This window comes from Pedobacter sp. W3I1 (assembly GCF_030816015.1).
Classification (GTDB): domain Bacteria; phylum Bacteroidota; class Bacteroidia; order Sphingobacteriales; family Sphingobacteriaceae; genus Pedobacter.
In genome coordinates this window covers 4,727,598-4,958,283 of sequence record NZ_JAUSXN010000001.1, presented here as the reverse complement: position 1 = coordinate 4,958,283, position 230,686 = coordinate 4,727,598, and the positions used below count along the sequence as shown (strand labels likewise).

Here is a 230,686-nt window from a genome sequence, read left to right as displayed (position 1 = left end):
TGCTGATTTATACATTATCTCGGTAAAAGACGATGCCATTGAAACCGTAGCCCAATCATTAAAACAAGTAACGGGTTTGGTGGTGCACACCTCAGGAACTACCGACATTAGTGTTTTATCTGCACAGGTGAAAAAAGCAGGTGTTTTTTATCCCTTGCAAACTTTTTCGAAGAGTAAAGAGGTTTCATTTGAAAATATCCCACTTTGTATCGAGGCGAACGGTGAAAGTGAATTGACAATTTTAAATAAACTGGCTGCAAAAATTAGCCGTCAGGTATACCAGTTAGATGGCGGGAAAAGAAAAGTATTACACCTTGCAGCTGTATTTGCCTGTAATTTCCCGAATCACCTGTACGCTTTAGCCAACAAGATTTTAAACCAGAATGGTTTAGATTTCGAAATCATCAGACCATTAATTGCCGAAACAGCCGATAAGGTAATGAGCAATCTACCTGAAAATGTGCAGACTGGGCCAGCAGTTAGGGCCGACGAAAGTACTTTAAATAAACATTTGAGCATGTTAACAGATATGCCCGAATTGCAGAACATTTATCTAACATTGAGCGATAGCATAAAATTAACGCTGAAATAGCATAATTACGGCTTTTGCTTATTACTTTTGCAAAATAATTATGAGCATTTTTAAACTAAAAATAAATTTTGAAGAAGCAGATCACGAATCTATTGAATTACCAATAGCAGCTGGCGAATCTGTTTTAGATGTTTGCCTGGATAACGGGATCGAATTACAGCACAACTGTGGTGGTGTTTGTGGCTGCAGTACCTGCCATGTATACGTAACAAAGGGCATGGATAACATCGAAGAGATTTCTGATAAGGAAGAAGACTTTATTGATAGAGCTGTTCGCCCGAAAATTACTTCCCGTCTGGGCTGCCAATGTGTAGTGATTAATGGTGATATCGAAGTTACCATTCCAGATCAGTCAGACTTTATGGGACACTAGTTTAGTCCTGAGTCTAAAGTCTTTAGTCGGTAGTCTGAAAACCTTACAACATTAAAACTTTTCAACCTTACAACAACAACTAACAACATGAATAACGATAAATTTGCTTTACCTTTTTACTGGAACGATTATGAGGATATTGCAATGTCTTTATATGAGAAATTTGGTGATGATTTTACAGAAGCCAAAATCTACCGTATCCGCTTTACAGAACTTTTAGAATGGGTTTTAGAGTTGCCAAACTTTAAAGGAACCCGTGAAGAAAGCAGCGAAGGCCATTTAGAGCAAATTCAATCTGCCTGGGTTTACGAGTGGAGAGATAACCAATAATTTCAGTCCTGAGTTCGGAGTCCTTAGTCTTGAGTCAACTCTAAACGCTTACCCCTAACGCTAAACGCAAGATGTTTCTTCAAAAACTAAAAGAGATTAGCACTTTCATTTTCGATGTGGATGGTGTGCTTACGGATGGATCGGTTCAGGTAACTGATAATGGCCAGTCGTTGCGCACTTTTAACATAAAAGATGGCTATGCCATGCAGTTGGCTGCTAAAAGAGGGTATAACGTCTGTATTATATCTGGTGGAGATGGTATTGCCATGGGAAAACGTTTTTTTAATCTGGGGGTAACCGATGTGTTTCTCGGGGCAGGTGATAAGGTGGCCATTTTTAATCAATATCTTCAGGATAAAAACATTGCTGCAGGAGAAGTGCTTTATATGGGTGATGATATCCCTGATTTAAAAGTAATGAAACTCGTTGGGCTTCCAACCTGCCCGGCCGATGCTGTAGAAGAAATAAAAGCGATATCAACATTTGTCTCTCCCTACAATGGTGGTAAAACTGCTGTTCGCGATATTATCGAAAAGGTAATGAAAGTGCAAGGGAGATGGCATGATGAATATCCAAACGCTTCCGATTCCGGAAAATAGGTTCATTAGTCATTTATTCATTGATACTTCAAAGTGTCAACTACCAATTGTAAATAGGTTCATTAGTCATTTGTTCATTGGTAACTGCAAAGTGCCAACTGCCAATTGTAAATAGGTTCATTAGTCATTTGTTCATTGGTACTGCAAAGTGTCAACTGCCAATTGTAATAGGTTCATTAGTCATTTGTTCATTGGTACTGCAAAGTGTCAACTGCCAATTGTAAATTGGTCATTACTGTTTCTCACAATTATCCTTTCTATCAATTGTCATCCTGAGCGTAGTCGAAGGACCTTTTTGTTATGCGTCACCCTGAACTTGCCTCAAGGTCTTTACTAATCAAATAGTTTAAGAAGTCATAAACAATATCATTCTGAATGAAGGGTACTGAACAAAATTCAGAAGACGAGGAAATCAGAATGACGGTACAATTATAAATCTTCATTCTCAAAATTTGCAAAAAACTGGATTATATACGAGATTTACATTAGCAAATTAATCAATCGATTGATTAATTTGCTAATGTAAAAAATGTTAATTTTAATCATATGAGCACATACCTCGTACCAGTAGATTTTTCAAAAACAGCAGATCATGCTGCCAAATATGCCGCCAGGTTGAGTTTTGCAATGACCAACTCAAAAATTATCCTGCTTAATGCCTATTACGTTTCAGAATATGAAAGTATTCTTCCAACCCCTGATATGCTCATCACCACAGATGCACATATTGCTGAAGAAATTAAGAAGAGGCTCGAAGCGCTGGAAAAACTCAAGTTAAAAGTGTTGGAGATTAATTCCAATGTAGAAATCGAGATCTCATTAACAAGAAAAACACTTTTACGGTCCATCATCGATCGGGTAAACAGAGAGGAGATTGAGCTCATTATTATTGGTAGTAACGGTAAAAAGGGCGAAAGATGAAAGTGATATCGGTTCTAATGCCATTAAAATCTCTAAATCAAGTCCGGTGCCTGTATTGGTTGTGCCGCCTAAAGCCGATTATCAATCGATCCGTAAAGCCATTTTAGCCTGCGATTTTAAAAAGGTTAAAGAAGTAATCCCCATGCATGCCCTTAAAAACATCCTCAGTAAACATGCTTTAGAACTTTTGGTGCTCAATATCAATTCAGGCCACACCATAGATTCGGAAGAAGAACATTTTTTACATGAAATGTTAAAAGATTTTTCTCCCGCTTATCATTATTCCGATCATCCTGATACCATTAAAGGGATCGTTAAATTTGCAAAAAGTGAAGAAGCACAATTGATTATCGCATTGCCTAAAAAGTATAGCTTTTTCGAAAGCCTGCTTCATGAAAGCGTATCGCAGAAATTAACCATTAAATCGCACGTACCCGTACTGTTGTTAAAAGATTAACTGATTGCGATTTGCAACAGCTAAGTTACATTTTGCCATTAAACTATTGATTTTTTTTAGACTCAAACCATCTCAATTTTCAACCAAAAACAACAAAAACAACATGAAAAAATTAATGATGATTTGCGGATTAATGCTAGGTATAGCTGGTTTCGCTAACGCGCAGCAAGGTGGTGGACAAGGCAGAATGATGATGAAACCTGAAGAAAGAGTAAAACAGTTAGACGAAAAATTAAAGTTATCTGATGATCAGAAAACAAAGTTAACCACTGTTTTTACTGAGCAGGCAGAAACCATGAAAAAAATGCGCGAAGAAATGCAAGGTGGTGATAGAGATGCGATGAGAGAGAAAATGCAAAAAATGCGTGCTGAGAATGATGCAAAAGTGACTGCAGTATTAACAGACGATCAGAAAAAAACTTACGAAACCTGGCAAAAAGAGCAGCGTGCCGAAATGGAAAAACGTAGACAAGGTGGTGGAAATAACTAATCTTGATAAAATATCAAATAAGAAAAGCGGCTTTATGTCGCTTTTCTTATTTTAGCAGAAAAATAGAATATGCCTGCCAATTTCCCACCCATTATTTTAGCATCAAAATCGCCACGCCGACAAGAACTCCTGACCCTCATGGGCTTAAACTTTAAAGTCGAACTGAAAGATATAGATGAAAGTTATCCTTCAGATTTAAGTCCCGCTGAAATTGCCGTTTACATTTCAGAACAGAAGGCTAATGCATTTACCGCTAATGGTGAAATAGTGATTACAGCTGATACCATTGTTGCCTTAAACGGCGAAATTTTAGGTAAACCTGAAGATAGGGCGCATGCACAAGAAATGTTAAAAAAGTTATCTGGGAGCAGACATGAAGTTTTTACTGGTGTAACGCTTGTTAAAGGCAATAAAACTCATTCGTTTTACGACAGGACGGAAGTTTACTGTAAATCTGTTACCGCCGATGAAATCGACTTCTACATTGATAATTATAAACCCTTTGATAAGGCCGGAAGTTATGGTGTGCAAGATTGGTGGGGTATTGTAGTGGTACAGCGCATAGAAGGCTCTTATACAAACGTAATGGGCCTGCCAACAGAAAAACTTTATAACGAACTGTTGAAATTTATTTAAATCCCCTTGTGGAATTCTCGTAAAAGTTTCATCATCTAAGAAAATCAAGCAAGATGAAAACGAGAATTAGCGAAGTTACCATACCCGAACCCTGTTTGCAAAACTGGGATGAAATGGAAAAAGGAACAGGTTTTAATTTCTGTAAAGCCTGTAGTAAAAATGTAATCGATTTTTCAGGTTATACCAATGCCGAAATTATAGGGGTATTGGCTAATTCCGGTTCTTCGGTATGTGGCCGCCTAAGCCAAACTCAATTAAATCAGCTCAACTATCATTTATCCATTGTTCCAACAAGCAACAAAAACTGGATGAAATATCTTGGGGTGCTTGCCATTGGGATGAGTGTTTTTGTAATGGAGGCCAGGGCAGAAAATCTGAAAACACCAATTGAAATTACAAGTAGCCTAAACAAAAGAGCAGACGATACAAAAACCGCTGTACCCAAAAAAATATATGGTTATGTTATCGGCGCAGATCATAAACCTGTAGCTGGAATAAGGTTAGCCATTCTTGATACCAAGTTTTTTGCAATGACCGATAAAAATGGCCGGTACGAAATCACTTTTGATAACAAATTTGATCTTAACAATAATAAATTAGTGGTTGAAAGCATGAGATTTAGTGCATTTTTAACTATTGATTTTTCTAAGGAGAAACAAAGCAATCTTAATCTGAAGAAGGCCGAGCCCATGATCATGGGATTGGTAATTTCCACAGTTAAAAAGAAATAACCTAATACGCTCACTGAGGCTATCATTAAATATAACGTTGTCATCCCTGAGGGTTAATTTATTTCATGAAATGAATTTAATTACATGATTTTGAGTAATTGAATAGCGTCAGGGCATCGTCATTTCGACCGCAGTGGAGAAATCTTTGAACTATGTTATAAGATTTCTCTCCCCGAAAGTTCGGGACTGCGCTTCAGTCGAAATGACGACCGATTTTTAGTATCTGTCATTGATAGCTTGTTGAAGGACTTAATTAAACATCTTTAGTATGTTTCGACTACTTGTCCCGATTCTTCTGGAAGCTCAACATGACAAAATCTGAGGATAAAATCACCTTTATAATCCCTCCTCATTTTTATATCTGGCTGGCTAAAACACCCATTTTTAAATCGTAGGTAGAAAGTGTTAGCCGATTTATTTTAGTTCTGCCTAAAACATAGTTGGTAATTAAAGCAGCAATTACAATCATATCAACCCTTAAAGGGATGATGCCTGGCATTTCGGCACGTTCTTTATGCGTAGCATTGAGTAGTTTGATCGAAGTTGCAATATAGTCGTCGAAATTGAATGCGAAGGTTTTAGTCGTATTGATATCTGTTTTCAGATTGTTTTTTCTGATCATGAGTTCAGCAAATGTTTCGAATGCTCCGGCAGATCCAATTAAAATTTCAGGCTGGTATTTTTCGCAGATATCGAAAAGATCGGTCAGTTGATTTTGAATGTGAAATAAAATGGCATTCTTCTCTTCGTCGGCTATGGGATCTGATTTGAAAAATTGTTGCATTAAACGTGCTGCGCCAATGTTATAACTTTTCTTCCAGATCAGTTTTTCAGGATCACAAAGGATAAATTCTACACTGCCACCTCCAATATCCATAATCAAGGATAGCGCTGTTATCGCCCCGCTCAGTTTTACGCCTTGGTAAATTAATTCAGCTTCTTCATCGCCGCTAATCGTTTCGATGCTTATTCCAGTTTTTTCTTTTACCACATCTACGAAATTTTTCCCGTTTTCAGCACTTCTAACGGCTGAAGTAGCGGTTGCCCTTACCTTATCAACCTGGTATTCGGCAATAGTTTGACTAAAACCTTTAAGACAATTTATACCTCTTTCAAAGGCTACCGGGATAATGATGTTGTCGTTAATTCTTCCTTCACCGAGTTTAACCGGAATATTAGTTTTGTATAAAATCTCCAACTGGTTTGTTTTTGCTTCAGCGATGAGCAAGTGGAAAGTGTTTGTGCCGAGGTCGATAACTGCAATGCGCATATTTGATGTTTTTGTTTTTGGACAGCAGTGGCAGTAGTTCTTCGGTGCTGATAGTCCTGCTATCCATTAAATTTCGTTAACGTTTGTGCTAAATTAAGAGTAGTAGAGCGAAATACCATTGCTATCAGGTTTATTTTATTTAAGTCCGTGGGTTTTGGCAGGGTAGCAAATGGCTTATAAGTTTACGCTCTTGCCAGGTTTCCATAAATAGTAGCACAAACCCAGGTTAATAAACGGGATAGCAGCGGCAGCTCCCGATTTTTCATCGGGACTACAGCGTATAGCCTGACTAACATTAAAAAATATCGCTGCAATTGCTTTCCTCAATCTTATTCCATTATTATGGCTTGGAAAGCAGAGCCAGTAGTTCTTCGGTGCTGATAGTCCTGCTATCCATTAAATTTCGTTAACGTTTGTGCTAAATTAAGATTAGTGAAGCGAAATAACATTGCTATCAGGTTTATTTTTCAGGGACTGTGGGTTTTGGCAGGGTAGTAAATGGCTTATAAGTTTACGCTCTTGTCAGGTTTCCATAAATAGTAGCACAAACCCAGGTTAATAAACGGGATAGTAGCGGCAGCCTCAGATTTTTTCAATCTGAGCTATAGCGTATAGCCCGACTAACATTAAAAAATATCGCTGCAATTGCTTTCCTCAATCTTATTCCATTATTATGGCTTGGAAAGCAGTGGCAGTAGTTCTTCGGTGCCGATAGTCCTGCTATCCATTAAATTTCGTTAACGTTTGAGCTAAATTAAGGTTAGTGAAGCGAAATACCATTGCTATCAGGTTTATTTTTCAGGGGATGTGGGTTTTGGCAGGATAGTAAGTAGCTTATAAGTTTACGCTCTTGCCAGGTTTCCATAAATAGTAGCACAAACCCAGGTTAATAAAACGGGAAAGCAGCGGCAGCTCCCGATTTTTCATCGGGACTACAGCGTATAGCCCGGCTAGCATTAAAAAATATCGCTGCAATTGCTTTACTCAATCTTATTCCATTATTATGGCTTGGAAAGCAGTGGCAGTAGTTCTTCGGTGCCGATAGTCCTGCTATCCATTAAATTTCGTTAACGCTTGTGCTAAATTAAGGGTAGTGGAACGAAATATCATTGCTGTCAGGTTTATTTTATTTAAGTCTGTGGGTTTTTGCAAAATAGCGAGGTGCTTAACCTCTTACGTGATATCAGATACTTCCTGTGGTGTCGGATGTTACCATCTGACACGGTAACAATCACTCAGTGGTATTACTCGCCATATATTATCTGAGCAGTCAGATGGAAACATCAGACTGCACTAATATATCTATTTCACTAAATCTTGTAATTGTTTTGCATTATGCAACGCCCCAACTCCCCAGGTATTATTAAAATAAACAAAAACTTCACCAGCACCATCTTTAATCTGATTTTTGAAATCCTTAATCGTATTCATATCATATTCAGATTTATATAATACAGGTTTTCCATGAAAACGGTAATAAATGGTTTCTGTATTCTGGATCACATCATCAGGCAGGGCATAAGGGTAACTCTGTCCGCTAAAAATGATTTTGTTTTTGGCTAGTTTTTTATAAATTTCATCTTCAAACCAACTGATGTGACGAAATTCCACTACATTTTTAAAAGCTGGATTTAAATTTCCGATCAACAGATTTAACCGTTCTTCACTATAATCGAACTTCGGTGGAAACTGAAAAAGTACACAGCCCAATTTCTCTTTTAGCCCGATTTGAATAGCTTCGTAAAAATCGTTGATAAGTTCTTCGCAATCTTTAAACTGTTTGTAATGTGTAATTAAACGTGGTGCTTTAATGGTAAACAAAAAATCGTCCGGACTTTCATCGTACCATTTATCGAACGATTTTTGAGTTGGCATTTTATAAAAGGTAGAATTGATCTCTATTGTATTAAAATGCTCGCAATAATACTTAAACCAATCCTTTTGTGCCAAACCTTTAGGGTAGAAGACCTCTTTCCATTCGCGGTAATAGAAACCTGAACAACCAATTCTCCATTTCATGTATAGAAAACAGGTTATAAAGGGAAAGGTTTATTCTCCGTTATAGATTGCAGTGAAAATAATCAACGAGATGCCAATGTAACCTGATAGTTTTAAATAGACCTTGTTTTTATTTCCTGTAAATCCTAATGTCAACATAATTAACAAATAAAAAATTGAAAGTGTTAAAAAGCCGGTAAGAGGAGAATGGTGGCCTTTTTTATATTGTAAATTTTCTGTTGGGGCGGCGAAAAATATGGTTATTAGTATTGGAGAAATCCAACCGATACAATAGCATGTAAATATCGCCCAGGCGATAGGATTCTTTTTAAAAGCGTCATTGACTTCATCCATATTTTACTGTTAATACCTTGTTATTGAAATTGTAACCCCTAAAGAGGGCAATATTTAAGAAAAATAACCAGTTTGGTAAGGGCCGTTAACGGAATAAACAACCATTTGTCCACTACAACTTTTTGGTTTAAAAATTGCTGTGATGGAAGATCAGATTATGAAAAAATAAAAAACTATGAAAACACTCTTAAAATTAACTGCCCTTGCACTTGTATTGTCGGTAACAGCATGCAAAAATGATGGTAAAAAAGACAGTAATGCTAAAACAAGCTACGCTGAGGTTGATGAAAAAGACGTAAATGAGATTATTGAGTACAACAATGTAGTGGTAAGCTTTACGGATAAAAACAACGATTATATTAAGCGTATAGAAGGTAACATTATTAAAATTGAAAAAGGCTTGGGAAACCCAAATGACAATTTCGCTTTTATTGGTTTAATCACGCCATTTTCTATGAGCACAATCAGTAGCAGTAAAATAAAGCCAGATACACCTCCAAGTGCTTTAAGCAGCGATGATCAAAAATTTTTCAAGGAAAACGTAGTATCCATGACGGGCGTACTTGATAAAATTAAAGAAACATATAAATCTTTAGATGAATATATCCAGGCAGAAGATTGGAAGGATGACAAAGGGGTTAAAGGAAAAGCTTTAGTGGATTCTATTTACAGCATGGGCAAAAAATATTATGCTTATGATGAACAGGTTTTGGCTAAATTAAATATAATTGGCGATGATGCAGAACGTGTAATTTTAAAAACTCACCCGCTAAAAGAGTATATTTTTGCATTAAAAGATGACAGGAGCAAAGTTGCCGAGTTTACTAAATTATTGGCCAGTAATAAAAATTATAAAACGATAGAGGCAAAGGCTAAATCTGCTTATCAGGTGCTAGAAGATCAGTATAATAAACATGTAGCTATGACTGCGCCCGATGCAGCTAAATTTCCTGGCAAGGATAGTTATTTTAGAAATTTTAACGATCGGTTAAATGATTATTTAATTGCGGCGAGGAAAATGATGCGTGATGCATCTGCTTCTGGTAAATTAACAGAGTATGATATTGAGGAATTAGTTAGGGATCAGGATAATATGAGATCGGCCTACAACAATTTTGTTGACTAGTTGAAACAAAAAAAACCGATGCTTGCGACATCGGTTTTTCAATTTTATATTTAATTCATTACTCGAAGTATTCTTTCATTCTTTCGAAGAAACTCTTATCATTTTTACCTGGTTGAGGCTTAAAGTTCGGCGATTCACGTAATTTCTCTAAAGCATCACGTTCGTCGCTACTTAAAGCTTTTGGTGTCCAGATGTTGATGTGGATAATCTCATCGCCTCTGTGGTAAGAATTCACTTCTGGCAAACCTTTACCTTTTAAGCGCAATAATTTTCCGCTTTGGGTACCTGGTTCGATTTTTATTTTTGCTTTACCATCAATGGTTGGTACCTCGATACTCATACCTAAAGCAGCATCAACAAAACTTAAATGTAAATCGTACACAATATTATTGCCTTCGCGTTTAAGCGTTTCGTGCGGTGTTTCTTCAATTAAGATAATTAAATCACCAGGGATGCCACCATTAGGTGCTGCATTTCCTTTTCCACTCATGCTTAATTGCATACCTTCACTTACACCGGCAGGAATATTAATGGTAATGGTTTCTTCGCCACGTACAACACCGTCTCCATGACAAACTGTACATTTTGAGGTAATTTGCTGACCGCTACCGTTACAGGTAGGACAGGTAGATGCAGTTTGCATCTGGCCTAAAATGGTATTGGTTACTCTACGCACCTGGCCGCTGCCACCGCAGGTACCACAGGTACTAACCGATGATTTATCTTTTGCGCCAGAGCCGTCGCAAGTTTTACAAACGATCAGTTTATTAACCTTGATTTTCTTTTCTGCACCATGTGCAATTTCTTCAAGCGTTAATTTAACTTTTATGCGCAGGTTGGAACCTTTGGCAACACGACGACCGCCACGTTGCTGACCGCCACCGCCGCCGCCAAAAAAGCTTTCGAAAGGATTATGGCCGCCAAATACATCGCCGAAATTGCTAAAAATATCGTCCATGTTCATGCCGCCACCGCCGTAACCACCGCCACTTGCGCCACCAACACCAGCATGACCGTATTGATCATAACGTTGTTTTTTATCGGGACTGCTTAAAATTTCGTAAGCTTCTGCAGCTTCCTTAAATTTATCTTCAGCAGCTTTATCTCCTGGGTTTTTATCTGGGTGATATTTAATAGCCATCTTGCGATAAGCTTTCTTTATCTCATCAGCGGCTGCGCCCCTAGTTACGCCTAATACATCGTAATAATCTCTTTTACTCATCTTCTTTATAAAATGATTGAATGATTAAGTGATGGAATGAGAGAATGTTAATTCAATCATTCAAAATTCAATCATTCAATAATTATTTCTTACGCTCCAACTACAACTTTAGCAAAGCGGATAACATTATCATTTAAGGTATAACCTTTTTCAACCTCATCAATCACTTTCCCTTTAAGGTCATCGCTAGGAGCAGGGATATTAGTAATGGCTTCGTGGAAATCGGTATTGAAAGGTTGGCTAATGCTTTCTACATCTTTCAAACCTTTTTGTGCTAAGGTATTTTTCAGTTTTGTGCTTACCAACAATATACCTTCTTTAACCGGAGCTACCTCAGTAGCAGTTTCCATTGCTTTTAATGCACGGTCAAAATCATCTAAAACAGGTAAAAGTGAAACAATTACATCTTTACCAGCAGTTTGCAATAATTCTACACGTTCTTTTTGCGTACGACGTTTATAATTATCGAACTCAGCATATAAACGTAAATATTTGTCGTTAAGCTGTTGAACTTCCGCTTGCAATTTTTCTTCTGCAGATAATTCGGGTGCCTGCTCAGTTTCAGCGATAGGAGCATCAGTATTCTCTACATTCTCAGCAGTATTTTCTGATGTATTTTCAGGATTCATTATATTTTCTTCTTTATCGTTATTTTTCTTCTTATTAAACATAATACTAGGCTGAATTTTTTTGTGTTAATCTCAACTATTTTGCCATAAACGGAAATCAGCCAAGCTGTCAGATTTATTTGTATTTATCTGAACAGATTGGCTGATTAGCTGACGGATGTCAGAATTTTTTATACGATTTGCGCATCTTCGTGCACAACTCCATTCTCACATTTAATGATGCGCGAAGGGAAAGTGCGGATGATGTGGTAATCGTGTGTTGCCATTAATACTGCAGTTCCGGCCTGGCTGATTTGTTTTAGCAGGGTTACAATTTCTTCTGATGTTTCTGGGTCTAAATTCCCGGTAGGCTCATCAGCTAAAATTATTTCCGGATCATTTAATAAAGCTCTTGCAATAACAATACGTTGCTGTTCACCACCAGAAATTTCGTGTGGCATTTTTTTGATTTTAGAACGTAAACCAACTTTGTCTAAAACATCTTTAATGCGCTCGTTAATTAGTTTTTCATCTTTCCAGCCTGTTGCCTTAAGCACAAACTCAAGGTTTTTTTCGATGGTCCTATCAGTAAGCAATTGAAAATCCTGAAAAACCACACCCAATTTACGGCGTAAAAAGGGCACCTGGCTTTCTTTTAGGTTTTTAAGGTCGAAACCGGCAATATTGCCTTCACCATTGCCAATATGTAAATCGCCATATAATATTTTAAGCAAGCTGCTCTTACCCGAACCTGTTTGACCGATCAGGAATACAAATTCGTCTTTTTCGATGTGTAAATTTACGTTTGAGAGGACTAAATGTTTCTGTTGAAAAACATCAACATTGCTTAAATGAATTACTGAGTTGCCTGCCATATTATATTTCTAATTTTGCAATCTGCCCGAAAGGCAAACCTTTAACCATTTCCATAATGTATTCTTGCTTGTCGCCAAGTCCGAGTTTTTCCAGCGATTTATCAGGTCTGTCAACCCTAAAGTAAGCTAAAAGTGTAAACTTGTCATCTCTTAACTGTACGTAATCCGGAATTTTGGCTATGCCTTTAACTTTAACGATATACATTGTGTCCAAAAATAGCTATTTAAGCTGAAAGACCAAAGGAGAAAGCTGAAACACTAGTTTGAGAAATTCAATTTAGGTTGTTTAAGAACTCAACAGTATTTACATTATCGGCATAATCCCAAAGTTTTGGGTGCTGGCTTTGGCCAAAGCTGAAAGTGTTTAAATTTAAAGGTGATTTGGTAATCACACATTGAATATTTTCTGATTTATCCTTTAATTTATCTTCTACTTCTTGGAGGTTCTCATATTCCTCATAAAAGAGAACGGCCAGAGGCGACGTAAGGCTCTCATCTTCTTTCAATAGCAAAAAGCCATTATCAAAGTGTTTAGCCGCATTAACGAGATAGATAGATTTATTATAGTCGTAATTGTTATTATATTTAAAATGGTTAATAATGGGTTGAAAACTTTCTATGCCTTCGTAAAAATTCGCAATATCGTAGCCTTTAGGAAAATAAAGTTTAGAAACGTTTCTGCAACCTAAACCAAAATAATCAAAAATATCATTTCCCAGGTTTTGAATATCCTCGAAACTTTCTGAACCATTTAAAACTGCAACACTGTTTCTGTTTTTTCTGATAATGTTGGGTACTTTACTAAAATAATAATCAAAATAGCGTGATGAATTATTGCTGCCAGTGGCAATAACCGCGTCAAAATCTTTTAAACGCTCTACATATTCTATTTTATTCTCAAAGGCAGGCTCTATTTTAATCAGTTCGGTAATTACAGCTTTAATTAATTTATCATCAGCCGAAGAAAGCTTAATTAAAGCAATATTGCCCGTAGCCAATACACTTAAAACATCATGCAAACCCACTAGTGGAATATTCCCTGCCAGGATTAAACCAACCTTTTTTGGGGAGGTGCTAAACTTAACCGATTTGAACCAAATGGCTAAATCAACCTCATTTAACATCTCAGCAAAAGATAAAATAGATTTTTTTATGTTTTCTGAAGTAAACCACGCATTTGTGCTTTCAGCGCTATAAAACGCATTTCCTAGTATGTCAGTAGGGTTTGTAAGCAATAAGCCCAGTTTGTTGAACGCGATTATTACTTTTTCTTGAGTTAATGCTGACATATTTAGAATTAATATTAAGTGATTATATATTATATTTGCATCGCAAAGGTAAACTAAGCAAAAGAATTAGACGAAAACATGGCGATTAAAATAACAGATGAGTGTATAAATTGCGGGGCTTGCGAACCGGAATGTCCTAACAACGCAATTTACGATGCCGGTACTGCATGGCGTTTTTCTGATGGTACTAACTTAAATGGTATCATTGATTTTGGTAATCAACAAATTGAAGCTGATGCCGCTCAGGAAGCTGTTTCGGATGAAGTTTATTACATTGTATCCGATAAGTGTACAGAGTGTAAGGGCTTTCATGATGAACCTCAGTGTGCAGCAGTTTGCCCGGTTGATTGTTGCGTAGATGACGAAGATATCCGCGAAACAGAAGAAGAATTATTGGCTAAGAAAGCTTGGTTGCACCAGGAAGGATAGTCTCTATCAGATATTTACAATGAAAGTCCCGCAAAAGCCGGGACTTTTTTGTTTTCTATCTAGTGAAATTAGCAGTTTATAGTTGCCATTGAAGTAAATGACTAGTGAACAAGCATCCAGTTTTCAGTTGGCAGTTTGCAATTACCAATAACTAATGGCTATTGAACCAATGAGCTAATCTACGTCACATTTATTCGGGATAATTAAAACCGGACAAGCAGATTTTCTCGCCACGTGTTCGGCAACGCTTCCCATTAAAAAATGGTACAGTCCGGTACGTCCGTAGGTTCCGATAACGATTAAATCAGATCCCCACTCATCTGATTGCTGGATAATACCATGTGCTGCGGTATCAACAATGCTCAAATAAGTGGTTTTTATGCCTTTCCCGTATTTAGTCTCCATTTCTTTGAGTAAAATATGGCTGTTTTCTTCGCTGTTATCGTAAGTTTCCAGAAATACCGGAGCCAGCGTTAAATCGGGATTTACGTTGGCTGGGATAGGCTCGATAATATTAACCAATGCTACTTCTGCTCCAAATTTTTCAGCCATGTCGTAACCGGCTTTTGCCGCTTTTTCTGAGCAGGTACTGTTATCAACGGCAATTAATATTTTTTTAAAATTCATGGCGAGCTATTTAAAAGGTGATCATCATAAAAATAACAAATTTGCAGGCAAAATGTTAGGCAATGGATGTATTTTATTAGTTTTACAATAGTTTCACGAGCACATTTAAATGGAAAATCAATACGGTATTTGTAGAGTTGCTGTAGCCCCCTTAAGAGCTGATGCATCAGATAAAGCAGAAATTGTTTCGCAGCTTTTATTCGGCGATCATGTCGAAATTATTCAGAAGGAAGACCGCTGGTGGCTCATTCAAAATGGCTACGATGGTTACGAAGGCTGGATGGATTTCAGGCAATTGGCCGCGATTCCCCAAAACCAATTTGCAGAAATGCACAATTGTAAATTACATGCTCCGCTAAGCTTCAATAATGTATTAACCGCGTCCGATGGAAGTTCGTATCATTTAAGTCCGGCAAGTAACCTTCCTTTTTTAAAGGATGGTTTTTGTTATGCAGGTGAAGAAAAGTTTAAACTGAATTTCGAAGCATACGATAATAGTGCTGTAAATTTTACCGATAGCGTTACCGAAACGGCTAAATTTTTTCAAAATGTCCCATACCTATGGGGGGGAAGGCATTTGTTTGGCTTAGATTGCTCTGGTTTTGTTCAAACCGTATTTAAAATGTTAGGCATTAAGTTAAATCGTGATGCTTCACAACAGGCCGAACAAGGTGAACTGGTTGGCTTTTTAGCTGAATGTAAAGCTGGTGATGTTGCTTTTTTCGATAATGATGAAGGCAGAATTACTCATGTGGGTATTATGTTGAGTCCCAACGAAATTATCCATTCTTCAGCCAAAGTAAAAATCGATCCGATTGACGATCAGGGAATTTTTAATAAAGAATTGGGAAAATATTCGCACAAACTTAGAATTATCAAACGTTTTGTGGAATGATGGTTGTGAAAGAAGCGTCACCCTGACCTGTGGCGCAGCGGAAAGGTACGGAGTAAACCGAGCCTTAAGCGAGCTCACCGAAGGTAATTCATTTCAGCATCTTTATTTATATCAAGAAAGATGCTAAATTAAATCCGATAACTATTTTAAATTGCTAAACCTATATCAGCCTGAGTTCGATTAATATTTATGCGTTTTAATTAGTTTTAGTCTACTTTTCCTAACGCGATCGTCATGCTGAATTTATTTCAGCATCTTTTCTGCTAGACTGACCCTGAAATAAATTCAGGGTGACGACAGCACTTATCATAATGAATAAAAAGAAACCCTAAATTATTCCATTTCCCAAACCATCACCTGCCTGTCATCTCCTGTAGAGATTAAATATTTACCATCATTGCTCCAAATAATTTTGTTAATAGAGTGGGTATGGCCTATTCCGGCTTTTTCTAAACTTAAAATTTTATACAATTTAAAGTTCTCTGCATCCCAAAGTTTAATGCTTTTATCCTGACTGCTCGTTGCGAAATAAGGAAGGGTAGGATGAAAGGCAATATCGTAAATGGTAAACATATGCGCCGGAACAGTTTCTCTGAGTTCGTAATTCGGTAGATCCCATATTTTTAACTGCGCATCCCTACTCCCTGAGATGAGGTATTTGCCGGTTGGATGATAAGCCAAGGAGGTTACTGGTAATGAATGTCCTTCCAGCGATTGTTTTAAACTATAATCGGTAAGGTTATAAATCCTGATTAGGTGATCTTTACAACCAAAGGCGACTTCACTTTCGTTAGGCCCAATTGCAATGGCCCTAACGGTATCATAAGCTACCTGGAAGCGGTAAATCTCTGTAAAGTCACTCAGCGACCAAACCGCAACCGTTCCATCTTCACCTGTGGTTAAAAGCTCATTTTTGCCCTTTACCGTTTGTATGTTGAAAATGGGTTTGGTATGGGCATTTATTCTGGCAATTACCTTTTGTCCCTTTAAATCATAAACGCTAAACGCACCGCTCCGTTCCCCAACAAATAATTGATCGTTGTAGTAGTGAAGACAATAAACGGAACTCTGTACAGGCATTTTAATCCGAACAAAGGCCATGGTATGTAACGACCATTCTACAACGCCCTTATCGTTTCCTGCACTAAAAAATATACCATTCTCATCCGAATTGGATAATGCATATACAGGGTTTTGGTGACCGGGAAGGGTTTGCAGGTGTTTGAGCATTTCTTGAGGTTTAGGGTTTAGGGTTTAAGGTATAAGGTTAGGCATCTAGAGCCTTAAACCTTACGCCTTTTACCTCAAACCTTTATTGATGTCTTTTCTCTAAATTTTTTGCAATATCCTGAATAGATAGACCTTTTTCTTTCAATAAAAACAATAGGTGAAAAACAAGATCTGATGCTTCTCCAATGAGTTCCTCTTCCGATTCGGCCAATGCAGCAATTACAGTTTCCACGCCTTCTTCACCAACTTTTTGGGCAATCTTATTTAGTCCCTTGCTGCGCATTTTGTTGATATAAGATCCTTCAACCGGATTTTCATATCGATCGTTAATGATGTTCTCGAGTTCGAAAATGAAGTTCTGGTTATAATCTGTTTTAAAACAGCTACGGCTTCCGGTATGGCAGGTTGGACCAACAGCTTCAGCTTTAATCAGAATGGTGTCGTTATCACAGTCTACAAAAAGTTCTTTAACAAACAAAAAGTTATTGCTGGTTTCACCTTTGGTCCATAGGCGGTTTTTAGAACGTGAAAAGAAAGTTACTTTGCCTTCGGCCTGTGTTTTAGCAAAAGCTTCTTCATTCATATAACCCAGCATTAAAACCTCCAGGGTTTTGTGATCCTGAATAACTACCGGAATTAATCCATTTGTTTTTTCCCAATCAAGGGAATTGGTATCGATTGTCATTTTATTTTTTTTATTTCCGAAAAACAGACTCATGACTAGGGACTGCCGACTCCGGACTTATTTATATTCTTACCGGAATATTGTTCCTTTTCAATTCTTGCTTTAAATCCGGGATCAGAATTTCACCGTAATGAAATACCGAGGCTGCAAGTGCGGCATCAACATTGGCTTTTTGAAAAACCTCTGTAAAATGTTCCATACTCCCTGCTCCACCTGATGCTATAATCGGGATATTGATCATTTGGTTTACTTTACTGAGCAAGCCGCAATCAAAACCTGCTTTGGTACCATCGTGGTCCATAGAGGTTAACAAAATTTCTCCTGCGCCTAAATCTTCTGCCTGTTTAATCCAGTTTTCGGTTTCCAGTTCGGTAATTAATCTTCCTCCATTTAAGTGAACCATGTTTTTACCGTTTACATATTTGGTGTCGACTGCTAAAACCACGAATTGTACTCCGAAAGTTTTAGCCAGGTCTTCAATTAGCTTTGGATTTCGGACAGCTGCAGAATTGATGCTGATTTTGTCCGCTCCTGCATTTAATAACGCTTCAGCATCGGCAATTTCTGTTATCCCGCCACCAATGGTAAATGGGATATTTAATTGCCTGGCAACAGATTTAACCATCACAATCATCGTTTTACGACGCTCGTGGGTTGCCGTAATATCCAGGAAGACCAGTTCGTCGGCACCTTGTTGGGCGTATTGCGCCGCCAGTTCAACTGGATCACCAGCATCACGTAAATCAACAAAGTTTACACCTTTTACCGTGCGGCCGTCTTTAACGTCTAAACAAGGGATTATTCTTTTACTAAGCATTTGTTTGGGTTTTCGTCATTATAAGGTACGAAGCAATCTTAGTGCTTTTACTCTGGGCGGTTTGTCACCCTGAATTTATTTCAGGGTCTTTATTGTTTGAAAGATGCTGAAATAAATTCAGCATGACGATCGCCTAATGCAATGAGTCAAATATTATATAAATTCTTCTTTAAATTGAACTCAACGCTTTCAAATTCCACTCTTTAATTTCTTCGATGGTAATGCGGTCTTCGTAAATTGCTTTCCCAACCACTACACTTCTAATCGGGTATTTAGCCAGATCGTAAATATCCTGCATGGAACTTACACCACCAGAAGCAATCAGTTTGATCATGGGAGAGTGTTCAAGCAATTTCTCGTATAAATCGATTGCGGCACCACCTAGTTTTCCATCCTTGCTGATATCCGTACATAAGAAACGGAAAAAACCTAACGAAAGGCATTTATCAACATAATCCATTAGTTTAATCGGTGAACTTTCCATCCAACCCGAATATTTTATGACTTCATCCAAAACGTCGATAGCTACTACAATGCGGTTGGCATAGTCGTCTTTTTTAGCAAAAACCTCGCTTAGTTGAGGTAAGAAATCAGGATTGGTAATGGCCTGTGTGCCTACAATTACGCGGTGAATGCCAGCATCAAGCAGATTGGTCACCTGCTCAATGGTTCTGATCCCGCCACCATACTGCACTTTCATTTCGGTTTTTTTGATGATTTCGAAAAGTGTTTTTTGATTGCTAAAATCACCCTTAGCTCCGTTTAAATCGATAATGTGGATGAAATCGGTGCCATTTGAACGGTATTTTTCTATCATTTCGGGAATAGAAACGTCATATTCCGTTTTTTGGTTGTAATCGCCTTCACGAAGACGGACAACTTTTCCATCCAAAATATCAATAGCAGGTATTATGTACATTTTATAAGCTTAAGTTTGAAAAATTTTTTAATATTAGTTCGCCGGCTTTTCCCGATTTTTCAGGGTGAAATTGAACGCCATAAAAATTGTCTTTTTGTACCGCTGCCGAAAACTTTAAACCATAATCAGCAGATGCGATGTCAAAAGTAGGGTTATATTCAATAAAGTACGAATGCACAAAGTAAAATTGTGTATTATCTTCAACACCTTCAAATAATGAATTGTTTTTTGGGCTTACCGCATTCCAACCCATATGTGGTATTTTGATATTCAGCGACTTATCGAATTTTTTGGTTTTAACCGGAACGATATTTAAAAGTGTTGCATCGCCCTCTTCCGAATGTTCAGTTATGAGCTGCATGCCCACACAGATTCCGAGGACTGGTTTTGTTAGTTTTTTAATGGCCTCAACCAAACCTGTTCCCTTTAATTTTTCCATAGCAGCACCTGCATGGCCAACACCAGGAATGATAATGTGGCTATATTTTTCGAGGTCAATTTCTGTATTTACCATGCCGTAGGTTACATTTAAGCGATCTAAGGCTGCGGTAAGGGAGAAAATGTTACCTGCTCCGTAATTTATAATTCCAACCCCTAAATCCCCCGAAGGGGACTTTGAATTTTTATCGTTCATACAATTTGCATTATATTTTTGTTTCTGTTTTGAAAATGAATGTCGGCTTTTCATGGGTACTGTAGTCCCGCTATCGTTAATAGTCCTCGCTACGCTGTGGGCTATTCCGCTCTATCGGGTTTATTTACCGCGGATGGACATCAAAGCCTCCGCCTTAAACCTTTTCAGCCTTTCTTACAGCATTCCCTTTGTACTCGGCAAAACCATTTTTTCAGCATCACGCTTGATGGCCATTTTTATGGCTTTGGCAAAGGCTTTAAAAATAGCTTCAATTTTGTGGTGCTCGTTGTCGCCTTCAGCTTTTACGTTTAAATTGCATTTAGCGGCATCGCTAAACGATTTAAAGAAATGGTAAAACATCTCTGTAGGCATGTCGCCCACTTTTTCGCGTTTAAATTCAGCATCCCAAACAATCCAGTTTCTTCCTCCAAAATCAATAGCCACCTGTGCAAGGCAATCGTCCATTGGTAAGCAAAAACCATACCTTTCAATACCTAATTTATTGCCTAAACCTTTGGCAAAGGCTTCTCCAAGAGCAATACCAGTATCTTCTATCGTGTGGTGTTCATCGATATGTAAGTCGCCTTTGGCAATTACTTCCAGATCTACACTTCCATGTCTGGCAATCTGATCAAGCATATGATCGAAGAAGTTTAAACCCGTTTCGATTTTTGCCTTCCCTGTTCCATCCAGATCAAGGTTAATGGTAATATCGGTTTCATTGGTTTTGCGCTCGTGGTGAATTTTTCTGCTCCCTGCTTTAAGTAAGTTGTAGATATCTTCCCATTTTCTGGTTTCCAAAACAATCACATCCAGCAAAGTTTCGTGTTTGTCAAGTGCTTCTGTAGAACCCAATGCATCATTCTGACGGAGAAAAATTGCTTTTGCACCCAGGTTTTTGGCCAAAACCACGTCGTTCAAACGATCACCAATCACGAAAGAGTTTTTCAGATCGTAATCTTCGCTGAAATATTTGGTTAATAAGGCGGTACCAGGTTTACGGGTAGGGGCATTGTCTTTAGCAAAAGTTCTATCAATCACAACCTCACTAAAATGAACACCTTCGCCTTCAAAAGCATCTAACATGAAGTTATGGATCGGCCAGAAATTTTCTTCAGGGTTTGAAGCTGTTCCAAGTCCATCCTGATTGGTCACCATCACCAGTTCATAATCCAGCTCGGCTGCAATTTTCGATAAATAATATAACGAACGTGGATAAAATTTAAGCTTGGCAAAACTATCTACCTGTTCATCTTCAGGCTCGATATTTAAAGTGCCATCACGATCTATAAATAATACTTTTTTCATCTTAAAATTTTTCTAGAACAGTTAATAGTTTGTCGTTTTCTTCTTTTGTGCCCACTGTAATCCTTAAACAGCCCTCGCATAAAGTTACTTTAGAACGGTCGCGTACAATGATGCCTTGCTCTACTAAAGTATCGTAAATTTTTAATGCATCGGTAACTTCTGTCAGGATAAAATTGGCGTCAGAAGGATATACTTTTTTTACAATATTCAATGCATTTAATGCCTTGCTTAAACGTTCTCTTTCTGCAACAGATTCTTTGATCCAATCGTTAACCTGAGCAATGTTTTTTAGCGCTTCAAAAGCTAAATCCTGAGTAGCCTGATTGATGTTGTAAGGTGGCTTGATTTTGTTCAGCACATCGATTACTTTTGTCGAAGAAAAAGCCATACCCAAACGCAAAGCTGCGAGCCCCCAGGCCTTCGAAAAAGTTTGTAAAATTACCAGGTTTCCGTACTCAGTTAACTCCTGAATAAAGGTCTTTTGACGGGCGTAATTAATGTAGGCTTCATCCACCACAACGATGCCATTAAAGTTGGCTAAAATGGTTTCAATATCTTCGCGGTTTATCGAATTTCCGGTCGGATTATTTGGCGAACAAATGAAGATTAATTTCGTATTTTTATCAATCGTTTCTGCGATTTTTTCCATATCCAATTGGAAGTTTGGAAGCAGGCTCACTTTACGTATTTCTACATCATTTATGTTGGCCGAAACTTCGTACATTCCGTAGGTTGGTGGCAGCACAATTACGTTGTCTTTTCCAGGGTTACAAAAAGCGCGGAACAATAAATCTATTGCTTCATCGCTACCGTTTCCTAAAAAAGTATTCTCAATCGGCACGCCTTTTATTTTACTGATTGCATCCTTTAAATCAAGTTGCAAGGGATCAGGATAACGGTTATAATTTGCTGGTAATGGCGAACCATAACTGTTCTCGTTTGCATCTAAAAATACGGATGCCTGACCTTTAAATTCGTCCCTCGCAGTAGAGTAGGGGCGAAGGTTTTTTATATTTTCTCTTACTAAATCGTTAATGTCCATGTTAATGGTTTATTGGTTTCCTGCGGTTTGATTACACTGATTAGGTGATTACACAGATTACTTTATTTTTTCCTTTGGTTTGGTTGCACAGATATTTATGCCTTATTATCTTCTGACCTCTGACTTCGGTCTTCGGACTCAAAGCCTAATCTAATACTAACAGCGTTCCTATGTGCATGTAATCCTTCTGCTTCTGCAAGTATTTCAACGGTGTTGCCTATGTTATTTAATCCCTCGGCAGAAAGATGCTGAAAGGTGATCTTCTTCAGAAACGCATCAGTTGATACGCCCGAATAAGCCTTTGCGAAGCCACTTGTTGGTAAAGTGTGGTTGGTACCAGAGGCATAATCGCCAACACTTTCTGGTGTAAAATTACCTAAAAATACCGATCCTGCATTGATAATCAATGGAATAAGGCTTTTGAAATGCTCAGTAGCCAATATGAGGTGCTCTGGTGCATATTCATTTGAAAATTGCATGGCCTCATCCAGCGTTTCAGCTAAGACAGCGTAGGAATTGGCTATTGCTTTAGCTGTTATTTCCTTCCGTGGAAGGATATCAAGCTGATTTTCAAGTTCTTTTAAGGTATCAGCGATGATCTGATTAGAAGTAGACACTAAAATAGCCTGACTATCAGTTCCATGTTCTGCCTGTGCAAGCAGATCTGCAGCAACAAATGACGGATTGGCAGTCTCATCCGCAATTACCAATACCTCTGATGGTCCGGCAGGCATATCGATAGCCACTTTGTTTTGAACCATCGTTTTTGCCGTTGTTACATAACGGTTGCCAGGGCCGAAGATCTTATATACTCGTGGCACGCTTTCCGTTCCGAAAGCCATTGCAGCAACGGCTTGTGCACCGCCAATAAGAAACACTTTTTCGATACCCAGGAGCACCGCGCAATAAGCCAGATAACAATTGGTTTTACCATCACTTTGTGGGGGAGAACATACCACGATTTCTTTACAACCTGCAATGATTGCAGGGGTAGCAAGCATTAAAAAAGTGCTCGGTAAAACGGCTGTCCCTCCAGGGATATAAAGTCCCACTTTTTCAATTGCCCTCGATTCGCGCCAGCATACAACTCCTGGCATCGTTTCAATTTTATCTTCAGTTTTTAACTGCGACTGGTGAAAAGTTTTAATGTTTTGATAAGCGGTATCAATCGCTTTTTTTGCTTCAGCCGGAATGGTAGAGGCAATTGCTTTTAATTCTTCAGCATCCAAAAACAGTTTCTCCAAATCAACTTTGTCAAATCCTTTTGCGAAGTTAAAAAGTGCCTTATCGCCATCCTTTTTTACTGTGCTGATGATATCGGTTACCCGTTCTTCAACCAGTTTATCGTCTTCAATCTGCCTCGAACAAAGTTCTTCAATTTTTGATTTAGATAAATCTGTATAATTGTAGATTTTCAATGTTTTATAATTTTAAATTAACTAATAGTTAATGTGAATTTAAACGATTTTACTTGATTATTTTCTCGATTGGCATTACTAAAATACCTTCAGCTCCTGCTGCTTTTAAACTGTTTATTTTATCCCAGAAATCTTCTTCAGCAATTACAGAATGAACAGCTACCCAGTTCGGTTCGAAGAGTGGTACCACGGTTGGACTTTTTACACCCGGCAATAAATCGACTACTTTTTGAAGGTTATCTTTTGATACATTTAGTACCACGTATTTGTTAGATTTTGCGCTAAGTACAGAGCGGATGCGTTGAAGCAATTCTGCAACTTCAGGATTATCGGCTATCGATTTGTTTCCAATTAAAACTGCTTCAGATTGCATCACATCGGCGAAAGGTTTTAGACCGTTGCTCTTTAATGTTCCGCCTGTTGATACGATATCAAAAATAGCATCACTTAAGCCTAAACCCGGACCTATTTCTACCGATCCGGAAATGGTTCTGATATCAGATTTTATACCTTTTTCCTCTAAGAATTTTTCGAGGATTACCGGGTAGGAAGTGGCAATTGCTTTACCGTTTAACTCTTCCAGTTTTTGGATATTACTGGTGGCCTGAACAGCGATTTTTAAAGTGCATTTTCCGAAGCCTAATTTTTGTAGATAATCTACTTCGGCTTTGGTTTCTACAATTACATTTTCCCCAACTATGCCCAAATCGGCAATGCCATCCTGTACATATTCAGGAATATCATCATCCCGAAGGAAAAGAATTTCTAAAGGAAAATTAGTAACGGTTGAGATGAGTGAGCTTTTGTAATTTTCGAAAGATAAACCACAGTTTTTAAGTATTTCTACGGATTTTTCGTTTAACCTACCCGACTTCTGGATAGCGATTTTAAGTGTTTTCAAAGTATTGAATATAGAGTGAACAAGAAATTATTTTACGGAAAAAAGTTTTGAAGTACAAAACAAACATATCATATCGCCTATCGGCGATGGTGTAAATGTAAGTGATGGTTCAAAGTTAAATTCATAAATTATTTCTGCCAGTATCAATACGTTAGCTGATAAGCGTTGGCAAATATAGTGTTTGAAATGGGAAAACAAAAAATAATGGCACTTAATTTGCCATTATGCTGTTTTTATTGCCAGTAACCTTTATTTTGTATTAAAATTTTACGTATTTGAAAAAGTTTCGCTTTCTAATTCTGCCCTTTATTTTATTTATTTCTGCTTGTGGATGGTTTAAAAGCCCACCTGAGATTGGGAAAGTCCTGTCTGAACATTTCAAGAATAAAATCTACAAAGATTTCGATACTGTAGCTTATGATAGCATTTTTGTGAAAACAATGGACAGTCTTTCGGGCAAGTTCGTTAATCCGAAAATAATTAAAGCTTTTTATGCCAATAATTATGCACAACCTAAGCTCGTTACGCAATTTTATATTAATGGCCAGTTAGATTCGTTAGTGAGCTATTTAGATCAGAGCGAAGTGCATGGCTTCAACCCAAAGATTTTTAAAGGAGATGAGATTAAAAGCTTGTTAGAGGTGTTAACAGCCAATAAGTTTAAAAAGGTGGAGGAAAGTTATCCAGTTATTGCCAAATTAGAGCTGTTATCGGCAAATGCTTATCTGAATTATAATAATTACCTCAAATATGGGGTAGTAAATCCCCGAACTATTTTTTCGCGTTATTACATTAAAGTTAAGCGTCCGGATAGCTTGGGGATGACTAATCTTTTAAATAGTAAAAGTCTCGTGGATACTTTAAGATCTGTTCAGCCAAAGTCAGTTCAATATAAAGCTTTGCAAGCTGCTTATTTAAATACAGATGCGGAAAATGAAAAGCGGATTTTATTATTGAATATGGAACGTTTCCGTTGGAAAATGCCAGAGACAGGAGACAGCTATGTGCAGGTAAATATTCCTGATTTTAGATTGACCTGGCTCGATAAAACAGATACCGTAATTACGATGAAAGTATGTGTTGGAGGGAAGCGCGAAAACGGTTACGAAGATAAGCTAAAGGCCTTTGCAAAATCGGGCAATCTGGATGATAAACCGAAGAACCATGAAACGCCTTTATTGTTTAGTAAAATCAATTCCATTCAGGCCAATCCGATCTGGAATATTCCGGTAAGTATTGCACAGAGTGAGATCTACTGGATGGCTCGAAAGGATCCGTATTATTTATCGAATAGCAACATTAAAGTTTACTATAAAGATAAGCTGATTGGTGAGCCTGATACCATCAATTGGAACAGGTATTCGCGCGATAAATTACCTTTCAAATTTAAACAAGGTTCGGGTGGTGGAAATGCCTTAGGGAAGTTCAAGTTTATCTTCGATAACAGCTCTAGTATTTATCTTCACGACACTAATAATAAGAACGGATTTAATCTGACCAACCGGGCGATAAGTCATGGTTGCGTGCGAATCGAAAAACCATTAGAATTTGCCGAACTTTTGGTGAAAGATACCTATACTTATGATAAACTTAGGGCTGAAGTAGATTTGCCGCCGATAGATAGTACACATGTAAAATGGTATAAAAAACGCATGGCACAAAAGGCTGATACACTTAAAACTTTTCAGTTAAAACCAGCCTGGTTTGCCCCAAAGAAAAATGTTCCATTAATCATCACCTACATTACCGCCTGGTCTCAGAACGGTAAGATCGAATACCGGCCTGATGTTTATGGCATGGACGAAAAACTTTGGGCTGCGATGAAGAAGTTTAGGTAACTTAGTGCTAAGTTTGCAAAATGCAAGAAAAATCTACTTTCAACCATCAAGCCGATATCGTAAATAGTGCCATTAGATTTATAAACGCATGGTTTAAACAATCGAAGGCCATTACAAACGAACTGAATGATTTTTTCATTCTCCCAGGTAATAAAGTTATTGGTAAGGATGTTATTATTAGTCGGTTAAAAGGTATTTTCGGCGGGTCTGATGAATATGTTGGTGGCAGATACGATATTATTGATGTTAATTTCGAACTTTTGAATGATGATAAAGGAATGGGCTTTGTCGAAGGAGTTGCGGGTTATAGAGATGTTGTTCAAAAACAATCAAAAATTGTAAGTGGGCCTTTTAAACTGTATTTTGCGTTGTACAACGGTAGTTGGAAAATTGTAAATATCGAATTCCCTGGGTTTGCTTATTGAAAATCGAATAATTAGATAAATTATTAATAAAAAATCTCCATGCTTTCTTTTTTTAATAAAATTGTAGATGTACTCAATGAAAATAATATTCCCTACATGCTTTCTGGGAGTATTGCGATGGGTGTATATATAGTTCCAAGAGCTACCCGAGATTTTGATTTTGTTATTCATCTACAACCTAAAGATATAGATGGTTTTGTCGCTAACTTCAAGGATGGCTATTACTGTAATATTAATTCAGTAAAGGATGCCGTAAGGCAACAAAGTTTGTTTAATATAATAGATCATGCGTCAGGGTATAAAGCTGATTTTGTAATCTTAAAGAACGAAGATTTTCGACAAGAAGAATTTAATAGGAGAGTCGAAATGGAATACTTTGAAAAATCAGTATATTTGGTTACAGTAGAGGATTTATTAATATCTAAATTAATTTGGATTCAAGTTTTGCAATCTGCGATTCAAATTCAAGATATTAAAAATCTAGCTGAATTAAACACTTTGGATTGGGAATATATCAATAAATGGGTAAAAGTACTTAAGCTCGCAACATTTAATCTGTTAAAGAAATGAAAGATACTTCAGATGAAATTAAAGAATTACAACTTAAATTATGGTTATCAAAAACACCAGATCAAAGATTGTATCAAATGTTGATTGATAATGAATCATTATATAAGTTTTGGAATAATATAAAACCTGTTATCAAGAAGTAACATTAATAATAATAAATACGGAATTTTATATCCTCTTCCATAATTTTTCTATCTTTGGTTTTTAATGAATTTCCTTTATCCGGGCTTTCTTTTTGCACTAATATCGGTTGCCATCCCGGTCATCATTCATTTATTCAATTTCAGGAAATTTAAAAAGGTTTATTTCTCCAATGTTCAGCTTTTAAAAGAAGTAGAGCAGCAAAATTCTTCCAAAGAAAAACTTAAAAATTTGCTCATACTGTTGTCGCGGATTTTGGCGATTATCTTTTTGGTGCTTGCATTTGCCCAACCCTATATACCGGAGCACAACCAAAGAACTACTGCTTTAAAGAATATTGTAAGTATTTATATCGATAATTCTTACAGCATGGAAACCATTAATAAAGATGGTAACCTGCTCGATGAAGCCAAGCGCAGGGCAAAAGAACTGGTTAAAGGTTTCGGTATGAACGATCGTTTTCAACTTTTAACCAATAATTTTGAAGGGAAACATCAGCGTTTATTAAACGAGGAGGAGTTTTTGAAAGCATTGGATGATGTTAAAATCTCTGCAGCAAACCGTAATCTCCAACAAATACTAAACAGGCAAGGCAATGTTTTAACAGGTTCTGAAAATAAGTATAGCTTTTTGATCTCCGATTTTCAAAAGAATATTTCAACCACCAATAAACTCGATACAAAAGCAGATATTCAATATTCGTTTTTGAAACTAAATGCCAATACGTTGCCCAATGTTGCCGTAGATAGCGTTTGGACACTTTCCCCAAATCATCAACCAGGTGCAAATGAACGATTGGTGGTGCAGTTAAAAAATTACTCAAAAGAAGAAGCAAAGAATATTCCTTTAAAGCTAAGTATCAATAATCAACAAAAGGGATTAGGGGCAGTAACGATTCCGGGTGGTAAAACTGTTAAGGATACCTTGAGTTTTTCTGGACTGGGTGCTGGATGGCAAAAAGGTGTAATCAGTATTAAAGATTTTCCGGTAACTTTCGATGATACACTTTCTTTCAGTTTTAAAGTAGACGAAAGTTTTGCTGTGCTAAGTATTAACGGAGCCAATGCAGGCAATTATATTAAAGCATTATTTGCAGCTGATCGTTATTATAAACTTACTGAGAACGCCGAAAGCAATGTAAATTATAGCAATTTTGCCAGTTATGGTCTGATTGTGTTAAACGGATTAAAAAATCCATCGACAGGTTTGGCGCAGCAGTTAAAAACCTATCTGAATGCAGGTGGCACAGTTGTGCTTTTTCCTGATTTAGATGCTGATATTCAAACCTACAACTCATTTTTAAGCGGATTGTCGCTTCCTGCCATTCAGGGTTTAAATACAACAGCAACCAAGGTTAACCAGATTGATTTGCAAAACCCTATTTTTAAGACTGTTTTTGAGGAAATTCCCAAAAATCTGGATTTACCAGCTGTTTCCCGTTATTATTCTTTTGTAGAGAAAAATACCGCCAACAAGGAAGATATTATGTTGTTGCCTGGCAGAAAACCGTTTTTCTCTAAGTATGGCGTAGGTAATGGGCAGGTGTATTTATCTGCTTCAGGGCTTAATACAAGTGACGGGAATTTAGCCCGTCATCCGGTTTTTGTGCCGCTGATTTATCGTTTGGCATTGAGTGGAGGAAATGAAACACCCTTGTATTACAATATCGGTAACGATAATGCATTGGCAGGTAAAAAGATTACACTGGGTAAAAACCAAAGCTTAAAAATTACTGCGGATGGTTTTGAAGCGATTCCCGAGATCCGTCAGGCCGATGGAAGAACATTGATTTACATTGCCGATCAGATAAAAAATGCAGGCTTTTATAACCTAAAACTTGCAGATTCGCTGCTTGCTGTTTATAGTTTCAACAATGGCCGAACAGAATCTGATATGCACTATTTAAGCAAAACAGAACTCGATCAGTTAGCTGGTAAAAGTAATCTGAAAATATTTGATACCGATAAAGATGCCGTTAAATTAATTGCCGGGGGCAATAAAATCGGACAAACTTTATGGAAACTTTGTCTAATTTTGTCGCTGATTTTTATTGCAGCAGAAATTTTGCTCATCCGATTTTTTAACAACACAAAAAAAACAATATGAATCTCCTGGTTAAAAATGTAACCGTTGCCGATCCGCAAAGTAAATTTAACAATCAAGAATGCGATATTCAGGTAGAAAATGGTAAAATTAAAAACATAGGTAAATTAACTGCCGATAAAAACGAAACCGTTTTTGATGCTCAGGGTGCTTTTTTAACGCCAGGTTTTTTCGATTTAAACTGTGTAGCCGGCGATCCGGGTTTCGAAACCAAGGAAGATATTCAAACGTTAACCGCAACAGCAAAAGCTGGTGGTTTTACCGGATTAGCTTTATTGCCGCAAACCAGTCCGGTTGTACAGTCAAAATCTCAGGTAGAATACATTATCAATAAGGCCAAAAATAATTTGGTTGATGTTTTGCCTGTTGGCGCGATAAGTCAGAACCGCGAAGCAAAAGAACTTGCTGAGCTTTTTGATATGCAGCAGGCGGGGGCAGTAGCTTTCTCTGATGGAGATAGGGCCTTGCAGGATGACGGCTTTATGAGTCGTGCTTTACAATATGCCAAAGGTTTTGATGCATTGTTGATGGTTTATCCTGAAAATAAATCCATAGCTGGCAAATCGCAGATTAATGAAAGTAAAAACTCTGTGCTTTTGGGCATGAAAGGTTTACCAGCACTGGCAGAAGAAATGCACATTGCCCGCGATATTTTCCTGGCTTCGTATAATGAAACCAAAATCCATATCAGCAATATTTCAACTGCAGGGGCCGTGGCGCTAATCCGCAAGGCAAAGAAAGATGGGGTTCAGGTTTCATGCGATGTAACGGCGCATCACCTGGTGTTTACAGAAGAACTTTTAAGCGATTTCGATAGCAATTATAAGGTTAAGCCACCATTGCGCGGAAAAGCGGATATAAAAGCGTTAATTGCTGGTTTAAAAGATGGAACCATCGATGCCATTACTTCTCAGCACCGCCCAGAGGAAATCGAATTTAAAAATGTAGAGTTCGAAATTGCCCATTACGGCATTATTGCCTTGCAAACTGTATTGCCATTATTATTAAAAGCAGGATTGGATATTGCTTTAATTGCAGAGAAATTGGCCATTAATCCACGTAAATTGTTAAATTTAACTGTTCCGGTAATCGAAGAAGGAGCTGAAGCCAACTTTACGGTATTAAACACGGCAGAAAAATGGCTATATAATGCGGCAAGTAACCATTCAAAATCGGCAAACAGTCCATTGTTGAGTACCGAGCTTACCGGAAAAGTGAAAATGGTTTATAATAATAATCAGTACTGGGAGAGTTAAGGCTGAAGGTTAGAAGGTGGAAGGCATAGGGCTCTTATCTGTACCTCCAAAGATATAGTTCAAAAAAAAATCATAAATAAATAGGCTATAAGCGCTTAAAACTAAAGCAAGAAATAACAAATTTGTTGTTCTGGTGATAAAAATCTTATCATCCTAAAATCTAAAAATCTTAATCATGGATAATAGAGTAAAAAAAGCACTTAGTGCAGCCATTAACAAGTATGCTGAGGTTTCAGCGATCAATGTTGAAGGTTTTGAAACAGAATTATTAGCCGCTTTTGAGCTTGATATCAACTTTTTAGATAAGGCTACCGCTTTTGATGCGGTTTTCGATTCTCATCCGAAATTTGAAGAATTACGCGAAGTGTTTTTTGATTTATTGATGGTAAATTTCTTTAGTAGCGATGTACAGAAACTGGAAGACGATTACTTAGAAAGTGATGAGTGGGCGAATATCGAAGAGGAAACCATTGATAGGGGAACGGAATTGTTAAATCTTTTGCTTTACATTAAAGAGTGTAAGGATGAAGATTTGGATCCAGAGTTGGGCGATTTCTTAAAAGAATTTTTGTTGGTAGAAGACGATGAGTTTCAGGATGAATTCGAAATTTACGAAGAACTGATCAGCAACCAGCAGCTGGCAGAAAGCAGTGTAGAAGAGATTTGCAAAACAGCTGCGACTTTAAATATCAGTGAAGAAATGCAAGAATTATTTGTGCCTTTCATGATCTTTTTCCTTGATGTAGAAGGAAGTGCCGAAACTACCAAAGAAATAAATCAGTATAGTAGTAACAAATCGTTCGATTCTGCTACTTATATATTAATTACAACAATTAATAATTAAACTAAAATTTAAAATTATGGACAAAAGTGCTCTTATTTCCAAATTAGCTATTAAAAATGGATTAATGCTTGCAGCAGTTTCGATAGTAGTATCGTTAACCCTGCATTTTATAGATCCGGTATTAATTTACACAAGTTTTGTGACTCAGATAGGCATATTTGTTTTATTCATTGCGCTGTTAGTCGTTGTGGGAATAAACATTCGTAAAGAAATAGGTGGGTTCTGGACTTTTGGAGAGGCCTTTAAAGCTTTTTTAATTGTTTCCCTTATTCTGGCCTTAACCGCAACACTTTATAATGTGGTACTCATGAAATTTATTGATCCAGAACTTCCGCAAAGAGCTGCTGCGGCAATCGAAGATGCACAGCGAGCGATGATGGAAAAATTCGGAATGGCTAGTGAACAGATTGATGAGGCAATAGCTAAAGCTGGTAATATGCAAGAGAAACTTGAACCTACTTTTAAAAATATCTTTACAAGTTTTGGGGTTTCACTTGCATTATATGGGGTTCTTTCTTTAATCCTTTCAGCTATTCTAAAGAAAAAACAACCAGTTGTATTAGACTCGTTCCCGAAAGAATCTTAATTTCTTTTATAAAATTTTGAACGTGCAGGTTTTATCATTTAATTTGATGAAATTTGCACGTTTTTAATAATGCGTCATTGCGAACGAAGCATGGAAAGCGCGTAGGGATGTGGCAATCTTTCAAGATAGATTGCTTCGTCGTTCCTCCTCGCAATGACGATAATACTCAAAAATGGATATATCAGTTGTAGTACCCTTATTTAATGAAGATGAATCTCTGCCAGAATTAACGGCCTGGATTGATAAAGTGATGATCGACAATAATTTCAGTTATGAAATTGTTTTGGTTGATGATGGTAGTACCGATAGATCCTGGGAGGTGATTGAAGAATTAAGACTTCAAAACCCTGCTATCAAAGGCATTAAGTTCAGACGGAATTATGGTAAATCTGCAGCCTTAAATGTTGGTTTCGAGGCTACACAAGGTGATGTGGTCATTACCATGGATGCCGATTTGCAGGATAGTCCGGATGAAATTCCTGAATTATACCGCCGCATTAAAGAAGAAAAGCTTGATATCATTTCAGGTTGGAAGAAAAAACGTTACGATCCGATTACGAAAACTATCCCAACAAAATTATTCAATGCCGCTACCCGTAAAATGAGCGGTATAGAGCTGAACGATTTTAACTGTGGCTTAAAAGCTTACCGTAGCGATGTAATCAAAACCATCGAAGTTTATGGCGAAATGCACCGTTATATCCCGGTAATTGCCAAATGGGCAGGATTTAGTAAAATAGCTGAGCAGGTGGTAGAACACCGTGCCCGTAAATATGGTACAACAAAATTTGGTTTCAGCAGGTTTATAAACGGCTTTTTAGATTTACTCTCTATTTTCTTTGTGGGTAAATTTGGCAAACGCCCGATGCACTTTTTTGGTTCTTTAGGCGTATTAAGTTTCTTTATCGGTATCATTATGGCACTGTATATTTTGTTCGAAAAGAAATATTTGATATGGCAAGGCCTGGCTTACCGGGATGTAACCGATCAGCCTTTGTTTTATTTATCGCTGGTTGCCATTGTTGTTGGTTCGCAGATGTTTCTGGCAGGTTTTATTGCCGAACTCTTATCACGTAACGCACCGGAAAGAAATCAATATTTGATAGAAAAGGAATTAAGGTAAAAGGTCTTAAGGCGGAAGGTTTTATCCGCCCAAACCCTCAACCTCTAAACCCTCAACCCTCAACCTCAAAAAATGTTTTTCTCCATCATTATTCCTCTTTATAATCGTCCACAAGAAATTGACGAACTTTTAAATACCCTAACCAAACAGACTTATTTACAGTTTGAGGTTTTGGTTATTGAAGATGGTTCGAAAAACGATGCAAAGGCAATTGTTGCGTCTTATGCAGATAAACTGGATATTAAATATTTTTTTAAGGAAAATGCCGGACAAGGTTTTGTCCGTAATTTTGGTTTTGAAAGAGCTACAGGCGACTACTTTGTTATTTTCGATTCAGATTGTTTAATTCCTGCAAATTACCTCGAAACAGTTAAAAACTACTTGTACGAGCATCACTTAGATGCTTATGGTGGTCCTGATGCTGCACATGATAGTTTCACTCCAGTACAAAAGGCCATCAGCTATGCCATGACTTCGCCTTTCACCACTGGTGGGATCCGGGGAAACAAACAACATGTTGGGCAATTTCACCCTCGCAGTTTTAATATGGGTGTTTCGCGTCAGGCCTGGGAGAAGGTAGGTGGCTTTATCTTAACCAGATTGGGGGAGGATATAGAATATAGTATCCGCATTCATGAAAACGGTTTCAAAATCGGGTTGATTCCAGATGCAAAGGTTTACCATAAGCGCCGGACAAGCTTCAGTCAGTTTTACAAACAATTACATTTTTTTGGGAGAGCAAGGATCAATATTTACAAACATTTCCCAAAGGAATTAAAACTAGTACACTTTTTTCCGGCCTTGTTCACATTGGGTTTTGGTTTTACTATTTTATGTAACTTTATATATCCTCCATTGGCATATGTTTGTAACTTCTTCTTATTGATTTACTTTATGTTGATATTTTTTCATTCATGGTCTGTAAATAAATCGTTAAAAGTTGCATTTTTGAGCATTATATCTTCATTTATCCAATTAACCGCTTATGGTTTAGGATTTATACAGGATTTATTTAAACGTGTGGTATTCAAACAACAATGATAAATTATCTAAAAGAAAGTACGTTCGCCGTTAATGATGTAATTCAAAAGGCATGGAGCATTACCAAGAAACACTATTTCTCGATTGCTACACTATGTTTTCTGATGTTTATCACCGCAAGTGCATCGAGCTTAATGGCATTTTTTATTAAGGACGTAAGCAAAGCTTTAAGCGTTATCATGGTGATCATTTTCGTTTTGCTCTATTTTACTATTAATCTTTCACTCTTTAAATACATTTTCCATTTAATGGATGATAAAGAAAATGATGTGAAAATTGTGGATACGCTTCCAACCAGACAACAAATTATCAGGTTCCTGGTAGCTACCCTTTATTTTGTGGGTTGTATCCTGGGGGTTTACCTGGTCGTAATTTTGGTTGCCTTTCCTTTTATTTATACAGGAATTAATGTGGCAATTGTTAAAAACGTGGCCATTTCAGTAGGCATCATTGCCATTTTTATCACCTGGTTAAGAATTTCTTTCTTTCCGTTTTTTATTATTGATAAAGGTGCAACGCCTTTCGATTCAATTAAATTGAGTTTGGCTACTACTAAAGGAAATTTCACTAAGATTTTATTGCTATTGGTTGTTTTAGGCGGAGGGTATTTAATCTACCTGTTGCTAAACTACCTGCAATGGCCATTAATCGCTTTCATTGTAAATATTTTAAGTTCATTTATCATCGTTCCGCTTTCGAGTGTAGCCTTAACAGTTGCTTACCGTAAAATTTCGAGTGAGTACAAAGGCGATGAGCACCCGGATATTTTACATAATATCGTTTAACCCCCAGCCCCTGAAGGGGAGTTAAAAATCAGATTAAATTTATGGAAAAAGAAAAGAACGGTAGAAAGGAAAAGTCCCCTTCAGGGGGTTGGGGGCTTAAAGCAGCATTAAGTAAACCCTTTGCGGCATTTGCAGTTTGGCAGATTAACAAATGGAAAAATAATGCCGTAAATGCTCAGCATAATATCCTGAAAAAGCTAATTGACGAGGCTAAAAATACTGCATTTGGAAAAGATCATCATTTCGCTGAGATTAAAACCTATGCTGATTTTAAAAAACATGTTCCCGTTCAGGATTACGAAGGATTAAAACCTTATGTAGATCGTGTAGTAGCAGGTGAAGCCGATGTACTTTGGAAAGGTAAACCGCTTTATTTTGCCAAAACATCAGGCACCACTTCTGGCGTAAAATATATTCCGCTTTCTAAAGAATCGATGCCCGAGCACATAAAAGCTGCAAGGAATGCCATTTTAACTTATATTAATGAAACAGGTAAGGCCGGTTTTGTAAACGGAAAGATGATCTTTCTGCAAGGAAGTCCGGTTTTAAGTGTAAAACATGGGATCAATGTTGGGCGTCTATCAGGCATTGTGGCCCATCATGTGCCAGCCTATTTGCAGAAAAACCGATTGCCTTCTTACGAAACCAACATTATTGAAGATTGGGAACAAAAAGTTGATGCCATTGTGGAGGAAACCATTAATGAAAACATGACTTTGATATCGGGCATCCCTCCTTGGGTGCAAATGTATTTCGATAAACTTTCAGAAAAATCAGGCGGAAAAAAAATCGCCGAAATTTTCAAGAATTTTAGCCTGTTTATTTATGGTGGGGTAAATTTTGAGCCTTACCGCGCAAAAATTGAGCAAAGTATTGGTAAAAAAATTGATGCTATTGAAACCTATCCTGCTTCAGAAGGATTTATTGCTTATCAGGATTCTCAAAAAGATAAAGGTTTATTGTTATTGGCTGATGCAGGGATTTTTTACGAATTTGTTCCTGCCGATGAATATTATAACGATAATCCAACGAGGTTATCGCTTGGTGAGGTTGAACTAAATACCAACTACGCATTGATTTTAAATACCAATGCAGGATTGTGGGGCTACAGTATTGGCGATACCATTAAGTTTGTTTCGAAAAATCCTTACAAAATCGTGGTAACGGGACGAATAAAACATTTCATTTCTGCCTTTGGCGAACACGTGATAGGAGAAGAGGTGGAACAGGCCATTTTAAGTGTGGCCAATGAAGAACAGGTAGAAATTACAGAATTTACAGTGGCGCCTCAGGTTAATCCGGAAGCAGGGCAATTGCCTTATCACGAGTGGTTCGTAGAGTTTTCTTCCGCGCCCAAAGATATGGCTGCTTTTAGCAAAAAGGTTGATGAGGCTTTGCAAAAGAAAAATATTTATTACTTTGACCTGATTGAAGGAAACATCCTTCAGCCATTGATTATACGTACTTTGCAAAAAGATGCTTTTGTAAACTATATGAAAAGTGAAGGGAAATTAGGTGGACAGAATAAAGTGCCGCGTCTGAGTAATGATAGGAAACTGGCGGATGGATTGGAGAGGTATGTTGTTTAATTGTTACATTGCTGAATTGCTAAGCATTGAGCTTTAACCAGGGCAGATGGAATTGTTAAATTGTTTGGCATTGTGCAAATGAAAATTGCTAAATTGTTGTTAATAATTAGCAGTTCAACAACATGGAAAAGAATTATTTACAGTTAAATCAGATAACAGCATATACAAAATCGTTTCATCTTAGCAATGTGGTGTGGGATTTGGTTACTAATTGGGATAATTTTGCAAAGTATACTATTGGACAACAGTTTGTTGATGCTGTTGATTCCATTTCAGCTAATATTGCTGAAGGTTTTGGCCGATATCATAAAAAAGATAAGGTCAAGTTTTATTATTATAGCTTTGGTTCAGTTAAGGAATGCTTAGACTGGAACGAAAAAGCAAAGGTTAGAAAGTTAATCAATGAAGATACTTATTCAAAGATTTTTGCAACTTTGGAAACTTTGCCAAAAGAAATTCATCAACTGATAAAATTTACAAACGAAAAATTGAAGATTTAATTGAAAGCTACTAAAGCGATTAAATTTTTAATACGAGAGAAAGAAACAATTGAACAATATAGCAATACAGCAATCTGTAAAACGAATAACCATATTAGGTTCTACCGGAAGTGTAGGTACACAAGCACTAGAAGTGGTAAGGGATCATCCCACAACATTTAAAGTTGTTGTATTATCTGCATTAAAGAATTCGGAATTATTGATTCAACAAGCAAAGGAATTTAAACCTGCTATTGTTGTAATCTGTGATGAGAGCAAGTACAGTGAGGTGAAAAATGCTTTGTCTGGATTAGATATTAAGGTATTGGCTGGTGAGCCTGCTTTATCAGAAGTAGCTGCTTATGAGGATAGTGATGTAGTGCTAACAGCTTTAATGGGCTCAGTGGGGTTAAAGCCTACTATTGCAGCTATTAAGGCTGGGAAAAACATTGCTTTAGCCAATAAAGAAACTCTGGTGGTTGCAGGCGAACTGATTACACAACTGGCGACCGAACACCAGGTGAAAATTTTACCGGTTGATTCAGAGCATTCAGCAATATTTCAATGTTTGGTTGGTGAGGAGCAAAATGAAATCGAGAAGATTTATTTAACAGCATCTGGCGGACCATTCTTAGGCAAAACTAAAGATTTTTTATCCACAGTAAAAAAAGAGCAGGCTTTAAAGCATCCTAACTGGGTAATGGGCGCAAAAATCACTATTGATTCTGCATCCCTAATGAATAAAGGTTTGGAGGTAATTGAGGCAAAATGGTTGTTTAACCTGGATGTAGATCAGATTGATGTAATTGTTCATCCTCAATCTATCATACATTCAATTGTTCAGTTTACCGATGGATCAATGAAGGCACAGATGGGTGTTCCGGATATGAAACTGCCTATTCAGTACGCTTTAAATTATCCCGATAGGCTAAAAAACAATTTTAAACGTTTTAACTTCTTAGATTATCCAGGCTTTAGCTTTCAAAAGGCAGATTTGGGAACATTCAGAAATTTAGACCTGGCATTTACTTCTCTACGAAAAGGGGGAAATATGCCTTGTATTTTAAATGCTGCAAATGAAATTGTTGTGGAGGCGTTTTTGAAGGATAAAATTGGTTTCCTGCAGATGAGCGAAGTTATCGAAAAGTGTATGGAAGAAATCAGTTTTGTTGAAAAACCACAATTGAGTGATTATTTAGAAACTGACAAACATAGCCGTATCTTAGCCGGCGAATTAGTAACAAAAAGTATAGTTTAACATCTAACATAAAAATTTTATAAGAGAATATGAATGGATTGATTATGGCGGGGCAGCTGCTGCTCGGATTGTCTTTATTGGTAATATTACACGAATTAGGGCATTTCCTGGCAGCCAGGGCATTTGGTATTAAAGTAGAAAAGTTTTATTTATTTTTTGATGCATGGGGTTTCAAGCTTTTTAGTTTCAAAAAAGGTGATGTTGAATATGGAGTGGGGTGGTTGCCACTTGGCGGTTATGTAAAAATTGCCGGAATGATTGATGAGAGTATGGATACGGAGCAAATGGCTCAACCAGCACAACCCTGGGAATTTCGTTCTAAACCAGCCTGGCAACGTTTAATTGTAATGCTTGGCGGGATTATCGTAAACGTAATTGTAGGTATTTTTATCTTCTGGATGTTAACCTTCAACGTCGGACAAAATTATACCGTTAACAGCAAACTGAACGATGGTATTTCTGTAGGCGCAATTGGAAAAGAAATCGGTTTAAAAAACGGAGATAAGATTTTGGCCATCAACGGCAACAAGTTAATCCGTTTTGAAGATGCGATATCGAGCAAAGTATTGTTTGATGGAGCCCAGTTGACCATTTTAAGGGAGAATAAAACACTTTACATTTCTGTTCCGGATATCATTTTAAATAAAATATCGAAAAACGATAAAGAGAATTTTATCTCGCCCAGGTATACGATGGAAAGCGTAGAAAAGGTAAGTGCACCTGATGAAAAAGCAGATAAACCATCCTTTTTTGATAAACTGTTTGGCAGAAAGTTCGAGAAACCAGTATATCCAGCTTATGCTGCAGGGATTAAACCGGGCGATAGTATTTTATCGGTTAATGGAAAGCAGATTACTTTCTTCGATCAGTTTAAAGAAGAGGTTTCTAAAAACAAATTAAAACCAATTACCATTAATGCCCTACGTAAAGGCAAAGCAGTAACATTCCATCTTAAAGTGAGCAAAGATGGAACAATTGGAATTATCCCTAATTTAAAAATGCCTGAAACTGCACATGTAGATTTTGGCTTTATAGAATCGTTACCGGTTGGTGCAACCATGGCATGGAGCACTTTTGTAGATAATGCAAAAGGTATTGGTAAAATGATAACCGGAAAGTTAAGTGCACGTAATATCAGCAGTCCGATTGGAATTGCTAAGGTTTATGGCAGCACTTTCGATTGGGTTAAATTCTGGACTTTAACAGGATTAATTTCGATGGCATTAGCCTTTATGAATTTATTGCCTATTCCAGGCTTAGATGGAGGCCACGTCGTGTTTCTTTTGATTGAAATGGTACAACGTAAGCCAGTAAGTGAAAAAGTACTGGAGAAAGCGCAGATTGTGGGTTTTGTAATCTTGATCTGTTTAATGGTGTTTGCTTTTGGTAATGATATTCTAAAATCCTTCGGTAAGTAAAATCAAATTTATATCATTGCCGCAGATGCGCAGATTTGACCAGTCGATCTGTACATCTGCGGCTTTTTAATTTTTATGCATCATGAGCGCAGCAACAACAGATATTAATTATTTCGATTTTTACGAGTTACCAATTCAGTTTAATCCAGATCAAAATACGGTAAAAGCAAAATTTTATGCTTTAAGTAAACAGTTTCATCCTGATTTTTATGCCAATGAAAGCGAAGAGAAGCAGCAGGAAGTACTCGATCTGTCAACTTTGAATAACAAGGCTTACCAGACACTAAGTAATGCTAAAAAACGCTTAAAATACGTGCTCGAGTTAAAAGGGATAGTAGAAGCTGATGACAGTTATCAATTGCCTCAATCTTTTTTAATGGAAATGATGGATATTAACGAGGCTTTAATGGATTTGGAATTTGAGCCGGATGCTGAGAAGCTAGCGCAGGTAAAAGGAGATGTTGATGCCATTGAAAAAAACTTAGCTGATGAATTACATGATCTGATGAGCCAGTTCGACAGCAATCCAACTACATCAGATGCATTATTGCCATTAATTAAGGATAATTTTTATCGACAGAAATATATTGACAGGATTAGGGAAAGCTTGTTGAGGTAGATGGAATAAGTCAGAGGTGGGGAGCCGGAGGTCCGAAGATAATAATGTAAAAGAAATAGGCGCCTAACACTGTGGTTAAAAAGCGATTAATTAGTACAGGAAAGATGCTGAAACAAGTTTAGCATGATCGCGTTAACCACCGTAACCTTAAACCTTCCGCCTTCAACCTTTTTAGAACACCTGATTGTAAAATCATTTTTTAGTTTTTGATAGGCAAAAGCTTTGTTCTACTTTCGGAGAAAACAATCAGATCAATGAATAGCTCCCTTTCTATTTTTCGTAAAGTAGCCGTGGCAGAAGGAATTTCCTATTTGCTTTTACTATTTGTAGCCATGCCATTAAAATACTTTGCAGATCTTCCGTTATATGTGAAATATACCGGATGGGCACACGGTTTATTATTTGTGCTGTACGCAGCTACTTTAATCTTTGCATGGCAAGAACAAAAATGGAAGTTTGGTAAAGCCGTTTTGATTTTTCTTGCTTCTTTACTTCCTTTCGCGCCTTTTATAGTCGATCGAAAACTAAAAGATGAAAGAGCACTAAACTAATTGCCTGTTACACAAATTACTTACCTTAATGTTATATGTGCTTAGCAAATGATTGCCAGGGGTAGGTTAGATATTCGTTTTACCGAACTTTTTAAGGGAGCATTATATTGTATTGGGAGTGCTTGCGGTTTTAAAAAAGAAGCACCTCATTTCTCTGAAGGGCAATTGCCTTGTCTTTCTGTTCGTACAGGTTTACATCTCGTATTAGCGGCACTAAATCTTGAACCTGGTGACGAAATATTGGTTGCAGATATTAACATCCCGGACATGTTTGCAATCATTGCTAGCTATCATCTAAAAGTTGTACCATTACCTATAGATAAAAATACACTAGGAATATCTGCGCAACAGATAGAGGCAACTATTACACCCAAAACAAAACTGCTGCTCATTACCCATTTATTTGGTGCCATAATGGACACCAAACCATTACTTGACATAGCCAAATTGCACAATCTGATTGTTGTAGAAGACTGTGCCCAAGCTTATGACGGAGTTTACGAAGGTAATTTTAGATCAGATGTGGTAATGTTCAGTTTTGGACTAATTAAGACGAATACAGCTTTAAGCGGAGCGATACTTTGCATTCGAAATGAGCAACTACTTGCTGCGGTAACAATATTAAACGACAGACTGCCGCTGCAAAAAGGTAGTCGCTATTTCAAAAAAATACTCATTGCTACCCTGATTAACATGCTTACCACACGATGGCCATTTACCATAGCTTACTGGTTTTGCAAGCAATTTGGTAAAGACTTTGATGCGTTTATTAGTGGTTTTACAAGAGGTTTTCCCGGTGAAGATGTAATGAAGAAAATCAAATACAGGCCATGTTATGCCAATTTGTGCATGTTGCAGCATAAATTGAATAATTTTAATCAATCTCATATTCAAAAGAGAAAGATACTCGCAAACCAATTATTACATGGAATAGATTCGCGAAATATTATTGGTGATGCAAGCCCAAGGCATACACACTGGGTAATTCCGATAGTGGTGGCTAATCCATCACTGTTAATCGATAAATTAAGAGATGAAGGATTTGATGCCACTTCAAAAGCCTCCAGTTTAGTTAAGATTGGTTTTACCAATTTATCGTCAAAAACCTCAAATGAGCTAGCGCTTCAAAATTTAGTTTATCTGCCAATGGATATGACAATGAGAAAAAAAGAAGTTAAACAGTTGAATCAGTTGTTATTAGATAATCTGTTAAATAGATGAGTCTTCATAAATCATTTTAAACATAAAAAGAAGCAAATAAAATTTGCGAATTAAGTGCTTAATTTATACATTTGCATCCCGCTGAATAAGCAAATGCCCAGCTGGCGGAATTGGTAGACGCGCTGGTCTCAAACACCTGTGGGAAACCGTGCCGGTTCGACTCCGGCGCTGGGTACGACCTCTCTCTAAAGCACTTAGAGAGGGGTTTTTGTTTTTTATCTAATTTACAATATGCCTGTATTGCTTGGAAACGAAGATTTTGCTTCGATCTCCGGCGGGGGAGACCGGACGTACTAAGGTCGAACTATTGAATTTCAAGGATATGTCTTTCCAGTAGCCGTTGCTGCATATTATACGCGGGATAAAACAATATTTTACCAACTGAAAGATCCTGTTTTCATATAATACTTAGAAGAATTTCAGAAAACGCTTCTCAGAAAACGATCCTTTTTTGATAGAAATTGAGATGAGTATTAATCTTTAAGGATGTTAATTGAAGCTTGATTTAAATTGAGCAGGAGACACTTTCGTCCTTGCTTTAAAAAGCCTGCTGAAAGACTGTGGGTATTCAAATCCTAACTTGTATGCCACTTCGTTAATCGTCAGATTTGTTGTCGAAAGTAGGTCTTTTGATCTTTCTATCAACCTCTGATGAATATGCTGCTGAGCAGTGAGACCGGTTTGCGAACGCAGCATATCACTTAAATAGTTTGGTGTATAATTGATTTGGTCAGCAAGATATTGCACTGTTGGTATACCGTAAGTAATTGCTTTTTCATCTTCAAAATATTGGTTCAACAATTCTTCCAATTGCTGAAGAAGGTTATTGCTTATTACCTGTCTGGTCAGGAACTGGCGTTTGTAGAATCGTTTGGCGTAGCTTAACAGCAATTCAATTTGCGCAATAATCACCTCGTGGCTGAAATCGTCGATCCGGCTATTGAGCTCTTGACGGATAATACTAAAGATGGATTCAATGGTAATTTTTTCTTGTTCGGACAAGTGCAATGCCTCATTGGCAGCATAAGAGAAGAATCCGAATTGTTTGATCTTTCCTGCTAATGGATGACCATGGAGAAAATCAGGATGAATAAATAGGGAGATACCATCAGTATTTGAATTAGTTTCAACTTCACCTAAGATCTGGTTGGGTGCTGCAAACACCATGCTACCCTCGTCGAAATCATAATGACCCTGTCCGTATCGGAATTTTCCCTCCATTTTAGTAACTAGAGTGATTTTGTAGAAACTTAATAGGTATTTTACCGGAACTTTGCACATATCGAGCAATTCTGTAGCGTCAATCAAGGTGATCATAGGGTGAGCAGGACCTGGCAGACCTGCCGTGCGATGAATATCCGTAATTGATTCCAGTTTATTGATCTTTGCTGCTTCTTTCTTCATTTTTTTAAAGATAATAATTATAACCGGTGGATATTTGTCACCGGTTATAAAATGAGGCTGAACTTTGTCAAATGATTACCACGGAAGCTTGCCATCTGGTCCTGTAAAACTACCGGTTGGGCTTTCTGTATCAAGCGCCGCAAGAACAAGTGCTCTTGCACCTACCTCGACTGTGTCAGTTCCCTGGAAGTTGTTCATTGCAGTAGCAGTGAAACTCGGACTAGCCGCACGTACTTTAATGCCGGTATCTTCTAGCTCAATCGCAAGCGCTAATGTAATGGCATTAAGCGCAGTTTTCGACGCAGGGTAAGTAACGTTGAAATAAGGTCTGTAAGGGAAGTTAGGATCTGAATTTAAGGTCAATGACCCTGCTGCGCTGGAGATGTTCAGAATTACTCCCGAAGTAGAAAGTTTGATAAGTGGCAGCATAGCCTGAGTAACTGCCAATACCCCTAGTACGTTGGTTTCAAAAAGAATACGTAATTCGTCCAGAGGTGCCACACTGGCTTTACTCGCCTCTAATATCTCGGTGAGTGTAGAATAGCGGCCTGACTGTCCGATTGCTGCATTGTTAACCAATAAATCTAAACGGCCAAATTCTGAGGCAATGTGCTCAGCGGCTGCAGTGATGCTTTGTGTGTTAGTCACATCCAGTTGAATTGGGTGTGCACCTTGCCCTATTTCATCGGCGGCGGCTTTGCCATTGTCGAACTTTCTAGAACCCAAGAGTACGATGTAACCGTGGCCCACTAATTCTTTAGCGATCTGTTGACCAAGTCCTTTATTGGCACCAGTCACTAATGCAATAGGCTGGCGAAATGTTGACGATTCTTTTTTATTTTCCATGAGAATTTAATGAATAAAATAATAAGACAAAAGTCATTATTCATTACTCTGGCATTATAACTAAATCACGGACATTTATAACAAAATAAACTTATTTACTCCCATCTATGCAGTGCTTAAGTGCTAAGTGAATTTACAATGCAAGTATTTAAAATGTTTCGTTTCTTCATATACTCCGGTGATCCTCTAAATTATTGATCATTATCATTATTCCCTCATTATTTGATAATCAAGTAGGCTTTAAAATATTAGGGTTATATTCTTTATATGACATCTTGAAACATATTTTTTATGACTGATTATCATAAAGTCATTCCATTATTCAAATCAGAATTTTAATTTTTGATAATGAGTTTTTGATATTTGCGTTACACAAAAACGAGGGATTAAATTTAATCCGAAAATCCTAATCCGAAATCTTAGCTATATCATTTGAAATAGCTAAGGTTTTCTGAATAATCTTATTAATTTCGATGTTAGGTTTTTATATTAAATATAGGAATAAGGGCGATTTTCACCAGATCTACCATAAATTGGTTCGATCTTAGTACGTCCGGGGGTACTAACCGGAATCGATGTAGTCGACTCCGGTTTTTTTATTCCGTTTTACTTTTTCAGCCAGGCAACCTGTTGGTCGGGGGTGTGTGATGAGGCTAATATTTCTCCGTAAAGCTCCGGCCTTCTGGCTTTTTTGTACCGAAAGCCACCTGATGTTTTTAATTCATCTTTACACAACTCAGCGACGACAAACTCATTTTCCATTGTTCTGCATTCAGCTACTATTTCTCCGAAAGGGTTTAGGATCATCGAGCAGCCATTTTTTAACTGGTCATCATCCATGCCAATCGGATTGCAAAATATCGCATAAATTCCATTATCGTAAGCACGTGCAGGAAGCCATTTCATAAGCCAGTTCCGTCCTTTATCACCGTCAAATTCTGATCTTAGTAGGGCAGCATTTTTGTCTTTTTCTTTCCAAAGCTCCGCATCCACAAATCCTGCTCCAGGGCGGGGAGATGGTGTACACATCGTTACATGGGGCATAAAGATTATTTCTGCACCCAGTAAGGTTGTTGCCCTGACATTTTCTATGACGTTATTGTCATAACATATTAAAATGCCACATTTCCAACCTTTAATTTCAAAGATTGTATATGATGTACCTGGCAATAGGTTAGAATTGATGAAAGGATGAAGTTTTCGGTGTTTAGCAATAAGTCCGGTCTCATCAACGCAAACATATGCTTTGAACATATTTTCATGCTCATCCTTTTCAAAAAGGCCGGCAAGAATTGTGATTTTATATTTTTTCGCCATTTCAATCAGAGCGGTTACAGAAGGGCCGTTCGGTATCACCTCTGATAAGGCAAGCATTTCGCCACGGCTAAGTTTTCTTGCAAATGAATAGCCCGTCACAGAACATTCATGAAAGGCAATAACTTCTACCCCCAATGCCGAAGCTTTACTAACCATTTCTTCGATTACAGAAAGGTTATAAACCTTGTCGCCGCTAGCATTCTCGAATTGGGCGGCAGCTACTTTTAAATTTTCCATATACTTTTTGTACAAATTTAGCTCGTACAAAATTACGGGTATTGGATGTTTCCGACACAGCGCTAATCTCTGAAGCTAAAAAGATTTATTGCCAATGGATCAGAAGAGGCTAGATATTTTAATGGTGAAGTACCCGTGATTTCTTTGAAGCTGTTGTTAAGGTGGGCCTGGTCGTAAAATCCTGCTTCAATTGCCGCCTGTACCTGAGTATAGGTCTGATTGGGGTCTCGTAATAGTTTTAAATAATGATTTATACGCAGTATCCCGTTTAATTTCTTCGGGGAAATGCCTATAAAACGATCAAACCTCCGTTCCAATAGCCGCTCACTTACAGATAAGCCGCGCAACAGCTCATGGATGCTGATTTTCCCATGGCTCTGCTTCATATGATATAGGCTTTCTCTTAGCAATTCATCGGTTGGAGGCAGAGTTGATAAGAGATCGAAGAAAAATTTTTCCAGCTCTTTTATGATTTCATCCTCATCGTGTAACCCCTGTACTGCCATTTGTAGGAAATAAGCACCCGGACCCAATAAAGCACTTAATGGTAAAATGCAATTTTTCAGCTTGTCAGACTTTATTCCACTCAAAAAAGCTAGCGCGTAGGGCTGGAGAACAATGACTATCATTCCACAGGCTGACAGCGGGGGGATAATAATAGGACGTTCCATTAAGCCATAAGCAATGAATTCCCCCTTTTGAAGTTTTTGATTTTTAAGAAATGGAAGCCGGGAATATGATAGTGGTACAACGATGCCTGGACTACCATCTGAAAAAAATCTCATTACAGCATTGCTTGTTGAAGGGTAATAGATTAAATAATGTCTTATGATGACCTTAAGGCCATCTGATGGAACTATTTGCATAGATAATAGATTAATTTCATCACCATGGTTGCAAAAGATTTATTTTGCTGAAGCGCTAATGTACATAGTAATTGTAAAGCTCAACAAAACTTCGTCCAAAGTTTTGTTGAGCTTCTAATTTAGCATTCATTTCTAAATATTTCTTGAACGATGCAATAGAATTACCAAAAGATAGATTTTTATAAACTATTTTATTGGATACCGGTTAAATAATGAGAAGACTTGCTTAAGGGCATTTGCTGAACTGGTTGTAAAAATATAGTTAATCTTTAAACCTCGATAAGCTTAGTTTGTTATTCTCAAAGTGCTAAATACAGTAATATGAAAAATACATTTCTATCTTTCATGATCTTAAGCCTGTTTTTGATCGTATCGTGTGGAGGTAATAACTCAGATTCAAATGTCCATAGTCCTGGCGATGAAAAGACTGGAAAAGATAAAGCCTTAAATACCGGAGCAGATCTTTTGCAGGATAAAATTCCCTTAAACAAGTTTAACGCATACCTTGACGGTTTTCATTTTTACAACGGAAATATCAACGCTCAGATGGAGGCCCATCATTATGTGGATCAACTTAACGAAGATTTATATCAGGCAATAATTTTTGACGGAAACGGGAAAGATGCCAAGATCATGGGAGTGGAATATATTATCACTGCGAAATTGTTCAATACCTTATCGGACGAAGAAAAGCTATTATGGCATTCGCACCACCACGAAGTTAAATCGGGCACACTGATAGCACCTGGAATACCGGATGTAGCTGAGCATGAATTAATGGAAAAGCTTGTTTCTACTTATGGCAAGACCATTCATACCTGGCATACCGATCAGGAACGCACGCTTCCGGTTGGTTCACCCATGATTATGATGGGTTTTACAAAGGATGGCCAGCTCAACCCAAAATTATTGGCGGCTCGTGACAAGCGGTTTAACGTCTCGACAAGTGAAATCAGAAAGAAAAGAGCGAATATCCCTATACCAAAGATAGATCCCCTGGCAAATGCCTGGGAAAAAGGGAAGGTCAGACAATTTACGATTTCAAATAAAACAGATAGTGCAGTGCACAAACATCAGGAGATGCCAAAAACACATTAAATGTTTATTTCTTAACGAATATATCACCATAAATTTTGTATAAAATCATTTACCTGAGACTAAATTGACGTTACGATTAAGAACAATTTTTGTCTATACTGATGTTCCTGCAATATTTTAAATGCTTATGATGGTACGTTCGATAACAGCAGAAACTCGTTGCTGTCAAACGGTTTTTGAATAGGAGCATCACAATCGACATCTTATCCTATTCATATTTAAGCGCTTCCACAGGATTAGCTTTTGCGGCCTTATACGCCTGAAAACTAATCGTTAGAAATGAGATCATTGCCGTCCCTGTTATCGATACCAATACGATGGACAATGATATATGGGTATGGAATTCAAATCCCATCAGCCACCTGTTCATCAGATAATAAGCAAGCGGAACACCAATACAAGCAGCCACCAATACCATTTTCAGAAAAGATAAAGAAAGCAGGCTCAATGTTGGCAACAGAAGCACCAAGCACACGTCTTACACCGAGTTCCTTGGTCCGCTGCTCTGCGCTATAAGCCACGAGTCCGTACAAACCCATACAGGAAATTAATATGGCAATTCCCCCAAACAAATTGGCCAGTATGCCCAGGATCTTTTCCGACTGTAATTTTGCGGCATACAATTCATCCACCATCTTTACCTCTACCGGAAATTGCGGATTGATGCTTTTTGTTACTTTAGAGATGAGCTCGATATTTCTGCTCAAACTATTGGCTGGATTTAAACGCATATTAATGTTGCCGCCGTGAATTTTACTAAAATTAATGATCATGGGTTTTCCAGAGCGATAAGGGGATTCCCAAAGAAAATCTTTAAACACACCGATAATCTTTAGCTTGTTATCAAAGAGTATAACCGATTTACCGACCGGATCTTTTAATTTCATTATCCTGACTGCAGTGCTACTTAATAAAACCCCGGCCGTATCTGAGGCAAATGACTTGGAAAAATCGCGTCCTGCAAGTATTTGTATGCCGTTCGTTTTTGCCAGATCATACTGTGTTTGTAGCCTGTTGAACACAATTTCTTCGCCCTGTTTTTCCATGTCCGGCCATTTTAAGCCATAGAACCAATTACTCACATGGCTCATACTTTGCGATGTCTGGTTGACAGAAATGACAGCTCCTGTTCTGAGCAATTGTTCTTTGAACAATTCAAATTTATCATACAGTTCTCCGTTCTGAGGCATTTCGGCAAGTAAATTAATGTGATATCCCACAGGTCTGTTCTTGATGAACTGTATCTGCTTATAAATGACCAGCGTGGCAATCATCAGCACAATCGAAAAGCAGAACTGGCTAACCACCAATACCTGCCTAAGGTTAAATGGAACGAGCTTAGCCCTGGCGCTTCTCTTCTTTAAGATCTGAATAGGATTGAACGAAGACAAGTACAGTGCCGGATAGATTCCCGCCATCAGCGTTGTTAGTAAGGCGACTGACAGAATACCCAGCCAGTAGCTTATATTACTGTAATTGATCTTTATTTCTATGCCCAGCAGGTTATTGAACATGGGTAAACTAGCTTCTACAATAGTTAGTGCAATCAGCACGGCAACGGTGGTAAGTATCATCGCTTCGGTCAGGAATTGTGTAATCAGGGAAGCTCTAGTTGCGCCGATCGTTTTCCTAATTCCCACTTCCTTAGCCCTGCGTTCGGATTTGGCCGTGGTCATGTTCATAAAATTGATACAAGCGATTAGCAGAATGCCAAAGGCCAGTGCAACAAAGAGATAAATCCGGTCAATATCGCCGCCTATACTCTTACCGTTTAAAAACTTGCCATACAGATGTGTATCCGCAAAAGGAAATAAGAAGTTTTCATTTCTTTGTTCCGTATAGTTTTCATTGAAGAGTTTCTTAACCTTGGCGTTGATCAGATCTAATTTCGAACTGTTGTTTACCTTTGCAATAGCCAGGAAACTAAAATTGCCCCAGCCGGGATTTTTTGCCTCTTCATCAATCGTCTGATAAAAAGACCAGGGCATTAAATAATCAAATCCTAATAAAGTGTTGGTTGGCGGGTCTTTGATAACACCTGTCACTTTCAGATCTGTTTTGTTGGCATATTTTACGGTTTTGTCTAATACATCTGTAGTACCAAATAACAATTTGGCAGTCTCTTCGGTAAGCACCACCGCATTCGGTGCATTCAGTGCGATATCCGGATTGCCGACAATAAACTCATAATTGAATATTTTTAGGATCTCAGGATCCGCAAAAAGATCTACCTTTCTAAAGCCATTTTGTTGGTTAGCGATGAGGGACTCATTGCCACCAGCAATGCGGGTAATGGCATCTACTTCCGGTATCTTACTTTTGATGGCCATCGCAATTCCATTGCCAGGTGAGCTTCCGGTGCTGGTTATCTTTCCCGATGCATCCTGAAAATTAGTCATCACCTGATAGATCTTGTCTGCATCTTTATACTGCCGGTCAAAATTCCACTCGTAGTTAACGTATAGTAATAGCAGGAGGCAGGCAGATAAACCAACCGCCAGTCCGACAATATTAATAATTGAGGAAGTTTTGTTTTTCCAAAGATTGCGCAAGGCTATTTTTAAATAGAGTCTAATCATTACATTGAAGTTCAATTTCTGCCAATACCTACTACTATTGATTGGTAAATTCTATGCCAACGTTCTTTTTTGTTGTAAATAGCTGTAATATAACGAATTATGATTTAAAAGAAATAATTGTTGTTCATTATCGAACAAGCGTCGTACGATTATGAACAGTTAATGACGAACGATGATATTTTCTAACTTCGTAGCCTTACGGAAAAACGAGGGGTTAAAAGCAATATTTCTGCGTAGATGTAAAAAACCACCATGTTCATGGCAAAGACTTACAATCAGTATGTTCGCACCGTGCTTTTTCAAGTCTTAGCTAACACATTAAGCCCTTAACAAAAAAAACACCCAATGGGCAGTTTTCTCTTATCTGATTGATATTTTCTATTTTGCAAAATTCATTGCATTTTGTTCCGCTTTCGTGATCGCTTCAGAAGGATATGACGCTGATTTAAGACTGGCAACAGTTTAACAACAAGACAACAACGGTCTAGCAGGGAGTTGATCATTGGTTCCGGACAAAAAGCGGACGATAACCGGACAAAAATATAACCTGAGTTGGTATTTTGTAGCACTGCCACTTCCCAATTTAGGATCACTAAGGAATTAATAAGCTCTTGTATACCTATCGAATCGAAGATATGCCCTTCTACCTGGCTTCTTTCTTTAAATCCTGTCTGACATAATTCACCCAATCCTTTTGAGGTAAATCCAGTTTTACATCCGGGGCAAATCCGGTCTGGTCTATCGGATGAGTATCGGCCCAACTCATTTTTGATACGGGAATCATCAAAACCAGCTGCTTACAAGGGAGTGGCGTTCTACTTGTTGGTCCTTCAAAGTCCATCATACCTACCGTATTGCTGCCATACCTCGTCGTTTTTCCACTCTGCTGCATCAAATTAAAGAAAAATTCGGTTGAGCTTCCGCAAAGTCCATCAGTGATTAATGCTACCTTTTGGGGTTTACCCAATACAGAATCCAGCGGTATGGCAACTCCCGGAATTTCAATGAAGGCTGCATTCGTAACAGCCAGCGCGTTATACACCCGTTTTAGTTTATTGACATAGCTATCAGGAAAATACTTTTGCATCTCTTTGGGAACAGGGTTTTTGACGAAAGATTCTAATTCTTCACGTTTAAGTTTAACGTTGTCTTCGGAGATCCTTAGTTTTGAGCCGTTCTGCTGGATTGGCCCGGTCATTATATACGGCAGTAAAAAGCTCCAGCCAGCATTGCCTCCACCATTACCACGCAGGTCGATAATCAGGTACTTAGTGGCCCTAATGGTTTTGTCACTTGCAGCAACGAGCTTTTCGATTTTGTTGTCGTTATTAAAAAACGTTGGGATTTTAAGATAACTTGTTTCCTGGTCAAGCAGCTTAAAATCCAGCCCATTATTGTTATTCTTCCAGGTATTAAGTTCTTTTTGCTCATCCGTGGTCATTCCTTTACCAGAAATTTTTCCGAATAGGGCAAAGCCCCACAATTGCAGTAATCCACCCCTCTGCCGGGCATATAAATCTGTGCTGCCGAATACATTGTACTGGTTCAGTAAAAAACCTTTCTGGTGCGGTGTTAAAGAAAAATATACCTGCCCTTTAACCTGTTTCTTATCCGTTGAGGCAATCACCATTGCTTTATACTCCCGGTTAGGAAATTTTTTAATGGCAAGTTTAAGTGAGCTGTCGGGATTAACCCAGATACCTTCCACAGCATCACTTTTGCCTGATTCAAGAGTATGGATGATGCTGTCTACCTGTATAATCTCCCGTTCGGTAGTCTCCTCTGGATAGTAAGTAAGGGAAAAATGTTTGTCTTTAAAGAACCTGACATATTGTTTAATCAGGTCGAAACACGCTTTCGCACTTTGCTGCCGCCTTGACTTTGATCTCAGCGAGCTGACCAGAAGGGCATAGCTGGCTTTAGTTTTAGTATTTACTTTGGAAGGGAAGCCCGCATAGTTAAGTGCTGTTTTGCGGATGGTTTCATCAAGGTTAGCGGCACAGTCACAGGCCGTTTCCTGAGCGGAAGCTTGAGCTGTTAAGCATAAAAACAATAATAATGCTAATATTCTGCTGTTCATATAAATGATAATAGCCAATAAACTTAAAGAATTTCTAGCGATTGATGTGGAACTTATTAAAATATTTTTGATTAATAAAGAGTGCTTATGCTGAACAAATTTACCATTAAACAAAAAGCTTTCCTGTTTCCAGAAAAGCTTTTTGAATTATAATTATAATAAAAAATATCTCCTATCAATATACACTGTAAAGGGCTACCAATAAGCCGATAATAATCAACTACGCTGCCTAATTCCAGTCATTACTGATATCCTTGCCAACATTTGGATTTGCGTTCTTTTCAGATAAGGGGATGGGCAATAACGTATTTTTTTCTAAAAAGGGTTGTGTGCCATCTTCAGCCTGTCTTTGCGAATTAATCGTCTGCCGTGCGATTCCCCAGCGGATCAGATCAAAATAGCGGGATTGTTCACCTGTCAGTTCCAGTTGTCTTTCGCGCATGAGAATTGTCATGGCCTGAGGCTGGGCTCCCAGACTGGTATAGAGCGGTGCGTTAACACTTGGCCTGCTGCGTACCTGGTTAATCAATGCCAACGGCTGTGTTCCGGTGTTGCCCTGCTGTATATAAGCCTCGGCAAGCATCAGCAATACATCTGCATAACGGATCACCTGGCCGTTAATACCACTTTGCGGCCCACCAAAGCTTGCAGATTTATTATAATATTCATATTTTAAATATTTATAGCCTGCTGTAGCATATGGATAGGACACCGGCCCGGTTGAGCATAGCTGGCAATATTGGGTTTGTGCTCCACTGGCAGCATCTCCGTAAAAAGTATAAGCCGCACGCGGATCAACATAAGCTACATTGGTTTGTGGGTTGGGGTAGCTAAAAGCTTTAACAGCTGTGGTCGTAATAAACACATTGTTCCAATCGTTAAAGCCGTATTCTTGTGCACGGGCAGAGTGGCTTGCTTTTCCGCCCCATGTTTCCTGGCCACCAAACAGGTAATACTGGTTGCCTATACCCCAATCGGTCCAGGTCTGGTTCATCACCTGGAAAATGCTTTCCGGATTAAGCGCAGTATTATTCTGATTGGGGTCATCAAACAGGTTATTATATACAGGTGCCAGCGCATAATTATATGGTGCCTGTGTCAGTTTGCTGAGCTCGGTAACGGCGTTTGTCCATTTTTTTTCATACAGGTATGATTTACCCAGCATGGCAACGGCAGCACCGCGTGTAGCGCGCCCTAAATTGGCTGAGGCATAAGAAACAGGGAGATCTGCTTGCGCGTCTTTTAAATCCTGTTCTATAAAGGCCCATATATCCGCAACAGCAGCACGTGGCAGGTTAATTTCTTCTGGTGTTGGCAAAGGGATATATTCCTTGCGCAGAGGTACGCGGCCATACAGGTTAACCAGGTTAAAATAGGCATAGGCCCTCAGGAATTTAGCCTCGGCAATGTATTGCTTTTTATTGGCCTGTTCGGTTGCATTGGCAGGCGCCCATGCCTGGCCACGATTGATGACAACGTTCGATCGCATCACTAAGCGGTATAATGAAGACCACATAGCTTCCAGCTGCGGTTGGTTAGACGCAAAATTATATTGTGCGAGCGCCAGGAGATCGCCCTGTAGGGGTTGGGCATTTTTGGCATCATAACCCAGCAGGTCAAAAATATAATACCATTCGCGGGCCCACAAACCGTTATGCAATAAAGTAGCGTAGCTGGCTATCACGGCCTGATTTATGGCTGCATCACTTGCAAAATAGGTATCGTAAGTGTATGCGCTTTTATTTTGCAAGTCCAAACTTTTCTTACATCCCCCGGTTGCAATTATTAAAACTACAACAATCAGATATTTTATATATTTTTTCATCATTATATCTTTAATATTTTTTATCATTAAAATCCAACTTGTATGCCCGCCAAAAATGTACGTGGCTGTGGTATCTGCCCATCATCAATGCCGCGGTTAAATATATAATCAGTGGCACCACCATTAACACCACCACTGGTTTGAGTGCTTATTTCGGGGTCATATCCAGTATATTTTGTTAGGGTAAATAAGTTTTGAGCGGCAACATAAACCCGTAATCTGCTTAATACATTACCTGAGAAAGAATTTAATGCTGTTTTTGTGAAAGTGTAACCTAAGGTTACGTTACGTACCCGCAGGTACGATCCATTCTCAACAAAAAAATCAGAAGGTCTCAAATTCCCTGTTGCCGTAACATTTTGGCCTGCCCTTGGCAAAGCGGCGATATCACCCGGTTTTCTCCACCTGTTTAAAATGGCGGTAGCAGCATTATGTCCGGTTGAGGCATTTTCGGTGTAAAACTTAAGTGAGTTGGCCAATTGTACACCTTGAACACCCGAGATAACGATATTGAGGTCGAAGTTCTTGTAAGATGCCCCTGCATTAAAACCGTATGTAAATTTAGGAATTGGACTGCCCAGTATCTTCTGGTCTTTACTATCCACAACACCATCATTATTAAGATCTTTAAATATAAAATCGCCTGGTAATAATCCATCCTGATATACACTGGCTGGATTTCCGGTTCTTTGTCTGGTAGCTACATTTAATGCATTAATTTCTGCCTGTGTGCTGGCTACATGATCAACCGAATAGCCATAAAAAGCCCCAATAGGCGAGCCTGGTTGGGTTAATGTGATCCCATTTAAATTGTTAAAGTATCCTCCAATTATAGGCGTTGACGATTGTGCACCCAGTGATAAGGTTTTATTTTGGTTATAACCTCCATTTACACTAACATTGTAGTTAAAGTCATTAGTTTTGCCAGTATAGGCCAACTGAAATTCGAAACCTTTATTTTGAGCATCTGCAGCATTGGTAATTAATGTACTGCCGAATCCGCTCAACCCGCCGACACCAACACTGGTTGGTATTGGAATGCCCACTAATAACCCGCTGCTTTTTCGGTTATAGTAATCAAGGGTAAGCGTAAGTTTGTTTTTCAGGAAGCCTAGATCAAGCCCAATATCGGTTTGATCTGTTTGTTCCCATCTCAACAGCGGGTTTGCAATAGAAGTTACCGTTGTTCCATTTACAAAGCCCTCATTCTCGCCAAGCGAATAAATCAGGTTACCGTTTGGCGAACCACCAAAGGTAAACACCTGCGTTGTGGTTAAACCAAACTTGTTATTACCTGTACGACCCCAGCCTACCCGTAATTTAGCATCGCTGATAAACGGCAGTGCCGATTTTACAAAACCTTCTTCGCTGATGCGCCATGCAAAGCCTACTCCTGGAAAATTACCATAACGGCTTTGAGGGCCAAAGTTTGATGAGCCATCGCGGCGGATACTTCCTGATAAGATATACCGATCGTTAAAGGTATATACCAGGCGGCCATAATAAGAGATGGCCCGGCCAAACTGTGTATAATAACCGGATGTGTTGGCCTGGCTGGTGATTGTTGGCGCTACACCTATATCTTTTACATTGTCATTTAGCATTCCTGTACCCAATACACTCAGGTATTTGCTCGATCCGGCATCAATATAACTGGTACCTGCGGTTGCCGATATACTGTGTTTGCCAAAAATACGGTTATAAGAAAGGTAGTTTTCAAAAGTATAATTGGAATAACTGTTAAATGAGCGGCCTGCCTGCCGACTGAAAGCCAGGTTGTTCGATGTTATATAAGGGATCTGGTATGAATCATTTGTCGAAGTGCCATATACACCCGCCAGCTGCGACCTAAAAGTTAGACCTTTAATAATATTTACTTCGCCAAAAACCTGCGGATATAATACCAGATCGTTGCTTGATAAGGTTTGGACGCCTAAATTCTGTAATGGATTTACGGCGTTACTGTTATCATCAACATTGGTCAGAATAGAGTAGCCACCCAAAATAGCGGGGTCGTATATTGGCTGATAAGGCGCGTAGCTGATGGCATTTAATATGCTGGCTGTTTGTCCGTTAGTGTTGGTGTAACGGATGTTAAGGCTTTGGCCGAAATGAAAACGCCCTAGCTTCTCATCTAGTGAAAAACGGCTGTTTAATCTTCTTAAACGGTAATCTTTAACAGTAGCTTGTTGGGTTAAATAACCTAATGAGAGATTATAGGTAACCTTTTCGCCGCCACCGCTTATACTTGCATTGTTTTGGGTAGATAAAGCTGTTTTGAATATTTCTTTTTGCCAATCGGTACGGTCAACACCGACAAAAGGAGTACTTAGTTTGGCCGGGGGGGTAAGGTTATTGGTAGCGGCTATATCTTTTATAAGATTGACATAGTCGTTTGCATTAAGCAGATCAAGTTGTTTGCGTACTGATGAAGTACCAACCTGCGAGTCAAATAATATCTGCGGGATACCGCTTTTAGCTTTTTTGGTGGTAACGATAACCACACCATTAGCGGCGGCAACACCATAAATGGCCGTAGAGGCCGCATCTTTTAAAATGGTAATATTATCAATGTCTTGTGGATTGATCGTGTTAAAAAGATTGGCATCGCTTTGTATCCCATCTACCACATAGAGTGGCTCAACATTGGTAAAAGAGCCGGTTCCACGTACGATGATCTGGGCATTTGAACCAGGACTACCGTTTGAATTTAATACCTGTACACCGGGGGCTTTACCTATAAGGAGCTGTGCGGCACTGGTATTGGTATTGGCGCCGGCATCCTTAGCTGACACCACGTTTACTGAGCCGATGAGATCTTTTTTCCGGGCGGTTCCATAACCGATAACCACAACCTCGTTAAGGGAGCTGATATCACTTTGCAGTTTTATATTTAGGGTCGTTTTCCCATCTACTTTAACCTCCATGGTTGCAAAACCGATAGAAGAAAACACAAGAGTGGCATCTTTTAGAACGTTAAGTGAATAAGAACCATCGGGATTGGTAACCATTCCGTTTTGCTTCCCTTTTTCCATTACTGTAACTCCTGGAAGCGGCCTGTTATCATCGGCTGAGGTTACAATTCCTTTAATACTAGTGGTTTGTGCAATAACCGGCAATGCACTCATCGGCAAAAGCAACAGCAGCAGGAGCCGTAATCTGGCTGGGGCGAGCAGCCTTAGTAAATTGGTAATTTTCATGCTCATAATCGTTTATTGGTTTATATATGGTAATTTTTAATCATACTGATTTGTTGAACCGAACAGGCTGTAATTTGTAATTGATTAACTGCCTGTTAAAAACATGCAGTTGCATCAATTGTAAATAGCTTAAACTGGTTTAGGTTATATGTCAGTATTTATAACTATTGAAAATAATTATAAACGGTATGGCAATAGGGTACAATTGTTAATAAATAGGAGTACAAATGTTAACCAATTTGTTTCATAGCATCGTTAAATGATCGGTACAGATCTTATTATTGCGCTGTCTGTGGTATTAAAATCCGGCTATAGGGATGTCTTTGGCCTTCTCTTCCGTTTAAAAAACAAATTCCCGGATGAAACTAACATCCGGGAATTGCATTTTACTTAGCAATACGTTTAACGATCATTGTTGCATAATATTTACAAAAAAAATGCCTGTTGCATACAAAAATTGTATCTATATTAGCATTGTAAGTATCTATATTTTCAGAAAGGCCCATTGCTGATTGCGGCCTCCCGAGTAAGTCCATTGTACAGCTGCACCACCATTATTGAGCGAAGAATTAAGAACATCCAAAGCTTTTCCGCTATTTGCATTAACGATTTTATAATATCCATTTGTGGTAATCTGAATTGACCATTTTTGATTGGCGCCACCGCTATAATCCCATAATGCTGCCTGACCGCCATCAGCAGTATTCCAGCCAGAAATTTCTAAACACTTTCCGGTAGCATGCATTGGGGTTAACCGGTAATAGCCACCGCCCGCATCTTCTACTTTAAACTGCTGGTTCGCCCCAGCTACATAACCCCACTGCTGCGCGGGTGTTTGATTGGCAGTAGCCCATCCCCCAAATTCCAATGCTTTAAAACTATATCTGTTTACAATCTGGTAAACCTGCCCCACCTGGATGGTTGAGGCCGTATTATTTTGGGTACCTTGCACCACTGCAGCCAGTCCCTGTTGATCGGCCACACCATTAGTCTGCCTGTCTATGAGCCTGAATGCATTGTTTCCGGCTGATCCGTCGTCAAAATAGAATGGTTGCAGGCCGTATAATAATGCCTGGTGGGTAATGTGATTTAGATAATACGCCCTGCTGGCCAGGTGCAGGGTTAATGCATCTCCAGAAAGTGTGTTTAGCCGACGAATTGCGCCGTATTCTCCCAAGATAACCGGAATACCTTTGTCAACGTATTTGGTCTTCATTAATGCAAACTCTGTCGCGGCGTTCGATTCTTCGCCAAAAGTCGCATTTCGTGAAGGATCGGTTGTAGAATGGTATCCATTGCCCCAGTAATAGAACATATTGCCCCAGCTTGCATCCTGGGTTAAACCTGCAAAATTAAACGGAGTATAGTGGTGCACTTCAACCATCAAACGATTAGCCGCTGGGTCTGTAGGGAGCGTATTCATTAAATTATTGGTGTATTCAATGTTGGTGGTTGGCCCCTGGATAACCAGTACTCTGTAACTATTGCGCCCCCCGGTTGATCTGACTGCATTTACAAAGGTTTGATGATAGGAAAGCAGCACACTCATACCGGTTGCATCTGATACCGCAGGTTCATTTGCACTAGCGAACATTACATGTTCGTCAAAATCACGCATTTGTGTCGCAATCTGTTCCCAAAAGGCTTTTTGTAATGCATTAACCTGGGCCTGTTGGGCCGTGGTGCAATTATTTTCCAACCATCCGCCGTCCCAATGGATATTTAAAATTACATAAAGGCCATCGTTTACGCAGTATTGCACAACCTGCTTTACCCTGTTAAGCCATGATTGCTGAAGTTGTGCCGTAGCGCTGTTGGCCATGTATTGGTTCCATGAGCAAGGGATCCGGACTGCAGTGAAACCACTTCTTTTAACCTGATCGATAAGTGCCTGACTCACCACCGGATTTCCCCAATTCGTTTCACCACCTGTTGCCTCAAGGGTATTGCCAATATTCCAGCCTAACTGGAATTTTTTAGAAAGCTGGAGTGCTGTACTGCCTACACCTGATTGATCGGCTGGAAGAGGAGATAAATTATAACTTGGATAACTTGTTGCTGTTAACGCACGGGCTGTTTTTTTATTGATCGTTGATTCTGGAATGGCAACTTCAGGCTTTTGACATCTTGTGAAAAAAAGCGTCACAACAATGCAGATAACATAGTTTAAGGTTCTCATATGATATAGATTTGGTTAGTAAACTGTATTAGATGGTGCATCTAACAACAGTTGGTAATGGTTAGTATTTTTAACAGATGGTTTTTGCTAATGGCACGAATATGGAACCATCGGTGCCCGTAAGCATAATGTGCTGCGTTTTATTAAATTAACGTTGGAAAAAGATTTGTTGCCATTGGCCGATGTTACATTTTCTCTGTAGAGGAGCGGTATCCTAACTGGTAAAGTGCTCCTGGGCATCAACAGCATAAGCCGTAGCCGTAATTTCGTTGGTTCTAACAGCCGTGTTAGATTCATGGTTTTCATGCTCATAATGGTTTTGGTTATAGATGGTTATTAATTGATAAGCCACCCGGATAAATGCGCAACAGATTGGACGTAATTCGGATTGAAAAGCTTCGTGGAAATAAAAAATATAAAACTCAGCTGTGCTTTATACAGGCGGCATATCAATAATTAAAAATAGCCATAGCTAATCTGCTCTAATGGTACAGATGTTAATAAAAAGGAGTACAGATGTTAATAAATTGAGCTGGCGGATGGGTTATAATCTTCCGATAATAGCACACAGGGCCTTAAATAAGGGCTGTTTCTGGTGAATCAACACAATGTTTTGTAATCGATAAAAACGGCTGGTTTAAGCCGGTAGCAACAAAAATGTTTCAAGATCTTTGTTATAAAGTGAAACCTACTCTATATACCTGTTTTTTATAGGCACTGGGAGACATACCAGTAAGTTTTTTGAATGATTTTGAGAAGTAGGAGAGATTATCAAATCCGGTTTGTACCGCAATATCCGAATAGGCAAGCCGGCTGGTGGCCAATAAATACTGCGCCCGCTCGATCCGTTTTTCAAGAATAAAGGTAACAGGGCGCTGGCCGGTAAAAGTTTTGAATAAGCGAGAGAAATAATCGGGGTGCTGATTAACACGGGAGGCAAGACCAGTTACGGATAATTCCTGCTGCAAATTTACCAGGATATAACCAACCGTTTCCACGATCTTGGCCGGAGCATGCCGGTCCTCATGTTTACGATGTAACTGTGGTTGGAGCAAACGTCCCGTCAATTGGAGCAGTATGCCCTGGGTTTCCAGGTAGCTGGCTAAGCCCTGCATATTGTTCAGCTCCTGGTATTCTCTGTAAAAAATATTTTTCTCATAAATCTTTGGATCATCAGACCTGTTAATGCCACGGCCGGGATTTATTTCTAGCAGTCGCTTAAAAAGATCAATGTCCATCGGTGTTGCCTTAATCTTTGAAACATTACGGCTCCGCGCAAACAGAGAAGTCCCGTCTACAGATTCTTCAAAAAACTGCACGAAATACTGGCTTAAATATCCATTGCAATGTAGATTACAAAGTGTGAAACTCGGTATAATATATAAATATCCAGGTTCAAGTTTTAAAGACCCCGACTGGTCGGCTACCTCACCATTTCCATCGTCTATGTAATAAATCCGGAAATAAGGACTGATCACATTCTGGTAATTCCATTTGGCCGTTAATTTCACATAATCTACATTGAGTAGCGAAAAAGTATTTTGCAGTACTCTTTTAATCATTTTCTAAATGTCGGATTTTTACAATAAAAAGTCTAATATATCCAAAATTAGATCGGATAACATGTTTATTTTTGATCATAATAACCAAATATAAAATCGTTAGGGGAGACGGCTTCTTGCAATTGATTATACTTCCGATCATTGCTATTGAACATTCCGCCCCCGGTTCTTAACTCATTATATATTTTAAAACTGGAATAGTAGCGTTTAAATTATCACATCAAATGAAAAAAAGAATATTCGTATGCATGATTGCAATTTCCATGTTGTTAAATGCACAGGCACAGCAAAAAACCGATAACCCTGAACAGGGTAAATTCAGTCCAACCAACGAATCCTTAAAACAGTATAAATATCCCGATTGGTTCCGTGATGCCAAATTTGGTATCTGGTCGCATTGGGGCCCTCAGGCAGTTCCCCGTCAGGGCGACTGGTATGCCCGAAACATGTATATACAAGGCAATAATCAGAATAAATATCATGTAGAACATTATGGGACACCATCCAAATTTGGCTACAAAGACATTATTCCGCTTTGGAAGGCAGAAAAATGGAATCCTGAACAGTTGATGGCCCTATACAAAAAAGCGGGAGCCAAATATTTTGTAAGTATGGGTTCTCACCACGATATGTTCTTTTTGTGGAATTCGAAGATACATAAGTGGAATTCGGTAAATATGGGGCCACACAAGGATGTGGTTGGCCTCTGGCAGAAAGCAGCAAAAAAAGAAGGCCTCCGTTTTGGGGTTTCTGAGCATCTTGCTGCAAGTTTCAACTGGTTTCAACCCAGCCATGGATCGGATAAAACAGGCCAGTTTGCCGGAGTTCCGTATGATGGTCGCGATCCTCAATATTCAGACCTGTATCATTTGCCTGCTGATTCAAGCAATATAAAAGAATGGCTTACCAATAATCCTGCATGGCATAAAAAATGGTTAGAAAATGTAACCGAACTTATTGATAACTATCACCCTGACCTGCTTTATTCTGATAGCAAACTTCCTTTTGAAGAATACGGGCGTAAAATGCTTGCCCATTATTATAATCAGGATATGGCTAAAAATAAAGGTAAACTTGAAGCTGTTTATACACCTAAAGAACCCTCTGAAGGTAAATGGGCGCAGGATGTTGAACGCGGTGTATTGGATTCGATCAGCCCTTTTCCGTGGCAGACCGATACCTCAATTGGCGATTGGTATTACCGAACAGGACAACGCTACAGGAGTGCAAATGAAATTGCCCAGCTTTTGATTGACGTGGTAAGTAAAAATGGAAACCTGCTGATTAATGTTGTACAAACCCCAGAAGGCGACTTAGAGCCTGATGTAATCAAAATAGTAACGGAAGTAGGGGAATGGACCAAAACTTATGGAGAAGGAATTTATGCCACAAGGCCATGGAAAGTATACGGAGAAGGACCATCTACGATTAAATCGAACCAGAAAAAAGGCAATTTCGGTGGATTGACAGATACCAGGGAATATGAGGCTACAGATATCCGTTATACAACAAAGGGGGGCAACCTTTTTGCTTTCTGCCTAAGTGTTCCCAAAACAGATATAAAAATGGAATTATTAGGAAAAAAATCTAAATATCTTGATAAACCGATCAGTTCGGTTTCCCTTTTGGGCAGTAAAGAAAAACTGGACTGGACGCAAACTGATGGTTCACTGGTGATCAAAAAGCCGAAAAATTATCCCACCTGGTCGGTAACAGGATTTAAAATAGAATTTAAAAAATAACAGCATAAAGTTTACATGTTCTTTGATGGAAACTAAACGCTCCACACTGGCGGTAATATTGCCCGGTCTTTTAACGGGATTGAGGCTTCACTTGCATCCAGGAAATTACTTGAGACGATATCATTAATCAACCAGTTGAAATTTTATAGTTACAAATGAAAAGATACTGCCTGGCCCTTGACCTGGTTGATGATGAAAAACTCATCGCAGAATATGAAGCCTACCATGTTAATGGATGGCCTGAAATTAAACGCAGTATAACCGATTCGGGTATATTGGATATGGAAATCTACCGCATTTCCAACCGCCTGTTTATGGTGATGGAAACACGCGACGATTTCAGTTTCGAGACCAAAGCACTTATGGACCTTTCAAACCCAAAGGTATTGGAATGGGAAGCGCTGATGTGGAAATACCAACAGGCGCTGCCCATTGCTCAACCCGGTGAAAAATGGGTATTGATGAAAAATATTTTCCGTTTAAATGATTAAGGACTGTACAAACCAAAGCCGACGCATCAATGTCATTAAGTTTAGAGGAAAGCAAAAAAGCATTGTCACCCTGAGGGATAATTTATTGTATAAAATCAATATAAACTATAGGTGATTTTAGTGGATTGATAGGCTGCGAGAGATCGTCATTCCCAGAGGTTAGTTTTTTAGCCAAAAACAAGGAGTTGGATGACAGGTAAGATAAATCGTCATCTCGACCGCAGTGGAGAGATCTTTTAACATAGTCCAAAGATCTCTCCACTCCGCATTTGCTTCGAGATGACGCCGATTTTTAGTAGCTGTCATTGATAGCCTGTCGAAAGACAAATGTTTTTTTGTTTTCGATCATAAGCTGGTTATCAATCAGCCTAACAAGGACCCAATAGCGCGCTGGCTAAACCATAATTATCCATTTATTTCTACAGCCTAAAATTAGAGTGAGCAAGCTTTATTATACGGGTAACACCAATTACCCTATAGAAAGTAACCAAAAAATTCACCTTAACGGAGTAAGATTTTAGGCGGCGAAATGTTGTTTTTGTATCTATCTGTTTAACAATTGATTACTATTTGTAGTTGCTGTTATTTGTTATGGTTAGATATGAGTATATGTTAACAAAAGTACTTATCTCTTTATCATTTATAGCATCCCTAGCTTTAGCCTCAGGCTATATTTGAATATTCAAAGCCAATTATTAATGGCAAGCAATTAGGATCGGTGGTCAGGGAAGATTAAACTCATCTATGCCTGGCGATTTTCTGGGGCTATCGTTAATAAGGGCTATACAAACCAAAAATAAACCAAATATGAACCAAACAATTTCTATTGGGAAATTACCGGCTTTTTTGCTGTTGGTAATTTTCTTATCGCTCCTGCACTTAAAAGGTTATGCCCAGGAGAGGCAAATTACAGGAAAGATCGTAGGGAACGACAATCCTGCACCGTTAATCGGTGCCACGGTACAGGTAAAAACAAAAAAGACAGCAGTATCAACAAATCAGCAAGGACAGTATTCAATAAGGGCAAATACTGGAGATGTGCTTGTTTTCAAAATGATCGGTTTTCAGCCACAGGAAATCATGATTGGTGATGGTAGTATCATCAATGTTATTTTAAGGATCGAAACTACAAAACTGGATGAAGTTGTTGTGATTGGCTACGGTGATAAGGCCAGGCGCGATCTTACCGGTTCAGTATCTTCGATTTCAGGAGCAGAACTCCTTAAAACACAGCCCACAACTGTTGATCAGGCATTGCAGGGAAAAGTTCCAGGCGTTGTGGTACAGCAGATTTCGGGCCAGCCTGGTGGTGGTGTTTCGGTACAAATCCGCGGACTTTCAGGCTTTAGCAATAACCCACCTTTATATGTTGTAGATGGCCTTCAGATCTTGCCTTCAACTGGCGACAAGGGTACAAATCCCTTATCAAGTATTAACCCCTCCGAAATTGCATCAATAGATATTTTAAAAGATGCTTCAGCTACTGCTATTTATGGGGCGCAGGCAACCAATGGTGTGGTGATCATTACTACCAAACGCGGCGTTTCAGGTCCTCCGGTGGTAAGTTATGATGGATATGCCGGTGCTCAGGCGCTGCCTAAATACTATGAGGTGATGAACCTGAGAGAATATGCAACCTTTATGAATGAAAAAGCCGCAATCATCGGTTATGATCTGAGGCCACAATTTGCAAATCCGGCATACCTTGGCGTAGGAACAGATTGGCAAAAAGCCTTATTCAGGACTGCGCTGATGCAGAACCATAATGTTGCCCTTATCGGAGGTGATGCCAGAACGAAATATTATCTCTCAGGAACTTATTTTTCTCAGGACGGAATTGCGCTGGGATCTGATTTCAGAAGGATTTCGAGCCGGTTGAACCTGGATAACAAAACAACAGATTGGTTAAAAATGGGAGTGAGCCTGCAGCTGGCCAACGTAAAAGAAAACGTTACTACATCTCAGTCAGGTGTAATCAGACAGGCGTTAAATCAAACACCTGACGTAAATGTGGTAAATCCTGATGGCACCTGGGGTGGTAATGATCCTAATATTTATGGCGCTACAGGTACCAATCCATTTGCTTTGGCCAAGATCGTAAAAGACCTTAAAAACCGTTATGAATTATTCGGAAACGCTTATGCTGAAATTCAGTTTGCCAAGGGGCTTACCCTGCGCAACGAAATCTCCGGAAATTTCTCAACAGGTACAGAAGATCAGTTTGATCCTATTTACACCATGGGCGCTTATTCTAAAACTTCCAATTCTGCGACTTACTCAAGCGGAAAAAATACCTTTTATTCGCTTACCAATTACTTAACCTACTCACATTCATTTGCCAAAAGGTATAATCTGAATGCAATGGTTGGACACGAGTCTAAATTATGGGATTATGAGAATGTATCAGCAAGCAGAAATAACTTCCCCAGCAACAATGTACAGGCTATAAGTGGTGGCGATGCTACCACAGCAACTAATTCTGGTGACAAAGGACAAACTGCCGGAGAATCATATTTCGGTCGTATTGATTTTAAATATGATGATAAGTATAACCTGACCCTTAATGTAAGGAACGATGGTTCTTCGAAATTTGCACCTGAAAACAGATGGGTAACCACTTATTCCGGAGCATTTGCCTGGAGGTTGAAACAGGAAAATATTCTCAAAGATGTAAAAGCGATTGATGATCTGAAACTTAGAATCGGATATGGTTTGCAGAATAACCAAAATATAAGAGATTATGCTTATGGCTCAACTTTAAGAACTGTAGCTACATCATTATCCGGTAATTCACAACTAATCGCTACCAGTGGCAATCCTGATGTAAAATGGGAAACCACAAAAGGATATAATACGGGTCTGGATGTAAGTATTCTAAATAGAAGGGTTGACTTTTCTGTTGATGCCTATTATAAAAAAACAGATAATTTATTATTAAGCCTTACTCTACCATTGTATTCGGGTATGATTGATGCTACGGGCTATGCACCAGGATCAATTCAGTCGCCTTATATCAACATTGGTTCGGTAAGCAATAAAGGAATAGAATTTTCCATTACAACACACAACATAAAATCTAATAACTTCAACTGGAGAACTAACCTGACATTTTCTCATAACGAAAATAAAATCGAGACCTTGAACACTGATGCTGCCGCACTTTATGGCTATGCAGGGAGTACAGCGATTACCAAATCTGTAGTAGGAAGATCAATAGGTGAATATTACGGATACGAAACATTGGGTACCTATAAAAATGCAGAAGATTTTAAAAAATATCCAGCCTTACCACAAAAAGGAGGTCTTCCAATCCCAATCACCAATGGTTCGGGAGGAGTATGGGTTGGTGATGTTATTTTTAAAGACCAGAATAACGATGGCGTGATCGATGAAAGCGACCAGGTGTTCTTAGGTTCACCAATTCCGAAATTCCAGTTTGGGATAAACAACAGCTTTAATTATAAAAACTTTGACCTGAATATTTTCATGTCTGGAAATTACGGCAATAAACTTTATAACCAGGTGAGGGTAGATGCAGAAAACCCGAATCAGAATTTTGGATACTTTAGAAATGTGGGAGATTATGCCCGCATCGGGTTAATTAATCCTGCCGGTTCTGCTGCTGATATCAACAACGTATATATTACCAATCCCGAAACCAGTATCACCAGAATCAGTCAGGCCAGTGGTAACGGCAACGAACGTTTTTCGAGTAAATATATCGAAGATGGCTCATTTATAAGGTGTAAAAGCATTACGCTGGGATATAATTTTAAAGAGGATCTCTTATCCAAAATCCACCTGAAAACCTTGCGTTTGTATGCACAGGTAACCAACGTATTTACAATTACAAAGTATAAGGGTTACGATCCTGAAATAGGTTCATGGAATCCCTTAGCAGCAGGTGTAGATAATGGATATTATGCGCAGCCACGGGTGTTTACTATTGGTGCCAACATCTCTATTTTAAACAAATAAGACCTAAAATTATGAAACATATTAAACTATACATACTCACTTTATTCGCCGCTGTTATAATAGTAAGCGGTTGTAAAAAAGATTTTCTGGATAGAGCCCCCTTGTCGCAAATAACAACAGATAATTTTTATAAGAGCTCCTCAGACTTAAGGCTTGCCACAGCTGCCCTTTATGCACAGCCATGGAACGATTGGAACAGTTTTCCTTTGCTTGGGATCGGCGACATTCTGAGCGGCAATATGCTGCAGCCTTATAATGCCGATCTTGCCCAGTTGACCTCGTTTGCAGTAACCAGCAATAATGGACAGATTGGTACCTCCTGGCGCTGTTTTTATAAAATAGTAGCACACTGTAACACCAATATTAAGGCCATCAATACCAAATTACCCGACAGCGTATCCCTAAAAAGTAAAAATGGTGCTTTGGGCGAGCTGAAATTTTTGCGAGCTACAGCATATTTTCATTTGGCACAGTTGTGGGGGGCAGTGCCCATTATTGAGGATAATGATAAATTAATTAAAAATCCCCTTTTACCACGTCACCTGCTTAGCGATGTATATAAATTTATCATCAGCGATTTAAGGTTTGCCGCAGGCGCATTGCCTATCCGCGATCAGGCCGGAAGGGTAACTACCTGGTCTGCCCAGGGCATGCTGGCTAAAGTATATTTAACAAAAGCTGGTATCAGCGGAAGCAGGCGTCAGTCAGATTTGGACAGTGCTGCATTTTTCGCTAAAAATGTGATCAATACAAGCGGTTTAACGCTTCTTCCGAGTTATTATAATCTTTTCAAAACGCAGTTTAATGATAATCAGGAATCGCTTTTTGCTTTTCAGTGGGCACCTGGTGTAGGTTATGGAAATGGTAATGCAATGCAGACGCAGTTTGCACCCAGCGGGAGTGTAGTTCCTCCTGGTGGAGGATGGGGCGGAGCCATTGGACCAACTTTCGATCTTGACACTTTATATACGCCTCAGGATTCTATACGCCGTAAAGCAACTTTTATGCTTACCGGCGATCACTACCCAGAACTGAATGCTGCAGGTGGTGGTTATACCGCAACCTCGTGCAGTGTTAAAAAACATATTGTTGGTACCGCTATAGACAATAATGCACCAACGATGGATATTTGGTCTTCTACCGAACATAATACGGTTTTACGCCTGGCCGATGTTTACCTGGTATATGTGGAAGCTTTACTGGGTACCAATAATTCAACTTCGGATGCAGAAGCATTAAGGGTTTTTAATATGGTAAGGAAAAGGGCTGGTGTTGATCCGGTAACATCAATCACAACGGAGACACTTAGAAAAGAAAGAAGGATTGAACTGGCATTTGAGGGGCAGTATTGGTTTGATCTGGTCCGTCTTTCCTATTATAATCCACAGGGAGCAATTACATTGTTAAGCAACCAGATCTCAAAGAACACAAGGGTTCAGTTTGCGTATGATCCGGCTACGGGAAAGAAAACGAAAAATACCAGTGGGATAGTAATCACCCCACCAACCATTGCAACCTTTACCCTTCCTTTACCAGCAACCGAGATAACAGCCGACCCCAAATTATTAGATCCACCAGTCGCGTATTATTAATCAGAACAATTAATTATTAATTAAAAAGATATGAAAAATCTGTTAAACAGGGCTAATAGCCGTTTGTTACTTATTTTAATTGCAATAATATTTTTTGCACTTCAAGGTTGTAAAAAGGATTCATCCTTATCATCATCATCTGGCCCGCCGGTTATTACTGGTGTACGTAACTATGTACCCAGTCCGGGCGATTCCCTGTTAACCAGGGTAGGAACCGGAAAATGGGTTGTAATTACAGGGAGTAACCTAAAAGGAGCACTCCAGATTTATTTTAACGGGGTTAAAGGTTCTTTTAACGATGCCTGGTTTTCTGATACAAGCGCTATCGTATTAATGCCTGCAGTAATTGCTTTCCCTTTGGTGGAGCCTTCGCAGCTTAATACGATACGGTTTGTAACCACAAAGGGCGAAACTACCTTTTCATTTCCAATTGTGGCTCCTGCTCCTACAATCTCTGGAATATCAAACGAAAGTGCGAATCCTGGCGATACAGTTGTAATAAAAGGATTTAATTTCTTTTTTATTCAGCGGGTAAGCTATGCAGGGGTAGATGTAAAGGGCTTTACGGCGGCAAGTGACGGTACCGGTATAAAAATGGCAGTTCCTGCAAGTGTTTCAACACCTGGGCCTGTTATTGTAACCACAAAGTCGGGTACAGCCACCACCTTTTACAACGTTCATGATTTTGCAACAGGTGTATTAAATAACTATGACAGTATAAATACCTTCGCCTGGGGTTCTGATGTTTCAAACAACGCTGTTAATTTTCCGGGGAATAATGGTAATTATGGAATATTAAAGGCTACAAATGTCCCTGCTGGTAACGGAAGCTGGTGGGAAGGTGGACGTTCAATTAATACTAACGAAGTTCAGTGGGTTCCTGCAGCCAATCTGCAAGATACCCTGAACAATTATTCCTTAAAATTTGAAATAGCTGTTAAGAAACCATGGACCGATGGCTCTATTCAGATTGTTAAGGACTTTACCTTTACCTATTCCGCTTTTTATCGTCCGTGGAAAAATGCAAACGGATCAAACGCTCCATTTAAAACAAATGGCTGGCAAACCGTTATTGTTCCACTATCGAACTTTTTAAAGAACGGACTGCCCGCTCAAACCTTGACCGAGTTACTCGGTTCAACAGGAAAAGGAGCGATCAACGTCACTTTTACCAATGATGGTGCAACCGTGGTCACTGACTTTGAAGCCGCTATAGATAATATCAGGATAGTAAAAACAAGATAAGCAATACCACCGGTCCGTAATTTTACGGGCCGGTATGCTTTAAATATAGCAACGAGAAAGGTTTTTTATAATCTTAAAAAGAACAATGAAATAAATTTATGAGCCGCTTCGCAAACATAAAAATAAAAGGATGCCTGTATATCTTAGTATTGCTCGCCTTTAGCCTGCTTACCGCATATTGTAAAAAGAAAGAAGAAGTTCAACCACAACTCAACATTTCTACATCGGATGTTGCTTTTCTGCCTGATGGAGGCATTTCAAATATAACGGTTACCAGCAATGGAAAATGGAACACTAAAAATCCTGCCGATCTTTGGTTGCAGGTTAGCCAGACTGCAGGAAGTGAAGGAAATACCGAATTAAAGTTAACCGCAATGCCTAACCTTACAGGTGTTTCCCGTTCTGCGGTAATGGTCGTTAACTCAGATAACGGACAGGCCCGAAGGGTTACGATATCGCAAACGAGCACGCTTTATCCTTCCTACAATACATCGCCTAAAGCACCAGACCAAACGGGTATGGGCAGCACGGCTGTACAACTGGCTGCCAAAATGAATTTGGGCCTTAATATTGGGAATACAATGGAGGCTCAGGGCGGCGAAACGGGCTGGGGGAATCCCCGGATTACCGAATCGTATGTGAAATTTGTAAAACAGACAGGTTTTAATGCAATACGTATTCCCTGCGCCTGGAACTGGCAACATTTGAGCGACGAGCAAAAGGCTACAATTGATCCTGTATGGCTTAACCGTGTTAAAGAAGTAGTTAAATATTGCGTTGACAACGATATGTATGTGCTGTTGAATATCCACTGGGATGGCGGTTGGCTTGATAAAAATATCAATTCAACACAGAAAGACGCTGTTAATGCCAAACAAAAGGCTTTATGGGAACAGATTGCAACAACCATGAGAGATTTTGATGAACATTTGATGTTTGCCAGTGCTAACGAACCCCCGGCCGAAAATGCAGAACAAATGGCAATACTAAACAGCTATCACCAAACATTTGTCAACGCCGTTCGTGCCACTGGAGGAAAGAACAGTTACAGGGTACTGGTTGTTCAGGGACCTGGAACCGATTTCGAAAAAACCAATAACCTGATGAATGTACTTCCAACTGACCAGATTCCTAACCGTATGATGGTTGAGGTGCATAACTATACGCCCTCTCAATTTACAATATTAATGGATGGTGATGCCAGTTGGGGTAAAATGTTCTACTATTGGGGAACAGGCCATCATTCGGCTACCGATCCAAGCCGCAATGCAACGTGGGGCGAAGAAAGTGAAATATCAAGATTATACGCATTGATGAAAGCGAAGTTTGTGGATAAAGGGATTCCGGTAATACTTGGCGAATATGCAGCCTTCAGGAGAACAAATCCAAATTATTTGCCTGCAGATATGGCAAAACACAATGAGTCTATAAACTACTGGACAACTTACTCAACCCAACAGGCCATTAAATCTGGCCTTAAGCCCTTCTTTTGGGAACAAGGCACTGTTTTAGACCGCAGGAACAATAAAGTTCTGGATCAGGGAATAGTAAACGCCATTATCTCGGGAGCGAAGTAAAATGATAAAGTTTATGCCGTTTATTTAAACCTGAATAAAAATCCGTGATGCCTTATGGATCACGGATTTCGATAAATATTGATTTCGCATTGATGTGAAAACTAAGCGGTCCATAGAAAAATAGGACACCGACAACCAGGTACGTATCACCTCAATATTTTTACAACTTTCAATAATATGAATAAATTTATAATCACAATCTTATTAATCCAGTTTAGCATTTGTGCAACAGCGCAATATCAGGTAACGCAAACGGCAAATGTCCCTGGATTTTATAGCAATCCTATTTTTGCCGGAGACTACCCAGATCCGAGTATATTACGTGATGGGGATAATTATTACATGGTTCATTCCTCTTTCGAATATTATCCAGGTTTATTGATCTGGCATTCAAAAGATCTGATCAACTGGAAACCGGTAACCCACGCCCTGCACAAAAAAGTAGGCTCGGTGTATGCACCTGATCTGGTGAAGTACAAAAACAAGTTTTATATCTATTTCCCAGCAAATGGTACCAATTATGTGGTCACTGCAGATTCAATTGATGGTCAATGGAGTGATCCGGTTGATTTGAAAATCGGCAACATCGACCCGGGTCATATTACGGATAAAGAAGGCAAAAGATATTTATTCTTCAGCGACGGAGGATTTGTGCCTTTATCTGATGATGGTCTTTCAATAACAGGAGATCAAAAGAGTTCGTATAAAGGCTGGCCAATACCAAGAGACTGGTCTATTGAGTGTTTTTGTCTGGAAGGCCCTAAATTGATAAAGAGGGGAGAATACTATTATATTACTGTGGCCGAAGGCGGAACAGCAGGCCCCATAACCGGCCACATGGTCGTATCCGCTCGATCAAAATCACTGTCGGGGCCATGGGAAAATTCTCCTTATAATCCGATTGTAAGAACAACAGAAAAATCTGAAAGATGGAGATCAAAAGGGCATGCTACCATTATTGATGATGTGAAAGGAAACTGGTGGATGGTGTTCCACGCTTACGAAAAAGATTATTACAACAAAGGCCGCCAAACGATGCTGTTGCCTATAGAATGGACAAAAGACGGCTGGTACAAAGTTGCGGCAGGCGTATCAGACAGTAAACCGATCAAAAAGCCAGATTTGGCCCCTTCTAAAACCAATTTCAACCTGAACGATAATTTTGCGGGTCATAAATTAAAATCTCAATGGCAATTCTTCGAAGAACTGGATACTAACAGGTTTAAATTGGCCAATAACAGCTTGTCTGTTAAAGCAAAAGGAAATACTATTGGCAATAGTTCTCCCTTGCTGTGCATTCCGGAAGACCATTCCTATACTGTTGATGTGGAGGTATTAATAGAAGGAAAAGCAACGGCCGGCTTGGCTCTTTTTTACAATAACACTGCATCGTCCGGTATATTGGCCAACAATGAGGATATAATTGCCGATTTGCGTGGCTGGCGAGCCCTGGCTGAAAAAAATGTAGTTAACAACCATGTATTCCTCCGCCTCAAAAATGTAGAAAACACAGTAGATCTGTATTACAGTAAAGATGGCGTGAAATGGAACAAAATCGAAAATTCTTTTGAAGTATCTGGCATGCACCACAATGTACTTAGCGGATTTTTGAGTTTACGGATCGGCCTTTGTTCTATAGGAGATGGAAAAATAACTTTTAAGAATTTTAAATATACCCCAATAAAATAGTTCGCTTAGAAATTCAGCAAACCGGCAATTTTGGCATTCGATGATAATTGATAAAACATTAATATTTTTATGAAGCAAATATTTGGTACACCAATGAGTAACAGGAGCTTGTACAGGAACAATTTTAGTAAAAGCAACGCCCATAACAACATCACGTTATATCTTGGTATTTTAACCACGCTTTTTTTGCTTCTACTAAACTGTACTTTGGGAAATGCGCAAAGTAAGGGTAATAATGAGCGAAAACAGTTATTCGATTATAACTGGAAATTTTTGCAGGGCGATGAGGCTTTAGCTAAAACAAGAGATTTTAACGATAAGGATTGGCGTGGCCTGGATTTGCCGCACGATTGGAGCATTGAAGGTAAAATAAATCCGAAAAACCCTACCGGAGGTGCTGGAGGTTACTTTCCTGCAGGCATAGCCTGGTATAGAAAAACCCTTAATGCCCCGCTTGAATGGAAGGGTAAGGAGATTTCTATTTATTTTGAGGGGGTATATATGAACGCTGAAGTGTTTATTAACGGAAAATCCCTTGGAATCAGGCCTTATGGTTATTCTTCTTTCAATTATGACCTTTCGCCTTATCTCGATTTTGATAAAGAAAATGTAATCGCTGTACGTGTAGATAATTCCCAGCAAATAAATTCCAGGTGGTACAGCGGCTCTGGCATTTACCGCCATGTTTGGATCAATGTTACCGATCCGGTTCATGTTGCACATTGGGGACTGAACATTTCAACTCCGGTGGTGTCTTCAAAAAAGGCAATAATACTGCTTAAAACTAAGATCAAAAACGGAACAGCAACTGCCCAGCAGGTTTTGGTTGAAACTCTTCTTTGGAATAAAAGTGCTAAAAGTGCAGGAAAGGCTCTTGTAAAGGTTGAGCTTCCTGCCAACAGTGAAAAGGAAATCACCCAAACCATACAGGTGTCAAACCCTAAGCTTTGGACACCTGAAACACCACATTTATATCAGGCTCAAATCCAGGTGTTAAAAGCCGGGAAAGTGCTTGACGATGCGACAACCTATTTTGGTATCCGCTCTATAAAATTTACTGCTGAAAATGGATTTCAGCTTAATGGAAAAACAGTGAAGATCAATGGTGGATGTGTACATCACGATAATGGCTGCCTGGGCGCTGCGGCTTTTGACCGTGCAGAACAGCGTAAAGTGGAGTTGCTTAAAGCAGGTGGTTTTAATGCTGTTCGGACTTCCCATAATCCACCATCAGAAGCATTTCTTGATGCCTGCGATAAACTGGGCCTGCTGGTAATGGACGAATCGTTCGATTGCTGGAAAATTGGAAAAAACAATAACGACTATGCTAAGCGTTTTAACAAGTGGTGGCAGCGAGATTTAGAAGCAATGGTATTGCGCGATCGTAACCATCCTTCGGTTTTTATGTGGAGCATAGGCAATGAAATACCCGAGCGGGCAGATCCGGAAGCCGTGAAAACTGCACAAATGCTTTCTGATGCCTTAAAAAAAATAGATAATACCCGCCCAGTTACCTCTGCAATTGTAAATAATGGTAAAAACTGGAATGTGTTTGATCCACTAATGGCGGTACATGATGTTGCCGGTTATAATTATAACCTGCATAGTGCTCCTGACGATCATAAAAGAGTGCCTTCGCGTATCATCGTTCAAACCGAATCCTATCCCAGAGACGCATTTGCCAATTGGAAACTGGTACAGGAAAACAATTATGTAATAGGAGATTTTGTTTGGACAGCCATGGATTACCTGGGTGAGTCGGGCATCGGGCGCTGGTATTATTCAGGTGATGTACCCGGCGAGCACTGGGAGAATAGTTTTTTTCCTAATCATGGCGCTTACTGCGGCGATATAGATCTGATTGGTTGGAGAAAACCCATTTCTCATTACCGGAGCATGCTGTATAACAATAACGAAAAACTTTATATGGCAGTTCGCGAACCAGCTCCTGAGCCTTTAGAAATCAAAGAAACCTTATGGTCGGTATGGCCAACCTGGGAAAGCTGGAACTGGCCTGGTTTTGAAGGAAAAACAGTTAAGGTTGAAGTATATTCAAAATACCAGAAAGTAAGATTATACCTGAATGACAAATTAATAGGAGAACAGGCAACTACCCTCACTCAACAGTTTAAGGCTACTTTTCAGGTTCCATATGCTCCTGGTTTGCTTAAGGCTGTAGGTGTGGAAAATGATAAAGAAACAGGAGTGGCCATTCTGCAAACAGCGGGCGATCCCGCAAAAATAAATCTAAGGGCAGACCGGATAGAAATATTGGCCAATGGACAGGATTTATCATACATCACCATTGAAATAACGGATAAAAACGGAACACTCACACCAAATGCAGTAAATCGCCTGCATTTTAATATTGAAGGGCTAGGTGTGATTGCCGGAGTAGATAATGCTGACTTGAAAGACTATGAACAATATGTAGGTAATAGCCGTAAAGCATGGCATGGGCGGGCGCTGGTTGTCATTAGAAGCGGCCGTCGTGAAGGTGATATTAAACTTACAGTTACTTCTGCAGGTTTACCTGCGGAAACTTTAATTATCAAAACAGCTGTTAAGGATTTAAGCCACAACAATTAAACTATTATGGTAAAAAAAACTATCCCACTTATCCTGTTAACACTACTTATTTCGATAATAAAGGTGAAATCGCAGGAAACCAGCCATTTTTTTTCTGAAAAAGACCTGATCACTACCGGGATATACTATTATCCCGAACATTGGAAGGAAAGCCAGTGGGAGCGCGATATCAAAAAGATTTCGGATATGGGCTACGAGTTTGTCCACCTTGCAGAATTCGCCTGGTTTAAAATGGAGCCTGAAGAAGGGAAGTTTGATTTTGCCTGGCTCGATAAGGTAGTGGGGCTTTGTGTTAAATATAAGCTTAAAGTGCTGATGTGCACGCCCTCGGCAACTACGCCAGCCTGGATGCGGACAGATTATCCTGAAACTTTTATCATGGATGGGCACTATACCCGCGCTGAGCACGGAACGCGCGGACTCGCTTCAATCGTTAACCCCAGGTATCGCTTATTCGTCGAAAAAATTGTAGCTGAAATGGCCAGGCGTTACGGGCAGAACAAAGATGTAATTGGGTGGCAGCTCGATAACGAACCCGATGCCAAACCCGATTACAGTGCATCCTCGCAGGAAGCTTTCAGGCAATGGCTAAAAAAAAGATATAAAACTGTCGATGCTTTAAATGAAGCCTGGGGTACAGCTTTCTGGAGCCAGTGGTACAACAGCTTTGAACAGGTTATGATCCATAATACCAATCTGGTGGGCTGGTGGGGGAATAATCCGCACGCCCTGCTCGATTTTAAGCGCTATTGTGCAGACGCCCAGGCCGAATTTCTCGATTTCCAGGCCGCCATCCTGCGCAACCATATTTCAAAGCAGCAGTATATTACCACCAACTATACTGCGGTTTCCACAGGTTCTGATCCTGTGCGAACAAAAAAACTCGATTTTGCTGCCTATACTGCTTATCCTAACGGTGGCAGCGATAATATTGGTGAACTTGGATTCAGGCTGGGAGATAGCAGGGTAATCCTTTTTGCATCAGCATATTATAAACAGCTTGGTGGTGTATCTGGCGTGATGGAAATTCAGCCTGGCCCGGTAAATTGGGGAAGCTATAACCCGCTTCTTTTACCCGGAACAGTGCGCATGTGGTTGTACCATTCGTTTGCTGCAGGTGGAAAGCTTGCCTGCTCTTACCGCTTCCGGCAAATTTTATACGGTGCCGAACAATACCACTCGGGCGTTATACAAACAGACGGGGTAACACCTTCGCCAGGTGGAGAGGAATATATGCAGTTCATGAAAGAGATAAAAGAGTTACGAAAACAATATAGACCAGGCGTTAAAATGCCCGAAAAACTCGCCACACGCTCAACAGCTATTCTCTGGAACTTGGAAAATTACTGGACTATCGACAGGCAAAAACAGACCACGCAGTGGGATACATGGAATTACCCCGTTAAGTTTATGGAAATAGCGAAATCTTTAGGTGCTCCTGTTGATGTAATACCTGAAACTGCCGATCTGTCTAAATATAAGGTGGTCATAGTTCCTGCTTACGAAATGGTAGATTCTGCTTTGGTAAAGAAATGGAACAGTTATGTAACGGATGGCGGACATTTGATTATAACTTGCCGTACAGCAACCAAAAACCGCATGGGGCATTTCTGGGAGGGTAAACTGGCCGCACCGATTTCCGGACTTATTGGAGCTCAGGTTACCGCAACGGATATGCTTTCTGTTTACGGTAAAGGAGATGTTCTGATGAACGAAAAACACTACGATTGGAACAATTGGTCCGATTTGCTACTGCCCAATCAGGGTACAGAGATTCTGGCGAGCTATGACAACCAGTTTTACAAGGGAAAGGCAGCTGTTACTAAACGCAAAGTCGGCAAAGGAACGGTTACCTACATCGGCGTTGCAACTGATAATAGCGAATTGGAAAAGGATTTATTACGTGATATTTATATCCAGGCAGGAGCAACCGTTGAAAATTATCCGCCAGGCGTATTTGTTTATTGGAGAGATGGATTTTACATGGCGGTAAATTATTCTTCAGCTAACTACACCATGGGTATACCAGAAACTTCAAAGATTTTAATTGGTGAAAAAATACTGAAGCCGGCAGGCATATTGGTTTGGAAAGAATAAGTGGCAAACCATCTATCTGAGCAATAGTATAACTTTTTAAGTGCCCGTTAATCTTGTATCAGTAACATTAAAATTACATTTTTTTACAGATATCAGGATTTAACTGTAGATTAGCTATACTAAGATCAAACAACCAATTATAAACTTAAGGGCGCAAACTTTATCCATGAAGTGATTCCCCTTAAAAAATTTGTGTAATCATAAATATATGTCCCGGTTTTTAGCCTTTATCTGCGCACTTATATTATATATCCCCCTTTCCGCGCAGGAAAATGTATATCAGTTTTCCCATCTTGATATTGCTAACGGCCTGTCAGATAACCAGGTAAATGCGATATATAAAGACAAAAGAGGTTTTATGTGGTTTGGCACCATGGCTGGTCTTAACCGGTATGACGGACATGAATTTAAGGTATTTAAGCATAGTTCGAAAGATACTTCAAGCATTCCTAATGGTTATGTTGTAGGTATTTTTGAAGGGCCTGAACAGCAGTTATGGATTGCCTCAAATGGCAGTTATAGCATTTATGACCCCTCTACTGAAAAGTTTGAACGGTTTCAGGATAAACACTTTAAAAAATATAAAATCCCCGGTGGGTACCTACGGGCGGTACGGGCCAATAGTAGTGGTATGCTCTATTTCTATGTCGAAAACCAGGGCATTTTTCGTTACGATCATAAAAGCGGTACAACCATTAAATATACCCAAAATCGCGGTGCATTAAATTCGCTGTCTGGTGATCAGGTAAGCGATTTTATTGATGATGAAAAAGGCAACTTATGGGTGATTTACACTAATGGCATTATTAAAAAATTTAATTTAAAACTGCGTAGGGTAACAAACACGTACTTAGCTATAAACAAGCGTTTTGGTGGACAAATCAATTCTTTTAACCTGAATTTTGATTCTGAAGGCAATATTTATATCTACAGCAGAGGCAATCCGTTTGGCCTGTATTACTTTAACGCATCCAATAATACATTCGCTTATTTTGGAAAAAAACAAGATCATTCGGGATTAAGTTCAAATAATGTAAGCCAGGTAATTGAGGGCGAAGACGGGAAAATTTGGATAGGAACCGATCATGGCGGGATTAATATTTTAGATAAGCATACTAACCGGTTAACTTATATCTTAAACAAAGAAGGTGATTTAAGGGGATTAAGCGATAATAGTATAGGCACTTTATATAAAGATAATGATGGGATAGTCTGGGTTGGAACCTATAAAAGAGGGATCTGTTACTACCATAAGAGCATTTACAAATTTCCGTTAAATCAGTACCTAACAGGTAAAAATGCTTTAAATGAAGATGTTAATTCTTTTGTAGAGGATAATAAAGGTAACCTGTGGATAGGAACAAACGGTGCAGGCCTGTTGTATTTAAACAGAACTACCGGCCAAATAAAAAGATACCGTAATAATCCTGCCAGTAGTAACTCATTAAGCAGTGATATTGTGATAAGCCTAACAATTGATCATTCAGGTATTTTATGGATTGGTACCTATTTAGGAGGGCTTGATTGTTTCGATGGGAAGAAGTTCACAAATTTTAAGCACAGCACGGAAGATCCCCAGAGTATTTCAGATAACCGTATTTATGCCTTGTTGGCAGACGCTGCTAACCGGCTCTGGGTTGGTACATTAAACGGCGGGCTTGATTGGTTGGACACAAGAACCGGAAAATTCAAACACTTTAACCCTTCAGTTAAAAATACATTAAATGCTTATGTGGTTACTTGTTTGTATGGAGATAGAAACAAGAATCTCTGGGTTGGTACCACCGATGGAGTTAGTGTTCTTGATGGAAAAACCTCCAGGTTCAGACATTTAAAAAATAACAGTAAAGATACCAACTCGCTAATACAAGGTGTTGTAAATTCAATCACCGAAGATAGCAGAGGATGGATATGGATAGGCACAAGGGAAGGGATAAGTATATACCATCCTGCAACAGGAAAGTTTACTAATTTAATCGAAGATGTTGGCTTGCCAGAAAATACAGTGCTTACGCTTGTTGAGGATGAGGATCGGAATATCTGGTACAGTTCGTTGAAAGGGCTTTATAAAATAGCGGTAATTCCCGCTGGTAAAACCTATACATTCAGATATAGTAAATACAATAAATGGGATGGGCTGCAAAATACGCAGTTTAATATTAATGCCGTAGGTAAAACAAGATCCAGTGAATTAATTTTTGGAGGCCCTAACGGCTTCAATATTTTCAGGGCAGGGCAGATTAAAAGCAGCGAATTTCCTTCAGCATTGGTCATGACCGATTTAGAGGTGTTTTACCATAAGGTGAGTGTTGGCGAGAAAATAAATGGTCACATTATTCTACCCGAAACAATTACAGCCCTCAAAAATTTAAAGCTGAGTTATAAAGAGAATATTTTTTCAGTTCAGTTTGCACTGCTCAACTACTTCAATCCTAAAAAAATAATCTACAAATACAACCTAGAAGGATTCGACAAACGCTGGCTTACGGTGCCTTCAGAAAGCAGAAAAGCAACCTTTACAAATCTTGACCCTGGCAATTATACGCTCCATGTAAGGGCTTTTAACGAAAATGAGACATCGCCTTTAGCCGAGACTCAGCTAAAAATCACCATTTTACCTCCATTTTGGCGTACAATATGGGCATATATCGGGTATGTTTTAGCATTTGGCTGCCTTTTATTGTTTATCCGAAGCAGAGGGATCAATAAACTAAGACGGGAGTTTGCCCTGGTGCAGGAAAGAATCCAGGCCCGACAATTGCGTGAGCAGGACCGTAAAGAGGCTGAGCGGCTACGGGAACTCGACCTTTTAAAAATTAAATTTTTAACCAACCTGAGCCATGAGTTCAGAACCCCTATTTCATTAATCCTGGCACCTGTTGATAAGCTCTTGACAGAATCCAAAGAAAAGGAGGGCTACGGCCAGCTTGCTATGGTAAAGCGAAATGCAAGGCGGTTATTGAACCTGGTGAACCAGCTCCTCGATTTTCGTAAAATGGAAGAGCAGGAACTGAGGTTGAACAATAGTGAGGGCGAAATTATATCTTTCATTAAAGATGCCACAGATTCTTTTTATGACCTGGCAGAACGGAAACAGATTAATTTTACTTTTGAAACCACAGTTGAAAAACTTTACGTGTCGTATGATCAGGATAAAGTAGAGCGGATACTGTTCAACCTGCTTTCGAATGCATTTAAATTTACGCCATCAGGCGGAAAAGTTAGTGTAACGCTACAAATGTTACCTCATCTGGAACAAGATGACAGGATTTCTCTGGAAATAAAGGTGGCAGATTCGGGTATTGGTATTCCAGAAGATAAACAGGAAAAAATATTCGAACGTTTTTTTCAAAATGAAACTTCTTCATCTATTCTGAACCAGGGATCGGGCATTGGACTTTCCATCACCAAAGAATTTGTAAAAATGCAGGGGGGCGAAATAACCGTACAAAGTAAGCCGGGTTTGGGGACTTGTTTTATTGTACACCTAAATCTTACGCCTGTTGCATTTCCAGGACTGGAACAAAAGCATCCGGTAGAAGTAGAAGCTGAACTTCCAAATGCCCTGCAGGATAAAAAAGAACCTGTTGATAAACGTCAGCATATAAAAAATGCACCATTGGTGTTGTTAGTTGAGGATAACGACGATTTTAGGTTTTACCTGAAAGATAACCTGGGCCTTTTTTATAATATAGTAGAGGCTTCAAACGGTAAGGAAGGATGGCAAAAGGCACTCGCACTGCATCCGAACCTGATTGTTTCTGATATCAGCATGCCGGAAATGAATGGTAAAGAACTGTGCATTAAATTAAAATCAGACGAGCGGACAAAGCACATCCCGATTATCCTGTTAACGGCTTTAACTGCCGAGGAGGAACAATTGAAGGGGTTGGAAACCGGGGCAAACGATTATATGACCAAGCCCTTTAATTTCGAAATTTTACACTCAAAGATCAAGAACCTGCTCACGCTGCACCAGACCTTTAAAAAAACTTATTCCAGACAGGTCAGCATGTCATCACCAGAAATGGAAATCGAATCAGACGATGTGAAATTCCTGAATACGGCATTGCTTTACATTGAAGAAAACCTTCATAATTCCCAGTTATCCGTAGAAGATTTGAGCAGCTATATGGCCATGAGCAGGGTATCGCTCTACAAAAAATGCCTAAGGGTTACGGGTAAAACCCCTGTTGACTTTATCAGATCCGTTAAACTCGAAAAAGCGGCAGTTTTACTGGAAAAAAGCAGTAAAACCATATCCGAAATATGCTATATGGTTGGTTTTAGTACCCCTAATTATTTTGCCAAAGCATTCAAAGCACAATACCATGTACTCCCTTCAGAGTATATCGCAGAAAAACGGAATCTGCATTAAGACGTATCGTTTTAAACTTAAATTTTTTCTGATGCCCCAGCCAAATTCCTACTTCAGGCTGGTTAGGGTGCATGTAGGCCATAAATATCAATAATTAGCTTTTTTCTTCTAAGAAGGCTTTTTAAATGCTGCTGTGTTAACATTTCTTCTTACTAATTTAACATTACTGCTCTGTACCCAGAATATGGTATTGTAGTTTTGAATCATAAAAATCAGGCAACATTATTCTAACCATTTAATACCTTATCCCTTTTATGAAACGATTTTCTTTTTTTATGCTATTGTTGCTTGTTACAACAAAACTGCTTGCAGTAGATGCTGTTGAAACACTACAGGACGGTATAAAGGTGCATCCAAAGGCAGGAGCAGCCAGGACAATTGAAATAAATGTTGTTAACAGCCGGATTATACGGGTGCAGGCCTCACCCGAAAATGTTATTCCTCAGGTGGCAAGCCTTTGCGTAGTGCCCGGGCTTAAACCAACAGTTCCCTTTAAGGTGACAAAAAATACTTCATTTGCACAACTATCTACTCATGACATTACTGTAAAAATTTCCCTGATTTCGGGTCAGATCTCTTTCACCGATAAGACCGGAAAGGTACTGCTTCAGGAGGTTAAAAGAACCTTCAGTCCTTTTAATGTAGAAAACGATAAAGGCTATACTTTCCAGCAAGTCTTTTCGGGCACATCTGGCGAGGCCATTTATGGCCTTGGGCAGCATCAGTCTGATGATTTTAATTATAAACATAAAAGCGAAGATCTTTTTCAGTACAATACCAAAGTTTCAGTGCCGTTCATTATGTCAACAAAAAATTATGGCATCCTGTGGGACAATTATTCGCAGAGTAAATACGGTGATCCCAGAGATTACAAAGACCTGAACCAGTTTAGCCTTTTTGATAAAGAAGGGAAGGAAGGTTTTCTGACGGCAACCTATACCAATAAAGGCAGTGCAACTATTGTTCGTCAGGAGTCAGCTATTGATTATGAAAATCTGACAACAGTGAAGAAATTTCCCGTAGATTTTAATTTTAATAATGGTTCTGTAGTTTGGGAAGGATCGATCCTTCCCAACCATACAGATATTTATAAATTCAGTCTATACTATGCGGGTTATACCAAAGTATGGCTTGACGGAAAATTGGTGGTGCCTGAACGTTGGCGTACTTCCTGGAACCCCAATACTTTCAGATTTTCCTTCCCGCTAACAAAAGGAAAACGAACCAAAGTAAGACTGGAGTGGAAACCCGATGGAGGCGTTTCCTATGTTGGCCTTAAGGCACTTTCTTCCTCTCCGATAGAAAAAAATGGTAATATATCCTTCTGGTCAGAAATGGGTGATAAAATGGACTATTATTTCGTAGCCGGTAAAAACATGGACGAGGTAATAAGTGGTTACCGCACGCTGACGGGCAAGGCTAGCATTATGCCAAAATGGGCAATGGGCTTTTGGCAAAGTCGCGAGCGCTATAAAACTCAGGATGAGCTGCTAGAGGTGTTAAGTGAATACCGGAAGCGTAAAATTCCGCTGGATAATATTGTGCTTGACTGGAATTATTGGCCCGAAAATGCTTGGGGAAGCCATCAATTTGACCTGAAACGCTTTCCGGATGCTAAAGGGATGGTAGATTCGGTACATAAAGAAAATGCAAATATTATGATTTCAGTATGGCCTAAATTCTATACCACAACAGATCATTTTAAACAGTTTAGTCAAAAGGGATGGATGTATATGCAGGCCGTGCAAGACAGTGTACGCGATTGGATAGGTTCAGGATATGTAGGATCTTTTTATGATGCCTACAACCCAGATGCCCAAAAGCTCTTTTGGAAACAGATGAAAGATAACCTGTACGTAAAGGGTTTCGATGCCTGGTGGATGGATGCTTCTGAACCCAATGTACGTGATTGTACTGATATGGATTACCGCAAGAAATTGTGTGGACCTACCGCCCTCGGATCTTCTTCGAAATATTTCAATGCCTACGCCCTGATGAATGCCAAGGCAATTTATGAAGGTCAGCGTGAAACCGAAAATAACAAAAGGGTATTTTTGTTAACAAGGTCAGGCTTTTCAGGTCTGCAAAGGTACTCTACTGCTACCTGGAGCGGAGATATTGCATCAAGATGGGAAGACCTTAAAGCGCAGATCCCTGCAGGCCTTAATTTTGCCATGTCTGGTATTCCCTTCTGGACGATGGACATTGGCGGCTTCTGCGTAGAGAAACGTTATGTTGAAGGCCAAAATGCTTTTGACACTACAGGCACTGAAAATGCTGATCTGAAAGAATGGCGTGAACTGAACCTGCGTTGGTTTCAGTTTGGGGCATTCTGTCCGCTCTTCCGTAGTCATGGTCAGTTCCCTTACCGCGAAATCTATAATCTGGCACCCGAGGGTCATCCGGTTTATAAAAGCCTTATTTACTATGATGAACTCCGCTACCGCCTGATGCCTTACATTTATTCACTGGCGGGAATGGCCTATCATAAGGATTATACTTTAATGAGATCGCTTGCGATGGACTATACCGCTGATCAGCAGACCTACGGCGTAAGCGACCAGTTTCTTTTTGGTTCAGGCCTAATGGTTTGTCCTGTTTATAGTTACAAAGCCCGTAGCCGCGAAGTTTATTTCCCTGAAGGAAACCGTTGGTATGATTTCTATAGCGAAAAACAGATAGAAGGTGGCCAAAAGTTAAGTATAGAAGCTCCACTTGAGCGCATCCCTCTTTTTGTTCCTGCGGGTACCATTTTGCCTGTTGGAGCGGTAATGCAGTATAGTTCGGAAAAGAAACCCGATAATATTGAGATTCGCGTTTACAAAGGCAGGGATGGAAAGTTTAGTTTATACGAAGATGAAGGCAATAACTATAATTACGAAAAGGGTGCTTTCTCTACCATTGATTTTGAATATTCCAACGCTAAAGACGTCCTGGTCATCAATAAACGCAAAGGTAATTTCCAGGGCATGCTAACCAACAGAACTTTCCGTGTTGTTATTATCGGCAAAACAAATGCAGCGCCGAAAATCATTCGTTACGATGGTAACCAAACAATAGTAAAGTTATAATAGATAGTTGTTGCAAACACACACATTAATGAAATCAATATTATTAACGATAACCGTTATATGCGCTTCTTTATTGGCGGGCGCACAACAAAAACAGCCAATTTATCTTGATTTAGGCCAGCCAATTGAGGTGCGGGTTAAAAATGCACTTTCACTAATGACCCCTGAAGAGAAAGTGTCTCTTTGTTATGCGCAATCAAAATTCAGTTCAAAAGGCGTACCCCGTTTGGGCATACCTGAAGTTTGGACTGACGATGGACCACATGGAATCCGTGAGGAAGTTTTATGGGATGAATGGGGAGGAGCGAACTGGACGAATGACTCTTGTACCGCGTTTCCGGCACTTACCTGTTTGGCAGCTTCCTTTAACCCTAAATTATCTTTGCTTTATGGCCAGTCAATTGGAGAGGAAGCCCGTTATCGAAATAAAACAGTGCTGTTGGGACCTGGTGTAAATATTTACCGTACCCCGTTAAACGGACGGAATTTTGAATATATGGGTGAAGATCCTTACCTCAGTTCCCGTATGGTGGTACCTTACATTCAGGGTGTTCAGTCTAAGGGGGTAGCTGCCTGTATAAAACATTTTGCCCTAAACAATCAAGAAGAATGGCGTGGCCATATCAATGTTGATTTAAGCGACCGTGCACTAAATGAAATTTATTTGCCAGCTTTCAAGGCTGCTGTCCAAGAAGCCAGGGTGTGGTCTATAATGGGTTCGTATAACCAGTTTAGAGGCCAGCATTGTTGCCATAACGACCTGCTTTTGAACCAAATTCTAAAGAAAGATTGGGCATTTGATGGAGTAGTAATTAGCGACTGGGGTGGTGTTCATAGTACCGATCAGGCAGTTAACAATGGGCTCGACCTGGAAATGGGTACCTATACCGATGGTTTAACAACAAAAGGAAAGTTTCCGTACTCAGCATACTATCTGGCTAATCCTTTCCTTAAAGGGATTAAAGAAGGGAAATATGACATCGCTTTGCTTGATGATAAAGCACGCCGCATCCTTCGTTTGATTTTCCGCACCACAATGAGCCAGAACAGGCCCTTTGGCCGTTTCGTTTCTCCTGAACATAGCGAGGCAGCCCGTAAAATCGCCCAGGAAGGAATTGTACTTTTAAAGAATGAAAACAAGTTTTTTCCTGTTCCAGGTGGAAAATTCAAAAAAATTGCAGTCATCGGAGAAAATGCTGATCGGAGCCTGGTCATCGGCGGAGGGTCATCATCACTGAAGGTGGCTTATGAAAAATCACCCTTAGCAGGGCTGATCGCTAAATATGGAGAAGACCATATTGTTTACAGTCTCGGTTATGCTTCGGGGCCATCAGTTTATGGGCGCGAGGAGCCATCCAGGCTAAATGCCGATTCTTTGGTAGCTGCCGCAATTGAGGTGGCCAGGCAAGCAGATATTGTCCTTTTTATCGGAGGGCTTAATAAAAATCATTTTCAGGATTGTGAAGGTGGCGACCGCCGCTCGTTAGGCCTTCCCTTTGGACAGGATAAACTAATTGATGCCTTGCTGAAAGTGAATAAAAATACAGCAGTAGTACTGCTCAGCGGCAATGCAGTGTCAATGCCATGGATAAACAATGTGCCTGCTATTGTGCAAGGGTGGTACCTGGGCTCTGAAGCTGGAAATGCATTGGCAGATGTGATTTCGGGGGAGGTAAACCCTTCTGGCAAACTGCCGTTCTCTTTTCCCAAAAAATTAGAGGATAATGCTGCACATTTTTATGGTAGACTTTCCTATCCTGGTGATAGTGTTAACCAATTCTATAAAGAAGATATTCTGGTAGGATACCGCTGGTTTGATACCAAAAAAATATTACCTCAATTTTCATTCGGTTATGGTCTTTCCTACACCAGCTTCGATTTAGGACCACTGTCATCAGATAAACAATTATATAGCAAAAACGATATCATCCGGATTTCATTTACCGTTAAAAATACCGGTGCAAAATATGGTGCTGAGGTTGCCCAATTATATGTACATGATCCGGTATGTACGGTACCACGCCCCGTGAAAGAGCTGAAAGCCTTTGAGAAAGTATTTTTGAAGCCTGGTGAAACTAAAACAGTAGAAGTTCGATTAAAAGTAGAAGATTTGGCTTTTTATGATGAAACTAAGAAGAATTGGAATATTGAGGCAGGTGATTTTATACTGCAGTTAGGCAACTCATCAAACCACATTTCTCAAAAATTGAAAATAACGGTAAATTAGGATTTCAAGGGCAATTGAAACGGGTTTATTAGAGGAGATATTTGTACCTGAGCATAAACTTTTATAAAAAAATAAATGAAAAGTCTTTTTTTAAGTCTGAGCCTTATCCTCGTCTTCAGACCGATAGGGTATGCCCAACAGGTTTTGTCTCCCAATAAAAAGATTAAAGTGGTTGTGGAAATGCAACAAGCTGGTCAGGAAGGCTTGGGTCAGCCTCATTTTAAGGTGCTGTATAAAAAAGAAAGCGCTTATATTGAGGTGCTGCCAAGCTCACCACTAGGTATTTCAAGAGAAGATCAGCAATTTGTGTCAAATCTTAGATTTGTTAAGGAAGGGAAGGCCGTTGCTGTTCATGATCAGTATAAAATGCTAACCGGAAAGCGCAAGTTTTGTGAGAATTTTGGGACTGAAAAAACATTCTATTATAAAAATTCGTCCGGTCAACCTCTAAAGATTACTTTCAAAGTTTATAACGATGGCGTTGTGTTCAGATATCGCTTTCCCAATCGCCCGGGCTCTATTATCTCCATTAAAGATGAAGCAACAGCCTATGTAATTCCTGCAGGCACTGAAAGATGGATGCAGCCATATAATCAGGCTTATGAGGATTTTTTTCTACATTCTACCACTGGGACTAATGAAAAAAAGAATAGCGACTGGGGATATCCGGCGTTATATAAGGTTAATCATCAATCCTTATGGGTACTCCTTTCCGAGGCTGGTGTTAGCAAGGAGAATTGTGCAGCCAGGCTGAATAATAAACAAAATAATAGCATATATAAAGTAACTTATCCTGCCGCAAAAAAGAACCTGTTAGGCGGAGATGTTTCCAGCCTCCCCTGGAAATCACAGTGGCATGTAATGATAATAGGAGAGCTGGCCGATCTGGTACAAAGTACATTGATTACTGATGTAAGCGAACCTTCTACCCTTAAAGATAGCAAATGGATTGAACCTGGAAGCGCAGCATGGGTATATTGGGCATATAATCATGGTTCAAAGGATTACAAGAAAGTAATTGAATATATCGATCTCGCGGTAAAAATGCACTGGCCATATGTACTTATCGATTGGGAATGGGATGTAATGTCTAACGGGGGAAAGCTGGAAGATGCGCTGAGTTATGCCAAAAGTAAGGGCATCAAAACGCTCTTATGGTACAATTCAGGTACCGATTGGCTTGAGCCAACTCCGGTAGACAGGCTGTTAACAAAAGAGAAAAGAGAAAAGGAATTTTCCTGGCTGAAAAGTATTGGCGTTTCAGGTATTAAGGTTGATTTTTTTGCAGGAGACCAGCAGGATATGATGAAATATTATATTGCCATTCTTGAAGATGCGGCAAAATACCGTTTACTGGTTAACTTTCACGGGGCTACAGTACCTCGCGGTTGGGCCCGTACTTACCCCAACTTAATGACTACGGAAGCAGTTTACGGGGCAGAATGGTATAACAATAACTCAATCTTAACGGATAAAGCTGCTGCGCATAACACCACGCTTCCATTTACCCGTAATATAATCGGTTCGATGGACTATACGCCGGTAACGTTTTCAGATTCGCAGCATGAGCATAAAACTTCCTTTGCCCACGAGCTGGCATTGGCGGTGGTTTTTGAATCCGGTTTACAGCATTTTGCAGACAGACCCTCTGCTTTTTATCATCTGGCTGAAGGACCTCAGCATTTTTTAAAAGGTTTTCCTACAACCTGGGATGAAACCAAACTGATTGAAGGCTACCCGGGTGAAATGGTTGTGATGGCAAGAAGAAAAGGTAAACTTTGGTATGTCGCCGGTCTTAACGGAAAAGACACCCCACAAACACTCCATCTAAGTTTTAAATTTCTAGGTAATTCAGCTTATACTTTCGATCTTTTCAAAGACGGAGCAGATGTCAAGTCGATTAAGAGTGAAACCAAAAGTGTTAAAAGATCAGATATACAGCAAATTCAGTGTCTTCCCCGAGGTGGATTTACAGGGGTAATCTACAGTTTGTAAGAGAAATCAAAAAAGAGTTTTTATTTGTGGTTTAATGCTTTAACGGTATTCAAGCTTATATCCCTTGCTGCGTATAACAACAATGTTGATATTCGGATCAAGTTCCAGTTTTTTTCTAAGTTTTGATATGAACATATCCAGGCTCCGCCCTACAATAACTCCTTCATCTTCCCAGATCTCTTTTTGCAGCCGGCTTCTCTCTATCGTCTGGTTAGGAGACAACGCGAAAATAAGCAGCAGACGGGTTTCAGTCCCAGTCAGGTCTATGACCTTTTTATTTATTACCAACTGCCGTTCCTTCGCATCAAACAAGACCGATCCTAACGTGAATACATTGGCGCGCTGATCGTTAAGTATGGCTCTTCTGGGTTTAATAGCTCTCAAAAAAATAAAACCAACAAATGCTAAAAATGGCAGGCTACCCAGAATATATCCTTTCTTTGTGATATTTACCCCTGTCGGTTTAAATTTAATGTTAATCATGTAACGTGCTTTAGGTTGCACTCTTCCTATACATGCTACAATCTCATCTTTTTTATTTTTTGATATAGCGTATCCATAGGCTACACTGGAGTTGCCACTATTCAGAACGTTGACAACATAATCACTTGCAAGCGGGTCTTTGGCCAACAAACGGCGTATAGTATTTACCAGTAAGCCCGGCTGAAAAGTAAGCTCCTTCTCAAACCTGATTTGATATTCATTTTCTGCGATCTTGTTTACCGGCAGCACCCGTGATATGCTGTCGCCCGACAGGAGGAGTAGTTCATGTCCGATCCTGCGGAGCAAAACTTCTCTTCTGGCGATATCAAAGCCGGCACTGTCAGTCATACTGAAAGCTGCGCAGATTACAGCGATAAACGAAAGTAATATCAATACGTACAGGTACTTGCTTTTCCCTGAAATGAAATTTCGGTTATCAGACATACTATTTACGATTTATTTACAAAGGTTACATTTTTATTTACAATCCAAGTTACTCAGGCTGGAAAATATCAAAGTAATTTTGCTGAGTCAACTTTGATAGCATATGAAAAAGCATGTCTTATCCGATCTATCAAGAGAATCTATATGTAATTTAATAAACCCAAAAAAATGATGAAAAAAGTAATTTATGCGCTGATGTTACCACTGGTTGTGGTAAGCGGACTAGTATTTGCTAATCGTGAAATCAAGAATGAAACGACTAAGAAGCCGCCGCTTTCTGCTGCTGAAAGGAAAGCCGAAAGGAAAAAATGGGAGGCTAGCCCTGATGGTATCAAGTTCAAAAAATGGGAGGCTTCTCCCCAAGGTAGAAAAGTGCTTACCGGTGCTGCTAAAATAAGGAAGCATATCACTGCTTTTACCAATATGGAGACTGTTGTAACCTCTCTTTCTCTTCCGCCAGGATCAAGATTAGGTTTCGGTGTTATGGTCAGGATTAATGGCGACGATTATATTGTAAAATTTGAGCCGGAAAAGTCTCAACTTGAGCAATTGCATAGCCTGAAAGTTAACGACAAAATAATGATAAGAAGCCATAGCGTATCGTACGCGCCTAAGTATTCATATCCAATAGTATCGTGCGATTATGTAGAACGGGATGGTAAAGTAATTTTTAAACGTGTTCCCCGCAAAGGCGGTTGCTGAGTAAACAAATAATGAAATACATACACTTGTATACGTTGTTGTTGGTGTCTGGAGGTGTGCTTCGATATGATGCACGCCTACCGGGCCGGCAGGGGAAACCGTTTATGTAAGCTCTGCAGAAGCCGTGCCAAGGGCATCACCTGTTAAATCACTGATCCATGATGGGAATCTGGTTTTCTAATTAGTCACTGTGCATCTCGTTATGTCCATAGCTGATTACACGGGCCAATTTCCAAAGTCCATCTTTATATTGCCAAACATGAACAAATTTATAGGTGCCGCTGATTTTTTCTTTTTGACCCTTATTGGTATGGTAAAAATGATGAATACCAATTTCTACTGCACCATAACCTTTTAAAGGATAAACCTCAAGACTGCTTTTAATCAGTTCTCTGCGGATGTGATTTCCACGTTCACACATTTCTTTGATAGATAACAATTCTTTGTCAGCACCAACAGTAAGTCCGCCAAGATCGTGGTAAAATTCAAGATCTTCTTTAATGAATTTTCTATACGTTACCGTATCACAGTTGTTAAATGCCTGAAATAAAAGGCTATCTGCTTTGACCACTGCATTGTATAAACTGTCTGGAGTTGTAGTTTTCTGTGCAAAACTTACCTGGGTAAAAAACATTGCGAGCAGCACTATAAAGAAAATTTTGTAATTCATTTGGCTTGTTGATTATGGATTTTGATGATTTTTGAAAAGCTGAACTCAGCTCAATTGTTTTAATAATAGGCATTTCTGCTGTAAAGCTAGTCTAATTTGTCTGTTTTTTACGGCGACTTTATTTATATATTTTATTAACTTAAACTTATGAATGTTAGTCCCGATATACAGCAGGAAGCATTGTCGCTAATCGCCAGTAACCAAAAAATTGCCGCAGTAAAGTTAATCATGGATCATGTGCATTGTGGTTTAAAAGATGCTAAAGATTATGCCGATGGATTGCAGACTGGTAGCCAGAAACCGATAACAGACCCAGCTCATCTTGACGAACAATTGTTAGCCATTTTGAGCCAGGGCAATAAGTTAAATGCAATTAAATGTTATAAGGATGCTACAGGCGCAGGTTTGGCCGAAAGTAAAGATTATGTAGAAAAGCTAACGAAAAACCAGCTTGGAACCAATGTTGCTCAACAAAGTAGGGATACTGATATTAAAAACATCATCGCTGGTAATGCAACAGAAAATAACAGGCCGCTTAAAAGTTTTCTGGTTAAGCTGACAATCATTATCATAATAGCCATTGCCTTAACTTATCTCATGTTTAAAATCTAATCTTAAGCAGATTGCAATATTTCTGATAGAATGAAAATGTGGCGTTCAAAAATCTTATCTTGATTTTACACACAAATAAATCTTTAGAATATGAAAATTACACTTGACACAAAATCCCTTTTGTTGGGGTTCTTAGGCGCAGGCTTAATGTTTACGGCCATCAGTTTTAAAAACGGACAAGATCAAACTGGTGGAAGGTACCGCACCGAAGTAAATGCCAACAATCTTGTAGTTATCCTCGATACTGAAACCGGAAATTACATCATTGGCCCATCTGTGCAGCCAGCTGGGAAAGTACAATGGATAAAGGGCGAGTTTAATAAAACATTTAGCACCGCGGTTGACAATAAAAAAGAGCCGAGGTAGGGGTATTGTTGTTATCGCGGCAGGTCGTCATTTCGAGGAATAATTTATTTCATAAAAATCAATATAAATAACAGAGGATATTTTGCGGTGATAGGCTGCGAGAAATCGTCATTGCGAGAAGGCTTTTTCAGCCGGCGAAGCAATCTTTATGGCAAGGATCACTAGCAGCAAAGATTGCTTCGTCGTTCCTCCTCGCAATGACGACTCTTTATTGGCATACGTCATTGATAGAAGAGTCAAGTACCTTACTTAATAATTGGTTACTTTACACTTATCCGTTCCACTACAGGTTTTCCTGTAGATTCTTCAATGCCTTCAATTTCTCCATATTTTACATTCGGAAGCCAGAAGCTGCCGCCTTGAATCCTGATAAACAATCGGGTAACCCTGATAATCCGGTTGTTTATCGTTACCGAAACATGGTAGCTTTTATCGCTATATCTTTGCAGGTAAAATGGCAGTTTTTTATGCGATACAAACCTGAATTCATATTTATCGGCTCCAAGGGCCTTCGTATCGATACCATAGGCAAACTTCCGTTGGATATAACCGAGATCTTTTTTCTGCCCTTTTTCACCATAACGGATCCAATAAACCTGAATAGGGTCATCGGTATTAATACTCCCGTTTTCTTTGAGGTTTAGTGCGTAAATTAAAGTGTTCGTATTTGGATCGCGCTGGAGGTAAAAGAGCATATGATCTACATTTTTAGGTGTAGGAAAACTGAGCGGGGATGGATCTTTAGATTGTGCCCGGCTTTGATTGGAAAAATTAAGGAAAATTAAAGTGATTAAAAATATTTTAATTATCGTTCGGATTTTATTCTTTACTGAATGCATGGAAGGCTTTTAATTTTATAAATAAGAGCGATTGTATTGATCTCAGGTGCCTGTATTTTGTTCATCTTTATCATGAATTTCTTCATTGGATTGCTCTAGCTGTTCGTTATAAAGCCGATCTGATTCTGCTCTACAATTTTCATAATCATCTAATTTTTCGCAGGAGGTGTTTCCGTGGATCTCGAAAAAATCCCTGATGGATGGGTAATCAAAATATACCGACATATGAATGAGTTTTAATTGCAAGTTTCAGAAAGGGTAGCCGTCGATAGTCCGTCGAAAACAGTAAGAATCTGCTTTCAAACTCATCTTTTCTGCAATTGCAGAAGGAATTAGCACCTTGTTATGCAACAGGTTGCTAAGACATCAAAGGGCCATTCCCTCCGTCTTTCTTGATAAGTGTATATTAAACAATTTAATGTTTAGACGTCATGGACGGAATCGAACCGCCGTACTAGGTTTTGCAGACCTTTACCTAACCACTCGGCCACATGACTATATGATCCTTTCAAATAGCTTTATAAGTCACTTTTTGAAGAAGACTCAGCAAAAGTAAAAATTAATTACTATAAATTCTATAGAAATAGTAGTTTTTTGTAAGATTTGTGCTTCTTGAGATTTTTTTATTATTTAATTTGTTGATTATTAGTTGTTTGTGTTTTTACTGTATCGTCATTTCGAGCGGAGTGCAATGCCGTCGAGAAATCTAATGGAATAGATTTTTCTCCCGAAAGTTCGGGACTGCGCTTCATTCGATAGCTATCAGATCGAATGAGGCTTGAATTATGGATTGTCAATGATAGTCAGCGAAGCCCCCTTTCAATGCGTCCACTACACCATGCGCGCTGCTCAAAGCGCTTTGCTTAATGAGAAATTTGTCTTATTGAAAAATTATATTTCTGTAAATCAGTATGTTATGAATAAAGTCTATAAAATCTATAGGAATACTTGTGTAAAGTAAACAAAGTTTATACTTTTACAAAAAAATATAATAGTTCACTAGCAAATTTACGTTCGATATGAAACTCCGCAGACAACCTCAGCCATATTTTCTGATCAATTATTCAGATCAGTACAACTGCTGTTGCCGCTAATATAAACTAAGATACGGATCACCTGTTAAGGTTTTCATTCAGATATTCTTATAAAAATCCTGGTACCCCGGGGCCTTTTGATAGAATATTATGGTGGTCATGTATTTAAGTCAATAAGTTGCCGGGGTATCAGGAACGGCCTAACTAATCACCACCACTAGTTTAGGTTATTACTCTAATTAATTCACCACCATTAATTAGTTGATTTATAAAGAAGAAGGGAGAGTCAGTACTCGTTGAACTTCTAGCAACTTTCCATAGGAAAAAGTGCTCAAACTGATCTAGCAATAGATTATAAATTAACCAATAACATTAAACACATCGTTTCCTGTTAGGGATTTCATTAAGCAGAAACAACTGTATAAACAGCTTGTATCTATGCTGCCTGAATTTTTCTATGGAAAAATGTGCCTTGTTATTAAAAACTCTAAAACGATAGTGTTTAACTAATAATGATGATTATGAAAACGACAATTACCTCAAAAATTGCATGCCTAACCACCTCAGTACTGTTACTGGGCGGCATTGCATCAGCCAAGGTGGCAAAACCATTTCCTAAAGAAGGGATTTGGAGGGGCGAGTTTAGTGTAAGCGAATCAAAAGTGCCCTTTAACTTCGAATTAAAAGGTAAAAATCCTCAAACAGCCATTTTGACTTTAATTAATGGCTCCAGACGTGATGATTTTCATGTAGAACGACGTGGCGATGACTCCATTTATGTAAAAATGAATACCTATGATGCTGCTTTGGTGGCGAAAATTGAAACTGATGGGACTTTATCGGGCGAATACCGCAGTCTGGTACCTGGCTTTAGAGGCAATTCGCTGCCATTTGTAGCCGAACATGGTAAAAATTACCGCTTTGTCGAACCCGGTAAAGACGTGGCTCCGAAGCACAATATCTCTGGTAAATGGGAAATAAAAACTTATACCAAAGAAGCTGTACCTGCTTCGATCGCATTATTAAAACAGAACGGGAACAAGCTTACAGGCGTAATCATGACTGTTGTTGGTGATACCCGAGAATTGGAAGGCACCGTACAGGGCGATGAATTTGAATTATCTGGTTTTACCGGACCAAGTCCTTTTATTGTAAAAGGGAAAATAAACGATGATAACAGCATTACCGGAGAACAAGGATTTGGGATTTATAAAAACCTGAAATTTGACGGGCAACGCAACGAAAACGCCGAACTTCCTGATCCTTATAAACTTACTTTTCTTAAAGAAGGCTATAAAAAACTCGATTTTACTTTTCCAGATCTTGCCGGAAAAAATGTTTCCTTAAGTGATGATAAATATAAAGGTAAGGTCGTAATTATCGAGACAATTGGTACCTGGTGTCCAAATTGTACCGATCAAACTGTTTTTCTTTCTCCATGGTTTAAAAAGAACCAAAAACGTGGTGTAGAAGCCATTGCAATTGGTTTTGAACAAAAAGATGATCTTGAATATGCGAAATACACTTTGGGCAAATTGAAAGAAAAATATGGTATCACTTACGATATCCTTTTCGGAGGCATTGCCGATAAAAAAGTAGTGGCCGAAAAACTGCCAGCGCTAAATAAATTCATTGCTTTTCCAACAACCATCATTGTCGATAGAAAAGGAAATGTAAGAGAAATTTACACCGGTTATACCGGCACTGTAACTGGAAAATACTTTAACGACTATGAAACCAAATTCAATAAAGTATTAGATGAACTGATTGCTGAACCGGTACCCGAAAAACTGGCTTCGGTAGAAACACAAAAAAGTAAGTAACCTAAACCAACCAAACCAAAAAAATGTGAGGCTGCATCATATTGCAGCCCATATTTAACCTACACTCAAAACTTTACATGATGAAAACTAACTTTGCTAAAATGCAGGTGCTGGCACTGGCATCCCTCATTTCTACTACAGCCTTTGCTGTAAACAAGGTGCATGAAGAACCAAAAGTGGCCAAAAAATTTATAAAAGAAGGAATTTGGCGCGGTGTTTTTAAAGTTGCTGAAACAGAAGTCCCTTTTAATTTCGAACTAAAGGGAAAAGATGCAGAGCATGCCACATTTACACTGCTAAATGGTACACGGAGAGACGATTTCCATATCAAATATTTAGGACAGGATTCACTGTTTATCAAAATGAATACTTACGATGCAGCTTTGGTAGCCAAAATTGAAAGCGATGGACGGATCTCAGGCGAATATAGAAGCTTAGTACCAGGCTTGCAGGGCAATGCTTTGCCTTTTACTGCAGAGCAAGGTAAATCTTACCGCTTTGTTGAGCCCGGAAAAGATGTTGCGCCTACCGCAAATTTGACGGGAAAATGGGAGTTTAAAGGTTTTTCTAAAGAAGCCGTTCCAAACAAAGTTGCCATATTAAAGCAAGAAGGCAATAAGTTAACAGGTGTAATTATGCAGGTAACTGGCGATAGCCGTGAGTTGGAAGGTACCGTACAGGGAAATCAGTTTGTACTTTCTGGTTTTAGTGGTCCAAGTCCCAAAATTTATAAGGGTACGATTAACGAAGATGGTACACTTTCTGGCGAAATTAGCCAGGGCATTTACGATAACTTAAAGTTTACAGGCGTAAAAGATAATCAGGCGGAATTGCCAGATCCTTATACACTCACACATTTAAAAGAAGGCGTTAAAAAACTTGCTTTTACTTTCCCTGATCTGAATGGAAAGTCTGTTTCGTTAACGGATGATAAATATAAAGGTAAGGTTGTAATTGTGGAGTTGGTAGGTACCTGGTGCCCGAACTGTACCGATCAAACCGTATTCCTTTCGCCATGGTTCAATAAAAATGCCAAAAGAGGCGTAGAAGCCATCGCCATTGGTTTCGAACAGAAAGATGACCTTGAATATGGAAAATATACGCTGGGTAAACTACGCGATAAATACAACATTAAATACGATATCCTGTTTGGCGGACTGGCTGATAAAAGATTGGTTGCTGATAAACTTCCGGCTTTAAATAAATTTATCGCTTATCCAACCACCATTATTATTGATAGAAAAGGCGAAGTACGCGAAATATATACCGGTTACACCGGAACCGTTACAGGTAAATATTACGATGATTACGAGAAAAAATTCAATAAAGTTCTGGATGAATTAATCGCAGAACCAGTACCATCTGCTGCTTATTTTGAGGCACAGGCAAATGGAAAATAGCTAAACCACCTAAACTAAACACCATAAATAATATGTTACAGTATAAAACGATCGCAATTATTGCTACTACACTTGTAGCCTCATCTTTTACAGCTTTAAACGGGCCAAAACCTAAACTAAAGGTAGCTACGGAAACTCTTGTAAGGAAACTGGTAAACTATAAAGTTAGCCCTGAACAGAGTAAGTTAACCTGGGTGGCCAAAAAGGTAACCGGAGAACATTCGGGAACCATCAACGTTAGTTCCGGGTCTTTAGCCTTAGACAATAAAGTACTAAAAGGCGGCAGTTTCGAGCTCGATACCAAAACCATTGCGGTTACCGATCTTACTGATAAAGAAACCAATGCTAAACTGTTGGGTCATTTGAAAAGTGACGATTTTTTTGCGGTAGAAAAGTTTGGTAAAGCTAATTTTAACATTACATCGGTGCAAAGTACCGGTGCAGGAACTTATGATGTGAAGGGAAAGCTCACCATTAAAGGCATTACTAACGAAATCAGTTTTCCTGCAACAGTTAAGCAAGAAGGCAATAAAGTAATTGCAAATGCAAAAATTACGGTCGATAGAACCAAGTACGATATCAAATTCAGGTCTAAAAGCTTTTTTGAAAACCTGGGCGATAAAACCATCTATGATGATTTCGAGCTGAATGTACAGCTGGTAGCCAATAATTAAAATCTCTCTTGTTAGGTTAGTTGAGATGGGAGAGTCTGGTATTCTCCCTTTCGCTAGCTAAACAGGTAGGTCCGTCATCCCCAACTTGATTGGGAACCACGAAGTGCTCATCGAAGATAATCTTAATGCTTAAGCTTAACCAAAGGCTTTAAGATTCTCGCCTGCGCGGGAATGACGACCGATTAATGAAGACTACAATATTTCAATTAAGGGATGTCAGTCTGAGCGTAGTCGAAGACCCGTTAAATAATTCCGAACCGAATACACTAATGAAAAGAAGCAAAATAATAATTTCCCTGTCCTTAGTTTTAGTGGTGTTTTTAATGGCCGGATTTGGTGCAGACGATCCCACTGTAATTAACAGTAAGGAACGTTTAGGCGAAAAGCTGTTTTTTGATCCGATTCTTTCTAAAGATAAAAGCATTAGCTGTGCTTCGTGCCATAAACCGGAATTTGCTTTTGCAGATACATCAGCGGTGAGCTTAGGTGTAGGGGGAACCAAAGGAACGCGTAATTCGCCATCGGTAACCAATCTTTCGGGCAGACCAAGCCTCTTTTGGGATGGCAGAGCCGCTTCCTTGGAGGATCAAGCCCTGCAGCCCATTATTAATCCTGTAGAAATGAACCTGCCTATTGCCGATGCCATTGATCGCTTGCAAAAAGACAAGGATTATGCAGCACTATTCCAGAAGATTTTTAATTCGCCACCTACACAAAAGTATTTGCTACTGGCCATTGCCTCTTTCGAAAGAACATTAGAAACCGCAAACAGCCCTTACGATCGGTATATTAATGGAGATGACAAAGCCATCTCCGAAAATGCAAAGCGCGGCAGGATGTTGTTTATCGGAAAGGCCAACTGTAACAATTGCCATTCGGGTGAAGATTTTACTGCCGACCGTTTTAAAGGAATCGGGTTATTTAATGAATTAGAACTGAAAGACCAGGGTAGATTTGAGGTCACGCATAACCCAGAGCATAAAGGGCATTTTAAAATCCCTGGTTTAAGAAATGTTGGGATTACTGCACCATATATGCACAACGGGATGTTTAAAACCCTAAAAGAAGTGATCCAATATTACAATAATCCAGATGTGGTAATCAAAAATGGGAAAAACAGGGATCTTTCTTTAAATAAACCATTAGGCTTGAGCGAAAATGAAATAAACGATATAGAGGCTTTTTTACTTTCGCTTACCGATGATCGGTTTCAAAAACAAAAATGATAAAATAGGCAGAGTTCGATCAAAAATCTTTAAAACTTAATTTTTAACACATTTTTCCACTAAAAATGAGGTGGATGGCCATTGGTATGTCTATTCCAAAATAAACAACATGAAGAAAAAACTACTTTTAATATTATTATTGAGCGTACTTACCTACGCGCAAATATCTGCCCAACAAAGAGTTATTACCGGGGTAGTTGTTTCTGCTGAAGATAAATCTCCTTTGCCGGGTGTATCGGTAAAGATCAAAGGGCTTGATGGTTCTACGGTTACCGATAAAGATGGTGCATTTAAAATTTCTACTAAAAACGGGCGATTTATCGAGGTTTCTTATATCGGTTATAAAACTGCTACTATCGAAATTGGATCAGCTACCAAGTTAAACGTTTCGCTCGAACAGGCCGACAATACCTTAAGCGAATTACAGATTGTTGGCTCGCGGAATGCCAACCGCACTAAACTTAATTCACCCGTTCCGGTGGATGTAATTGATTTAAAAACTTTACAGCAAAACTCTCCGCAAGCTAGCGTAACACAGCTGCTGCAATATGTATCACCTTCCTTTCATTCGTCTGTTTCTGGTGGTGGCGATGCGGCATCAGCAACTTCTACCGTTCAATTAAAAGGTTTGGGCGTAGATCAGGTATTGGTTTTGGTAAATGGTAAAAGAAGACATAAAAGCTCGAACATTAGTTGGGGTGGTTTGGGCAATGGTGCTACCGGATACGATCTGAATGCCATTCCTGTAGGTGCGATAGACCGTATTGAGATTTTAAGGGATGGTGCTGCAGCGCAGTATGGATCGGATGCCATTGCGGGGGTAATCAATGTGGTATTAAAAAGCAATGCGGATGAAATAACCGCAAGTACCATCGAAAGTATCCGCCGAAGAGGCGATGGATTAACCACCAGAACAAATGCGAATATTGGCCTTAGATTGGGCACAAAGGGATTTCTTAATGTTACTGGCGAATATGCTACACAGGCGGTATCACTTCCTTCCGGAAATTATTCTGATGGCATTTACATCGGTCCGGCTTATGGTGGAGGAGCCAATACAAGGGGCTTCGATCAGATTTATACCAAAGAAATTGATGACGCCATTATTGCCAGCCGTGGTATCGATCGGCATTTTTTTGATCAGCGTGGCTCTACCAATAAATCGAAAGATGGTTTATTGGCATTTAATGCTGCTATTCCGTTGAAAGATGGTTTTGAAGTGTATTCATTTGGTGGCATCAGTCACCGCAATTCGCAGTTTACGGCTGTGTACCGTTTGCCAGGATGGACAGAACGGAATAATACTTTCGTTTACCCTGATGGATTTTTGCCAGCCATGGATAACATCATCACCGATCAGTCTTTTGCGGTAGGGGTAAAGGGAAAGGTGAGTGGCTGGAATTTTGATGTTTCTAATGTGTATGGACGTAATGCTTTCGATAATATTATCAGCAATACGCTGAATGCCAGTTTAGGTCAAAAAACACCGCGGACTTTTAATGCGGGCAGTTACAATGCTTCGCAAAACAGCGGAAGTTTAGATTTTTCCAGGAAATTTGATAAAGTACTTAAAGGATTGAATGTTGCTTTTGGTGGGCAGTATCGTGTAGAAACCTATCAGATTATTGCAGGTGAAGAAGGTTCTTATTCAAAAGCTGATCTGAGCACTATTTACTCTATTGGTTACACCACTGGGGGAATTCCGTATTTTGTAGCTGCGGGAAGTACACCTTTAAACGGACTTTCTCCTGGTTCCCAGATTCATGCAGGTTTCAGGCCTTCGAACGAAGTAAATGTTAAACGTTCTATTTCTGCTGCTTATGCAGACCTCGAATTGAATGTAACTGATAAATGGCTTTTATCAGGTGCGGTAAGGGTAGAGAATTATTCTGATTTTGGTAGCGTAACTACTTATAAAGCGGCAACCCGTTACGGTTTTGCAAAATGGCTGGCGGTTCGAGGCGGCTTTAATACAGGTTTTAGAGCGCCCGATCTAGCCCAGTTTTACTATACTGAAACCTCTACCACTTTTCAGAATGGTGTCGCAATAGATCAGGTTACGGCAAACAATGTAAACCCGGCTACAAAAGCCCTCGGAATCCCATCACTTCAACCCGAAAAATCGAAAGGTTATTCTGCCGGAATCACTTCTCAACCGATCCAAAATGTAGAAATCACCATTGACGGTTATCAGGTAGATATTAATGATCGGGTAGGTAATACCGGACGTTTTTCTGCAACAGATAGCAATCTGCCGGCAGATGTAAGGGCATTATTTGTACAAACCGGTACCGTACAGGCCAAGTTTTTTTATAACTCTTTTAGTACCAGAACCAGAGGGATCGAATTTACCGGAAGTTACCGCTTCTTGCTTCCAAACGGAGGAAATGTAGCCTTTCTGGCTGGTGCAAATCTGCAAAAAACTACCCTAACAAAAGTAAATACGCCCAAAGGATTAGAAGCTTATCGTTATATCATTTTTGACGAAAGTGAAGAGGTACGGGTAACCCGGAGCATTCCAAAAACCAAAGTTACCCTTCAAGGAACCTACAACATCAACAAGTTTAACTTTTTATTGCGTAGCGTATATTTTGGATCAGTATCGGCAGTGAGCCAGTTGAATGCAAACTTTCCTAAACCTGACTATTATTATCAGACCTACAGCCCAATCTGGATTACCGATATCTCAGCAGGGTACAGGATTACCCCTGTGCTGCAGGCAACAGTTGGTGTAAATAATCTGTTCAATGTGCTTGGCGATTATTCTATTCCTGCCCCTGGAAGCAATATTACGAGAACAAATTCACCAAGTGCTGCGCAATCTGGTACGAGTACAGGTTTACAACCATTTATCAGACTTTCGGCCACTTTTAAATAAAATGAAACACATGAGAATTTATAAATTTCCAATATTATTTTTTGCATTGGCCATTACTTTGTTTACTTCTTGCAAAAAGACAGATTACCTGGACATCAATGCTGGCGATCGACCGGCTTTAAGTGCTAAAGTGAAGTTTATCAATGCACGGCAATCAACCCTAGCGGTTAATTTCTGGGATTTCACCCGAAAAGTTACTGCCACCGCACTTCAACGGAATACGGCTACTGGTTATCTCGATACCCAGTTCGGAAAGGTACAGTTCAACCTCACCGAAGGCACGGAAGCTTCATATAAAGCCTCTTACATCTTCGGAGGCAGTGCAAATTTTGTACAGGAAACAAATTCGGCGTCGTTTGCTGGTCCGAATGGGCCTATTGCCAATTTTGCCCACAGTTTGTTCACGGTGAAGAAAAGATTAACCAGTACTTTAAATCCTGGTAATATCGACAGTTTGATCCTCGTTTATGATGACCTTACGCTTCCTGCAGCGGGAAAAGCCAAAGTCAGGTTTGCCAATTTTTCGCCGGATGCACCAAAAGTTGACTTTACTTATGCCGCGGGCACGGAAATATTTACCGGTGTGGCCTATGGCAATTTTGGCAACCAGACGATCATTCCTTATACCTCTGGAAAAGCTCCTGCTGTTATTGAAGGCTTAACGTGGAAAACACTAGGGCCTTTTAAGGAGGTAGATGCAGGTACAAACCTAAGTTTAGTTATTAAAGATAATACGACTAAGGCAGTTATTCCTTTAACAAACAGTGCTTTAAATGCCGCTACTTTCGAGGCCGGGAAAATTTATACGGTTTATATTAACGGTACAGTGGGAGGAGCACCATCGATTACAGCTACTATTATTACACATAATTAACATCATCACGATGTATAAAAAAACTCCTGGTTCATAACAGGTTTATATTTGGTTAGAAAAAGGGGCATATCTGGATAGAATGCCCCTTTGTTATTTTAGAAATCTTGTCATCCTGAACGCAGTGAAGGATCTTTTAATTGTTTTCACCATATAGCGTTAGTTAAATTTTAAGATGTAATGTGGGTATTTAAAATTAGAGCCGTCACCCTGAATTCATTTCAGGGTCTATTTTGCATAAAAGATGCTGATCCCGAAAATTCGGGACAGCATGACGATCGCGTTAAGAAGAGTTACAAAAATTAATCACTACGAATAAAAAAGTTACCCCAACTTCCTCCCCGTATTAATCACATTAACCCCGTTAAACCGGGTTGTAGCGCTGCCATGCGAAACAGCACTTGCTTGCCCTGGCTGACCTTTCCCATCCGAAAATGTTCCGCCCAATCTGTAATCGTTTTTATCGCAGCGTTGCACGCAGGAGTTCCAGAATTCTTGCGTATTGGCCTGGTAGGCCGCATCTTTAAACATCCCTACAATTTTGCCTTCTTTAATTTCGTAAGCTAACTGCGCGCTGAATTGAAAATTATAACGTTGCTGATCGATGGAATAAGAATTTCGCCCGAACATATAAATGCCTTTCTCTACATTTTTAACCATATCAGCAGCACTTAAAGCCGCATTTCCAGGTGCCAATGAGACATTAGGCATCCTTTGAAATTGGATACTTTCCCAACTATCGGCATAACAGCAGCCCTGTGATTCTTTTAATCCTAAAATATGTGCCTGATCGCGGATGGTCTGATAATTTACCAAAATTCCGTCTTTAATGATGTCCCACTGGCCACATTTTACACCTTCGTCGTCGTAACCTACTGCGCCCAAAGAGCCTACTTCGAGCTTATCAGCAATGATGTTTACTTCTTTGCTGCCGAAGTTGAATTTTTTACTTTCCCATTTATCCAAAGTTAAGAAACTAGTGCCTGCATAATTGGCTTCGTAACCTAAAACACGGTCTAACTCTGTCGGGTGACCAACAGATTCGTGAATAGTTAAAAATAGGTGAGAGGGATCTAAAACCAGGTCATATTTCCCTGGAGCGATGGGTTTTGCTTTTAGTTTTTCATCCACATGTACCGCGGCTTCACGAACATCTTCCAAAATATCGTAACGCTTTTTGTACATCGTAACCGGGCCACCTTTAATTTTTTCTTCGTCTTTAGGTTTCAGGTATTCAAAACCCATGCCCATTGGCGCGCTTAAAGCATTCCTGGTTTCGAACTTGCCGCTTGCTGCATCTGTTTTAGTTAAGGTAAAGGTTGGCCAGATCCTGTGGATATCCTGATCGATATAGGAACCATCGGTTGAAGCAAAATATTTCTGCTCATTAATCATAAACAGATTGGAACTGATGTATTTTGCACCGCCTTTCATCGCCTCACTGTTTACCTTTAAAAGAAGATCAACTTTATCTGCAATGGGTACCTCAAAGGCATTGATTTCAATAGGTGTTATCCAGCTTATTTCGCCATATCCTTTTTGTGCAGCTAATTGAACAGGTTCTTCCATGAGTTTGGAATTTCCTTTGGCAATGGCTACGGCAGCTTCTGCGGCTTTAGCGATGCTGGCATTATCCAGGTTATTGGTTGCCGCAAAACCCCAGCTTCCATTGGCAATAACACGCACACCTAAACCATAAGATTCTGAATTGGAGATGTTTTCTACTCTTGTCTCTCTCGTGGCCACAACCTGGTTTAAGTACCTCCCTATACGTACATCAGCATAAGTTGCACCTTTGCTTTTTGCGGCGTTTAGCGCAACATCAGCCATTTTTTTCTTTAAGGCGACATCAACAGGTGTTAAAGATTCTTCAACAGAAATAATTTTGCCAAAGGCAGGTATGTTAGGTATCATGGTGGCACTAAGGCCAACCCCTGTCATGTATAAAAAATCTCTTCTTCTCAATTTTAAATGTTTTTGTTTTATAACAAGGTCGCCATCTCGACTGGAACGCAGTGGAATGGAGAGATCTATCTAGGCAGATTTCTCGACTCCGTTGCACTCCGCTCGAAATGACGATTGGATGATTCCCTTCGACTCCACTCAGGGTGACCTTCGGAGGGAATAGTAGTTGTTAAATAGTATTATTCTTAAAAAAGATCGTCATTTCGACTGTAGCTGTCGATTTAAGCATTTGTTTTTATTTACTTATGGTATGCTTGCTTGTTTCACAGGTTTTATCGGTAGCGAAATGGAGAAATCTATTTAAAGAGGTTACTGTTGTAGATTTCTCCATTCCGTTTCACTCCAGTCGAGATGACGAAACTAGTTAAATCGCATCCGATAATGAAGTAAACGTAAAATCGCGGATTTTCATTGGCGGAATTAATCCACTTCCTGTCCTCACTGGCTTACCTAAAGCTTCAACATTGTTGAGCATAATTACCGGACTTTCATTAAACCTGAAATTTTTGATGGGGAATTTAATCTCGCCATTTTCAATGTAAAAAGTACCATCACGGGTTAATCCGGTAAGCAATAGTGTTTGTGGATCTACCGAGCGGATGTACCAGAAACGGGTTACCAATATTCCTTTTTCAGTACTTTTGATTAAATCTTCTAATGATTGTGTCCCACCTTCGATAATTACACTGCGGCTAAATGGAATGGGCTCGACATTTTTTTGCGCTGCCCAATACCTGGAATAGGAAAGGTTTTTTACGATCCCTTTTTCTACCCATTGTGTTCTCTTCACCGGCAAACCATCTCCATTCCATGTTGCTGATGGAATTTCGGTATTCATGGGGTCAGAATAAATGTTTACATTCTCTGAAAACAACTGCTCTCCTAAACGCGTACCACCGCCCTTTTTGCTCATAAAACTTCTGCCTTCATCTGCACTTCTGGCATCGAAACCTCTAAACATATTGCTTAAAATATCACTGGCTGCCAGAGGTTCTAATATAACAGTATACTTACCTGGTTCAATGGCTTTTGCACCTGCTGAACCATTGGCTTTACTTGCAGCAATTTTACTGAGCGCAAGTGTATCCATCTTGTCTAAATCGTTAAAATCTTGCTCAACATAACCTGAACCAGTACCTTGCTTATTTCTAACCGTTACCGAAAAAGAAACGTTTGTGCCTTTGTTGTACGCGAACAAACCTTTAGAGTTCATGATGGCATTAAAACGGGTTGCATTTTCTAAGAAACCCGCTGCATCTAAGCCAGCAGCTTTAGAAACGCTTAAACTTTTTCCCACCATTTCGGCCCTGGTATCGGGTGTCATGGCAGCAGTTTTAGCGTTAAAGGTATTGGATTCTGCAAAGGTCTGCGGACCTAACAGCGGCATAAATTCAGGATTTTCTGGCGCTAACATGGCCAGTTCTTCTGCTCTTTTTACCACTTTTTGCAAAGAGGCATCATCAAATTCGTTTATTGTTGCTGAACCAGTTTTTTTACCAAAAGTGGAGCTCACCCCTAAACTCATGGTGCTAATCTGTCCTGCGGTAGAAACTGCATTACGGGCATAACGGATATTTCCGCCATCAGAACCGTTTAAACCTACTTCGCAGAAATCGGCTTTCGAATAACCGATTACTTTTTTTAATATCGCCTGGGCTTCTTCTTTACTTAATATGGCCATAATTATATTTTTCTTGCTGTATTGATAACATTAACTCCATTAAACCGGGTGGTAGCACTGCCATGCGAAACGGCACTGCTTTGCGAAGGTTGCCCTTTTCCATCATTAAATGAACCGCCTAAACGGTAATCACTTTCATCGCAAATCGAATTGCACGAATTCCAGAATTCTTGTGTATTAGCCTGGTAGGCTACATCGTTAAGCATACCTGCAATTTTACCATCCTTGATTTCGTAAAAAATCTGTCCGCCGAACTGGAAATTATAACGTTGCTGATCGATAGAAAAACTGCCATCGCCGATGATATAAATGCCTTTTTCAACATTTTTAATCATATCATCAACACTTAGTTTTTCTTTACCTGGCTGTAGCGAAACATTTGGCATGCGCTGAAACTGCACATCATCCCAGCCCTGCGAGTAGCAGCAACCATTAGATTCAGTTAAACCGATGATGTGTGCCTGATCGCGGATGGCCTGGTAGCTTGTAAGTACCCCATTTTTGATCAGATCCCATTTTTTGCATTTTACGCCTTCATCATCATAGCCAACTGCACCTAAGGAACCTACCTGAGTTTTATCTGCTACAATATTGACTTTATCGCTGCCAAACTTGAATTTTTTCGATTCCCATTTATCTAAAGTAAGGAAACTGGTGCCGGCGTAATTGGCTTCGTAGCCTAAAACACGGTCTAACTCGGTCGGGTGACCCACAGATTCGTGAATGGTTAACCAAAGGTGTGAAGGATCTAAAACCAGATCGTATTTACCTGGCTCAACGGATTTTGCCTTTACTTTTTCTGTTGCTACACGGGCTGCTTCTTTTACATCTTCAAGCATGTCGTAACGGCCTTTATAACGGGTTACAATACCAGTAATCTTATCTTCAGGGCGGGCATGCATATATTCGTAGCCTTTACCCATTGGCGAACTCAGTGAATTGCGGGTTTTAAATTTGCCAGATTCGCGGTCGATTCTGGTTACGTTAAAAGTTGGATAAATGCGGTGAACATCCTGATCAATGTAAGAACCATCAGTAGACGCGAAGTATTTCTGCTCATTAACCGCGAAAATAACGGAATTTACAAAATTGGCTCCATTTTGCATGGCCACGTCGTTTACATTCAATAGCAGGTCTACTTTCTCCTTTACAGGAACTTCGAAAGCATTAATTTCGATTGGTGTTTTCCAGCTTACCTCACCATAACCTTTTTGGGGAGCCAGTTGAACCGGTTCGCCCTGTATTTTGGCATTGGCTTTTGCAACAGCAACCGCTTGTTCGGCTGCTTTGGCAATGGCATCTTTGGTTACGTTATTGGTGGCAGCAAAGCCCCAGCAGCCGTTAGCTAAAACACGGATACCCACACCATAGGATTCGGTATTGGCCACACCTTGCACACGTTTTTCGCGGGTAGCTACAAACTGGTTTAAATAACGCCCGATGCGGATGTCAGCATAAGTTGCACCTTTAGATTTCGCTGCATTTAGCGCAACATCTGCCAGTTCTTTTTTAATTTTTACATCTACTCCATCTAGCGCCTGTAAAGGGTCTATAGGAGTTCCGAATGCAGAAAGGTTGGGCAGGAGTAGGGCACCCATACCCATTCCGGATAAGTAGAGGAAGTCTTTTCTTTTCAATTGGTTGAATTTAGTTAGTTTACGCTTTCAATATAGCCAATTATGAGGCTAAAACTGGAAATCAATTATAACATTTTAGTTTCAAAGGCTGAAAAGAGGATGATTTTATAGGAAAGGTGTTTTTAACCACAGTTAAATATGGATGAACACAGATTTTATAGTTTTCAGCAAAAGTTAAGTGCGATTTTACAACGCGACTAATTTTTTGTCATTCTGAACGCAGTGAAGAATTTTTTATAATACTCTTTTGATGCTTATAATTCGGAGCTGAGTCAAAGGGTTTGTTGGCAGTCCGTATTTCATTGGTGAGGGATCCTTCACTGCGTTCAGGATGACAGCAACTTATCTTCTTTAAACTGCCAAAATCCTGGCCTCGTACCATAAAAAGGCAACGGCGAATAAAAATCCGATAAAAAACCACCAGGTCGAAACCTCTTCTTCCAGAATGATGTCTGTTGATGCGCTTTTATTTTTGGTCGTATTCAAGTTTTTAATAAACTGATGTGTTCCATCCAGTTTTTGCTGGTTTTTGAGTGCTTCCCAATCGGTTTTTTTATAGATGTATATTGGCTCGATGGTTTGATTCACCTCCAGGTTAGTCCAGCCCGACTTTTGAGGCCAGTAGAAAGCATCCCATTGAAAAGGAAGCTCCATGTTTTGCCGCGGACTAAGTAAAATGCTATCGACTTTTAATATTGGTACCTTGCCTGATTCTGCCAGGTCTGCAATAATCCTCGTTTTTTGATTAATAACAGGGAATTGAGGAATGATGTTTACTGACTGAATATCGGTTGTTTTTCTTGCTGCGTTGGCCAAAAGTTTAGACCAATAGGTTGCATAATCAGTTTTTTGCCCTGAAAGTAGCCAGTTGTAGGTGGAAGAAAGTGTAGAGACTAATACCTTGCCATAACCTTTGATGCTGCTATTAACTACCGTTTTTCCACTGGCATCGACAATAAGGGGCTGATCACTTTGGTTGGACTTTAAAAATAGCGCCTGTTCAAGCGGCAAGGGATTAAACTTGAAATGATCTTCCTTTAAATTGAGCTGTTTGCCTTTTAAAGCAGGAGATTCGTAACGGTCAAATTTCCCGCTAAGCGTGGTTAAAGCTTTTGTATTTGCAATCCTGATCAACAATCCCATCCCATTATTAACCGCGAGGTCTATTGATGACCGTTCACTTGGGCTGATGGCCGCTAATTCTTCTTCATCGATGATCAGGATGTCGAATTTTTTTAAGGAGGATGTATTGATCTGGTTAAGGTTTATACTATCTATGTTTAGAAAATCGAAAGCATATTTGTTTTTGCTTATCTGACTTCTGAACGCCAATGGATATTGATTTTCGTACAGCCAGTTTTTTAAAAATTTATATTCAAAATCCGGAAAAGAAGCCAGAATTAAAACTTTCATCGGCGCCTGGTCGCCAACTCGTACCGGGACTGGATCTTTAGCCAGGGTATCCTTTTTTTTCAAGGTTATTAATTCGTAAACAGCCTTTCCTGTTTGTTTTGGATTAGTTTTAAAGGAGAAGACTTTGTTCGATTTTGCTCCGATAATGATAGAATCTACTGTTTTACCTAAACCTTTGAGCAGAAGTTTGACCGATTCATCGCCTGAATTTTGGTAAGTGCCCTGAACTAGTAATAATTCGGTATTTTTTAATTTGGCTGGCCAATTGGCAGCGGTTATTCCCCTGGGATTTGCAGAAGGGTGGAAAGTGATCTGGTACCCTTTGAGCTGTTCCAATTCGGCTGCATTTAATCCGTAACCATAAATATTCAGCTTTCGGATATTGGGATTCGATTTTAAGAAATAAGAAAGATCAGGGATATTTATGGCCCTGGCATTTTTTAAATCCTGAGAAGAAAGTGCATATTTCTTTCCTTTTAAGCTGGCAATTGAATCCAGATTAGTGCCTTCGGTGAGTAAAATGACCTCATCTGTATTTTGTGGCACATGTGTTTCAAACTTGATCGGTACAATTAAAAGTACAAAGCAGCTTACCGCGATGATATTGGTGAGAATACGCCAGATTAGCCTTGCTTTATTTGCCCTGTAAATTTCTTTATAGAGCAAAAAGGCCAATAAAACTAAACCAGCCAGAATAGCGATGTATTTAAATTCCATATCTATCTGCCGGTTTTATTGAGGTTATTAAAATAGTTTTGGTACAATGCCGAAGCTGGACTTGCACTTTGTGTTTGTGGTTTGGCTGCTTCGGTATTGATCATTTTTTGGATAGCCTGTTGAACCAGGTCAATGTCGCTGATTATCAGTTTATTGCCCGTGCTTAACTTCCTTAAACTGCTTAAGGCATTTAAATAGGTAGAAGGATGATCGGCTGCTGAACCAATCATGTATTTCTCTGTTTCGCTGAGTAAAAAGTGATCTTGTTGGTTAAACTTTTTACCTGTTTTTCTGCTTTCCAATAGGGCAAGTGCTATTTTTAAAGAAACTGTCCTTTTTTCTTTTTGCTCAAACGACATCTTTTGTACGGGCTGTGTAATTTTATCCAGTTCTCCGGTTAAGCGTTTTTCGGGCTTTAATGCCGCTGTTTTTACAGTAGTTTTAGCTACGTAAGCCCGCGACTTTTGCTGCAGGTCTTTGAGCAACCTCAGCGCTTTATATTCGTACGGTAATGCTTCCTGGGGTTTATAGGTTCTCAAACGAAGTTCAGCATTCCACATTTCTGTTAAAACAGCCTTTAATTGTGCCTTCATTTCCGGCTCGAAAAAGGTGGCATCTTCGGCAATATCATGCTTATGGGCGTATTTGTCCATAATGGTGGTCACATCACCAAACTTCTCACCCTCACTCTTGTGTTCGTCGTGGTCATCATGATCTCCGCCAATTTCAGTTTCGTTTTCTTCTCCCAAAAACTGGCCGTAACGCAACCGCAACAACTTCTGGTCGATACCCAGATCGTTGCTTCTGGTTTTGAAAGTTGCAATAGGAAGTGTTGATTGTTCTTTCAATAATTTCTCTGTATCGATAATGATTTGCCTCTCGCTTCTGAAATATTCCGGAACCAGGTTAACACCATTCGTCATCCCTGCTAAACTCATTAATTCGGCAGTATCTACAATCGAAACAAAATAAACATCCGAACGGCTCGATTGACCATGATTATCCATCGCTTTGATGAAAAAGTAAAGTTCATCGCCTGGTTTCATACCAAGATTTTTTAAGTCAATCAATTTACTCAACGATATATTCTTCCGGTTACCAAAGCTGGTATTGAAGGACAATTTTTTTTCAGTAAAACTAACACCTTCGCCTTTGCCACTGGCCATGGTTGCCGATATAAAAGCATCGTTAATGCCGTAATCATCCGTAAGTGATACCTTCAGGTTAATCCTCTGTGGCTGACCGATATCAATTGTGGTGTGCTGTTTGGGTTGCGTAATTTTAATCGTAACGGGTAAATCGGGAATGATCCCGATCTGGTAGAGATCTGATTTTTTACCGTCCAGGTCTAATTGGTAAAAACCTGATTTATTAACGATTTTGCTATAGTTCCATTGCGTATGTGATGCGTTTAAGGCTTTTAGTGAAACAATTTCGTTGTCGTTAAAGATAATTTTCAGTTTTTTGATACCGATATTCGTTTCAATTTTCCAGTTGATTTTAGCACCTGTTTCTGCAGCAATAGTAAACTGTTTTTGTTTACGCTCGGCTTTTTGAGTGTAGGCAGGCGGAATAATGGTAGCGCTGAAATCGGAAATTGCTGCTGGAATATTTTCTTTGATTAACGGAATTTGATTAGCCTTGTTTTGAAAGTTTAAAGGCTCATTTTTGAGTAAATGGATTTTAGTAATTCCAAAGCTGATGAACAATCCCGCAACAAGTATAAGCAAGCCCAGGTATAATTTCTTTGCTGGTTCTTTAGGATGTGGTAGACTGGTGAGAATATGCTCAATCTTATTACGTTGTAATTGTTGTAACATCGATAATTCATCTTGATTTTGAAGCAGCAGATCAGCACTCTCTTCCAGTTCGGGATACTGGTTGTTTACAAATCTCGAAACATCATGGTCCGTTGTTTTCCAAATGGGTTTACTGAATAAAAGAATAGCCAGGACGACAAGGAAAGCCAGCCCAAAAAGCCATGGAGAAAAATGCAGCAGGTAAACCGCGATAGCAGATAAAACCATAGCGATGGCTAAAGCAATCGCTATGGTGCCAATCAGGTAAAAGCTAATCCACTTTTTCCTTAGGTTACTGATCCAATTTTGTCCTTCAGCTTTTAACATAATTCGGTTTTTTTCTGAATGATAAAATACGTTCGGTCACAAAGATCAATAAGGCGGCGATCCAAAATAAAGTTCCAAGCCTTTCATTTTGAGTACTTTTTGTGCTCAATTCGGCCTTGTTAAACTGAAAGACATTATTTTGCCTGACTGATAAACGTCGCTGATCGTTAGGATGGTCTTGAAAGCCAAAATCACTTGCGGTTTTATCTTGTATAACCATAGGTATTAGTGCTTTCACAAATACACCATCCCAAACCAATTCACTCCACTGTGGATTAAACCGGCTATAAAAATGAAATATATTTAGATCATTTGCCTTTTCATTCGTCAATATTGCATCTCCAAAGTCGTCAGTCCATATTTTTTCTGATTGATTATTCGAAACAACTCTTTTACTCAATTTAATGCGGCGACCATACAGATTAATGGCAGATGGTATGGTGATTACTTTTCCTTTTTCATATTGAAACAAGCTTCCACCGGCTGCGATTGAAGATTTAAAAACTGAAGAAACCGGATCATCCGATAACCAAAAGCCAATGGTTGCTTTTTCTGCAGCTGCGTTGATGATTATTTTTCGCTTCGTAAAGCTGCCAATGGTCTTTAAGGCTGCAATGAGGTATTTGCCATCTGCAATTCCGGAAGCTTCATGTATGGCGATGTTTATGGGTACTTCATCGGCTGAATTTAAAGCCTGATAAGTGGTATTGGAGGGATTAGATTTTGCCTCGTATTTCTTTCCAGCATAGCTGGCAATCCAGCTGCTAGTCGTATCGGTTTGGTTTAATGGGATGTATTTGAGTTTATAGGTAACAGTTGGCAGTTCGTTACCAAAACGGTTTAAGCGCCGATCGACAAAAAGATAAACGGTTGCACCTGCCGGAACAAAATGATTGGCCGCGCTCAATAAAGCTGTATAACTTAAAGTATTGACCTGTTGTGTTTCGTTAAGAACGGTATCTTTTAAGGTTAATGGTTTAAAACCCACATTAAAATCGTGGATTTCGTAACCCTTTTTTAGCAATGAATCAATCGTTTTTTGATGTGTTTTGAAAACTTGTTGAATAGCCCTTTTATCTACCAAAATCCATCCCTTATTACTATTGCCCGGAACAATTTTTTTTAGGTAAGGCTGAGCCAGAAGAAGTGCCAGTAGTGCCAAAAGCAAGCAGCGTAACAATAACAAAAACCAATCGTTAATTTTAAAGCTTTTTGAACTTGCTCTCGAACTTTCGCCCAGCAAGGCAATGCTGCCAATCTTAACCGTTTTGCCCTGTTTAACATTCCACAAGTGGATAATGAGCGGAACAATTAATCCTGCCAGCGCCAGTAAACCTATGGGGTATAAAAAATGCACGGCTTAAATTCTAAGTTTACTTCTCTGTTTTAAAAAATCTCTTAAAGCCTGATCTAAAGATTCGTCGGTACAAATGGTTCGGTAAAAAATTCTTCTATCGAGCATTTTAACTCTGGTTTCCTCTAAATAAACGGCCAGTTTAGTCTTATAATCCACCCGGGCTTTTTCCTGATCGATCTGAATGGTTTCACCAGTTTCCAGGTCTTCAAAAGTGCTATAACCTTTAAAATCAAGATCGAGCTCGTTTCTTGATAACACATGAAAAACCACAATTTCGTGCCTTAAAGTATTCAATGTATCCAATAACTTGATAATTTCATCCTCTTTTTGATAAAGATCGGTAACAAAAATTAACAGTTCACGTTTTTGAGCACCTGCAAATAGCTCTTTATAGTGAATGGGTTTGGTGAATGCTCCTTCAGGATTAATTTGCTCCAACTGGTAAAACAATCGGGCCAAATGCTGATAATCCTGCTTGGCTGTCATCAAAAAGATGCCCGAATTTTTCAGTACATACAAACCAATCGCATCACCTTGTAAATTGGCGAGGTAAGCTAAAGAGGCACCGAGGTACCTTGCATAATCTATTTTGGTAAAGTCGCCGTCGCTGTGGTTCATCGAGGCACTGGCGTCTATTAATATGCGCACGGCAATATTCGTTTCCACTTCCGATTCGCGAATATAATATCGATCGGAGCGGGCAAACATTTTCCAATCGAGCGAACGCAAATCATCACCCGGTTGGTAGCTTCTATATTGGCTAAACTCCAATCCCGGGCCTTTTACGGTACTTTTATTAATACCGTTCATAAAACCATCAATCGTCATTTTAGCTGATAATGAAAGGTCTTTAATGGCCATTAATACTTTCGGATCGAGCAGTTTACTCATTAAATATTCGCTTTTGGTTTCGAAATGGCTTTAATCAGTTCGTCTGTAACTTTATCCGATGAAACATTTTCAGCTTCGGCCTTAAAGTTCATTAATACCCTATGGCGCAAAACCGGATAGGCCATGGCCTGTAAATCTTCCATTATCACCGCATATCTGCCTTTAAACAGGGCTCTTGCTTTTGCCGTTAAAATTAGTGCCTGTCCTGCCCGTGGGCCAGCGCCCCAACGTACCCATTCTTTTACAAAATTTACAGTAGTGGTATCAGGTCGTGTAGCACGGATCATTTCGCTTACATAAGTAATCAGATCATCACTGATACTTACTTCGCGGGTAATGGCCTGTAATTCTTTAATTTCTTCAGCACCAATAATTGGGTTAATTATGGCTTTCTTGCTTCCTGTTGTGCTGCTTAAAATCTGGGTTTCTTCAGCTGCGGTAGGGTAACCGATTTTAATATATAACAGAAAACGGTCTAACTGTGCTTCAGGCAGGGGATAAGTTCCCGCTTGTTCAATGGGGTTTTGGGTGGCCAGAATAAAAAATGGCCGATCTAAAGGATAAGTTTGCCCGCCATAGGTTACTTCAAACTCCTGCATGGCTTCTAACAAGGCCGATTGTGTTTTTGGCGGTGTTCTGTTCACCTCATCGGCTAGAATAATATTGGCAAATAACGGGCCTTTATTAAATTTAAAGAAACGTTTTCCGGTTGCATGGTCTTCTTCCAGTATTTCTGTTCCAACAATATCGGTGGGCATTAAATCGGGTGTAAACTGGATTCTCCTAAAAGAAAGATCTAAAGCCTGCGACATCGTCCTTACCATTAAAGTTTTTGCCAAACCCGGTACACCTTCCAATAAACAGTGTCCGCCAGCCATTAATGCAATCAGCATTTCTTCAATGATCACATCCTGACCTACAATTACTTTCTGTATTTCGCTTTTTAACAGGGAGATCTTATCGATCAATATTTTTAGGTTGCTTTCTGAACGCTCCAAAACGGTTGATTTTTTAGTATAACGATATTGTGCTTCAATATAGCGCATATTGGCAGATTGTTTTAGCTCAATGGAAAGAATATCAAAAAATTTACAAGATAATTTGGGTAAAAAGTGCAATTAATAAAAAATGAAGGTAATTTTAGGCTGTGCAAAGAGCTAAATTTACATTTGCGAGGTTAAAATATAATTCAGGCGATTGGGATACCGATCAGCGTATGCCTTCTAACCTCTTAAATTCTCTGCTGGAGTATACGACCATTCCTTTGGATGAAGAAGAGAAAATCATAGAATTAAGTAGTCGCGATTTATTCAAATATCCTTTCTGTTATTTAAGTGGGCATAAACTGGTGCAGTTTAGTCAGCAAGAAGCTGTAAATTTTAAAACGTATGTACATAATGGCGGCTTCGTTTTTGTAGATGATTGCAACCACGATATTGATGGTTTATTTGCCCGCTCGTTCGAAACGCAGATGAGCAATTTATTTGGCCCACAGGCTTTGAAGAAAATCCCCAACAACCATGGTATTTATAGTTCTTTCTTTAAGTTTGAGAAAGGCCCACCAACCACTTCGTTCGAATTAAACGGTTGGGGCGACGATCTGGTGCACGATTACCTGAAAGCGATTACCATTAACAATAGGATAGGGGTGCTGTACAGTAATAAAGATTATGGCTGCGAGTGGGACTACGATTTCAGGAACAAACGCTTCTTGGCAGAGGATAACACCAAGTTCGGAGTGAATATTATACTATATGCCATGGGCATAAATAGTTAGCTTTTCTCGTGCTGTCAGATGTTACCATCTGACAAATTTAGAAAATCATTGACTAAGCTTTAATAACAGCAGATGGTAACATCTGCCGCCACATTTAAAGTATGGAGTGTTTAGTCGATTAATCGCATTTTGAAAATTAGCTATAAACTAATAACAACTGAACTAATGACTAATGAACCAATGACCTAACCTACAATGCATACGCCGTTTCGGCCTTCGATTGATTCAGTACCAGAAAACTCTGAATATTCCCAACATAAGCCAGTGCGCCAATATTGTCTCTCAGGAAATTATTGTAAGAAACCATATCAGGCATGGCTACCTTAAGCATAAAATCGAAATGACCAGTAAGGTGGTAACATTCCATCACCTCAGGATATTTCTCCATTTCGGCCTTAAATGCCCTTACAATATCTTCTGAATGCAGGGTAAGTTGAATGTGTGGAAAGGCTATAAAATGTGACCTCAATTTATCGATATCAACAATGGCAACTGTTGATTTGATGTAGCCATTTGTGCGCAGTTTTTTAATGCGCTCTACAATGTGGGTCATGCTTTTTCTAAGCTTTCCTGAAACTTCTTTGTAGGTTAATAATCCATCACGTTGTAAAAGATTTAGGATTTCGATATCTGTCTGATCAACTTTTTGAGATTGCATGTAAAGACTTAGTGTATAATTGTTTCTGTTTTGTTCGCTGTTGTAAAGGCTGAAAATAGTTAAAATAACGTATATTTAGCTTAAATTATTGCTGTTTTATTAAAGCTTACTTAGTGTACTTATTACAATAATAATGAAATTTTATGAGTGTCAAAAAAATTATATTCTGTAGCCTTATTTTCTTTATTAGTTAAACCAAATTTTCGGGATGTTTAGGCCTTCGAAAAAAATAATTTTTATCAAAAAAACAGGTTATTGCTTTATAATTTGCTTAACTACTGATCTTTATACTGTAAATAATTTAATCAGATATCAATTTTCTCATGCATAAAAAACACAACTTTGGTGCCGGCCCATGCATATTGCCTTCATCTGTAATGGAACAAGCTGCGCAAGCCGTAATGAACTGGAACGGGATGGGTTTATCTATTTTAGAAGTTTCTCATCGATCGCCAGAATTTGAAGAGGTGGTACTTAAAACCCAGCTTTTGGTTCGCGAGTTATTAGCTGTTCCCGATCACTACTCAGTGCTTTTTTTACAAGGTGGAGCCAGTACACAATTTGCTATGGTTCCAATGAATTTTTTGAGTGAAGGAAAAAAAGCCGCTTACCTTGATACCGGATATTTTGCACAAAAAGCCATTAAAGAGGCCAAATTATTTGGCGAAGTAGAGCTAGTGGCTTCTTCGAAAGATAAAGATTATGCTTATATCCCCCACCAGTTTAATATTGATCGCGAATCTGTTTATATCCATTACACTTCAAACAATACGATTGAGGGAACGGAGATCTTTGATTTTTCTGCTGCAGGTGTTCCGTTGATATGCGATATGTCGTCAGACATTTTTTCCAGAAAGATTAATGTTAACGATTTCGATCTTATTTATGCGGGTGCCCAAAAAAATATGGGGCCGGCCGGGATGACGCTTGTTATTGCTAAAAATGAATTTCTTAATCGGGCAAAGAAAGAAATCCCATCCATGATGGACTATCGGGTATTCCGCGATAATATGAGCATGTACAATACACCGCCGGTTTTTTCCATTTATGTGGCCATGCTTAATTTATTATGGCTGAAAGATCAGGGTGGGGTTAATGGCATTGAACAAAGAAATATAGAAAAAGCAAAATTATTATATGCCGAAATAGACCGGAATCCACTCTTTTACGGTACGGCCGACGTTGAGCATCGCTCCCGAATGAACGTTACTTTCCTGGCTATTAATAAGGATGTAGAGGCAGGGTTCTTAAAATTTGTAACAGATCAGGGAATTGTAGGCATAAAAGGCTATAGAACAGTTGGCGGATTTAGGGCTTCACTTTACAATGCGCTCCCATTATCGAGCGTTGAAGTTTTGGTAAATGCGATGGCTAGTTTTGAAAAAATATGCAGCGATAAAACAGTTCTTGAACTCGAATAATCCGTTAAACGATGGTAAAAATCTCTCCACTAAAGGCATTACAGCCAGGCAAAGACATCTTTGATCTGATGATTTCTGATCAGGTAAACGGTAAGGTGCATAAAAATGAGCAGCTTTCTTTTGAAGACCTGCTCAATTTATTCGGATGTCCTTTGGATGATCGGCCTGCTATTTATGTTTACGAATTCCGTGGCGGGTTTGGTGTAATGAGAGGAATTTGGGCAGCTACCGATCTCTCTCAAACCCCAGTAGATGCAATTAAAAGGCACGAAGAAACGGTATTGGCGAAAGTAGAGTCGCTTAGAAGAGACCGGAAAAATAAAGAGATGCAAAAATCGCCAATCTTATTGGTTCATAAAAAAGACAAAACCTTAGATGAGCTGATTGATTTTGTGGTGCGTACGCGCAAACCTTTGGCAAGCGAATGGTCGCAGATGGAACATTTTCTTTATCAGGTATTGGAAGAAGATGTTATTGGAAAATTTGTTGAGGAATTTATGAAACTTGAAGCGGTTTACCTTGCCGATGGTCATCATCGCCTGGAAGCAGCCTGTTCATTGCAGAAAAACACGCCTCAGCACATCAGTTCTTTATTTGTTTCTGCCGATGTAATTTCGATAGGTGCTTTTCATAGAGTGATTTCTGGTGTAGATATTTCTTATTCACTGTTAATGGAAGAACTGAAACAGTATTATTATATCTCAAAAATTCCCAATAACAAACCTTATAAACCCGATCAGAAAAATAGGTTAGGACTTTGTTTTAAAGGCGAGTGGTATCAACTGGATTTAAATAAAGCTTCTATTGCATTGTCAGAAGTGCCAGATACGGTGATTTTACAGGATCAAATCCTATCAGCTGTGCTGGGCGTCAATAAACCGAAGGAAGATGAAAGGTTAATCTGCTTTCCGGATTGTAAATGGTCTCAATTTCTTGCAGCGCTGAATCAGGATGAAACGTCAATTGGTTTTTCTCTTTTTCCGATGACGGCAGATGCATTTATTACCGCTGCTGAAAAGGGCGAATTTTTGCCACCCAAATCTACCTGGATAGAACCTAAAATCCCTCAGGGATTTATGGCAAGTAGCCCGGTGGCTATAACGGCGAAAGGTGAGCAAGTACGGGCAAACTAATGGTTAAACCTATAAAGCAAACGATATGTTCGATCTCGATTTAGAAAGTATAGGTGAGGTGTTGGCCACTTTTATGATCGTTTGTTTCTTTCTGATCTCCTTATATAAAAAGCGTCTGAAATAAATCGAGCCAAAATAATCGTTTATGATAGCGATAGGGCATTCGGTTATCGTTAAATTTTATACTTTTGGGATACCGCTCGATTTACAATTTAACCCGATATGTTTTATGAAAATGCTTTTTAGAGTTTGCATACTTTCTATTTTAATCTGTTCTTCTATTCTGGCGAGTGCACAAACCGTTACTTTAGATTATTTTTTTAATCGCGAAACGCGAAAAAACAAAGCGGGAGAAGTAGAGCGTTTTCACTATTTATGGGGTAAAAGCGATTATGGGAATTTCTTTATTTTAGGAAGCATCTTTAAGAAACAAGGTTTTAAGTTAGATTCTTTAGAAACGGCTCCAACTGCCGCTAAGCTAAAAGGAACTGATGTGTATATTATCGTAGATCCTGATCGACCAAAAGAAAATCCAAAACCAAATTACATAGCGGCCAAAGATATTGCAGAAATTTCTACGTGGGTGAAGCAGGGTGGTGTATTGGTAATGTTTGCTAATGATAGTGCCAATGTAGAATTACCACACTTTAATCAACTGGCCAATGTGTTTGGAATGCACTTTACCAATGAGATGCAAAATCACGTTATTGATGATGCGCATTTTGAAGATGGGGCCATTGTGATCAAAAACAATCCGGTATTTAAAACGGCGCAGAAAATATTTATGAAAGATATTTGCTCCATTGAAACAAAGGCCAATGCAAAACCGGTTTTGAAAAATGCAGCTAACGCAACCGTTATTGCCTCGGCTAAATATGGTAAAGGAACAGTAATTGCCATTGCCGATCCATGGCTGTATGACGAATATGTTAACGGACGTTTACCAAAAGAAATGGGTTTCGAAAATGATAAAGCAGCAGCTGATGTGGTAGCATGGCTAAAAAAACTGTCGAAAAAATAATTTAGTTAAAGCTTATCTAGTTTAAAATAACCCAAATGAATTTCATCTTCAGGTAAAGCACCTGAAGATGGTTTTATTTCGATATGGTATTTTTGTTTCGACTCTGCACTTAAAATATCTTCAATTTTATAAATATCATCCACATCAATGCCATACTTTTCATCAATGTGGGCACCTTTTATCGAGTTTTTTTTAAAGAATACCGTCTTTTTTGCTTCCTGTATAGCCTTCGCCCTTTCATCATGAACAGATAAAATAATATAATGTTGTTCGTATAGTCGGTTCGGTTGGTAGCCGCCAAGATTAATGAAAAATAGTTTATCAGTAGAAGGTGCTGTATGGCTATCTCTTAGTTTAATGTTAATTTCATAATGGTTAACCTTGTTAATTTCCCGCCAGCCATCTACATGGATACTGCTTCCTGCTTCGGGCCAAAATGCTTTAATTTCGGGAACAAGTGCCTTAAGCGAAGGGGCAATGCCGAAGAAATAATCGTGCTGTTCTACATTTCTTTTCGGTGCTTTCGATCCCAATAAAAGCATATATAATTTTAAATCGTTCATTGTTAGGGTTAATCGGTTAATGGTTTGAATCGGTTAATCAGTGATTGATTATTGGTCATTTAAACCTCATTCATTAATCTTCTAACAGCGATAAGCACAATTGGTTCTTAGAATTTGTGAATAAACCACAGAGGGCGCAGAGAGAAAAGTGCCGAGGGAACAGAGTTGGGGTTGAAGTTTTTCTTGCTGTCATTCTGAATGCAGTGAAGACCTGCGAAGCAAGGATGAATGCCATTAATCTATAAACAGCTAATGAATAATCTTTTATAAACGTAAGTGACATCGTGAATACAGATCCTTCGCTGTGCTCAGGATGACGAATTAAGCTGATTAATCCGTGCGTTCTGTGTTTCCGTGGCAAAAAAAATAAAACAATTTGGTCTTTTTAGGATTATATGAACGGACGAATCAGGCAGGTAACTTCGTTTAACCAAATAAATTATAGCAGCTATAAATGAATATCAAGACAGTAAAAAAGAAAATCGCGATTATAGGGGGTGGGCCGAGTGGTCTTTTTATGTATAAAAGATTAACAGAGTCAAAGGTGCTTAATCTGGAGATAGACATTTTCGAGCGTAAAAGCTATTTAGGTGCTGGTATGCCTTATAGTACCGAAGGAGCTAATGTAGAACATATAACCAATGTATCAGACAATGAAATTCCGGTCATTTTTAATTCTATTGAAGACTGGGTTAAAATAGCACCCATAGCAGTTTTAAAAAAGTTTGATATCAATGATGAAAAATTTAATGAATACAAGGTATTGCCCAGGCTATTTTTTGGCGAATACTTATCCGCACAGTTTAATCTTCTGCAAGATGCTGCGGCCAAAAAAAGCATAAAAACCAATGCTCATTTAAATTGTGTGGTAGAAGACATTGTCGACTTTCCTAAAGATAATCAGGTAGCTGTAAGTGTTAAAAATCAGGATGAGTTATATTTTGATCAGGTTATTATTTGTACCGGCCACAATTGGCCAAAGAAATACGAAGGTCGTATTCCGAACTATTTCGATTCTCCATATCCACCAAAGAAGATATCCTTAAAGCTCAATCACGCCGTGGGTATTATGGGATCATCGTTAACCGCTATTGATGCCTTAAGAACGCTGGCCAGGCAAAATGGAAAGTTTGAGGACAATGAAGATGGAACCTATGGTTATCATTTGGATAGTGAAGGTTTTAAAATTGTAATGCACTCGCGCAGTGGTTTATTACCTGCAATTCGCTTTCATCTGGAAGATTCGCATTTGGGAAAGGAAGAAACGTTAAGCAAAGCCGAAATTCAGGCGAGTATAGCTGAGAACGGAGGCTTTTTACCCTTGGATTTTGTATTTGAAAAGAATTTCAAGGAAATGTTTATTAAAAAAGATCCGGCATTTTATGAGCAGATCAAAAACATGAGCCTGGAAGAATTTGTGGAGGCCATGATGGGTTTCAGGGAAAAAATGGAGCCCTTCGATCTTTTTAAGCGAGAATATGAAGAGGCAGAAAAATCTATAGAAAAGCGAAAATCTATTTATTGGAAAGAAGCCCTGGCTGTTTTAAGTTTTGCAATGAACTATCCGGCAAAATATCTGTCTGCTGAAGACATGGAACGGCTCCAAAAGGTATTAATGCCCTTAATTTCTATTGTAATTGCATTTGTACCGCAAAGTTCGTGCAGAGAATTATTGGCACTGCACGAGGCTGGTGTGCTAAGCATTGTTGCCGTTGGAGATAATGCGGATGTAGAACCGTTAAAAGCAGGCGGTGCAGATTATCATTACACGGTAGGTGATAAGAAGGTTACCGTTCACTTCGATACCTTTATCGATTGCGTTGGTCAGCCACATCTTTCTTTCGATGATTTTCCTTTTAAAAGCTTAATTACAAATGGAACGGTTAGTCCGGCAAGATTAAAATTCCAGTCTACTGAGCGCGGAAAGGCAGAAATGAAGCATAATGATTCAGTGACAAGGAAAAGTAACAGTTACTTTTTAACTGTGCCTGGCATCACCATTAATGATCATTTTCAGGTGGTTGATGAAGCAGGGCAGGCAAATGAAAGAATCTATATTATGGCCGTTCCGTACATTGGTGGTTATAACCCCGATTATTCTGGAATCGATTTCTGCGAAGCCGCGTCAGAGGTGGTACTCAACAGTATTTTAAACTAGGTATTGAATAACTTATGTTGCCAAAATTATAGTGCTTATATATTAATAATACGCTATCTATGCTTAGCTACACTTAAGTTACGCTTATACTATGGTTAACCCCCATGTGGAGTTGCTACAATTTCTTTTTAGAGTAGTTGGCTAGGATCTGTGATCTTATTAAGGATTAATTAATAAGATTTTCTGTATGGTTTCATATATTTTTTGATCACAGTACTGCTTTAGTAAAGAATGCATTGGATTTATGAAGTCTATTAATGTTGTTTCAGCAAAAAATACAATTAGTAAAACGGTTTATGATTTAGTTGATCTGGATTATAAAAAGTTATTTTTTTTGAAAGTGAGTTTAATTTCGTTGGTATTTGATTTATTTCGAATGCAGGGACGGAATTACTTAAAAGTAGCCTGTTTGGTTTAATCGCTTTTTAAAGAAAAAAAATCCATAAATGAGTGTTGTGCAGTGTTTTGTGTGAAAAAACAAACGTTTGCGCTTAATTTGTGTAATGTCTTTTTTGAATTACAAAATTACGAAAAACTGTATCGTGTTCCAGGTGAAATTAGACGTAAACATAATTCTGTAAGCTTAATTATAGTAACCAATCGAACGATCATTTAAAGCTTTCTCCTTAACACTTATTCGCTATTAGAATATCAATTAATAAAAATATAGAAATTAGTTAATTTTTTAGCATTAACCAAAGTGTAAAGCAGTTTAAAGCCTTACTCCTTACGCATTTTTTAAGCAAACGTTTGCGTTAAGAAAAATAAAAATTGCCCTTGCTTAATATATATCTTGCAATACCAAATCATAACGAGCCGATATTTTATTTTAGTATTACGAGCAAAAAATCTTGCCAACTAGCAAGAAAATAAATAACAAATAAAATAACCAGAGAACCTCTAACCAAGGTATAAAAAACAAGCAAACAAAAACTAATCATTCTTAGGGCGATCTAAGTTGCACTAAGAATTAATATTAATCATCCTAAACCACATTCCATGATCAAAAATTTTACTTTTTGTCTTCGGGCATTGCTTTGCCCAAAAATCTCAAATAGAGATCATTTCTTAATTACATTTTAACAATCGAGTTTCTTCTTTTAAACACTTAAACTTTTAATTAAACTAATAAAATGGTTAAAATTTATACAAGCGTTTGTATTGCCTTGTTTTTATCTGTTTTTGGATCACAATCTTTACATGCCCACGGGGCATGGCTTAAAACGGCTAATGGCAGTTATTTTGTCTTTCAGCAAGATACTACTAAAGCTAAAAAAGATTCGTCCGCCTATTCCATTAAAACTGATACAATTGGTCAAATGGTTAGAGCCTTACAGAAATTTAAAACGGTACGCGATACGATTAACATCCGTTCCTCAACACCTGTTCCCAATTTATCATTACAGCAAATTATTAAAGGTAATCTGGCAGGCGTTTATGTACAGGAACCAAACGGCGAACCTGGGACTGAGCAAAGCATAATTGTTCAGGGAACATCAGGCTTGTTGTTTAACAAGAAAGACATTTATGCTTTACAACCTGCCATTTATTTAAATGGGGTGCCTCTGGTAGCCGATAATCCTTTTGCATTTGATGTACAGAAATACGATTATAACAGGATTGGCCCGGCAACTAATCTTTTATCGCAGGTAGATATCAATAATATACAGTCTATTACGGTAATTAAGGATCCTTTTGAACTGGCTAAACTTGGGCCAAATGCAGCTAATGGGGCTATTTATATCACCACTAAAAACGCCAAGGCCGGCCTTAGGGATATTAGCCTGAATACTTATTTTAGCTATGTGACTGCCCCACAAGTAAATACGGTTAATGGAGTTTACGAAAATAATTTCAGAAATCAGTTTTATCAAAAATATAATCCAGGCGGCAGTCCAGCTTCTTATTTAAGGGATTCTACCAATGTGGCTTATTTCGGACCATCCAACTGGACAGATCTATATTATCAAAATACACCAACCTTTTCGGCCGATTTAGGTATTACCGGAGGTACAGAAAGGGCTAATTTTAGATTCTTTGGTTCTGGTACAAAAAATGCCGGGAATGCCGATGATACGGGCATCGATCGCTACAATTTATTTTTCGGCATCAATATGGCGCCATTTAAATGGCTTACCGTATCAAGTACCGTTAATACGGCACGTTTAGACCGTACCAGGAACAAAAGCCTGCGCGATCGTTTTGCCGAAACACGTTACATACCCGATTTAAGCAGTCCACTTTCTCCAAATGCCGATTCGTATGCTTCTTATTTAACACAGAATGACAGGAATGTAGATAACAACCGTTCTACTGTATTAAATGGAAGTTTAACATTAAGCGCCAAAATAAACAAATTCGTGATCTCAACCACTGGCCTATTCAATTACAATGAAGGCGTTCGCGATTATTTTGTGCCATCAACACTATTGGCAGGGATAAGTTATATATCCAACTATTTTGGTTATAGTCAAAGAGTATCCATCAACAATAGCATTAGCTATAAATATGATATCAATAAAGACCATGTTGTTGATTTTGAAATCGGTCAAAGTTTACAGGGCGACACTTATAAATATAATTACGCCAGGGCTTATAATGGTCCGAATGATTACGTAAAATTATCTTTTGTAGATGGAAATCCAACCAAAGCCGGATCTCCTAATCCAGATTACTTAAATGTATTGACGAACAATAATTTTTATGTATTTAGGTATATCGATAAAGAGCGTAATAACTTAATGTCGTTTTATGGCACGGCTAAATATTCCTATAAAAATTTATTAACACTAAGCGCATTGCTTAGAAGGGATGGTGCTTCTAATGGCCAGCCAGATAGCCGCTGGGTAACTACTCCGGCATTTAGCGTCAACTGGAATTTAAAAGAGCAGTTTCTAAAGGACAATAACACAATTGATGCGCTGCATTTAAGTGCAGCCTGGGGACGTACTTTAAGAATTTTTCAGGATGACCGTTTTGCGGCCGGACCTCAATACCGTTCAGAAAATGGATGGGAAGAAGAACCAACCATACCTGGATACGGTGGTTTATTGGGTATTAACCGCCCATACAATAGTGGTTTTATTGGTTACAACATTAGCTTGCCATTTGCTGATCGGACCAGCATTACCTTAGATGCTTCGTTTTTACACAACCGCATCAATGCTGCGGTAACTGCATATAACCGTAATGATAAAAATAGCGTAATCGGTTTACCTGTACCAGTTGAAACGGGTTATTCTACCGAATACAAATCGGGCATGGACATTAACAACAAAGGGATCGAGCTTTTGGTTAACGGATCGGTTTTACAACAAAAGAACGGTTTGAATTGGAGTACAGGTTTAAACCTGAGCTATAATAAAAACAAGTTATCGGCCTTGCCTGAAGGCTTAAATGAACTGATTTATCAAAACGACAATAAACTTGAGGTCGGCAAATCGGTTGGCAGTTATTGGCTGTACACCAATCAGGGTATTTACAATAGTGATGCTGAGGTACCAGCAGGCAGAACCTTTAATGGTATCCCATTAAAAGCAGGCGATCCGAAATGGGTTGATTATAATAATGATAACCGCATAGATAGTAAGGATAAGATATTAACAGGAGATAGATTGCCAAAATTTGTAGGGGGATGGAACAATACCCTGGCTTATAAAAACTTCGATTTAAACTTCAATTTTATTTTCGCTGCAGGCCAAAAAGCAATTAACCAATACGAAGCCACCCGTTATGGTTTTGTTAACCGCGAGGCTGGAAACGACATCAACTCTGTTAAAGAAGTATCTTCCTGGCAATCTTTTGATAATGAGAAAAACTATCCAATCTATAATCCATGGAGCCCGGTAGATGCCTACCGTACCGATCAGGATCTGTTTTTAGAAAATGCCTCTTACATAAAATTAAGATCGGTTACACTGGGCTACGACTTTAGCAAAATGGGCCTGTTTAAAAAAGCAGGTGGAAAAATAAGAAGAGCTTATTTGTATGCTACCGCCTTAAACGTATTTACACTGACCGATTTTTCAGGCGTTGATCCAGAACTGATCAATTACAATGGAATATACGATGGCGCAAATATCACTATCCCACGCACATTTGTTGTGGGCTTCAAACTGGATTTATAAAATATGACCATAATTAATATGAAATATTCTAATTATAAAATGAGCATCTGCCGAATGGTTGCGCTCGCTTTATTACTAAGCTTGGTTGGTATCGGCAATTTCTCGTGTAAGAAAATTGAAGATGTACAATCCACCAGATTGGCTACCGAAGAAAGCAACTGGAAAACACTTGAAGATGCCAGGGCAAATCTACTTTCGGTATATGGCCTGATGCGTTCGGCTACGGTTTCTGACAATACTCATTGGTTAATGGGCGATCTACGTCAGGGCGACTTTCAGATTACCAATAGGGCAGACTTAAAATCGATAGTTATTGGACAATTAAATGCACAGTATCCGGTAATTAACAGAATTACCAACTGGCGCAGGTTTTATGCTGTAATTAATGCAGCAAGCTTGTTTATTGAACGTTCAAAACAGATTATACCTTTAGATTCGCGTTACACGCAGATAAACAACAATGTAGATGTAGCGCAGGTCAGAATACTAAGGGCTTTTGCCTATTTCTACATGGTCAGGATTTGGGGCGATGTACCTTTGCTAACCTCCTCTCATGATGGCGATTTTATTAAACTGCCAAGAACAGGTAAAGATAAAGTACTTCAGTTTGCCACTTCCGAATTATTGGCTGCGGCACAGGTGGTACCTTTTAAATATGGTGGCGATGATCCAATTCTTCCGGGGCTTTATTACGGTGCAGGTTGGTCAAGCTGGAACGGAAACATCTTTACCAGGCTATCAGCTTATATTATTTTAGGCCATATTGCTGCCTGGCAGGGCAATTATCTGGATGCAGCTACTTATACAAAATTTGTGCTCGATAACTATACCAAATCAAACGGAAGTGGTTCTAACGGTATCGTTTATCTGGATATGGATGCCTTAACAGAGAATGTAAATTACTATAGCCCATTCGCTTTTAAACGTGCAACGGTATTGGTGGGTTTCCCGTTCGAGGCGGGTAACGGTCTATCAACAGCAAATGGGCATATCGAACAATTAACCCTGGCATCACCTTTTATCCCGAAGGCACAGCCGGAGATGTTTGTACCAAAAGACAGTATTCTTAAAATATTTACCGACCCTTATGATTTAAGGTTTAGTGTTAATCCGGTAAATGGTTTATACCGAACCAATTACTTTTACAACTTCACTTCTGAACAACCCATTTTTAACAAGATTAAGGTAATTTATACCGCTCAAACCTCAGGTAATTTAACCCTATTTAGTTCTACCATGCTGTTTAGCCGGATAGAGGAAGTTACCCTGCTGAGGGCCGAAGCATGCGCCGCATTAGGTCAGCGTGATGAAGCCATTTCTGCATTAAATAAAGCATCTAATTTAAGAGGTACCGATCCTTACGATCCGGCATCAGGCAAAAATTTAGTTGATGCTATTTTTGAAGAGCGCAGAAGAGAGTTAATGGGAGAGGGCTGGAGATGGTATGATATTGTACGTTTTAACCGGCTTAAAAATCCTACCGGAACCTTTATCAAGAGAAATGGTACACCACTTACATTCAGGCAATTTGAAAGTATGGGCGGCATTTACTGGCCGGTATCACAAGATGTAATCAATGCGAATCCATTGGTTACCCAAAACGCATACTGGCAATAATCAATTAGAAGATCATGAAAAAGAAATTATATAAGTGTAGCCTTTTTGTGCTACTGGCAGTTATAGGCACTTATTTAAGTGGCTGCAAAAAAAACGACTCGGCTTATTACGATTATACCAATACGGTACAAACATTTAAAGGAACGGCATTGGATTATTTAAAGTCGAAGCCGAATACTTTCGATTCGCTGTTATTGGTACTGGATCGTTTCCCTTTTCTGAAAGATTCGCTAACCAATCAACAGATTACCCTTTTTGCACCTGTAAATGAAAATTTTGCGGCATCGGTTAAATATTTAAACCAATACAGAAAAGCAGAAGGAAGAGGCCCTATTTATTTAAAAACAGGAGATCCCGAACAATTATTGTATATGCTTACCAAGTATATCATCAGAGGGAATAAAACTGCGGATGCTTATGCTGGCAGTGTAGATGGCATTTCGCTAAATGCAATAGGTTTTAATTATCCCATGCACATTAAAGCTGTAAAATCAAATGCTTCAGGTTTTGTAGGTGGGGGTGCCACAACACTCGAGTACAGCGATATGTATGGTTCAACGATTAAAACCAATTGGGTTACCACCAGCACTAACGCCATTAATATCAAAACCAATAACGCGACCATTAACATTTTAACCCCACTGCACAATTTCGGGTTTGATGAATTTACATACAGATTAGACCAATAGCCTTATGAAGATGAAAACTAATAAATACATCCTTACCATAGGAATTATGCTATCAGGCATAATGCTCTTATTGGGGTCGTGTAAGAAAAATTTACCTGACAACAGATTGTCTATCGCTAACGATAGTCAGTATACACAGTTTATATATCAACCTACATTGGGTAGGAATACTTTATTTACAAACATCTTTACCTATGGCAATTCGAGCAGGCCATTAGATTTTAAAATTGTAAACATGCGCACCTTTGGTGGCGAGCCTGCTCCCGAACTTACTAAGTTGTACCCGGTAAAAGTATGGAAAACAGCTTATGATGGTACGGAAAAATCGCTAGCCGAAATTGAGGCCAAGCGAATAATCGAAAACCACCCTTTGTTCGAAGTCCGTCCGCATTCTGGCGAGTTTTTAATGTGGGCAGAGGCCAATTCCAATATGATTAAGGCCCAGCCAGATTCGGGTTATGTTTTTGATGTAGAAATGTCGAATACCGGAGGAAGAAAATATTTTCAAAACTTTCGTCTAAGTCCGCTGCGTGAACGCCCATATGAGCCATCGCCACTTGATCCGGTAACTGGGCAGGGAACATCCACCTCTGTTAGTCCCTCAGACATGTTTATTACAGGTACCAGAACCAATCAATATTTGACTTCCCGTGATGTACAGGTTGTGTTCAATAAACTGCCAAAAGGTTTACCTGGCTATTCGGGGCATAGCATCAGTTTCAAATTTATAGATACGCTCGCTCAGGTTATCGATCCGAATAAGTTCGCCTTAACCGATTGGGGCAATTTGGTACATGGTTTTAATATGGTAAAAGACGCCAGCAAAGTAAAATTCGATGTGGCTTACCCGGTTCCATTAACGGCATACCCTACAAAATTTACCACAAAAGATGGTGGTGCAGCGAGGGTAGTATTCAGATTTGACAGGCAGGCATTTGGCGCTGTTTTACTTCACTGTTATCTGGCCTTAAATTTCAAGATCTATGAGGAGGGCGATTGGGAAATTATTTTCCAGTTTAAGACTGATAAACCAAAATTTGATAACGACTGATGGAACTAACTAAATCAAAACAAAATATATTTCCAATGAAGTATTTTTACAGTATAGTAATTTTATTGATTTTTGGTTTGCACAATCTTGCCTTCGCTCAACAGCAAATAGCGGTTACGGGTACGGTTTATGATGGTGAATCGAAAAAGAAGGAAACCATGCCCGGCGTAAGTATTTTAAGTGGTGGCAGGGTTTTGGGCCAAACCGATGGCGACGGCCGTTTTAGGGTAACCGTAGCATCAAATGCAGAGATTACTTTTAAATATTTAAGTTATATCACCCAAACGGTAAAGGTAAATAACCGAACTACTATTAACCTAACCTTGCAGGGTGATAATACCACGCTTAAAGAGGTACAGGTTACTGCAGGTTATCAAACCAAAACAAGAACCTTAAGTACAGGATCCACCGTAACCATTTCGGGTAAAGATATCCAGGGGCAGCCCGCAAGTGATGTCATGTCGCTTTTACAGGGTAAAGTTGCTGGTCTTAACATCCAGAACAGTACTGGTGCACCAGGTTTTAGGGGCTCTATTACCTTACGTGGTATCTCTAACATTAACATATCTGGTTCCGGAAGCTCTAGTTTCTTAACCCCAACCTCGCCACTGTTTGTAATTGATGGGGTACCTGTTGATGACAATACCAACTATTCATATGGTTTTCAACAGGCTGGGCCAGGTGTATCGCCTATTTCGCAGATCCCACCAGAAGATATAGAAGACCTTACGGTATTAAAAGATGCGGCCGCAACAGCTTTATATGGATCGAGAGGAGCTTATGGGGTAATTTTGGTGACCACCAAACGCGGTAATTCAAAAGTGCCGGTTGTACGTTATAATGGTGCATCATTCTTTTCGATGGTACCTCAGTTACGTAACGTTATTGGAGGTAAAGGTGAAAGGGATCTGCGTATCTGGCAGATTTTGCAGAATGATACCAGTTATAACCATGCGATAGATATGGTCAACTCATCACCAATTTTGTCTGATAGCTTAAATGCTTACTTTAATAACTCAACAGATTGGCAATCCTATTTTTATAGAAACACATTTAACCAAACCCACAATGTGAGCATTTCGGGTGGTGATGTAGCCTTCAACTATAAAGTGGGTGTGGGTGCTTATGATGAAACCGGGATCCAGGAGAATACAGGCTATTCCAGGTACAACCTGAATATGAACATGCAATATAACCCAACCCCTAAATTTAAATTGGTTGGTCAGCTACAAAATTCCATTCAAAAACAGCAAACGGGTAGCGGCAATGGCTTGCTGAATAGCGGTTTAGCCACTACAGGCGCCGCATCCAGTTTATTGCCTTCACCTTCCTTGTTTTCATCACAAAGTGGCGTGTTAGCTCAGCTCCAAACCGATAATGACAATAAGTCACTACAGACTTTTGCGACCATTAATGCTGAATACGAGGTTTTTAAGAATTTTAGGATTTCTACATTTTTAAACTACACCAATAGTACGGGTACAAAAGATAATTTTTCGCCGGCGGCATTAAATGGCAACCAATCGAAATATTATACCTATAACGACCGTGCTACCAAGTTATACAATCGTAACCAGTTCTCTTATGTATATAGTTTAAAGGATGCTGCCGGAGAAGATGCGCATAATTTCAACTTATTTGCCTTTACAGAAATGAACTCCAGCTTTTTTAAAGCAGATGCTATTTTGAACGAGAGGGGAGTTAACGATCAGTTAAGGGGCCCTTTAACTAATATGACCGATTACCTGACCTCGTTAGGTGGAACAATAGATTATACCGATGTAAGAAGCGTTGCTTTTGCTGGTGCATTTTCTTACAACTACAGACAAAAATATGTATTGGACCTTAATTATCGCTTGGATGCCAACTCGGCTAATGGCGAAAATGCCCGTTACATTGCCAATCCATCCATAGCCTTAAAATGGAACTTTAATAAAGAACAGTTTATGGAAAACATCAAATGGATTGATTATGCCGATATCCGTTTAAGTTATGGCTCTAATATACAGCCTGTAGGTGGTATTTTTGATGGTTATGGTAAATATGTAGGTGGAAATCGTTACAATAATGCAAACTCGGTTATATTAGACCTAGCGAGATTGCCGAATTTAGATTTGCAGCCTACCAAAGCAACTACCTATAATGCTGGTGTTGATTTTAGCTTGTTCCAAAACCGTTTTTCATTCGTTTTTGATACTTATTACAAGCAAAACGACAATATTTTCAAATACAAGGATATTTCGAGTACCAATTCATTTGGAAGCATTGCTTCTAATGAGATCAGTAATGTAAACTATGGTTGGGAATTTCAAACAACAGCCCGCCCATTAAGTCCTAATAGCCAGTTTAAGTGGACAATATCTGCAAACTTAGCCATCAACAGAGAAATTCTGGCACAATTGCCTGATGGTTTAAGAGACTATATTTATTATGATAAAGACTTACAACAGGACACCTATTACCGTTTAGGTATCAACTCATTATCGAATTATCTGTACAATACAAAAGGAGTATATTCTACCAATGCTCAGGTTCCTGTTGATCCGAATACCGGTTTGCCCTACCGCGTGGGAGGTACCGGCCGCTTAAATTATTTTAAAGCAGGCGATCCTGTTTTTACCGATCTGGATGGAAATTACGTGCTTGATGGTAATGATAGGGTTATTGCTGGTAATTCGCAGCCGCAGATAACCGGGGGTTTCACTTCATACCTGCAATGGAAAAACTGGAGTGTAGAGGTCAATACTTCCTTTACCCTGATCCGCGATATTATCAATAACCCATTGGGTAAGCAGTTACAGAACTATACTAATTTTAATCAGTTGGGTAGTTTGGTGCCGTTAGATCAGCTAAACTATTGGAGTACAGCTGGTGATGCTGCAACCTATGCCAATCCGCTGGATTTTGTCCGTGCACGTATCATCGATCCTTTTAGATTAAACCAAACGGCATTTCAGGAAGATGGCTCTTATTTTAAGTTAAACTCAGTTAAAGTGTATTACATCTTCGATAAAAAATTTACCAGCAGGTTAGGGATGAACAGGGTAAGCATAAATGCTACTGCCGCCAACCTTGGTTTTATCACGCGCTACTCTGGGCCTAACCCTGAAAATGTAACCAGTTTGGGTAGAGATGATTCAGGAGGTTATCCTTCTCCGCGACAGTTTACCCTAGGCTTAAACATTGAGTTTTAAACAAATTAGACAGATGAAAAATACAAAATATATAATCCTGTTTGCCGCACTGGTATTTACCACAGTTGGTTGCAAAAAGTTTTTAAATGTGACACCCATCGAAGCACAAAGTGGGAACAACTTTTGGAAAACACGCGAAGATGTAGAGGGATTTACAAACGGCATTTACGCAAGGTTAAAATCAAAAGTGGCAGGTACGCCCACTTTCTTTAATGAGGACGACCGGGCATTCTTCCCCGCATTAGAAGTCCGGGGTAATAATGTAGTTGCAAGTGGTATCAGTGGTGATGGTTCTACCATTTTTAATTCATTGGCCAACAACAATATGAAAGCTATTGTTGCCAGTAGCGGAAGGTTTAGTGATATGATGAAAAACATCATGAGCTGGAAAGAATGGTACGATGTGGTCGCAGCATCAAATATTTTATACTTCGAAGTAGATAAGGTGCCATCATCGAGTTTGCCAGATGCTGATAAAAAAAGATATAAAGCCGAGGCTGTATTCTTACGTAACCTGAGTTATATGTTTATCTGCAAGTTATTTGGTGATGCCGTTTATTACACTGATGCCTACCATAGCAGCCCATTAGGCAGAACACCACAAGTAACCGTAATGAACAGGTGTATTGCAGATATGACTACGGCAAAAGCCGATTTGCCATCTGCTTACAACGATGCTACATCTAATGGTTTCAGACCTACCAAGGCATCGGCAGTTGCACTTTTAATGCATTTAAATATGTGGGCCGCCGCCTGGGATACCGATGTTAAAACAAAATATTACGAAGCCGTAAAAACATTGGCCACCGAACTGGATACTTACAGCAATTACAAGATACTGCCCATTACACCTGCAAATACATTAAAGATTTTTAAAGGAAGGAGCAGTGAAAACCTGTTCGGCATTTTACAGGAATTTAACTATGGAGAAGGCTTTTCGTTAACGGCGGGCTACTCTTATTATTTTTCACACTTTCCGTATCAAGGTAATGTAACCAAAACATCAAGTTCAATGTATTACGCAAGCAACTATATGCGTAAGCTTTATCCCCCGGGTTCTCCTGATGCCAGGATAACCACCTGGTTCGAGAATTACGATGCTCAATCTGGATCCTTCCAGTTTAAAAAATTCGCGAATACCTATACAACAGGATCAGGTAATGCGATATCGGTAACAAGTGATGATAGCGCCATTATTTTCAGGTTGCCTGATTGCTATTTATTAACTGCCGAAGCCCTGGCCGAACTTGGTGATGAAAGTGGAGCAAGAGATTTTGCGAATAGGGTAACCATAGCTGCAAACGCACCCCTTATTATCCAGGATGGACAGGATTTGAAGGATGAAATTTATAGGGAAAGATGCAGGGAACTGATTGGTGAAGGACAATTCTATTTTGACCTGGTCAGAACGAAAAGAGTAATCAGTTCCGATTTCACCGGATCGCCAATGTCGGTAGCTAATCTAAACGCAGGGGCGTGGACATGGCCATTAACCATTACTGCTGCCGAGCGTAGTGCGAACCCAAATTTAATCGGTAATAATTTTTGGAACTAATAGATATGATGATGAAAAATTATAAAACACTGCTGTTTTCACTAATCTGTGTATTATCAGTTTTAACCGGCTGCAAAAAATACTATATGGAAACGGGGGTTCATGAGGCAAAATATAATGGAAATATGATGCAGTACATGGAAGAAAAGAAACCGTTTTTCGATTCGACTTTAACGGTTATTAAACTGGCTGGTTTAGCTGACGTAGTAAGCAAAGAGAATATTACATTTTTTGCGCCACCAAGTGGATCCATCTTTAAATCTATCAAGCGCTTGAACATCGAATTAAGGGTAACGGGTAAAGATACCGTTTCCCAATTATCGCAGATAAAACCGGCGGTATGGAAGAATATACTTTCGCAATATATCTTCAAAGGCGCCAGCCGCTTAAAAGATTATCCACAGCGCGATACTTTATCTTATCTCGCTTTCCCTGGCCAGGGTTATACTTCCTATGGTGGCAGGATCATGAATGTAGGGGTGATCTTTAATGACGCAGTGGTGCTCAGCGATAAAGGAGAAGTACTTTCGAGGGTGGCTTATGCTGGTTACCGTCAATTGTATCTAGCCTATATTCCCGATCTGTCCAATCCACAGGTATCATTGGTCAATATTCCGGTCGCCACATCTGATATACAGCCCACCAATGGTGTATTACATGTATTAAATAAAATCCAGCATAATTTCGGCTTTAATACAAATGTTTTTATCGAGCAGGCCATATCTGCAGGTATTAATCCACCAACACCATAGGTCTATTATCTCATCCGAAAATTGAATAAAAATGTTAACTAACATAAAATATAAATTTAAGCTGTTTTTGTTTGGAGCCATAGGCTTAACAACGGCTATTGTTTCTTGCCAAAAAGAAAAAGGACTTACCGAAGACCCTTATGCCGGAGGGAAGAAACCATTGGATCTTACCTTTATTTCTAAAACAATTGAACCAGATGTTGTAAGTCCTGGTGATGTTTTAAGCGTAAGGGTAAAAGGACTGAATAAATACATCAGCGATTTTAAGGTGTATGTAAATGAAATTGAAGCCGAAGTGGTTCCTGCATCTACAAACGACAGTACCTTAACTTTCAAGGTTCCGCTAACGGCCAGTACAGGCAGTATGTGGATTACCTCACAAGGGCAAAGTTTTTTTGGTCCAATAGTAAAAGTAGGTGGCAAACTAAGTGTTGATGCCAACTGGAAAGTAGTTAATGGGGCAACAAATAATACCAATGGCTTTGGTAATAGCTCCATATATGATATTGAGGCATTACCAGGTGGTAACTTTTTCCTGGGTGGCGCGTTTAACGATTTTGAATTAAAAGGAACCGAAAAGCTACCCATTGGAGGCATAGCCCAAATTTTGGGAGATGGTACATACTCAACGAGTGGCGTTAGTTTTGGCAAAGGAGTTGGTGGGGCTGAGAAGTATATCAACTCGATTACCAGGATCCAAACCGGAACCCAGGCAGGTAAATATATTATCGGCGGAAGTTTTACCAGCTTTAATTCTACACGTACAAACCGCCAAACGTTGAACAATGTGGCCAGGTTAAACACTAATGGAAGCTTAGATAGTTTGATCCTCAGGGATGTAATTAACCCAAAACCACAGGAAACGTATAAAAATGGTGATACTGTGAGTGCCTTTAATGCCGGTGTGGATGGCGCTGTTAGAAAAACCTTTGTATTTAATGAACAGGTTTATTTGGTAGGCAACTTTAATAACTACAAACGCATGTATCTGCCAAATTCTAGTTATGATGAGAAGGTTTACGATAATACGAGGATGCGCCAGATGGTAAGGGTAAATATGGATGGTACCATGGATTCTACTTTCCATTATAACAAATCTACCCGTCAAAGTGCTATAGGTGCGAACGGTGTTATCTTAGATGCTATGATGCAAACAGACGGGAAATTAATCTTAGTAGGCACTTTCAGCACGTTTAATGGGGTACAGGCCAATAGAATTGTAAGGATTAACCTGGATGGCAGCGTTGATAATAGCTTTAACGTAGGCTCGGGTGCCAATAGCGATATTCTTTCCATTAGATACAACGCTACCACGAATAAAATTGTGATAGGAGGTTCCTTTACGAGTTTTAATGGTAAAGCGGCCTCGGGTCTTAATCTGTTAAATGCTGATGGCTCTAATGTAACTACCTTTAATGGCCAGGCGGTAACAGGTGGCATTACTAATTTTGTTGGCCAGCTTAACAACGGAAAAATAATTGTAGCCGGCTCTTTTAATAAATATGGCGATTATCTGCGCCAGGGTTTTATGGTATTGGAAGCCAATGGACAGTTGGCGGTTGGCTATAACAATACAGGTGGTTTTCAAGGTTTTATTTACGATATGGTAGAAACCACGATCTCAAATGGCTCGCAGGTAATTTTAGTGGGCAATATTCTACGTTTCAATGGTACGTTGCCCCACAACCTGTTGCGTCTTAATTTTTCTAATTGATCAATATATTTCAAATATAATAACAGATGAAAAAAGGATTTACATTAACTACAACCTTAAAATATTTTGGCCTCGGCCATGGTATTTGGGTTATTCCTTATGGCCACTGGGTGTAATAAGGATTTTGAAAATACATTGCCGAAAAACTTTAGAAACGATACATTAGGTTTAGGAGCAGGGAAAAAGGTACTTTATATTGTTTTAGATGGCGTAACAGGTGCGGCAATAAAAACACTCGCACCTACCAATTTAGCTCAAATTAATGCAAAGGCTACCTATACCTATGATGGTTTGGCCGATAACAAATACAATGTGATTACCAATGCATCTGCCTGGACAACGATGTTAACAGGTTATGATTATACCAAACACCATGTAACCACCGAAGATTTTGCGGGTTTAAACTTACAAAATACACCTACTATCTTTACCCGCATCAACAGTTCGATTATCAACGCAAGGACGGTTTCTATCGCATCAACTTCAGTTTTTAATGATAAACTGGCGGCCGATGCAACCGTAAAACAGACCGTAGCCGATGATGCCGCGGTAAAAACAGGAGTAGTTACCGAGTTAATCACCAACAGCCCGTCTATAGTTGTTGCACAGTTTCATAGTGCCGAAACTGCAGGTGCAGCCAATGGTTATACCGCTGGTACACCTGCTTATGCAGCTGCTATTAAAAATATTGATGGTTATATTGGTGAGATACTAACGGCGCTAAAAGCCAGAAAAGGTTATGCGGGAGAAAACTGGTTGGTGATCATTGCTTCTAATAAAGGTGGCGGACCATCTGGTGGTACTCCGGGCTCAAATATTTTTAATGATGCTTCCCGAAATGCTTATATCGCTTTTTATAATCCAAGGTTTTTGTCGGTACAGATTACGCAGCCTGATCCAAGCAGTTACCCATTTGTAGGTACGGCTCCTCGTTTTGTGGCTACTACCTCTTCAAATGTTACCGCTACACAAAACAGCACCACATTAGGCAATTTTGGTACTACTGGAGATTATACTTTCATGTTCAAATTTAGAGACGATTACGGGCAGGCGAATTATTATCCAATGTTTTTGGCAAAAAGAGGTCCTTTCGATTCTGTTACCTCAACAGGGTGGGGCTTTTTATTTGGGGCTAACTCCGCGCAGTTAGATTGGGGCGGTAGTCCACGTCCTGGTTTTGGTATCGATATCCGTGATGGACGCTGGCATACCGTAGCCTTTACTATAAGCCTGCTAAATGCAGTAAGAACACTTACGTTATATGTTGATGGTTTAACGAGATATTCAGGGTCTATAAACGGAAAAAATATTGATAACAGCATACCACTCAGGCTGGGTGGTAACGTTGGAAGCGATGGTAATACCCAAACCAATATTTTAATTAGAGATGTAGCTTTGTTTAATGTGGCCTTGTCTGCTACCGATGTAGCCGCGATCATGAGAACACAGATTAAGCCTAGTACTCCATTTTTTAACAACTTATTAGGCTTTTGGCCAGGGAACGAGACAAGCGGTACTGTAATGCTTGATCAATCGGGTAAAGGAAATAATTTTACCTATAGTAGTAATGTAGCATTTGCCAATTTCGAAGAAATTTCTCCTAATATCTCACCTGATATTTCGCCAGCAGCCTACACCGCTGTTCCAAACGGTGTAGATATTCCGGTGTTGATTTACAACTGGTTAAATATTGCTGTTTCCAGCCAGTGGGGTTTAACCGGTAGAGTATACAGTCCAACTGTATCATTACCAACTAATTAATTTTAAATATTGATAAGATGAAATTTAATCAGCTAACTAAAATATTTGGCCTATTTCTTTTACTTGCATTTACTGCTTGTAAAAAATATGGTTATGAGGTTCCGGATGGTTATCCGGATAATTCACAGAATGCGGCCGACGGAACGATCGATACCAATATGAAATTGATCGATAAATCGATGTATGCCAAGGCAAGGGTATTTCCTGGTTTGGTAGATCAATCGGAGCCTAGGGTAAAAGATACCCAGTTTACACTTAATCTTAACTTTACCGATCAAACGGCACAGAATTTAAGGATTTCGGTTGCGCCATCGCCGCAATATAGCACGGGTTATTATGCTGCTCCTGGAGAATTGATCAAAATTGTGGTGCCAGCAGGAGTTGATGGGTTAACCGTACAAATTGGTGCGCATACTGATAACCTTGCTGGTAAATCGCCATTATTACGCGATCCCGTGATTTACAACAGAAAGCAATTGGTTTCAGGCGTTAATTATATCCGTAACCTTTATGGTGGACATATTTACATCTTAGCTTCCTTCGCTTACCCTAATCCGATTACTTTCACCATTACTGGTGCTGTAGTATCGCCCGATTTTATTTTGGGCCAAACCAACGATGCTGATTGGGTAGCCAAGGTAAAAGCCTCACAGGTTCCTTGGTTAGAGTTAAGGGCTAAAAGTGTTATTTTTACTATCCCCAGAGATAAGGTAATGGCTACTTTTAATTCTAGCGAACCTTTTACAAATCCTACAGCTGTATTTACCCGATGGAATGATGTTTTCGATCTCGATTATAATGCCTGGATGGGTTTATCAGATAATGCCGTCGATATTAGAGACAGAAGCCCGCAAAGTCAATGGCGTGGCATACTCGATATTCAGCTTAGCGCTGGTTATGGCCACTCTGGTTTTCCTTTTGTAGGCCTGAACGATTCTTATTGGTTTGCCAGTTTTACCAGTTTAAATTCGATTACCACCAGTTCTGGTCAATGGGGTACTTATCACGAGTTTGGTCACAACTGTCAGCAGGGAAGTATCTGGAGTTGGAGTACTTTGGGCGAAACCACTAATAATCTATTCAGCTTTAAAGTAGCCAATAGGATTGGAGCCAATTATAATATCCTGCATCCAGCAGTTTCGAGCGGTTTTCCTAAGGCAATTACTTATGCGAGTGGTTCTGGTACCAAAAATTTTGATACTGATGCCGCCATGAACGCTGTAGATGAGGCACCATTTATGAAAATGACACCATTTGTGCAGATTTTTGAAAAATACGGATATGGTGCAATGACTTATTTATACACGGAGGCCCGCCATGCAGAGCGTTTAAATACTAACGACATTACCAAACATAATTTCGTTTACGAAAAACTGTCTGATTATACTAAAACGGATTTATCGCCATTTTTCGGCGCATGGGGGATTTTAATCAGCGATGCTGTAGTGGCGAAGGTGAATGCCAAGTACCCAACCCTAAAAACTGCTTTATGGACTTATAACCCATTAACTAAAACAGGCGGAACCGGGCCAGTTACTTATACCACTACAGTGGTATCAGTAAGTTCAGCTCAATCGGGCGATGGAACAACTGCTGCCCTGGTTGATGGTATAGTTTCTGCAGCATCTTATTGGCATTCAAACTATGGAACAGCAACAGCAACAAACACATTAGGTTACCCTATTAATATTGTTTTAGGTACAGGATCACCCATTCCTATAGCGGTTAAAGGGGTAACTTTTGCACAAAGACAAAATAATAGTGGTGGTTATGTAAAAGATGTAGAAATATTGAGCAGTACCGATAATGTAAATTTTGTAAGCGTAGGTACTACCACTTTACCCCAAAATACTGCAATTTACAATTTTAACTTTCCAGGCGGAAATGTTAGTGCCAAGTTTATCAAAGTGGTAATCAAAAGCGGTGTGAATGCTGTATATGCCAACTTATCAGAGTGTAACCTTATTAAACCTTAATGGCGCTTTATTATGAAAACGAACAATAAAATATATAATATAATCTTTTGTGTTTGCGCAATAGGCATATTGGGGTTTGCTAGCTGCAAAAAATATGCTAATCCGCCAGCGATATACGAAGAACTCAAGCCTCTATCGGCTGGGCAACGCAAAATTTTGGTGATCAGCATTGATGGTTTAACAGGAGCAGAATTACAAACTGTTGCACCAACCAACATTACAGCGCTGCAAAAGAATTCTAAATATTCCTATAATACGTTAAAAACTGCCTCTGATGCAGCCGGATGGGTATCAATGTTAACAGGTACCAGTTTTGTGAAACATCAGATTAGTACAGATAATTTTGAACGTACAGCTGGCTCAAGTAATGATGAACATGCACCAATTGTATCCTATCGGAATGTATTCGATTATATTACCCAATATAAATCCGTAAAGACCGCTTTAGTTACCCCTTGGGCCAATTTACGGAACTATATGAAAAATGCAGATTTTGCCCCAGTGGTATCAACCGATTTGGCTGTTAAAGACAGTACAGTAAGCATTCTGAACAGCCAAACAGGCCTGGGTACCATCTTTGTTAATTTTAGAGAAGTAGAAGCTGCAGGTGCTAATGGGGGTTATGTAGCCACCAATACCAACTACAAAAACGCCATTGTTAAAGCTGATGAATATGTTGGTCATATTATGACAGCTCTAAAAGCCAGAAAAAACTATGTCAACGAAGATTGGTTGGTTATTGTAACCAGTAACCATGGCGGTAGTAGTGCAAATCCAACCAACGGTTTTACCTTGGTGTACAACCCAGCGTTTAAACCTTTTGAATTAAAAAAATCGGGTTTTAATCCAGTTATTTTTGGTACCACTACATCGAAAGCTGAAGCACCTAATGACAATAATCTCTATGACGTTGGGGATACGAAGAGTATTACTGTTCAAATGGATGTTAAATTTAATAGTACAAACGTTAATTACCCAACCTTCTTCAGTAAGAGTACAAATTTGAACGGTTCAACCATCACGGGTTGGCAATGGGGCCATTATGGTGACAAGTGGTTAGTTACCGTAGGAGGGTCAGCAAATGGAGGATCTGGAAAACAAGAAATCGTTGCCACTACAGCACCTGGTACCGACTGGCATACACTAACAATGAGTATTAATACTACCGTTAATGGATCAGGGGTAGCAACAGCAAGATCGCTTAAAGTGTATATTGATGGGAAATTGGAAGCAACTGCAGATATTTTAGCTAAAAAAAGTTTAACTACTTCTGAATTACTTAGAGTTGGCCATAGAAAAGGTGACACGGACACGCCTACGCCATTTTATGGCGCTAACCTAGCTTTTTTTAATGTAGCTTTAAGTGATGCCACCATAAAAGCAAATATTGGTTTAAAAGACATCACCAAACACCCCAATTATGCTAATTTAATTGGCTTTTGGCCAATGGATGAGGGAACAGAGGGGACATTTTTTAATAAGGCACCTGTGGGTTACAACATGTCGCTTTCTGGAGTATACAGCTGGGCTAATTTAGGTAATTCTTATCCTCCCGGAACAACGCAAGAACCTGTAACATCATCTTTATCCATTCCGTCCACGGTGAGTGATGTATCAGCTTTAGCATTATACTGGATGAATATTAATATTCTTTCTGATTTCGGTTTCGATGGTAAACCTTACCTTAAAAACTTTGAAATAGAATTTTTAAAATAGTAGTTAGTTTAGTTAGTGAAACCCTTGCCGCCTTTTGGTGGCAAAGGGTTTTTTCTGTTTAATGCATAGTGATGCTGTATTGCATATCATTTGAGGTATCGCTCAAGGGCTTAATTTTCTTAACTGCTTAATGGTGAAAAAAAATGACTGTTAATTTTTAAATTAGGAGAAGCATGTTAAGCTAATAAAATAAACTCCTCGGTAACATCTTTAAAACTCAAACGTTTGCGCGAAAACATTTTTATCATTATCATTTAATCCTCAGTAATTTGGAGCAACAAACCAAAATTATACACACAAAATGAAGAGAAAATTAACCATTTTATTTACATCCTTATTTATTGCAGGGCAGATCAGTGCACAAGATTTACCTTTCGAACTGCAAACGCCCGAAGTTGTTTCGCTTAACCGTTTACCCATGCGGGCATCGGCTTTTGCCTTCGAAAATCAGGAACTGGCCTCCAAAAGAGCGAAAGAAAAATCAACATACTTTTTATCGTTAAACGGAACATGGAAGTTTAACTGGGTAAAAGATCCACGTAAACGGCCTGCAGATTTTTATAAAGTAGATTTTGATGATAAAGCATGGGACAACTTTAAAGTGCCTGCCAACTGGGAAGTGAATGGTTACGGACTTCCCATTTATGTAAACCAACCTTATGAATTTGCCGGCCGGCAGTTAACAGGTGCAAAAATGAACCCGCCGTTCGATATTCCTGCTGATAATAATCCGGTAGGTTCCTACCGCAAGAAAATTAATATTCCAACCAATTGGGATGGCAGGCAGGTGTTTATCAGTTTAGGTGCAGTTAAATCTGCTTTTTACATCTGGGTGAACGGCAAAAAAGTAGGTTACAGTGAAGATAGCAAACTAGCTGCAGAATTCGATATCACCAAATATGTTAAACCAGGCGAAAACACCATTGCCTTACAGGTTTACAGATGGAGTGATGGAAGTTATTTAGAATGCCAGGATATGTGGCGCATATCGGGAATAGAGCGCGAAGTTTACTTATACTCGACACCAAAATTAGATATCCGCGATTTCAAAGTGGTGGGTGGATTAGATGCAACTTACACCAACGGTTTGCTGAATGTAGATTTAGCAGTCGAAAATTATAAAATAGATCAACGCACCAATCATAGTCGTCCGGATAGTTTTTATGTAGCACTCGATCTGGTAGATGCCAAAGGGAACAATGTATGGAAAGATGCGACTACGCTTCAAAAAGTGTTGGGTAATTATAAAACCAATCTTTCTTTCAAAACCCAGATCAGCAATGTAAAAAACTGGTCGGCAGAAATTCCTTATTTATATACTTTATACATTACTTTAAAAGATAAAAACGATAAAATCATTGAAGTGATCCCACAACGGGTCGGTTTCCGTTCGGTGGAAATTAAAGGAAGCGATTTATTGGTTAATGGTAAACGTGTATTTTTAAAAGGTGTAAACAGGCACGAGCATAATGCCACTCAAGGCCATACTTTAACCCATGCCGATATGGAAAAAGATATGGAAATGATGAAAAAGCTCAATGTAAATGCTGTTCGTCATTCGCATTATCCGCCAGATCCTTATTGGATGGAACTTTGCGATGAATACGGTTTGTATGTAATTGATGAAGCCAATATCGAATCGCATGGACGTTATTACAGTTTAGAAACCTCATTTGCCAACGATAAACAATGGCGTGTTCCTCACCTTGAGCGTATTACAAGAATGTATGAGCGTGATAAAAACCATGCATCGGTAATTACCTGGTCCTTAGGTAACGAAGCTGGTAATGGCGTTAACTTTTACGAAGCTTACCAATGGCTTAAAGGAAAAGATTTCCGCCCGGTACAGTACGAAAGGGCTGAGAGTGATTTCAATACTGATATGATTGTTCCGCAATACCCTTCACCGAATTATCTGCCACGTTATTCAAAACAGGATAAAGAAACACGTCCGTTCATTATGAGCGAGTATGCGCACATTATGGGCAATAGTTTGGGTAATTTTAAAGAGTATTGGGATGCCATTGAAAACAACCCAAAACTACAGGGTGGTTTCGTTTGGGAATGGATAGATCAATCTATCGATACCGTTAAAAATGGCAAACGCATTATGGCTTATGGTGGTGATTTCCCGCTAAGTGACCCCGTTGACGAAAACTTTAGCGATAACGATTTTTGCGTAAAGGGTGTGGTTACCGCATATCGCGGCATGACACCAATGGCAGTAGAATTGAAAAAAGTACATCAATATATTAAAACTACTTTTAATGGAACTAACCAGATTAATGTAAACAACAGCTACTTCTTTAAGGATATCAGCAATGTACAACTCAATTGGGAAGTGCTGGAAGATGGGAAAATAATTCAAAGTGGTGTGGTAAGCAATTTGAATATTGGTCCACGTCAAACACAAATGTTAAGCCTGCCGTTTAAAACGAATTATGCTGCGGGCAAAGAATATTTTTTAAATGTGCATTACCGTTTAAAAACAAATGAACCATTTTTAGAAAAAGGGTATGAAATTGCCTACGAGCAAATTGCGCTAGCTGGTTCACCAAAAGCCAGTGTTTACGCCGCAAACAAAAAAGCTTTAAAAGTTGAGCAAACCGCAGAAAAAGCTGTGGTTAAAGGAAGCGATTTTACGATTACTTTCGATTTAACTAAAGGAACGTTAACCAGTTATGTTTCTAAAGGACAAGAATTATTGGCTTCAGGTCCACAGCCAGGCTTTTACCGTGCACCAACTGATAACGATATCGGCGCAGGTTTAAATACCAGATTACGCATGTGGCGCAATGTGTACCAGGATAATAATACAGGCAATATTAAATCTACTGTAAATTCAACTGTTGACGGTTTTACTTTAACCGTTAAATCATCTTTACTTAAAGGTGATGCTGAAACCACACAAGAATTTAATGTATCTGCTGATGGAACAATTAAAGTAAACAATCAATTCAAAGCAGTAACAGGCAACTACAAAAGTTTAATGCGTATCGGCAACGATCTACAGCTGAAAAACGATTACAGTAACATCCAATGGTATGGCCGTGGTCCGGGCGAGAACTATGTAGATAGAAAAACAGCATCGTTAATTGGCACTTACCAATCAACAGTTTCTGATCAGTATTTCCCTTATGCTCGCCCACAGGAAAGTGGTAACAAAACCGATGTACGTTGGGTAACTTTTACTAATAAAGCAGGTAAAGGTTTACGTTTTGAATTTGCCGATCAGTTATTGAACTTTAATGCATTGCCCTATTCAGTAGAAGATTTAGATCCCGAGGCCGAGAAAAAACAATACCACTCTGGCGAACTGGTAAAACGCAATCAGATTTATGTGCATATGGATATGCAACAGTTAGGTGTTCAGGGGATAGATAGCTGGGGTTCTATGCCATTAATCCAATACCAGATTCCTTTTAAAGATTACCAGTATAGCTATTATATCAAACCGGTTAAATAATATAGATGGTTCATCATTCCCAACTTGATTGGGAACCACGCAGTGCTCATCGAAGATAATCTTAATGCTTTCGCTAGGTTTATATTGCATAAGATTCCCGCCTGCGCGGGAATGACGACTATCTTCCTAAAGAATTGAAGAACTTTCTAATCAAAGAATCATATGAAATTTATCAAGATCTGTTTTGTCTTATTATTATTTGTTCAAATTAGCTTTGCCCAAGAGCTAAAGTTAGCTGCAACACCGCCGATGGGCTGGATGAGCTGGAACATTATGTCCGAAAATCCGAACGAAAAAGATATTAAAGAAATGGCTGATGCAATGGTTGCCAGTGGAATGTTGAAAGCGGGCTATCAGTATATTTTTTTAGATGATTGCTGGCAGGGTGGCCGCGATAATAAAAACAAAATTATCGCCGATCCAAAGAAATTTCCTTCAGGCATTAAATCCCTGGCCGATTACCTGCACACCAAAGGGATGAAATTGGGTATCTACTCTGATGCTGCTCCTTTAACCTGTGGTGGTTACACTGCAAGTTTAAATTTCGAAGATAAGGATGCCAAAACATTTGCCTCGTGGGGGATCGACTATTTAAAATACGACTATTGCAATGCCCCAGAGGATGTTGAAACTGCTAAAGCCCGTTATGGCAAAATAGCCCAGGCGCTGCGCAAATCGGGTAGAGATATTGTGCTGGGAATTTGTGAATGGGGCCCACGAGAACCCTGGAACTGGGGAGCGCAGGTTGGAGGACAAAGCTGGCGTACTACTTATGATATCAGAGATAAATGGAATGATACAGAAGGTAAGGGTGGGGTAGGTATTTATGATGTGGTAGATAAAACAGCTGGTTTGGCTAATTTTTCTGGTCCGGGTAAATGGAATGATGGAGATATGTTGGTTGCAGGTTTACACGGTACAAAAGGCCCTTCATCAGCTTTTAACGGCAAAGGGTGCACCCAAGCCGAATATCAAAGTCAAATGAGTTTATACAGTATGCTTAATTCACCGTTATATGCAAGCTGCGATATCCGTAAGATGGACAATGAAGCAAAAACCATTTTTACAAATGAAGAAGTAATTGCATTAAATCAGGATGCTTTAGGCAAACAAGCTGAAAGAAAAATTAAAACCGATATCTGGGATGTTTTTGTCCGTCCTTTAGCCAATGGAGACTTCGCCATCGCGATTTTAAATAAATCGGCATCTGGTCAAACGGCAAAAATAAATTTTGTCGAATTAGGCCTGACTGATAAATATGAAATTAAAGACTTATGGCAGCATAAAGTAATTGGCAAAAATAACAAATGGAATGGTGAAGTAACTGCTCACGAAACCAAGGTTTTCCGCTTAAAAAAAGTATAACCAACCTCAATAACAAACCGAACACAAATGAAATTACTATTATCCCTTGCATTAGTAGCAACAGGCTTAAGCAGCTTTGCTCAGGATGCAGCAAAAGATCCTGCAACGGTTGTCATCTCGCCACAGCACACTCTTTCAAAAAACGACACGGTTTTTAGAAAAGCCATTGCCAAATGGAGCGATGAAACTTTAAAAAGTACCGATTATAAGAATATCAAAGCACAACCATCAGCTGAGATTTTTCCAGGTACGGTAAAAATGGGTTTTCAGTTTGTAAATAAAACGGTAAGCATCGAACACAAAAAAATGGCCGATAGTTTAGTGTCTATTGTGTCAACCCTGGGGTATTCGGGTTATGACAATGCTACGATGTATAGTACCGGTTTATATGCAAAAGCAGGCGAGTATATTGAAATTGATGTACCCAAAAACACCAATGTTAGCGAACTTGAAGTTCAGATTGGTGCGCATAGCGATCGTTTGAACTATTGGGTAGCAGGCAAAGAAGATTGGCGCAGGATGCCAATTATAACTAAGAAACAGCAATTGGTTATTGGAAAAAATAGATTGACCTCACCTTTTGGCGGCCTGATTTATATCAATATTAAACCTAAAGCGGAAAGCAGAAAAATTGACTTCAAAATTAGCCATGCCGTTGTTGCACCACTTTTTGTGTTGGGAAAAAGCACGCAAAGCGATTGGGAAAATCAATTAAAAAGCAATAAAGCACCCTGGGGGGAAATGGCTACTGAAAATGTGATTTTGACTTTGCCTGATAGTGTGCTGCAAACCATCAAAAATCCTGAAGAAGTATTAAAACTATGGGATTTAGTTGTACTTGGAGAATTGGACCTTGCCAATATGCCAGCGCCGTTTTACAGGGCACAACGGATGGTACCAGATGAGCATATTGGTGGAGGATACATGCATAGCGGTTATCCGATCATGATTCATCATTCGCCATCGAGAAAAATGCTCTCGAACGAAATTATGGCCAACCCTGAGTTATTGATGAAACCAAGCAAAGGAGGTGCGAATTGGGGCTTCTTCCATGAAATCGGCCATAACATGCAAAACTTGAACTGGGTTTTTGGTGGTACTACCGAAGTAAGCAATAACTTCTTTTCGATCTATATGTTCGATAGGTTAATGGGCGGACGAGACGATTCGCATACGGGTGTATCAAGTGCAAATACACAGAAGATGATGAAAAAATATTTTGCCGAAGGTGCCAGTTATGAAAAATGGAAAAGTGATGCTTTTTTAGGCTTGATCATGTTCCGTCAAATGCAGGAAGGTTTTGGATGGGAAAGCTTTAAGGCTTTTTTTAAAGAATACCAAAAAATCGGACCAGGTATTGGCAGCTTAAATGATCAACAAAAACGCGATTTATGGGTAAAAACGTATTCTAATGTGGTGAAAAGAAATTTAGCGCCGTTTTTTAACACCTGGGGCGTTGGAATAAGTGAGGAAACACAGAAAGAACTAAGCGGACTTCGTAATTGGAAACCATATAATTTTCCTCCGGTAAACTAACTGTAAAGCTTCTAGACCTATGAGGTTTCTTCAGCATGTTGCCAATAAACCTCATAGGCCTCAAGGGATGTAGCGTTTCTATTTTGTTTTTCGTTTTAGGTTAAATTAAAAAAATAATGAAACGGATCCTATTTATTATAACTTCAATCGTGCTGATCATGAGTTTGATGTGGGCTTGTACTGATCGCGACGAACCCATGCGAAATGCCGATCAGTCGGAATTGGAGAAGCTTTACAAAGATATTGAAAAAGCCGCACAACAGTTTACCTGTGAAAACGCAGGTGAATGGAAATTTACCGCCATTGGATCTAAGGCTTGCGGAGGTGCATCAGGATATATTGCTTACTCCATAAAAATAGATGAAAGCACTTTTCTGAAAAAGGTAGAACAATTTACCAAACTACAAGCCGATTATAATAAAAAGTGGGGCGTGTATTCAGATTGTGCATTGGTTATACAGCCAAAAGGGGTAACCTGCGATAACGGAAAACCTAAATTTACATACTAGTTTCAATTGTCCCGTAGCGCATTTTCGAGGTATTCGGAAATGCGCGTTTTTAACGTAACAACCGTAGTTTCCTTATTCTCCGGATCAGTTTTGCCATTCACAACTGTTTGGGCCATATCAATAAAATTCTTGCTCGCATCCGGCGAAAAACCTATTTTTTGCAAAGTTACATCCCAATCTTTCCGTAAAATCTGTTTTGCCTTTACTTCTTTGCCTAGTGCTGTAGAAAAAGCTGCAGCTACATCGTCAGAACTTAGCTTTTGTGGTCCAACGATCTCATAAATTTTAGATTCATTGTCTTCTACTAAAACCTCAGCTACAAATGAAGCTACATCCATTGGTGAAATCATAGGTAGTGCCAAATCTGTCGGGTAAAAGGTAGGAAGTGTCCCACTTTTCTTAATCTCAGGCAATTGAGCTAACCAATTGCTGTAATAATAGGCTGGCCGAATAAAAATCTGTTGAACAGGCAAATCTTCGAAAGCATGTTCGAGCATATACGACATCAATAAATTCCCTGTTCCTTCACTGTATTGTGCGCCAATTGAAGAGAGTCCCACCACTTTTTTAATTGAAGATTGCCTGATGGCTTTATTGTAATTTTCGAGGATGGCTTTTGTTTCACCTAACACATCTTCGGTTTTTCCAGTTTCAGGTGTTAAGGCGAAAAGGGTATCCCCACCTTTAAACGCTTCAATCAAAGAATTTAAATCCATCGCATCTGCAATGGCTACCTCGGTTCCTTTTTCTTTGATTGCTGAAGCTTTTTCACGATTATGGATAACTGCTTTAACGGGCAATTTTTTAGCCAATATATGATCTACAATTGCTGATCCAACCTGTCCGGATGCGCCTAAGATTACGTACATAACAAAATAATTTAGTTACGAGCGTCACCTTAATCAACAAGGAAAAAGAAGCTTGGTTTATATTTTTTTGAATTTGTGATTATTTGATGTGTTCTTTTATAAATACCTGAGGGTTATAAAACCGTTCATTCAGTTGTGTATTGTTAAAAGTTAGCCAGCTTGCACAACCATAATCATCAAATTTTTTCCTGATTTCTAAATGGAGGTGGTGATAATCGCCACCATACTTTTTACTTTCCTGAGGCGTAAACAACCTCGCAAGTTTAGTGTTTTGATCAACATTTTGTCCGTTGCTAACATAAACTTCTTTAAGATGTTTGTAAGTAGTAAACATGATTAATCCGTTCGGTAGCTTATGTTTTATCACAACTGTACGCTGGTTTTCACCCAAATGAACAGAGCAGACTATCCCATTGGCCATGGCATAAACATTAATCAGTTTTGTTTTAGGTTGAGCAGGATTGATATCAATAGCGGTATGGATATGCCCTTTAACATAACTATCCCGATGATCGCCAAAAATACTGATGATCTTAATATTATTCACCTTTTTGCGGTTAGCCACATCAAATGGTAGGAACCATTTATCGGCTTTTTTAGCAGGAGCAGCATCGGTGTAATAAGGCTTCCAGCGATCGCGGTCTTTCTCAATCGTAGGCGTTTCAAATAAAAGTGCTGATAAAAAAATCAATAATAGGGCTCTCATCTTTGTAATAATTTATAAGGCAAGATAATAATTTTATCGATATAAACTATTTTTATAGTTTAAAATGATGGGTTGTCATCTTCTAAGCGTAGTCCCGAACTTTCGGCTATCGTGTGGACACATCTTTTTGAGTTTAACTTTTAGGCGTTTTGCTAGCTTCCTCACATTACACATTGTTTTAACCGAAGAACGCCGTCAATCCCAAGGGCCGGAGAAATCAAAAAAACAGTTGCAGGGAAGAACAAATAGTACTGCCAAACCTAAAACGCAGTGGTTTTGTGTTCATAGAGGCTAATTTAAAGCTTTAAGAAATATTGAACACAAAACGAAGTGCCGCTGTTTTTTTGATGCGTGTAGGATTGTGTAAAAGGCCCATTGCTGGATTGACAAAGCGCTTTGGGTACTTTGGCGCTCCAAAGTACCATGCCACCGCGGCATAGAGCGGCAAAAAAAACAACATTTATCTCCAAACTATAGTTTTTAAGATATCAAGCTTGTTATTAGCAGGAAAGATGCTGATCCCGAAGATTCGGGACAGCAGTACGCTCGCCTTAGAGATATGCGCTAAAAACAAATACAGGCTGATGTAGATGTGTCCACACGATAGGAACTTTCGGGAGAGAGATTTACCTAGATAGATTTAGCTTCGCTGAGCCTTCGGGTTCTCGACTTCGTTTCACTGTGCTCGAAATGACGACCTTTTTCGTGGTGTCAGATGTTACCATCTGACACTATCGAAACATTTTGGAATAGCAATTATTTATCGTTTATGAGCCTAACAGTCAGATGGTAACATCTGACTGCACTTTATAATAAAATTGGCAACTGTTTGAATCTTTAAATAATCAGTTGTTTACTTCCTCTTCAATTCAATCACCGTAATCTCCGGCCAGATACCGATCCGGCCCGAAAAGCCCAGGAAACCGAAACCCCTGTTTACATTCAGATATCTTCCATTTTCGGTTTTAATGCCTGCCCAATGTTTATAGCGGTATTTTACCGGGCTCCATTTAATGCCAAATGCTTCGATACCAAACTGCATGCCGTGCGTATGTCCGGCTAGCGACAACTGGATTTTTGATGGATAATTTTTTACCTGTGCATCCCAATGCGAAGGATCGTGTGATAACAGGATTTTAAAATCGTTGACAGCTGTATTTTGAAGTGCTTTGTTTAAATCGCCACGCTCTCCAAAACCGATTCCCCAGTTTTCTATTCCGGCGAGGATAATTTTCTCTCCGTTTTTATGGAGCTCTACATGTTCATCAAGTAGAAGCTTAAAACCTAGTTCTTTATGGTAAGTTTTTAACTGATTTAGATTCTGTATTTTATCTGCTTCGGTTGGCCATTTGATATAATCGCCATAATCGTGATTACCCAAAATAGAAAATTGTCCAAATGGAGCTTTAATTTGTGAAAAATGGCCGATGTAGGGTGCAATTTCAGAAGAGGCATTATTGACCAAGTCGCCTGTAAATACAAACAGATCGCTCTTTTGGGCATTGATCAGGTCAATTCCTTTTTGTACCGCTTTAGGGTTGGTAAAACTCCCCGCGTGCACATCAGAAATCTGGGTTAAGGTAAAACCATCAAAACTGGCAGGCAGATCATCAAAATACAGAGTATGTTTAATTACGCGGTAAGCATATTTTCCCTGGGTAATGCCATAAGCAAATAAGGCAATGGTTAAACAGAACATTACAAATGCAAAATCTACCCAATAATTGCTGCGGCCTAAAATATGAAAACCTTCAGGCTGGAAATTAGTTGACAGGCCTAAGAGCAAGCGGTAAATATCGCCGAGGAGTAGAAAAAAAGCGAATACAAGCTCTGCGGCAAAAATAATTAAAAAAGCATGGCTAATGATCTGGAAGAACTTGTTCATGCCCTGGATCCGCATCTGTTGGATGGCGTAAAGTAAAGCAAAAGTAAGCCCTACAATAAAGACCCAGAAAATGGGACTGAGCCAGGTAGATTGGTTGATGGTACCCAGGCCCGATAAAACATAAGCGTTAAGGGCAAAAAATATAATTGCAACGATGATGAGCGGCAATAGATTGAGTTTTCTTTTCATTATTAAAAATCTGTAAATCAGAATATGTGGTAAAAATAGAATTTAAACGCTGGTAATTAGCTACTGTTACGGTTACCGGTTATTTTTACGCTCGTTTGATTAAAGCGATTATCGTTATTATGCGTTATATTTATAAATATGATAGTATGTTGAATTAAAATCAACTTCCTGTTGCATATTTTATAATTTACATTCTTTTATTAGCTTTGTGCAAATATGCTGTCCAAAAAAACAAAGTATGCCATTAAAGCGCTTGTTGCGCTTGGTAAAAATTTAGATAAACCACCAATGCAGATTTCGAAAATTGCAGAGGAGGAGCATATCCCGAAAAAATTCCTGGAGCAAATTTTGCTCGATCTGCGTAACGCTGGCTTTTTATATAGCAAAAAAGGTGCAGGCGGCGGCTACAGTCTAAACAAAAAACCCGAAGAGATTTTATTGGTACACGTAATGCGCGTAACGGATGGGCCTATTGCCATGGTTCCCTGTGCAAGTTTAAACTTTTATCACAAATGTGATGAGTGTGTAGATGAGAAAACATGCGGAATTAGAAGTGCCTTTATCGATGTTAGAGATGCAACCCTTAAGGTTTTAACAGAAACCAGCATTGCAGATGTAATTGGCCGTGAGGACAACCTGAAAATCGGGGTCATTAATTTATAATTTTTTTAAAACTTTCTGCTAACGATCCGTCACCCTGAATTTATTTCAGGGTCTTTTTTGGTATAATCAAATTTAAGAGGTCTAAACCAATATTATTTTGGAAAGCAGGGTTCTGTACATTTCGGTTACGATAGTCCTGCTACCGCTGCAAGTCCTCGCTCGTGCCTCGCTGTGGGCTTTCCGCTATATCAGGTTTAATCGACAAAGACTTCCGAAGTTTCAAATGAGCAGCGTGTAGGCAAATCGGAAGTCTGGTCGCTTTGCGGTAATTCCGCGTTAGGGATTGTAAGGGTTCAGTACCGATTAAGCATCTGTTTTTATTTAGTTATGGTATGCTTGCTTGTTTCACAGGTTTTCATCGGTACCGGAGCGCAGCGCAGCCCTGGAAAGCCCGACCTTTTCCCGTATTTCACGGGATTAGGGAACGCCCAAATCAGTTAGCAGTTTTCAGTTAGCAATTTTCAGTTTTTGGTTGGCAGTTATCAGTATCAGTTTTTAGCTACGTTTGATTAAGTGATTTAACTTGTAGATTTCCCGACTGCGTTACACTCCGCTCGAAATGACGATCTTGTGAGGTTTTTAACAGGATAGCGTAACTTTTTTAATAATAAATTACGACTATTCCTATATACTTTATATATTTGGCATATGAATTTCAATTTTATACCTAACAAGTTCATCGCTATGCAAATGATGTGCTGTTGCAAAACGCAATAATAGGAGCCTATAGATAATTTTAAGTATAAAATATGGAATGCTTCTCGGTAATAGGGAAGCATTTTTTGAATAAAGCTAACAACACATATGCAAAGTTTCAGAACAGAACTCGAAAATCCGATTGTCGAGCAGGACATTATCGATTTGGAGAATAAAATTAAAGCTTTTAGAGATGGAACCATCCACGACGAAAAGTTTAGAAGCCTCCGCTTAGCACGCGGTGTTTACGGCCAAAGACAACCTGGTGTACAAATGGTGCGTATTAAATTGCCTTTTGGTAAGGTAACTTTTAAGCAGTTGTTGCGTATTGCAGATATAGCTGATGAGTATGGAAGTGGCAATTTACACTTAACTACCCGTCAGGATATTCAGATTCACTATGTGAGCTTAGACCGCACACCAGAACTTTGGGCTAAATTAGAGCAGGATGATATTACACTTCGCGAAGCTTGTGGAAATACGGTACGTAACGTAACGGCTTCTCCAAATGCTGGAATCGATGCAGATGAACCATTTGATGTTTCGCCTTATGCGCAAGCGGTATTTGCTTACTTTTTACGTAATCCAATCTGTCAGGAAATGGGTAGAAAGATTAAAATCTCCTTTTCTTCGAGCGATAGAGATACTGCATTTAGCTACATTCACGATTTAGGTTTTATTCCTAAAATTAACGAAAATGGCGAACGCGGGTTTAAAGTTTTGTTTGCCGGGGGTTTAGGCGCACAGCCATTTTTAGCCAATGCGGTGCACGAATTTTTACCTGAAGATCAATTGATTCCTTTTATTGAATCTGTGCTTCGTGTGTTCGACCGTTATGGCGAACGTACCAACCGCAATAAAGCGCGTTTAAAATACCTGGTTCAAAAATTAGGTTTAGAAGAAGTTTTGCGTTTGGTTGCTGAAGAGCGCATTGCCAACAAAGTAAAAACCTTTAAAATAGATATTAATACTGTACCACAGCCACTCTTGCCTTTAGAACAAGAATATCCTGCGGTAGAAATATTGAACGAAGCCCATTATAAACATTGGTTAGCCACCAACGTAGTTGAGCAGAAACAAGCCGGGTTTTATGGCGTTTATGTAAAAGTTCAGGTAGGGGACATCAAAACAGATAAAGCAAGAGCTTTTGTTGATGCCATCAGGTTATATGTTGCTGATGAAATCAGGATTACCCAAAATCAGGGACTGCTGTTAAAATTTGTACGTAAGGAAGCATTGCCTTCGTTATATTCGGCTTTAAATAAAATTGGTTTTACCACAGCTGGCTTTGATAGTTTGGCAGATATTACCACTTGCCCTGGTACTGATACCTGTAATTTGGGTATTTCGAATTCAATGACTTTGGCTGAGGTTTTGGAAGAAGTGATTTATACCGATTTTCCTGAATTTATATACGAGAAAAATATCAAAATCAAAATCAGCGGGTGTATGAACTCTTGCGGTCAGCATGGTTTAGCTGAAATTGGTTTCCACGGAAGTTCGGTAAAGGCTGAAGGAAAAGTTGTTCCTGCAGTTCAAGTGATGTTGGGCGGTGGAACCGTAGGTAATGGTGTGGGTAGAGTGGCAGAACGTGTAATTAAAGTGCCTTCTAAAAGAGCAACGAGTGTTTTACATTTTATTTTAAATGATTTTAAAGCCAATAACCTGGAGGAGGAGAACTTTCACCAGTATTATGATAGAAAAGGTAAAGACCATTTTTATCAGTTGTTAAAACCATTGGCCGATTTAACCAATCTTAAAACAGAAGAATTTGTAGATTGGGGACACGTAGAAGAGTTTGTGACTGCAATTGGTGTAGGCGAGTGTGCCGGCGTAGTGATCGATTTAGTTGCAACTTTATTGTTAGAAGCCGATGAAAAATTTGACTGGGCAAAGCAAAACCTGGAGAAAGCTGCTTATGCAGATGCCATTTATAATACTTACAGCACTTTTGTAAGCGCTGCAAAATCGTTATTGTTAGATAAAGGCGTAAATAGCAGCACACAGATTGGTGTGATCCGCGAATTTGATAACCATTACGTAGAAACTGGAGAATTTAATTTATCGACCAATTTCTCTGACCTGGTTTTACAGATTAACAAAAATGAGCCGACGGCAGAATTTGCGCAGAAATATTTCGAAGAAGCCAATCAATTTTTAAATCAGATTAAGGAAAAAAGGGCCGTGTTGGTGAAATAATTGAAGGATAGAATTAGAGAATGATTGAGTGATAAAAAAGAATGATAGAATTAGTGAATGCTGATAAACTCGCTAGTAAAACATTCACTCATTCAAAATTCAATCATTCCAAATTAAAATATAAAGATGAGCGATCAGAAATTAAATATAGAATCAAGAATAACCCTTTTAGGCGCTGGTCCTGGAGATCCTGATTTATTGACACTAAAAGGTGTAAAAGCATTGCAAACCGCTAATGTGGTTTTATATGATGCCTTAACCAACGAAGCTTTATTGGAGCATGCTCCGGCAGAAGCCATTAAAGTTTATGTAGGAAAACGTTCAGGTGAACATTCATATCCTCAGGATACCATCAATAAATTAATGATTGATTATGCCTTAAACTACGGTCATGTAGTGCGTTTAAAAGGTGGCGATCCGTTTGTTTTTGGAAGAGGTTACGAAGAGCTGGATTATGCCGCATCGTATAGTATTCCGGTAATTGTAATCCCGGGTATTTCGAGTTCTATCGGCGTACCAGGCTTGCAGCAGATTCCCGTTACACACCGTGGCATGAGCGAAAGCTTTTGGGTAATTACCGGAACAACCACTTCTGGAGAAGTTTCGGCAGATATTTACCAGGCCGCACATTCTAATGCGACTGTAGTGGTACTGATGGGGCTTAAAAAATTACCAAAAATTGTGGAGATTTTTAAAGCCGCCGGCAAACACCATTTACCAACTGCAGTAGTTCAGAACGGATCGGCAGAAGATGAAAGATTAGTAGTAGGTGTGGTTGAAACAATAGAAGGTTTAGTGCAACAAGAAAATATTAAAGCACCTGCTTTATTAATTTTTGGAGAAGTTGTATCATTACATCCATCATTTAAGAAATTAATTAAACAATATGCAAGTATTGCCTAACCAACCTAATAGTGAAGCGTCTTTTTCTGAAGAAGAAAAAGGTAACCAGCTCTTTCCAGTTTTTGTAAAGCTGAACAAGCTGCGTACATTATTAATTGGTGCAGGAAATATTGGACTCGAGAAATTAACTGCGATTGTAAATAATAGCCATAGTGCTACTATTACGATTGTTGCAGAGCTCGTATCGCCAGAAGTTTATACACTTATTGCAAATTATCCGCTGATAAAAATTAAGCAGAAAAGTTTTGATGTAGAGGATCTGAACGATATTGATATCGTTTTTGCAGCAACCAATAACAATATTTTAAATGAAGAGATCAGAAAGGTTACGCACGAGCGTGGCTTGTTGATCAATGTGGCTGATAAGCCAGAACTGTGCGATTTCTATTTGGGATCGATTGTTCAAAAAGGCGATTTAAAGATTGCCATTTCTACCAATGGGAAATCGCCAACTATAGCCAAACGTTTAAAGCAGATTTTAAATGAAGGTTTGCCTGCCGAGCTTGATGAAACGCTACAGAACATGAGTGCTTTGCGTCAAACTTTAAATGGCGATTTTTCGGCAAAGGTTAAAAAACTCAATAAGGTTACCCAAAGTTTAATTAACCCTAAAAAAAGTTTTGCTGAGCGAAATATTAAATGGTTAATTTGGGTGGCATCGGTTTTACTAATTGGTGCTATAGGGTTTTCTTTGTGGAATACCGAACCAGAATTTCAGACTTTCCTGATCAATATAGATCCGTTGTTCTATTGGTTTTTAGGTGCCGGATTTCTGTTTGCATTAATTGATGGCGCAATTGGAATGTCATATGGTGTTACTACTGCATCATTCTCGTTAGCCATGGGGTTACCGCCAGCATCAGCCAGTATGGCTATTCACATTTCTGAGGTAATGAGCAACGGAATTGCGGGGTGGATGCATTACCGTATGGGCAACGTAAACTGGAAGTTATTTAAGATATTAATTCTTCCTGCAATAATCGGGGCAGTTTTAGGTGCTTATATTCTGTCGTCATTAGAGCATTACAGTGCTTACGTTAAGCCAGTTGTTGCTGTTTATACCTTGATTTTAGGGGCAATCATCTTAATGAAAGCCTTCAATATCAGAAGAAAAAAAGCACAAGATAAAATTAAGAAAATCGGCTTACTAGGCTTTGTGGGCGGTTTTATCGACGCAGCATTTGGTGGTGGCTGGGGTTCAATCGTATTATCGAGTTTAATTGCAGGAGGTAGGCACCCCTTATTTTCTTTGGGTACGGTAAAAATCAGTCGGTTTTTTATTGCTACCCTAAGTTCGCTTACCTTTTTTACCATGTTAGGTGGCAAACACTGGGAAGCTGTTTTAGGCTTGATTATTGGAAGTGCAATCGCATCACCAATCGCCGCAAAAGTATCGAACAGAATTTCTGCAAAAACCATTATGGTTGCCGTAGGGATTATTGTGATGATTGTAAGTTTGCGCAGTGTAATTATGTTTATTTTAAAATTAATATAGTGATGGAGAACCTAGAGGAGATAAAAGTAGCGCTGGCAGGTTTAAGTACAATTGATAAACTGAAATTTTTGGCAGATAAATATGCCGGCCGCATTATATTTTCGACCAGTTTTGGTTGGGAAGACCAGGCGATTACCCATTTAATTTTTGCCAATAATATTCCGATCAAGGTTTTCACTTTAGAAACCGGACGTTTGTTTCCAGAAACCTATTACGTTTGGAATCGTACACTAGAAATTTATAACAAACCCATTCATGCCTATTATCCGCAGAACGAACTTTTGCAGGATATGGTTAATACAAAAGGCCCGAGCAGCTTTTATGAATCGGTAGAGAATAGGAAAGAGTGCTGTTACATCCGTAAAATAGAACCTTTAAAAAGAGCATTAAAAGGTAATGAAATCTGGGTAACAGGTATCAGGGCCGATCAAAGTGCGAACCGTGAAGATATGCACGATTTAGAATGGGATGAAGGAAACCAATTGATTAAATTTCACCCTATTTTCGATTGGACTTTAGATGATGTGAAAGCATACATTAAAGAAAATAATATTGTTTACAATACCCTGCACGATAAAGGTTTCCCAAGTATCGGTTGCGCCCCATGTACAAGAGCCGTACAGCCAGGCGAAGATTTTAGAGCCGGAAGATGGTGGTGGGAAGACCAGAGTAAAAAAGAATGCGGTTTGCACGCTACTTAAGGTATAAGGCGGAGGGCTAAAAGGTGGAAGGTTTATACTCCTTACTCAACGAAACGTTAGAATATTCCAACTTTCAAACCTTCCAACATTTTTAACAAACAACAACAACAAAGACAACATTTTGCAATGAGTACATATAATTTTGATTATTTAGATGAACTAGAGGCCGAGGCCATTCACATTTTACGTGAAGTAGCAGGTCAGTTTGAAAAACCAGCCTTATTATTTTCGGGTGGAAAAGATTCAATTACTTTAGTTCGTTTAGCAGAAAAAGCTTTCCGTCCGGGAAAATTTCCTTTTCCTTTAGTACATATTGATACAGGCCATAATTTTGAGGAAACCATTACCTACCGCGATCAGATGGTAGAAAGAATAGGCGAAAAATTAATTATCGGTTCTGTGCAGGAATCAATAGATCAGGGTAAAGTTGTAGAGCAAACCGGTAAAAATGCCAGTAGAAATGCTTTGCAAACGGTAACTTTGCTCGATACCATTGCAAAATACCAGTTTGATGCCTGCATTGGCGGTGCGCGCAGGGATGAAGAAAAAGCAAGGGCAAAGGAACGTATTTTCTCTGTTCGTGATGAATTTGGTCAATGGGACCCAAAACGCCAGCGTCCTGAGCTTTGGAATATTTACAACGGCAAAATTCACAAAGGAGAAAATATTCGCGTTTTTCCAATCAGTAACTGGACGGAACTTGATGTTTGGAATTATATCCGCAGAGAGAAAATAGATCTTCCAAGTATTTATTTCTCACACGAACGCGATTGTATCACCAGGAATGGACAGCTGATGGCCGCTTCGCCATTTTTAAATATGGATAGTGAGGATATTGTAGAGCGCAAACAGGTTCGTTTCCGTACAGTAGGTGATATGTCTTGTACTGCTGCGGTAGAATCGGATGCGACTTTGATTGATGATATTATTTCAGAAATCAGCGCTTCTAAAATTTCAGAGCGTGGTGCCCGTATGGATGATAAAGTTTCTGAAGCCGCAATGGAAGACAGAAAAAAGGGAGGGTATTTTTAAGGAGTATCAAGTCGTAAGTATCAGGTATCAAGTTGATAATGAACTTTAATACAGATACTGTACATTGATGCAATTAATTAGTATAAGCGTTTTTAGATCGCATTTAGGTCTTGATACTTGATACTTTTATCTTAATACTATAAACAAACATGAACATATTAAAATTTTTCACAGCAGGCAGTGTAGATGATGGTAAAAGTACCTTAATCGGCCGTTTGTTATATGATACAGATTCAATTTTAGCCGATCAATTAGAAGCTTTACAAAGCTCTAACCGCAAAAATGATGACGGATCAATTGATTTAGCTATTTTAACTGATGGTTTAAGGGCAGAGCGCGAGCAAGGCATTACCATCGATGTAGCCTATAAATACTTTCAGACGGAAAAACGCAAGTTTATTATTGCCGATACCCCTGGTCATATTCAATATACCAGAAATATGGTTACAGGCGCTTCAACAGCCAACCTGGCCATTATCTTAATCGATGCCCGTAATGGCGTGGTAGAACAGACCATCCGTCACTCCTATATCGTTTCCTTATTGGGTATTAAACATGTAGTCGTTTGTATCAACAAAATGGATATGGTTGATTATAGTGAAACCGTTTATAGTGCAATTATTGAAAAGTACAAAGTTTTGGCTCAGCAATTAAAGCTGGCGGATGTAACCTATATTCCGGTTAGTGCCTTAAAAGGCGATAACATTGTACAAAATTCGGGTAACATGGATTGGTACGAAGGAGAGAGTTTGCTGCATTTCTTAGAGAAAGTTGATACCGATAACCTGGATAAATCGCAATTGGCCCGTATGCCAGTGCAGTGGGTTATCCGTCCGCAAACAGAAGAATTGCACGATTACCGCGGTTATGCAGGCCGGGTGTTGAGCGGAACTTTTAACCTAAATGATAAAGTTACGGTATTGCCCAGTGGTGCGAGTTCTACAGTTGAGAAGATCGAATTTTTTGATCAAACACCTGATGCAGCTCATGCTGGCCAGTCGGTTATTATCCACTTAAAAGATGATGTAGATATTAGCCGTGGCGATACTATTGTAAATGCTTCGGCATTGCCACAAGAATCGAAGCTGATTGAAGCAGATCTTTGCTGGATGGATAGCCGTGCATTAGATACCTCTATCATGTACAATATTCAGCACAACAGTAAAATTACCCGTTGTAAAATCAGTGAAATTCTGCATAAGGTTGATATTAATACACTTGAAAAGCATGCTGCTCACGAATTTAAATTAAATGATATTGGCCGTGTGATTATTAAAACTGCTGATGCTTTGGCTTTCGATTTATACGATGATAACCGGGCAAATGGTTCTGCAATTTTGGTCGATACGCGTACAAACTTAACTGTTGGTGCTTTAATGTTCAGGGCAGCAGTAGAATAAAATGGATAATGGAGGATGGAAATTGATCAATGACCAATTTTCAATGACCAATAGCGAAAGCTTCAAGGAATATAGATAAATCTTAATCTTCTTAATTCCTTAATGGTGGAAAATGGATGATGAAAATTGTGAAACGATAAGATCTTTATTTCAGCTTATTGATCCTGAAATCATACAATCCTGAAAATCTTACAGTAGAGAACCACAACCAAATATAATAATGAAGACTTTAGGTTTTTAATCTAAAGGGAAAGCAATTTCAGCGGGGCGCCAGATAGGATAGCCCCGTTTTTCATTAATGATTTGATTGAGGGTTATTCATTTGGTTAAACATTCCGTTTGCTATTTTACTTAACCGGGTGTTTAACTCTTTAGATGTTGTTGGCAAAGCTCTACAAATCCTTTCGAAGGAAGTGCCAATGATGTACCAATTACCAATATCTCGCGGACCATTGAAATCGACATGAGAGATATGCTTGATGAACCTGACCTGCTTCCTGTACTAACACGTGAAAATAGTATACTGATGTAAATATCCATTATGGAAATAATAGGAAATAGTCATCGTATTTGTATATTGATTATAAAACGATAAAACCGATTATCATGAAAAGAAATATTCTTTACCTCGCTTTGGCAGCAATTCCTTTTGCTTACGCCTGTACCCAAAATAATAAAACAGTCACCGGCACTAAAACTAAAACCGATTCTTTAGTTAAGGAGAACTGTTATGCTGCAGCTTTTGAGAAAGACAGTGCTGCCATGAATGTGAAAATACTGGCCTCAGGTAAAGTTACAGGTTCGTTATTGATCAACTATGGAGAGAAACCCCATAACAATGGCACTATAGACGGAAAATTTAATGGCGATACTTTATTAGTCGATTACCGCTTTAAAACTGGTGAAGATACTGTAAGCGTTTACACCAATCCATTGGCCTTTTTAAAGAAAGATGGTAAACTCATTATGGGAGTAGGGCAAATTGAAACCACTTTGGGTAAATCTTATTTTGTTAAAGGTAAACCCATTAATTTTGAAGCAGGGAAATTTACTTTTGAACCGAAAGACTGTAAATAATTTTATGTGCCACCGAACCTACTGGTCAACCATCCCATGTTTGGTGGCCCACCAAACATATAACATTTTACTATGAATAGCGGGCCAATTGGCCTTAGCGTCTTGGTTAAGTTTTAGCCACGGAGGCAAGGAGCGCACGGAATTAATTTGTTCAATTTGTCATCCTGAGTGCAACGAAGGATCTTTATTTGACGTCTCACTAAGACTTGGCTAAGTTTTGGCCACGGAGGCACAGAACACACGGAATCTCCAATCAGTTGGTCATCCTGAGCGGAGTCGAAGGATCTTTTGAAGTAGATCCTATGTTTCATGGTAAAGATTCTTCACTGCGTTCAGAATAACAACCATCCCACGTTTGGTGGCCCACCAAACATATAACATTTTACTATGGATAGCAGGCCCAAATGGCCTTAGCGTCTTGGCTAAGTTTTGCCACGGAGGCAAGTAGCGCACGGAATTAATCTATTCAATTTGTCATCCTGAGTGCAACGAAGGATCTTTTATTTGACGTCTCACTAAGACTTGGCTAAGTTTTGGCCACGGAGGCACAGTACACACGGAATCTCCAATCAGTTGGTCATCCTGAGCGGAGTCGAAGGATCTTTTGAAGTAGATTCTATGTTTCATGGTGAAGATTCTTCACTGCGTTCAGAATGACAACCAATCCCATGTTTGGTGGCCCACCAAACATATCATTCTACCATAAGTTAGCGGCTCATTAATACTCCAATCAATACCCGCTAAAAGGCAAATAAAATTATTTTAAAATAAATTACTACAATTCCCATAGACTTTATATATTTGTATAATTAACAAACGTATAACGAGCTTAAATTATCTGTTATGATTTTGAATAAAGTAGAAAAAGCGAACATTGAACCAAGAATTACTTTAATAGGTGCAGGTCCTGGTGACCCGGATTTATTTAGTTTAAAAGGTGTTAAAGCATTGAAAACGGCTGATGTTGTTTTATATGATGCAAATGTGAACGAAGCTTTATTATGTCATGCGCCAGATGGTATTCCAAAAGTTTACGTGGGTAAGCGTAGCGACGATGAGTCGTTTTCTCAGGATGCAGTAAACAAACTGATTATTGATTACGCTTTAAACTACGGTCACGTGGTACGTTTAAAAAGCGGTGATCCGTTTTTCTTTGCAAAAGGATACGAAGAAATAGATGCTGCAGAATCGTACAGCATTCCAACAGAAATTATTCCAGGTATTTCGAGTGCTACAGGTGCGCCAAGTTTACAAAAGATCCCGATGATTTATAAAGATTTGAGCGAAAGTTTTTGGGCAGTAACCGGAACAAACTCGAAGGGCGAAATTTCTGAAGATTTATACATCGCGGCAAAAACGAAAGCAACTATTGTTGTTTTAAACGGAATTGAAAAAGTAAAAGAAATTGCTGCGATATTTCAGGCAGAAAATAAAAACCTTTTACCAGTAGCGGTAATTCAAAATGGATCTACACCGGAAGAAAAAATTGCTATCGGTATTGTAGATACTATTGCTGAGATTGTTGAAGATAAAAAAATAACTGCCCCAGCACTATTGGTTTTTGGAGATGTAGTTTCATTACATCCACAATTTCAACCGATCCGCGATTTTTACGAAATTATCGCCGAAGAGTATTAAGATATTTTTTAAACCAAAAATATATTTGTTTTGTTGTTAAAACCGCTTAAGGATTTAAGCGGTTTTTTGTTTTTATAGATCTTAAAAAACGCTGTGCATATCACCGAAAACCACTGGCCATATTCTCCCGCAGATTTAAGAAGATTACCGCTGATAGCATTTTAGCAATTGATTGAAACCAACTTTGTTTTTAAGCCTGATTGAAGCGAAAGCCCGGAGCGCAGTGAGGACTTATAGCGGAAAGCAGGTCTGGGCCCGCCACAAAGGGCCAAACCATTCACTCTCAAAAACCTCTGCGTGTATCTATGAAATCAGCGGGAAACCATCGTTGGTATTCTCCCGCAGATTTAAGAAGATTACCGCTGATAGCATTTTAACAATTGATTGAAACCAACTTTGTTTTTAAGCCTGATTGTAGCGGAAAGCAGGACTGTAGCTCGCCACAAAGCATCAGACCTCTCCCTTTCAAAAAACCTCTGCGTGTATCTGTGAAATCAGCGGGAAACCATCGTTGGTATTCTCCCGCAGATTTAAGAAGATTACCGCTGATAGCATTTTAACAATTGATTGAAACCAACTTTGTTTTTAAGCCTGATTGTAGCGGAAAGCAGGACTGTAGCTCGCCACAAAGCATCAGACCTCTCCCTTTCAAAAACCTCTGCGTGTATCTGTGAAATCAGCGGAAAACCATTAGCCGTATTCTCTTGCAGATTTAAGAAGATTACCGCTGATAGCATTTGAGCAATTGGTTGGAACCAACTTTGTTTTTAAGCCTGATTGCAGCGGAAGCCCGGAGCGCAGTGAGGACTTATAGCGGAAAGCAGGACTGCAGCCCGCCACAAAGTACCAAACCGTTCAATTTAAAACCTCTGCGTGTATCTGTGAAATCAGCGGGAAACTATCGTTGGTATTCCCGCGCAGATTTAAGATGATTATCGTTGATAAAAATTAAACCAATATGATTTGAGCGACTAAATAATCAACTAAAAATATAATTTTCATTATTTGCAAAACTCAAAACAATTAGTAACTTACTTAGGTTATCTACACCAAATATTTGATGGAAATTATACATATAAGCGCCGAGTGTTACCCTGTTGCAAAAGTTGGTGGTTTAGCCGATGTAGTAGGGGCCTTACCAAAGTATCAAAATAAATTAGGCCACATTGCCAAAGTGGTTGTTCCTGCGTACGATACGAAATTTATCCGTGAAAGCGAATTTGAAGTTACTTACGATGCCTGGGCAAACTATGGCAATAACCATTTTAGGTACCGTATTTTAAAAGAAAAAACCAATAAACTCGGTTTCGATTTATACATTATTCATATACAGGGTTTAACCGATCGCCCGAATGTATATGGCTATAACGACGATACGGAAAGATTTGTGGCTTTCCAGATTGCTACACTAGATTGGATTGTACAATGGGAGCATCGCCCGGATGTACTGCATTGCCACGATCACCATACCGGTTTAATTCCTTTTATGGTTTCAAATTGCGTAAAATATAAGCCAATTAGTGGGGTTCCGACGGTTTTAACTATTCATAATGCGCAATACCAAGGCCAGTTTGGATGGGATAAATTATATTATATACCAGCATTCGATTTATGGAAAGGTGGTTTGCTGGGCTGGGAAGATGCCATTAACCCTTTAGCATCGGCCATTAAATGTGCATGGAAAGTAACCACGGTATCGCCAAGTTATCTGGATGAGATGATGAGCAATGCCCGTGGATTAGAAAGTTTGTTAAGGCAGGAACGCTGGAAATCGGTAGGGATATTAAATGGAATCGACAGCGAGGTTTGGAATCCTGAAACAGACCCGATGCTTGGTAAAAGTTACAATTTAAAAACAGTAGAAGCAGGGAAACTGGCAAACAAAACAGCACTCTGTGATGTTTTTCAATTAGATCCGTCTAAACCACTATTTACTTTTATTGGTAGATTGGTTGATGAAAAAGGTGCCGATTTATTGCCTGATATTTTTTATACAGCTTTACAACAGCATGGCGATAACATTAATATCCTGGTTTTGGGATCAGGCGACAATTGGGTGGAAGGCCGGTTAAATCAATTGAAAGACATTTTTGCCGGTCAATACAATGCCTATATCGGTTACAATGAGCAGGTTTCGCACGAGATGTATGCTGGTGCAGACTTTTTGATCATGCCATCGAGAGTTGAGCCTTGTGGTTTAAATCAGCTTTATGCATTAAGGTATGGAACCGTTCCGATTGTGCGCCGGATTGGTGGGTTGAAGGATACGGTAATTGATATAGGCGACAATGGTTTTGGGATTTGCCACGATCAAACGAGTATTTGGGATGTTACCCACGCGATTAACCGTGCTGTTGAATTATATAACGACAAGAAGGCTTTTAAAGCAGTGAGAAAAACAATGATGAAGATAGACCATTCGTGGGATAACGCAGCATTAAATTATATAGAATTATACCAAATATTAAAATAAGCTTAAACATGACCGACAAAGTTTTAGGCGTTATCCTTGGCGGTGGCCAGGGCTCTAGATTATCGCCGCTAACACAAACACGTTCTAAACCGGCAGTTCCAATTGCTGGTAAATACCGATTGGTAGATATCCCGATTTCAAATTGCCTGAATTCTGGTATTCATCGAATGTTTGTGTTAACCCAGTTTAATTCAGCATCGCTAAACAAACACATTAAAAACACCTATCACTTTAGCCATTTTAGTACGGCCTTTGTTGATATTTTGGCGGCTGAACAAACTGTACAAAACTCAGGTTGGTTCCAGGGCACAGCAGATGCCGTTCGCCAGTGTATGCACCATATTGTTTCGCACGAATTCGATTACATCTTAATCTTATCTGGTGACCAGTTGTACCAGATGGACTTTAAAGATATGATCGAAAAACATATCGAAGCAAATGCCGAAATTACTATTGCTACTATTCCGGTTACGGCAAAAGATGCAACTGATTTTGGTATTTTAAAGGCCGATAATGAAAACATGATCACCTCTTTTATTGAAAAGCCTAAAACAGGTTTAGAAGACTGGGTTTCGGATACTGGAGAAGAAATGCAGGGCGAAGGACGTAATTTCCTGGCTTCGATGGGTATTTACGTTTTTAACCGCGAGTACCTGATCAATATCTTAAATGAAAACGAAGAGGAAAAAGATTTTGGTAAAGAGATTTTGCCAAGAGCAATCTCTGAGAGCAGGGTTTTAAGCTATCAGTACGAAGGTTATTGGACTGATATTGGAAATATTTCATCTTTCTTTGAAGCCAATTTAGGCTTAACGGATGAAATACCTAAATTTAATATGTTTGATAGTAACCATGCTATTTTTACAAGAGCAAGGATGTTACCGCCATCAAAAATTTCGGGTACTACTTTAGATAAAACCATTATTGCTGAAGGCTGTATTATTCAGGCCAGCAGAGTAGAACATGCCGTTTTAGGGATCAGATCAAGAATTGGAAGGGATACGGTAATTACCAATGCTTATATTATGGGGAGCGACCGGTATCAAACACTTGAAGAAATTCAGGAAGAAACCAATAAAGGGAATTCATTGATTGGTATCGGCGACCGTTGTCACATCAACAACGCTATTATTGATAAAAACTGTCGCATAGGAAACGATGTTAAAATTAATGGCGGCGATCATTTAGAAGATGGCGACTTTGAACTTTATGCTGTTAAAGATGGTATAGTTGTCATAAAAAAAGGAGCAGTAGTACCTAGCGGTACAGTGATTTAAGATAATTATTCATTAACCAGGCCAGTCGCGATTTTCGGGGCTGGCTTTTTTATTGCCTGATTGTCATTCTGAGCGCAGTGAAGAATCTTTTGTTAGACCTCTCAGGTTTTAAAAAAATACGCCGTTTTAAAAAACTACTAATTGAAAACTGCAAACTGATTCGGGCGTTCCCCAATCCCGTGAAATACGGGAAAGGGTCAGGCTTTCCAGGGCTACGCTTCGCTCCGGTACCGACGAAGGATCGGTACTAAACCCTTACAATCCCTAACGCAGAATACGCTATTTAAAAATAGATTTAATTTTCGAAGACTCGTATAGCAGAACCCCTTGTTCCTAAACCTGATAAAGCGAAAAGCCCGGAGTGAGGAACGAGCGAGGACTTGCAGCGATAGCAGGGCTTCAGTCCGCCATTGATTAGGATCTTTCATTTCCCAAAGCTGAGAAGTTTTTAAATGCTTTTTTTATTTTATTTGGAAGGCAGTTGCAACGATTTACTTTAATGTTGGCCCTGCTTTTCATTTCAAGTCCTATTCCGATAAAGAATCGGAATGCGGGCTTTTCATTACAATCAGGCTTATTGAAATAGGCTTGTGCTATTTATAAATGTCTCAAAGAACCCCTGTTCCTAAACCTGATAAAGCGGAAAGCCCGGAGTGAGGAACGAGCGAGGACTTGCAGCGATAGCAGGGCTGTAGTAAGCGATTGAAGCAGGACCTTACATTTCAAAAAAAAGAGCTCTTAATCATTTTAACGGCTTTTTTAAATTTTCTCTCTAACATTTTTCCGATCAGCTTGTTAGTAAATAAACAAAATTATAGTCTATGGCCGAACAGCACCTTTATCAAACAGGAATTATAGGAAATTGCGCTTTCATTGCACACGTAAACAAAAACACTGACATATCTTGGCTTTGCTGGCCCCGCTTTGATAGCCCTTTTGTATTTGGTAGTTTATTGGACGAGAAAAAAGGAGGCGAATTTTCAATCTTACCACAAGGCGAATTCACTTCTACTCAATATTACATCGAAAATACCAATGTTTTAAGAACAGAGATTACCGCCGAAGATGGGAAATACCGAATTACAGATTTTGCACCACGTTTTCATCTATACGATCGCTATTTTAAACCATTAATGTTTATCAGAAAGATCGAACCTTTGGTCGGAAACCCACGCATTACGATCAAGTGTGAGCCGGTGTGCGATTATGGGAAAGGTAAAATGAAGTCGAGTAGAGGCAGCAATCATATTGATTATCTGGGTTGTGACGAAAATATCCGCTTAAGTACCAATGTATCGCTTACCTATATTTTTGACGAAAAGGCATTTGTATTGAATGAGGCTAAGTACCTTATTATGACTTATGGCCAAAATTTAGAGGCTCCAGTAGTAAGTACAGCTGAAAATTTTTTACGGGAAACGATCGCCTACTGGCGATTATGGATTAAACACTCATCTATTGCCAGTTTTTACCAACCTTTTGTAATCCGCTCCGCCCTGGTGCTGAAAATCCATCAATATGAAGATACAGGTGCAATTATAGCCGCAAGCACAACCAGTTTACCAGAATCGCCTGGCAGTACCCGAAACTGGGATTACCGATATTGCTGGCTGCGCGATTCTCACTATGTATTAACTTCATTAAATCATATCGGGCATTTTGAAGAAATGGAGCGATATTTTAATTACCTATCTGATATTTCGCACGCTGAAGATATCCGTTACCAACCCTTGTATGGCATTGCGGGTGAAAGGGAAATTACCGAGCATACGCTAAGTCATTTAGAAGGTTATAAAGGCGAGCAACCCATTAGGATAGGAAACCAGGCTTACGAACACATTCAAAATGATATTTATGGTCAGGTTTTAATTTCGATGTTACCGCTTTATACGGACCATCGTTTTGTTTTTTCGGAACGCAGTGATTCGGTAAAATGGATTGAAAGTGTACTTTCTAAAATTGAACGGACAATTGATGAAAAAGATGCCGGGATTTGGGAATTCAGGAACATTGCTAATGTGCATTGTTACAGTAACTTATTTCAATGGGCAGGCGCACAGGCTGCTTTAAAAATGGCTAAAACGATTGGGAACGAGGATTTCGAAAAACGGGCGGAGATTTTAATCGATAAGGCTGCTGCGCATATAGAAGCCTGTTACGATCCGGAAAGAAAAGTGTATACCAATGCCGTAGGAAGTCCGCATTTAGATGCCAGCACTTTGCAGTTGATTATGATGAATTATCTGGATCCGGCTTCAGATCGGGCGAAAGATCATTTAATCGCTTTAGAAAAGGAGTTGAAAACAGAAGATGGACTATTTTACCGTTACTTACATGCTGATGATTTCGGTAAACCAAAAACAACATTTTTAATCTGTGCCTTTTGGTATGTAGAAGCTTTGGCCTGTGTTGGCCGGACCGATGAAGCGATTAAAGAATTCGAAAATATTATTAAATATTGTAACCATCTCCTTTTATTTAGTGAAGATGTTGATGCAAAAACGGGTAGCCAATGGGGGAATTTTCCTCAGGCATATAGCCATGTAGGTTTAATGAATGCAGCTTATCGGATTGCAATTAAATTGGATAGGCCAATATTTTTGTAAGGTAGTAAGTGGATTGCAAAGAGGATGCATCATAAAGGCGATTTCACCTCAGATGCTGTCATGTTGAGCCTGTCGAAACACTTTAAAGCTTATTTAAGCAGGTCCTTCGACAAGCTCAGGATGACAAATCTATATTTATGATACAACCCCTTGGTATTAGAAAATGTTTTTTATTCAAAGTGTCGTCATTCCCGTGCATACCTATCGTGTGGACACATCTACACTAGCCTGTATTTGTTTTTAGCACATATTCCTAGGGCGATCGTCATGCTGAATTTATTTCAGCATCTTTCCTGCTAAATAACAAACTTTGATATCTTAAAACTATAGTTCTGAAATAAATGTTGATTTTTTCCGCTCTTGCCGCGGGGCATGGTACTTTGGAGCGCCAAAGTACCCAAAGCGCTTTGTCAATCCGGCAATGTGGCTTCTCACCTCCCTACGCTCATCAAAAAAACAGTGGCACTTCGTTTTGTGTTCAATTTATATTAAACTTGAATTCAGTGCTAATGAACACAAAACCACTGCGTTTAAGGTTTGTTAGTGCAATTTGTTCTATTCTGCACCTGTTTTTTTGATTCTCTGGCCACTTGGGATTGACGGCGTCCTTCGATAAAGACTGTGGTTTATTAAAGCCAGCTAGCATGATGTCCAAACCATTCTTAAAAAAGATGTGTCCACACGATGGGTGCATACGGGAATCTTAAAGCAATAAGCAATAGGATCCCCAATCGGGCTGGGGATGACGTTACGCCGAATTAACTCCGCCCTACAAAGGCCTCTTTTACTAAGCTCCAAAGCAGTTTTCGGACTTCATTAAAATCATTTAGGTAATACTTTGCTTCCGAAATGTTATTACCAACTTTTATGGTAAAAGCATCATCTGGTAATACCTTAAAAATATCTTCATCAGTGTGGTCGTCACCAAGTGCTAAAATGAAATCAGGATGTTTATCATATAGCCAGTTTAACGCTGCTTTGCCTTTGTTAACCTCCATATTTTTAAATTCAATAACCTTATTGCCAGGCATAAGTTGAAGGCCTTTATCTGCAGCTAAAATTTTCATGTGGCTGATAATTTCATTGGCCCTTAAATCGCCAAGTCCTTCTTCTGCTTTCCGGTAATGCCAAACCAATGAGTAACTTTTTTCTTCAATAAACGATCCCGGAGTGCGGTCTGTATAGGTTTCTAATAAAGTCTTTATTTCCTGTTTCCATTGGTCGGTAAGTAGGGGTAGACTGTTCCATTTATCTCCGTACGATTTTTGCCAGGCACCATGCTCGGCAATCAGATCAACTTTTAAATGCCCAAACCAATGTTCTAAGGTTTCATGTCTTCTGCCACTAATAATAACCACTTTGTTGGCATTATCGATGGTAAGGTTTTCTATTAAATCATAAAGCTCTGTATCTGGAGAGGCATCATCAATATTTCCGGTAAAGTCTACCAGGGTGCCATCATAATCTAAAAATAGCACACGATCTTGTGTTTGTGCATATTTAGTTACGATCACTTCATTAATAGCATTTACTGCATGTTTTGTTAATAACGATTTTTGAGAATCTTTCACTTCGTTTAATCTTAAAATAAAATTGTTAACCCAATGTTTAACATTGAATTTTTCTACAATTGCACGCATGGCTTTCATGCGCAGTTGTTGTTCTGCCAATGGCATTTTAAGCGCAGTTACAATAGCTTCCATAATGTCGCCCAAATTATTCGGATTAACAATAACTGCATCTGTTAATTCTTTAGAAGCTCCGGCCATTTCGCTTAAAATCAATACACCATCATTATTGTTCCGGCTGGCCACATACTCTTTACTTACCAAATTCATTCCATCTCGCATAGGCGTAACCAAACAGATATCTGCTGTGGAATAAAGGGCTGAGAGCACTTCGATAGGGAAGGAGCGGTAAAAATAATTTACCGGAATCCAGTTCATTGAACGGTACCTCGAATTTAAATTTCCAACAAACTGATCAATCTGATCTCTTAACTCACTATATTTTGGTACGGTATCCCTGGAAGGAACGACGATCATAAAAAGTTCGATTTTGCCGATATATTCAGGGTGGTGCTGGAGTAATAATTCTAATGCTTTTAATCTTTCTAGTATGCCTTTGCTGTAATCGAGCCGATCGATAGATAAGATTACTTTCATATCTTCTTTGCCCGATCTGAAATAGTTAATTTCTTTTTGAACCTCTTCTGTTGCGGTTAAACCTGAAAATTTATCATAATCAATTCCCATTGGGAAAGCTTCTACAACAATTTGTCTTTCGTTGCTGCTCAACACGTTTGATGATGAGTTTACCGGAAGCAAACGTGTTGCGGTACTAATAAAGTGGCGAACATCATCAAAAGTATGGAAACCGATTAAATCGGCACCTATAAGCCCATTTAATAACTCTTCACGCCAGGGGATCAACCTGAATATTTCGTATGATGGAAAGGGGATATGCTGGAAAAAACCGATGGTAGCATTGGGCAGTTTTTCTCTTAAAATACCCGGCAAAAGCAGTAACTGGTAGTCCTGGATCCAAATTTTATCTTTTCTGTTGAGTACCTGCATGGCACTTTTTGCAAATTTCTCATTAACAGATTGGTAGCAGTCCCAATAACTTTGTTCGTAATTTGCGTAAGTAACCAGATAATGAAATACTGGCCATAATACTTCGTTTGAAAAGCCTTCGTAATATAAATTGATTTCGTTTTGAGTAAGGTAAACCGGGTAAAGGTTTAGTGTTGCAAGTTTTTGGGTAACTTCTTCCTGGCGTTCTTCTGGCACTTCAATTCCAGGCCAGCCGATCCAGATGGAATTGCCTGATTTATATACGTCTCCCAGTCCGGTGGCAAGGCCGCCTTCACTTGGAATAAACGTGTATTCGTTGTTTTCTTCGATGATTTTAACGGGTAGTCTGTTCGATATTATAACTGTCTTCATGCTTATATTTGATGTATCTACATCATTAAAAGCATATCAAACTAGTTTTGTTTGATATTTTTGGTCAAAAAAAACATTCAAGTGATTAAACATAATTAAATACCAATGAAAAAGTAGCACCATTATCGGGTATAGAAACAACTTCTATACTTCCTCTATGCATTTTCATAATATTGCGGCTAATGGTTAAGCCAATTCCTGATCCATTTTTCCTGGTGGTGTAAAATGGAACGAATATCTTTTCGAGATCACTGGCATCGATACCTTTTCCGTTATCGCTAACATCAATATACAGTTTAGTGTTTTCTAAGCGGTAATTTACGTTGATGTGTGGGTGTTCTCTATTTTCTACAGCATAAATACTGTTGGTAATCAGGTTAATCAGGACTTGTTCCACTAATTTTAAATCAAGCTGAATGGTGATTTTCGAAGAGGTTTGTTCTACCTCTAATACCACATTTTTAACTTTGGCAAATGGCTGCATCAATACCTTAATGTGTTTCAGTATTTCGCCAATGGTATGCGATTCGAGGTTTGGCGTAGGCAACTCGGCAATTAAGCGATAATCCTTTACAAAATCTAATAGACCAGAAGATCTTCTTTGTATGGTTTGTAGAGCCGTTTTCAGATCATCCATTTCATCTTCGGTTAGGTTCTCTTTATCGGTTACCATCCGGTTGATTGTATCCGATAATGAACTTATGGGGGTAATTGAGTTTAAGATCTCGTGTGAGATTACACCAATTAATCTATTCCATGCTTCTGTTTCTTTTTGCTCAATCTCATCTTTAATGTTTTGAAAGCTGATAATAGTATAATTGTTTCCGTAAAGATTTAATGGAATAACTTCAGTTGATAATTGAATCAGTTTATCCTGGATCTTCAATTCCAGAAACCTTTTCCCCCCAGCTAAAATCTGCTCTATTTCTGTTGCAAAGGTAGGGAGGTGTTGCTTTAGCCTGTGCCAATATTTATACGCCGGAACACCTAAAAGATTTGATGCGGCCTGATTAAAAAATGCAATCTCTTCATTCTCTTGCTGATTGGTATTATTTACCACGATTACACCAACGGGAACCTGCTCCAAGATGGTTTTAATCAACTGAAACATGGCCTCCTGCTCCAACCTGATTTGTTTATGAACCTGTAAAATATCACTGAACGATTCGTATAACTCAGGAAAACTTCCTTTAGTTGCCTTGTTTTTAAAGTTTAAGGTATGATCTCTTGTTTTAACAGCTAAAATGAAACGATTGATATCTGATCGGATCTGATTGATATAGTAGTAGAGTGAAATAACAGCTCCCAATAAAATCAACGCAACCCCTGTTATGGTAAACCAGAGCTGGGTATTTTTAATCAGGTAAAATAAGAGATAGCCCAGCAGATTGATGATCAGCAGGCGAAATATTAAACGGAAAGTAAAACGTTGGTAAAACATTTTTTAGGGTTTAGGGCTTAGGGTGAAGGGTTTAGGGCTGATGACAGGCATAATAACCTTAAGCCTTAAACCTTCCACCTCAAACCTCTGTCAGATTCCAAATTTCTCAATTCTTCTGTACAGGGCAGCTCTGGTTAAACCAAGTTCTGCTGCGGCTTTTGATATATTTCCTTTATGTTTATCAATTGCTTTCTGCACCATCATTTTTTCCATATCCTCAAGTGCCATTTCATCCGGTATGGCGTTGTTCTGTGCGTAACGCTGCGGACTTAACTGCAAATCTTCTTCTGCAATATCAGCCCCATCGCTCATAATAACGGCTCTTTCTAAAACATGCTGTAACTCGCGCACATTTCCTGGCCATTTATACTGTAAAAGTGCTTCCTGGGCCTTATTACTCAGTTTTCGTATGTCTTTATGGTATTTTGAACTGAAAACCTGCATAAAATGATTGGCTAAAAGTAAAATATCTGTTCCTCGTTTACGTAAGGCTGGTAATAAAAGTTCAACCGTGTTAATACGGAACAGCAAATCTTGCCTGAAGGTATTTTTAGCTACCATTTCATTCAAGGGCATATTTGTGGCTGTTATTAAGCGAACATTCACCTTACGCTCTTTGCTTTCACCTAAACGGATAACTGTACGGTTTTGTAAAACGCTTAATAATTTTGCCTGAAGCGGTAAGGTTAAATTTCCAATCTCGTCTAAAAAAATCGTTCCTCCATCGGCCAGTTCAAAACGGCCGGGTTTATCTTCCTTGGCATCGGTAAAAGCACCTTTAGCATAACCAAATAATTCACTTTCAAATAAATTTTCGTTTAAGGAGCCTAAATCTACGTGCATAAACACCTGGTTTTTCCTTTGCGAATTTCCATGGATTTCATAAGCGAAAACTTGTTTTCCCGTTCCGTTTTCGCCTAAGATAAGTACATTAGCATCAGTAGGGGCTACTTTTAAGAGCGTATTTTGCAATTGCTTTATCTCATCTGCCTGTCCAACAATATTCTCGAAACCTCTTGTTAGATCTTTTTGAAGCGATGAATGTATTTTTTCCAGTTTCTTTACCTTTTTGGTCGATTCGCGGAGTTTAGATGCCGAAGAAATGGTGGCAAACAGCTTTTCATTTTCCCAGGGTTTTAGAATAAAATCGGTAGCTCCTTTTTTAATCGCCTTTACTGCCAGTTCAACGTTCCCAAAAGCTGTCATTAATATGACTACATAATCTTTATCAATCGATAAAATATGTTCCAGCCAATACAGGCCCTCTCTACCATCACTAGCACCTTTTTGGTAGTTCATATCCAGCAAGATGATATCAATTTCATTTTTACTCAATAAAACATTGATCTCTTTAGGCGATTTACATGTAATTACCTGCTTTACCTGCTGCTTTAAAAACAAACGGGCACTAAGCAGGATATCGTCGTCATCATCGATAATTAAAACTGTGGCGTCAAGCATAATTTTGAAATTTTAATGTGCTAAAGTAATAAAACTGTCCGCTCCCGCACATCAACTGTCCGATAATGAACATATAAAAAATAAGATAACTATTAATTTATTGATTATTAGTGTTTTAAATATGTTTTATGCTTTTGGCACAAGCTTGGTTATCAGTGATTCCAAACAGTACAACCGAACACAATGGATAAGAAAATAGAGAAAAAAAGATTTAGCACTAAAGCCCTGTTAATTATAGGCGGAGCAATTGCTTTTGTAGCAGTTGTAATTTATGGCTATACTTTATCCCTCAAAAAAGTTTACAGCGCAGATGCCGATAAATTAACCATCAGTAAAGTAGAATATGGCGATTTTGAAGATGTAGTGTTATTAAATGCCAGTGTAGTTCCGTTAACCTCGGTAATTGTAAGTTCATCAGAAGGTGGAACAGTTGCCGAAATTTTTACTGAAAATGGTGCTTCTGTAGTAAAAGGGACCCCACTATTAAGAATCTCCAACTCAAATGCCATGTTGAGCTATACCTCAAGTCAAACAGCAGCTACCGAGCAGATTAACCAGTTGCGGAAATCGCGGTTGGATTTAGAGCAAAATCAGAGGGTATTAAACCAGGATGTTTTGGATGTAGAAAATAGCCTAAGAACGGCAACCCGCCAATATAGATTAGATAGCTCGCTATTTTCTAAAAAAGTAATTACACTACAGGAATTTAATAAGTCGAACCAGGATTATGAATATTATCAGGGTAAACTGAAAATTGTGCGTCAGGCCATTAAACAAGAAAACCAAAGCAGAAAGATGCAGTTGGCTCAGATCGATCAATCAATGGGGCAAATGAACGAAAGTTTGGAAATGATCCGTAAGAACATCGAAAATATGACAATCAAAGCTCCGGTATCTGGTAAATTATCTTCTTACGATCCGGTAATTGGTAAGTCTTATAACTCCAACGAAATGATTGGAAAAATTGATGTGTTGCAAGGTTATAAACTTCAGGCAGGTGTAGATGAATATTATATTAACAGGGTAAAAGAAGGACAAACCGCTAATTGTGAGTTTAATGGCAAAACCTATAACTTAACCGTGAGTAAAGTAATTCCAGAGGTTACGGCAGGCCAGTTTCAGGTAGAAATGGTTTTTAAAGGAGCAGCACCTGAAGGTTTACGCCGTGGTTTATCGTTACAGACGAAATTAACCCTATCCGATAATAGCAAGTCGTTGCTTCTGGCTCAAGGGCAGTTTTTCCAGAGCACTGGTGGCTCATGGGTATTTGTGGTAAACAATGGTAAAGCAATTAAGAAAAACGTTAAAATTGGCCGGAAAAATTACCTGTATTACGAAATACTGGATGGTTTGCAGAAAGGCGACGAAGTCATTACTTCATCTTACGATCAGTTTAACCAATACGATCAGGTGGAGATTAATAAATAGCTTAGCGTTTAGAGGTAGGCGTTTAGCGCTAATTAACCGATTAACCAAATTAGACAATAATAAAATCAGTCTTGATACTTGATACTAACTACTTGTACAAGATACTAAATACTAGAATAACACTTGATACTATGATTAAAATAGAAAATCTGGAAAAAGTTTACAAAACTGAAGAAGTAGAAACCACGGCGCTTAACGGCATTAACCTCCATGTTGCAGCAGGAGAATTTGTTTCCATCATGGGACCATCGGGCTGCGGAAAATCTACTTTGTTAAATGTAATGGGTTTATTAGATAAGCCTGAAAGTGGAAGCTATAAATTTATCGATACAGAGCTTTTAACGCTTAATGATAGGGAACGTTCAAATTTCCGTAAGCGGAATATGGGATTCGTTTTCCAGAATTTCAATTTGATTGATGAATTAACTGTTTTTGAAAACATCGAACTGCCATTAATTTACAACAAAATTCCTGCTGTAGAACGCAAGAGGCTGGTTAATGAAATTATCGAAAGAATGAATATTGTAAACCGTAGCGGCCATTTTCCTCAACAATTATCGGGTGGACAGCAGCAACGTGTGGCTGTAGCGAGGGCTTTGGTTACCAAACCTAAACTGGTTTTGGCCGATGAGCCTACCGGAAACCTGGATAGCTCGCATGGTAACGAAGTAATGGAGTTGCTTTGCGAACTGAATGAAACCGGAACCACCATTGTGATGGTAACCCACTCTAGTCATGATGCAAGTTTTTCGAACAGAATCATTAACCTGAAAGATGGGCATGTGATATCGGAGAAAATCAATAAAAGCAGAAACGAAGAACTGATATAAAGGCTTAAGGTAAAAGGTTGGGGGTGTAAGGTTAAATCGCACCTTAAACTTTCAGCCCTAAACCTTACACCATAAAAAAAATAGTTTAGTTAATGATAGCCATCCAAAAATCTTCCCTAGATGGGGAGATTTAGGATAGGCACAACAAAGGAAAAAGGTTCAAAGGTAAAAGGCGTATAGTAAATGCGCCCAGACCCTAAACCCTATGCCCTAAACCCTACACCTTATGTTCAAATTAAACTTAAAAATCGCTTTGCGAAACCTCTGGAAAAACAAGGGATTCTCTTTGATCAACATTGGGGGGCTAGCCATTGGCTTAGCCAGCTGTATGGTTTTGCTATTGTATGTAAACTACGAATGGAGTTACGATAAGCAGTTCTCTAATAATGATAAAACTTATGTAGTTTATCAAAACATGGAGGCAAGTGGTAAAACTTTTAGCTGGGCATGGACGCCAAATGTGATGGCTAAAGAAGTGCAAGAAAAAATCCCTGGCGTTAAGTATGCCGCTCACACTACTTATCCTAGAAAACAACTCATTACCGTTGGCGATAATAAGATAAATAGCAATGCCGTATTTGCCGACCAAAATTTTATTAAAATATTGGATTATAAATTTCTTGAGGGTAATTCAGCAAAAGTTTTAAAAGATGTAAATACCATCATCCTTACCAAATCTTTTGCAACAAAATTATTTGGAAATGAAGATCCTATTAATAAAATGGTAAAGCTTGAAAATCAGGAAGTATTAAAAGTTGAAGCCGTAATAGAAGATGCACCTGCAAATAGTAGTTTAATTTTTGAGTGCATCATACCATGGGCAATGTTCGAAAAACGGGAAGCCTGGGTGAAGGAAGGCAATTGGGGAAATAATATGTGTTTAACACTTGTTCAGTTGCAGGATAATAACTTTTTCACTGCTGCAAATGATTTGATGCATGGTATTTACAAACGCAATCAGAAAGATAATACATCAGTGGCTTTATTGCATCCTTTAACCAAATGGCACTTATATGATGATTTTGTAAACGGTAAATCAGTAGGTGGTAAAATAGACCAACTTAAAATATTTTTATTGCTGGCCTTTTGCATCTTGCTAATTGCCTGTGTAAATTTTATGAATTTATCTACAGCACGCTCAGAGCGCAGGGCAAAAGAAGTTGGCGTTCGTAAAGCAATTGGATCAACACGTAGATCGTTAATTAATCAGTTTTTTTTAGAATCCCTGCTCCTCACATTTATCGCCACAGTTTTAGCTTTTATCCTAATTGAGGTTAGTTTGCCATATTTTAATAGTTTGTTAGATATTAAATTAACCATCGATTATTATAATGGTCCATTTTGGTTAACATTATTAGGTTTAATGATTTTAACCGGATTTATTGCGGGTAGTTATCCGGCGCTGTATCTATCTTCTTTTGAGCCTATCAAAGTTTTAAAAGGTTTCACGCTTAAAGCAGATTCATCCGTTTCGGTGAGGAAAGTATTAGTGGTTGGTCAATTCGTTTTTGCCGCAAGTTTAATTATTTGTACAGCAGTAATTTATCAGCAACTTAATTATGTTAAAAACAAGCCTATTGGTTACGATCAATCCAATTTAATTCAAATAGCGGTAGCCGGTAAAATGAATGATGCGGTTAAATTAGAATTGCTTAAAACGCAACTATTAGAATCAGGCGCAGCAAGCAATGTTACTTTTTTTAGTACAGATTTTACTGAGGGTGGAGATAATACTATAGGTGTAAATTGGGAAGGTAAAAACCCGAACGAGGCTATTTCTTTTAACCATAGAACGATAGGATATGATTTTGTTGAAACTATTGGAACTAAAATGGTGAGTGGTAGGGAGTTTTCTGCGAAATTTCCGAATGATACAGCTAGCGTATTGTTAAATGAAGCGGCCGTGAAAATGATGGGGTTAAAGAATCCGATAGGTAAGGTTATTACTTTCTGGGATAAAAAACTAACTACAGTTGGGATAGTAAAAGATTTTGTAGTAGAAAGTGCTTATCAAAGAGTGGCCCCAATGATTTTCAGGGTAAATCAAAGGGACGATGCCAGGGTTATCATTGCGCGGTTAAATCCAAATCAAAACATCAGTTCATCACTAGCTAAAATTGATGATTTGGTAAAGCAAATGGAACCCAATTATCCTGTTAACCGCAAATTTGTGAACGAATCTTTTGAAGTGAAATTTAAAAATGAAAAACTTTTAGGTTCACTTTCTAACTGGTTTGGTGGTTTTGCAATTTTCATTTCTTGTTTAGGATTATTAGGTCTGGCGCTTTTTATGGCAGAGCAACGCAAAAAAGAAATCAGTATCCGTAAGGTTTTAGGTGCCAGCACGGGCAATATCCTCATGTTACTCAATAAAGACTTTATAAAATTGGTGGCCATTGCCAATCTTATAGCGTTCCCATTAGCCTATATTATTATAAATAAATGGCTTTCGGCTTTCGAGTATCGCATCTCTATATCTGCATTGCCGTTTATTGTGGCTATTGCTTTGTCGGTTCTCATTGCCATACTTACGGTTAGTGTCCAGTCGGTTAAAGTGGCGAAGGCAAACCCTATTGATGCGTTAAAATACGAATAACGGTGTAAGGTTTAAGGTAGAAGGCGTAAGGTTAATACGTCAAAACCCTAAACCTTATGCCCTAAACCTTACACCTTATGTTTAGATTAAACTTAAAAATAGCACTGCGTAACCTTTGGAAAAATAAGGTAAGCTCATTTATTAATGTGATTGGCCTGGCTATTGGTTTGGCTGCCTGTTTAATGTTGCTCCTATATGTTACCTACGAATGGAACTTTGATAAGCACTACAAAAACTCAGAAAATCTGTATACGGTTATGACTAATATTCCTGATGGAAATGGCGGTGTGTCGAAGACATTTGAAGGAACAACAACAGCGCTCGGACCACTATTAAGGGAACGCATTCCCGAAATAAAAAACCTTGCAAGGATGAACTACATCAAAAAAAGTTTAATTGCAAATGGAGAAAATAGATTTAAGAAAGACGGGAAATTTGCTGAACCGGATATTTTAAAGCTGTTTAATTATGAATTTATTGCAGGTAATGCTAAAACCGCAATGAAAAACCCGAAATCTGTAATTCTTACTAAGACAATGGCAGAAATTCTTTTCGGTACAACAAATGTATTAAACAAATCTGTCCGTTATCAGGATAGTGAAAATTTGACGGTAACCGGTGTAATAAAAGATATACCTCAAAATAGCTCACTTAAATTCGACTTTTTAATGCCTTGGGCCTTTTATGAAATGGTTGATGAAAGCGCGAAGAATTTGGGATGGGGTAATTACAGTTTTGTAACGATGTTTTCTCTTAATCCTAATGCTGACATTGATGTTGTGAACAGGAAAATTGACGAGGCTGTTAAAGCAAATAATAAGCAAACCGACCAACCTTTCGTAGCATTCCAATATGCTAAACTACACTTATTCGGTAAGTTTGAAAATGGAAAAAGTGTAGGCGGCGACATTGAACAAATATGGCTTTTTACCGGTCTTGCTTTTGGTGTTTTACTCATTGCTTGTATCAATTTTATGAACATGGCTACGGCCAAATCAGAAAAACGGGCGAAAGAAGTCGGTATTAAAAAAACAATTGGCGCAAATCGAATTTCATTAATTCTTCAATTTTTAACAGAATCAATGGTGCTTACCTTAATTGCGGTTGTGGTCGCAATTGCGCTGATCGAAATCTGCTTGCCTGCATTTAATGGTCTTTTAAATATCAATCTCGGCATATCTTATTTTAATTTATCCAGTTGGATTGGCATATTGGGAATAGTTATCGCAACAGGCTTAATCGCAGGAAGTTATCCGGCATTTTATTTGTCTGCTTTTAACCCGATTCAAACTTTAAAAAGGAAAATAAAATCGAAAGGTTTGGCATCTGTAAGCTTAAGGCAGGTACTTGTTGTAAGCCAGTTTTGTTTTGCTATCGTTCTGATTATTTCAACGCTGGTTATTTATCGTCAAATTCAATACATTAAAAATAGACCACTGGGCATAGATACCAAAGCATTAATTGAGATTCCTCAGGATGGGCAGCTAAAAAATCAGTTTGAGGTTTACAAGCAAAAATTACTGCAATCTGGTGCTATAACAAGTTTAAATAAATCTTCAACAAAATTATCACACCACGGTTCAAATTTTACCGATGTTCGTTGGCCTGGAATGGTTCAGGAAAATAATGATAACCTGTTTAATAAGGTTGAAGCCAGCTATGATTTCATAAAAACTAATGGTATAAAATTATTGGAAGGGCGGGATTTTTCTAAAAAATTTGCATCGGATTCTGCAGCTGTTCTTATTAGCGCTGCAACTGCAAAAGTAATGAACCTAAAAAATCCAGTAGGGCAAATTCTTACCATTTTTGGTGATAAAAGGGTAATTATCGGGGTTTTTGATGATTATGTATGGGATTCTCCTTATAAATCGAATAACCCAATGATACTTTATTTTAACGATAAGTATACAAGTTATATCACGATGAGGCTAAATACTTCGAATACCATTCAGCAAAATATTGAAACAATTACCCGGATTACCAAAGATATTAATCCTGCTTATCCTGTTGAAATTTCATTTTTAGATAATGTATACAGTGATTTGTTCCAAAAGGAGAAAACTTTAGGCATCCTTTCAAATCTTTTTGGCGGACTGGCCATTTTTGTTTCCTGTTTGGGACTGTTCGGTTTGGTAGCTTATAGTGCTGAGCAGAGAACAAAAGAATTTGGCGTACGCAAGGTGTTGGGCGCCTCTTTACTCAATTTAATGCAATTGCTGTCGTTCTCTTTTGTGAAAATGATAGTGGTTTCTATCGTGATTGCTATCCCCTTGAGTTATTTTTTAATGAATAAATGGCTGATGAAGTTCGAATTTCACACTGAAATATCATGGTGGATTATGCCGATTGCCGGATTCGGAACGCTAATGATGGCCTTGATTACCGTAAGTTTCCAAGCCTATAAAACAGCCAATGCTAACCCTGTTGATGCACTTAAATACGAATAATTCAGTTGGCAGTTTTCAGTTAGCAATATAACAATTAACCAGTTTAACAATTTATACAGTTAACCCATCATGTTTAGATTAAACTTAAAAATAGCACTACGCAACCTTTGGAAAAACAAAGGATTTACATTGATTAATGTTGGTGGCCTGGCTATTGGAATGGCTTGTTGCTTAATGTTACTCTTGTATGTAAACTACGAATGGAGCTTCGATAAACAATATAAAAATGCCGATAAGATTTATTTTGCTGCGTTAAATTTAAAGTTTAACGGCAAACTGGCTACCACCATGGCGGTTCCTAATAAACTGGCGCAAACAGGCGTTGCAGAATTACCGGGCATTAAAAGTGCGGCCCGTATTTCGATGAACAATGGTCAGAAATTATTCAGCCATAATGAACATCATTTTAAACTGGTAGGTTTTAATGTAGATCCCGATTTTTTAAAAATCCTTGATCATAAATTCATCTACGGCGATCCAGGTACAGCTTTATCGGAGCCTAATAATGTACTTATAAACGAATCGACAGCGAAGAAATTATTTGGTGAGCAGAATCCAATCGGACAAAGTATTAAATACGACAATAGAATAGCTTTAAAAGTTAGCGCCGTAATACAAGACTTGCCTAAAAATCAAAGCATGCAGTTCGATGTTTTGCAACCCTGGGCTTTTTTAGAACAAGAAAATCCTTCCCAAAGAGATTACGGGTGGGGAGCAATTACTTGTTTAACCCTATTTCAGCTTAAAGATAATGCTTCTTTAGATGCAACCAATGCAGCATTAAAACACTTTATTGTAAACAAGGAACCCAACTTAAAAGAAATGACTTATGAACCTTTTCTTTTTCCTTTAAGCAAATTTCACTTATACGATGATTTTGATAACGGAAAATCGGTAGGTGGTAAAATTGATCAGTTAAGGTTATTTGTTTTTCTGGCCATTTGCGTGTTGTTTATTGCCTGTATTAACTACATGAATCTTTCAACGGCTAAATCAGAGAAACGTGCGCGCGAGGTAGGCGTTAGAAAGGCTTTAGGCTCTACCAGAAATACAATAATGGGACAGTTTATGGTAGAATCGCTACTGTTGTCGTTTTTAGCCATGTTAATTGCCTTTACCCTGCTCGAAGTTTCCTTGCCTTACTTTAACAATCTGCTCGATATCTCGATCAAAATTAATTATAATGCTTATCAGTTTTGGAGCGTGTTACTTACTATGGTGCTGTTAACCGGTTTGCTTGCTGGTAGTTACCCTGCATTTTACCTTTCATCTTTTATCCCTGTAAAGGTATTAAAAGGCTTTAAAGGTTCAGTGGGTTCATTATCTATCCGTAAAACTTTAGTGGTGGTGCAGTTTAGCCTTTCTATCTGCATGATTATTTCGGCAATTGTAATTTATAGTCAAATTCAGCACCTTAAAAATAAACCATTAGGTTTTGATCAAACTGCGCTGGCACAGATCGATTTGGAGGGAGAGTGGACTAAGCCACAAAAATTGCAAACTTTTAAAAATGAATTAGAAAGGACAGGTGCCACAATTGCTGCAACAGAATATGCCAGTTCGTTTACAGATGGTGGTTCAATTACTGGTGACATTGAATGGCCAGGAAAGCCGAAAAATGATGTATCGATTATTAATTATAGAAGTACAGGTTTCGAATTTGCTAAAACAACAGGTGTCAAAATTCTTGAAGGGAGAGATTTTGATCCTAAATTTTCGGCTGATACTTCAACATCACTTTTACTCAACCAAACCGCTGTTAAAATAATGGGACTAAAAAATCCTGTGGGTACCATTATCCATTGGGGCGATAATCCACCACTTAAAGTTGTTGGCGTTGTACAAGATTATTCTAATGAATCGCTCGCTTCGAAAATACAGCCAACCGTTTATTATTATAACATTAAAACAAGTCGGGTTCTGTTACTTAAGCTGAATCCAAAACAATCACTTTCTAGATCGATAGAAGCGATAAAATCGGTAAGTCAACGTCTAAATCCTGCTTATCCGATTGAAGTGAAACTGGTTAGTCAGGGCATGGCCGAAAAACTTAGGAGCGAGAAATTACTCAGTGCGCTTTCCAATATTTTTGGAGGATTTGCTATTTTCATCTCTTGTTTAGGTTTACTTGGTTTAGCACTGTATACAGCTGAGCAACGCAGCAAAGAAATCAGTATCCGCAAAGTACTGGGGGCCAATCTTTCTGATATCCTGATCCTGCTGAACAAAGATTTTATGAAACTGGTAATTATATCCAATGTGATTGCTATTCCTGTAGCTTACATTCTTGTTGCCAAATGGCTGGAGAAATACGATTATAAGATTACCATTAATCCATGGCCTTTTTTACTGGCGCTTTTAACTTCGATCGTTATTGCCATTTTAACAGTGAGCCTGCAAACTTTTAAAGTAGCTAAGGCAAATGCTGTTGATGCACTTAAATATGAATAAGGTGGAAGGCTAAAAGGTTGAGGGCGTAAGGTTAAAGCGCCCAAACCTTAAACCCTACACCCTAAACCCTACGCCCTATGTTCAAATTAAACTTAAAAATTGCACTGCGCAACCTTTGGAGAAACAAGGTAATTGCCTCCATTAATATTGGTGGGTTAGCTATTGCTTTGGCTGCGTTTATTTTGGTTACGATGTATTTTACCTACGAAACAGGTTTCGATAGGGAAAACCCAAATTATAATGAAATTTATGTAGTAGGAAGACAGTTGCCCGATTTTAAGACCAATAATACCCCACCACCATTAGGTAAAGCCATTAAAGCAGAAATGCCAGAAGTAGTGGCAGTTGGTACCATGAAAATGAGCTACTTTGAGTTTCCTGTTACCAGCAATAATGGTGTAGTGTTTTTAAGTAAATGCCTCTATCTTGATTATGCTGCTGCAAAAATGTTCAACATTAAACCCAATAATGGTTTAGCTAAGCCAGAAAGTACAACCGAAAATCTGTTTTACCTCAGTAATGAAAATTATAAAACGCTTTTCCCCCATAATAAAAACGGCCAGCCTGAAATGGTTTGGATTGGGAGCAAATCTGCTAATATAACAGGTAAACTGAGCGGAAGTATTTTTGCTGATCCTCATTCTAATATTACTTTCGATGCCATTTCATTGATGAAAGAAGTAGGAACAGGCGAAAACTATGGATACAATAACTACAGCACCTATATTCAGGTAAAACCAGGTACAGACATTAAAGCACTTGAAACCAAAATTAATGCACTCTACAAAAAAGAAATGCTAAAAAACGGGGCCGATGCAAATAACGAATCTTTTAAAAATACTAAAACCTTTCTCGATCCTTTAAAAAACCAACATCTCAGGCCAAAAGCAGGCACCGATGCTAACTATAAAGTGCTGATGGCTTTATCGGTTTTAGGTATTTTAATATTGGTAATTGCCTGTATCAACTTTACCAATCTGAGTATAGCACAGGCTGCCAAACGGGCAAAAGAAGTAGGCGTTAAAAAAGTAATGGGTGCTTACCGCCTTCAGCTCGCCTTTCAGTTTTTAACAGAAATATTGATCCAGTGTTTTGTATCCACCATTTTAGGGTTGATCATGGCCGAAATCATCCTGCCAAAATTTAATAACCTGTTTGCCGTGAACTTAACTATTTGGGCACCCAATAATGCCTTGTTTTGGCAGCTGCCCCTTATATTAATTTTTATTACATTAATAGCTGGTATTTATCCTGCCATGGTGTTATCAGGATTTAAGCCTGCCCTTGTTTTAAAAGGCAATTTTCAAACCAGCAAGCAAAGCTATTGGTTACGCAACAGTTTATTGGTGGTTCAGTTTAGCGTGGCGGTAGTTTTTATTATTGGTTTGCTTATTATCAATTCTCAGCTGAAATACATGCGTACCCAGGATATTGGTTTCAAACCCGAACAGGTGGTGTACATTAAAAACCTGGCCTATTTCATTGCGCCAGGTAAATTTGATCCGATACGGAATAGAATTTCTAAAATTCCAGGCGTAAAGTCTGTTACGGTTGCCAATGCCTTGCCCGATGGTTCTGATAGTGGAAAAAATAAATATACTGTTGATGGAAAGGAACAAAGTTTAAGTTTTACAGATGTAGATTTTGATTATTTCGAAACCTTAGATATTAGGATTAAAGAAGGCAGGACATTTTCCAGGGAATTTAAAACCGATACAGCAAACTCCGCTATACTTAATGAAGCCGCGGTAGCAAAATATGGGTTAACCAATCCTATAGGTAAAGCCATAAAAGGCTGCCAGAATAAAGAATATAAGATTGTAGGGGTGATAAAAGATTTTAAAGCACTTGGATTTGAGAAAGCAGTAGAGCCAACCATTTACGCGATAAATGATCCTTGTGGAAATCCTAAAACGGAAATTATGCTAAAAATAGAAGAAAGCAGGATGTCTGAAGTGCTCAGCACCCTAAAATCACAATGGCCAGAAATTAACAAACTGGATGGTGATAATTTCCGCTATCAATTTCTGGATGAAATGTATGGCCGGCTTTTTAAAAAACAAGAACAACTGCAATCTGTATTTTTTGCTGCGGCTATACTCACCATTTTTATTGCAATATTGGGTTTATTTGCCTTTGCAAAGTACATTACTACTGGCAGGATTAAGGAAATTGCAGTAAGGAAAATTCTTGGGGCAAGTCACTTACAAATTTTTAAACTCATTAATAGTTCATTCTTTGTTATGGTGCTTATAGCCAATATTATTTCCTGGCCATTGGCGTACATCCTAACCAAAAAGTGGCTCGAAACTTTTGCATATCGAATTGATCTGCCACTTTTTCCTTTTTTAATCAGCGCTGGCCTAACCATTTTGTTAACCATTATAACCGTAAGTATCCAGGCAAATAGCGCTGTTAAAGCCAATCCTGTTGATGCTTTGAAATACGAGTAAGACCTGCGGAGGGCGTTTGGCGATCGGCACAGATTTATCGTTTAACCCAAACGCTTAGCACTATTCTCCGTTCGGTACCGTACAGCTACTGTTCATAAACGGACATTTTTTCTTTTTGACTACTTGTATCTTATTGATATTTAGTTGTTTGTGTTTTGTTTTGCTCTTGGTATAAAATTGGCATAAGTATTTTCAGATTTCATTTTACTAATTATTTGATCCATGTTTAAATTAAATTTGAAAATCGCCTGGCGAAATCTTTGGAAAAACAAAGGTTATACGTTTATTAATATTTTGGGGCTTTCAATCGGAATGGCGAGTTGTATCCTCATTTTTATTTTTATCCGTTACCAGCTCAGTTTTGACGAAAATTTTAAAAACGAAGAACGTATATACCGGGTAATAAGCGGTTGGAAAACACCTGATAATTTTTTCGAATCTGCAGGCACGCCCCGACCACTTCCGGCGGCTATGCGAAATGATTTTAAGCAACAATTTGATAAGGTTGCTGCTATTCAGGCAGGCGGTGGAATCATTAAAGTAAAAGATGAATCCGGAAAAGAAAGAATTAAAACTTCTGAGAGTGTGCATTATGCTGAGCCTGATTTTTTCGAAATTTTAAGCTTTAAATGGTTGGAAGGGAATCCACGTCAATCGCTGAGTCAGCCTAACACCGTTGTTTTATCAGATGAAATGGCCGATAAACTTTTTGGAGATTGGCACAAAGCAGTGGGAAAAAGTATTAATTTCCGGAACAAAGAAGACCTTAAAGTTACTGGTATTATAGAAAAAACACCCGATAACAGTTCTTTTCCACTTAAGGTAGTGATCTCTTATAAAACTTATCAAAACCAGGCACGACCGGAATCGACCAATTGGGGCACAGTTTCTTCTACTTCAGAGTGTTATGTGTTATTAAAAGAAGGTGCTTCTATCGATGAGGCAAGTAAAAGCCTTCCTCAGTTTATTACTAAATACTATCAGAGAGATAATATTTCAAAAGAATCGCATCGCTTTCAGCAGCTGAGAGATATTCATTATAATGCAGATCTGGGTAATTTTGCAAACAAAGTAATGCCAAAAAAAGAACTCTATGGATTGGCCATAATTGGCGCTTTTTTGCTGTTAACCGCATGTATCAACTTTATCAACCTCGCTACCGCACAAGCTGTAAGCAGGGGAAAAGAAGTTGGTGTACGTAAAGTAATGGGTAGTTTGCGTAAACAATTGATTGTCCAGTTTTTAACAGAAACCTTAACCATAACAGTCATTTCGTTATTGGTAGGCTGCGTTTTAACAGAAGCTGCATTGCCAGGCATGCAAAGTTTGTTTAAAGATCATATTTCATTTAGCATTATCGATCATCCCATTATAATGGTATTCATGATTGTTTTGGTAATACTAGTAAGCTTTTTAGCTGGTTTTTACCCGGCAATGGTCATGTCGGGCTATAGCCCTGCATTGGCGATTAAAAATAAAATTACAGCAAATGCTGCAGGTTTAAATTTAAGGAAGGTGCTTGTTGTGGTACAGTTTGCCATTACCATTATACTCATTATAGGTACTTTAGTTGTATTGAGGCAAATGAGTTATATGCGCGAGAAACCCCTTGGTTTTAATCCTACAGCTGTGGCCCTTGTTGATGTACCTTCGGATAGCCTGGCAATTACCCGATACCATACTTTGCAAGATCAGATCAGTAAAATTCCAGGTGTAATATCCACCAGTTATTGTAGTGCAGCACCATCTTCTGATTTTAATAACGAAAGTAATTTCAGATACAATGGAACAGTAAGATCAACTTTTCAGGCCAATACCAAAACAGGAGACGAAAACTATTTTAAAACATTTGGCTTAGAAATTATTGCGGGTAAAGGCCTGTCTAAAAGTGATACACTCAAAGAATTTGTGGTAAACGAAACCATACTAAAAAAACTTAATGTAGTTAACTATAATGATGCGATTGGGAAACCCATCAGGATCGAAGGTAAAATAGGTAACATTGTTGGTGTAGTTAAAGATTTTAACAATATGAGTTTGCATGAGCCGATTTCTCCCATTGTAATTAACAGTGATAAAGAATCGTATACCACTATAGCGGTAAAACTAGATAGTAAAAGTATTTTACAGACTATGCGGGCCATCGAAAAAACCTGGAATACTGTACTGCCAGAGTATGTGTATGGATCTACTTTTATGGATGATAAAATCAGTGAGTATTATCAGACGGAAAAAATAATGGGATCCCTTTTTAAGGTATTTGCCGGTGTTATCATTTTTATTTCCTTTATCGGTTTATTTGGGCTAATCTCTTTCGTAGCTACACAAAGAACACGGGAAGTTGCCATCAGAAAGGTTTTAGGTGCTTCGACATTGGAATTGGTTAAAATGTTAAATGGTTCATTTTTGTTGATGGTTTTTCTTGCCAATTTGGTAGCCTGGCCGCTTGCGTATTTATTTGTTGCCAAATGGCTGGCTACTTTTACTTATCGCATTGATTTAAATATCTGGCCTTTTGTGTTGGCCATGATCATTTCTATGGTGATTACATTGATTACGGTAAGCATCCGCTCTTATAAAGCTGCGGTTGCCAATACTATTGATGCACTTAAATACGAATAATAGGCTGGAAGGCAGAAGGTTTTAAGGTAGACGGCTAAGCGCCCACACCTTCCAACCTTTAACCTTCCAACCCTCAACATTAACAACTATGTTCAGATTGAACTTAAAAATCGCCTGGCGAAACCTGTGGAAGAATAAAGGCTATACATTTATCAATGTGATAGGTCTTTCTATTGGGATGGCGAGCTGTATTTTGATATTTATTTTTATTCGCTACCAAATGAGTTTTGACGAGGGATTTAAAAATGAAGACAGGATTTTCAGAGTAGTTACCGATTGGAAATACAACGCCTACGATGACTACTCGGCTGGCGTGCCAATACCTTTTTCTGCAGCTGCAAGAAATGAAATTACAGGGCTCGAAAAGGTTGGCTCTATTATTAAAAGGGGTGGAATAATTAGTGTTAAGGATACTAAGGGTAAGGAGAAACTTAAATCTCGTGAGGCTGTTTACTATGCCCAGCCTGATTTCTTCGAAGTTTTCAGCGATATTAAGTGGATTTATAGCGCTCCGGATTTAGCACTAGCCGAACCTAACATGGTCGTATTAACAGAAAAGAATGCCATTAAATTTTTTGGAAGTATAAAAGGTGCAATAGGAAAAGCTATCACCTTAGAAAATAGGATAGGCCTAAAAGTGTCGGGGATTATTCAGGATATGCCGCAAAACAGCAGTTTCCCTTTAGGAATCATAATTAGTTATGAAACTTATGCGGGAAGGTTTAATGATAACTGGGATTCCGTAAATTCAAGCTCATCAAGTTATGTACTCATAAAAGCCGGTTTGAAAGCCGGCGACTTGAAAGAATCGATAACCAGGTTCAATCAGAAGTATTATCCGATTCAAAAGATAGCGGGTAATCAAACAAACCGACTTCAGCCTCTAAGGGAAATACATTTTAGTGAGAAATACGACAACTTCGCCGATTCGTCAATTAATAGAAGTGAGATTTATGGTCTTGCTGTAATTGGCTTGTTTCTAATTATTACAGCTTGCATAAATTTCGTCAATTTAAGTACTGCTCAATCTGTTAACCGATCTAAAGAAGTGGGGGTTCGCAAGGTTATGGGCAGTAAAAGAAAGCAACTTGTAACTCAGTTTCTGATGGAAACTTTTGCTGTGAGTTTAGTTGCTTTACTTATTGCCTGTGTTATAACTGAACTGGCAATTCCGCCCATGCAGAATCTTTTTAAAGGCACAATCGAATTCAGCTTATTCAGTCATCCGGCAATATTCTTTTTTATGGCCATTCTCGTTGTGTTTGTAAGTTTTCTGGCAGGATTTTATCCGGCAGTAATTATTTCGAAGTTTAATCCTGCGCTCGCTATCAAAAACAAGATTTCGCTAAATAACGGTGGCTTAAGTCTTCGGAAAATACTGGTTGTGGTTCAGTTTTCAATAACCGTAATATTGATTATCGGAACTTTGGTGATAATTAAACAGATGCAATATGTACAGGAAAAATCTTTAGGATTTAACCCAAATGCTGTGGCGATGGTTGGTATCCCTAATGACAGTTTAAGTAAAATAAAATATAATACTTTTAGAGAACGCATACTAAGGATTCCAGGTGTACAAGAAATGAGTTTTTGCCAATCGCCTCCATTATCAAGCAACATTAATTCGAGTGATTTCACTTATAATGGGATTAAAAACGAAGATTTCGAATTACGGAATATGCGTGCTGATGAAAGTTTCTTTAAAGTTTTTGATCTGAAATTAATAGCTGGAAAAGTCTTTCGCAAGAGTGATACGGCGAATGCCTGTGTGGTAAACGAAACTTTTTTAAAAAAAATGCACATTCTGAATCCAGAGGACGCCATTGGAAAAATAATATATGCCAGCGGGAACACATTACCAATTGCTGGTGTTATAAAAGATTTTAACGATCAGTCATTAAAAGAAAACATTTCAGGATTAGCAATTTTTCCGGGTAAAGATGAGTACTGGAATGTCGCGATAAAAATGGATGCTGAACAATTGGTTTCTTCAATGAAAGAAGTTGAAGCCGTTTGGAAAAGCAATTTTCCCAATGGGATTTTCGATTCAAGTTTTGTGAACCAAAGCATCAATAACTATTACGAGAGTGAGCAAACTATGGGTGTCCTGTTCAAAGTCTTCGCAGGTGTAATCATCTTCATCTCCTTTATTGGTTTATTCGGATTGATTTCTTTCGTCGCCACGCAAAGAACCAAAGAAGTTGCCATCAGAAAAGTGTTAGGCGCATCAACAATCGAATTGGTGAAAATGCTAAACGGCTCGTTCCTGATAATGGTTTTTATCGCAAATCTCCTGGCCTGGCCACTGTCTTATTTATTCATTTCCAAATGGCTTTCGGGTTTTGCCTATCGAATTGATATAAGCATCTGGCCGTTCGCCCTGGCAATGGTGATATCTATGGCTATGACTTTAATAACAGTCAGTATCCGCTCGTATAAAGCAGCAGCTGCAAATACTATTGATGCACTTAAATATGAATAATAGGCAGGAAGGCAGAAGGTTTTAAGGTAGACGGCTAAGCGCCCAAACCTTCCAACCTTTAACCTTCCAACCCTCAACCTTAACACTATGTTCAAATTGAACTTAAAAATCGCATGGCGAAACCTATTTAAGAACAAAGTTTATGCAGCCATTAATATTGGCGGTTTGGCCATTGGTTTAACTTCTTGTTTGTTACTGATGTTATATGCTACTTATGAGTGGGGCTACGACAAACAGTTTAAAAACTCACCTCACATCTATCAGGCCATGATTAATTTAAATGATCAGAACGGCCAGGTGATTAGGACCATTGATCAGTCGCAGAATGTGATGTTAGCTGCCCTTAAAGAGGAGTTTCCTGATATAAAGTATGGTGCCAGAGCTACATCTGTTTATAAAAGATTGGTGGCCAATGGCGAAGAAAGTTTAAAGCTGGATAGTAGGTATGTTGACCCTGATTTTTTGCGGTTATTTAACTATGATTTCATTAGCGGAAACCCGGAGAAAGCATTGAACGATCCAAATTCGATTATACTAACAGAAACGGCAGCAAAACGGATATTTGGTAAAACTGATGTGCTGAACCAAAAAGTACGTTTCGAAAATCAGGTTGATTTAAAAGTAACAGCAGTAATAAAAGATCTTCCAGCCAATGTTACCTATGGTTTTGAATCGTTAACAACATGGTCTTTATATGAAAATTTAAATCAATGGCCAAAGAAACCAAATTGGGGAAGCCACGATTATTATACCTTATTACAATTAAATGAACACGCCGATGTTACTGCCTTTAATGCAAAATTAAAGGGTTTTGTAAACAATCACTTTTCAGCAGCTAAAGAAGATGTATTTCTTTATCCCTTAACAAAATTGCACCTGCAGGGAACCTTTTTAAATGGCAAAAGCATTGGCGGTAATATTGCCCAGGTGCAACTATTTGTTGGCTTAGCCATTGGTATCCTCCTTATTGCCTGCATTAATTTTATGAATTTAGCAACGGCCAATACACAAGGGCGGGCAAAAGAAATTGGCGTTAAAAAAACGATGGGTGCATCCAGAGCAGATCTGATTTTTCAGTTTATGTTAGAGTCGTTTATTTTAACACTCATCAGTATTCTGCTGAGCATCATTATCCTGGAGTTTAGCTTGCCCATGTTTAACAAGTTATTAGGTATTGAAATCGTTTTTGATTATTTAAACCCAATCAATTGGATTTTGATTTTTGGTGTATTGATCATCACAGGTTTTATTTCCGGGAGCTACCCTTCATTTTATCTTTCAGGATTTAACGTGATCCAGTCGCTTAAAAAAACTTTAAACTTTAAAAAAGGATACGGATTAACTTTCAGACAGGTTTTGGTAGTTGTTCAATTTAGCTTCTCGATCGTGTTAATTGCAGCAACTATAACCATCTACAAACAGATTCAGTTTATTAAAAATATGCCTTTAGGCTACAAATCCACCGGGTTGTTAGAAATACCTCATGAAGGGGTATTGTATGAAAAATTCAACCTGTTAAAAACACGATTGTTATCAAGCGGTGCTGTGGTTGGTGTTACACAATCATCAGGCAGCATCTCGAATAAAAACAGCAGCATTAGAGGTTTAGGCTGGGATGGAATGGCCGAAAGTGATAAAATGATAGATTTCGATCAAATTTATACCACCTATGATTTCTTTAAAACGGCAAATATTAAATTGTTGGCAGGAAGAGATTTTAATCAAAAATTTGCATCAGATACAGCCGCACTGCTATTAAGTAAAAAAGCTGTTGAAGTAATGCATTTAAAAAATCCAGTTGGCGCCAGGATTTTATATCAAGGCGCTAGGCGAAATGTAGTAGGTGTTTTTGAAAACATAGTTTGGGGAGATCCGAGTAAAGTGGCCGCACCAATGCTTATTGCCTATGCAGATATTAGCGATGTAATTACGATGAGGTTAAATCCGACTAAAAGCTTAAACGAAAGTATTGGTGTAATCGATAAGCTGGTAAAAGAAATAAATCCAAATTTTCCTGTCGAGATAAAATTTATTGATGGTTTAAACGAAACTAAATTAAAAAACGAGAGAATTTTAGGCACTTTGGCCAATCTGTTTGGTTGTTTAGCCGTTTTTGTATCCTGCCTGGGTTTATTTGGCCTTTCATCTTTTAGTACCTCACAAAGAATAAAAGAAGTGAGTATCCGTAAAATCCTGGGTGCTTCAATCACAGAACTAATGACCTTACTTTCATTAAATTTTATAAAATTAATATTTATAGCAATTGTAATATCTCTTCCAATTGCGTACTACATCATGAACGATTGGTTGCAGCATTTCGAATTAAGAACACCTTTAAGTTTATGGATGTTTGCATTAACTGCAACACTAACTTTGTTGATTTCCATTTTAACAATTACCTGGCAAACTTACCGTGCTGCAAAAACGAATGCAGTTGAGGCTTTAAAATACGAATAAGAATCGCGTGGAGCGTTTGGCGTAAAGCGATAAACCCTCGCTCACCGCCAACCACTTTGCACTTAACCCTAAAAATATGATACAACTTAATAACATCGAAAAATATTACGCCAACAAAGGCATTAAAAATTATGTGTTGCGTTTGGTTACTACCAGTATTAAACAAGGTGAATTTGTTTCCATTATGGGACCATCAGGTGCAGGAAAATCTACCTTGCTTAATATTATTGGCATGCTCGAAGAGCCAACTTATGGTTCCTACGAGTTTCTGGGCGAAGATGTAACCTCGCTGAATGAACGTAAACGTATCGAGCTTTACCGCAACCACATAGGCTTTGTTTTTCAGGCCTACCACTTAATTGATGAAATGACCGTTTATGAAAATATTGAAGCCCCACTGTTGTACAAAAAAGTGGGTAGCGCGGAGCGGGCAAGTAGGATTGCCGACCTGCTGGACCGTTTTAATATGGTGGCTAAAAAAGATTTATTCCCGAATCAACTGTCAGGCGGGCAGCAACAATTGGTTGGTATAGCAAGGGCATTGGCTGCTCAACCCTCTATCATTCTGGCTGATGAGCCAACGGGCAACTTGCAATCGGCACAGGCCGAAGAAATTATGACACTATTTAAAAAGCTAAATCAGGAAGATGGAATTACCATTATCCAGGTAACACATTCAGAGAAAAATGCGCAATATGGAAATAGGATTTTGCACATCGCCGATGGTGTAGTAAAGGAGGATGTGGCCGTATTAAGTTAAATCTATATTATTATTTTAACAAGAGGTTAGGGGTAAGTACAGATTTGGAGAGGTAACAATTTCTATCTGTGTTTACCCTTTTTAGCTGTGGTTAAATTAACTTTGCTTTATGCAAAAATCATTTACGGATCAGATGGGAAGAGAGTTAACCATTAATTTTCCACCAAAACGGATTATTTCTGTTGTGCCCTCACAAACGGAATTGTTGTTTGACCTGGGATTGGACAATGAAGTTATCGGATTGACTAAATTTTGCATCCATCCGATAGAAAAATTTGCAGAACGAACCAAGGTTGGCGGCACAAAGAAGCTCAACATCGATTTAATTAAGGATCTAAAACCCGATTTGATTATTGGTAACAAAGAAGAAAATACGCAAAGTGATATAGAAGAAATTGCGGCATATTTTCCGGTTTGGATGAGCGATATTTTCACTTTAGATGATGCCATGAAGACCATTGGCCAGATAGGCGCGCTGGTAGATCGCGAACCAGAAGCCAGTTACCTTAACCATTTAATTTCCGCGGGTTTTAATGACTTAAAAACACTTGCACTTCAACACCAAATTGATAAAAAGGTAGCCTATCTCATCTGGCGCAACCCCTATATGACTGCCGGAAAAAATACCTTTATAAATGATATTCTGTTCATTAACGGAATGACGAATGTGATCAAACAAGACCGTTATCCATCGGTTACATTAGCCGAACTGAAAACTTTGAACTGTGAACTTATTTTACTGTCTTCTGAGCCTTATCCCTTCGGCGAAAAGCACATTAAAGAAATACAAGCGGCCATTCCAAATGCAAAAATTATGCTTGTTGATGGAGAGATGTTTAGCTGGTACGGAAGCAGGCTGGTTAAAGCTGTTCAGTATTTTTTCGAGTTCCAAAAAGAACTTTATTAATTTTTGGCGATTAAATTTTTGTAATTTGTAGCATAAAATTAAACCATCTCGTTATCTTATTATGAAAAAAATATTAATACTATCCTTATTCGTAGCCGTAATTTCTGGTTGCAGTTCAATGAAAAGCGGAGGAAACTCCGGTACCGTTACAGCAAGCGGAACAATAGAAAAATTGGGCATGACTACCTTCCAATACGGTACACATTTGCTTAAAGCAGACAATAAAACTTACGCCCTAAAAAGTGCAAGCATAAATCTGGATACTTATTTAGATAAGAAAGTTACCATAAAAGGGAAAAAGGTTTCTGGCTATCCGCTGGAAGGCGGCCCTGAGTTTATCGATGTAACATTGGTGAAATTTTAATAACTAAGATCCTGATTATTCTCTCCACAGATGCGTCCTGCTGAACTTGTTTTAGCATCTATCTGTGTTAATCATTTTTAATAAGATCAGAAACAAGTTCAGGATGACGACCCTTTTAAGTAATATGTCAAATGGAGGATAATAATTCTAAATATTTTATTGAATTTTTCTCGTTCAGCCTTAATGACTTAGCTTTTTTGATCAAAAATATTTAACAATTTCGTGCATATATTTTTGATTATTCAATCTAGTTCCTATCTTTGCAATCCAAAATAAATCCTAATTGCGGATGTGGCGTAATTGGTAGCCGCACCAGACTTAGGATCTGGCGCTTCACGGCGTGGGGGTTCGAGTCCCTTCATCCGCACTACAAATGAAGCCGTTCCGATATTAATCGGAACGGCTTTGTTTTTTAAAACATTGATTAATAAAAATTGATGTGCTGTTTTAATTGAAGCGATATGTGCTGTTTGTCTCAGATCTCATATCTCGATACTCAAGTCTAATTGCACATCTCAATACTGATATCTCAAAAAAATGAATATTACACAGGAAAAAACCGGCAACTTAAATGCTGTTGTAAAAATCAAAATTGCACCTGCAGATTATACTGTAAAAGTAGAGAAAGCCATTAAAGATCAAGCTAAAAAAGCGCAATTACCTGGTTTCCGTAAGGGAATGGTTCCTGCTGCCCACATTAAAAAAATGTATGGCAAAAGTATTTTGGTAGAGGAGGTTAACAACTTGTTGAACGATACATTATCTAACTACATTGCTGAGCAAAAATTAGAGATTTTAGGTCAGCCACTTCCTAAAATGGATGATGAGCGTGAATTTAAGTGGGACAATACAGATGATTTCGAATTTGATTATGAGTTAGGTTTAGCACCTGCTTTTGATGTAAATCTTTCATCTAAAGATAAATTTACTGAATATGTAATTAAGGCTGATAAAGAAACTTTAGAAAGCCGTATCAAAAATATTCGTCGCAGCTATGGTAAAATGACTAATCCTGAGGTTTCGGCTGATGATGATGTGCTTTACACCGAATTAACTCAGGTAGCTGCAGATGGTACTGCTGTTGAAGGTGGTATTACCAGTACAGCAACTATTCGTTTAGATCAGGTAAAAGATAAAAAAATCCTTAAATCGTTAATCGGTTTAAAGAAAGATGATGAAGTTACGATCGATATCCAAAAAGCATTAGAAGATGCGGCAGTAATTGCCAAAGCTTTAAATATTTCGGAAGAAGAAGCGGCTGCATTAAAAGCAAACTTTAAGCTTCACGTTAAAAACGTTAACCGTTTAGAGGAATCAGATTTAAACCAGGAGTTTTTTGATAAATTATTCGGTGAAGGTACCGTAACTGATGAGGCTGGTTTCAGAGCGAAAATTACGGAAGAAGTAGAAAGTATGTTTAAGCAAGATGCTGAACGTAAATTATCGAACGATATTTATGAAGCGCTTTTAGCCAAGCACGATTTCGAATTGCCTGATGAATTTTTACGTCGTTGGTTAAAAGCTACAAACGAAAAACTAACTGACGAGGAATTGGCAGAAGGTTATGATGATTTCGCTAAAAACCTTAAATGGACTTTAATCGAAAACAAAATCATTAAAGATAATAGCATCGAAATCAAATATGAGGACGTAGTACAGGCAGCTAAAGCTAAATTAGACGCACAGTTCAGAATGTACAGTCCAAGCCCGCTTCCAGAAGATCAATTGGCTCAATATGCTGTTCAATTTTTACAGGAAAAAGAAAATGCAAACCGTGTTTTCGAAGAAGTAAAAGCATTAAAAACTTTCGAGCAAATCAAATCTGTTGTTACTTTAGAGCAAAAGGATATTGATTACGATAAATTTATCGCGTTAGATAAAAAGTAAAGCGTTTGGCGTAAGGCGTTTTGAAAATGATTGTGCTATTCCTATATTTAGTTATGGCTCAATTTAAATTTCAATCGCTCGAAGTTTGGCAGTTATCAATAACATTAACTGATAAACTACTTGATATAGCTGACCGATTGTCAGTTAATAAAAAATACAGATTTGCAGAGCAGCTCAATGGGGCTGCTCTTAGCATATCCAATAATATTGCCGAGGGCTCAGGCTCTATTTCCAATAAGGAATTCGCTCATTATCTGAACATTGCACATCGATCTGTCTTCGAGAATGCAAATATTTTAGTAGTTTTAGAGCGGCGAAAATATATTTCTGACACAGAACTGAATGATTATCTGGAAGAATTGGATAAATTGGCACGGAAATTAACCAACTTCAGGAAATATTTATTAAAATAACTTGCGTATTTGGTTTAGGCTCTAACACGCTTATCGCAAAACGCCAAACTCTATAACCATGAACATAGATTCACAAGAATTCAGAAAATTTGCCGTTAAACATCAGGGAATTGGCGGTTTACATGTAGATAAATTTATTGCTCAGGCTAATCTGGATCCTAAGAGCATGACACCATATATCATTGAAGAACGCCAGTTGAACGTAGCGCAAATGGATGTTTTCTCCAGGTTGATGATGGATCGTATTATCTTTTTAGGTGATGCCATTTACGATCAGAATGCAAACATTATCCAGGCGCAGTTGTTGTTTTTGCAATCAACTGATGCGGATAGAGATATTCAGATTTACATTAACTCTCCAGGTGGCTCGGTTTATGCAGGTTTAGGTATTTACGACACCATGCAATATATACAGCCAGATGTAGCTACAATTTGTACCGGTATGGCCGCATCAATGGGGGCAGTTTTATTGGTAGCAGGCGCGAAAGGAAAACGTGCTGCATTACCTCACTCAAGAGTAATGATTCACCAGCCATCAGGAGGTGCACAAGGTGTGGCATCTGATATGGAGATCAACTTAAGAGAGATGTTGAAGTTGAAAAAAGAATTATACGATATTATTTCAGAGCACTCTGGTCAAACATATGATTGGGTAGAGAAAGCTTCAGATCGCGATTACTGGATGACAGCTGAGGAGGCAAAAGGATTTGGTATGGTTGATGAAGTGTTATCGAGAAACGCAAAAAAAGATGGCGAAACAAAATAAAGAATCCCGTTGCTCATTCTGCCATTCTGGCAAGCACGAAACGTTAATGTTGATTGAAGGCATGGATGCATTTATCTGCGATAAATGTGTAACCCAGGCCAATCAATTGCTTGCGCAAGAATTAGGGACCAAAGGGACAAAAAATATTCAAGAGGCGATAAACTTATTAAAGCCTCTTGAAATTAAACAACATATTGATCAGTATGTTATTGGTCAGGATGATGCTAAAAAGGTATTATCTGTTGCTGTTTACAACCACTACAAACGTTTAAATCAAAAAGTTGATAAAGACGAGATCGAGATTGAAAAATCAAATATCATGTTAGTAGGCGAAACAGGTACTGGTAAAACACTTTTGGCCAAAACTATTGCGAAAATTTTGCATGTGCCATTCTGTATCTGCGATGCAACTGTTTTAACAGAAGCAGGTTATGTAGGTGAAGATGTTGAAAGTATTTTAACACGCTTGCTTCAGGCTGCCGATTATGATGTAACCGCTGCCGAACGTGGCATTGTGTATATTGATGAGGTAGATAAAGTAGCACGTAAAAGTGATAACCCATCCATTACACGTGATGTGTCAGGAGAAGGGGTTCAGCAGGCATTATTGAAAATTTTAGAAGGTACGGTGGTAAACGTTCCACCTCAGGGCGGACGTAAGCACCCAGATCAGAAAATGATCCCGGTTAACACGAATAATATTCTGTTTATCTGTGGTGGAGCATTTGATGGTATTGAACGCAAAATTGCCAATCGTTTACGCACGCAGGCCGTAGGTTATAAAGTAAAGAAAGATGAGGCAGTTTTAGATCTTAAAAATCTTTATAAGTATATTACACCTCAGGATTTAAAATCTTTTGGATTAATTCCAGAATTAATTGGTCGTATACCAGTTCTTTCTCATTTAAACCCATTGGATAAAGAATCGTTAAGAAACATTTTAACAGCGCCTAAAAACTCATTGATCAAGCAATATGTGAAGCTTTTCGCTTATGAAGATGTGAAGTTGATTTTTGAAGATGACGTTTTAGATTTTATTGTGGACAAAGCAATGGAATATAAACTGGGCGCCCGTGGTTTAAGATCAATCTGCGAAGCAATTATGTTGGATGCGATGTTTGATACACCAACGCAGACGGATGTCAAGGAATTGCACATCGATCTCGATTATGCGATAGAAAAATTTGAAAAGGCCGATTTTAAAAAACTACAGGTCGCTTAAAAATTCAAATCCTCTCGCGAAAGCGGGGGGATTTTTTTTTAATACAGTATTTGTTAACGCTAAGCGCTATGCTCAAAACTAAAAGAATATGAACGAAGAAAAAGACGTAAAAAAAGACGAGGAAATAGTAGAGAAATCGAAAAAAGTAAAAGAGGTAGAATCTCCGGTTAAATCGGGATTAAAATCGAAAGATGAAATTGTTAAAAACTGGTTGCCACGTTATACTGGCAGACCGTTAGATCAGTTTGGCGATTATATTCTGTTAACTAATTTCAGTAAGTATGTAACCATGTTTTCAGAGTGGCACGATAATGCACCGGTTATGGGTTTAGATAAGCCTATGCAAAGTGTTACTGCAAATGGTATTACAATTATCAATTTTGGTATGGGAAGCCCATTGGCAGCAACCATGATGGATTTATTAACGGCTATTAAACCTAAAGCGGTTTTGTTTTTAGGTAAATGTGGTGGTTTGAAGAAGAAAAACCAGTTGGGCGATTTAATTTTACCTATTGCTGCAATTAGGGGAGAAGGTACTTCAAATGATTATCTTCCGGCAGAAGTGCCTGCCTTGCCAGCTTTCGCCTTACAGAAAGCGATTTCTACAACCATACGCGATCACGGTAGGGATTATTGGACCGGAACCTGTTATACCACCAATCGCAGGGTTTGGGAGCACGACAAAGAGTTTAAAAAGTACTTGAAAACTTTAAGGGCGATGGCTGTAGATATGGAAACAGCTACGATTTTTACGACGGCCTTTGCAAACAAAATCCCAGCAGGCGCATTGCTTTTAGTTTCTGATCAACCGATGATCCCTGAGGGCGTTAAAACTGCAGAAAGCGATAGCAGCGTAACCGAAAAATATGTAGAAACACACTTAAGAATTGGTATCGATTCGTTGAAACAGTTAATCAACAACGGGTTGACAGTAAAGCACTTGTTGTTTTAAACGATAAAACCCTCATCCTGAACTTGTTTAAAGATCTTTTAAACTTAAGTTGTTTTTATAAGATAGATGCTGAAATAAATTCAGCATGACGCGTCGGGTTAGGGCAATCGTCATCCTGAACTTGTTTCAGGATTTTTTAATCTGGGTTGTTGAAAGGTAAGATGCTGAAATAAGTTTACTACGTAGCTCTTCCGCTACGCTACAGGTCAGCATGGCGCATCAAGTTATGACGGTCGTCATCCTGAACTTGTTTCAGGATCTTTTAGTGAGTTGGAAAAGATGCTGAATAAATCCGACAGCTATCGGAGCTGCATGGCGCATCAGTTAGGGGCAGTCGTCATCCTAAACTTGTTTCATGATCTTTTACCTGCGCAAAGAGATCCAATAAACAAAAAAAGACCGGCATTTGCCGATCTTTAATAACTGTATCAATCTTGAAAATAATTATCCTAAATAAGATTTTAAGATTTTACTTCTTGAAGTATGACGTAAACGTTGTAACGCTTTATCTTTAATCTGACGAACACGTTCACGTGTTAAATTAAATTTTTCACCAATTTCTTCCAGAGAAAGAGGATGATTAGAACCTAAGCCGAAGAATAATACGATAATTTCTCTTTCTCTTTCAGTTAAAGTAGATAAAGAACGTTTAATTTCTTCTGATAAAGATTCATTAATCAACGAGCTATCTGTATTGGGTTCGTGGTTTTCTAATACATCTAATAATGTATTTTCTTCACCTTGAACAAAAGGAGCATCCATTGATACGTGGCGGCCAGAGTTACTTAACGTATCCGAAATTTTATCAACCGTGGTTTCTAAAATATCAGCTAGTTCTTCAGGAGAAGGTTCACGTTCGAATTCTTGCTCTAATTTAGAGAAAGCTTTACTGATTTTGCTTAACGAACCTACCTGGTTTAATGGCAGACGAACAATACGGCTTTGCTCGGCAATAGCCTGCAAAATAGACTGACGAATCCACCAAACGGCATAAGAAATGAATTTGAAACCTTTAGTCTCATCAAAACGTTTTGCCGCTTTAATTAAACCTAAGTTACCTTCATTGATTAAATCACCTAAAGTTAAACCTTGATTTTGATATTGTTTTGCAACAGATACAACGAAACGCAAGTTGGTTTTAGTTAATCGCTCTAATGCAGCCTGATCACCCTCACGAATCTTCCTTGCTAAAATTACTTCCTCTTCTGCTGTTATTAAATCTACTTTACCAATTTCGTGTAGGTATTTATCTAACGACTGACTTTCACGGTTGGTTATGGATTGCGTTATCTTGAGTTGTCTCATTTATACGTTTTGTGTGCTCTTTAATTATTGAAGTGTGCAAAGTTACGAAATTGTATGGCAATCCGAAAGGATAAAATGCTGAAAATGTTACTGTTTGCACATGTTTTTTATACTTTTACTTACAACAAAAATCATTCCAAGAAAGTTTTTGACAAAGTTTTTGTAATACATGTCATTATAGTTGTATTGCAATATTTATTTATTGTAAATCGATAAAAATATTTTGAATAATAATAAATTATTTTTTATGTTTGTGCTATAAATGATTAAATAAATATGACCTTTCTTAATTTTTCGACTATTTTAAAGCCAATAACAAAAGCCCCTATTGTAGGGTGTTTTTGATAATATAATTTTTGTCAGGTTGAAAGGATAAAAATCGAACAAGAAAACAGCGTAATTATTTAAACAGTGAAGTAACCTCAGGCATTACATTTTAACTTGTATGTAATTATGGAAATTAAAATAACAACCAATCAGATTTTAAAAGGGTTACAGGTACTTTCCTGGATCATCTTTATTGGTCTGTGTGTCGAAGCAGGTGGGATAATTGTTAATACAATTATTACATCGTTTATAAACCCACACGGGATGCGGAATTTTTGGGATAGAGAAGGTTATTTGTCAAGCGTTTATAAATTTGATCAGGGGTATTTCATGGTCATTACACTCGTTATGATTATTGTTGCAGTGCTAAAAGCAATCATGTTCTATTTAATTGTGAAATTATTTATCGATAAAAAGCTCAGTATTTCTCGGCCATTCAGTTTAGAATTGAAGCATTTTATTTTGATGCAGGCTTTTTTGGTGCTTGGAATAGGTTTTTTTGCCCATTTAGGGTATAAGTTTACCATTTGGTTAACTGAAAAAGGTGTTGGGGTTGCTAACCTCCACTCGTTAAATATGGATGGCGCTGATGTATGGTTCTTTATGGCTGTTGTACTTTTTATAATTGTACAGGTTGTAAACAAAGGGATAGAAGTTCAACAAGAAAATGATTTAACGATATAAGCATGAGTAATACTGTAAAAATTTTAAGGAACATTGCTTATAGCTTGATTGTTTATGCCCTGGTTTCAGCCTTAACGCACTGTATTTATGCCATAATAGATTACAATAAAGGTATTCTAAATATTAATGTTGCTAGGCATTTACCGGCCAGCATGGTTAATGTAAGAGGATTTCATTTTACCAATAGTGAAATAGGCGTAATTCAGATAAAACCTAGCCTTATAGAATCCATCATATTGGAAAACCAAATGTTTAACGATGGTGGTGGCAGCGTAGTTTTTTACCTCACACTAGCTGCCGCCATTTTATTGGCCATCAAGTTTAAACTGATCAATATTTATAAGTTGGAAGAGCAGAATGTTTACCAGCTACTGGTTATCGTTGTGTTTTTGTTTTTTGCGATCAGTTTGACAGGGATGGCACTGATGGATAATTATGTTGGTAACCTAACAGGTGGCGCATTCAAACACGACCATACTCATGGTTTCTCCAGTCTTTATCCTATGGGACTCATTGTAATAGCCAGTGTGGCCTTTCAGTTTGTGGAATACACAAGAAGAATCAAACAAGAAAACGATCTAACGATATAATCATGAAATATAAAATACTTGCAAGGGTGATAAGAGTATTTTTAATGCTTCTCATCTGTTTTGTGTCTTTTACTTGTGTAATGGATCTGGGTTCATATCTTTTTAATACGAAACGTTATATGTCAATGCCGGGTGGTGGGGCAATGGGCGATATAGGTGGGCCGGGTATTTATTTGCCAATGTCTTTAAGTATTTCCATTCCCGATACTTCCATATGGTACAAAAATGGAAATTTTGAAACGCGGTCAAAGACGATTCATCCTGATTATTATAAATCTGATAGAGAAACACTAAATAATTCTGCTGTAATCAGGAAGGTTACAAATACTTTAGTAGTCCTTGATAAAGAAAATGAAATTACTGTTGATAATGGTTTAAGAATGAGTGGTCCGGTATTTTTAAAATTTCATTCTAAAAGCAATATTGACAATGCATTTTGGTTCTTTTACGCTCAAATTCGTATTTATGTTGTAATACTTTTATTGGTTCTTTTGATCAAATTAGTTAATATTTATCTCACAGGAGATTTTCTCTGTAAGAGAAGTTTTAAATTAATTTCTTTAATTGGCATATTACTGATTTCTGTAGAGTTATTTGAATTGGCATGCATGTTCATAAACGGGAATATTATACCTGCTGTTTGCTTAGAAACAAAGGCATTAATTGGCGGGTTTTCGAATCAAGGAGGAGCTGATCTTCAATTTAATTTTGGGGGATCTGTAAACTTTCCAAACGTCGGAATAGGCATCATCATTATCATCCTGTTCAAAGTTATTAAGGATGCGGTGTTAATTAAACAAGAAAACGATTTAACGATATAAACCCATGCCCATAATTGTAAATTTAGATGTGATGTTGGCCAGGCGTAAAATGTCGTTAACCGAATTAAGTGAGCGCGTAGGGATTACGATGTCTAATTTATCTATACTTAAAACAGGCAAAGCAAAGGCTGTTCGTTTGGAAACATTAGAGGCGATTTGTAAGGCTTTAGATTGCCAGCCAGGTGATATCCTTGAATTCCGCGCAGATTAACTTCTGAAGCCTAATAGGGCAGGAGCGTAGCAAGACTTCAATAGTTTAGCGTTAGGTTTTTTGCCGAAGCACCACGGACCGAAGTTAAACAAACCGGATAGAACGAAAATACTTTTTGTTGCAGGGTCTTCGACTCCGCTCAGACTGACAATCACAAAAAGATTGTAGTGATAGCAGGGCTTTCGTAACCGAAGAGAACAGGACCTTGATTTTCAAAATAATTTAGACCATCTAAGGTATTTTCTTTGCATATCTACACGCTATGGTGTTGAGAAAAACAGATCAGGTTAAACACCCCGTCCTGCGGACACCCCTCTAAAACAGGCAAAGCAAAGGCAGTTCGTTTGGAAACATTAGAGGCGATTTGTAAGGCTTTAGATTGCCAGCCAGGTGATATCCTTGAATTTCGCGCAGATTAACTTCTGAAGCCTAATAGGGCGGGAGCGTAGCAAGACTTCAATATTTTAGCGTTAGGTTTTTTGCCGAAGCACCACGGACCGAAGTTAAATAAACCTGATAGAACGAAAATACTTTTTGTTGCAGGGGCTTCGACTCCGCTCAGACTGACAATCACAAAAAGATTGTAGTGATAGCAGGGCTTTCGTAACCGAAGAGAACAGGAACTTGATTTTCAAAATAATTTAGACCATCTAAGGTATTTTCTTTGCATATCTACACACTATGGTGTTGAGAAAAACAGATCAGGTTAAACACCCCCTCCTGCGGACACCCCTCTAAAAGAGGGGAATAAAAAAACCTTCCAGTTTGCACTGAAAGGTTTGTATATTGTGATTAATGCTTTAAGCTTTAGTCTTTTTACTTTAAGCTTATTACGCTTGTTCAGCCAATACTTTAGTTACTAAATCAGCAGCTTCTTTTAAAGCGATTGCTGAGTAAACCTGAAGGCCAGACTCATCAATTAATTTTTTAGCTTCTTCGGCATTTGTACCTTGTAAGCGGCAAATAATTGGTACAGGGATATTACCGATTTCTTTATAAGCATCGATTACACCTTGAGCAACACGGTCGCAACGAACAATACCGCCAAAAATGTTGATCAAAATTGCTTTAACGTTCGGATCTTTCAAAATGATGTTGAAAGCCGCTTTAACGGTTTGTGCATTAGCTGTTCCACCAACGTCTAAAAAGTTAGCAGGCTCACCACCAGCCAATTTAATGATATCCATTGTTGCCATGGCTAAACCAGCACCGTTAACCATACAACCTACGTTACCATCAAGGTTAACGAAGTTTAGGTTAGATGCACTTGCTTCAACTTCCATCGGATCTTCTTCTGTTACATCACGCATTGCTGCATAATCAGGGTGACGGAATAAAGCATTTTCATCCAGATTCACTTTAGCATCAACAGCAATTACTTTATCATCAGAAGTTTTTAATACCGGGTTGATTTCGAACATTGATGAATCCGTAGCTTCGTAGGCTTTGTATAAAGCGGTTACAAATTTAACCATTTCTTTATGTGCAGCGCCACTAACACCTAAATTAAAAGCAATTTTACGTGCCTGGAAACCTTGTAAGCCAACTTTAGGATCAATTTCTTCTTTGAAAATTAAGTGTGGCGTATGCTCTGCAACTTCTTCGATATCCATACCACCTTCGGTACTGTACATGATGATGTTACGGCCTTTTGCACGGTCTAACAATACCGAAATATAGAATTCTTTGGTTTCAGAAGCACCAGGATAATAAACATCCTGAGCAACTAAAATTTTACTCACCAATTTACCTTCTGGACCGGTTTGAGGGGTAACCAATTGCATACCAATAATATCGGTTGCACGTTGTTTAACTTCTTCAAGGTTTTTGGCTAATTTAACACCTCCACCTTTACCGCGACCACCAGCGTGGATTTGCGCTTTAATTACAACCCAGTCAGAATTGTAATCTATTTTCAGTTGCTTAGCAGCCTCAACAGCTTGCTCAGGAGTATCGGCAACTATTCCTTCTTGAACGTTAACACCGAAACTTTTTAATATTTGTTTACCCTGGTATTCGTGAATATTCATCTGTTTATATTTTTGTTTTATCTGTCAGATGGAGCCTATTACGATTAAAATATTATTTTAATCGTATCGGGTTCATTTGCTACAAAATTTGCCCAAAGCTACAATTTCAAACCCTTTAAACAAATAGCAATTGCCGATTTTTTCAGAAAATGAACGTTTTATGTTAATCGGGAAATTAGTGCCTGTAATGTGCGCTAGTTTATGGTGTCCCGCTGATTTCGCAGATATGTGCAGAGATTTTTTATTTGAAAGTGAGAGGGCGGTTCTTCGTGGCGGCTGGCGGCCCTGCTTTCCGCTATAAGTCCTCACTACGCTCCGGGCTTACCGCTGTAATCAGGCTTAAAAACAAAGTTGGTTCCTAACAAATGCAAAAAAAAATATTCCCTCTGCGCTAATTATCTTAAATCTGTGCGAACAAAACGGTTAATAGTATCCTTTAACTTCCTGCAAATGGTGTTCCGAATATACCAACAGCCAATTCTGCCCATATAAGGAATAATGCCAGTAAAATAACAACGAGTAATACAGTCCTTAGGGTACCTGTTTTTAAATTTCTGATTACAAGTTCTATAGCCAAACCTGTGCTAAGTAATAAGGTGCCTGCGATTGCGAAATCGGATAGCTTCCAGTCCACTTCATTAGTAAACTGCATTGCTATTAACGGAATAGCTAAAATTGATGCTATTACACTTAAAATGATGGTAATTCTTAGTTTACCTGAATTCAATGTTTCTTGATTTTTCATGATTTTTATATTTTAATATATGGTTTAAATGGATAATTAAATAATTTAAGTTTCCCTGATGCGGTTTGCATCAGGGGCTTAATGGTTGAGCGGTTAATTATAAAATGATTTGCAAGAAAGCTTTAACTTTCTTGAATTTAGCTTGAGCGATTGGAATAAGCACTTGTGTCTCTTTAAAATCGCCGTATTTTCTGTCTAATTCTGCTATCGAAATGGATTTGCCATTTTTTATAAAAACGACTAAGTCGAAATGATCAAGATATCTTATCCCGTTGTTTCGGATGTTCCTTAAATTATTTTTAACTTACATTGAAGTGTATTTATTTGAGCATAGGGTCCAAGAATAAGTAAATGATCCGCATCTGAATTTTCTATTTCAACAAAGTCAATGCTTTTTCCTGAAATAATTTGATCTATTATACAATGTGTTAATGTTTTGTTGGTGCTCAATTGATAACAATAATTCCAGGAGAAAGTACAACGATCAAAACGATAAGAAACGCTTTTGCTTTCATGATTTTTGATGCTATTATTTTTTATTTAAGCCAAAATATTCTGCCGTCTTCCAATCTTGCAGGTTCCATGATAGCCAGCTTACTTCCTGATACCGCTCTTTAAAATAACCAATGCGTCTGTCCAGCTGATCTCTATAAAAGTCAGCTGTTTGAGGTTTGGCGATTTCTCTTTCGTAAAGTTTTTTGGAAGGAGTGTAATGTAGTTTCGACCTGTTTTTATTTAAAATAGGAAGGGTTTTGTCCGATAATGACAGGAGGTAATCAGCATCAACACCAACCTGCTCACTTTTCGCTAAATTGTATTTCACAATAAAAACATCCCAGTTTATTAAACTAAAAGCCAGCAAGAGCGCAAACCAGATATTTCCGTTTACTTTAAATAAATAAAATAAGGTTTTTTGTTTAGCTACTTTAATATATACGGTACCCAAACCAATGGTACATAGCATCGCAAAAACCAATACGCCAATTCTTTTATGGGTTAAACCGTAAAATTCGATGTAATATCCATCGCGGATGAATACAGAGATAATGAGGATAAAATTCTGAACCATCCAGGCAATGGCTAAAATTTTAAGGGTTTTACTCTTGCTGTAAAAGTTTAAGTTTCCTCGGAAAAAATATAGAATTACCGCCATGGCCAATATGATGCTGAAAATTAAGGCATTTGTACCATCGTGCAAGTCGGCAGAGAAATTACCAGCAGGCTTATACCCAAACCAAAGTGTAGAAATATCAATCAGATTTACACTCAGCAGCAAGAGATTCAAAGAAATAAAGGAGATGAGCCCGATAATATACTCTGTTTTCAAAGCCATTTTTTTGGTAATAATTTGACTGGTAAAGGTGTGGGCAACTTCATACCAGATGCTTTTGGGCTTCTGGCTGCGTCTTATCCTTAAAAGACTTTCGCTGCAAGTGGCCTCAATTTTTTCTATGCTTTTATTGTAAAAAGTAATGATGAGGCCCGCAGTTACCAATATACCCAGACAGAAATGAAGAAAGCGTGGTAAGCTTAGATCTTGAAATATAAAGCCAAAAATATCATTAAAAAAGTTAGAAATATTAGTGAATATCAGTTCTAAGTAGTGGGCAAAAACATCGTTGGCACCACTGTAGATGGCTGTAAATACAAACAGAATAATTAGTGGGAGTATGATATACTTAATCGGCCTTAAAAAAGGTTTTAAATTAAATTTTCCAATTTGAATATCCGATAGTCTTTTTAACAGCGTTGCCGGAACGGTAATCATTTGCATAACAGTTGCCATACCTGCAATGTAAATGGTACGTACAGCCTGGTAATGTGCAAAGCCAACAAATAGTACCAGACTGATATAATAGGTTACAGCACTTAACGCAGAATTATTTACGACCATCAATGCTGCTGCGAGCAAATGCGCCAGGGCATAAACTTTAAACTTGGTACTTTTAATTACCTCGCTGTTAAAAATGGTAACTGCAATGATAAAAGCGCTGTAAATCAATTGGTTTAATGCCAGCCACTCTTTCCAGAAGATGTAGCTAAAAAGCAAACCACCAATTAAGGTAGAAAGCAATAAGAGGTTGGATTTATTTTTCATTTTTAAAAGTTTTGATGATTAAAGTTTAAGGCTAAAAAGCAATAAAATATGCTTAGGGGAATGTTTAGGAGCATAAAGAACATGATAGCTGCAATTTTTCGCCAATGGTTTTGTTGCCTTAAGCATTCGAGGAGAAGGACAAGGAAAAATACGCCGTTTATTGCGGTAGCAAAATAAATGTAGAACAGTCCGACGAACATAAGTTCGTTAGCTTTTAGTGCAAAGTATGCCAAAAGTATAATGGTGCCAATTGCGGCAGAACACACGGCCATCCATTTGCCGGTTTCAATAAGTTTAGGTCTTTTTATTTCTTCTGTTTTCATTTTAAAAGTGCTTTGAAATTCAAAGTAAAGGGTTAAAAAAAATGGTTTATAATTTCCTGATCATTTTTTCAAGGGCATCTAGATGTGCTTTAAAGGCTTGTTTGCCCAAAGCTGTAATGGAGTAGGTAGTACTGGTTTTTCTACCGATAAAACCTTTGTGCACCTTAATAAATTCGGCCTGTTCTAATGTATTTAAATGTGAAGCCAAATTGCCATCAGTTAATTCGAGCATTTGTTTCAGGTCGTTAAAGCCAATTTCGTCGTTTACCACCAGGATAGACATTACGCCTAACCTGATCCGGCTATCGAATATTTTATTTAAATCTGCTATCGGGTTTTTCATCCTTACTGACCTCTCTCATATTTAAAATACATTAAAAGACCATAAACTATATGCAGTATACCCAAAGCCAAAAGCCCAAAAAATTAACCCGTAACCTATGTAAAACATGCAGATTAATCCAAGTATCACCTCGCAAAGCCCCAGGTAGCGAATGTCGCTGTAAGTATATTTGCTCGCATTAATAAGTGCTAAACCATAAAAAATTAAACAGCTTGGTGCAATAATGCTATAAGTATTCGGATGATTAATCAATAAAGCGATAATAAATAATCCTCCGGCAAACAGTGGAACAAATAAGTTAATTAAAAGTGATTTAGAAGTTTTATCCCAGATTGGGAGATTGTTTTTCTGACTTTTTCTATAGGTAAATAAAACCCCGCCAGCTAAAGCAATCACTAAAACAAAAATACCAAGTTTTACCAGGTTAAACTCCAGGTCCATTTCTCCATCCACACCATAACCGTATCCCCGTCTATTGATGAATTTGTTAATTTCATCGTTGGCAAAGTAAGCCCCAATTAAAGCAATAACGCCTGCAAAAACACCAGATAAACCGCTCAAAGAAATAAATCTTGATGACCTATCCATCATTTGTCTGATATCTTTTAAGGTATTTAATTGTTCTTCTTGAGTGCTCATTTTAAAAGTGCTTTGTTTTTCAAAGTTAAATAAGAAATTGATATTTCCAAAATTATTTTTTCCTTCGGGATGATTATAGGTTTTTCTAATTTTAGCTTTGGTCTTTAGTCTTTACGCTTTAACCTTTTTTATTAAATTTGACGCATGCTAAAAGCCACTGGAATAAGAAAGTCGTACGGAAATCTGCAAATTTTAAAAGGCGTAAATTTTGAAGTACAAAAAGGGGAGATTGTCAGTATTATTGGGCCATCTGGTGCAGGTAAAAGTACTTTGTTGCATATTTTAGGAACATTAGATAAACCTGATGATGGATCTGTAGAATTAAAAGGTACTGTTATAAATAAACTGAATGGCGATTTATTGAGTACTTTCCGAAATCAGAATATAGGTTTTGTATTTCAGTTTCACCATTTGTTGCCAGAATTTAGTGCAATTGAAAATATTTGCATCCCGGCATTTATAGCTAAAACCAATAAAAAGCAGGCCGAAAATAGGGCGTTTGAACTGTTAGATCTGTTCGACCTTAAAGATAGGGCCCAACATAAGCCCAATCAGCTGTCTGGTGGTGAGCAGCAACGCGTAGCCATTGCAAGAGCGCTGATCAATAATCCTTCAATTATATTGGCTGATGAGCCTTCAGGGAATTTAGACTCTGAAAATGCAGCCGGATTACACCAGTTGTTTGTAAGTTTGCGCGATAATTTTCATCAAACCTTTGTAATTGTTACGCACAATGAACACCTTGCAAAAACCAGCGACCGTGTGGTAAGCATGAAAGATGGTTTAATCGTTTAAAGTAGGTTTAGGCATTCAATAATCCACTCATTCACTAATTTATTCATTCAACCATTATACTTTGAAAATACTGATAACAGGGGGGAACAATGCCAGGGCCTTGAAGCTGATGAAAGCATTTCCCAGTCATTTCGTTTTACTTGCCGATTATGGTGATGTACCAGGAATAGTAACTGAAAATTATGCCTTTTCATCATTAGGCGTATTAAATAAAGACAGTATCGCTCATATTCTATTAAATTTTTGTATCACCGAAGCCATAGATTGCATTATCCCTTTGCATGATTATGAGCTTGAGCCACTGGCTAAATCTGCTGTGCTTTTTAGTGAATATGGAATCCAGGTGCTTTTGCCTAATGCTGATGTAATTGCTGACTATATAACTAAAGAAAAGCTTGCTTATCAAAATTTTGCAGTGTTCAGTCATGGTGATCGGATTTTTTCAACCGAGGAGAGTGCTGTACCTGAAAGTGTATCGCCTAAATTGAATGGCGTATTTGGTTATAACGATGCTGATGATTTAAAACTTTTTACCATTTAACATGGATGCAAATCAATACGTTAAAGATAAGCAGATCGTAATTTTTGAGTTGGATGATGTGTTATTTCCTGAGAAAGATTATTTGCTGCAGGTTTATTATCTGTTTGCACAGTTTATTGAATACACTGAGCAGAAAAGTGCACAACCTATTATTGAATTTATGCGTGCAGCATATGAAAGTAATGGTACCGAAAAGCTTTTTGAGAAAACAGCAAATGAGTTTGGCATTGATATGAAGTACAAGCATAATTTCGATCTTCTGCATCAGAATGCCCGTTTGCCTTTAAAGCTTTTGCTTTATAAAAATATGCTCGGGTTTATGCAGGAACTTGTAGTAGACCGCAAGCAAATATTCATTGTAACTGCCGGCAACCCTGAGCAACAACTTAATAAAATTAAGCAAACAGAGTGGAATGGGCTAGAACAATATCTTACGGTATATTTTGTTGAGGAACTGGGTGTATCTAAAGCAGAAATTTTTCAGAACATATTAAACAACAACAATTTACAGCCTAACCAGGGGTTAGTTGTTGGCGCAAATAAATTTGATGAGCAACAATCTAAATTAATTAATTTACCGTATATTGTGTCACTAGAAATTTACAAATAAATATGCTTAGAAAATTTATTTCGCAAAATACATTTTTGTGTGCTTTGATTATTGTGGTTGGGTTTACAACATCGTGTAAGAAATCGAATAATGCCCCCGATGGAGGTGGCGCACCACAAGGTGCATCAGGAACCCGGGCAGAGTTAACTAAAGATTCGATCTACCTGTATGCACAGCAAACTTATTATTGGAATGTGGGGATGCCAAGCTATTCTACCTTTAATCCAAGACAATATAGTTCAAACAATGCGGTTTTAGCTGCCTTAAAAGCGTTGCCGAGTACAGGAGGGAAAGATAAATATTCGTTTATTGATGATGGAACTGTAGCTGGCGAATTGGGCGGCGTTGCCGGAGATTTTGGTTTTTCGGTATTTTTTGCCGGCCCGAATGATTTAAGAGTTAAATATGTATATGCAAATTCACCTGCTGGTGTTCAAGGCTTAAAAAGAGGTTATCAGATTACAAAAATTAATGGCAGCACAGATATTAATACTACTGATGCAAGGATTGATTATGTAGTGAATGCTATTTTTGGTACGAACCCAACGGTTGCAATGACGGTTTTAAAACCGGATGGAACTAGTCAGGATGTAACAATAACCAAGGCAAATTATAATATTAACCCCGTACTTTTTACCAAAACTTACACCGTAGGACCAAAAAAAGTGGGTTATATCGTATTCAACAGTTTTACCACCAATTCAACTGATTTTCTGGATGCAGCATTTACAAAGTTTGCGGCAGACGGAATTACTGAACTTGTTGTCGATTTACGTTACAACGGAGGAGGTTCGGTTGCTACATCAGAAGCCTTTACCAATTTGATTGCACCATCGGCTCAGAACGGTAGAGTAATGTACACCACTTACTGGACACAAACTATGCAGGATAATCAAGCCACAATTCTTCAAAACCAGAAGTTTTACGCTAAAGGCAATGATGGGGTAACACGGATGTACTCCTATTTTGATTATTCTTATAAACCTACAATTGCAGCCGGAAACCAGGAGGTTTTTGCTAAACGCGGCACATTGAATGGCCTAACCAGGGTTTACTTTATTGTTACGAGTAGTACAGCATCGGCAAGCGAGTTGTTAATTAATAATTTAAAGCCTGTAATTGATGTTAAGCTGATTGGCAAGAAAACTTATGGCAAACCAGTTGGGTTTTTCTCCATCCGTATAGATAAAAACGACTTATATATTCCCCAGTTTGAAACCAAAAATCAATTAAATCAAGGCGGTTACTTTGATGGAATGACAGTAGATAAAGATATTTTTGATGATGTAACCAAAGATTTTGGAGATCCAACAGAAAAACTATTGGCACAGGCCTTATACTATTCGGCCAATGGAGGTTTCTCTTCCTTCCTTAAAGATAATACCATTAGTAGTACCTCACCACTATCTAAAACTCAGTTTGAAGATCTTTCTGGCAAAATGGACCATGAATTTAAAGGAATGGTTGAAACTAGAAAGCTGAAGTTTAAATAATTAGCTATAAAAATGTACTGAAATGGCCAGATTTGTAGTTCAAATCTGGCCATTTTTTTTATCATTATTACACAAATCGAATAAATAACAGTTGCTTTTTTTATAAAAAATTGATAAGCTTGTTTAACATTAATCGTTAAAGAGATACCATGCCAATAGAAATTGTAGAAAAGGAACATATCAGTTATTTAAATATCATCAATGCAAAGGAAGATCATACCAATGAACTGCAAACTAAACTTGATGAAGCGCAAAGGCTAGGTAATGAATTTAAATCAAAAGCCGTCATTACTTTTAATACTACCATAGGTCCAAAACGTGTTGATACTACTGTTTGGGCCGTAACAGAGAAATATATACAACTTAAAAACAATATTCATATTCCATTAAAAAGTTTAATCGACATCGATTTTTAAGCTTGCTTTAAGGAAATAAATCATCCCGCATTTATTTAACCTTAACAGATTATGAGCGTGCTCCATAAAATTGCCTTAACTTTTATTAAATCTATTGGTCCGGTAACGGCCAAAAATCTTCTTGCCTATTGCGGAAGTGCTGAAAATGTATTTTCGGCAAACAAAAAACAACTTTTGAAGATTCCAGGTATTGGAGAGAAAACAATTGAAGCCATTCGTGGTACCGATGCTTTGGTAAGGGCCAGGCAAGAATTAGATTTTATTGAAAAACATGGGATAGAAGTATTATTTTTCTCGGACGAGAAATATCCCAAACGATTAAAAAATTGCATCGATTCGCCCATACTGCTTTATGCCAAAGGTACAGTTGATTTTAACCAGCAGCGTATTATCAGCATTGTTGGAACCCGTAATGCAACAAATTATGGAAAAAATATCTGTAAGGAATTGTGCGAAGTTTTAGCGCCGTATAATGTTTTGATTGTTAGTGGCCTGGCTTATGGTATTGATGTAACCACCCATAAAGAATGCCTGGCAAATAATATTCCTACAGTTGGGGTGCTTGGCCATGGCTTAGACCGAATGTATCCAAAAATTCATAAAACGATTGCCCAGAAAATGGTTTTGAATGGAAGCCTGCTCACCGAGTTCCCAATCCTGACCAATCCCGACCGGCCTAATTTTCCGCAAAGAAACCGGATTATTGCAGGTATTGCAGATACCACCGTAGTAGTTGAAGCATCAATAAAGGGAGGCGCCTTAATTACCGCAGAAATCGCAAATTCTTACAATAAAGATGTATACGCTTTTCCGGGTAGAACAAATGATGTTTTTTCGGAAGGATGTAATTTCCTGATTAAGACCAATAGAGCTGGATTAATCACTAATGCTAATGACTTGATTTATTACCTGGGTTGGGATGATGAAATAAAGGTTAAGCATAATACCCAACAAACCACATTGCAGTTAAATCTTACCCCTAACGAGCAGCGGGTTGTTGATGCCTTACAAAATGGTCAGCTTTCTATAGATGAACTTTGTGCTCAATTGAATATTCAGCAAAGTAAACTGGCCATCGTAATCCTTACATTAGAGATGCAGGGCGTTATTGTTTCGCTGCCAGGAAAGATATACAAGCTCCTGTAAGAAAATTGAAATTGCATTTTGCCCAATAATCAATCTATAATGCCTATCATAATTATAGATTATGCAATTAAATTCTTTTAAATTTTAATTTTCGAAATTATGTTTCAAATAAAATATAGTTTGTAAAATACTTAATGCCTTTGCTTAATTTTGTAACATGTGGTATAATAATATTTTAGAAACTATTGGCAATACGCCATTGGTTAAATTAAATACGATAACAAAAGGCGTTCCGGGAACAATTTTAGCAAAAATAGAGACTACGAATCCAGGCAATTCAATTAAAGACCGTATGGCGGTTAAAATGATTGAAGATGCCGAGAAAAGTGGTAAACTAAAACCAGGCGGAACCATTATTGAAGGAACATCGGGAAATACTGGTATGGGCCTGGCTATGGCCGCCATTATTAAAGGTTACAAATGTATTTTTACCACAACGGATAAACAATCGAAAGAAAAGGTTGATGCTTTACGTGCCTTTGGTGCCGAAGTGATTGTTTGTCCTACAAATGTTGAGCCTGAAGATCCCCGTTCTTATTATTCAGTTTCTTCGCGATTAGAACGCGAGGTTCCAAATTCATGGAAACCCAATCAGTATGATAACTTAGCCAACTCACAGGCGCACTATGAGCAAACTGGTCCTGAGATATGGGCGCAAACAGAAGGTAAAATTACACACTTAGTAGTTGGTGTGGGTACAGGTGGAACCATTTCTGGAACCGGGAAATACCTGAAAGAAAAAAATCCAAATATTAAAGTCTGGGGAATCGATACCTATGGCTCAGTTTTCAAGAAATATAAAGAAACAGGCATATTTGATAAGGATGAAATTTATCCATATATCACAGAAGGTATTGGCGAAGATTTCCTTCCGGCAAACGTAAATTTTGATGTGATCGATCTATTCGAAAAGGTTACAGATAAAGACGCTGCTTTAATGACACGTGATATCGCCCGTAAAGAAGGTATTTTCGTAGGTAACTCCGCCGGTGCTGCAATTGGCGGATTAATTCAGCTAAAAGATAAATTGAAGCCAGAAGATGTTGTTGTCGTTATTTTTCACGACCATGGCAGCCGTTACATGGGCAAAATGTATAATGAAGATTGGTTGCGTGAACGCGGATTTTTACAGGATGAAAAATTAACCGCTAAATCTATTCTGGCTAAAAAAGAAAGTACAGAGATTGTAACGCTTGATGCACAAAAATCGGTACTAGAAGCCATCAATACCATTAAATCGATGAACATCTCTCAAATTCCGGTGACACAGCAAGGAATGATTGTTGGTAAAATTGCTGAAAGCGACATTTTAAGCGCACTGCTTGAAAATCCAGGCTTAAAATCGGCGCCAATTTCGGAGATCATGACAGCTACTTTCCCATTTGTCGATTTAAATACTTCTATTGATAAAATTTCTTCATTAATTAACAGAGAAAATTCTGCTGTATTGGTAGAAGATACATCTGGGAAGATTGAAATTATCACGCAATACGATATTATAAATGCGATATCGGGGTAAAATTCATTTGGTTTGTGGGGACACAAACCGAGGCATCGATTGATCGTTATTTCGAGCGGAGCCGAGAAATCTATTCGCGAAATATAGTTTAAAGATCTCTCTCCCTAAAGTTCGGGACTGCGCTTCAGTCGAGATGACGAAACCATAAAAACGTCCGGATAATTATTACCCGGACGTTTTATTTATGCCATTTTCGCTTTGGGTTTTACCTTTAACCCTCCACCTCTAACCTTCTACCTTAATGGCTCGGTGCATCAGCATTTACACGCTTAATTTGCGCGCCTAAGGCACGTAAACGGGTGTCGATATCCTGGTAACCGCGTTCAATCTGTTCGATGTTATAGATGGTTGATTTACCTTCAGCTGATAAAGCCGCAATTAATAGGGAAACCCCGGCTCTAATATCAGGTGAAGTCATGCTAATTCCACGAAGTTTATATTTTTTATCGATACCATTAACGGTTGCACGGTGTGGATCGCAAAGGATAATCTGAGCACCCATATCGATCAATTTATCAACGAAGAATAAACGGCTTTCGAACATTTTTTGGTGGATTAAAACGTTTCCTTTTGCCTGTGTAGCCACAACCAGAACAATGCTCAATAAATCAGGCGTAAAACCTGGCCAGGGAGAATCGGCAATGGTTAAAATTGAGCCATCGATAAAAGTGTCGATTTCGTAATGTTTTTGAGAAGGAACATAAATATCATCGCCCCGGCGTTCTAATTTTATGCCTAGTTTTTTGAAAACCTCTGGTATTACGCCCAGTTCATCATAACAAACATTTTTAATGGTAATTTCCGATTCTGTCATTGCAGCCATGCCAATAAAAGAACCAATTTCAATCATATCCGGCAGCATTCTGTGCTCCGTTCCACCTAAAACGCTAACACCTTCAATGGTTAACAAGTTAGAGCCAATGCCCGATATTTTTGCACCCATGCGGTTAAGCATTTTGCAAAGTTGCTGTAAATAAGGTTCGCAGGCGGCATTGTAAATCGTAGTGGTGCCTTTTGCTAAAACTGCTGCCATTACAATATTTGCCGTTCCGGTTACCGATGCTTCATCCAACAAAATGTAAGCACCCTGTAAATTGGTTGCATCTACATTAAAGAAAGCTTTTTTGCTGTCGTAAACGAATTTTGCACCTAATTTTTCGAAACCAATAAAGTGTGTGTCCAGCCTTCTGCGGCCAATTTTATCACCGCCTGGTTTTGGGATTGCTGCTTTACCAAAACGCGCCAACAATGGTCCAACAATCATAATCGAACCACGTAAACCACCACCTTTGGCTTTAAAAGTGTCAGATTCGAAGAAATTTAAATCAATATTTTTAGCTTCAAAAGTATAAGTATCTTTATTAATACGCTCAACGGTAACACCTAAATCGCCAAGTAATTCAATCAGTTTGTTTACATCTTTAATATCAGGAATATTACTGATGGTTACTTTCTCTTCGGTAAGCAATACAGCCGATAAAATCTGTAAAGCTTCATTCTTGGCTCCCTGAGGGGTAATTTCGCCTTTTAATTTAATTCCGCCTGTTATTTCAAATGCGTTCATATATTTTTAGTATCAAGTATCAAGTATCAAGATTGGGCGGATATTTTAACCTTCCGCCTTCTGCCTTTAACCTTAATATTTAGGTTTATTGTTGTTATTTGGCCTGCGATTATTATTGTTGTTGTTATTATTTTGACGGTTTTTTCCGTTGTTGTTATTGTTGTTGCTTCTACCCCGGTTATTGTTGTTATTGCTTTGACGAGGAGTTTGTGCTCTAAATTCTACTTTAGCCAGGTTAACACCTTCATCAAGTGATAATAACCCACCAGAAAGATACTTTAAGTCTTTAATAATGGTATCATCACTTACATTATCCTTATTCCAGGTAACATAAGCCATTTTCATGAAATTTGCGATGCTCTGAACCATTGCCTTTTTAATTTCAGCATTTTCTTCACGCATGGCTTTTTCAATCAGATTCTCAACCGTTTTACCATAGTGTTTGTAGGTAATTCTTTGTTGAGGATAGGCCAGGGGTTCTGGTTTAATATAAGCATTTTCGATTAATGGCTTTGGATATGGGCTATCTACATCAATTTGGTAGCCAGAAATAATGTGCAGGTGATCCCAAAGTTTATGCTTAAAATCGGCAACATCACGTAAATGTGGTTGCAAAAAACCCATCAGGTCGATAACCGCCTGGGCATATTTATTACGTTCTTCAATGGTAGGTAATTCGCAAATATACTTTACCATATTTTGTACGTTACGGCCATATTCCGATAGAATTAAATGGCTACGCGTAGTATTATAATCAAAATTCATGTACAGATAAATTAATGGATAAATTTTCTGGCGATACGAATTATGAAATAACCAGGAGAGTTTAGGTTATGAATTCACCGAAATGTCTATTGCCAGATTTTCGTTTTATATATTCAAAGGTAATAAAAATATTTAATTAGAGATGTTAATATTTGATGTGAAATATATGCTTTGGTTTTTTGGAAATGAGGGGGCAGGAGTTCTTGGCGCATTCGGTCCCGTTATTCGCTATAGCCCCGATAAAGGATCGGGAGCTGCCGCTACTACCGGGTGTATTTAACTGTGGGTTGGGCTTGTAGGGGAAAACCTTTCCAGCGCCAATGAGCTAAAGCCGTTTTAAAGTATTTATGCATTTGGCTAAAGCCAATCTGTAATGAATATAAACCTTAATGATCTTAATTCCTTAATAGTAAAAGCGTTAAACTTCATCACTATTCTTCGGATAATCAAAAAATACCAATTCTCCTGTTCCTTTGCTTACCATCTGCCACGAATCAAAAGGAAAAGAAATTAATACCATGCCTGCAGTTGGAATGTTGTAAATATCGGCATTGCATAACTCGTTCGCAAAATCTGTAAAACCGGGATTATGACCAAACATCGCAATATGGTCCGCACCATTATTCAGGCTATTAAGCACTTTAAGTAAGGCGGTCGTGTTGGCTTCATAAATAGATTCTTCGAATTGGATTTGGTCTATATTATAAGCTTCTGCAAAATATTTGGCAGTAGATTTGGCTCTTTTTGCAGGGCTACTTACAATTAAATCTATTTTGAAACCCCTGTTAATCAGTCTTTCGGCCATTTCTGGTGCATTTTCTTTGCCACGTTTGTTTAACGGACGGTCGAAATCACTTAAATCTATATTTCCCCAATCCGATTTGCCATGGCGGACCAGAAGTAGTTGTTTAGCCATTTAGTTTCTCTTTAATTTTATCTACAATTGTTTCAGGCTTAATTAAGTCTATACAGTTTTCAACACCGCAAAGGCAGGGTTTGTTTCCATAAATAGAATTTGGCCGCGCTGGATGGTCAATCTGGATGCAATCGCTTTCCAGTTGCCCGTAGCCCAAAAAGCCCGCATAAGGATGTGTTGGTCCCCAGATAGATACAACAGGTACACCAACAAGTGAAGCCATATGCATGCCAGATGAGTCCATGCTCAACATTACATCTAAGTTCGAGATGATGGCAAGCTCTCCTGTTAAGTTAAAATTACCAATTAAGTTATGCGTGTTTTTGTACGTTTTAGCCCAGTTTTCGGCAACTGCTTGTTCTGTTTTACCACCACCAAATATGAAAAGCTCATGGCCGAATCCACTTAATGAGGCAATTACCGCTTCCATTTTTTCTAAAGCATATACTTTATAAACATGCTGTGCGAAAGGAGAGATGCCTATTTTTTTTGTCGTTTTATTGGCAAATAAGGCCTCAGCTTTCACTGGAATAGCTTGTGGAGATTTATTGATTTGATGACTGAGTTTAACCCCAAATCCCAATTCGCGGAAAACATCGGCATAACGCTCTACGGTTTTTCTGAGTGGTTTAAAAACCTTGTTATGGGTACGGGTTAGTGCCTTTTTCTCGGCCCTTCCTTTGTCTATCCGCTTAATTTTTGTTCCGGTTAAACGAAAAAAAGTAGAAATAGCCCTGCTTCTTAAATTATCATGTAAATCGGCTATTGCGGTTGGTTTATAACTGCGAAGTTCTTGGTAGAGTTTGTATAGGCCGTCAATTCCTTTGTGAATGGTTTTAGGCTGGATAGGGTGAAAGATCAGCTTCGGGATGCCATTAAAAAATGCTTTAAAAGCAGATCGGCTCACCATGATGATTTCTGCAGATGGATTTTGCTCGGAAAACTCGCGTAAAACGGAGGCTACCATGGCCACATCGCCCATAGCCGAAAAACGTAAAACGATAATTTTTTGGGTAGTGACCATATGTTAATTTAATCTCGATATCCATGTCTGGTGGCTCACCAGACATTAAGCAGGTATTTTAGTCATGGTTAGTGAGCCACCAACCAAGGAGACAGAGCATGATTAATCTTTACTTTTGATTTAGTCTTTAACCTTTATTATACAAAACCGGATTTAAACTCGGGTCGTTGTACATTTTCATTTGTTTATATACTTTCATGTATTTCCTGCCCGCTTCAATATCAGCCAACAACTCGTCGATACTGTTTGATAAATCGTCGCGTTGCGATAACAATACATTTAATTTAATCTGGCATTGTTTACGGTGCTCAGCTGATGCACTTTCGCGTTCAGCCTCTTCCTGCATATGGTAAATTTTTAGTGCCAGTATAGAAAGCCTGTCTATTGCCCATGCAGGACTTTCAGTATTGATTTTTGCATCTGGCAAAGCTGAAATTCCCTGGTAAAGGTTTAAGAAATAGCCATCAATAAACTCAACCATATCAGTACGCACCTGGTTTTGTGCATCGATACGCCTTTTCCAGCTCAAACCTTCAACAGGATCAATCTGCGGATTACGCACCACATCTTCCATGTGCCATTGGGCGGTATCGATCCAGTTTTTAACGTAAAAAAGATGCTCTAAACTTTCTGCATCGTATGGGTTTTCAACCGGATGGTCAATATCATCAAACTTGTGATAGTCTGTAATTACTTGATTAAATATGCGGTTGGCAATTTCACTTATCATGGTGCAAAGATATTAAATAGATTGATTTTTTTCCTGACGGGGTGATTGCACAGATTAGATGATTACACAGATTAAATTAGTTTAATTTTTTCCATTGATTATTCGTCATAATATGGTGGTTCTGTTTCCTCTTCAGATGGCAGCCAATCATTATTAATTTTTTTCACCAAACTTAATATGATCTTTTTTACGCCCTTTTTTGTAAAGTCTAAACAAATAAGAGCGTTTATCCAATTTTCTTCATTCTGTGCAGCAATTGCCGCGAACCAAAATCCTTCGCTGAAATTTTTATGTGCAGTGGTAATCGGCGACTGGTCATAATCGAATGGTATTTGGGTTATGTTTTCTTGTTCAATGGCTTTTTCTACTATTTTTAGATCAAATGATAATTCAACGGCATCCGAAAGTTGGCCCGCACTACAAATATAAGCCACTTGATTTTCAAGAGATTTCTCAACAACTAATTCTACAAAGTCGCGGTCTTCATCATCCGAAATAGTAAAAGCAGCCCAATTACCCATAGGCAATTTTTTAAACCACTCTGCATCTCTTCTGACGTTTGTATAAAGAATTCTTCTGCCATTGATTATGCCGAATTGTTGCATGCCGTTATTTTTAGATCACTTGGTTAACCCATTGGCTTCTTACTCTCAAAATACTCCGTTATCTCTTCTAACGAAAAAGCATTTAAACATTTATCGGCGCTTAAGCCGCCTTTACGGGCGACTAAAATACCATAATGCATATCGTGGAAACCTTCTGTTCTGTGGGCATCTGGATTTACGGAAAGTAAAACGCCTTTTTCTAAAGCATAACGGTGCCAGCGCCAGTCTAAATCCAAACGCAAGGGATTTGCATTGATTTCAATTACTACTTTGTTTGCGGCACAGGCATCAATAATTTTTTTATAATCGATCGGGTATCCGGCCCTGCTTAATAATAAACGGCCGGTTGGGTGTCCTAAAATGGTGGTGTATGGGTTTTCAATAGCTTTTAGTAAACGTGCCGTTGCTTTTGCTTCGTCCATGCGCAAATTGCTGTGCACAGAAGCTACAACAAAATCGAATGTTTTTAAGATATCATCCGAATAATCCAATGAGCCATCACTTAAAATATCGCTCTCAACACCTTTAAAGATTTTAAATGGAGCGAGTTTTTTATTCAGTTCATCAATTTCCTGGTGTTGACCAAAAACCCGTTGCTCATTTAATCCTTTTGCGTAAACCGCAGTTTTAGAGTGGTCGCAGATCCCTAAGTACTCAAGATTTAAGTTCTCTTTGCAATACACCGCCATCTGCTCTAAAGTATGCACACCATCGCTCCAGGTAGAGTGGTTGTGTAAACTGCCTTTTAAATCATCGTATTGGATTAAACTAGGGAGTTTATTTGCTTTCGCCAGTTCTATTTCGTCGAAATCTTCACGCAACTCAGGCTCAATAAAAGATAAACCTGCTTTGCTGTAAATCTCTTCTTCGTTGGCAAAAGGTCCTTCGCCAGCTAATGTTAGCACCTTTTCTACATGCGCTGTATTTCCAGTTAAGCTGAACCATTGCAAATAAAAATCAACTTTTTCTACCACATGAATTTTTATTCTAAAACCTGCTTCGGTAGTGCAGATGAAAGTATTTTCAGCTTCGATAAGCGAAAGTGGAGCAAAAGCAGGTAAGTTTTGTTTAATGGCATCGGTTTGTGCTGTACCAATTACGATTTCTAATTCATCAATAATCTCACAGGCGCGGCGGTACTGACCTGCGAAACCTAAAAGCGCACTGTTATCAGTTTTTGCAGTCCAATCAGAAAGTTGGGTAAATAGAGTTTTGGCAAAACCTTCAACCTGGGCATATAAAAACCGTCCGTTGGCAGCCAATTTAAATTCGATGGCATTTTTAATTTCTTCCTGGGTTTTTAAACCGAAGCCTTTGGCTTCAATCAAGCGGTTTTCGTTACAGGCATAATACAATTCACCTATATTTTCTATTCCTAAGGTACGCCAGATAATGAAAATCTTTTTAGGTCCGATGCCCTTTATGGCCAGCATTTCTACTATCCCTTCAGGTGTTTTCTCAAGAATTTCGTTAAGCTCTTTTAATTCTCCGGTTTGTAGAAGCTCAATAATTTTGGAAGCTAATCCTTTACCAATTCCCTCAATTTTATCCAGCTCATCTAAAGGTTTGTCCTTTAAAGCAAAGGGCAATTTATCTACTTTAAAATAGGCATTTGCAACAGATTTAATTTTGAAGGGATTTTCTTCATGCAGTTCCATAAGCTGCGATAAGAGGCGTAAGGTACGGGCGATG

At 38.6% G+C, this 230,686-nt stretch carries 176 protein-coding genes, 3 tRNA genes, 1 pseudogene and 2 riboswitches (2 of these 182 only partly in view); of the genes and pseudogenes, 116 read left to right on the top strand and 64 right to left on the bottom strand.

Annotated elements, in window-relative coordinates; translation table 11 throughout:
* The 9 genes from QF042_RS20190 to QF042_RS20150 all read left to right on the top strand — a co-directional run.
* On the top strand, positions 1 to 592 hold the 3' portion of the coding sequence (locus tag QF042_RS20190) for a Rossmann-like and DUF2520 domain-containing protein (protein ID WP_307531769.1). 173 nt of this gene lie to the left of the window's left edge; the window shows 592 of its 765 coding nt (coding positions 174-765); its start codon lies beyond the left edge, outside the window; it ends in the stop codon at positions 590 to 592.
* Positions 593 to 632: 40 nt separating this feature from the next.
* The gene (locus tag QF042_RS20185) at positions 633 to 965 is read left to right on the top strand and encodes a 2Fe-2S iron-sulfur cluster-binding protein (protein ID WP_029275355.1); all 333 of its coding nucleotides are present in this window, start codon (positions 633 to 635) and stop codon (positions 963 to 965) included.
* Positions 966 to 1,052: 87 nt separating this feature from the next.
* Positions 1,053 to 1,295 (top strand): Fe-S cluster assembly protein IscX, encoded by a 243-nt coding sequence (iscX, locus tag QF042_RS20180; RefSeq protein ID WP_088300868.1) that lies wholly within the window; start codon positions 1,053 to 1,055, stop codon positions 1,293 to 1,295.
* A 71-nt stretch (positions 1,296 to 1,366) separates the two neighbouring features.
* Positions 1,367 to 1,894 carry an HAD family hydrolase gene (locus tag QF042_RS20175; RefSeq protein ID WP_307531764.1) on the top strand — a complete coding sequence of 176 codons (528 nt, stop codon included), beginning with the start codon at positions 1,367 to 1,369 and terminating at the stop codon, positions 1,892 to 1,894.
* 546 nt (positions 1,895 to 2,440) lie between these two features.
* The gene (locus QF042_RS20170) at positions 2,441 to 2,815 is read left to right on the top strand and encodes a universal stress protein (RefSeq protein ID WP_307531762.1); all 375 of its coding nucleotides are present in this window, start codon (positions 2,441 to 2,443) and stop codon (positions 2,813 to 2,815) included.
* Positions 2,769 to 3,272 carry a hypothetical protein gene (locus QF042_RS20165; protein ID WP_307531761.1) on the top strand — a complete coding sequence of 168 codons (504 nt, stop codon included), beginning with the start codon at positions 2,769 to 2,771 and terminating at the stop codon, positions 3,270 to 3,272. The genes QF042_RS20170 and QF042_RS20165 overlap by 47 nt, the downstream gene beginning before the upstream one ends.
* 103 nt (positions 3,273 to 3,375) lie before the next feature.
* Positions 3,376 to 3,762, top strand: a complete 387-nt coding sequence (locus QF042_RS20160; protein WP_307531759.1) for a Spy/CpxP family protein refolding chaperone — start codon at positions 3,376 to 3,378, stop codon at positions 3,760 to 3,762.
* A gap of 69 nt (positions 3,763 to 3,831) precedes the next feature.
* Positions 3,832 to 4,398 carry a nucleoside triphosphate pyrophosphatase gene (locus tag QF042_RS20155; RefSeq protein ID WP_307531757.1) on the top strand — a complete coding sequence of 189 codons (567 nt, stop codon included), beginning with the start codon at positions 3,832 to 3,834 and terminating at the stop codon, positions 4,396 to 4,398.
* Positions 4,399 to 4,451: 53 nt separating this feature from the next.
* A complete protein-coding gene (locus tag QF042_RS20150) occupies positions 4,452 to 5,129 on the top strand; it encodes a hypothetical protein (protein ID WP_307531755.1) in 678 nt (225 codons plus the stop codon).
* A 355-nt stretch (positions 5,130 to 5,484) separates the two neighbouring features.
* On the opposite strand, the gene QF042_RS20145 is transcribed toward QF042_RS20150, so the two are convergent.
* From QF042_RS20145 to QF042_RS20135, 3 genes are all read right to left on the bottom strand, one after another.
* On the bottom strand, positions 5,485 to 6,399 hold the full coding sequence (locus QF042_RS20145) for an exopolyphosphatase (RefSeq protein WP_307531753.1): 915 nt from the start codon (positions 6,397 to 6,399) through the stop codon (positions 5,485 to 5,487).
* Between the two features lie 1,302 nt (positions 6,400 to 7,701).
* Positions 7,702 to 8,418, bottom strand: a complete 717-nt coding sequence (locus QF042_RS20140) for a DUF72 domain-containing protein (RefSeq protein WP_307531751.1) — start codon at positions 8,416 to 8,418, stop codon at positions 7,702 to 7,704.
* A 30-nt stretch (positions 8,419 to 8,448) separates the two neighbouring features.
* A complete protein-coding gene (locus QF042_RS20135; RefSeq protein ID WP_307531750.1) occupies positions 8,449 to 8,751 on the bottom strand; it encodes a hypothetical protein in 303 nt (100 codons plus the stop codon).
* A gap of 175 nt (positions 8,752 to 8,926) precedes the next feature.
* On the opposite strand from QF042_RS20135, the gene QF042_RS20130 reads away from it, so the two are divergent.
* Positions 8,927 to 9,877 (top strand): DUF3829 domain-containing protein, encoded by a 951-nt coding sequence (locus QF042_RS20130; protein ID WP_307531748.1) that lies wholly within the window; start codon positions 8,927 to 8,929, stop codon positions 9,875 to 9,877.
* 58 nt (positions 9,878 to 9,935) lie between these two features.
* Here QF042_RS20130 and dnaJ read toward each other — a convergent pair whose 3' ends face one another.
* The 5 genes from dnaJ to QF042_RS20105 form a co-directional block, all read right to left on the bottom strand.
* The gene (gene dnaJ, locus QF042_RS20125; protein ID WP_307531745.1) at positions 9,936 to 11,099 is read right to left on the bottom strand and encodes a molecular chaperone DnaJ; all 1,164 of its coding nucleotides are present in this window, start codon (positions 11,097 to 11,099) and stop codon (positions 9,936 to 9,938) included.
* An 89-nt stretch (positions 11,100 to 11,188) separates the two neighbouring features.
* A complete protein-coding gene (locus QF042_RS20120) occupies positions 11,189 to 11,770 on the bottom strand; it encodes a nucleotide exchange factor GrpE (RefSeq protein WP_307531744.1) in 582 nt (193 codons plus the stop codon).
* 128 nt (positions 11,771 to 11,898) lie between these two features.
* The gene (locus tag QF042_RS20115; protein WP_029278680.1) at positions 11,899 to 12,582 is read right to left on the bottom strand and encodes a cell division ATP-binding protein FtsE; all 684 of its coding nucleotides are present in this window, start codon (positions 12,580 to 12,582) and stop codon (positions 11,899 to 11,901) included.
* 1 nt (position 12,583) lies between these two features.
* On the bottom strand, positions 12,584 to 12,787 hold the full coding sequence (locus tag QF042_RS20110) for a hypothetical protein (protein WP_029278679.1): 204 nt from the start codon (positions 12,785 to 12,787) through the stop codon (positions 12,584 to 12,586).
* Positions 12,788 to 12,854: 67 nt separating this feature from the next.
* Positions 12,855 to 13,871, bottom strand: coding sequence for an acyl-CoA reductase (locus QF042_RS20105; RefSeq protein WP_307531741.1), 1,017 nt, complete (start codon positions 13,869 to 13,871; stop codon positions 12,855 to 12,857).
* Between the two features lie 78 nt (positions 13,872 to 13,949).
* On the opposite strand from QF042_RS20105, the gene QF042_RS20100 reads away from it, so the two are divergent.
* Complete coding sequence (locus QF042_RS20100; protein WP_025143125.1) at positions 13,950 to 14,300, top strand: 4Fe-4S dicluster domain-containing protein; 351 nt, start codon at positions 13,950 to 13,952, stop codon at positions 14,298 to 14,300.
* A gap of 174 nt (positions 14,301 to 14,474) precedes the next feature.
* On the opposite strand, the gene QF042_RS20095 is transcribed toward QF042_RS20100, so the two are convergent.
* On the bottom strand, positions 14,475 to 14,927 hold the full coding sequence (locus tag QF042_RS20095) for a universal stress protein (protein ID WP_307531733.1): 453 nt from the start codon (positions 14,925 to 14,927) through the stop codon (positions 14,475 to 14,477).
* A gap of 109 nt (positions 14,928 to 15,036) precedes the next feature.
* Here QF042_RS20095 and QF042_RS20090 point away from each other — a divergent pair, with 109 nt between their 5' ends.
* Positions 15,037 to 15,822: a C40 family peptidase gene (locus tag QF042_RS20090; protein WP_307531731.1), complete on the top strand. Its 786-nt coding sequence runs from the start codon at positions 15,037 to 15,039 to the stop codon at positions 15,820 to 15,822.
* Positions 15,823 to 16,155: 333 nt separating this feature from the next.
* On the opposite strand, the gene QF042_RS20085 is transcribed toward QF042_RS20090, so the two are convergent.
* The 9 genes from QF042_RS20085 to hisG all read right to left on the bottom strand — a co-directional run bounded on the left by QF042_RS20085 (position 16,156) and on the right by hisG (position 24,776).
* On the bottom strand, positions 16,156 to 17,052 hold the full coding sequence (locus QF042_RS20085; protein WP_307531729.1) for a WD40 repeat domain-containing protein: 897 nt from the start codon (positions 17,050 to 17,052) through the stop codon (positions 16,156 to 16,158).
* A gap of 82 nt (positions 17,053 to 17,134) precedes the next feature.
* Positions 17,135 to 17,737, bottom strand: coding sequence for a bifunctional phosphoribosyl-AMP cyclohydrolase/phosphoribosyl-ATP diphosphatase HisIE (gene hisIE, locus QF042_RS20080; RefSeq protein WP_307531728.1), 603 nt, complete (start codon positions 17,735 to 17,737; stop codon positions 17,135 to 17,137).
* 61 nt (positions 17,738 to 17,798) lie between these two features.
* Positions 17,799 to 18,554 carry an imidazole glycerol phosphate synthase subunit HisF gene (gene hisF / locus QF042_RS20075; RefSeq protein WP_307531726.1) on the bottom strand — a complete coding sequence of 252 codons (756 nt, stop codon included), beginning with the start codon at positions 18,552 to 18,554 and terminating at the stop codon, positions 17,799 to 17,801.
* A 169-nt stretch (positions 18,555 to 18,723) separates the two neighbouring features.
* On the bottom strand, positions 18,724 to 19,473 hold the full coding sequence (gene hisA / locus QF042_RS20070; protein WP_307531724.1) for a 1-(5-phosphoribosyl)-5-[(5-phosphoribosylamino)methylideneamino]imidazole-4-carboxamide isomerase: 750 nt from the start codon (positions 19,471 to 19,473) through the stop codon (positions 18,724 to 18,726).
* 1 nt (position 19,474) lies between these two features.
* Entirely contained in the window at positions 19,475 to 20,107 is a 633-nt protein-coding gene (hisH, locus tag QF042_RS20065) for an imidazole glycerol phosphate synthase subunit HisH (RefSeq protein ID WP_307531722.1), read from the bottom strand.
* A 174-nt stretch (positions 20,108 to 20,281) separates the two neighbouring features.
* Positions 20,282 to 21,415 (bottom strand): bifunctional histidinol-phosphatase/imidazoleglycerol-phosphate dehydratase HisB, encoded by a 1,134-nt coding sequence (hisB, locus tag QF042_RS20060; protein ID WP_307531720.1) that lies wholly within the window; start codon positions 21,413 to 21,415, stop codon positions 20,282 to 20,284.
* Position 21,416: 1 nt separating this feature from the next.
* On the bottom strand, positions 21,417 to 22,457 hold the full coding sequence (gene hisC, locus QF042_RS20055) for a histidinol-phosphate transaminase (protein WP_307531718.1): 1,041 nt from the start codon (positions 22,455 to 22,457) through the stop codon (positions 21,417 to 21,419).
* Positions 22,458 to 22,552: 95 nt separating this feature from the next.
* Positions 22,553 to 23,875 (bottom strand): histidinol dehydrogenase, encoded by a 1,323-nt coding sequence (gene hisD, locus QF042_RS20050; protein ID WP_307531716.1) that lies wholly within the window; start codon positions 23,873 to 23,875, stop codon positions 22,553 to 22,555.
* Positions 23,876 to 23,924: 49 nt separating this feature from the next.
* Entirely contained in the window at positions 23,925 to 24,776 is an 852-nt protein-coding gene (gene hisG, locus QF042_RS20045) for an ATP phosphoribosyltransferase (protein ID WP_307531714.1), read from the bottom strand.
* 275 nt (positions 24,777 to 25,051) lie between these two features.
* On the opposite strand from hisG, the gene QF042_RS20040 reads away from it, so the two are divergent.
* The 19 genes from QF042_RS20040 to QF042_RS19950 all read left to right on the top strand — a co-directional run bounded on the left by QF042_RS20040 (position 25,052) and on the right by QF042_RS19950 (position 42,798).
* Positions 25,052 to 26,614 (top strand): L,D-transpeptidase family protein, encoded by a 1,563-nt coding sequence (locus QF042_RS20040; RefSeq protein WP_307531712.1) that lies wholly within the window; start codon positions 25,052 to 25,054, stop codon positions 26,612 to 26,614.
* 20 nt (positions 26,615 to 26,634) lie between these two features.
* Positions 26,635 to 27,039: a hypothetical protein gene (locus QF042_RS20035; RefSeq protein ID WP_307531709.1), complete on the top strand. Its 405-nt coding sequence runs from the start codon at positions 26,635 to 26,637 to the stop codon at positions 27,037 to 27,039.
* Between the two features lie 39 nt (positions 27,040 to 27,078).
* Positions 27,079 to 27,609, top strand: a complete 531-nt coding sequence (locus QF042_RS20030; RefSeq protein ID WP_307531706.1) for a hypothetical protein — start codon at positions 27,079 to 27,081, stop codon at positions 27,607 to 27,609.
* On the top strand, positions 27,606 to 27,752 hold the full coding sequence (locus QF042_RS20025; RefSeq protein WP_307531705.1) for a hypothetical protein: 147 nt from the start codon (positions 27,606 to 27,608) through the stop codon (positions 27,750 to 27,752). The genes QF042_RS20030 and QF042_RS20025 overlap by 4 nt, the downstream gene beginning before the upstream one ends.
* Positions 27,753 to 27,816: 64 nt before the next feature.
* Positions 27,817 to 29,856, top strand: coding sequence for a BatA domain-containing protein (locus QF042_RS20020; protein WP_307531703.1), 2,040 nt, complete (start codon positions 27,817 to 27,819; stop codon positions 29,854 to 29,856).
* Positions 29,853 to 31,109: a dihydroorotase family protein gene (locus QF042_RS20015; RefSeq protein WP_307531701.1), complete on the top strand. Its 1,257-nt coding sequence runs from the start codon at positions 29,853 to 29,855 to the stop codon at positions 31,107 to 31,109. The genes QF042_RS20020 and QF042_RS20015 overlap by 4 nt, the downstream gene beginning before the upstream one ends.
* A 175-nt stretch (positions 31,110 to 31,284) precedes the next feature.
* A complete protein-coding gene (locus tag QF042_RS20010; protein ID WP_307531700.1) occupies positions 31,285 to 31,953 on the top strand; it encodes a hypothetical protein in 669 nt (222 codons plus the stop codon).
* Between the two features lie 16 nt (positions 31,954 to 31,969).
* A complete protein-coding gene (locus QF042_RS20005; protein WP_307531698.1) occupies positions 31,970 to 32,539 on the top strand; it encodes a DUF4199 domain-containing protein in 570 nt (189 codons plus the stop codon).
* A gap of 172 nt (positions 32,540 to 32,711) precedes the next feature.
* The gene (locus QF042_RS20000) at positions 32,712 to 33,662 is read left to right on the top strand and encodes a glycosyltransferase family 2 protein (protein WP_307531696.1); all 951 of its coding nucleotides are present in this window, start codon (positions 32,712 to 32,714) and stop codon (positions 33,660 to 33,662) included.
* Positions 33,663 to 33,734: 72 nt separating this feature from the next.
* Positions 33,735 to 34,703 (top strand): glycosyltransferase family 2 protein, encoded by a 969-nt coding sequence (locus QF042_RS19995; protein WP_307531694.1) that lies wholly within the window; start codon positions 33,735 to 33,737, stop codon positions 34,701 to 34,703.
* Positions 34,700 to 35,488 (top strand): hypothetical protein, encoded by a 789-nt coding sequence (locus tag QF042_RS19990; protein ID WP_307531692.1) that lies wholly within the window; start codon positions 34,700 to 34,702, stop codon positions 35,486 to 35,488. The genes QF042_RS19995 and QF042_RS19990 overlap by 4 nt, the downstream gene beginning before the upstream one ends.
* 41 nt (positions 35,489 to 35,529) lie before the next feature.
* The gene (locus QF042_RS19985) at positions 35,530 to 37,077 is read left to right on the top strand and encodes a GH3 auxin-responsive promoter family protein (protein ID WP_307531690.1); all 1,548 of its coding nucleotides are present in this window, start codon (positions 35,530 to 35,532) and stop codon (positions 37,075 to 37,077) included.
* A gap of 122 nt (positions 37,078 to 37,199) precedes the next feature.
* A complete protein-coding gene (locus QF042_RS19980) occupies positions 37,200 to 37,577 on the top strand; it encodes a four helix bundle protein (protein ID WP_307531688.1) in 378 nt (125 codons plus the stop codon).
* Positions 37,578 to 37,626: 49 nt separating this feature from the next.
* Positions 37,627 to 38,814 (top strand): 1-deoxy-D-xylulose-5-phosphate reductoisomerase, encoded by a 1,188-nt coding sequence (locus QF042_RS19975; protein ID WP_307531686.1) that lies wholly within the window; start codon positions 37,627 to 37,629, stop codon positions 38,812 to 38,814.
* Between the two features lie 29 nt (positions 38,815 to 38,843).
* Positions 38,844 to 40,232 (top strand): RIP metalloprotease RseP, encoded by a 1,389-nt coding sequence (gene rseP, locus QF042_RS19970; RefSeq protein WP_307531684.1) that lies wholly within the window; start codon positions 38,844 to 38,846, stop codon positions 40,230 to 40,232.
* Positions 40,233 to 40,314: 82 nt separating this feature from the next.
* On the top strand, positions 40,315 to 40,851 hold the full coding sequence (gene hscB / locus QF042_RS19965; protein ID WP_307531682.1) for a Fe-S protein assembly co-chaperone HscB: 537 nt from the start codon (positions 40,315 to 40,317) through the stop codon (positions 40,849 to 40,851).
* 254 nt (positions 40,852 to 41,105) lie between these two features.
* Positions 41,106 to 41,402, top strand: coding sequence for a DUF3817 domain-containing protein (locus QF042_RS19960; protein WP_307531680.1), 297 nt, complete (start codon positions 41,106 to 41,108; stop codon positions 41,400 to 41,402).
* 48 nt (positions 41,403 to 41,450) lie between these two features.
* Positions 41,451 to 42,623 carry an aminotransferase class V-fold PLP-dependent enzyme gene (locus QF042_RS19955; RefSeq protein ID WP_307531678.1) on the top strand — a complete coding sequence of 391 codons (1,173 nt, stop codon included), beginning with the start codon at positions 41,451 to 41,453 and terminating at the stop codon, positions 42,621 to 42,623.
* Between the two features lie 95 nt (positions 42,624 to 42,718).
* Positions 42,719 to 42,798: transfer RNA gene (locus QF042_RS19950), tRNA-Leu, on the top strand.
* 314 nt (positions 42,799 to 43,112) lie between these two features.
* On the opposite strand, the gene QF042_RS19945 is transcribed toward QF042_RS19950, so the two are convergent.
* From QF042_RS19945 to QF042_RS19930, 4 genes are all read right to left on the bottom strand, one after another.
* Positions 43,113 to 44,027, bottom strand: coding sequence for an AraC family transcriptional regulator (locus QF042_RS19945; protein WP_307531676.1), 915 nt, complete (start codon positions 44,025 to 44,027; stop codon positions 43,113 to 43,115).
* Positions 44,028 to 44,102: 75 nt separating this feature from the next.
* Positions 44,103 to 44,873: an SDR family NAD(P)-dependent oxidoreductase gene (locus QF042_RS19940; protein WP_307531674.1), complete on the bottom strand. Its 771-nt coding sequence runs from the start codon at positions 44,871 to 44,873 to the stop codon at positions 44,103 to 44,105.
* Positions 44,874 to 45,479: 606 nt separating this feature from the next.
* Complete coding sequence (locus QF042_RS19935; RefSeq protein ID WP_307531672.1) at positions 45,480 to 46,427, bottom strand: nitrilase family protein; 948 nt, start codon at positions 46,425 to 46,427, stop codon at positions 45,480 to 45,482.
* A 62-nt stretch (positions 46,428 to 46,489) separates the two neighbouring features.
* A complete protein-coding gene (locus QF042_RS19930) occupies positions 46,490 to 47,293 on the bottom strand; it encodes a helix-turn-helix transcriptional regulator (protein WP_307531670.1) in 804 nt (267 codons plus the stop codon).
* Positions 47,294 to 47,614: 321 nt separating this feature from the next.
* Here QF042_RS19930 and QF042_RS19925 point away from each other — a divergent pair, with 321 nt between their 5' ends.
* Positions 47,615 to 48,391 (top strand): OBAP family protein, encoded by a 777-nt coding sequence (locus tag QF042_RS19925; RefSeq protein ID WP_307531667.1) that lies wholly within the window; start codon positions 47,615 to 47,617, stop codon positions 48,389 to 48,391.
* Positions 48,392 to 48,735: 344 nt separating this feature from the next.
* Here the strand turns inward: QF042_RS19925 and QF042_RS19920 are convergent, their stop codons facing one another.
* From QF042_RS19920 to QF042_RS19890, 7 genes are all read right to left on the bottom strand, one after another.
* A complete protein-coding gene (locus QF042_RS19920) occupies positions 48,736 to 50,970 on the bottom strand; it encodes an ABC transporter permease (RefSeq protein ID WP_307531666.1) in 2,235 nt (744 codons plus the stop codon).
* Between the two features lie 643 nt (positions 50,971 to 51,613).
* Complete coding sequence (locus QF042_RS19915; protein ID WP_307531664.1) at positions 51,614 to 53,050, bottom strand: S41 family peptidase; 1,437 nt, start codon at positions 53,048 to 53,050, stop codon at positions 51,614 to 51,616.
* A gap of 229 nt (positions 53,051 to 53,279) precedes the next feature.
* A complete protein-coding gene (locus QF042_RS19910; protein ID WP_307531662.1) occupies positions 53,280 to 54,878 on the bottom strand; it encodes a RagB/SusD family nutrient uptake outer membrane protein in 1,599 nt (532 codons plus the stop codon).
* Positions 54,879 to 54,901: 23 nt separating this feature from the next.
* Positions 54,902 to 58,075, bottom strand: coding sequence for a TonB-dependent receptor (locus QF042_RS19905; protein WP_307531660.1), 3,174 nt, complete (start codon positions 58,073 to 58,075; stop codon positions 54,902 to 54,904).
* A gap of 484 nt (positions 58,076 to 58,559) precedes the next feature.
* Positions 58,560 to 60,254 (bottom strand): cellulase family glycosylhydrolase, encoded by a 1,695-nt coding sequence (locus tag QF042_RS19900; protein WP_307531658.1) that lies wholly within the window; start codon positions 60,252 to 60,254, stop codon positions 58,560 to 58,562.
* Positions 60,255 to 60,468: 214 nt separating this feature from the next.
* The gene (locus QF042_RS19895; RefSeq protein ID WP_307531656.1) at positions 60,469 to 60,606 is read right to left on the bottom strand and encodes a hypothetical protein; all 138 of its coding nucleotides are present in this window, start codon (positions 60,604 to 60,606) and stop codon (positions 60,469 to 60,471) included.
* A gap of 322 nt (positions 60,607 to 60,928) precedes the next feature.
* Complete coding sequence (locus QF042_RS19890; RefSeq protein WP_307531654.1) at positions 60,929 to 61,816, bottom strand: AraC family transcriptional regulator; 888 nt, start codon at positions 61,814 to 61,816, stop codon at positions 60,929 to 60,931.
* A gap of 224 nt (positions 61,817 to 62,040) precedes the next feature.
* Between QF042_RS19890 and QF042_RS19885 the strand changes: the two genes are divergently transcribed.
* The 13 genes from QF042_RS19885 to QF042_RS19825 all read left to right on the top strand — a co-directional run bounded on the left by QF042_RS19885 (position 62,041) and on the right by QF042_RS19825 (position 90,487).
* Positions 62,041 to 63,558, top strand: coding sequence for an alpha-L-fucosidase (locus tag QF042_RS19885; RefSeq protein WP_307531651.1), 1,518 nt, complete (start codon positions 62,041 to 62,043; stop codon positions 63,556 to 63,558).
* Positions 63,559 to 63,713: 155 nt separating this feature from the next.
* Positions 63,714 to 64,049 carry an L-rhamnose mutarotase gene (locus tag QF042_RS19880; protein WP_307531649.1) on the top strand — a complete coding sequence of 112 codons (336 nt, stop codon included), beginning with the start codon at positions 63,714 to 63,716 and terminating at the stop codon, positions 64,047 to 64,049.
* 807 nt (positions 64,050 to 64,856) lie between these two features.
* Complete coding sequence (locus QF042_RS19875) at positions 64,857 to 68,027, top strand: TonB-dependent receptor (protein WP_307531647.1); 3,171 nt, start codon at positions 64,857 to 64,859, stop codon at positions 68,025 to 68,027.
* A gap of 11 nt (positions 68,028 to 68,038) precedes the next feature.
* Positions 68,039 to 69,619: a RagB/SusD family nutrient uptake outer membrane protein gene (locus tag QF042_RS19870; protein ID WP_307531645.1), complete on the top strand. Its 1,581-nt coding sequence runs from the start codon at positions 68,039 to 68,041 to the stop codon at positions 69,617 to 69,619.
* Positions 69,620 to 69,649: 30 nt separating this feature from the next.
* Positions 69,650 to 70,864 carry a glycan-binding surface protein gene (locus tag QF042_RS19865; RefSeq protein WP_307531644.1) on the top strand — a complete coding sequence of 405 codons (1,215 nt, stop codon included), beginning with the start codon at positions 69,650 to 69,652 and terminating at the stop codon, positions 70,862 to 70,864.
* 98 nt (positions 70,865 to 70,962) lie between these two features.
* The gene (locus QF042_RS19860) at positions 70,963 to 72,441 is read left to right on the top strand and encodes a cellulase family glycosylhydrolase (protein WP_307531641.1); all 1,479 of its coding nucleotides are present in this window, start codon (positions 70,963 to 70,965) and stop codon (positions 72,439 to 72,441) included.
* Between the two features lie 177 nt (positions 72,442 to 72,618).
* On the top strand, positions 72,619 to 74,130 hold the full coding sequence (locus tag QF042_RS19855) for a family 43 glycosylhydrolase (RefSeq protein ID WP_307531639.1): 1,512 nt from the start codon (positions 72,619 to 72,621) through the stop codon (positions 74,128 to 74,130).
* Between the two features lie 69 nt (positions 74,131 to 74,199).
* Positions 74,200 to 76,719, top strand: a complete 2,520-nt coding sequence (locus QF042_RS19850) for a glycoside hydrolase family 2 TIM barrel-domain containing protein (protein ID WP_307531638.1) — start codon at positions 74,200 to 74,202, stop codon at positions 76,717 to 76,719.
* A gap of 6 nt (positions 76,720 to 76,725) precedes the next feature.
* Positions 76,726 to 78,816 (top strand): beta-galactosidase, encoded by a 2,091-nt coding sequence (locus QF042_RS19845; protein ID WP_307531636.1) that lies wholly within the window; start codon positions 76,726 to 76,728, stop codon positions 78,814 to 78,816.
* A gap of 208 nt (positions 78,817 to 79,024) precedes the next feature.
* Complete coding sequence (locus QF042_RS19840) at positions 79,025 to 83,194, top strand: hybrid sensor histidine kinase/response regulator transcription factor (protein ID WP_307531634.1); 4,170 nt, start codon at positions 79,025 to 79,027, stop codon at positions 83,192 to 83,194.
* Between the two features lie 254 nt (positions 83,195 to 83,448).
* Positions 83,449 to 86,265 carry a TIM-barrel domain-containing protein gene (locus QF042_RS19835; protein WP_307531632.1) on the top strand — a complete coding sequence of 939 codons (2,817 nt, stop codon included), beginning with the start codon at positions 83,449 to 83,451 and terminating at the stop codon, positions 86,263 to 86,265.
* A 28-nt stretch (positions 86,266 to 86,293) separates the two neighbouring features.
* Positions 86,294 to 88,492 (top strand): beta-glucosidase, encoded by a 2,199-nt coding sequence (locus tag QF042_RS19830; protein WP_307531630.1) that lies wholly within the window; start codon positions 86,294 to 86,296, stop codon positions 88,490 to 88,492.
* A gap of 75 nt (positions 88,493 to 88,567) precedes the next feature.
* Positions 88,568 to 90,487: a glycoside hydrolase family 97 protein gene (locus QF042_RS19825; RefSeq protein WP_307531628.1), complete on the top strand. Its 1,920-nt coding sequence runs from the start codon at positions 88,568 to 88,570 to the stop codon at positions 90,485 to 90,487.
* A 39-nt stretch (positions 90,488 to 90,526) separates the two neighbouring features.
* Here the strand turns inward: QF042_RS19825 and QF042_RS19820 are convergent, their stop codons facing one another.
* Positions 90,527 to 91,414: a winged helix-turn-helix domain-containing protein gene (locus QF042_RS19820; protein WP_307531626.1), complete on the bottom strand. Its 888-nt coding sequence runs from the start codon at positions 91,412 to 91,414 to the stop codon at positions 90,527 to 90,529.
* Between the two features lie 168 nt (positions 91,415 to 91,582).
* On the opposite strand from QF042_RS19820, the gene QF042_RS19815 reads away from it, so the two are divergent.
* Positions 91,583 to 92,116 carry a hypothetical protein gene (locus tag QF042_RS19815; RefSeq protein WP_307531624.1) on the top strand — a complete coding sequence of 178 codons (534 nt, stop codon included), beginning with the start codon at positions 91,583 to 91,585 and terminating at the stop codon, positions 92,114 to 92,116.
* A 181-nt stretch (positions 92,117 to 92,297) separates the two neighbouring features.
* Here QF042_RS19815 and QF042_RS19810 read toward each other — a convergent pair whose 3' ends face one another.
* Positions 92,298 to 92,786: a nuclear transport factor 2 family protein gene (locus tag QF042_RS19810; RefSeq protein WP_307531622.1), complete on the bottom strand. Its 489-nt coding sequence runs from the start codon at positions 92,784 to 92,786 to the stop codon at positions 92,298 to 92,300.
* Positions 92,787 to 92,933: 147 nt separating this feature from the next.
* Here QF042_RS19810 and QF042_RS19805 point away from each other — a divergent pair, with 147 nt between their 5' ends.
* Complete coding sequence (locus tag QF042_RS19805) at positions 92,934 to 93,398, top strand: hypothetical protein (RefSeq protein WP_307531620.1); 465 nt, start codon at positions 92,934 to 92,936, stop codon at positions 93,396 to 93,398.
* Between the two features lie 90 nt (positions 93,399 to 93,488).
* Positions 93,489 to 93,764, top strand: a complete 276-nt coding sequence (locus QF042_RS19800) for a hypothetical protein (protein WP_307531618.1) — start codon at positions 93,489 to 93,491, stop codon at positions 93,762 to 93,764.
* Between the two features lie 260 nt (positions 93,765 to 94,024).
* On the opposite strand, the gene QF042_RS19795 is transcribed toward QF042_RS19800, so the two are convergent.
* From QF042_RS19795 to QF042_RS19785, 3 genes are all read right to left on the bottom strand, one after another.
* The gene (locus QF042_RS19795) at positions 94,025 to 94,603 is read right to left on the bottom strand and encodes a DUF4833 domain-containing protein (RefSeq protein WP_307531615.1); all 579 of its coding nucleotides are present in this window, start codon (positions 94,601 to 94,603) and stop codon (positions 94,025 to 94,027) included.
* 42 nt (positions 94,604 to 94,645) lie between these two features.
* Positions 94,646 to 94,828, bottom strand: a complete 183-nt coding sequence (locus tag QF042_RS19790; RefSeq protein WP_307531613.1) for a hypothetical protein — start codon at positions 94,826 to 94,828, stop codon at positions 94,646 to 94,648.
* A 77-nt stretch (positions 94,829 to 94,905) separates the two neighbouring features.
* Positions 94,906 to 95,005, bottom strand: a riboswitch (SAM riboswitch).
* Positions 95,006 to 95,029: 24 nt separating this feature from the next.
* Positions 95,030 to 95,100 (bottom strand) — tRNA-Cys (locus QF042_RS19785).
* 800 nt (positions 95,101 to 95,900) lie between these two features.
* Positions 95,901 to 95,998, top strand: a riboswitch (SAM riboswitch).
* A gap of 160 nt (positions 95,999 to 96,158) precedes the next feature.
* Between QF042_RS19785 and QF042_RS19780 the strand changes: the two genes are divergently transcribed.
* From QF042_RS19780 to QF042_RS19755, 6 genes are all read left to right on the top strand, one after another.
* A complete protein-coding gene (locus QF042_RS19780; RefSeq protein ID WP_307531611.1) occupies positions 96,159 to 97,460 on the top strand; it encodes a peroxiredoxin in 1,302 nt (433 codons plus the stop codon).
* Between the two features lie 80 nt (positions 97,461 to 97,540).
* Complete coding sequence (locus QF042_RS19775) at positions 97,541 to 98,860, top strand: peroxiredoxin (protein ID WP_307531610.1); 1,320 nt, start codon at positions 97,541 to 97,543, stop codon at positions 98,858 to 98,860.
* A 32-nt stretch (positions 98,861 to 98,892) separates the two neighbouring features.
* Entirely contained in the window at positions 98,893 to 99,534 is a 642-nt protein-coding gene (locus QF042_RS19770; protein WP_307531608.1) for a YceI family protein, read from the top strand.
* Positions 99,535 to 99,803: 269 nt separating this feature from the next.
* On the top strand, positions 99,804 to 100,760 hold the full coding sequence (locus QF042_RS19765; protein ID WP_307531605.1) for a cytochrome-c peroxidase: 957 nt from the start codon (positions 99,804 to 99,806) through the stop codon (positions 100,758 to 100,760).
* 109 nt (positions 100,761 to 100,869) lie between these two features.
* Positions 100,870 to 103,638, top strand: a complete 2,769-nt coding sequence (locus QF042_RS19760; RefSeq protein ID WP_307531603.1) for a TonB-dependent receptor — start codon at positions 100,870 to 100,872, stop codon at positions 103,636 to 103,638.
* A 10-nt stretch (positions 103,639 to 103,648) separates the two neighbouring features.
* Positions 103,649 to 104,512 (top strand): DUF4397 domain-containing protein, encoded by an 864-nt coding sequence (locus QF042_RS19755; RefSeq protein WP_307531601.1) that lies wholly within the window; start codon positions 103,649 to 103,651, stop codon positions 104,510 to 104,512.
* 321 nt (positions 104,513 to 104,833) lie between these two features.
* Here the strand turns inward: QF042_RS19755 and QF042_RS19750 are convergent, their stop codons facing one another.
* From QF042_RS19750 to QF042_RS19715, 8 genes are all read right to left on the bottom strand, one after another.
* Entirely contained in the window at positions 104,834 to 106,474 is a 1,641-nt protein-coding gene (locus tag QF042_RS19750; protein WP_307531599.1) for a TldD/PmbA family protein, read from the bottom strand.
* A gap of 364 nt (positions 106,475 to 106,838) precedes the next feature.
* Positions 106,839 to 108,155 (bottom strand): TldD/PmbA family protein, encoded by a 1,317-nt coding sequence (locus QF042_RS19745; protein WP_307531597.1) that lies wholly within the window; start codon positions 108,153 to 108,155, stop codon positions 106,839 to 106,841.
* A gap of 2 nt (positions 108,156 to 108,157) precedes the next feature.
* Positions 108,158 to 109,792: a TldD/PmbA family protein gene (locus QF042_RS19740; RefSeq protein WP_307531595.1), complete on the bottom strand. Its 1,635-nt coding sequence runs from the start codon at positions 109,790 to 109,792 to the stop codon at positions 108,158 to 108,160.
* 351 nt (positions 109,793 to 110,143) lie between these two features.
* A complete protein-coding gene (locus tag QF042_RS19735; RefSeq protein ID WP_307531593.1) occupies positions 110,144 to 111,922 on the bottom strand; it encodes a hypothetical protein in 1,779 nt (592 codons plus the stop codon).
* A 2-nt stretch (positions 111,923 to 111,924) separates the two neighbouring features.
* Positions 111,925 to 114,048: a DUF4175 family protein gene (locus tag QF042_RS19730; protein ID WP_307531592.1), complete on the bottom strand. Its 2,124-nt coding sequence runs from the start codon at positions 114,046 to 114,048 to the stop codon at positions 111,925 to 111,927.
* Positions 114,035 to 115,405 (bottom strand): BatA domain-containing protein, encoded by a 1,371-nt coding sequence (locus tag QF042_RS19725; RefSeq protein ID WP_307531590.1) that lies wholly within the window; start codon positions 115,403 to 115,405, stop codon positions 114,035 to 114,037. The genes QF042_RS19730 and QF042_RS19725 overlap by 14 nt, the downstream gene beginning before the upstream one ends.
* Positions 115,406 to 115,408: 3 nt before the next feature.
* Positions 115,409 to 116,296, bottom strand: a complete 888-nt coding sequence (locus QF042_RS19720) for a DUF58 domain-containing protein (protein ID WP_307531588.1) — start codon at positions 116,294 to 116,296, stop codon at positions 115,409 to 115,411.
* The gene (locus QF042_RS19715) at positions 116,296 to 117,342 is read right to left on the bottom strand and encodes a MoxR family ATPase (protein WP_307531586.1); all 1,047 of its coding nucleotides are present in this window, start codon (positions 117,340 to 117,342) and stop codon (positions 116,296 to 116,298) included. Before QF042_RS19715 ends, QF042_RS19720 begins: the two co-directional genes overlap by 1 nt.
* 101 nt (positions 117,343 to 117,443) lie before the next feature.
* On the opposite strand from QF042_RS19715, the gene QF042_RS19710 reads away from it, so the two are divergent.
* Positions 117,444 to 118,073: a DUF4159 domain-containing protein gene (locus tag QF042_RS19710; protein ID WP_307531584.1), complete on the top strand. Its 630-nt coding sequence runs from the start codon at positions 117,444 to 117,446 to the stop codon at positions 118,071 to 118,073.
* A 190-nt stretch (positions 118,074 to 118,263) separates the two neighbouring features.
* On the opposite strand, the gene QF042_RS19705 is transcribed toward QF042_RS19710, so the two are convergent.
* The gene (locus QF042_RS19705) at positions 118,264 to 118,731 is read right to left on the bottom strand and encodes an Lrp/AsnC family transcriptional regulator (protein WP_307531581.1); all 468 of its coding nucleotides are present in this window, start codon (positions 118,729 to 118,731) and stop codon (positions 118,264 to 118,266) included.
* Positions 118,732 to 119,054: 323 nt separating this feature from the next.
* Here QF042_RS19705 and serC point away from each other — a divergent pair, with 323 nt between their 5' ends.
* The 3 genes from serC (at position 119,055) to QF042_RS19690 (ending at position 122,306) form a co-directional block, all read left to right on the top strand.
* Complete coding sequence (gene serC / locus QF042_RS19700; RefSeq protein ID WP_307531579.1) at positions 119,055 to 120,152, top strand: 3-phosphoserine/phosphohydroxythreonine transaminase; 1,098 nt, start codon at positions 119,055 to 119,057, stop codon at positions 120,150 to 120,152.
* A gap of 11 nt (positions 120,153 to 120,163) precedes the next feature.
* Positions 120,164 to 121,285, top strand: coding sequence for a DUF1015 family protein (locus QF042_RS19695; RefSeq protein ID WP_307531577.1), 1,122 nt, complete (start codon positions 120,164 to 120,166; stop codon positions 121,283 to 121,285).
* 145 nt (positions 121,286 to 121,430) lie between these two features.
* Entirely contained in the window at positions 121,431 to 122,306 is an 876-nt protein-coding gene (locus QF042_RS19690) for a DUF4350 domain-containing protein (protein WP_307531575.1), read from the top strand.
* 5 nt (positions 122,307 to 122,311) lie between these two features.
* Here QF042_RS19690 and QF042_RS19685 read toward each other — a convergent pair whose 3' ends face one another.
* Positions 122,312 to 122,869, bottom strand: coding sequence for a DUF1543 domain-containing protein (locus QF042_RS19685; RefSeq protein ID WP_307531573.1), 558 nt, complete (start codon positions 122,867 to 122,869; stop codon positions 122,312 to 122,314).
* A 454-nt stretch (positions 122,870 to 123,323) separates the two neighbouring features.
* Between QF042_RS19685 and QF042_RS19680 the strand changes: the two genes are divergently transcribed.
* From QF042_RS19680 to QF042_RS19605, 16 genes are all read left to right on the top strand, one after another.
* Entirely contained in the window at positions 123,324 to 125,027 is a 1,704-nt protein-coding gene (locus QF042_RS19680; RefSeq protein ID WP_307531571.1) for an FAD/NAD(P)-binding protein, read from the top strand.
* Between the two features lie 1,133 nt (positions 125,028 to 126,160).
* Positions 126,161 to 129,154, top strand: coding sequence for a SusC/RagA family TonB-linked outer membrane protein (locus QF042_RS19675; RefSeq protein WP_307531569.1), 2,994 nt, complete (start codon positions 126,161 to 126,163; stop codon positions 129,152 to 129,154).
* Between the two features lie 3 nt (positions 129,155 to 129,157).
* Positions 129,158 to 130,771, top strand: a complete 1,614-nt coding sequence (locus QF042_RS19670) for a RagB/SusD family nutrient uptake outer membrane protein (protein ID WP_307531567.1) — start codon at positions 129,158 to 129,160, stop codon at positions 130,769 to 130,771.
* 14 nt (positions 130,772 to 130,785) lie between these two features.
* Positions 130,786 to 131,460: a hypothetical protein gene (locus tag QF042_RS19665; protein ID WP_307531565.1), complete on the top strand. Its 675-nt coding sequence runs from the start codon at positions 130,786 to 130,788 to the stop codon at positions 131,458 to 131,460.
* Between the two features lie 10 nt (positions 131,461 to 131,470).
* A complete protein-coding gene (locus tag QF042_RS19660; protein ID WP_307531564.1) occupies positions 131,471 to 132,511 on the top strand; it encodes a DUF5007 domain-containing protein in 1,041 nt (346 codons plus the stop codon).
* Between the two features lie 35 nt (positions 132,512 to 132,546).
* Complete coding sequence (locus tag QF042_RS19655) at positions 132,547 to 135,705, top strand: SusC/RagA family TonB-linked outer membrane protein (RefSeq protein WP_307531562.1); 3,159 nt, start codon at positions 132,547 to 132,549, stop codon at positions 135,703 to 135,705.
* A 13-nt stretch (positions 135,706 to 135,718) separates the two neighbouring features.
* The gene (locus QF042_RS19650) at positions 135,719 to 137,260 is read left to right on the top strand and encodes a RagB/SusD family nutrient uptake outer membrane protein (RefSeq protein WP_307531560.1); all 1,542 of its coding nucleotides are present in this window, start codon (positions 135,719 to 135,721) and stop codon (positions 137,258 to 137,260) included.
* 5 nt (positions 137,261 to 137,265) lie between these two features.
* Positions 137,266 to 138,012, top strand: coding sequence for a fasciclin domain-containing protein (locus QF042_RS19645; RefSeq protein WP_307531559.1), 747 nt, complete (start codon positions 137,266 to 137,268; stop codon positions 138,010 to 138,012).
* Positions 138,013 to 138,043: 31 nt separating this feature from the next.
* Positions 138,044 to 139,726, top strand: a complete 1,683-nt coding sequence (locus QF042_RS19640) for a DUF5008 domain-containing protein (RefSeq protein WP_307531558.1) — start codon at positions 138,044 to 138,046, stop codon at positions 139,724 to 139,726.
* Positions 139,727 to 139,825: 99 nt separating this feature from the next.
* The gene (locus QF042_RS19635; protein ID WP_307531556.1) at positions 139,826 to 141,487 is read left to right on the top strand and encodes a LamG-like jellyroll fold domain-containing protein; all 1,662 of its coding nucleotides are present in this window, start codon (positions 139,826 to 139,828) and stop codon (positions 141,485 to 141,487) included.
* Between the two features lie 17 nt (positions 141,488 to 141,504).
* Positions 141,505 to 143,463 carry a M60 family metallopeptidase gene (locus QF042_RS19630; RefSeq protein ID WP_307531554.1) on the top strand — a complete coding sequence of 653 codons (1,959 nt, stop codon included), beginning with the start codon at positions 141,505 to 141,507 and terminating at the stop codon, positions 143,461 to 143,463.
* Positions 143,464 to 143,475: 12 nt separating this feature from the next.
* A complete protein-coding gene (locus QF042_RS19625; protein ID WP_307531552.1) occupies positions 143,476 to 145,179 on the top strand; it encodes an alkaline phosphatase family protein in 1,704 nt (567 codons plus the stop codon).
* Positions 145,180 to 145,480: 301 nt separating this feature from the next.
* On the top strand, positions 145,481 to 148,645 hold the full coding sequence (locus tag QF042_RS19620; protein ID WP_307531550.1) for a glycoside hydrolase family 2 TIM barrel-domain containing protein: 3,165 nt from the start codon (positions 145,481 to 145,483) through the stop codon (positions 148,643 to 148,645).
* Positions 148,646 to 148,807: 162 nt separating this feature from the next.
* The gene (locus tag QF042_RS19615) at positions 148,808 to 150,010 is read left to right on the top strand and encodes a glycoside hydrolase family 27 protein (protein WP_307531547.1); all 1,203 of its coding nucleotides are present in this window, start codon (positions 148,808 to 148,810) and stop codon (positions 150,008 to 150,010) included.
* 27 nt (positions 150,011 to 150,037) lie between these two features.
* The gene (locus QF042_RS19610) at positions 150,038 to 151,546 is read left to right on the top strand and encodes a M60 family metallopeptidase (protein WP_307531545.1); all 1,509 of its coding nucleotides are present in this window, start codon (positions 150,038 to 150,040) and stop codon (positions 151,544 to 151,546) included.
* A gap of 116 nt (positions 151,547 to 151,662) precedes the next feature.
* Positions 151,663 to 152,055 carry a hypothetical protein gene (locus tag QF042_RS19605; protein ID WP_307531543.1) on the top strand — a complete coding sequence of 131 codons (393 nt, stop codon included), beginning with the start codon at positions 151,663 to 151,665 and terminating at the stop codon, positions 152,053 to 152,055.
* 2 nt (positions 152,056 to 152,057) lie between these two features.
* Here the strand turns inward: QF042_RS19605 and QF042_RS19600 are convergent, their stop codons facing one another.
* From QF042_RS19600 to QF042_RS19590, 3 genes are all read right to left on the bottom strand, one after another.
* Positions 152,058 to 152,924, bottom strand: coding sequence for an NmrA family NAD(P)-binding protein (locus QF042_RS19600; RefSeq protein WP_307531541.1), 867 nt, complete (start codon positions 152,922 to 152,924; stop codon positions 152,058 to 152,060).
* A 79-nt stretch (positions 152,925 to 153,003) separates the two neighbouring features.
* On the bottom strand, positions 153,004 to 153,630 hold the full coding sequence (locus tag QF042_RS19595) for a M23 family metallopeptidase (protein ID WP_307531539.1): 627 nt from the start codon (positions 153,628 to 153,630) through the stop codon (positions 153,004 to 153,006).
* 853 nt (positions 153,631 to 154,483) lie between these two features.
* A complete protein-coding gene (locus QF042_RS19590) occupies positions 154,484 to 155,704 on the bottom strand; it encodes a metallophosphoesterase (RefSeq protein ID WP_307531538.1) in 1,221 nt (406 codons plus the stop codon).
* Between the two features lie 216 nt (positions 155,705 to 155,920).
* Here QF042_RS19590 and QF042_RS19585 point away from each other — a divergent pair, with 216 nt between their 5' ends.
* The 12 genes from QF042_RS19585 to QF042_RS19530 all read left to right on the top strand — a co-directional run bounded on the left by QF042_RS19585 (position 155,921) and on the right by QF042_RS19530 (position 173,864).
* Positions 155,921 to 156,367: an Rrf2 family transcriptional regulator gene (locus tag QF042_RS19585; protein WP_086545362.1), complete on the top strand. Its 447-nt coding sequence runs from the start codon at positions 155,921 to 155,923 to the stop codon at positions 156,365 to 156,367.
* A gap of 804 nt (positions 156,368 to 157,171) precedes the next feature.
* Positions 157,172 to 159,262 carry a nitrite reductase gene (locus QF042_RS19580; RefSeq protein WP_307531536.1) on the top strand — a complete coding sequence of 697 codons (2,091 nt, stop codon included), beginning with the start codon at positions 157,172 to 157,174 and terminating at the stop codon, positions 159,260 to 159,262.
* A 126-nt stretch (positions 159,263 to 159,388) separates the two neighbouring features.
* Entirely contained in the window at positions 159,389 to 160,165 is a 777-nt protein-coding gene (gene cobA / locus QF042_RS19575) for a uroporphyrinogen-III C-methyltransferase (RefSeq protein ID WP_307531534.1), read from the top strand.
* Positions 160,149 to 161,660, top strand: a complete 1,512-nt coding sequence (locus QF042_RS19570) for a TSUP family transporter (protein ID WP_307531532.1) — start codon at positions 160,149 to 160,151, stop codon at positions 161,658 to 161,660. The genes cobA (QF042_RS19575) and QF042_RS19570 overlap by 17 nt, the downstream gene beginning before the upstream one ends.
* A 2-nt stretch (positions 161,661 to 161,662) precedes the next feature.
* Complete coding sequence (locus QF042_RS19565; protein ID WP_307531530.1) at positions 161,663 to 162,361, top strand: phosphoadenylyl-sulfate reductase; 699 nt, start codon at positions 161,663 to 161,665, stop codon at positions 162,359 to 162,361.
* An 87-nt stretch (positions 162,362 to 162,448) separates the two neighbouring features.
* The gene (gene cysD, locus QF042_RS19560; protein ID WP_307533318.1) at positions 162,449 to 163,393 is read left to right on the top strand and encodes a sulfate adenylyltransferase subunit CysD; all 945 of its coding nucleotides are present in this window, start codon (positions 162,449 to 162,451) and stop codon (positions 163,391 to 163,393) included.
* A gap of 149 nt (positions 163,394 to 163,542) precedes the next feature.
* Complete coding sequence (locus QF042_RS19555; RefSeq protein ID WP_307531528.1) at positions 163,543 to 164,793, top strand: sulfate adenylyltransferase subunit 1; 1,251 nt, start codon at positions 163,543 to 163,545, stop codon at positions 164,791 to 164,793.
* A 606-nt stretch (positions 164,794 to 165,399) separates the two neighbouring features.
* The gene (locus tag QF042_RS19550; RefSeq protein ID WP_307531526.1) at positions 165,400 to 165,870 is read left to right on the top strand and encodes a hypothetical protein; all 471 of its coding nucleotides are present in this window, start codon (positions 165,400 to 165,402) and stop codon (positions 165,868 to 165,870) included.
* 843 nt (positions 165,871 to 166,713) lie between these two features.
* Entirely contained in the window at positions 166,714 to 167,508 is a 795-nt protein-coding gene (cobA, locus tag QF042_RS19545) for a uroporphyrinogen-III C-methyltransferase (RefSeq protein ID WP_307531523.1), read from the top strand.
* Between the two features lie 1,060 nt (positions 167,509 to 168,568).
* Entirely contained in the window at positions 168,569 to 169,981 is a 1,413-nt protein-coding gene (locus QF042_RS19540) for a glycogen synthase (protein ID WP_307531521.1), read from the top strand.
* Between the two features lie 8 nt (positions 169,982 to 169,989).
* Positions 169,990 to 171,258 carry a glucose-1-phosphate adenylyltransferase gene (locus tag QF042_RS19535; RefSeq protein ID WP_307531519.1) on the top strand — a complete coding sequence of 423 codons (1,269 nt, stop codon included), beginning with the start codon at positions 169,990 to 169,992 and terminating at the stop codon, positions 171,256 to 171,258.
* An 821-nt stretch (positions 171,259 to 172,079) separates the two neighbouring features.
* Complete coding sequence (locus tag QF042_RS19530; protein WP_307531518.1) at positions 172,080 to 173,864, top strand: glycoside hydrolase family 15 protein; 1,785 nt, start codon at positions 172,080 to 172,082, stop codon at positions 173,862 to 173,864.
* Between the two features lie 758 nt (positions 173,865 to 174,622).
* On the opposite strand, the gene QF042_RS19525 is transcribed toward QF042_RS19530, so the two are convergent.
* From QF042_RS19525 to QF042_RS19515, 3 genes are all read right to left on the bottom strand, one after another.
* Entirely contained in the window at positions 174,623 to 176,812 is a 2,190-nt protein-coding gene (locus QF042_RS19525; RefSeq protein WP_307531516.1) for a bifunctional alpha,alpha-trehalose-phosphate synthase (UDP-forming)/trehalose-phosphatase, read from the bottom strand.
* Between the two features lie 85 nt (positions 176,813 to 176,897).
* On the bottom strand, positions 176,898 to 178,253 hold the full coding sequence (locus QF042_RS19520; RefSeq protein WP_307531514.1) for a PAS domain-containing sensor histidine kinase: 1,356 nt from the start codon (positions 178,251 to 178,253) through the stop codon (positions 176,898 to 176,900).
* Between the two features lie 90 nt (positions 178,254 to 178,343).
* Entirely contained in the window at positions 178,344 to 179,714 is a 1,371-nt protein-coding gene (locus QF042_RS19515; RefSeq protein WP_307531512.1) for a sigma-54 dependent transcriptional regulator, read from the bottom strand.
* Between the two features lie 183 nt (positions 179,715 to 179,897).
* On the opposite strand from QF042_RS19515, the gene QF042_RS19510 reads away from it, so the two are divergent.
* From QF042_RS19510 to QF042_RS19425, 18 genes are all read left to right on the top strand, one after another.
* The gene (locus tag QF042_RS19510; protein ID WP_307531510.1) at positions 179,898 to 181,142 is read left to right on the top strand and encodes an efflux RND transporter periplasmic adaptor subunit; all 1,245 of its coding nucleotides are present in this window, start codon (positions 179,898 to 179,900) and stop codon (positions 181,140 to 181,142) included.
* Between the two features lie 131 nt (positions 181,143 to 181,273).
* Positions 181,274 to 181,972, top strand: a complete 699-nt coding sequence (locus QF042_RS19505) for an ABC transporter ATP-binding protein (RefSeq protein WP_307531509.1) — start codon at positions 181,274 to 181,276, stop codon at positions 181,970 to 181,972.
* A gap of 226 nt (positions 181,973 to 182,198) precedes the next feature.
* Entirely contained in the window at positions 182,199 to 184,568 is a 2,370-nt protein-coding gene (locus tag QF042_RS19500) for an ABC transporter permease (RefSeq protein WP_307531507.1), read from the top strand.
* Between the two features lie 77 nt (positions 184,569 to 184,645).
* Positions 184,646 to 187,018, top strand: a complete 2,373-nt coding sequence (locus QF042_RS19495) for an ABC transporter permease (protein ID WP_307531505.1) — start codon at positions 184,646 to 184,648, stop codon at positions 187,016 to 187,018.
* Positions 187,019 to 187,087: 69 nt separating this feature from the next.
* A complete protein-coding gene (locus QF042_RS19490) occupies positions 187,088 to 189,469 on the top strand; it encodes an ABC transporter permease (RefSeq protein ID WP_307531504.1) in 2,382 nt (793 codons plus the stop codon).
* 77 nt (positions 189,470 to 189,546) lie between these two features.
* Positions 189,547 to 191,922 carry an ABC transporter permease gene (locus QF042_RS19485; RefSeq protein WP_307531502.1) on the top strand — a complete coding sequence of 792 codons (2,376 nt, stop codon included), beginning with the start codon at positions 189,547 to 189,549 and terminating at the stop codon, positions 191,920 to 191,922.
* A 222-nt stretch (positions 191,923 to 192,144) separates the two neighbouring features.
* Positions 192,145 to 194,544, top strand: coding sequence for an ABC transporter permease (locus QF042_RS19480; RefSeq protein ID WP_307531500.1), 2,400 nt, complete (start codon positions 192,145 to 192,147; stop codon positions 194,542 to 194,544).
* 88 nt (positions 194,545 to 194,632) lie between these two features.
* Complete coding sequence (locus QF042_RS19475) at positions 194,633 to 197,026, top strand: FtsX-like permease family protein (RefSeq protein ID WP_307531499.1); 2,394 nt, start codon at positions 194,633 to 194,635, stop codon at positions 197,024 to 197,026.
* Positions 197,027 to 197,113: 87 nt separating this feature from the next.
* Complete coding sequence (locus QF042_RS19470) at positions 197,114 to 199,483, top strand: ABC transporter permease (protein ID WP_307531496.1); 2,370 nt, start codon at positions 197,114 to 197,116, stop codon at positions 199,481 to 199,483.
* Between the two features lie 76 nt (positions 199,484 to 199,559).
* Positions 199,560 to 200,243, top strand: a complete 684-nt coding sequence (locus QF042_RS19465; protein ID WP_307531494.1) for an ABC transporter ATP-binding protein — start codon at positions 199,560 to 199,562, stop codon at positions 200,241 to 200,243.
* Positions 200,244 to 200,352: 109 nt separating this feature from the next.
* Positions 200,353 to 201,150, top strand: a complete 798-nt coding sequence (locus tag QF042_RS19460; RefSeq protein WP_307531491.1) for an ABC transporter substrate-binding protein — start codon at positions 200,353 to 200,355, stop codon at positions 201,148 to 201,150.
* Positions 201,151 to 201,211: 61 nt separating this feature from the next.
* Complete coding sequence (locus QF042_RS19455) at positions 201,212 to 201,514, top strand: hypothetical protein (RefSeq protein WP_307531489.1); 303 nt, start codon at positions 201,212 to 201,214, stop codon at positions 201,512 to 201,514.
* A gap of 285 nt (positions 201,515 to 201,799) precedes the next feature.
* Positions 201,800 to 201,881 (top strand) — tRNA-Leu (locus QF042_RS19450).
* A 170-nt stretch (positions 201,882 to 202,051) separates the two neighbouring features.
* The gene (gene tig / locus QF042_RS19445) at positions 202,052 to 203,401 is read left to right on the top strand and encodes a trigger factor (protein WP_307531487.1); all 1,350 of its coding nucleotides are present in this window, start codon (positions 202,052 to 202,054) and stop codon (positions 203,399 to 203,401) included.
* Positions 203,402 to 203,454: 53 nt separating this feature from the next.
* Positions 203,455 to 203,814, top strand: a complete 360-nt coding sequence (locus tag QF042_RS19440) for a four helix bundle protein (protein ID WP_307531485.1) — start codon at positions 203,455 to 203,457, stop codon at positions 203,812 to 203,814.
* A gap of 58 nt (positions 203,815 to 203,872) precedes the next feature.
* On the top strand, positions 203,873 to 204,580 hold the full coding sequence (gene clpP, locus QF042_RS19435) for an ATP-dependent Clp endopeptidase proteolytic subunit ClpP (RefSeq protein ID WP_307531483.1): 708 nt from the start codon (positions 203,873 to 203,875) through the stop codon (positions 204,578 to 204,580).
* Positions 204,534 to 205,802: an ATP-dependent Clp protease ATP-binding subunit ClpX gene (gene clpX, locus QF042_RS19430; RefSeq protein ID WP_373459086.1), complete on the top strand. Its 1,269-nt coding sequence runs from the start codon at positions 204,534 to 204,536 to the stop codon at positions 205,800 to 205,802. The genes clpP and clpX overlap by 47 nt, the downstream gene beginning before the upstream one ends.
* A gap of 88 nt (positions 205,803 to 205,890) precedes the next feature.
* The gene (locus tag QF042_RS19425; protein ID WP_307531478.1) at positions 205,891 to 206,754 is read left to right on the top strand and encodes an AMP nucleosidase; all 864 of its coding nucleotides are present in this window, start codon (positions 205,891 to 205,893) and stop codon (positions 206,752 to 206,754) included.
* Between the two features lie 444 nt (positions 206,755 to 207,198).
* On the opposite strand, the gene QF042_RS19420 is transcribed toward QF042_RS19425, so the two are convergent.
* Positions 207,199 to 208,059: an RNA polymerase sigma factor RpoD/SigA gene (locus QF042_RS19420; protein WP_187070491.1), complete on the bottom strand. Its 861-nt coding sequence runs from the start codon at positions 208,057 to 208,059 to the stop codon at positions 207,199 to 207,201.
* Between the two features lie 453 nt (positions 208,060 to 208,512).
* Between QF042_RS19420 and QF042_RS19415 the strand changes: the two genes are divergently transcribed.
* From QF042_RS19415 to QF042_RS19395, 5 genes and pseudogenes are all read left to right on the top strand, one after another.
* A complete protein-coding gene (locus QF042_RS19415; RefSeq protein WP_307531474.1) occupies positions 208,513 to 209,070 on the top strand; it encodes a DUF2975 domain-containing protein in 558 nt (185 codons plus the stop codon).
* Positions 209,071 to 209,072: 2 nt separating this feature from the next.
* On the top strand, positions 209,073 to 209,660 hold the full coding sequence (locus QF042_RS19410; RefSeq protein ID WP_307531472.1) for a hypothetical protein: 588 nt from the start codon (positions 209,073 to 209,075) through the stop codon (positions 209,658 to 209,660).
* A 2-nt stretch (positions 209,661 to 209,662) separates the two neighbouring features.
* On the top strand, positions 209,663 to 210,481 hold the full coding sequence (locus tag QF042_RS19405) for a DUF2975 domain-containing protein (protein ID WP_307531470.1): 819 nt from the start codon (positions 209,663 to 209,665) through the stop codon (positions 210,479 to 210,481).
* 4 nt (positions 210,482 to 210,485) lie between these two features.
* Positions 210,486 to 210,692: a helix-turn-helix transcriptional regulator gene (locus QF042_RS19400; RefSeq protein ID WP_108200565.1), complete on the top strand. Its 207-nt coding sequence runs from the start codon at positions 210,486 to 210,488 to the stop codon at positions 210,690 to 210,692.
* Between the two features lie 317 nt (positions 210,693 to 211,009).
* A pseudogene (locus QF042_RS19395) lies at positions 211,010 to 211,111 on the top strand (helix-turn-helix domain-containing protein); the annotation flags it as partial.
* Positions 211,112 to 211,522: 411 nt separating this feature from the next.
* Here the strand turns inward: QF042_RS19395 and sucC are convergent.
* From sucC to QF042_RS19365, 6 genes are all read right to left on the bottom strand, one after another.
* Entirely contained in the window at positions 211,523 to 212,722 is a 1,200-nt protein-coding gene (gene sucC, locus QF042_RS19390) for an ADP-forming succinate--CoA ligase subunit beta (RefSeq protein WP_121282766.1), read from the bottom strand.
* Positions 212,723 to 213,158: 436 nt separating this feature from the next.
* On the bottom strand, positions 213,159 to 213,467 hold the full coding sequence (locus QF042_RS19385; protein WP_307531466.1) for a hypothetical protein: 309 nt from the start codon (positions 213,465 to 213,467) through the stop codon (positions 213,159 to 213,161).
* 529 nt (positions 213,468 to 213,996) lie between these two features.
* Positions 213,997 to 215,565: a DUF4173 domain-containing protein gene (locus tag QF042_RS19380; RefSeq protein ID WP_307531464.1), complete on the bottom strand. Its 1,569-nt coding sequence runs from the start codon at positions 215,563 to 215,565 to the stop codon at positions 213,997 to 213,999.
* Between the two features lie 2 nt (positions 215,566 to 215,567).
* A complete protein-coding gene (locus tag QF042_RS19375) occupies positions 215,568 to 215,888 on the bottom strand; it encodes a hypothetical protein (protein WP_307531462.1) in 321 nt (106 codons plus the stop codon).
* 46 nt (positions 215,889 to 215,934) lie between these two features.
* Entirely contained in the window at positions 215,935 to 216,231 is a 297-nt protein-coding gene (locus QF042_RS19370) for a transcriptional regulator (RefSeq protein ID WP_183763636.1), read from the bottom strand.
* Between the two features lie 21 nt (positions 216,232 to 216,252).
* Positions 216,253 to 216,870, bottom strand: coding sequence for a hypothetical protein (locus QF042_RS19365; RefSeq protein ID WP_307531460.1), 618 nt, complete (start codon positions 216,868 to 216,870; stop codon positions 216,253 to 216,255).
* A 144-nt stretch (positions 216,871 to 217,014) separates the two neighbouring features.
* Between QF042_RS19365 and QF042_RS19360 the strand changes: the two genes are divergently transcribed.
* The 7 genes from QF042_RS19360 (at position 217,015) to QF042_RS19330 (ending at position 223,390) form a co-directional block, all read left to right on the top strand.
* The gene (locus QF042_RS19360) at positions 217,015 to 217,665 is read left to right on the top strand and encodes an ABC transporter ATP-binding protein (protein ID WP_307531458.1); all 651 of its coding nucleotides are present in this window, start codon (positions 217,015 to 217,017) and stop codon (positions 217,663 to 217,665) included.
* Between the two features lie 61 nt (positions 217,666 to 217,726).
* Entirely contained in the window at positions 217,727 to 218,206 is a 480-nt protein-coding gene (locus QF042_RS19355) for a hypothetical protein (RefSeq protein WP_307531455.1), read from the top strand.
* Between the two features lies 1 nt (position 218,207).
* Positions 218,208 to 218,816, top strand: coding sequence for an HAD hydrolase-like protein (locus QF042_RS19350; RefSeq protein WP_307531453.1), 609 nt, complete (start codon positions 218,208 to 218,210; stop codon positions 218,814 to 218,816).
* 2 nt (positions 218,817 to 218,818) lie between these two features.
* Positions 218,819 to 220,309, top strand: a complete 1,491-nt coding sequence (locus QF042_RS19345; protein WP_307531451.1) for a S41 family peptidase — start codon at positions 218,819 to 218,821, stop codon at positions 220,307 to 220,309.
* A gap of 149 nt (positions 220,310 to 220,458) precedes the next feature.
* Entirely contained in the window at positions 220,459 to 220,725 is a 267-nt protein-coding gene (locus QF042_RS19340) for a hypothetical protein (RefSeq protein WP_108200553.1), read from the top strand.
* A gap of 51 nt (positions 220,726 to 220,776) precedes the next feature.
* Positions 220,777 to 221,871 (top strand): DNA-processing protein DprA, encoded by a 1,095-nt coding sequence (gene dprA, locus QF042_RS19335; protein ID WP_307531448.1) that lies wholly within the window; start codon positions 220,777 to 220,779, stop codon positions 221,869 to 221,871.
* A 157-nt stretch (positions 221,872 to 222,028) separates the two neighbouring features.
* Complete coding sequence (locus tag QF042_RS19330) at positions 222,029 to 223,390, top strand: pyridoxal-phosphate dependent enzyme (protein WP_307531446.1); 1,362 nt, start codon at positions 222,029 to 222,031, stop codon at positions 223,388 to 223,390.
* Positions 223,391 to 223,628: 238 nt separating this feature from the next.
* On the opposite strand, the gene murA is transcribed toward QF042_RS19330, so the two are convergent.
* From murA to QF042_RS19295, 7 genes are all read right to left on the bottom strand, one after another.
* Complete coding sequence (gene murA, locus QF042_RS19325) at positions 223,629 to 224,954, bottom strand: UDP-N-acetylglucosamine 1-carboxyvinyltransferase (protein ID WP_307531444.1); 1,326 nt, start codon at positions 224,952 to 224,954, stop codon at positions 223,629 to 223,631.
* A 72-nt stretch (positions 224,955 to 225,026) separates the two neighbouring features.
* A complete protein-coding gene (locus tag QF042_RS19320) occupies positions 225,027 to 225,719 on the bottom strand; it encodes a DUF4290 domain-containing protein (RefSeq protein WP_307531442.1) in 693 nt (230 codons plus the stop codon).
* A 418-nt stretch (positions 225,720 to 226,137) separates the two neighbouring features.
* Complete coding sequence (locus tag QF042_RS19315) at positions 226,138 to 226,635, bottom strand: histidine phosphatase family protein (RefSeq protein ID WP_307531440.1); 498 nt, start codon at positions 226,633 to 226,635, stop codon at positions 226,138 to 226,140.
* On the bottom strand, positions 226,628 to 227,659 hold the full coding sequence (locus QF042_RS19310) for a glycosyltransferase family 9 protein (protein ID WP_307531439.1): 1,032 nt from the start codon (positions 227,657 to 227,659) through the stop codon (positions 226,628 to 226,630). The genes QF042_RS19315 and QF042_RS19310 overlap by 8 nt, the downstream gene beginning before the upstream one ends.
* A gap of 127 nt (positions 227,660 to 227,786) precedes the next feature.
* Entirely contained in the window at positions 227,787 to 228,389 is a 603-nt protein-coding gene (locus tag QF042_RS19305) for a DUF4254 domain-containing protein (protein ID WP_307531437.1), read from the bottom strand.
* A 98-nt stretch (positions 228,390 to 228,487) separates the two neighbouring features.
* On the bottom strand, positions 228,488 to 228,994 hold the full coding sequence (locus QF042_RS19300) for a hypothetical protein (protein ID WP_307531434.1): 507 nt from the start codon (positions 228,992 to 228,994) through the stop codon (positions 228,488 to 228,490).
* Positions 228,995 to 229,017: 23 nt separating this feature from the next.
* A protein-coding gene (locus tag QF042_RS19295) for a DNA polymerase/3'-5' exonuclease PolX (protein WP_307531432.1) crosses the window boundary here: on the bottom strand, positions 229,018 to 230,686 show its 3' portion. It continues 14 nt past the right edge of the window; 1,669 of the gene's 1,683 nt are visible here — the last part of the coding sequence; its start codon lies off the right edge, out of view; it ends in the stop codon at positions 229,018 to 229,020.

Excerpts from the sequence above, each read along its gene's own strand:
- QF042_RS19850 (WP_307531638.1), top strand. The coding sequence starts at position 74,200 with ATGAAGCAAATATTTGGTACACCAATGAGTAACAGGAGCTTGTACAGG.
- hisIE (WP_307531728.1), bottom strand. The coding sequence starts at position 17,737 with ATGACAATCGATACCAATTCCCTTGATTGGGAAAAAACAAATGGATTA.
- QF042_RS19350 (WP_307531453.1), top strand. The coding sequence starts at position 218,208 with ATGGATGCAAATCAATACGTTAAAGATAAGCAGATCGTAATTTTTGAG.
- QF042_RS19795 (WP_307531615.1), bottom strand. The coding sequence starts at position 94,603 with ATGCATTCAGTAAAGAATAAAATCCGAACGATAATTAAAATATTTTTA.
- QF042_RS19820 (WP_307531626.1), bottom strand. The coding sequence starts at position 91,414 with ATGTCTGATAACCGAAATTTCATTTCAGGGAAAAGCAAGTACCTGTAC.
- hisH (WP_307531722.1), bottom strand. The coding sequence starts at position 20,107 with ATGAACGATAAAAATTCAAAGTCCCCTTCGGGGGATTTAGGGGTTGGA.
- QF042_RS19925 (WP_307531667.1), top strand. The coding sequence starts at position 47,615 with ATGAAAAATACATTTCTATCTTTCATGATCTTAAGCCTGTTTTTGATC.
- QF042_RS19550 (WP_307531526.1), top strand. The coding sequence starts at position 165,400 with ATGAAAAGAAATATTCTTTACCTCGCTTTGGCAGCAATTCCTTTTGCT.
- QF042_RS19675 (WP_307531569.1), top strand. The coding sequence starts at position 126,161 with ATGGTTAAAATTTATACAAGCGTTTGTATTGCCTTGTTTTTATCTGTT.
- QF042_RS19900 (WP_307531658.1), bottom strand. The coding sequence starts at position 60,254 with ATGAGAACCTTAAACTATGTTATCTGCATTGTTGTGACGCTTTTTTTC.
- QF042_RS20140 (WP_307531751.1), bottom strand. The coding sequence starts at position 8,418 with ATGAAATGGAGAATTGGTTGTTCAGGTTTCTATTACCGCGAATGGAAA.
- QF042_RS19490 (WP_307531504.1), top strand. The coding sequence starts at position 187,088 with ATGTTTAGATTAAACTTAAAAATAGCACTACGCAACCTTTGGAAAAAC.
- hscB (WP_307531682.1), top strand. The coding sequence starts at position 40,315 with ATGAGCGCAGCAACAACAGATATTAATTATTTCGATTTTTACGAGTTA.
- QF042_RS19670 (WP_307531567.1), top strand. The coding sequence starts at position 129,158 with ATGACCATAATTAATATGAAATATTCTAATTATAAAATGAGCATCTGC.
- QF042_RS19980 (WP_307531688.1), top strand. The coding sequence starts at position 37,200 with ATGGAAAAGAATTATTTACAGTTAAATCAGATAACAGCATATACAAAA.
- QF042_RS19815 (WP_307531624.1), top strand. The coding sequence starts at position 91,583 with ATGATGAAAAAAGTAATTTATGCGCTGATGTTACCACTGGTTGTGGTA.
- QF042_RS19310 (WP_307531439.1), bottom strand. The coding sequence starts at position 227,659 with ATGGTCACTACCCAAAAAATTATCGTTTTACGTTTTTCGGCTATGGGC.
- QF042_RS20115 (WP_029278680.1), bottom strand. The coding sequence starts at position 12,582 with ATGGCAGGCAACTCAGTAATTCATTTAAGCAATGTTGATGTTTTTCAA.
- QF042_RS19790 (WP_307531613.1), bottom strand. The coding sequence starts at position 94,828 with ATGTCGGTATATTTTGATTACCCATCCATCAGGGATTTTTTCGAGATC.
- QF042_RS20035 (WP_307531709.1), top strand. The coding sequence starts at position 26,635 with ATGCAAGAAAAATCTACTTTCAACCATCAAGCCGATATCGTAAATAGT.
- QF042_RS19650 (WP_307531560.1), top strand. The coding sequence starts at position 135,719 with ATGAAAAATACAAAATATATAATCCTGTTTGCCGCACTGGTATTTACC.
- QF042_RS19990 (WP_307531692.1), top strand. The coding sequence starts at position 34,700 with ATGATAAATTATCTAAAAGAAAGTACGTTCGCCGTTAATGATGTAATT.
- QF042_RS19875 (WP_307531647.1), top strand. The coding sequence starts at position 64,857 with ATGAACCAAACAATTTCTATTGGGAAATTACCGGCTTTTTTGCTGTTG.
- QF042_RS19625 (WP_307531552.1), top strand. The coding sequence starts at position 143,476 with ATGAAAACGAACAATAAAATATATAATATAATCTTTTGTGTTTGCGCA.
- QF042_RS19760 (WP_307531603.1), top strand. The coding sequence starts at position 100,870 with ATGAAGAAAAAACTACTTTTAATATTATTATTGAGCGTACTTACCTAC.
- QF042_RS19385 (WP_307531466.1), bottom strand. The coding sequence starts at position 213,467 with ATGAAAAATCAAGAAACATTGAATTCAGGTAAACTAAGAATTACCATC.
- cobA (WP_307531534.1), top strand. The coding sequence starts at position 159,389 with ATGAGCGATCAGAAATTAAATATAGAATCAAGAATAACCCTTTTAGGC.
- QF042_RS20120 (WP_307531744.1), bottom strand. The coding sequence starts at position 11,770 with ATGTTTAATAAGAAGAAAAATAACGATAAAGAAGAAAATATAATGAAT.
- QF042_RS19320 (WP_307531442.1), bottom strand. The coding sequence starts at position 225,719 with ATGAATTTTGATTATAATACTACGCGTAGCCATTTAATTCTATCGGAA.
- QF042_RS19600 (WP_307531541.1), bottom strand. The coding sequence starts at position 152,924 with ATGTACGTAATCTTAGGCGCATCCGGACAGGTTGGATCAGCAATTGTA.
- QF042_RS19945 (WP_307531676.1), bottom strand. The coding sequence starts at position 44,027 with ATGAAGAAAGAAGCAGCAAAGATCAATAAACTGGAATCAATTACGGAT.
- QF042_RS19765 (WP_307531605.1), top strand. The coding sequence starts at position 99,804 with ATGAAAAGAAGCAAAATAATAATTTCCCTGTCCTTAGTTTTAGTGGTG.
- cobA (WP_307531523.1), top strand. The coding sequence starts at position 166,714 with ATGATTTTGAATAAAGTAGAAAAAGCGAACATTGAACCAAGAATTACT.
- clpP (WP_307531483.1), top strand. The coding sequence starts at position 203,873 with ATGAACATAGATTCACAAGAATTCAGAAAATTTGCCGTTAAACATCAG.
- QF042_RS19520 (WP_307531514.1), bottom strand. The coding sequence starts at position 178,253 with ATGTTTTACCAACGTTTTACTTTCCGTTTAATATTTCGCCTGCTGATC.
- QF042_RS19315 (WP_307531440.1), bottom strand. The coding sequence starts at position 226,635 with ATGGCTAAACAACTACTTCTGGTCCGCCATGGCAAATCGGATTGGGGA.
- QF042_RS19985 (WP_307531690.1), top strand. The coding sequence starts at position 35,530 with ATGGAAAAAGAAAAGAACGGTAGAAAGGAAAAGTCCCCTTCAGGGGGT.
- QF042_RS19535 (WP_307531519.1), top strand. The coding sequence starts at position 169,990 with ATGACCGACAAAGTTTTAGGCGTTATCCTTGGCGGTGGCCAGGGCTCT.
- QF042_RS19375 (WP_307531462.1), bottom strand. The coding sequence starts at position 215,888 with ATGAAAACAGAAGAAATAAAAAGACCTAAACTTATTGAAACCGGCAAA.
- QF042_RS19470 (WP_307531496.1), top strand. The coding sequence starts at position 197,114 with ATGTTCAAATTGAACTTAAAAATCGCATGGCGAAACCTATTTAAGAAC.
- hisA (WP_307531724.1), bottom strand. The coding sequence starts at position 19,473 with ATGTACATAATACCTGCTATTGATATTTTGGATGGAAAAGTTGTCCGT.
- QF042_RS19345 (WP_307531451.1), top strand. The coding sequence starts at position 218,819 with ATGCTTAGAAAATTTATTTCGCAAAATACATTTTTGTGTGCTTTGATT.
- QF042_RS19720 (WP_307531588.1), bottom strand. The coding sequence starts at position 116,296 with ATGAGTAAACTGCTCGATCCGAAAGTATTAATGGCCATTAAAGACCTT.
- QF042_RS19905 (WP_307531660.1), bottom strand. The coding sequence starts at position 58,075 with ATGAAAATTACCAATTTACTAAGGCTGCTCGCCCCAGCCAGATTACGG.
- clpX (WP_373459086.1), top strand. The coding sequence starts at position 204,534 with ATGAAGTGTTATCGAGAAACGCAAAAAAAGATGGCGAAACAAAATAAA.
- QF042_RS19425 (WP_307531478.1), top strand. The coding sequence starts at position 205,891 with ATGAACGAAGAAAAAGACGTAAAAAAAGACGAGGAAATAGTAGAGAAA.
- QF042_RS19620 (WP_307531550.1), top strand. The coding sequence starts at position 145,481 with ATGAAGAGAAAATTAACCATTTTATTTACATCCTTATTTATTGCAGGG.
- QF042_RS19835 (WP_307531632.1), top strand. The coding sequence starts at position 83,449 with ATGAAACGATTTTCTTTTTTTATGCTATTGTTGCTTGTTACAACAAAA.
- QF042_RS19460 (WP_307531491.1), top strand. The coding sequence starts at position 200,353 with ATGCAAAAATCATTTACGGATCAGATGGGAAGAGAGTTAACCATTAAT.
- rseP (WP_307531684.1), top strand. The coding sequence starts at position 38,844 with ATGAATGGATTGATTATGGCGGGGCAGCTGCTGCTCGGATTGTCTTTA.
- QF042_RS19510 (WP_307531510.1), top strand. The coding sequence starts at position 179,898 with ATGGATAAGAAAATAGAGAAAAAAAGATTTAGCACTAAAGCCCTGTTA.
- QF042_RS20170 (WP_307531762.1), top strand. The coding sequence starts at position 2,441 with ATGAGCACATACCTCGTACCAGTAGATTTTTCAAAAACAGCAGATCAT.
- QF042_RS19660 (WP_307531564.1), top strand. The coding sequence starts at position 131,471 with ATGAAAACTAATAAATACATCCTTACCATAGGAATTATGCTATCAGGC.
- QF042_RS19685 (WP_307531573.1), bottom strand. The coding sequence starts at position 122,869 with ATGAACGATTTAAAATTATATATGCTTTTATTGGGATCGAAAGCACCG.
- QF042_RS19865 (WP_307531644.1), top strand. The coding sequence starts at position 69,650 with ATGAAAAATCTGTTAAACAGGGCTAATAGCCGTTTGTTACTTATTTTA.
- QF042_RS19745 (WP_307531597.1), bottom strand. The coding sequence starts at position 108,155 with ATGGCCATATTAAGTAAAGAAGAAGCCCAGGCGATATTAAAAAAAGTA.
- QF042_RS19505 (WP_307531509.1), top strand. The coding sequence starts at position 181,274 with ATGATTAAAATAGAAAATCTGGAAAAAGTTTACAAAACTGAAGAAGTA.
- QF042_RS19495 (WP_307531505.1), top strand. The coding sequence starts at position 184,646 with ATGTTTAGATTAAACTTAAAAATAGCACTGCGTAACCTTTGGAAAAAT.
- QF042_RS20145 (WP_307531753.1), bottom strand. The coding sequence starts at position 6,399 with ATGCGCATTGCAGTTATCGACCTCGGCACAAACACTTTCCACTTGCTC.
- QF042_RS20000 (WP_307531696.1), top strand. The coding sequence starts at position 32,712 with ATGGATATATCAGTTGTAGTACCCTTATTTAATGAAGATGAATCTCTG.
- QF042_RS19565 (WP_307531530.1), top strand. The coding sequence starts at position 161,663 with ATGGAGAACCTAGAGGAGATAAAAGTAGCGCTGGCAGGTTTAAGTACA.
- QF042_RS19690 (WP_307531575.1), top strand. The coding sequence starts at position 121,431 with ATGATAGCGATAGGGCATTCGGTTATCGTTAAATTTTATACTTTTGGG.
- QF042_RS19885 (WP_307531651.1), top strand. The coding sequence starts at position 62,041 with ATGAAAAAAAGAATATTCGTATGCATGATTGCAATTTCCATGTTGTTA.
- QF042_RS19915 (WP_307531664.1), bottom strand. The coding sequence starts at position 53,050 with ATGAACAGCAGAATATTAGCATTATTATTGTTTTTATGCTTAACAGCT.
- QF042_RS19305 (WP_307531437.1), bottom strand. The coding sequence starts at position 228,389 with ATGATAAGTGAAATTGCCAACCGCATATTTAATCAAGTAATTACAGAC.
- hisC (WP_307531718.1), bottom strand. The coding sequence starts at position 22,457 with ATGGACATTAACGATTTAGTAAGAGAAAATATAAAAAACCTTCGCCCC.
- QF042_RS19630 (WP_307531554.1), top strand. The coding sequence starts at position 141,505 with ATGAAATTTAATCAGCTAACTAAAATATTTGGCCTATTTCTTTTACTT.
- QF042_RS19465 (WP_307531494.1), top strand. The coding sequence starts at position 199,560 with ATGATACAACTTAATAACATCGAAAAATATTACGCCAACAAAGGCATT.
- QF042_RS19910 (WP_307531662.1), bottom strand. The coding sequence starts at position 54,878 with ATGATGAAAAAATATATAAAATATCTGATTGTTGTAGTTTTAATAATT.
- QF042_RS19655 (WP_307531562.1), top strand. The coding sequence starts at position 132,547 with ATGAAGTATTTTTACAGTATAGTAATTTTATTGATTTTTGGTTTGCAC.
- QF042_RS19455 (WP_307531489.1), top strand. The coding sequence starts at position 201,212 with ATGAAAAAAATATTAATACTATCCTTATTCGTAGCCGTAATTTCTGGT.
- QF042_RS19440 (WP_307531485.1), top strand. The coding sequence starts at position 203,455 with ATGGCTCAATTTAAATTTCAATCGCTCGAAGTTTGGCAGTTATCAATA.
- QF042_RS19420 (WP_187070491.1), bottom strand. The coding sequence starts at position 208,059 with ATGAGACAACTCAAGATAACGCAATCCATAACCAACCGTGAAAGTCAG.
- QF042_RS20010 (WP_307531700.1), top strand. The coding sequence starts at position 31,285 with ATGGATAATAGAGTAAAAAAAGCACTTAGTGCAGCCATTAACAAGTAT.
- QF042_RS19890 (WP_307531654.1), bottom strand. The coding sequence starts at position 61,816 with ATGATTAAAAGAGTACTGCAAAATACTTTTTCGCTACTCAATGTAGAT.
- QF042_RS19840 (WP_307531634.1), top strand. The coding sequence starts at position 79,025 with ATGTCCCGGTTTTTAGCCTTTATCTGCGCACTTATATTATATATCCCC.
- QF042_RS19960 (WP_307531680.1), top strand. The coding sequence starts at position 41,106 with ATGAATAGCTCCCTTTCTATTTTTCGTAAAGTAGCCGTGGCAGAAGGA.
- QF042_RS19805 (WP_307531620.1), top strand. The coding sequence starts at position 92,934 with ATGAATGTTAGTCCCGATATACAGCAGGAAGCATTGTCGCTAATCGCC.
- QF042_RS19485 (WP_307531502.1), top strand. The coding sequence starts at position 189,547 with ATGTTCAAATTAAACTTAAAAATTGCACTGCGCAACCTTTGGAGAAAC.
- QF042_RS20100 (WP_025143125.1), top strand. The coding sequence starts at position 13,950 with ATGGCGATTAAAATAACAGATGAGTGTATAAATTGCGGGGCTTGCGAA.
- QF042_RS19940 (WP_307531674.1), bottom strand. The coding sequence starts at position 44,873 with ATGGAAAATAAAAAAGAATCGTCAACATTTCGCCAGCCTATTGCATTA.
- QF042_RS20155 (WP_307531757.1), top strand. The coding sequence starts at position 3,832 with ATGCCTGCCAATTTCCCACCCATTATTTTAGCATCAAAATCGCCACGC.
- QF042_RS19410 (WP_307531472.1), top strand. The coding sequence starts at position 209,073 with ATGAGTAATACTGTAAAAATTTTAAGGAACATTGCTTATAGCTTGATT.
- QF042_RS20095 (WP_307531733.1), bottom strand. The coding sequence starts at position 14,927 with ATGAATTTTAAAAAAATATTAATTGCCGTTGATAACAGTACCTGCTCA.
- sucC (WP_121282766.1), bottom strand. The coding sequence starts at position 212,722 with ATGAATATTCACGAATACCAGGGTAAACAAATATTAAAAAGTTTCGGT.
- QF042_RS19695 (WP_307531577.1), top strand. The coding sequence starts at position 120,164 with ATGGTAAAAATCTCTCCACTAAAGGCATTACAGCCAGGCAAAGACATC.
- serC (WP_307531579.1), top strand. The coding sequence starts at position 119,055 with ATGCATAAAAAACACAACTTTGGTGCCGGCCCATGCATATTGCCTTCA.
- QF042_RS19540 (WP_307531521.1), top strand. The coding sequence starts at position 168,569 with ATGGAAATTATACATATAAGCGCCGAGTGTTACCCTGTTGCAAAAGTT.
- QF042_RS19880 (WP_307531649.1), top strand. The coding sequence starts at position 63,714 with ATGAAAAGATACTGCCTGGCCCTTGACCTGGTTGATGATGAAAAACTC.
- QF042_RS19870 (WP_307531645.1), top strand. The coding sequence starts at position 68,039 with ATGAAACATATTAAACTATACATACTCACTTTATTCGCCGCTGTTATA.
- QF042_RS19580 (WP_307531536.1), top strand. The coding sequence starts at position 157,172 with ATGCAAAGTTTCAGAACAGAACTCGAAAATCCGATTGTCGAGCAGGAC.
- QF042_RS20025 (WP_307531705.1), top strand. The coding sequence starts at position 27,606 with ATGAAAGATACTTCAGATGAAATTAAAGAATTACAACTTAAATTATGG.
- QF042_RS20015 (WP_307531701.1), top strand. The coding sequence starts at position 29,853 with ATGAATCTCCTGGTTAAAAATGTAACCGTTGCCGATCCGCAAAGTAAA.
- QF042_RS19500 (WP_307531507.1), top strand. The coding sequence starts at position 182,199 with ATGTTCAAATTAAACTTAAAAATCGCTTTGCGAAACCTCTGGAAAAAC.
- QF042_RS20030 (WP_307531706.1), top strand. The coding sequence starts at position 27,079 with ATGCTTTCTTTTTTTAATAAAATTGTAGATGTACTCAATGAAAATAAT.
- QF042_RS19680 (WP_307531571.1), top strand. The coding sequence starts at position 123,324 with ATGAATATCAAGACAGTAAAAAAGAAAATCGCGATTATAGGGGGTGGG.
- QF042_RS19665 (WP_307531565.1), top strand. The coding sequence starts at position 130,786 with ATGAAAAAGAAATTATATAAGTGTAGCCTTTTTGTGCTACTGGCAGTT.
- QF042_RS19855 (WP_307531639.1), top strand. The coding sequence starts at position 72,619 with ATGAATAAATTTATAATCACAATCTTATTAATCCAGTTTAGCATTTGT.
- QF042_RS19530 (WP_307531518.1), top strand. The coding sequence starts at position 172,080 with ATGGCCGAACAGCACCTTTATCAAACAGGAATTATAGGAAATTGCGCT.
- QF042_RS19585 (WP_086545362.1), top strand. The coding sequence starts at position 155,921 with ATGCTGTCCAAAAAAACAAAGTATGCCATTAAAGCGCTTGTTGCGCTT.
- QF042_RS19825 (WP_307531628.1), top strand. The coding sequence starts at position 88,568 with ATGAAAAGTCTTTTTTTAAGTCTGAGCCTTATCCTCGTCTTCAGACCG.
- dnaJ (WP_307531745.1), bottom strand. The coding sequence starts at position 11,099 with ATGAGTAAAAGAGATTATTACGATGTATTAGGCGTAACTAGGGGCGCA.
- QF042_RS19770 (WP_307531608.1), top strand. The coding sequence starts at position 98,893 with ATGTTACAGTATAAAACGATCGCAATTATTGCTACTACACTTGTAGCC.
- QF042_RS19340 (WP_108200553.1), top strand. The coding sequence starts at position 220,459 with ATGCCAATAGAAATTGTAGAAAAGGAACATATCAGTTATTTAAATATC.
- QF042_RS19800 (WP_307531618.1), top strand. The coding sequence starts at position 93,489 with ATGAAAATTACACTTGACACAAAATCCCTTTTGTTGGGGTTCTTAGGC.
- QF042_RS20105 (WP_307531741.1), bottom strand. The coding sequence starts at position 13,871 with ATGTCAGCATTAACTCAAGAAAAAGTAATAATCGCGTTCAACAAACTG.
- tig (WP_307531487.1), top strand. The coding sequence starts at position 202,052 with ATGAATATTACACAGGAAAAAACCGGCAACTTAAATGCTGTTGTAAAA.
- QF042_RS19780 (WP_307531611.1), top strand. The coding sequence starts at position 96,159 with ATGAAAACGACAATTACCTCAAAAATTGCATGCCTAACCACCTCAGTA.
- QF042_RS19615 (WP_307531547.1), top strand. The coding sequence starts at position 148,808 with ATGAAATTTATCAAGATCTGTTTTGTCTTATTATTATTTGTTCAAATT.
- QF042_RS20005 (WP_307531698.1), top strand. The coding sequence starts at position 31,970 with ATGGACAAAAGTGCTCTTATTTCCAAATTAGCTATTAAAAATGGATTA.
- hisB (WP_307531720.1), bottom strand. The coding sequence starts at position 21,415 with ATGAAAAAAGTATTATTTATAGATCGTGATGGCACTTTAAATATCGAG.
- QF042_RS19555 (WP_307531528.1), top strand. The coding sequence starts at position 163,543 with ATGAACATATTAAAATTTTTCACAGCAGGCAGTGTAGATGATGGTAAA.
- dprA (WP_307531448.1), top strand. The coding sequence starts at position 220,777 with ATGAGCGTGCTCCATAAAATTGCCTTAACTTTTATTAAATCTATTGGT.
- QF042_RS19705 (WP_307531581.1), bottom strand. The coding sequence starts at position 118,731 with ATGCAATCTCAAAAAGTTGATCAGACAGATATCGAAATCCTAAATCTT.
- QF042_RS19730 (WP_307531592.1), bottom strand. The coding sequence starts at position 114,048 with ATGTTAAAAGCTGAAGGACAAAATTGGATCAGTAACCTAAGGAAAAAG.
- QF042_RS19955 (WP_307531678.1), top strand. The coding sequence starts at position 41,451 with ATGATTGCCAGGGGTAGGTTAGATATTCGTTTTACCGAACTTTTTAAG.
- QF042_RS19995 (WP_307531694.1), top strand. The coding sequence starts at position 33,735 with ATGTTTTTCTCCATCATTATTCCTCTTTATAATCGTCCACAAGAAATT.
- QF042_RS19775 (WP_307531610.1), top strand. The coding sequence starts at position 97,541 with ATGAAAACTAACTTTGCTAAAATGCAGGTGCTGGCACTGGCATCCCTC.
- QF042_RS19830 (WP_307531630.1), top strand. The coding sequence starts at position 86,294 with ATGAAATCAATATTATTAACGATAACCGTTATATGCGCTTCTTTATTG.
- QF042_RS19330 (WP_307531446.1), top strand. The coding sequence starts at position 222,029 with ATGTGGTATAATAATATTTTAGAAACTATTGGCAATACGCCATTGGTT.
- QF042_RS20185 (WP_029275355.1), top strand. The coding sequence starts at position 633 with ATGAGCATTTTTAAACTAAAAATAAATTTTGAAGAAGCAGATCACGAA.
- QF042_RS19570 (WP_307531532.1), top strand. The coding sequence starts at position 160,149 with ATGCAAGTATTGCCTAACCAACCTAATAGTGAAGCGTCTTTTTCTGAA.
- QF042_RS19405 (WP_307531470.1), top strand. The coding sequence starts at position 209,663 with ATGAAATATAAAATACTTGCAAGGGTGATAAGAGTATTTTTAATGCTT.
- QF042_RS19930 (WP_307531670.1), bottom strand. The coding sequence starts at position 47,293 with ATGCAAATAGTTCCATCAGATGGCCTTAAGGTCATCATAAGACATTAT.
- QF042_RS19415 (WP_307531474.1), top strand. The coding sequence starts at position 208,513 with ATGGAAATTAAAATAACAACCAATCAGATTTTAAAAGGGTTACAGGTA.
- QF042_RS19370 (WP_183763636.1), bottom strand. The coding sequence starts at position 216,231 with ATGAAAAACCCGATAGCAGATTTAAATAAAATATTCGATAGCCGGATC.
- QF042_RS20090 (WP_307531731.1), top strand. The coding sequence starts at position 15,037 with ATGGAAAATCAATACGGTATTTGTAGAGTTGCTGTAGCCCCCTTAAGA.
- QF042_RS19595 (WP_307531539.1), bottom strand. The coding sequence starts at position 153,630 with ATGAGAGCCCTATTATTGATTTTTTTATCAGCACTTTTATTTGAAACG.
- QF042_RS20160 (WP_307531759.1), top strand. The coding sequence starts at position 3,376 with ATGAAAAAATTAATGATGATTTGCGGATTAATGCTAGGTATAGCTGGT.
- QF042_RS19515 (WP_307531512.1), bottom strand. The coding sequence starts at position 179,714 with ATGCTTGACGCCACAGTTTTAATTATCGATGATGACGACGATATCCTG.
- murA (WP_307531444.1), bottom strand. The coding sequence starts at position 224,954 with ATGAACGCATTTGAAATAACAGGCGGAATTAAATTAAAAGGCGAAATT.
- iscX (WP_088300868.1), top strand. The coding sequence starts at position 1,053 with ATGAATAACGATAAATTTGCTTTACCTTTTTACTGGAACGATTATGAG.
- QF042_RS19480 (WP_307531500.1), top strand. The coding sequence starts at position 192,145 with ATGTTTAAATTAAATTTGAAAATCGCCTGGCGAAATCTTTGGAAAAAC.
- QF042_RS19525 (WP_307531516.1), bottom strand. The coding sequence starts at position 176,812 with ATGAAGACAGTTATAATATCGAACAGACTACCCGTTAAAATCATCGAA.
- QF042_RS20175 (WP_307531764.1), top strand. The coding sequence starts at position 1,367 with ATGTTTCTTCAAAAACTAAAAGAGATTAGCACTTTCATTTTCGATGTG.
- QF042_RS19845 (WP_307531636.1), top strand. The coding sequence starts at position 76,726 with ATGGTAAAAAAAACTATCCCACTTATCCTGTTAACACTACTTATTTCG.
- QF042_RS19590 (WP_307531538.1), bottom strand. The coding sequence starts at position 155,704 with ATGAAAAGAAAACTCAATCTATTGCCGCTCATCATCGTTGCAATTATA.
- QF042_RS19610 (WP_307531545.1), top strand. The coding sequence starts at position 150,038 with ATGAAATTACTATTATCCCTTGCATTAGTAGCAACAGGCTTAAGCAGC.
- QF042_RS19475 (WP_307531499.1), top strand. The coding sequence starts at position 194,633 with ATGTTCAGATTGAACTTAAAAATCGCCTGGCGAAACCTGTGGAAGAAT.
- hisF (WP_307531726.1), bottom strand. The coding sequence starts at position 18,554 with ATGCTTAGTAAAAGAATAATCCCTTGTTTAGACGTTAAAGACGGCCGC.
- QF042_RS19645 (WP_307531559.1), top strand. The coding sequence starts at position 137,266 with ATGATGATGAAAAATTATAAAACACTGCTGTTTTCACTAATCTGTGTA.
- QF042_RS19920 (WP_307531666.1), bottom strand. The coding sequence starts at position 50,970 with ATGATTAGACTCTATTTAAAAATAGCCTTGCGCAATCTTTGGAAAAAC.
- QF042_RS20150 (WP_307531755.1), top strand. The coding sequence starts at position 4,452 with ATGAAAACGAGAATTAGCGAAGTTACCATACCCGAACCCTGTTTGCAA.
- QF042_RS20135 (WP_307531750.1), bottom strand. The coding sequence starts at position 8,751 with ATGGATGAAGTCAATGACGCTTTTAAAAAGAATCCTATCGCCTGGGCG.
- QF042_RS19860 (WP_307531641.1), top strand. The coding sequence starts at position 70,963 with ATGAGCCGCTTCGCAAACATAAAAATAAAAGGATGCCTGTATATCTTA.
- QF042_RS19360 (WP_307531458.1), top strand. The coding sequence starts at position 217,015 with ATGCTAAAAGCCACTGGAATAAGAAAGTCGTACGGAAATCTGCAAATT.
- QF042_RS19810 (WP_307531622.1), bottom strand. The coding sequence starts at position 92,786 with ATGAATTACAAAATTTTCTTTATAGTGCTGCTCGCAATGTTTTTTACC.
- QF042_RS19380 (WP_307531464.1), bottom strand. The coding sequence starts at position 215,565 with ATGAAAAATAAATCCAACCTCTTATTGCTTTCTACCTTAATTGGTGGT.
- QF042_RS19640 (WP_307531558.1), top strand. The coding sequence starts at position 138,044 with ATGTTAACTAACATAAAATATAAATTTAAGCTGTTTTTGTTTGGAGCC.
- QF042_RS19735 (WP_307531593.1), bottom strand. The coding sequence starts at position 111,922 with ATGGAATTTAAATACATCGCTATTCTGGCTGGTTTAGTTTTATTGGCC.
- QF042_RS19300 (WP_307531434.1), bottom strand. The coding sequence starts at position 228,994 with ATGCAACAATTCGGCATAATCAATGGCAGAAGAATTCTTTATACAAAC.
- QF042_RS19935 (WP_307531672.1), bottom strand. The coding sequence starts at position 46,427 with ATGGAAAATTTAAAAGTAGCTGCCGCCCAATTCGAGAATGCTAGCGGC.
- QF042_RS19605 (WP_307531543.1), top strand. The coding sequence starts at position 151,663 with ATGAAACGGATCCTATTTATTATAACTTCAATCGTGCTGATCATGAGT.
- QF042_RS19635 (WP_307531556.1), top strand. The coding sequence starts at position 139,826 with ATGGCCACTGGGTGTAATAAGGATTTTGAAAATACATTGCCGAAAAAC.
- QF042_RS19365 (WP_307531460.1), bottom strand. The coding sequence starts at position 216,870 with ATGAGCACTCAAGAAGAACAATTAAATACCTTAAAAGATATCAGACAA.
- QF042_RS20020 (WP_307531703.1), top strand. The coding sequence starts at position 27,817 with ATGAATTTCCTTTATCCGGGCTTTCTTTTTGCACTAATATCGGTTGCC.
- QF042_RS19715 (WP_307531586.1), bottom strand. The coding sequence starts at position 117,342 with ATGCGCTATATTGAAGCACAATATCGTTATACTAAAAAATCAACCGTT.
- QF042_RS20085 (WP_307531729.1), bottom strand. The coding sequence starts at position 17,052 with ATGCTCAAACACCTGCAAACCCTTCCCGGTCACCAAAACCCTGTATAT.
- QF042_RS20130 (WP_307531748.1), top strand. The coding sequence starts at position 8,927 with ATGAAAACACTCTTAAAATTAACTGCCCTTGCACTTGTATTGTCGGTA.
- QF042_RS19755 (WP_307531601.1), top strand. The coding sequence starts at position 103,649 with ATGAGAATTTATAAATTTCCAATATTATTTTTTGCATTGGCCATTACT.
- QF042_RS20110 (WP_029278679.1), bottom strand. The coding sequence starts at position 12,787 with ATGTATATCGTTAAAGTTAAAGGCATAGCCAAAATTCCGGATTACGTA.
- QF042_RS19400 (WP_108200565.1), top strand. The coding sequence starts at position 210,486 with ATGCCCATAATTGTAAATTTAGATGTGATGTTGGCCAGGCGTAAAATG.